This window comes from Pseudomonas sp. No.21, from assembly GCF_054558415.1.
Window position 1 is genome coordinate 52,447 of the sequence record NZ_BAAJNO010000011.1, and the last position, 196,324, is coordinate 248,770.

The following is a 196,324-nucleotide window of genomic DNA, read 5'->3' on the forward strand; positions in this document are numbered from 1 at the left end:
TGGCGGCTTTCAGTTCGTTGCACTTGGCTTCACTGGAAACCAGGATGTGGCGGGCGGTTGCGCGGGGCATGGCAGGACTCCTCTTGAAGAAAGCGCAGAGCCTACCGGAATCGATTGAGCCGTCAACGGGCGGGGGCGTGGGTGGTAAGGCGCAGGGATGCAGGTTGGGTGAAGCCCGGCAGGGCGGACACCGGATGTAGCCTGGGCGTGGGAGCGGTTTCAACCGCGAAGGGTTTGGAGGCGCCATCGATCGCGAATGAACTGGCTCTGTCTGCGTTGAGTGTTGCCAGAAGGTTTCGAGCCCAGCTGATTGTCGAGCTCTGCTGGTGCTTTTGGTTTCGCCCTCCCGGGCGAGTCCCTTTTAACAATCGTCGGAATGCCGAACCACTCAAAAGGAACCAAAAGGGCTTGCCCCATCATCCGGCCCCGGCTTCGCCAGGGTTCCCTCACTCCATCGCCGTTACTCGCTACGCTCGCCCTTCGGGCCGCACTGAAGTGCGTTCGCCGCAAGCGTCGTCTGGGGGCCGGCGCGATGGGCCATCCATGGCCTGGCGCGCCTCTCGCGGCATCCATGCCGCTCGTCCCCCGGCGCAACGACTGCGTTCGGCCTCCTGGAGGGGCGTTGGCGGCTGCTCCAACTTTCTTCGTCCAGCGCATCGCCATGTGGTGCGCACGGGCTTTCGTAGGATGGGTCGGGCGGCGTTCCGCGAGCGAAGCGAAACCCATGCGGTGGCGGTGGCAGAAACCTTTGGGCGCCCGGAAAGCACCGTGCTTGAGCCCTTGCTTTAAAACCACAACAGCTAACGCCGACAGAGCCAGTGAATTCGCTCCCACAGGGGCGGCTGCAAGGTTTTCGTGAAGCTGGCCATCCGGTGGAGCGGTACGGTTCCCGGCCCAAGCACCCTGCGGAAATTTCCCAAAGCCTCCGCAGCCCCTTGTTCGCCCCCGGCCTTCTCCCTAAGTTCGCCCGGTCGCGGTCAATCCGCGGCCGGGTTTGACGACCTGAAGCTAACGGCGCGATGCCGCCTACGGGGCTTGCGGGAAACGGCGTACGTTTCCAGCGGGAACCGGCTCGCATGCAGTTTTCAGGACTGCATCATCTAATGGCGGATCGCGTGGGGAGACCACTCGTGGTCTGCCGGCTCCGTTTGCCCGGTTCGTCAACCCCACGCGATCCTCCACCCATCGAATGACGACGATGGCGGAGGCATGGAAATGCAAACGGAGAAGCACCATGCATGACTCACTCACCCCCACCTTTTTCTACCGCAATGAACGCCCCCTGCGCGGCGTGATGATCGATGACCAACCCTGGTTCTGTGCCTACGACTTCGCTCGCCTGCTGGGCCTGCACCATCCCCAGGCACTGCACCGGCGCCTGCGTCCCTATCAGGTTCGCAAGGCTCGTTTCAGCTACGCCACGGGCAGCGAGGAGGATGTCCAGCTCGTCAGCGAAGGAGGCCTCTACAAGGCCATGCTTCGTTTCGGTCACCCCGAGCTCCGTCATCTGGAGGAATGGCTTGCCCGCGATGTGATTACCACACTGCGCGACCAGTACGAACGCTGCCGCAAGCAGCCACGGCGGGTGATGCTGGACTGGAAGTCCCACCAGCTGGTGTTGCTGGATTGGCAAGGCGAGCTGTGGCTGCAGTGGGAGAAGGTGCCGCGCTACCGGGAGCTTTGAGGGACTCGCCGGAAGGGCGTGGGAGCGGTTTCAACCGCGAAGGGTTTGGAGGCGCCATCGATCGCGAATGAATTCGCTCCCACAGGGGCGGCGCTGTGCGCCGCTTCGCGACTGAAGTCGCCCCTAACAGGTCGCCCTGACGCATAACGGCTTTTGCCGTTGTCTCAATGGCGCCTTTCCACCACCATCGCCGCCTGGCCTTTCGAGAACCCTCCATGCCCCGCGCCTTGCCCGTTTCCCTGTTGCTGGCCCTGTTCGTAACCGCTGCCCCGCACCTGGCGTTCGCCTGTGCGGAGGGGGAGACCGAGGTGTGCCTCGGCGGCTGCATCTGCGTGCCCGATCCCAACGGCGTACTGGCGCCTTATCAGGAGCAGGCCGGCGCGGTGGCCGCGTCGGCGCTGGAGGGCTGGCTGCTGCGTTCGCGGGAGTCGGCGGCGCGGCAGGGCACCTTGCCGATCCCCCCCGAGATTCGCCAGCGCCTACTGGCCTGGTACCCGGCCGAGCTGCTCGATGCGGTGCGCTACAAGGTCGGCGACAACGACGAGATGAACGCCGCGCGCACCATGCTGCAGAACCCCGACATCAAGGCGGTGACCCTGGTGGACATCATCGTGTTCCGCACCCAGGACGCGGCCCTGCACGACGTGGCGCTGTGGGCCCACGAGCTGTTCCATGTCCAGCAGTACCGCGAATGGGGCAGCGACGGTTTCGCCCGGCGCTACAGCCGCGACTTCGATGCGGTGGAGTCGCCGGCCTATGCCCGCCAGCTGGAGGTGAGCCGCGCCCTGAGGCGCGGCGAGTGAGGCTGATCAGCGCTCGCGCATGGCTTCCGAGCGGGCCTTGAGCACCGGCTTGAGCAGGTAGTCGAGCACGCTCTTCTCGCCGGTGATGATGTCCACCGTGGCGATCATCCCGGGGATGATCAGCAGCGGGTGGTCGTCCTTGCCCAGGTGGCTTTTGTCGGTGCGCACCTGGATCAGGTAGAAGCTGTTGCCCTTGTCGTCGGTGATGGTGTCCGCGCCGATCAGCTCCAGCTTGGCCTTGAGCCCGCCGTAGATGGTGTAGTCGTAGGCGCTGAACTTGACCATCGCCTTCTGCCCGGGGTGGAGGAAGGCCACGTCCTGCGGGCGGATGCGGGCCTCGATCAGCAGGTTGTCCTCCAGCGGCACCACTTCCACCATGTCGTTGCCCGGCTGCACCACGCCGCCGATGGTGTTGACCTTCAACTGCTTGATGATGCCGTTCACCGGCGACACCACGGTGGTGCGGGTGACGCGGTCATCGATGGCCTTGCCGGTGGAGGTGATCTTCTGCAGTTCGGTACGGGCCTCGTTGAGTTCCTTGAAGGCATCGGACTGGAACGACAGCTTGCTCTCCTCCATCTTCCGCTCGATCTCCTTCACCGCCGCCTCGGCGCGGGGAATCGCCAGGTTGGTGCCGTTGAGCTCGCCGCGCATCTCCACCGCGCTGCGCCGCAGGCGCAGGATCTCCACCTCGGAGATGGCGCCGGTGCCCACCAGCGGCTGGGACATGTTCAGTTCCTGCTGCAGCAGCCCCAGGCTGGAGGCGTACTGCTGCGACTTGGAGCGGAACTCGGCCAGTTCCTGCTGCTTCTGGCGCAGCTGCTCCTGGAGGATGTGCTGTTCGCTGTCCAGGCGCTGCAGGCGCTTGCTGTACAGCGCCATCTCGTCCTCGGCCAATTGCGGCGAGGCCTTGGCGATGTCCTCCGGCACCTTGAAGGGGCGGTCCTCGGCCTCGGCGGAGAGCCGTTGCACGCGGGCCATCAGCGCCAGGCGGTCGGCCTCGGTCTCGCCCTTGTTGGAGAGAAAGCGGGTGTCGTCCAGGCGCAGCAGCACATCGCCCTTGCTCACCACCTGGCCTTCACGGACGAAGATCTCCGAGACGATGCCGCCCTCCAGGTTCTGGATCACCTGGATCTTGCTGGAGGGGATGGCCTTGCCTTCGCCGGTGGTGACCTCCTCCAGCACGGCGAACTTGGCCCAGACCAGGGCGACGATCAGCAGCGTGCAGGCGACCCACACGGTGACGCGCGTGCCGGTGGGGGAATCCTCCAGCGCCGCGCCGTCCACCTCGGGCATGAATTCGGTGTCGGGCTTGCTGCCCATGCCGCCGAAGTAGTCGCGGACCGAACGGGTGTTTTCCATGCTCTGCTCCTAGACGGCCGCCGGGCCGACGCGGCCCTTGCGCAAGGCTTCGATCACCGCGTCCTTCGGGCCGTCGGCGACGATGTGGCCGCCATCGAGCACCACCAGGCGATCCACCAGGCTGAGCATGGAGGCGCGGTGGGTGATGAGCAGCACGGTCTTGCCCTGGGCCCAGCCGTGCAGGCGGTTGCGCAGGATGTCCTCGCTGGTGTTGTCCATCGCGCTGGTGGGTTCGTCCAGCAGCAGGATGGGTGGGTCGAGCAGCAGGGCGCGGGCCAGCAGCACCGCCTGGCGCTGGCCGCCGGAGAGCAGCTGGCCGCGTTCGCCCACCGGGCGGTCGAAGCCCTGGGGGTGCTGGCGGGCCAGTTCGGTGACGCCGGTCAGCTCGGCCACCTCCAGCATCCGCGCGTCGTTCACGTAGCGCGCACCCAGGGTCAGGTTGTCGCGCAGGCTGCCGGCGATCAGCGGCATGTCGTGGGTGACGAAGCCGATCTGGTGGCGCAGGTCGGCGACATCCAGCTGGCGCAGGTCGATGCCGTCGAGCAGCAACTGGCCTTCCTCGGGGCTGTAGAAGTTCATCAGCAGGCGCGCCAGGGTGCTCTTGCCCGAGCCGCTGCGGCCGATGATGCCGACCCGCTCGCCGGCGTTCAGGCGCAGGCTGACGTTGGCCAGTGCCGGGGCGGCCTGGTCCGGGTAGCGGAAGCTCACGCCGCGCACATCGATGGCGCCCTTGATGTGGGTGCGTTCCAGCGGCTGCTGCTTGTTCTCCCGCTCCTGGGGCAGGCCCATGAGCGAGTCGGTGCTCTTCATCGTCAGCTGCGCCTGCTGGTAGCGGGTGATCAGCCCGGCGATCTGCCCGAGCGGCGCCAGCACGCGGCTGTTGAGCATGTAGCTGGCCACCAGGGCGCCGACGCTGAGGTTGCCGGCGATGATGCTGTAGACCCCGGCGATGATCATCGCCAGGCCGGCGAACTGCTGCAGGAACATGGTGCCGTTGGTCACCAGCGCGGAGAGGAAACGCGCGTGGCCGTCGAGGCGGGCGAGGGCGCCGTTGGTGCGTTCCCAGCGGTGCTGGCGCTCGCTCTCGGCGCTGCAGGCCTTGAGTGTCTCCAGCCCCGAGAGGGTCTCGATCAGCAGCGCCTGGCGCTCCGCGCCCAGGGCCAGGCTGCGCTGCACGGTGTCGCGCAGGCGGGTCTGGATGATCCAGGCGAAGATCGCGGTGAGGGGGAAGGCGAGCACCGGGATCACCACCAGCCAGCCGCCGAGCAGGCCGATCACCAGCAGCATGAGGACGGAGAAGGGCAGGTCGATCAGGCTGGTGAGGGTCACTGCGGTGAGGAATTCACGCAGGCCCTGGAAGTCGTGGATGCTTTGCGCGAAGCCGCCGATGGTGGTCGGTCGCGCCTTCATCGACATGCCGGTGATGCGTTCGAACAGGGTGGCCGAGAGCACCACGTCGGTCTTCTTCCCGGCCGTGTCCAGCAGGTGCGCACGCAGCACCCGCAGCAGCAGGTCGAAGCCGGTGCCGATGAGCAGGCCGATGGTCAGCACCCAGAGGGTCGAGGTGGCCTGGTTGGGCACCACGCGATCGTAGGTCTGCATCACGAACAGCGGCACCAGCATGCCCAGGAGGTTGATCAGCAGGCTGGCCAGCACCGCATCGGTGTAGAGCCAGCGCGACAGCCGCAGGGTGTCGCGGAACCAGGACTTGACCCGGGGCACCAGCGGCGCGCGGGTCTCCTCCAGCTCATGGCGGGGGCGGGCGAACAGCGCTTCGCCGCTGTAGGCGGCGTCGAGCAGGTCCCGGTCGATCCATTGCTGGCCGCCGTCGGACTCGCAGGGCAGGATCAGCGCGCGGCCGTCCTTGCCCCACTGGGTGAGCACCGCGCTGCGGCCGTCCTTCAACAGCAGCAGCACCGGCAGGTTGAGCGGAGAGATGGCCCCCAGTTCACGGCGCAGCAGCCGCCCCTGCAGACCGACCCGTGCAGCGGCACGGGCCAGCAGCTCGGGTGTCAGCCGCTGGTTGGCCAGCGGCAGGCCGGCGGTGAGGCTGCCCCGGCTGGCGGGGCAGTCGTGCAGCCGGCACAGGATCAGCAAGCCGTCCAGCAGCGGGTCGTCGTGACTCTGCCGAGGGTCGACGGCGGCACCCGCCCTTTCCATGGTGGTCATCTACTGCTACTCCGGAACCTCGGTTACTTCATTTCCGGCAGACGGGCTTCGCTCTTCACTTCAGAAGCGGCGATGGCCTCGGCCGGGACTACGACGTTCTGCCGGCGCAGCAGATCGCCCATGGCGGAGATCACGCGGAACATGGCGAACTCTTCGGTGTAGCGCACCTCGACGTAGCGCCGGTTGGCGGTGAAGAGTTCGTTGTCACTGTCCAGAAGGTCGAGCAGGGTGCGCTGGCCGAGGCCGAACTGCTGCTGGTAGGCCTCACGCACACGCTGGGTGTAGTCGGCGTAGTCACGCGCCTTGGGGGTCTGCAGGCGGGCGTTCTCCATCGCGTTCCAGGCCAGCGCCAGGTTCTCGTTGAGCACGCGCAGGGCGTTGTTGCGGATGTCCATGGACTGGTTGATCGAGTGCGCCGCCGCTTGCAGGCGGGCCTTGTCGCGCATGCCGTTGAACAGGTTGTAGTTCATCACCACGGCGGCCCGCCAGGTGTTGTAGTGGCCCTCGTCGCCCTGCACGTTGTCATCGGCGGTGGTGGCCAGCTCGGCGTCGAAGCGCGGGTAGAACGGCGACTTGGCCGACTCGTACTGTTTCTCCGCCGCCTGCACGTCGGCCTGGGCCGATTTCAGGAAGGGGTTGTTGTCCATCATGGTCTGGCGGGCGGCGAGCAGGTCCGCCGGCATTTCGCCACGGATGGTCGCGGGCGTTTCCAGCTCGTCGGCGGGACGACCGACGGCGCTGAGGAAGTTGGCTTCGGCGTCGGCCAGGTTCACTTCCTCGGTGTAGAGGTTGTTCTCGGCCAGGGCCAGGCGCGCGGCGGACTGGTCGGAGTCGGCCATACTGCCGACGCCGCGCTGGCTGCGCAGGTTGATCTGGTCGCCCACGCGCTGGTGCGACTGCAGGTTGTTGCGGGCCAGGGCCACCATCTCGCGACGCTTGAGCACTTCGAGGTACACCTCGACGGTGCGCAGCGCCAGGCTCTCCGAGGTGCCCAGGGTGTAGTAGGCGCGGGAGTTGACCACCGCCTCGGTGCGGCCCACCTCGTTGGGGGTGTTGAAGCCGTCGAAGAGCATCTGCCGCAGGCGCAGCTCGGCGTTGCGGTAGTTCAGCGTCTCGGTGTTGTGATCCCCCAGCGCGCGCGTGCTCGGGCTGTCGGTGTTTTCACGGCCCACGCCGGCTATCAGGTCGACGGTCGGTAGGTAGCCGCCCTTGGCGATCTTCTTCTCTTCGTCGGCGACGAGCCGCGCATTGGATGCAGCACGGATTTCCGGATGGTTATCGAGAGTGCTCTGGATAGCCTCGGTGAGGTTCATGGCCTGGACCTGAGCGCTGGCGAGTGCCAACAGCATGCTGCTCCAGAGGGGGGTCATTGCTCGCATGAGGGGGTGTCTCCTTGTTCGATGCTCTTTTACGGATCGCCATTTTTTTGGCGAAATCGCCTGTTCAACCGTTTCAGGCTTGTAACATCAGAGCTAAGAACATCTTTTGGAGAACCTAAGAAATTTTTTTCACATGGTTTATGCCGAAAAAATCTTATGCACTCCTCACAATCGGGCACATCTTCTTTTCCTGTCAGCCGCGATTATTAAGGCCTTCAGGGCATTCAGCGCGAGCGGCTAGGGCGGTCAAACAGGGTTCAGAGCCTAAGGGGCGGGGATGTTCTGATGGAGTAGTACGACACGGAGAATGAGTGACGATTTTTTGTCGCGAATTTTTTGACCTGATTACTGTCGTTCCATTCCGCTTCAGTTTTTTCCTTCTTCCAATCCTCCGGTGCAGGCCTGTCTTGACCCTTTTTGCGATAGGTGTCGGCGGTGGTCGGCAGTTGTGGTGGAGGAAGGATTCATGGCTACGGTAATCGGTGTCGTCAGTCGGGTTGTAGGCGAGGTGTTCGCGGTAGCAAGCGATGGAACGCGTCGGCCCCTGGTTGAAGGCGACAGGCTTTTTGCCGGCGAGCAACTGCTCACCGGCTCCGAAGGTGCGGTCTCGGTGGCCCTGGCCAACGGCGGCGAACTGACACTGGGTCGCGAAAGCAGCCTCAACCTGACCACTCAGTTGCTGGCCACCAGCAATGGCGACACGCCGGTCGATCCCACCGCTGACGCGCAGCAACAGCAACCGCCGAGCCAGCAGGACCTGACCGACGTGCAGCAACTGCAGGCCGCGATCGAGGCCGGCGCGGACCCGACCCAGACCGGTGAAGCCACGGCTGCAGGCCCCGGCGCGGGCGGTGCCGGCGGTGCAGGGGGCGCGGGTGGTGGCCACTCCTTCGTGCTGCTCTCGGAAACAGGCGGAGCGCTGGACCCGACCATCGGCTTCCCCACCGGGCCGATCACGGCCGGCCCGCTGTTCCCCGAAGCGGAAATCCTCGCACCCGATGACTTCAGCCCCGAGCTGACCGTGGTCTTCCTGGACAAGGAAGGCAGTGTGGTCACCGGCCCTGGCGTGGTGGACGAGGAAGCCCTGAACGGTGGCGAGAGCGGTGGTGGCCAGCCGGGCAGCAACCCCGGCAGCGACGCCGAGACCACCTCGGGCACCCTGATCATCAATTCCCCCGACGGCATAGGCCGTATCGAAGTGCTGGACGCCGGCGGCAACTGGATCAACGTCGCCGGTGGCGGCACCGTGCAGGGCACCTACGGCGTGCTGGTGTTCGACGCCGCCGGCAACTGGACCTACACCCTGACCGACAACAGCCTCGACCATAGCGACCCCAATGCCACCGGGGCGGACGACCAGCTGTTCGACAACTTCTCCGTGCGCGTCTTCGATCTCGACGATGACGTGTCGCCCACCGTGCCGCTGACCATCGCCATCAATGACGACGGCCCCAGCGCCGGCCTGGACTTCTCCCGCGAAGGCGGCGAGGTGGTCATCGACGAGAGCGCCGGCCTGCAGCCGGGCAGCAATGATGTCAGTGGCCCGCTGGCGGTGTTCGATGGCGTTGCCAATCCCTCCTCCGACATGCGCGCCTATGCCCAGGGCAACGCTCCCGCAGTGGTCGCCACCTATGAATTCGGCGCCGACGAAGGCGGCGCCACCGCCGTCTATTCCCTGGCGCTGATCGAAGGCGAGGGCGGCGAAGGCGAAGGCGAGCAGGGGCCGCAGGCCCAGGCGGTCGGCCTCACCACCACCGCCGGCAGCCCCATCACCCTGAGCGTGGAGAACGGCCTGGTGGTCGGTCGCGATGCCGACGGCAACGCCGCGTTCGCCATCGCCATCGACCCGGACACCGGCGTCATCAGCGTCGCCCAGTACCAGTCCCTGCATCACCCCGACGGCAGCGATGCCAATGACGGCATCGACCTCAGCGGCCTGATCCGCGCCGTGCTGACCGTCACCGACGGCGACGGCGACAAGGCCGTGGCCAGTGCCGACATCGGCCAGTTGATCCGCTTCGTCGATGACGGCCCCACCGCCAGCATCCAGGCCAACGAAGGCGGGCGCGTCAGCCATGACGAGAGCGCCGGCCTGCAGAACGGCACCGTCACGCCCACCCCGGGCGGCGATGCCAATGACAACGACACCAGCTCCGCGTCGGTGGTGAGCCTGTTCGCAGGCGTCGCCAACACCGGCACCGACCTCTCCAGCACCGGCTACGCCACCAGCAATGGCGCGGTGGTGGACATCTCCGGCAGCAGCACGGGCGAGGACAACGAAGGCGCCACCACCGTGCTCAGCCTGTCGATCGTCGACGGTGACGGCAGCGATTCCGGCCTCACCACCACTGACGGGCAGACCATCCGCCTGTACCTGGAGAACGGCCTGATCGTCGGCCGTGTGGATGGCGGCGATACCGGTCCCGGTGCGGCGGCCTTCGCCATCGCCATCGGCCAGGACGGCAGCGTCAGCGTGGCGCAGTACATCTCCCTCAACCATCCCGATACCGGCAGCGCCGATGACGCCGTGACCCTGGCCGGCAAGGTCCGCGCCGTGGTCACCGTGACCGATGGCGACGGCGACGTGGACACCGCCCAGGTGGGCATCGGCGGTGCCATCCGCTTCGAGGACGACGGCCCCACCGCCGTCATCGAGCGGCTCGAAGGCGTGCGCGTCACCCACGACGAGAGCGCCGGCCTGCAGAACGGCACCGAGACCCCGACGCCCCAGGGCGACGCACTCGATGACGACACCAGCAACCCGGATGTGATCGCCCTGTTCGCCGGCGTGGCCAACGTCGGCACCGACCTGTCGGGCTATGCCACCAGCGCCGGTCCCGTGATCAGCACTGCCGGCACCAGCACCGGCGAGGACGACGAAGGCGCCACCACCGTAGTGAGCCTGTCGATCAATGGCGGCGACGGCACCGATTCCGGCCTCACCACCACCGATGGCCAGAGCATCCGCCTCTACATGGAGAACGGCCTGATCGTCGGCCGCGTGGACGGCGGCGACCAGGGCCCCGGCGCGGCGGTGTTCGCCGTGGCCATCGGCCAGGACGGCAGCATCAGCGTGGCCCAGTACATGTCGCTGAACCACCCCGATACCGGCAGCCGCGATGAGGGTGTGGACCTCGGCGGCCTGGTCCGCGCCGTGGTCACCGTCACCGACGGGGACGGTGATGTCGACGTCGCCACGGTCAACATCGGTGGTGCCATCCGCTTCGAGGACGACGCCCCCACCGCCGGCATCCAGGTGGTCGAAGGCGCTCGCGTCACCCACGACGAGACCCCCGGGCTGCAGAACGGCACCGCCACCCCGGCCCCGGGCAACGACGCCAACGACAACGACACCAACAGCCCGAGCGTCATCGCGCTGTTCAGCAGCGTGGCCGATGCCGGCACCGCGCTGGCGGCCGGCTACGCCACCAGCAACGGCCCGGTGGTCGATGCCTCCGGCAGCAGCACCGGCGAGGACCAGGAGGGCGCGACCACCGTGCTCAGCCTGGAGGTGCAGGACGCCGACTCGGGTCTCACCACCCTGGACGGCTCGTCCATCGTGCTCAGCGTGGAAAACGGCCTGGTGGTCGGCCGCGTGGATGGCGGCACCTATAACGGCCAGGCCGCCTTCGCCGTGGCCATCGGCCAGGACGGCAGCATCAGCATCGCCCAGTACATTCCGCTGCAGCACCCGGATACCGCCAACCATGACGACGCACTGAACCTCTCCGGCAAGATCCGCGCGGTGGTCACCGTCACCGACGGGGACGGCGACGTGTCGGTGGATTCCGTCGGCATCGGCGGCGTGGTGCGCTTCGAGGACGACGGCCCCAGCGCCACCCAGGTGACCGCCACCGATACCCTGGACGACGAGGGCCTGTCCGGCGGCATCAATGGCGGGCCTGGCGACGTTTCCGGCGCCCAGACCAGCACCAGCGGCAGCCTCGGCTACGACGCCGGTGCCGATGGCCTGAAATCCATCGAACTGACCGGGCCCAGCACCCTGGGCAGCGAGAGCGTCACCTCGACCTGGGATGCCTCGACCAACACCCTGACCATCAGCAGCGCCCGTGGCGACCTGATGACCGTGGTGCTGACCGACCTGGCCAGCGGCGCCTACACGGTCAACCTGCTCAAACCGCTGATGCACACGGTCAACGGCACCGAGGACAACATCACCCTCAACGTCGGCTACAAGGTCACCGACGGCGATGGCGACACCGCCGACGGCGCCCTGGCGGTCACCATCAACGACGACACCCCGACCCTGCAGGTCGGCGCGCTGGACCTGAACTCCTCGGTGACCTTCGTCGGCACCGATGCCGGCTACAGCAACAGCTACGGCTACTACATCAAGGGCGACGACGGCACCCCGCTCAGCGGCAAGGTGATCTGGGCCAACGTACATGACCAGGGCAACGGCGACACCTTCGACCTGGGCAACCTGGACCCGGCCAGCACCGGCTTCTTCATCATCCCCGACGGCGGCGCCAACGGCGGCCTGGCCAACGGCGCCGACATCACCTTCCAGCTGGTGGGCGGCAAGTGGCAGGCCTTCATCGGCAGCACCCCGCTGACCGGTGCCGACGGTGCCAACGTGCTGTTCAGCGACGCCACCCTCAACCCCGGCGGCTCGCACCTGCAGGACACCGGCAACGCCGGCAACCAGAACTGGGAAGACAAGACCGCCACCTCCGACTACGACTACAACGACGTCAGCACCAGCGTCACCTGGGGCTCGACCCTGCAACTGCAGGTGGATGAGACCAACCTCGGGCAGGGCGCCAGCGCCACTGCCACCGCCGACTTCAGCGGCCTGTTCAACGTGCAGCCCGGCGCCGATGGCCTGGGCAGCCTGGACTACGGGCTGGAAGTCACCAACCCGGCCTCCGGGCTGGTGGACACCGAGACCGGCGATGACGTGGTGCTGTTCCTGGAGAACGGCCAGGTCGTGGGCCGCGTCGGCGATGCCAGCGGCGAGGTCGTCTTCACCCTCACCGTGGGCGCGGACGGCAAGGTCACCCTCGAACAGCTGCGTGCCATCGAACATCCGACGTCCGATCCGGACGAAGCGGCCTTCCTCGGCTCCGGCCACGTCAAGCTCAACCTGACGGTGACCGACGGCGACGGCGACAGCGTCAGCGGCGGCCTGGACATCGGCAAGGTCATCAGCTTCCGCGACGATGCCCCGAGCATCAGCGCCGGCGAGATCGCCAGCGCCGCGCTGGAGGTGGACGAGACCAACCTGCTGGTGGACAAGACCCTCGACTACAGCACGGCCTTCACCCACAGCTATGGCGCGGATGGCGCCGGCAGCATCAGCTACGCGCTGGCCATCAGCGCCGCGGGTGCCGACAGCGGCCTGAAGGACACCGCCAGCGGCCAGAGCATCAAGCTGTACCTGGAAGGTGGCGAGGTGGTCGGCCGCGTCGGCGACCAGAGCGGCGCGATCTCCTTCAAGGTCACGGTGGACGCCGATGGCAAGGTCACCCTCGACCAGAAGCTGGCCATCGTGCACTCGCCCGATTCCGGGCCTGACCAGGCCACCGGCCTCTCCGCCGCCGACCTGGTGAAACTGGTGGCGACCATCACCGACAAGGACGGTGACGCCAGCAGCGCCAGCCTCAACCTGGGCAACGCCATCAGCTTCCGTGACGACGCCCCGAACATCGACCCCGGCCAGGTCGCCGACGGCAGCCTGGAGGTGGACGAAAGCGTCCTGGGGACCGACGTCACCCGCGACTTCAGCGGGGCCTTCACCGGCAGCTTCGGCAGTGACGGCGCAGGCACCATCACCTACGCGCTGGCCATCAGTGCCGAGGGTGCCGATACCGGGCTGAAGGACACCGCCAGTGGCAGCGACATCAAGCTGTACCTGGAGAACGGCGAAGTGGTCGGCCGCGTCGGCGACCAGAGCGGCGCGATCTCCTTCAAGGTCACGGTGGATGCCGATGGCAAGGTCACCCTCGACCAGAAACTGGCCATCGTGCACTCGCCCGACACCGGTCCGAATCAGGCCACGGGGCTTTCCGCCGCCGACCTGGTGAAACTGATCGCGACCATCACCGACCGCGACGGCGACCCGGACAGCGCCACTCTCAACCTGGGCAACGCCATCAGCTTCCGTGACGACGCCCCGAACATCGACCCCGGCCAGGTCGCCAACGGCAGCCTGGAAGTGGATGAAAGCGTCCTGGGGACCGACGTCACCCGCGACTTCAGCGGCGCGTTCAGCCACAGCTTCGGCAGTGACGGCGCGGGCACCATCACCTACGCGCTCGCCATCAGTGCCGAGGGTGCCGATACCGGGCTGAAGGACACCGCCAGCGGCAGCGACATCAAGCTCTATCTGGAAGGGGGCGAAGTGGTGGGCCGCGTGGGCGACCAGAGCGGCGCCATCGCCTTCAAGGTCACGGTGGATGCCGACGGCAAGGTCACCCTCGACCAGAAACTGGCCATCGTGCACTCGCCCGATTCCGGGCCTGACCAGGCCACCGGCCTCTCCGCCGCCGACCTGGTGAAACTGGTCGCGACCATCACCGACCGCGACGGCGACCCGGACAGCGCCACCCTCAACCTGGGCAACGCCATCAGCTTCCGTGACGACGCCCCGACCATCAGCGCCGGCCAGGTCGAGTCCGGCAGCTTGCAGGTGGATGAAACCATTTTCGCCACCGACGCCACGCGCGACTTCAGTGGGGCCTTCACCAGCAGCTACGGCGCCGATGGCGCCGGCAGCATCGGCTACACGCTGGAAGTGAAATCCCCGGGTGCCGACAGCGGCCTGAAGGACACCGCCAGCGGCAGCGACATCAAGCTGTACCTGGAGAACGGTGAAGTGGTCGGTCGCGTTGGCGACCAGAGCGGCGCCGTCGCCTTCAAGGTCACGGTGGACGCTTCCGGCAACGTCACCCTCGATCAGGTGCGTGCCATCGTGCACACACCCAACACCGGACCTGACCAGGCCACCGGCCTTGCGGCTGCCGACCTGGTGAAACTGGTAGCGACCATCACCGACAAGGACGGTGACACCAGCAAAGCCAGCCTCAACCTGGGGAGCGCCATCAGCTTCCGTGACGATGCCCCGACCATCAGCGCCGGCCAGGCCGAGTCCGGCAGCCTGCAGGTGGATGAAACCATTCTCGCCACCGATGCCACCCGCGACTTCAGCGGGGCCTTCACCAGCAGCTACGGCGCCGATGGCGCCGGCAGCATCGGCTACAGCCTGGAGGTCAAGGCCCCGGGTGCCGACAGCGGCCTGAAGGACACCGCCAGCGGCAGCGACATCAAGCTCTATCTGGAAGGGGGCGAAGTGGTGGGCCGGGTGGGCGACCAGAGCGGCGCCATCGCCTTCAAGGTCACGGTGGATGCTTCCGGCAACGTCACCCTCGATCAGGTGCGTGCCATCGTGCACACGCCCAACACCGGGCCTGACCAGGCCACCGGCCTTGCCGCCGCCGACCTGGTGAAACTGGTGGCGACCATCACCGACAAGGACGGTGACGCCAGCAGCGCCAGCCTCAACCTGGGCAATGCCATCAGCTTCAAGGATGACGCCCCCAGCATCCGTGCCACGGCCATTCCCGCGGACAGCCTGCAGGTGGATGAAACCAACCTGCTCGGCAACGCCACCACCGACTTCAGCGGCGCGTTCATCAAGGCCTATGGCGCCGATGGCGCCGGCAGCACCACCTATGCCCTGGACGTGAAGTCCCCGGGCGCCGACAGCGGCCTGAAGGACACCGCCACCGGCAGCGACATCAAGCTGTTCCTGGAGAATGGCGAAGTGGTCGGCCGCGTGGGCGACCAGAATGGCGCGATCTCCTTCAAGCTCACCGTGGACGCCGACGGCAAGGTCTCCCTCGACCAGGTGCGTGCCATCGTCCATTCGCCGAACAGCGGCCCCGACCAGGAAAGCAGCCTGGGTGCGGCCGACCTGGTGAAACTGGTGGCGACCATCACCGACAAGGACGGTGACGCCAGCAGCGCCACCCTCAACCTGGGCAACGCCATCAGCTTCAAGGACGATGCGCCGACCATCAGTGCCGGCCAGGCCCAGGTGGGCAGCCTGCAGGTGGACGAGACCAACTTGGCGCTCAACGCCACCACCAGCTACAGCGGCGCCTTCACCGGCAACTACGGCGCCGATGGTGCCGGCAGCATCGGCTACAGCCTGGAGGTCAAGGCCCCGGGCGCCGACAGCGGCCTGAAGGACACCGCCAGCGGCAGCGACATCAAGCTCTATCTGGAAGGGGGTGAAGTGGTGGGCCGGGTGGGCGACCAGAGCGGCGCCATCGCCTTCAAGGTCACGGTGGACGCTTCCGGCAACGTCACCCTCGATCAGGTGCGTGCCATCGTGCACACGCCCAACACCGGGCCTGACCAGGCCACCGGCCTTGCCGCCGCCGACCTGGTGAAACTGGTGGCGACCATCACCGACAAGGACGGTGACGCCAGCAGCGCCAGCCTCAATCTGGGTAGCGCTATCAGCTTCCGTGACGACGCCCCGACCATCAGCGCCGGCCAGGTCGAGTCCGGCAGCCTGCAGGTGGACGAAACCACCCTCGCCACCGATGCCACCCGTGACTTCAGCGGGGCCTTCACCGGCAGTTACGGCAATGATGGCGCGGGCACCACCACCTATGCCCTGGAGGTCAAGGCCGCAGGGGCCGACAGTGGCCTGAAGGACTCCGCCAGCGGCAGCGACATCAAGCTGTACCTGGAAGGCAACGCCGTGGTCGGCCGGGTCGGCGACCAGAGCGGTGCGATTTCCTTCAAGGTCACGGTGGATGCCGATGGCAAGGTCACCCTCGACCAGAAGCTGGCTGTGCTGCACACCCCCAACAGCGGCCCGGATCAGCCTACCGGCCTTGCCGCCGCCGACCTGGTGAAACTGGTGGCGACCATCACCGACAAGGACGGTGACGCCAGCAGTGCCAGCCTCAACCTGGGCAACGCCATCAGCTTCCGTGACGACGCGCCCAGCGCCGGCAACACCACCGCCACCGCCGTGCTCGACGACGAGGGCCTGTCCGGCGGCATCAATGGCGGCTCCGGCGATGTGGCCGGTGCCAGCACCAGCACCAGCGGCACGCTGAACTACAACGCCGGCAATGATGGGCTGAAGTCCATCGAGCTGACCGGGCCCACCAGCCTGGGCAGCGAGAGCGTGACCTCGACCTGGAACGCCTCGACCAACACCCTGACCATCAGCAGCGCCCGTGGCGACCTGATGACCGTGGTGCTGACCGACCCGGCCAGTGGCGCCTACACCGTCAACCTGCTCAAGCCGCTGATGCACCCGACCGCCGGCACCGAGGACAACATCACCCTCAACGTCGGCTACAAGGTGACCGACAAGGACGATGACGCAGCCACCGGCAGCCTGGCCGTGACCATCAACGACGACACCCCGACCATCCAGGTCGGCGCCCTGGACCTGAACTCCTCGGTGACCTTCGTCGGTACCTCGGCCGGCTACAGCAACAGCTATGGCTACTACATCAAGGGCGACGACGGCACCCCGCTCAGCGGCAAGGTGATCTGGGCCAACGTGCACGACCAGAGCGCCGGCGACAGCGCCGACATCAGCAGCCTGGACCCGGCGCATACCGGCTTCTTCATCATCCCCGACGGCGGCGCCAACGGCGGCCTGGCCAACGGCGCCGACGTCACCTTCCAGCTAGTGGGCGGCAAGTGGCAGGCCTTCATCGGCAGCACCCCGCTGACCGGCGCCGACGGTGCCAACGTGCTGTTCAGCGATGCCACCCTCAACCCCGGCGGCTCCCACCTGCAGGACACCGGTAGCGCCGGCAACCAGAACTGGGAGGACAAGACCGCCACCTCCGACTACGACTACAACGATGTCAGCACCACCGTCACCTGGGGCGCGACCCAGCAACTGCAGGTCGATGAGTCGAACCTGGCGCTGAACGCCACCGCCGACTTCAGTGGCCTGTTCAACGTCCAGCCGGGCGCCGATGGGCTGCAGAGCCTGGACTACAAGCTGACCGTGCAGAACGCCGACTCCGGCCTGGTGGATACCGCCAGCGGGCAGAACGTGGTGCTCAGCGTCAACGGTGCGGGCGTGGTCGAGGGCCGAACCGCCACCGGCAACGAACTGGTGTTCACCCTCACCGTCGGGGCGGACGGCAAGGTCACCCTTGACCAGCTCCGCGCCATCGTCCATCCGACCTCCGATGCGGACGAGGCCAAGTTCCTCGGCTCGGGCCACATCAGCCTGAGTGCCACCGTGACCGACAAGGACGGCGACACGGCCACCGGCAACCTGGACATCGGCAAGGTCATCAGCTTCAAGGATGACGGCCCGAGCGCCGGGACCAACCAGACGGTGCAACTGGACGACGACGCACGGCCCAATGGCATCCCTGGCGGCACGGGGGACGACGTCGATTCGCAGAACGCCACCGGCACCCTCAGCCATAGCTACGGCAACGACAACGCCGGCAGCATCAGCTGGGTCAACACCGGCGCCCCGGCCGGCTTCACCTACGAGACCTCGGGCAACAACCTGGTGATCAAGCAGGGCACCACCACCGTGTTGACGGTGACCCTGACCAACAGCCAGACCGGCGCCTACTCGGTGGTGCAGAACGCGCCGATCCACCACGCCGATGGCGACAACGAGAACAACCAGGCCTTCCAGCTCACCTACAAGGTCACCGACAAGGACGGTGACAGCGCCAACGGTACGCTGAACATCAACGTCGACGACGACACCCCGGTGGCGAAGAACGACGTGGCGACCGTGGGCGAGAGCGTAGCGCCGGACATCAACATGGTGTTCGTGCTGGACTTCAGCGGCAGTATCAGCAAGTCCGAACTCGGGCAGATGCTCGATGCCGTGAAGTCTGCTGCCCAGGCGCTGTTCACCGGTAACACCGGTGATGTGCAGATGCAGGTGGTGGCCTTCTCGGGAGACGCCAAGTCCTACGCGCCGGTGACCAGCTACGCGGCGTTCGAGAGCCTGATCAACTCCCTCGACCCGAACGAGCCCGGTGGCGTGCGCCCCTATGACGGCAACACCGACTTCACCGCCGCCATCGAGAAGACCATGGATGCCTTCAACCCGCTCCCGGGCTGGAACAACCAGGTCGTGTTCATCAGCGACGGCAATCCCAACGAGCAGACCCAGGGCGGCAATGCCCTGCTCAGCCAGACGGCGACGGACTGGCAGCAGTTCATCAACGACAACGGCATCAACGTCACCACCATCGGCATCGGTGACGGCATCGACAACGACAACCTGCAGGACGTCGACCTCGACGGCAGCGGCTCGCCCATCCTGATCGGGGACTTCTCCGACCTGGTGGACACCCTGCTCGACCAGGTCAGCACCGGCATGGTTTCCGGCAATGTGCTCAATGGCAGCGATGGCGTCGCCGGCACCGCCGACGACGACGGCTTCGGCGCCGATGGCAAGGGCGGCATCAAGTCCCTGACCGTCGATGGCGATGTCTATACCTGGAACGGCAGCAATGCCACCGCCCAGTTGAACATCACCACCGACCTGGGTGGCAAGCTGGCCTTCAACTTCGCCACCGGCGCCTGGAGCTACACCGCGCCGAGCGGGCTGACCGGCAACGCCGCCGAGCACATCGGCTACACCATCGTCGATGCCGACGGTGACCCGTCCGACGCCATGCTGACCATCAATGTCACCGCCGCGAACGATGCACCGGTGGCGGTCAACGACACCTTCGGCACCAACGAAGACACCTCGGTGACCATCACCAGCGCCGGCCTGTTCGGCGCCGATGGCACCGGGCCGCTGAACGACCACGACGCGGACTCCAGCGCCTTCACCACCATCAAGGTGACCCAGCTGGCGAGCAACGGCGTGCTGCAGTTCAACGGCGCCGCGGTGACCCTGAACCAGGTGATCAGCATCGCCGACATCAACGCCGGCAAGCTGGTGTTCGTGCCCGATGGCAACGAGAACGGCGCGCCCTACGCGACCTTCAAGTACCAGGTCAGCGACGGCACCACCTACAGCAACGTGGCCACGGTGACCATCAACGTCGCCGCGGTGAACGATGCGCCGGTGGCGGTCAACGACACCTTCAACACCAACGAGGACACTGCGGTCACCATCACCGCCAGCGGTCTGTTCGGCAGTGACGGCACCGGCCCGACCAACGACAGCGATATCGATTCGGCTGCCTTCGACAACATCAAGGTGACCCAGCTGGCCACCGACGGTGTGCTCAAGCTCAACGGCGTGGCCGTGACCTTGAACCAGGTGATCACCCTCGCCGACATCAACGCCGGCAAGCTGGTGTTCGTGCCCGATGGCAACGAGAACGGCGCCCCCTACGCGACCTTCCAGTACCAGGTCAGCGACGGCAGCCTCTATAGCAACACGGCCACCGTGACCATCAACGTGGCCGCGGTGAACGATGCGCCGGTGGCGGTCAACGACACCTTCAGCACCACCGAGGACACCTCGGTGACCATCACCGCCGCCGGCCTGTTCGGCGCGGACGGCACCGGGCCGGACAACGACAGCGACGTGGACTCCAGCAGCTTCGCCAACATCAAGGTGACCCAGCTGGCGAGCAACGGCGTGCTGCAGTTGAACGGCGTGGCGGTGACGCTGAACCAGGTGATCAGCGCGGCCGACATCAACGCCGGCAAGCTGGTGTTCGTCCCGGACGGCAACGAGAACGGCACGCCCTACGCGACCTTCCAGTACCAGGTCAGCGACGGCAGCCTTTACAGCAACACCGCCACCGTGACCATCAACGTCTCGGCGGTGAACGACGCGCCGGTGGCGGTCAACGACACCTTCAGCACCACCGAAGACAATGCCGTGACCATCACCTCCACCGGGCTGTTCGGCGCCGACGGCACCGGGCCGCTGAACGACAGCGACGTCGATTCCGGCAGCTTCACCGACATCAAGGTGACCCAGCTGGCCACCGACGGCGTGCTCAAGCTCAACGGCGTGGCGGTGACCCTGAACCAGGTGATCAGCATCGCCGACATCAACGCCGGCAAGCTGGTGTTCGTGCCGGACGGCAACGAGAACGGCGCGCCCTATGCCACCTTCCAGTACCAGGTGAGCGACGGCAGCCTCTATAGCAACACGGCCACGGTCACCATCAACGTCACGGCGGTGAACGATGCGCCGCTGCTCGACCTGGACGGCAACGACAGCGCCGGTGTGGTGGGTACGGGTTACCAGACCACCTACACCGAAGGCACTGCTGCGGTGGCCATCGCCGATATCGACACCCTGGTGACCGATATCGACAACAGCACCATCGCCTCGGCCAAGGTCGTGTTGACCAACGCCCAGGCGGGTGACGTGCTGACCGCCACCGGCCTGCCGAGCGGCATCACCGGCGTGGTGGATACCAGCGTCGCCGGCAAGATCACCGTCACCCTCACCGGGGTCGCCACCAAGGCGGCCTACGAGACGGCGATCGAGACGATCCGCTACTCCAGTACCAGCACCAACCCGAGCACCACGCCGCGCAACGTGACGGTGGTGGTCAACGACGGCGTGACCGACTCCAACACCGCGCAGACCACCATCAAGGTGGTGGCCGTGGACAACGGCCCGGACGCCAAGAACGATGTCGCCAACGTGGTCGAAGGCCATGGCCAGGACTTCAACGTGGTGTTCGTCCTCGACTTCAGCGGCAGCATCGACAACACCGAGCTCAACCAGATGCTCACGGCGGTCCAGCAGGCGGGGGCCGAGCTGTTCGACGGCACCTCGGGGCACGTGCAGCTGCAGATCGTGGCGTTCTCCTCGACCGCCACGTCCTACGCACCCGTCACCAGCGTCGAGGCCTTCAGCTCGCTGATCGACAGCCTCAACCCGGCGGCCGGCGGGGTCCGTCCGTTCGACGGCAACACCGACTTCACGGCGGGTATCCAGCAGACCATGAGTGCCTATACCCCGGTCCCGGGGTGGAGCAACCAGGTCGTGTTCATCAGTGACGGCAACCCCAACGAGCAGACCGGTACCGGCGGCAACTCGCTGACCGATGCCACGGCGACGGCCTGGAACACCTTCGTCGACAGCAACGGCATCAACGTCACCACGGTGGGCATCGGCGACGGCATCAACAATGCCCGCCTGCAGGATGTCGACCTCGATGGCCAGGGCTCGCCGCTCAACGTGGCCGGCTTCGGCCAACTGGTGGACGCGCTGCTCGGCCAGGTGGTCGGTGGCGACGTATCGGGCAACGTGCTCTGGGGCAGTGATGGCGTCAATGGCACGGCGGATGACGACAGCTACGGGGTGGACGGTGCCGGCTTCATCAAGTCGATCACCATCGGCAGTGTCACCTACACCTGGAACGGCACCTCGACCATCACCCCGAGCAGCGGCTCGCCGATTGCCGGCAGCGTGCTGACCGGTATCGAGACGCCGCAACACGGCAAGCTGACCTTCAACTTCGCCACCGGTGCGTGGAGCTACGTGGCGCCCGACGGGCTCACCAGCAACCTCACCGAGCAGTTCGGCTACAGCCTGGTGGATTCCGATGGCACCACCGACACCGCGACCCTCACGGTCAACGTGGTCGACGCCAACAGCCCGCCGGCCGGTGCGGACGCGACCCTCAGCCTGCTGGAGGATGCCAGCCACGTGCTGAGCGCGAGCAGCTTCGGCTTCTCCGATGCCGAGGGCGACAGCCTGGCTGCCGTGAAGATCACCACCCTGCCCACCGCCGGCCAGCTCACCCTGAACGGCAGCGCGATCAGTGCCGGGACCACCGTCTCGGTGGCGGACATCAATGCCGGCAAGCTGGTCTTCACCCCGGCGGCGAATGCCAGCGGCACCGGCTACGCCACGTTCACCTTCCAGGTGCAGGACGATGGCGGCACGGCCAACGGCGGGGTCAACCTCGACCCGAACCCCAACACCCTCACCTTCAACGTCACCGCGGTGAACGATGCGCCGGTGCTGGGTGGCCTGGGCGGTACGCTGAACTACACCGAGAACGCGGGCGTGAAGATCATCGACAGCAGCGTCACGCTGAGCGATGTCGACTCGCCGAACTTCAACGGTGGCTCGCTGGTGGTGGCCTTCACCGCCAACGGCACGGCGGCCGACCAGCTGTCGGTGGTCAACCAGGGCACCGGTAGCGGCCAGCTCAACGTGAGCGGCAGCAACCTGCGCCTCGGCTCCACCACCATCGGCACCATCGCCGGCGGGACCAACGGCAGCAGCCTGACGATCAACTTCACCAACAACCTGGCGACCCTCGCCGTGGTCCAGGCGCTGATCCAGCAGATCGCCTACGCCAACACCTCCGACAACCCGTCCACCCTGGACCGTACCCTCAGCTTCACCGTCAAGGATGGCGACGGCACCGCCAACGGTGGCCTCGACAGCGCCTCGGCCATCGCCTACGTGCACCTCAATGCCGTGAACGATGCGCCGGTCGCCAACGCCGACCACGTGGTGGCCTACAACGCCTCGGTGGTGGTGCCGGACTGGGCACTGCTGTGGAACGACAGCGATGCGGACAGCAATGTCCTTTCGCTGAACAGCGTCGGCGGTGCCAGCAGCGGTTCGGTTTCCCATAGCGGCAGCGGGCTGGCGGGCACCACCAGCTTCACCGACAGCGGTTCGGTGGGCGGCTCGTTCACCTACACCACCAAGGACGAGCAGGGGGCGGTCAGCAGCTCCGGTGCGGTCGAGGTCGACCGGGACAACAGCGGCACGATCGGCAGTTCGGGTGACAGCAGCGACCAGATCGTCATCGACAACAGTGCGCTCGGGAACACGCTCGCCGGTGGCAGTGGCAACGATGTGCTGATCGGTGGCGTGGGTGATGACACCCTCAACGGTGGCAACGGCAACGACCTGCTGGTGGGGGGCGCCGGCAACGATGCCCTCAACGGCGGCGGCGGGATCGACACCGCCAGCTACGTCGACGCCACCTCCGGCGTGACGGTGAGCCTGGCATCGGCTGCTGCGCAGAACACCGGCGGTGCGGGCACCGACACCCTGTCGGGGATCGAGAACCTGATCGGCTCCAACTTCGGCGATGTACTCACCGGCAACTCCGGGGACAACACGCTGAGCGGGCTGGCGGGCAACGACACCCTGATCGGCAACGGTGGCAACGACATCCTCAGCGGCGGCGACGGGGCCGACACCTTCAAGTGGCAGGCGGGCGAGACGGGGCTGACCCATATCACCGACTTCACCAAGGGTGTGGATTCGCTGGACCTGTCGCAGCTGCTCTCCGGTGAACACGCCAACCTGGGCAGCCTGAGCCAGTACCTGACCTTCAGCTTCGGGGCCAGCACCACCATCACGGTGGACTCCAATGGCGCCAGTGCCGGGGCGGCGGGCCCGACCATCGTGCTCGACGGCATCAACCTGCAGACCTCCTACGGGGTGGCGGATGCCGGCGGTGTGATCTCCGGCATGCTGGGCGATGGCACGTTGAAGGTTGACGTCTAAGCTCTGTAAACGAGGCGGCCCGCCACCTTTCCGGGTGGCGGGCCTTTTTTATGCGGATTCGCTGGGGAGAGCAGTCCATGGTGTACGTACAGCGTGATGAGCGGGGCCGGGTGCTGCGGGTCGAGTCGGAGCCTTTCGAGCACATGACCCACAGCATGCCGGCCGCGGATCCGGAGGTGCAGAGCTGGCTGGCCAGCCGTTCGCTGCACGAGCACCTGATGTCGCTGCAGCATTCCGACCTGGAGCTGGTGCGGGTGATCGAGGACCTGGTCAGCGTCCTCGTCGACCGTGGCGTGATGCGCTACACCGACCTGCCCGAGGCCGCGCGCAACAAGCTCCAGCACCGTGCCCAGGCCCGTGCCCAGGTGGAAGGGCTGGGCAGCCTGGTGCAGGACGAGGGGCGTTTGCCGTATTGAGCCACGGTCGCCGTGGGGCGGTGCCCATGCGCGAAAGGGCTTGGACGGGTGCCTGGGTCCATCGCGGTTGAAACCGCTCCCACGGGCTTTTTCTTCCTGAAATGAATGGCAAAGGATAAAGCCCCGGAGGCGATAGAACCGGCGCCTGCCGTTGCGTTCTATTGCGCGACGGCTCCTCGGTTCACCGAGGGTGACCCGGGTTGCGGCCGTCATGTCCTCTTCAGGAGCGATACGCGAGATGGCGACAAAAGCGGGTGTCTTCACCAGACGAGTGTTGGGCGTGCTTTTGACCGTGGTGGCGCTTGGGGCGGTGACGGCCCAGGCGGTGGATTACGACCTGGATAACGATGGCTATCGTGATGCCCAGTTCGGTGGCAGCGACCACGACCTGGACAACGATGGTTATCGCGACGCGCAGTTCGGTGGCAGTGACCACGACCTGGACAACGACGGCTATCGCGATGCCGAGTTCGGTGGCAGCGACCATGACCAGGACAATGACGGTTACCGCGATGCGCAGTTCGGCGGCAGTGATCATGATCTGGACAACGACGGCTACCGTGATGCCCAGTTCGGTGGCAGTGACCATGACAGCGACAACGACACCAACCGTGACGATTAACCGGCTCCACCCGTAACGAGAACGCCCGCAGATGCGGGCGTTTTCTTTTGCGGACGGCCTGGTGGGCTGAAGCCCACCCTGGGTTGTGGGAGCGAATTCATTGGCTCTGTCGGCGTTAGCTGTTGTGGTTTTAATGCAGGCGCTTAAGCACGACCCTTTCCGGGCGCCCAAGGGTTCGTGCCACCGCCACCCCATGGGTTTCGCTTCGCTCTACACCATCCTACGAAAGCCTGTGCGCACCACGTGGCGATGCGCTGGACGAAGAAAGTTGGAGCAGCCGCCAACGCCCCTCCAGGAGGCCGAACGCAGTCGTTGCGCCGGGGGACGAGCGGCATGGATGCCGCGAGAGGCGCGCCAGGCCATGGATGGCCCATCGCGCCGGCCCCCGATAGCGACGATGGAGTGAGGGAACCCCGGCGAAGCCGAGGCCGGATGATGGGGCAAGCCCTTTTGGTTCCTTTTCTGGCGACTGAGAAAAGGGACTCGCCCGGGTGGGCGAAACCAGAAACATCACCAGAGCTCGGCAATCAGCTGGGCTCAAATCCTCTAGCAACACTTAACGCAGACAGAGCCAATTCATTCGCGAAAAGGGCTGGGCCGGGTGCCTGGGCCTTCGCGGTTGAAACCGCTCCCACGGGTGCGCCGCCGGCCAACGCCCATCAGGCCTGGGTTTCGCTCCAGGGGGCGGGGGGGCCGATGAGGCGGCCCATGGCGCCCTGGATGCCCAGCTCGCCGAGCACGGCCAGTTCGCCCTGGGTTTCCACCATCTCGGCGATCAGCGGCAGGTCGATGCTGTTGGTGGCGCGGAACATCGCCTCGATGAACACGCGCTTGTCGTTTTCCTGGTCGATGGCGCGGATGTAGGTGCCGTCGATCTTCAGGTAGGCCAACCCCAGGTGGGTGAGGTTGCCGATCAGGCTGAAGCGCCCGCCGAAGTGTTGCAGGCCGAGGTGGAAGCCGGCTTCGCGCACGGCCTGGCTGAGTTTCTCCAGTGCGGCCGGCGGGGGCAGGAAGCGTTCGTCCACTTCCAGGGTCATCAGGTCCGCGTGCTGCGGGTGCTCGCGCAGCATGGCGAGCAGGCGCTCCTGGCTCTCGGGTTCGCGCAGGGTGGCGGCGGACAGGCTCAGGGCCAGCGGCTCGGGGTGCCGGTCGAGGTGGGCGAGGGTGTGTTCGAGCATCGCCAGGTCGAAGCGCGCGGCCCAGCCCAGGCGCTCGATCCAGGGCAGGAAGCGCCCGGCGGCGACCGCCTCGCCCTGCGGGTCGAGCAGCCGCGCGAGGACCTTGCGGTGCAGCAGCCTGGTGGGGTCGGCACATTCGGCCACGGGCTGGAAGTAGAGCTGCAGCTTGCCCTGCTGCAGGGCTTCGTCGATCCAGGCGCGCCAGCTGTGCAGGCCCTGGTTGGGCGCGGCCTGGTAGTCGTCGAGGCGCTCCCAGGGGTGCGCCGGGTTGCTTTGCGCCTGGGCCAGGGCCTGGTCGGCGCGGCCTATGACGCTGGCGGCGTCCTCGCCGGGACGGAAGGCGGCGATGCCCAGGTGGGCCACCGGGGTGCAGTCGCTGGCGCCGGTGCCGCGCAGGCTTTCCAGGGCGTCGCTGAGGCTCTGGGCGAGGCGGTCGGCGTCTTCGTTGTCCAGGCCGGGGGCGAGCAGGGTGAATTCGCCGCCGCGGCTGCGGGCGGCCAGCCAGTCGGGGTTGCCGCGCTCCTCCACCCGCTTCTTCAGGAGTTCGCCGATCGCGCCGATCAGGGCGTCGGTGCGCTGGCCGCCGAGGCGCTGGTTGAGGCCGCCCAGGTCATTGACCCGCAGCAGCAGCAGGTAGCCGGCGGCGTTCTGCTCGGCCACGGCCAGCTGGTTGCCCAGGCGGATGTCGAACTGGCGGCGGTTGGCCAGGCCCGTGAGGCTGTCTTGGTAGGCCTCCTCGCGCAGCTTCTCGCTGCGCGCGGCCTCTTCGGCGAACAGGGTCTTGAGCTTGTCGACCATCTGGTTCATGGCCAGCACCACGCGCTTGAGTTCGGGTGTGCGCGGCACCCGGGGCAGGGTGAGGAACTCGCGGCGGCTGATGGCCTGGGCCTGCTGCACCATGTTGTCCAGCGGGCGCAGCTGGGTGCGCAGGAGGAAGCCGCCGAGCACGGCGCTGACCAGGCCGCAGAGCAGCAGCCAGAGCAGGCTGCCGATGGCGCTGTCCCACAGCTTGGCCAGGGCGAATTGCGGGTGGCTGAGCACCTCGACCCGCGCGGCCTGCTCCCAGCCGCGCATGATCAGGGCGTCGCCGCCCTGGGCGCGCAGGTCGACCAGTTTCACGAACCAGGCGGGCACCTTGTCCGAGGTCGGGTCGGCCTGGCGTTCGACGATGACCTTTTCGTCGGCGATGTTGACCACGCGGATGCGGGCGAAGTAGCCGCTGTCGAAGATGGAGCTGACCATCAGCTCGATCATCGCCGGGTCGTCCACGTGGGGCGTCATGGACAGGGCGAGGGCGGTGGCGGCGTCCTGGGCGTGGGAGCGCAACTGGCTGCGCAGCTGTTCCCGGGAGCTTTCCACCCCGGCGAGGAAGCTGCCGGTGAAGGCCACCACGAGGAACAGGCAGATCGCCAGAAACAGCTGCTTGAGTAACGACATCGTCTATCCCTCTCCAATGGCGAAGCCTTCGGCGCGCATCTTTTGCAGGATGTCCTGCCAGCGCGAAAGCTTCTTGCTGTCACCACTGCGCTTGCCGGCGGTGTACAGGCCTTCGGCGTTGAAGGCGTACACGGGCAGCAGGTCCTTGCGTTGCGAGGCCGGCCTTATTTCGCCGATCAGGTTGTCCAGTACCAGCGGGTCCGAGCTGGGGCTGGCGTAGTAGGTGAGCACCATGTGTGCCTGGTTGTAGTTGAGTGCCTTGACGTAGGTGATGCGCAGCTTCTCGGACGGGATGCCGAGGCGGCGCAGGGTGAAGTACTTGGCGATGGAGTAGTCCTCGCAATCGCCGGCGCCCTTGACCAGGGCTTCGACGGGGGTGGCCCAGTAATCGTTCTGGCCCCAGTTGCGCTGGTCGTCGACGAAGCGCAGCTGGCGGTTGAAGAAGCGGTTGACCGTGGCGAGCTTCTCCTTCTCGGGCAGCTCGCCACTGCCGTTGATCAGCGCGCTCCAGGCCTCGATGCGTTCCTTGGCGGTGCCCAGGCTGCCGTAGCGTTTCTGCGCGTTCTGCAGGATCAGGCCGAAATCCCAGTTGGCGGCGACCGCCGAGACCAGCAGGCAGGCGAGCAGGGCCAGCCACGCCGTTCGTGGCCGTCCTTGCTTCGCTTTCGCACGCCGCCCTAGCTGCATCATCAGGGTCTCCGCCCTTGGATCAGTGCAGTCTAGGTGGTGGCCGGGCTTTTTGCCGGTGGGCTCGAAGGATGTTGCGGGGTGGGCTCAGTCGCGCCCCAGGGTCTTCTGGCGAAGGATGTAGAGGGTGACCAGCACGGCGCTGGTGAGCATGAAACCGCGCGCCCAGGGCAGGGGCACGAGGTAGCAGGAGAAGGCGATGCTGATCCACATCAGGCCGATGGCGTAGACCTTGCCCTTGAGCGGGATGCCGTTGCCTTCGAGGTAGTCCCTGATCCAGGGGCCGAGATGCCTGTGGTTGACCAGCCAGAGGTAGAAGCGCCGCGAGCTGCGCACGAAGCAGGCGGCGGCGAGGAGGAGGAAGGGCGTGGTCGGCAATACCGGCAGGAAGATGCCGATCACGCCCAGGGCGACGGCGAGCCAGCCGACCACCAGCAGTACGTAGCGCACTGCCGAGCTGCGGCTCTGGCGGATGTCACCGTGCGCCATCAGCGCGACCGTCTCAGTGACGCGGCTTGAGCAGGGCGGGCTTTTCTTCCGGGGCGTTGCACAGCAGGAACAGGGCGGTCAGCAGCTCGGGGATCTGCTCGACCATTTCGTCGACCAGGTTGCGATCGGCGGCGATATCGGCGAATTCGGGCTGTTCGTCGAACAGGCCGGAACCGACCATGATCGGCAGCAGCAGCTCGCTGACTTCCTCTTCGGCGTCTTCGAACCACACGGATTCGCGCAGGAACACGCCTTCCATGAAGCCGATGCACCAGCCGCGCAGGTCGGAATCATCCGGGTCGTCGCCCAGGTCGAGGTCGCAGGGCATCTCCGGGTCTTCGTCGCTGGCCAGCTGGCGGGCGATGTGGGCCTTGAGCAGCAGCAGGGTGGCTTCGATCTCCTCGCGCTCGGCGTCGCTGCGGTAGTGCGGCGGCTCGGCGAACAGGGCGTCGATCCACTCGCGCTCCGGAACCTGGTCCGGGCAGATGCACAGGGCGGTCAGGTAGCCATGGGCGGCCACGTAGTCCAGGGCTTCTTCGTGCAGGTCATCGGCATCGAGGAAGGCTTGCAGGCGGGAAAGTTGCTCAGCGAAGGACATCGTGGGACTACCTTGAGGAATAAACGAGGGTGGATTCTAGTCGAGTGGAAGGCCCGCGGCAAAAGCGGCCCCGATGGGCGAGGGCTTCCTCGGGCGTTTGCTGACGTATAATGCGCGGCTTCCTTCGGAGACCCGCATGCTCGACCACGCCCAGCGCATCCTCAAAGACGTATTCGGCTACGACGCCTTCCGCGGCCACCAGGCGGCGATCATCGACCGCGTGGCCAAGGGCGGCGATGTGCTGGTGCTGATGCCCACCGGCGGCGGCAAGTCCCTGTGCTTCCAGGTGCCGGCGCTGATGCGCGACGGATTGGCGGTGGTGGTTTCGCCGCTGATCGCACTGATGGAGGACCAGGTCGCCACCCTTGACGAGCTCGGCGTGGCCGCCGTGGCGCTGAACTCCACCCTGAGCAACGACGAGCAGCGCGATATCGCCGACCGCATCCGCCGGGGCGAGATCAAGATGCTCTACCTGGCGCCGGAGCGCCTGGTGCAGCCGCGCATGCTGGCCTTCCTGCAGAACCTGGACATCGCCCTGTTCGCCATCGACGAAGCCCACTGCGTATCCCAGTGGGGGCACGATTTCCGTCCGGAATACCTGCAGCTGGGCCAGCTCGCCGAGCTGTTCCCCGAGGTGCCGCGCATCGCCCTGACCGCCACGGCGGACATGCGCACCCGCGAGGAGATCGTGCAGCGCCTGCACCTGCAGAAGGCCGAGCGCTTCCTGTCGAGCTTCGACCGGCCGAACATCTTCTACCGCATCGTCGCCAAGGACAGCCCGCGCAAGCAGTTGCTGTCCTTCCTCACCGAGCGCCGTGGCGACGCCGGCATCGTCTATTGCCTGTCGCGCAAGAAGGTCGATGAGGTCGCCGCCTTCCTTTCCGAGCAGGGCTACCCGGCGCTGCCGTACCACGCGGGCCTGCCCAGCGACCTGCGTGCCTACCACCAGAAGCGCTTCCTCAACGAGGAGGGGCTGATCATGGTGGCGACCATCGCCTTCGGCATGGGCATCGACAAGCCCAACGTGCGCTTCGTCGCCCACCTCGACCTGCCCAAGTCCCTGGAGGCCTATTACCAGGAGACCGGCCGTGCCGGCCGTGACGGCCTGCCCGCCGATGCCTGGATGGCCTACGGCCTGCAGGACGTGCTGCTGCTCAAGCAGATGCTCAACAATTCCGAGGGCGACGAGCGCCACAAGCGCATCGAGCAGCACAAGCTCGACGCCATGCTGGCGCTGTGCGAGGAGATCCGCTGCCGCCGCCAGGCGTTGCTGGCCTATTTCGACGAGGAACTGCCGCAGCCCTGCGGGCATTGCGACATCTGCGTCGACGGCGTGCAGACCTGGGACGCCACCGAACCCGCGCGCCAGGCGCTCTCGGCCATCTACCGCAGCGGCCAGCGCTACGGCGTCGGCCATCTGGTCGACCTGCTGCTGGGCCGCGACAACGAGAAGGTCCGCGCCGCCGGCCACCAGCACCTGTCGGTCTTCGGCGTGGGCAAGGCGCTGTCCGAAGGCGAATGGCGCACGCTGTTCCGCCAGCTGGTCGCCCGTGGCCTGGCGGATGTCGACCTCGACGGCTTCGGCGGCCTGCGCCTGACCGATGCCTGCCGCCCGCTGCTGCGCGGCGAGGTGAGCCTGCAACTGCGTCGCGACCTCTCGACCAAGGCGCCCAAGCCGGCGGCCAGTGCCGCCAGCCAGCTGGTGCGTGGCGAGGAGCGCGAGCAGTGGGAGGCCCTGCGCGCCCTGCGCCGCAAGCTGGCCGAGGAGCACAGCGTGCCGCCCTATGTGATCTTCCCCGACGCCACCCTGCTGGAGATGCTGCGCAGCAAGCCCGGCACCCTGGCGGAAATGGCACGGGTCAGCGGCGTCGGTGCGCGCAAGCTGGAGCGCTACGGCGAGGCCTTCCTCGAAGTGCTCAACGGCGGAGCCGACGCCGCGCCGGCGCCGCGCGCGGTGGCCGACCTGCGTCACGAACTGGTCAGCCTGGCCCGTGCGGGCATGACCCCGGCGCAGATCGCGCGCCAGCTCGACTGCACCGAGAAGAACGTCTATTCGCTGCTGGCCGAGGCCATCAGCGAGCAGCAGTTGAGCCTGGAACAGGCGCTGGACCTGCCCGAGGAGATGCTCGGTGCGGTGCAGGACGCCTTCCTCGATGGCGAGGGCGAGCTGCCCAGCGTCGCCGAGGTGGCCGAAATGCTCGGCGGCAAGGTCCCCGATGGCGTGCTCCACTGCGTGCGTGCCGCGCTGCAGGCCGAGTTCGAGTCCTGAGGCCGCCGTCACGGGGGCGCCGCATAAGACGCGCCCGACGACTTGTGGCGGATTCCGCCTGCTACTAATGTGCACCTAGGCCTCCGGCCGGCGATGTGAGGTCGCCGGCCCCGACAGGAGGCGCAGGGCCCGCGACGATGGACCGTCTATGTGAGGTAGGCGGTGTTCCGCACGGGCCCGAGGCTGCAAGGCCGGGCGCAGCAGTATGTCCCGGGCCCATAAAAAGAAGAGGTGGCAGTGTCGACACTCAACGCCTGGCTGGACGAAGTACGCCCCAATCCCTATGCCGATCAACTTGCCCTGGGATTCCGGCAACTGCGGTTCGTCCGTCCCCTGGAGCAGGAATACCGCAATTTCTTCCTCGAGCAGACCTTCGACCTCAAGCGCATCGCGCTGCTGCTCGGCTTGCCGATCTGGCTGGCCTTCGCCTTTCTCGACTTCCACCTGATCGCTTCCTCCGAACGCTGGTGGATGCTCGCCGTGCGCCTGGGCGTGCTGGTGCTGCTGGTGGTCTGCGGGCTGCTGATCCTGCAGCGGCGCCATGTGCACCTGCTGGTGCCGCTGAGCCTGGTGTGCGTCGGTGCGCTGGGCATCGGCGCGGCGGCGGTGGTGGCCATCGCCCATCGGGTCGACCCGTCGTTCCCCTATGAAGGGCTGCTGCTGGTGTGCATGGCGGCCTATTTCGTGGTCGGGCTGCGCCTGGGCGAGGCGTTGCTGGTGTCGGTCCTGATCCTGGTGGCCTATGTGGCGCTGGAGCTCTGGGCCGGGCTGCCCTGGCCGCGTCTGGTGAACAACCTGCTGTTCCTCGTGTTCGGCAACCTGGTGGGGGCGGTGGGCTGTTACCTGCTGGAGTTCAAGTCCCGCGAGCACTTCCTCGTCAGCCGGCTGATGCGCATGCTGGCCGAGCACGACAGCCTGACCGGCCTGCACAACCGGCGCAGCTTCAACCGCCAGCTGGAGCGCGTGTGGCGCCAGGCCCAGCGCGAGGGGCTGCCCCTGGCGCTGCTGCTGTGCGATGTCGACCACTTCAAGGCCTACAACGATCTCTACGGCCACCAGGGCGGTGACCAGGCCCTGCAGCGGGTCGCCGAGGTGCTGGAGGACGCGGCGCGACGACCGCTGGACATGGCGGTGCGCCTGGGCGGCGAGGAATTCGCCGTGCTCCTCTACGGCACGCCGGAGGCTGAGGCACGGCAGTGCGCGGAGAACGTGCGCGCGGCCCTGGAGCGCCTGGCCATCCGCCACGAGGGCTCCCAGGTCGCCGAGGTGCTGACGATGTCCATCGGCCTGGCCTGCATCGCGCCGGGCAGCGACACGCCGCTCGGCCAGCTCTACGAACTCTACGAACATGCCGACCGGGCGCTCTACGAGGCCAAGGCCTTCGGGCGCAACCAGGTGGTGGCGTAGTTCGTCCCCCGGGGTGGCGCGGTGCGTGACTGCGTGGACTGGTACGCCGGTGCTAGGATCTGCGCCTTCCCCACCGACGAGCCCCGCCCATGGACACGCTGATCAGCGCTGACGGCCAGCCGCACTACGGCCTTTTCGACGGCACCCCCGGCCTGGTCAATCACCGTGACTTCGATTTCCGCTCGCCCATGGGCCGTCGTCTCGGCGCCTTGGCGAAGTGGCGGCGCTTTCACCAGTTCCAGTATTTCGGCCTGATCAGCGACCAGCTCATCGGCGGCTGCGCCCTGGCCGACCTGAGCCTGGCGGGGGTGGGCTTCGTCTACCTGTTCCACCCGGCCAGCGGGCGCATGATCGAGCGCCAGTTCAAGCTGCCGCTGGGGATGGGTACGCGCTTCTCGCAAGCCCCGGACGACGGCGTCTGCGAGCTGCGCCAGGGCCGCAACCTGCTGCGCCTGGAGAACTCGCCGAACCCGAAGGAGAAGCGGCTGCTGGTGGAGCTCGACGACGGCACCCGCATCGACGCGCGTTTCTCCGAGGACGAACCGGCCTTCCAGCCCATGAGCCTGTGCACGCCTACCGCGGTGAACGGCTGGGTGTATGCGCGCAAGGTGGCGGGCGTCACCTGCCGGGGCGAGGTGCGCTGCGAGCTGGGGGATTTCGACCTGCAGGCCATCGGCGCCTTCGCCCACCACGACTGGTCCGCCGGCTACATGCGCCCGGAGACCTTCTGGAACTGGGCCTGCCTGTCCGGCGAGGCGCAGGGGCGGCGGGTAGGGCTGAACCTGTCCTGCGGGGTCAACGAGACCAGCTTCACCGAGAACTGCTTCTGGATCGATGGCGAGCTGATCAAGGTGGATTGCGTGCGTTTCGCCTTCGATCGCGACCGGCCGCTGGAGGAGTGGCGGATCACCTCCGCCGACGGCCAGGTGGAGTTGCGCTTCGTGGGCACCGGGTTGCACAAGGAGCGGCTGAACCTGGGCTTCATCGCCAGCAACTTCAAGCAGATCTTCGGGCGCTTCGATGGCGTGCTCCGGCCGCATGGGCGGCCGGTCCTGGAGATCGATGGGCTGTGGGGCTTTGTCGAAGATCAATATGTGAAGTGGTAGATACAAAGCTGCGCTTGCTCCCGGCTGTCGCCTATGGTTAGCTCGCTAATTATTAGTTTAGGCAGTTAGAGTTCGTTTCAATGTCCCATACCGATCAACACCGCTTCGCCATGCAGCTCGCGCAGATGTCGCGAGCCTGGCGGGCGGAGCTGGATCGCCGGCTCGTCGACCTCGGCCTGTCCCAGGCTCGCTGGCTGGTTCTCCTGCATCTCGCCCGCTTCGAAGAACTCCCCACCCAACGTGAACTGGCGCAGAGCGTCGGCGTCGAGGGCCCGACCCTGGCCCGGCTGCTCGACAGCCTCGAGGCCCAGGGGCTGGTGCAGCGCCTGGCCGTCGCCGAGGACCGCCGGGCGAAGAAAATCACCCTGTGCCCCAAGGCGCGGCCGCTGATCGAGAAGATCGAGGCCATTTCCAACCAGCTGCGCAGGGAGGTCTTCACCGGCATCGATGAAGACGAGCTGCGTCGCTGCCAGCAGATCCACGCGCAGATACTGGCCAACCTGGAACGGCGTTGATGCAGGACCTCGAGGCCCTGCACACGCGCTTCGGTCCGCGTTATCCGCAGTTGCTGCTCGGCCTGCTGATGGTCGGCAGCATGGCGATGATCCTCGCCTCCACCAGCATCAACGTCGCCCTGCCGGCGATCATGGCGGACTTCGCCATCGGTCGGCCCCTGGCCCAATGGCTCGCCACCGGCTTCCTCGCCGCGATGACCGCCGGGCTGTTGCTCGCCGCCTGGGCCCAGTCGCGCCTGGGCGCGCGACGCACGGTGCAGGTCGGCCTGCTGGTCTTCACCCTCTGTTCCCTCCTGGCGCTCGCCGCCACCTCGGCCTGGGAGCTGATCGCCCTGCGCATCGTCCAGGGCGCCTGCGCCGGGATCATCCAGCCGCTGGCGATGGTGCTGATCTTCCGCATCTTCGCCGAGGGTGGCCGGGGCATGGCCCTGGGCATCTACGGGCTCGGGGTGATGATCGCGCCGACGCTCGGCCCGACCATCGGTGGCTACCTCATCGACCACTTCGGCTGGGAGGCGGTGTTCTGGTTACCGCTGCCCATGTGCCTGCTGGCGGCGCTCGGCGCCCAGTGGCTGATGCCGTCGGACCGCGACCGGCGCACACCGGGCGTCGACCTCGTCGCCTTCCTCTACCTCGGCGTCGCGCTGTTCGCCCTCCTCGGCGCCCTGGCCGAGGCCCAGCGCTTCGGCTGGCTGGCGCCGAGCTGCTGGATTCCCGGGCTGCTCGGCGTGCTGGCGACCCTGGCCTTCGTCCTGCGCAGCCGTGCCAGCGAGCGACCGCTGCTGCCCCTGTCACTGTGGCGGCACGCCGCGTTCCGCAAGGCGAGCGGGGTGGCGCTGGTGCTCGGCCTCGGTCTCTACGGCTCCACCTACCTGATCCCGTTGTTCCTGCAGACGGTCGAGGGCTACAGCGCCGGCCGCGCGGGGCTGTTGCTGCTGCCCACGGGCGTAGTGCTGGGCCTGGCGTCCTTCATCGGCGGCTGGCTCAGCGACAAGCTTTCCGCCGCACTGCTGCTGGTGGCCGGCCTGCTGGTGTTCGCGGCTTCGAGCCTCGGGCTGGGGCTGGTGGAGAGCGGTGCGTCCTTCGTGTTGCTGTGCTTCTGGGCCTGCGTCGGCCGCCTCGGGCTGGGGCTGCTGCTGCCGGCGCTGAGCACCGGTTCGCTGGATGTGCTGAGTGCCGAGGAACTGGCCCTCGGAGCGGGCGCCATCACCTTCGTGCGCCAGCTCGGCGGTGCCTTCGGCGTCAACCTGGTGACCTTCTTCCTGGAGTGGCGCCACCATGCCGGCGGCGGTGATGCGCTGGCCGAAGCCCTGGCGTTCCAGCAGACCTTTTGGCTGGTCGCGGGGCTTTTCCTGCTCGCTCTGTGGCCCGCCTGGGGCGTCAAAGCGACAAAAGGCTGACGTGGCTCTATAAATGTTCGCCAAGGGTGTGAAATACGTCACTTTCATGGCGAACTTGAAGTAAGATTCCTACAGCCTGATGGCCCAAGGCCGGTACGCCGGGCAATCTGGGAATTTGCATCCATACTTATTTTCTGTTGGGTTTCAGGGATCGTTTCCCAACGCGTTCACTTTCAATGCCAACGCCTGACTTTCGCCCCTCCATGGATACCGGATCGTAGGGAGGTGGCCGTGGCGTTCGAGCCGGCATGACCGGGGGAGGGCACATGGCTCGAGTCAACAGGATCCTCGTTGCGTTTGCATCGGGACCCATCCTTTATTCCGGCCTGGCGTCCGCCATCGGCCTGGGCGAGATCACCCTGCATTCCGCGCTGAACCAGCCCCTGGAGGCGGAAATCGGCCTGCTCGACGTGGGCGACCTGACCGACAGCGACATCAAGGTCAGCCTGGCGTCGGCCGAAGTCTTCGAGCGTTCCGGCGTCGACCGCGTGCTGTTCCTCAACGATCTGCGCTTCAGCCCCATGATCCGGGGCTCCAGCGGCCGCATCCGCGTGGTTTCCAACAAGCCGGTGCGTGAGCCCTACCTGAATTTCATCGTCGAGGTGGCCCGGCCCAACGGCCGCCTGCTGCGCGAATACACCCTGTTGCTGGACCCGCCGGAGTTCTCCGCCTACAACCCCGTGGCCGCGCCGCTGGGCGCTGCCGCCAGCCAGCGCGACGGCCGCCGCGGCGATGCGCCCAGCAGCACCCGCCAGCCTGCCCCCGCAGCCGCGCCGCCCGCCACCCAGGGCAAGCGCTACACGGTGGTCAAGGGCGACAGCCTGTGGGCGATCGCGCAGCGCCAGAGTGCCGGTAGCGGCATGAGCACCGCGCAGATGATGAACGGCATCCATGCGCTCAACCCCAGCGCCTTCGCCAATGGCGACCCGAGCCGCCTGAGCGTGGGCCAGAGCCTGCTGCTGCCGGATGCCGCGACGCTGTCCGCGAGCACCTCGACCGCTCCGGCCACCGCGCCGGGCAGTGACGTACGGGCGACCTCGGGTAGTGCCCCCGGCCCGGTCCCCGCGCCCGCCAACCCGGGCCAGCCGGCGCCGCTGCCGCAGCAGATCGCCGAAGTACAGCGTCGTGTCGACACCGAGCTGCTCAACAGCGAGAACGAACGCCTGCAATTGCGCCAGGACATCGCCGACCTCCAGCTCAAGCTGGAGAACCTGCAGCGCCAGATGGAGCAGAAGGATGCCCAGCTGGCGCGCCTGCAGGGCGCCCTGGACACCCAGGGTGCCGAAGGCGCGAGCGTGCCGCCGGCAGCCGATGCCGTCGCAGCGGACGCCAGCGTTGCGGGCAGCCAGGCCCAGGACCCCGTCGATTCGCAGCCGCCGATCACCCCGGGCGAAACCCGGGCGCCGGCCTCCAGCGAAGCGCCCGCGCCCGCTGCCGACGCCGTGCAACCGCAGGCGGCTTCGCCGGACGCCGCGCCCCAGGCGGCGGTCGAGGCGCCGGCTGGCCCGGACGCCTGGTCCCGTGGCCTGCTGGCCATCGGTGGCGTGCTGCTGTTGGCCGTCCTGGCCCTGGTGCTGCTGCGCCGCCGCCAAGGGGCTCGCCCCGAGGAAACCGGGCTGGAGCACGAACCCGAGCCCAGGGTGCGCCCGGCTGCCGTGGCCGTCACTGCCGAGCGCCCGCGCATCAGTGCCGTGCCCCGGTCCCGGGCGGAGCCCGTGGCCGCCACCGCCGCTGCGGTGGCCGCCGTGCCCGCGCCTGCACCGGCGCAGCGCCCGCAGCCCCAGCCCGTTGCCCCGCGTGCATCCAGCGATTCCCTGGATGGCGCCAACATCTACATCGCCTACGGTCGCTTCAGCGATGCCGAGAGCGCTCTGCGCGCGGCCATCGTCCAGGAGCCCAAGCGCACCGACCTGCGTTTCCGCCTGCTTGAGGTGCTCGGCGAGCTGCGTGATCCGAGCGGCTTCGCCGCCGAGGAGCGGAGCCTGCTGGAGATGGGCGTCGGCCCGGCGCGTATCGAGCAGATCAAGGCCCGCTACCCCGGCATCGATCAGAACCACAGCGCCGAGCCGATGCTGGCCGATCCGGAGTTCGTCCTCGCTGACGAGGCTTCCGACCAGCCCCCGGCCGCGCTTGTCGTGCACCGTGACGACGAGCTGAGCGACGAGTTCCAGCTCAACCTCGACGACCTGCCGCTGGATGCCGACTGGGACAGCCTCAGCCCCTTCAAGACCGAGGCGCCCAAGGCCAAATCTGCGGGCAAGGCCGAGCCGGTGCAGCACCACGTCGACCCTGCGTTCCGCAGCAACCTGCAGGACATGCCCGAGGTGTTCGAACTGGATGACCTGGAGCAGGCCGACCGCCTCGAACTGCCGGACCTGCCCCAGGCCGAAGAGTTGGGCGAACTGACCTTCGACTTCGAGGACCCGCTGGAGGCCGATGACGACCTCGACCACCTGGCCGCGCGCCAGGAGAACCTGATGAAGCTCAACCTGGCCCTGGCCTACATCGACCAGGGCGACGTCGAAAGCGCCTGCAGCATCCTCAACGAGGTGATCGATGGCGGCGACGAGGAGCAGAAGCAGGAGGCCCGCCAGCTGCTGGCGAAGATCGCCTGACCGCTTGCGCAACACCCCAAAGCCCGGACTTCGTTCCGGGCTTTTTCATGGCTGAACCCTGAACGTATTGCCTGGCAGCGCTTCGCGGGCAGAGCTCGCTCCTGCAGGGAAGAGAGTCGGGGGCTTAGAACACGCGGCCGAGCTTGAGGTAGAGCGCCTGCTCGGACGCGTCGTTGAGGCCGTAGCTGAAGTCGAGCGGGCCCAGCGGCGTGTCGAAGCTTATGAACAGGCTGCCCGCATTGATGTAGCCGCTGTCGAAGCTGTTGTCGTGGTTCCAGGCCCGGCCGCGTTCGAGGCTGGCGCCGAGATAGAAGGGGAAGTCCAGCGGCAGGAACGAGCGCTGGGTCATGCGCCGGTAGTAGACCAGCCGTGCCAGGGCGACGTTCTGCCCGGAGATGGAGTCCTCGCGATAGCCCGACAGCTGGCGTGCACCGCCGAGCTGGAAACTGGAGGTGACCACCTCGGCGCTGTCCAGCGTGCGTCCGTAGCGGCCGCCGAGGACGAAGGTGTTGGCGTCGCTGGAGAGTGCCTTGTCCAGGCTCAGCTCCCACTGGCGGTAGCGGTCGTCGGAGCCCAGTTCGGGGTCGTACTGGCGCAGGGTCACCTTGATGTCCTCGCCCTCGTGCGGGTAGTCCACGTTGTCGAGGGTGTCGAACGAGTACTTCGCCTCGTAGTAGCCCTCGCTGAAACTGAAGCTGGGCAGGCGGCGGTCGCCGATCCGCACGTCGGCATCGCCCCAGGCCTGGCCGATGCCGAGGCGCAGCTCGCCGTTGTTGGCGATCTGCCGGCCGATGTTGAAGCCATAGCCGTAGCGCTGCAGGCGGTATTCGGCGATGGGGTCGTTGTCCAGGGTGGCGTCCACGTTCTGCGCCTCGGCGGCGAGGTAGGGGGCCACGAAGTATCGCGAGCCGTAGTCCAGCGGCTGGTAGAACTCGCTGTAGAGCTCCTGGTCGCTGCCGATCTGGGCCCGGGTCAGCCATTCGGCGCCGAGCGTATTGATGCCGTTGACCCGGTAGCTGGCGCCCAGGTTGAAGGTACTGCCGCCGCGCATGTCGTCGTCCAGGCTCAGGCCCAGGCGCAGGTAGTCGGTGCCGGTGCGCTTGCCGCGCGCGTTGATCACCAGCACGTTGCCGTCCTTGCGCTTGACCACGCGGTAATGCACCTGCTCGAAGTAATCCAGGCCGTAGAGCGTGCCCATGTCGCTCTGCAGGCGCTCCAGGTCCAGCGGCTTGCCGGTTTCCTGGCGGATGATGCGGCGGATCACCTCGTCGCCCACCTTGGAGTCGTTCTCCACGCTGATGCGGGCGATCACCGGGCGGCGCTCGACCGGCAGGCGCGCCTCCTCCAGCACGGCCTCCTGCCGGCCGCCCGGATGGGCCAGCGGAGCGAAGCGGTTCTTGAGGATGGTGGCGGCGCGGTAGCCGGCGTCGATCATCTCCCGCGCGCGGCCGAAGTCGGTGGCGGAGAAACCGGCCAGGGGCGGCTGCACCAGGATGTCGTCCGGGCCGAGGGTGGCCAGTTGCGCCTCGGAGTTGCGCCGGGTCATCAGGGTTACCGACTGGTTGAGCACATCGACCACCGTGAGCAGTTCCTTGCGCCCGCGTAGCGGGGTGCCGATGTCGACGGTGATCACGAGGTCGACACCCATCTCCCGCGCCACATCCACCGGGATGTTGTCCACCATGCCGCCGTCCACCAGCAGCTGGCCGTCCACCTCCACCGGGGCGAACACCGCCGGGATCGACATGCTGGCGCGGATCGCCTGGGGCAGGTGGCCCTTGCGGAATACCACCTTCTCGCCGGTGGAGATGTCGGTGGCCACGGCACGGAAGGGGATGGCCAGGCGGTCGAAGTCACGTGTGTCGCTGGTGTGCACCAGCAGGCTCTCCAGCAGCAGGGCGAGGTTCTGGCCCTGGATCACGCCGAGCGGCAGGCCCAGGCTGCCGTCGTCGCGGAAGCTGAGCTTCTGCTTGACCAGGAAGTCGCGGTCGTCCTGCTTGCGGCGGAAGGGGACGTCGTCACGCAGCGGCGCATCGGAGAGCGCCTGGCGCCAGTCGATGGCCAGGGCCAGCTTCTCCAGTTCGTCGACGCTGTAGCCCGAGGCGTAGAGGCCGCCGATCACCGCGCCCATGCTGGTGCCGGCGATGGCATCGATGTGCACGCCCTGTTCCTCCAGCGCCCGCAGCACGCCGATGTGCGCCAGCCCGCGCGCGGCGCCGCCGGACAGCACCAGGCCGATGCGTGGGTGGGCCTGCTCGGCCAGCGCGGCCAGTGGCAGGACAATGAGAGCGAGGAACAGAAGCACGCGGCGCATAACGCATCCCTGGTCAGGCGGGGAGGAAAAGGCCGCTATTATAGGCACCCCGCACTCCACCACCGAGCATCGCCATGCCCAGCGCCAGGCCCGAAATCGTCATCACCTATTGCACCCAGTGCCAATGGCTGCTGCGCGCCGCCTGGCTGGCCCAGGAGCTGCTCAGCACCTTCGCCGAGGACCTCGGCCGGGTGGCCCTGGAGCCAGGCACCGGCGGTGTGTTCCGCATCACCTGCGATGGCGAGCAGATCTGGGAGCGCAAGGCCGATGGCGGTTTCCCCGAGGCCAAGGTGCTCAAGCAGCGGGTCCGCGATCGCATCGATCCGACGCGTGACCTGGGCCATAGCGACCGGCCCTGAACCTTCTTGCCCCAGGTCAAGCCCGACCCGTTGGTGCAGGCATAGCCTGACGGCATTCCCCTTTCCTGGAGTGCCGTCATGAGCATCATCGTCACCGGTGCCGCCGGCTTCATCGGCAGCAACCTCGTCCGGGCCCTCAACCAGCGTGGCGAGACGGACATCATCGCCGTCGACGACCTGACCGAGGGCGACAAATTCCGCAACCTCGCCGATTGCGAGATCCGCGACTACCTGGACAAGCGCGACTTCGTCCCGCGCTTCGCCGAGGGCGCCTTCGGCATGGTCCGCGCGCTGTTCCACCAGGGGGCCTGCGCCAGCACCCTGGAGGCGGACGGGCGCTACATGATGGACAACAACTACCGCTACAGCTGCGAGTTGCTGGACGCCGCGCAGCGTCGCGGCTCGCCCTTCATCTATGCCTCGTCGGCCGCCGTCTACGGCGCGGGGCGGGTCTTTCGCGAGGCCCGCGAGCACGAGCGGCCGCTGAACGTCTACGGCTACTCCAAGTTCCTCTTCGACCAGCGCGTGCGTCGCCTGCTGCCCCAGGCCCGTGCCCAGGTGGTCGGGTTGCGCTACTTCAACGTCTACGGCCCGCGCGAGGGGCACAAGGGACCGATGGCCTCGGTGGCGCTGCATTGCTTCCAGCAATACCGCGCGCACGGGCGGGTGCGGCTGTTCGAGGGCTGCGACGGCTTCGCCGATGGCGAGCAGCGGCGCGACTTCGTCTCGGTGGAGGACGTGGCGCGGGTCAACCTGCATGTTCTCGACCACCCTCAGTGCTCGGGCATCTTCAACCTCGGCACCGGTATCGCCCGGCCCTTCAACGCGGTGGCCATGGCGGTGGTCAACGCCCTGCGCGCCGAGGCCGACCAGCCACCGCTGGGCCTGGCCGAGCTGGTCGAGCGCGGGGTGCTCGTCTACGAGGCCTTCCCCGAAGCCCTGCGCGGGCGCTACCAGAGCCATACGCAGGCGGACATCGACCTGCTGCGCGAGGCCGGTGCCGGCGAAGGGTTCCTCGACCTGGAGACTGGCGTGGCGCGCTACTGCCGCTGGCTGCTGGAGCAGGAGCGGGCCTGAGGTGGGCGTGTATCAGGACGTTTACCCCGGCTTTACACAGGGCTGACGCCCGCCGGTGCGGCCCCGGCGAATAATGCTCTCGGGCGGCCGCGATCCTGCTGCCGCCGTGCAGCGAGGTGAACGATGTCCTTGAAAACAACCATGACGCTGGCGTTGCTGGTGCTCGGCCTCTCCACCCAGGCGTTCGCCGGCCCGGGCCCGGGTGGTCCCGGCGGGCCCGGTCCGGGCGGCCCCGGCGGCTGGGGCCCTGGTCCGGGCGCTGGCGGGCACGGTCACGGCCTGCCTTCGGGCGCACGGGAGCTGTGGATCGGCAGCGCGCTGTATTTCGTCGCCGCCGGCACCTACTACCTGTGGAACGCCGACGTGCAGCGCTACGAGGTGGTGGCCCCGCCGCCGGTGGTGCAGGGCAACAGCGTGGCCAGCTACGAGGTGATCGCCTATCCGGCCAACGGCCAGAGCGTCGAGCAGCAGGGCCGCGATCGTTACGAATGCCACGGCTGGGCGGTGTCCCAGAGCGGCTTCGACCCGGCCACCGTGACCCGCCCGGTGGGCAGCGACAGCACCGAACGCTACCGCCGCGCGCTGGGCGCCTGCCTGATGGGACGCGGCTACAGCGTCAACTGAGAAGCCGGGCCGCGTTGAACCGTGGCCCGGACTCCAGCCCGGGGCCCCGGCGGCCTCGCTTCCGTGCTGAAGCACGGGCTAGGGTTCAGTGCGCCGCTTCGGCGGGCTTCACAGCGTTGGCTTTGCGCGTCGGGAAGGCGATGGCGATGATGATCAGCGCGCCACCGGCGAGCATGCGCAGCGAGGGCTCCTCGCTGAACAGCCACCAGGCGAAGGCGATGCCGTAGACCGGCTCCAGCGCGAAGATCACCGCCGTGGTGCGGGCGTTCAGCACCTTCAGGCTGGCCACGAACAGGCTGTGGGCGAGGCCGGTGCAGAGCACGCCGAGCAGGGCGATCCACAGCCAGTCGATGGCCCGTACCGTGGGCAGCAGCGACCAGCCCAGGGGCAGCACGCAGACGACGATGCAGAGGTTCTGCCAGAGCGCCACCTTCACCGGGTCCAGCCCACGGGTGCTGGCGCGGTTGAGCAACGACAACAGGGAGAACAGCAGGCCGGAGAGGATGGCCGCGATCAGCCCCTGGGTGGCGTCGCTGGCGAAATCGAACGCCGGGGTCACCAGCACCAGGCCGACGCTGACCAGGACGACCACCAGCATCTCGCGCAGGTGGATGCGCTCGCGGAACAGCAGCCCCTCCAGCAGCAGGGTGAAGGCCGGGAAGCTGGCGAAGCCCAGGGTGGCGATGGCCACGCCGCCGACCTTCACCGCCTGGAAGAACAGCACCCAGTGCCCGCCCAGCAGCAGGCCGCCGAGCAGCAGCAGGGGAACCTGGCGCCGCGACGGGGAGCCGCCCCGGGCGCCGCCGACCAGCCGGGCGAACAGCGCCAGGGCGAGGACGGCGAACAGCGCCCGGCCCAGAGTGATCACCAGCGGCGTGGTTTCCGCCAGCTTGCCGAAGATGCCGGAAAGGCCGAAGAGCAGGGCACCCAGGTGGATGGCGAGCAGCGCGTTGCGTTCGTTCATGCCAGGCGCGCACCGTTGGGCAGCGGCTTGTCGAAGCCGGCCAGCACCACCTTGCCCTCGGCGTCGTGGACGCCGGTCACCAGCACCTCCGAGCGCACCCCGGCGATGCGCTTGGGCGCGAAGTTGCAGACGCACAGCACCTGGCGGCCGACCAGCTCCTCGGCCCTGTAGTGCGCGGTGATCTGCGCGCTGGAGGTCTTCACCCCGAGTTCGCCGAGGTCCACCTCCAGCACGTAGGCCGGCTTGTTGGCCTTGACGTTGGGTGCGGCGGAGACGACGGTGCCGACGCGCAGCTCAACGCGTTCGAAATCCGCCCATTCGATGGTCGATGACATACAGCCCCCTTGTTTGACGATGGCCGCAGTCTAGAGGGCCGAGCGTCGGCTTGTCTGTCGCAGGGCTCGCGGGTTTCGTCGCGATACTCGCGTCACTCGCGCGCGCGACGCAGCGTGCGCGGCGTCACGCCGAACTCGCGCGACAGCGCGGCGGTGAAGGCGCTCTGCGAGGCATAGCCCACGCGGGCGGCGACCTCGGCCACGCTCAGGGCGCTTTCGAGCAGCAGGCGGCGGCCCTGGAGCAGGCGCCGGGTACGCAGGTAGTCCATGGGCGTCTGCCCGGTGGCGGCGAGGAAGCGGCTGTGGAAGCGCGCCACGGAAAGGCCGCAGAGCCGCGCGAGGTCAGCCACCTGCAACGGGCGTGCGGCGTGCTGGTCGATGTGGGCGTCCAGCGCCGCGAGGGGCAGTTCGCCGGGCTCCGTCGCGGCTTCGCTGCCCGGTGCCACCAGGCTGGCGAGCAGCAGGCCGACGCCCTGGGTGGCGATCACCGGGTCGTCGATCGGGCTGGCGGCGAGCCAGCCCACCAGCTGGCTCTGGGCGGGATTGAGCTGCAGCGCACCGGGCGTCTCCAGCAGGCGCCGGCTGGCATCGAAATGCCCACCGAGCGTGCGTTGCAGCCAGGTGTCGTCGGGCACGTCCAGCACCAGGCACAGGCTGCCGCGCGGGCTGCCGCAGGCATGGTGCTCACCCGGCGGGACCACGGCGAGGTTCTGCCGTTCGACCCGCGCGCCGATGCCGCCCACCTCGAACTCCAGGCTGCCGGTGAGGCCGAACACCAGTTGGGCGTGGTCGTGGCTGTGGGCGAGCAGGTCGTGGTTGTAGCGGCGCAGGGTCAGCATCGGGTTCATGGGGCGGTCCTCGGCAGGCCGCCAGTCTACTCCGTGGCGCGGGCGCCGGCAGTGTCATCGTTCTGCAAGCTAACCGTCACCTGCACTTCACCGGGCCTGCGCAAGATCGGAAAAACCCAGCTGGAGGCCGCCCATGAGCAGCGTTCAACGCCTGGAGCCGGTCGACCCGGCTCGTCCCCGCAAGCAACGCGTCCGCACCCTGTGGATTTCCGACGTTCACCTCGGCACCCGCGACTGCCAGGCCGAGCACCTGGCGCGCTTCCTCAAGCGCCACCACGCCGACCGCATCTACCTGGTGGGCGACATCATCGACGGCTGGAAGCTGCGCAGCGGCATCTACTGGCCCCAGGCGCACACCAACGTGATCCGCCGCCTGCTGACCATGAGCAAGCGTGGCACCGAGGTGATCTACGTCACCGGCAACCACGACGAATTCCTGCGTCGCTACTCCAGCCTGTTGCTCGGCAACATCCAGCTGGTGGACGAGGCGATCCACGAGACCGCCGACGGTCGCCGCCTGTTGGTGATCCACGGCGACCAGTTCGACGTCATCACCCGCTATCACAAGTGGCTGGCCTTCCTCGGCGACTCGGCCTACGAGTTCACCCTGACCCTCAACCGCTGGCTCAATCACTGGCGCGAGCGCTGGGGCTACGGCTACTGGTCGCTGTCGGCCTTCCTCAAGCACAAGGTTAAGACGGCGGTGAACTTCATCAGCGACTTCGAGGAGTCCATTGCCCACGAGTGCGTCAAGCGTGGGCTGGACGGCGCCGTCTGCGGCCATATCCACCACGCCGAGATCCGCCAGGTGGGCGGCGTCGAGTACATGAACTGCGGTGACTGGGTCGAATCCTGCACCGCGCTGATCGAGCACTGGGACGGCACCATCGAGCTCTACCGCCTCGCCGACGACCAGGCGCGCCTTGCCGCCGATACCCGGCAGCCCGCCCTCGAGCCGGCTGCATGAGGGTCCTCATCGTCAGCGATGCCTGGGCGCCCCAGGTCAATGGCGTGGTGACCAGCCTGCAGGCCCTGGTGGCCGAACTGCGCGGGCTCGGCCACCTGGTCAAGCTGCTGTCGCCCCGCGACTTCCGCTCGCGCCCCTGCCCGACCTACCCGGAGATCCCGCTGGTGTGGGACCTCTGGCGCGTCGGGCCGGCGATCCGCGATTTCCGCCCGGATTGCGTGCACCTCGCGACCGAGGGGCCGCTGGGCTGGGCGGCACGGCGCTGGTTGGTCAAGCGTGGCCTGGCCTTTTCCAGCGCCGTACACACGCGCTTTCCCGAATATGTGCACGCCCGCTGGCCGGCGGTGCCGCTGGAATGGGGCTACGCCGTGCTGCGCGCCTTCCATCGCCCCAGCCAGACGGTGCTGGTGACCACCGAGCGCCTGCGTGGCGAGCTGGCCGGGCGGGGGCTGGGGCACCTGTCGCTGTGGCGCAAGGGCGTGGACACCCGCCTGTTCCACCCGCGCCCGCAGCATCCCCGGCCGCTGAAGCCGGTGTTCCTCTACGTCGGCCGCATTGCCCCGGAGAAGAACCTGCGGGCCTTTCTCGACCTGGACCTGCCCGGCGAGAAGTGGCTGGTGGGTGATGGGCCGCAGCGGGCCGAACTGGAAGCGGACTATCCCGATGCACGCTTCCTCGGCTACCGCCACGGCGAGGCGCTGGCCGAGGCCTATGCCGGCGCCAGCGTGCTGGTCTTCCCTTCGCGCACCGACACCTACGGGCTGGTGATGCTGGAGGCCCTGGCCTGCGGCACGCCGGTGGCCGCCTTGCCGGTGCCGGGTCCGCTGGACGTGCTGGAGGCGGATGTCTCCGGGGTGCTCGACGAGGACCTGCAGAGTGCCTGCCTGCGCGCCCTGGAGCTGGACCGTGCCACCTGCGCCGAGCGGGCCGCGCGCCTGTCCTGGCGGGCTTCCGCCCAGGAGTTCCTGGCACGCCAGCCGCTGCTGGACGGCGAGCTGTGTGGCGAGGCGGTGGCGGAAGGGTCGTTGTCGTAGGGCACGCAGCAATGTATCCGCGTAGCCGCGCGGTCTGGCGCTCCGCATTGATCGGGTTCGCTCCGCTCTACCCATCCTACGAAAGCACGAAGCTTCGTCGTAGGAGGTGACGTGCGCACCGAAGAGCGCCCGTGAGCGCAGCGCAACCGTCCTCGCGGTGCCTGATGCCTGCACCGCGCCCATGAAAAAGGCCGCCCGAGGGCGGCCTTGCTGTGACCCATTCGGTCAGAGAATGACCTTGTCGCGCAGTTTCTCGGCGGCCAGTTGCAGCGCCTGGATGACCTTTTCCTTGTCGTAGTTCTGGATGCCGTTGGTGTCCAGGTACATGGAGAAGCCCGGCAATTCGTGCTCGACGTAGCTGGAGGTGGCGCCCAGGTCGCGGCGGAAGTCCACCACCTGGTAGATCTGCACGGGGCGAGCGAAGCCCTTGACGGTGATCTGGCCCTTGTCGCGGCACATGATCACGTCCTTGATCAGCGAGTAGGTCTCGTGGGAGATGAGGATCTCGCCGGCCTCGGAGGCGCTTTCCAGGCGGCTGGCCAGGTTCACGTCGCGGCCGATGATGGTGTAGTCCATGCGCGTGTCGGCGCCGAAGTTGCCCACCGTGCAATACCCGGTGTTCAGGCCCATGCGGATTTCCAGGGGCTTGGTGATGCCCTGGGCGCGCCACTGCTGGCGCAGCACCTTCATGTGCTTGCGCATGGCGATGGCCATGGACACGGCGGCCACGGCGTCCTTCTTGGCGCCCTGGGTGGAGGGGTCGCCGAAGAACACCATCACGCAGTCGCCGACGAACTTGTCGATGGTGCCGCCGTATTTCAGGGCGATCTTCGACATCTCGTTGAGGTAGTTGTTGAGCAGGTCGGTCAGGGCCTCGGCCTCCAGCTCTTCGGACAGCTCGGTGAAGCCCTTGATGTCGGAGAAGAACACGGTGAGCTTCTTGCGCTGGGTCTCCAGGCGCACGTGGCGCTTGCCGCTGAAGATCATTTCCCACACCTGCGGCGACAGGTATTTGGCGAGGTTGCGGGCCAGGCGCGCGGCCTTTTCCTGCTCCAGCTTGATCTCGCTGCGCGCCAGCGCCAGGCGCAGGCCCTGCTGGTGCACGAAGAAGGCGGTGATGCAGACGTAGAGCGTGGTGAAGCAGATGCTGACGAAGGACACCAGGGCCGGGGTCGCGAGCTTCAGGTCCGGGTGCGCGACCACCGTGGTCAGCACCGTGGCGCTGGCGGCCACGAGGATCGCCAGGCCCAGCTGGCGCAGGCCACCGATGATCAGTGCGCTGAACGACAGGGTGAGCATGAACATCAGGCTCGGCACCACCGAGAATCCGAGCAGGGCCGCGCCGGCGCCGGCGTGCAGGGCGTCGATGAACAGCAGGATCAGGTGGGTGCGCTCGGGGTGGTCACGCTTGAAGCGCAGGCTCAGGTGATGGGCCAGGTGCGGATAGAGCAGGGCGTAGGGGACCATCCACAGCACGTCGTAGGAGAAGTACTGGATGTAGCTGCCGGCGGCGATGCTGGCGGCCGTGGCGATATAAGCCAGTACGCGAGAGTAATACTCGCGAAGCGGCGGGGTCGGAAGACTGCTGAGCCGGTCTAGATTGGCTGACTTCATGTAAACGAACGATCCCTGATGATTTTCTGACGCGACGTACGGGCGTCCGATGGTCTGCAAGACCTGAGCCAATGCCTGGCGGGTGCGGGATCATAACCAAGTGCCACTACGGCGGCCAAGCATGGCCGCCGAACGGTGGCACGGCCTGGACGTTCAGCTCGCGTTGCGCTCCATCACGGCCTTGTAGATCGACTGCCGGGGTTGGGCGAAGACGCGGCGCAGCATGGGCTCGAAGAATTCCAGGGGCAGGTGTTCGGCCTCGGGGTCGAAGGCGGCGGCATCGTAGCGTGCGCAGAACTCGATGGTCTGGCGGTACTGCGGGTGGTCCTTGAACTGCTCGCGCAGGTGGCGATCCAGGCCCAGGTGATGGAAGAAGTAGTAGCCCTGGAAGATCGCGTGCTTCTCCACCATCCAGTGGTTCTCGGGGCTGACGAAGGGCTTTAGCATCGCCGCGGCGATGTCGGCGTGGTTGAAGGAGCCTAGGGTGTCGCCGATGTCGTGGAGCAGGGCGCAGACCACGTATTCCTCGTCCTGGCCGTCGCGGTGGGCCAGGGTGGCGGTCTGCAGCGAGTGGGTCAGGCGATCGACCGGGAAGCCGCCGAAGTCCCCATCCAGCAACTTGAGATGGGTGAGGATGCGGTCCGGGAGCTGGGCGGCATAGCGGGCGAAGTCCTGGGCGATGATGCTCCAGTCCTCGGCGGTGCCGTCTTCCATGTGGGTGAAGCGGGCGTGGGCATTCATCAGGGGCCTCTCTTGTTGTTGTTTTCGGGGACTCGCCGCTAGAAGCGGATGCGGCCGGTGAAGGCGTCCTTGAGCATCACCCAGTCGCCCATGAGGCTGTAGAGCGGGTACTTGAAGGTGGCGGGGCGGTTCTTCTCGAACACGAAGTGGCCGACCCAGGCGAAGCCGTAGCCGGCGACGGGCAGGGCCAGCAGCCACAGCCACTGCTGGGTGGCGAGGGCGTAGGCGAGGATGCTCAGCACCAGCAGGCTGCCAACGTAGTGCAGGCGGCGGCATACGTCATTGCTGTGTTCCTGGAGGTAATAGGGGTAGAACTCGGCGAAGCTGTTGAAACGCTCGGCGGGCGCGGTGCTCATGGGGATGTCTCCTCTTTCTTGTAGGAAGAGAGTGTAGGACTGGTACCTTTCCAGACCAGTGACATTAGGTGCCAGTTTAGTATCCTGGCGCGCCGCCCCATGTTTCGGGCCTTACAGCCCGATTGCTGCCATCTCTGTGGCATTTCCACCGAATAGACGTACTGCCTTCTCACCTGCGCCTGGGTCTGCTGACGGTATCCATCGCCCGTCAATCCTGGCGATCATCGTCCAGTCTTTGTGCCCCATCTGTTTGGCTGCCCACATTGCTCGACGGATATCCTCAGAGCTGTCCCAGGGAGGCCGCTGATCGGGTTGATGAACATCCGCCCGCCGGCGAGGAACGTCTGGCTGCTTTGCAGTAGCAGCGCTTCTCGCGCCGGAGCTTCGGCGCAGCCGGCACCTTGGCCGCTCTTATCTCTGCCCTCACTACCCGGAACTCACCGGCCGGCCAGTCGATATTCCCCCGCTCCAGCGCAATGAGCTCGCTGTGCCGCGGGCCTGTCCAGAAGGCGAAGCTGTGCACGCAGATCCTTCGGAGCAGCCGCCAAGATGGCTTCCTGCTCCTCAACGGCGAAAGGGGCTACATCATCGTCCTGTTGATCGCACCTTTAGTTCGATACTCACAGCCAGCAAGAGGTTGGAATCGATCAGCTCATCGTCCACAGCATCGCTCAAGGCTTTGCGCAGATAACTCCGCAGGTTGGATAAGGTCGTTTGTCGGCCAGTCGGGCAGGCGTCGCGACAGTGGTCTATGCCTCTCTACGCGATCAAGCATGGAGGGCACGGAAATGCCTGAGTACAGAGATGTCGATGGAAGAAGTTGGAATATCGACGATTGGCCTGGCCATTCGTATAAGGCGATGGTCATCAATCGCGCTTACCGTCAATCGCTATTCGCCGTAGAGGATATTCGTGGGCAGAGGCAGATTTTCTTCCGGTGCGAATGGTGTCAGCGCTGGATCACCTCGGCCGGTATACAGGGCGATCACACAGCGCCGCAGCGATTGGAACAGGACGCCGTGCAAGGTCTGACAGCTGGCCTATTTTCGGATTCGCTCTATAACCTCACCCTGTCCTGCCAGGAGTGCAACGGCGGCACCCGGAAGAAGGCTGCTCGACAGAGTCGTAGTTCCTTTAAGCGCGACCGCGAGGCTCAAGATCCGCAACCTGTCGGCGGGCAGTAGAGCTATAGCCAGGACTTCGAGTCCTGGCTTCAAGAGTTTTTGGTGTGATGCAGCTGCGGTTCGTAGCTGTTGATCTCGTCTCTAGTGTGCGCTTTGTGGCGCTTGGCAGTGTTATGGCTCAATGATTCTGGATACCCCGATAGGGCGTTAAGCTTTGCCCAGCCATGAGATGTGTGCGTAACCACACATTGGATCGGCAGTTCACAGTGAGCGACCCCAACCAAGTGTGGTGCGGTGATGTGACATACATCTGGGCGGGTAATCGCTGGATCTATCTGGTAGCAGTCATGGATTTGTAGCGTGGCTATGCCAGCCAAGGACAAGCTGGGGCTGATGTGCTGCGCTACCTGACGGATTACTACAACCATCAATGGCCACACAAGCTACAACGGCAACAGAACGCCAGCGGAAACTAATCACTGGCCGGATAAACCTAAACGAGTGTCCAGTTTTCGTTGACCACAACACCCCTCGAAATGGTGCAGGAAGGCTAGACCAGAGGGCTGCCCTAAATATCGGCGAAGTAGACCATGAGGAGGAACGCGACTCCAGGAAGGACCGAAAACAGCCCGAAGCGAATGCTGATTGCTTTGAGGAACTCCGACGGCTTGGAAGGCAGCTTACGCAGAGCGCCCCAAGCAGCTCCAACTGCGAAATAGACCGCGATAAACCTGATTTCCCCCCCCCCAATCGCTTCTGGCAGTAGCCCTACCAGCAACGCAGGCACGACCACTAGCAAGGAGACCCAGTGGACGAGTTTCGGAAGGCAAAAAAGAAGGATGGCGCCCGAGATGATGAATGCGATCCCATTGAGGGCCGCGGAGCTTTTGCGAGAGAACATTCCATGTCCTTGGTGATTTCAGGAGCGGCATTATCGCCGAACCCGGCCAACATCTCGACATCCTTCTACTGGGATAAAGATGGAGAGACCGCCGGCTTCAGGATGAGGGGCGAAAACAGCAAGGGAGGGTTCTGCTGTTCAGGGGGCAATCAGTGGCAGAGCTGACCGGCATGGCCTACTGGGCGACGCGTCCGCACATGATGATCTCCCCACAGAATAGACCAGGGCCTGGGCGGTAGTTGCATTTGCGCGGTGCTGGCCTTGAGCTATACCGGTCAAACCAACATCAGGGAGGATCAGGTATGACTCTAAGAGACATAGGAATGTTTGTGTGGGGTGGCATCACTGTGGGGCTGGCCGCTTTTGCTCTGTATGTACTGTGGCAGGCGGGGGCGCACATAGTACTGGTGGATGGAAAGCCGAAGCTGCAGCCGTTTGAGCTTCTGGGTTTGTACGTGGCCTTGAAGGAAAACGACAGCTTGGTGGCTGGAATCTTGGGTTTCAGCGGTCTGGCTTGGTCTCACTTCTACAAGGGTTCGGATGCCGGCTAGCTGAGTCGTATGAGGTGTAGGGCGGAATGAAAAAGCCCCGCACTGGGCGGGGCTACTAGCTCATGGTTGGTACTGGTATCCGCGGGTTGTTGCGATGCCTCTGAGCTCTTTAGCCTTCCTTTCGATCTCTTTCTTTGACTTCCCTTCGAAGTCTATAACTGCGTGCTCTGGAAATGGGTCAGGATCTGGCTTGGAGGGGAGTTCCAAATCTGTGCATTCCTTAACAGTAACTCCAAGAACACCTGTAGAGCGAAAGCCTAGAGTTTCAGTGAAATGCTGGTGCGAGAGGCGTGCGGTAATCAAGTCACCGTCATAGCATGAAAGTTTGTTTTCATCTTTTGGGGTTGGTGAAAATACTTGTGAAGTGACTCTTCCTGATTGAACAAAGCTCGGATTCACTTGGCGAAGAAGCATAGTGTCATCGTTCATTGAATGTCATCCATGACGAACTTTACAGATTTATTTATGGTCTGCTCCAGTCTCTCAAAATTTTCAAGAGAGAACTCTTCAAACCAATCTTCCTCCTGCTCAGAGGAAAGGTCGTGAACTTCGACGGCTTTACGCCGGAAGTCCAGTTTGATACTGATGTCATGGCTCTTGCTTTCCCATTCAAGTTGCACTCCACCTTCTTCGGTTGGATAAATGAATGGGTAGCAGCTGCTCGGGAATCGCTCAGAAAAAAAGTGCTCCAGCCAATCCAAATCGGAGGCCTTTGGCGCCAATCCGATTCCATCTAGCCAGCCATCTTTTAATAGGCGAAGCTCATCAATTCTTGCAAGTGGATCATTCATATCTATGATGACCACCTCTTCAATACTTTCAATAGACTGCAGTCGGCCTGTTCTGTCGTACCGGCCGACACCTTTTACCGAAATTTTAATGCCATTTCGGTATCCATTGGTAGCTTCCAGTATGGTGTCAAGATGAACGGCATCCATCTTGACATCAATCTTCCTCCCTCCAGGAGTCTGGATCTCAAAACTCATTCGGTTCTGATTTATCTCAGGAACCAATCCTCTTATAATAATTTCGTCTGTGATGATTTGATTCTGAGATGCTAGCAACAGAAGCCGTCTTGTCGGCTTAGTAAGCGTTCCTTTCCTAATGCTGTTCGGGAATAGCTCTAAAGCCTCACCATCTCTGAGACTTCTGCCAAATCGATCAAAATATCCGAGGAGCGCTGTAGGAACATGTTGCGTGATGTTCTCTTTATATACAGCAGCGTCTATGGCTCTGCCAATGCATTCAGTGGCGCGAACGAAGTACTCTTCATTCGCTGGGGGCAAAAGACCTCCGGTGCCATCATCGTATGAAAAGGCAATTGCTGGTATGGCACTTCCATTTCTAACGCCGGATAGCGCAATCGAAAGCGCGGCAGCAAAGCCCTTTGGACTTCTGACCCTTCCGTCGTGATCTTGTACATATAGCCACTTTGCGACGGCAATAATAAACTCCTCCAGTACTGAAATATCCTTAAGTACCTCGAGGGGAATTGTGTGGTCATCGAACCGCCGTCCAATAAGTCTTGGCTCAATCAGCTGTTTTTTCATTTGAATTCCGTTTCATTTATGGCTATTGGCTCTGCAGTTTAGTCAAGCTTTTTTGGCATTCCAGAACACAATGGAATCACCGTTGCACAAACCTGGTAACCCCCTGGAGTCACTCCCCCATGATCCTCCGGTACTCCAGCTGGTACTGGTCATATGGGAGGTTCTGCTGCTGGAGTAGCTTGATCCGTTGTTCCTTCGGTAGACTGATTGCCTCCGCAGCGGTCGGCTGCGGCTTTGGCGGCAACGCACGCGCTGTTTTGATCTCCGAGATCATCTCTTTAGAAATGGCCGCGAGCTGCTTGTCAGTCATCGCTGAGAAGATGCCTTCCCAGGCCGTGGATCTAGTGTCATAGGTCCGGCTTCCGTACTCCTGTCCAGTCTCCCCGTCTCGGATTGATACGCTGGACATGACCCAGGCGTTGCCGCTCCACAGGCCTAGGCCGTAGCGCATGCTGGTCGTTACGTAGCGGAACTTGCTGACATCGATTACGAGGAGGAGGGCGGGAGCGTCCGTTGCTCGGGGCGCTCCATACTGATCGATGACCTTGTATCCGTATGGATAGGCCTCAGTTGCCAGTGCCTTCTTCCACATCGTGCGGAACCGACCCCAGTCTTCGCTGGAGGTAACCTTCTGGTCTCCGCGGAAGTTCACAACTAGGTTTGCGCGCGTATCGGCAGGTAGCGCTATATCAGATGAGGAACCTTTCTTCACGTCTGCAGCGCAGCCGCAGAGTAGAGCCAAGCCAGCAGCGAGAATTGCTGCACGCATTGCGACCTCCGTGTCATGTATATGGCGTTACGCAGTCACAATAAATGCACTGTGGCGGGTGAGCAATGGGCCGGGTAGCCTGTCATTAAGCTGGCATAACCAGCCCAATTCAGACCCGTTATACCCCTTTTTCGGTGGAGCAGTTTCGCCGAAACCCGCGTAAACACTGGGCCTTACATTCACCCTCTTGGGTTAGTATCCTTCGTCGCCAGACCCTGTCCTGTGGTCTCCGTCTGACAGAACAAGAAGGCGCCATGAGCGAACGTACCACGTCATCGAGCTGGGCCCTGGGGATCGTCCAGGCGCTGGAAATGGGCGGCGTCGACTGCCGCAACCTGTTCCCCGAACTGGGGCTCGACTACGCCGCCCTGAACGATCCCGATGCCCGCTTCCCCCAGGACGGCATGACCCGCCTGTGGCTGCGCGCGGTGGAGCTGTCGGGCAACCCGGCCATCGGCCTGAACATGGCCAAGGTGGTGAGGCCGGCGTCCTTCCATGTGGTGGGGTATGCGCTGATGTCCAGCCGCACCCTCAAGGAAGGCTTCGCCCGCCTGGTGCGCTACCAGCGGATCATCGCCGAGGGCGCGGACCTGAGCTTTCGCGCCACGGCCGAGGGCTATGCGCTGGTCCTGGCGATCCATGGCGACCGCCTGCCGCCGGCACGGCAGAGCGCCGAGGCGTCCATGGCCTATTCCCTGGCCTTCTGCCGCTGGATGACGGGGCGGCCGATCAACCCGCTGGAAATCCGCTTCCAGGGCCCGCCGCCTGCGGACATGGAGCCCTATCGCCAGGTGTTCCAGGCGCCGTTGCGGTTCAACGCCGAGCACTATGCGCTGCTGTTCGACCGCGCCGACATGGAGACGCCACTGCCCACGGCCAACGAATCACTGGCGCAGTTGCACGACCGCTTCGCTGGCGAGTACCTGGCGCGTTTCTCCGGCAGCCGCGTGACCCACCAGGCGCGCCAGGTACTGTGCCGACTGCTGCCCCAGGGCGAACCCAAGCGCGAGGTGGTGGCCAGCACCCTGCACCTGTCCCAGCGCACCCTGCAGCGCCGCCTGCAGGAAGAGGGCACCAGCTTCCAGCAATTGCTGGACGACACCCGTCGCGAGCTGGCCGAGCAGTACCTGGCGCAGCCCAACCTGACGTTGCTGGAGACCGCCTACCTGCTGGGCTTCGCCGACCCGAGCAACTTCTTCCGCGCCTTCCGCCGCTGGTTCGATGTCACCCCCGGCGAGTACCGCGCGCGCCTGTAATCGCCTTTCGGGGTCTGCAGGACGTAGAAGGCCGTAGGGGCGACTTCAGTCGCCCAGCGGCGCATGCGCCGCCTGGCATCCGCCGCCGCCCGATCTCCACCTGAAAAGCGAGAGCCGATTCGCACGGCACGACCTGCAGGCCTCAGCGCGTGCGGGAGCCTCAATGCCTCCAGAAATACGGCGTGCAGATCACCAGCACGGTGATGATTTCCAGGCGGCCCAGCAGCATGCCCATGGAGAGCAGCCACTTGGCGCCGTCCGGCAGGCTGGAGAAGTTGCCCGCCGGCCCGATCACCTCACCCAGGCCCGGGCCGACGCCGGACACGCTGCTGGCGGCGCCGGTGAGTGCGGTGATCCAGTCCACCCCCATCAGCGACAGCCCCAGGGCCATGACGCAGATGGTGATGGTGAAGAAGAAGGAGAAGGTGAGGATCGAGCGGACGATCTCTTCGTCGAGGCGGTGGCCGTTGTATTTCTGCTTGATCACCGCGCGGGGGTGGATCAGCTGGTAGAGGTTGGCCTTGAGCAGGATGTAGGCGACCTGGAAGCGGAAGATCTTGATGCCGCCGGCGGTGGAACCGGAGCAGCCGCCGATGAAACCCAGGTAGAAGAACAGCATCAGCGAGAAGTTGCCCCACAGGCTGTAGTCGCCCAGGGCGAAGCCGGTGGTGGTGAGGATCGAGGTGGTGTTGACCGCCACGTGGCGCAGGGCGTCGAGCCAATGCAGCTCGGTGGTCGCCCAGTACCAGGTGCCGAGCACCAGCCAGATCACCAGCAGCAGGCCGAGGAAGCCGCGCACCTGGTGGTCCTTGATCAGCGCCTTGCGGTGCCCGCGCAGGGTGGAGACGTAGAGGGCGAAGGGCAGGCTGCCGAGGATCATCACCACCACCGCGACCCAGTGCACGGCCGGCTGGTGCCACTTGGCCAGGGATTGGTCGGAGGTGGAGAAGCCACCGGTGGAAATCGCCGACATGGCGTGGTTGACCGCGTCGAAGGCGTTCATGCCGGCCAGCCAGAAGCCCAGGGTGCCGAGCAGGGTGAAGCTGACGTAAACCAGGACGATGAACTTGGCCACCATGTGCGAGCGCGGCATGACCTTGTCGGAGCGGTCGGAGGACTCGGTCTGGAACAGGCGCATGCCGCCGATGCGCAGCAGCGGCAGGATCGCCACCGCCATGCCGATGAAGCCGATGCCGCCGAGCCAGTGCAGCAGCGAGCGCCAGATGAGGATGCCGGGTGACATGGTGTCCAGCCCGCTGAGCACGGTGGCACCGGTGGCCGTGATGCCCGACATGCTCTCGAAGAAGGCATCGGTGTAGCTGATGTGCTGGGTGAAGAGGAACGGCAGCGCGGCGAAGATCGCCACCACCACCCAACTGGAAACGGTGAGCAGGTACATGTCGCGCGGGCGCAGGTGCACGTGCTCGGGGCGCCCGGGGATGACCAGCGCCAGGCCGGCGAGGAAGGTGATCAGGCTCGACCAGACGAAGGAGTGGATGTCCTGGGTGCGTTCGAAGATGAACAGCGTCAGCACGGGGATGGCCATGCTCACGGCCAGGGTGATCAGGAATATGCCGATGATGAAGCCGATGATGCGCAGGGTCGGCAATGCCATGGGTCGAGCTCTGAGTTGTCGAGGTCGCCATTCTATCCGGGCTGGGCGACCTGTCCATGCTCGCCGCCTCCGGGGTTCAGTGCTTCCAGAAGGCGCGGGTGAAGAGCACCAGGACGGTGAGGATCTCCAGGCGGCCGAGGAGCATGCCGAAGGTCAGCAGCCATTTCGCCGCATCCGGCAGGCTGGAGAAGTTGCCGGCCGGGCCGATGGTCGGTCCCAGCCCGGGGCCGACGTTGCAGACCGCGGTGGCGGCGCCCGTGATGGCGGTGGTCCAGTCGAGGCCGATCAGGCAGAGGCCCAGGGCGATGACGCCTATGGTCACGGTGAAGAAGAAGGAAAAGGTGATCAGCGAGCGGACGATTTCCTCGTCGATGTTGTGCCCGTTGTATTTCTGCCGGATCACCGCTCGCGGGTGCACCAGTTGCTGCAGGTTGGCCTTGAGCATGACCAGGGCGACCTGGAAGCGGAATATCTTCAGGCCGCCGGCGGTGGAGCCGGAGCAGCCGCCGACGAAGGTCAGGTAGAAGAAGAGCATCACCGAGAAGCTGCCCCACAGGGTGTAGTCGCCCAGGGCGACACCGGTGGTCGTGACCACCGAGGTGACGTTGACGGCGACGATGCGGACGGCGTCGATCCAGCTGTTTTCCGAGTTGGCCCAGAACCAGGTGCCGAAGAGCAGCCAGGTGGTGACCAGGAAGAGGATGAAACCCCGCACCTGGTGGTCGCGGACAAGGGCCTTGCGGTTGCCGCGCAGGCTGGCGACATAGAGGGTGAAGGGCAGGCTGCCGAGGATCATCACCGCCACGGCGACCCAGTGCACCGCTGGCTGCCGCCAGTTCGCGATGGAGCTGTCGGAGGTGGAGAAGCCTCCGGTGGAGATCAGCGAGGCGGCGTGGTTGATGGCGTCGAAGGGGGTCATGCCCGCCAGCCAGAAGGCCAGGGTGCCCAGGGCGGTGAGGCTGATGTAGACGAGGAGGATGTATTTGGCCGCCATGTGCGAGCGCGGCATCACCTTCTCGCCCCAGTCGGAGGATTCCGTCTGGAACAGGCGCATGCCGCCGATACGCAGCAGCGGCAGGATCGCCACGGCCATGCCGATGAAGCCGATGCCCCCCAGCCAGTGCAGCATCGAGCGCCACAGCAACAGGCCGGGCGAGGCGGAGTCCAGCCCGGTGAGGACGGTCGAGCCGGTGGTGGTGATGCCGGACATGGTTTCGAAGAAGGCATCGGTGTAGCTGATGTGCTGGATGAGCACCATCGGCAGCGCCGCGAAGCAGCACACGACCACCCAGCTGGCGGTGGTCAGCAGGTACATGTCGCGGGGGCGCATGTGCACGTGTTCGGGCCGGCCCTGGGCCACCAGGGCGACGCCTGAGATGAACGTGATCAAGCTCGACCAGGTGAAGGCACTCAGGTCGTCGGTGCGATCGAACACCAGCAGCGCCAGCATCGGCACCACCATGCTGATCGACAGGGTGATGAGAAAGATGCCGATGATGAAGGCGATGGTGCGGAGGGTCGGCAGCGCCATGGCATGTCTGGACCGGGGAAGGAGGAGCGAGATTCTACGCAGGTACGTCGGGCTGTAAAGCGGCGTGTAGGCCCGGAATGCTTCGCAACTTCGGCTAGAATGCCGCTTCACTCGAATCTGGAGGTGGCCGATGGAGGCTCTCGACGCTCTGCTCAACCGCGTATCCCTGTCCCGGCTGGTGGAGCCGGCGCCCGATGCGGCGCAACGCGAGGTGCTGTTCCGTGCCGCCCTGCGCGCTCCGGACCATGGCTACCTGCGGCCTTGGCGCTTCCTCACCATCGAGGGCGAGGCCCGCAACCGGCTGGGCGAGCTGTTCGCCGAGGCGGTGAAGGCCAAGGACCCGCAGGCTCCCGAGGCGGCGGTGAACAAGGCCCTCGGCATGCCGCTGCGTGCGCCGCTGGTGGTGGTGGTGATCGCCCGCCTGACCGCCGGGCACAAGGTGCCGGAAAGTGAGCAGGTGCTGTCGGCGGGCTGTGCCGCCCACGGCATCCTGCTTGCCGCCCATGCGCAGGGGCTGGGCGCCATCTGGCGCACCGGCGAGCTGAGCTACGACCCTCGTGTCGCCCGTGGCCTGGGCCTGGCCGACAACGAGCAGGTCGTGGGTTTCCTCTACCTGGGCAGTGTGGAGGGCGAGCGCCGCAGCCCGCCGGAGCTGGCTCCGGCTGATTTCGTGAACGCCTGGGGCTGATCATCGACGGCGGCACCGAAGAACCCGGCTGGAGGTGCCTCCGCCGGGTTTTTCATTGCCTGGGGGGCACTCGGCCTTGCGGGTGCAGCGGCAGTTCGATGCTGGCGACGAAGCCACCGCCGGGGTGGTTGGCCAGCGCCAGCGAGCCGCCGTGGCGTTCCACGGCGCGACGGGCGATGGCCAGCCCGAGGCCATGGCCCGCTGCAGCCTGGCCCGGGGCACGGTAGAAGGGCTCGCCCAACTGCGCCAGGTGCTCCGGTGCAACGCCGGGGCCGTGGTCGCGGACCTGCACGCGCAACAGGCCGTCGGCCTGGCTGGCGTCCAGTTCCACCGGCTGTTCGGCCGGGTTGAAGCGCAGGGCGTTGCGCAGGAGGTTGTCCAGGGCGCGCTCCAGCATGTCCGGCCAGCCGTCCAGGCGCAGCTCGGCGGGGCAGCGGATCTCGACGCGCTGCTCGGGGTACAGCAGGCGCGCGTCGTCGGCGAGGCCCGCCAGCAGCGGACGCAGCTCGATCGGGTGGGTCGCACCGGGTTCGGCATCCAGGCGCGCCAGGGCGAGTATCTCGCTGATCAGCGCTTCCAGCCGGTCGCATTCCTGGCCCAGGCGCGGCCACAGGGCCTCGCGCTGTTCGGGCCCCGCGCGTTCGGCCAGGGCCAGGGCGATGCGCAGGCGCGCCAGGGGCGAGCGCAGCTCGTGGGAGACGTCACGCAGCAGCTGGCGCTGGCTGCCGATCAGCCCCTGCAGGCGCTGGCCCATGCGGTTGAAATCGCCGGCCAGCACGCCGAGTTCGTCGCGGCGCCGGGACAGGCGTTCCAGGCTGTCCTGCTGGTAGGCGGTCTTGCCGAGGTCGTGCACGGCACGGCGCAGGCGGTTCAACGGACGGGTGATATAGAGGGTCAGTGCCAGGCTGAACAGGGTCAGCACCACCAGCGCGATGCCCAGGGCGCTGAAGGGCCAGAGCAGGCTGCCGCGGTGCCAGGCTTCCAGTTCGGGGTAGGGGATGCGGTAGATCAGCAGGAACGAGTCGCCGCTGCGCGGGCTGGTGTATTCCTCGGTGAGGCGGCGCCAGGGCAGGCGCTCGTCGTGCTGGCGGGCCTCGAAGGCGGCGGCGCGGGGCGGGAAGGTGCCGCGCACCACCGGCTGGCCGCTGTCGTTGAGGATCTGCACGTCGATGCGGGCGCGGCGCTTGAACTGTTCGAGCAGGCGCTGCACCTCGTCCGGCCCGCCGACCTCGTAGCGCTGCACCAGGGTTTCCGCCAGGCCCTGCAGGGCAGGGTGGCGGCTGAGGATCCAGGCGTCCTGGTTGAGGGCGCGGCCCAGCAGCATGGCGAGGCCGGCGACCAAGGCCAGGGCGAGCCAGAAGGCGGCGAGGATCCGCCAGAACAGTGAACGCACGCGAGTCTCCTCCGGAAACGGCAAAGCCCATCAGGCGGGTGCCTGATGGGCACTGGGGCTGGCGGTCAGGCCGCCAGGGTCATTGGGTCTTCTGCGCGCGCTGGGCTTTCCAGGCCTCGAACTCGGCGCGTTCGGCGCGGCGCTCCTCCATCTTCTTCTGCAGCTCGTCGAACTCCTTCTGCTGCTCGGGCTTGAGCAGCGCGCGGATGTCGGCGCGGTTCTTTTCCTCGCTGGCCTTCAGTTCGTCCTGCATGGCCTTCTTGTCGGCGGCGGGCAGCTTGTCCAGGTACTTCTGGGTGATGTCGTGGCGGCTTCTCATGGAATCGCCCATCAGCTTGCCGACCTGGTGACGCTGTTCGCGGCTCAGGTCCAGCTCCTTGAACAGGCCGGGGCCACCGTGACCGGGGCCGCCGAAGCCGCGCTCCGGGCCGGGGCCGTCTTCGGGCATGGCCATGGCGACGGTGGGCAGGGCGGCTGCGAGCAACAGGGCGGCGATTGTCTTGCGCATGGTCTATCTCCTTGTTTCTGAACCGGCTGGTTGCCGGATGTGCTCAGTCTAGGGAGGGCAAGGTCAAGGGCGGTCAGGCCTGGGTAAAGCTTGGGTAAAGAGAGGTTCAGCTCGCCGATACGAATGGCTCGGGACGAGCCGGGGCGAGGCCCGGGCAGCCTGCCTCAGGTGCTGTAGTAATAGCCGCGGCTGCGCAGGGCGACGATGCGCGGCCTGCCGTCGGCGTGTGGGCCGAGCTTCTTGCGCAGGTTGCTGACGTGCATGTCCAGGCTGCGGTCGTAGAGGGTCAGCTTGCGGCCCAGGGCCAGTTGCGCGAGTTCCTGCTTGTCCAGCGGCTCGCCGGGCTGGCGCAGCAGGGCTTCGAGCAGGCGGCCTTCGGAGACGGTGAGGCTGATCTCGTGTTCGCCGACGTTGACCACGCCACGCACCGGGCTGTAGCAGAGGTCACCCAGCTCCAGCTGGCTGGATTGCGATGGCGGCTGGGTGCGGCGCAGCACGGCGCGCAGGCGGGCAGTGAGCTCGCGCGGGTCGCAGGGCTTGGCCAGGTAGTCGTCGGCACCCAGTTCCAGGCCGAGGATGCGGTCCAGCGGCTCGCCTCGCGCAGAAAGCATCAGTACCGGCAGCTCCGGGTGGTCGCTGCGCAGTTGCTTGAGCAGCTCCAGGCCGCTGCCGTCGGGCAGCATCACATCGAGCACCACGGCCGCCGGGGCATGGGCGGCCAGGGCGGCACGTGCGCTGACACCGTCATGGCAGGCGCGCACGCTGAAGCCTTCCTGGCTGAGCCAGCTGTTGAGCAGCTCGCAGAGCTCCTGGTCGTCATCGATAAGCAGCAGTTCGCTCATGGCCGTCGATTCGTCAGTTGATCCACTGCCGGCGCTGGCGTTGCCCGCCACGGGCGAACAGGCCGATCAGCAAGGAAAGCAGTGCCACGCCGCCGCCGATGGCGAACCACATCTGGTCATCGCTGACCAGGCTCGGGGAGCGGTTCGCCTGGGCTTCCTTGAGTTGCAGCTTCAGGCGCTGGTTTTCCTGGCGCAGGCGCGAGAGCAGCGCCGTGTCGCGCTCGGCCGTGGTGCCGTTGGCCAGTTGGGCGGCCAGCTCGTTGCGCTGGCGCTCGCTTTCGGCCAGGCGCTGTTGCAGGACGGTCAGCTCCTGCGCGGCGACGTTCTCCACCGGGCGGGGCTCGACCGACGCGCTAGGAGCGACGGTCGGCAAGGTTTCATCGGCCTGGGCCAGCGGAGCGAGGAGGGACAGGGCGAACAGCAGGGACAGCGAGGCGTGGCGCATCGGAACTCCTGTTTCCTGAATGGATTCGGTGTGCTGCTGTCAGAAGACCTGCTTGAAGGGTTTGACGATCACGCTGGCGTAGACGCCCGACGTGCGGAACGGATCGGCTTCGGCCCAGGACTGGGCGGCGACCAGGGATTCGAACTCGGCGACGACCAGGCTGCCGGTGAAGCCGGCGCTGCCCGGGTCGTTGCTGTCCACGGCCGGGTGCGGGCCGGCCAGCACCAGGCGGCCTTCGGCTTTCAGCTGCTCCAGGCGGGCGAGGTGCGCGGGGCGGTTGGCCTGGCGCTTTTCCAGGGAGTCGGCAACGTCGGAGGAGATGATCGCGTAGAGCATGATGGTCCTTATTCTTGAGTTTTTTCGGATTCGGGATCGTGCATGTGGCGCGCCAGGAAGATGCCCTGGCCGATGAGGAACAGCAGGGTCATGCCCAGGCTGCCGAAGACCTTGAAGTCGACCCAGAACTCTTGGTAGGTGAAGGCGACGAAGAGGTTGGCGCAGCCGCAGAACAGGAAGAAGACGATCCAGGCCAGGTTCAGGCGCACCCAGATGGCCTGGGGCAGCGAGACGGCGTGGCCCATGACGCGCTGGATCAGGGGCTTGTCGCCGATGAAGTGGCTGGCGGCGAAGCCAAGGGCGAACAGCCAGTTGACCACCGGTGCCTTCCACTTGAGGAAGGTCTCGCTGTGGAAGGCCAGGGTCAGGCCGCCGAATACCAGGCAGGCGGCCAGGGTCAGCCACTGGCCTTTCTCCAGGCGGCGCTGGGTGAGGAAGATCGCGCCGTAGACCACCACCGAGGCGGCGATCAGTACGGCGGTGGCGCTGAAGATGCCGCCCAGCATGACGCTGTGCCCGGCGAATTCGATGGCGCGGGGGTCGAGCTTGTAGACGATGAAGAAGAGGATGAGCGGGATGAAGTCGATGAATTGTTTCACGGCGGCAGCCAGAAGCGGGATGTGCCGGCATAATAACAAACCATTCCCTTAGCGAAAGCGCATGCCATGCACATTGATCTGCACTGTCACAGCACGGCCTCCGACGGCGCCCTGGCGCCCGCCGTGCTGGTGGCGCGCGCCCATGAAAAGGGCGTTCGGGTGCTGGCGCTGACCGACCACGACACCCTCGAGGGGCTGGAAGAGGCCCGCAGCGCTGCCGCCGGGCTGGATATCGAACTGATCGACGGCGTGGAGCTGTCCTGCACCTGGGGCGGCGCGACGATTCACGTGCTCGGCTATGCCTTTCGTCCGGACGCCCCGGAGTTGCGCCAGGCCATCGCCGACCTGCACCAGGGGCGCTGGTCGCGGGCCGAGGAGATCGACCGTCGTCTCGCGGCCAAGGGCATGCCCGGTGCGCTGGAGGGTGCGCGGGCGATCCAGCGCGAGCTGGGTGACAGCGGCAACGCCCCGGCGCGGCCGCACTTTGCCGAATTCCTGGTGCGCGAGAAGCATGTGCGCGATCGCGCGGAGGCCTTTCGCAAGTGGCTGGGCTCGGGCAAGCTCGGCGACGTCAAGCAGCACTGGCCGACCCTGGCCGAGGCGGTGGGTACGCTGCGTGCCGCCGGGGCCTGGATCAGCCTGGCGCATCCCTACCATTACGACTTCACTAAGACCAAGCGTCGCAAGCTGGTAGCGGATTTCATCGCCGCCGGCGGTCATGCGCTCGAGGTGGTGAACGGCATGCAGCCTGCGGAGCAGGTGGGCACGCTGACCATCCTCGCTCGCGAATTCGGCATGCTGGTGAGCGCCGGCAGCGATTTCCATGCACCTGGGGACTGGTCGGAGCTGGGCGTTTACCGACCCATACCGGAGGACCTGTCGCCCCTGGCGGCGCGTTTCCAACATGCACAACGACCAACTGAACGCTGAGCAGGGAGATAACGTGAGTCAGTTTTTCCAGGTCCACCCGGAGAATCCCCAGCCGCGGCTGATCAAGCAGGCGGTGGAGATCGTCAGGGCGGGGGGCGTGATCGTCTATCCGACCGACTCCTCCTATGCGGTCGGCTGCGCCATCGGCGAGAAGAACGGCGTGGAGCGCATCCGCCGCCTGCGCCGTCTGGACGACAAGCACAATTTCACCCTGGTCTGCCGCGATCTTTCCGAGCTGGGGCTGTTCGCCAAGGTCGATACTGCGGCGTTCCGCCTGCTCAAGGCGCATACCCCCGGCCCCTATACCTTCATCCTCAGTGCCACCCGCGAGGTGCCGCGCATGCTGCTGCACCCCAAGCGCCGTACCATCGGCCTGCGGGTGCCGGACCACCCCATCGCCCTGGCGCTGCTGGAAGAGCTGGGGGCGCCGCTGATGAGCGCCACCCTGACCCTGCCCGGCGAAGCGCTGCCGATGAGCGATCCCTATGAAATGCGCCAGATCCTCGAGCACCAGGTGGACCTGATCATCGACGGCGGTTATGGCGGCATGGAGGCCTCCACCGTGGTCGACCTTTCCGAAGGCGAGCCGCGCCTGGTGCGTGCCGGTTGCGGCGACCCCACGCCCTTCACCACGGACGCCGAGGCGTGAGCGCAGAGGCTGCGCCCCAGGTCGACAGCCAGGCAGGAGCCCAGCAGGAGCTGCCCTTCGCCCTGGTCTACGGGCAGGCTGTCACCGAGCTGCCTGTCGACCTCTATATCCCGCCGGATGCCCTGGAGGTGTTCCTCGAAGCCTTCGAGGGGCCGCTCGACCTGCTGCTCTACCTGATCCGCAAGCAGAACATCAACATCCTCGACATCCCCGTGGCGGAGATCACCCGCCAGTACATGGGCTACGTCGAGCTGATGAAGTCCGTGCGCCTGGAACTGGCCGCCGAGTACCTGGTGATGGCCGCCATGCTCGCCGAGATCAAGTCGCGCATGCTGCTGCCGCGCTCCAGCGAGGCCGAGGCGGAGGAGGAGGACCCCCGTGCCGAGCTGATCCGCCGCTTGCAGGAGTACGAGCGCTACAAGGCCGCCGCCGAGGGCATCGACATGCTGCCGCGGGTCGGCCGCGACACCACCGTGCCGCGCCTGGATGCCCCCGAGGCACGGGCGCGCAAGCTGCTGCCGGACGTCAGCCTGGAAGAGTTGCTGCTGTCCATGGCCGAGGTGCTGCGCCGCGCCGACATGTTCGAAAGCCACCAGGTGACCCGCGAGGCGCTGTCCACCCGCGAGCGCATGAGCGAGGTGCTGGAGCGCCTGAAAGGCGGCGCCTTCCTGCCGTTCGTCAGCCTGTTCACCGCCGAGGAAGGGCGCCTGGGCGTGGTGGTGACCTTCATGGCGGTGCTGGAGCTGATCAAGGAACAACTGGTGGAGCTGGTGCAGAATGAGCCCTTCGCACCCATCCACGTCCGTGCAAGAGCCGAGTAGATGAACCTGAACGACCCCAAGGAGCTGGCCTCCCTGCTCGAGGCTTACCTGTTGGCTTCCGGCAAGCCGCTGTCGCTGGAGCGTATCGCAGAATTGTTCGAGGAAGCCGAGCGACCGGAGCTCGCGCAGATCCGTGCCGCACTGGCGATCCTGGCCACGTCCTGCAAGGGGCGCGCTTTCGAACTCAAGGAAGTGGCATCCGGTTACCGTCTGCAGGTGCGCGAGCGCTTCGCTCCCTGGGTCGGCCGCCTCTGGGAGGAGCGCCCGCAGCGCTACTCGCGCGCCATGCTGGAGACCCTGGCCCTGATCGCCTACCGCCAGCCGATCACCCGGGGCGAGATCGAGGATATCCGTGGCGTGACGGTGAACAGCCAGATCGTCAAGACGCTGATGGAGCGCGAGTGGATCCGCGTGGTCGGTTACCGTGACGTGCCCGGCCGTCCGGCGATGTTCGCCACCACCAAGGCCTTCCTCGATCATTTCAACCTCAAGAACCTCGACGAGCTGCCGCCGTTGGCCGCCCTGCGCGAGCTGGAGCCCGAGCCGGTGCTGGCCCTCGATGATGTCGACGTGCCGGTGCCCGAAGGCCTGCAGGCCCGTGCCGGCCTGGCGGGCGAGGAGCCGGCCGAGCCCCGCGAGGAAACCAGCTTCCGCTCGCTGCTGGCGGAGCTGGACACCATGGAACAGGGCCTGAAGATCGACTTCGACGACCTGCCCGCCCCCGAAACCGAGCAGCCGACCGCTGAGGCGCCTGCCGAGGCGGAGGAGGGCGACGCGGCGCTGTTGGGCGATGGCTCCGACGAGACCCGCCACTGAGGCCGAAAGACGAGGCGCGACGATGAAGGACCCCTGCATCAAGGTCTGCCAGTTCTCCGACGATGTCTGCCGGGGCTGCGGGCGTACCCGTGGCGAGATCAAGGCCTGGAAGAAACTTGGCAAGGCGGAGCGCCGCGAGGTGCTGGCCGAGGCCGACATGCGCCTGCTGGCCCTGGCTGCGACCGGCCGGCGAAAACACTGACGACCCCTGCGGACTCAGCTAGCCTGAGGTTCGCCCGCCGCGTATGATGCGCGACCTTTTTGAACGACTACACCGGGAGGTGCCCAGATGAACGAAGACGATTACAGCCCCGCTGGGGAAAAGCTGCAGAAGGTCCTCGCCCGCATCGGCCTGGCTTCGCGCCGCGACATCGAGGCCTGGATCACCGAGGGCCGCGTCAAGGTCAACGGCGTCGCCGCGACCCTTGGTCAGCGCGTCGACCGTCATGACGCCATCAGCGTCGACGGCCGCCTGCTCAAGCGCGAGGAAGAGACCGAAGCCGTCCGCCGCGTGCTGATCTACAACAAGCCCGACGGCGAGGTCTGCACCCGCGACGACCCGGAAGGCCGCCCCACCGTTTTCGAACGTCTGCCGCGCCTGCGTGCCGGTCGCTGGATCAATATCGGCCGTCTCGACATCAACACCACCGGCCTGCTGCTGTTCACCACCGATGGTGAGCTGGCCAACCGCCTGATGCATCCCTCCTACGAGATGGACCGCGAGTACGCCGTGCGTGTGCGCGGCGAAGTCACCGAGGAGATGCTGGAGAACCTGAAGAACGGCGTGATGCTGGAAGACGGCCCCGCCAAGTTCACCGACATCCAGGAAGCGCCCGGCGGAGAAGGCTTCAACCACTGGTACCACTGCGTGGTCATGGAGGGGCGCAACCGCGAGGTACGTCGCCTGTGGGAGTCCCAGGGCGTAGTGGTCAGCCGCCTGAAGCGCGTGCGCTTCGGCCCGGTGTTCCTCACTTCCGACCTGACCATGGGCCGCTGGCGCGAGATGGGCCAGTCCGAGGTGGACATCCTCAGTGGCGAGGTCGGCCTCAAGCCGATCCTGCTGCCGGAGGTCTCCACCAAGCACAAGGACAAGGTCGAGCGCATGCAGCGCAAGCTGGTCAAGCCGGTGAGCGGCCGTGGCAATCGCCAGGGCAGCGACCGTCCCGCCCGTGGCCCGCGCAGCGAAGCTGGCGAGCGTCCCGCTCGTGGCCGTGGCGAGGGTGCCGAGCGTCCGAGCCGCGCGCCGCGTGGTGAAGGTGGCGAGCGTCCGGCTCGCAGCCCGCGTGGCGAAGGCGCCGAGCGTCCGACCCGCGCACCGCGCCCGGCCGCCCGTGGCGAGCAGGGCCGCAGCACGCCGCTGGCCGAACGCCCGCGTGACGTCGCCAAGAAACCCCGCGGCAAGCCCCAGGGTGATGCGAGCGAAGTGGCCGAACGCCCGCAGCGCAAGCCGCAGCGCCCGGTGAACAAGCGCACCAACCCGCCGGCGGGCGATGGACAGCGTCCGGGTTTCGGTCGCAAGCGCTGATCCGCCGATGCAATGAAAAAGGGGCCTGATGGCCCCTTTTTCATAGGTGTCGTTCGCGTCGTCGAGCGGTCAGCCGGCCATGGAGAGGCGGTTGCGGCCGTTGCGCTTGGCCACGTAGAGGGCGCTGTCGGCGCGGCGCAGCAGGCTGTCCACCGATTCGGCCGGCAGCAGGGTGGCGCAGCCCAGGCTCATGGACAGCTCGATCGGGCGTCCGCCGACAAGGTGCTGGATTTCCATGACGCCCATGCGCAGGCGTTCGCCGACCATGCCTGCGGCTTCGCGACAGGTACTGGAGAGCAGGACGAGGAATTCCTCGCCGCCATAGCGGAACACCATGTCGACGTTGCGCAGCTTGGCCTTGAGGGTGGTGGCCACGGCCTTGAGCACTTCGTCGCCGGTGCTGTGGCCGTATTCGTCGTTGATGCGCTTGAAGTGGTCGATGTCCAGCATCAGCACCGACAGCGGCTGCTGGCTGCGACGCGCCAGGTCCACCTCGCGTTGCAGCGCCTGGTCCATGGCGATGCGGTTGCCGGTGTCGGTGAGCGGGTCGCGCAGCGCCGATTGCACCGCGGTGCGATAGAGCAGGGCGTTGCGCAGCGGGAAGAGCATGCAGGCCAGCAGGGATTCGAGCTGGCCGAGTTCGGCCTCGTCGAAGCGCTGGCGGCGACGGAAGATCAACTCGCCCAGGTATTCGCCTTCGTGGCTCAGGCGGTAGCCGGCCGAATGCGCGGCGCGTTCGCCATATTCCAGGCGCAGGTCGCTGCTCTGATGCACGTAGGCCAGGGCATCGAGTGGCACCAGGCGCTGCACTTCACGGAAGAACAGGCTGACGATGCGTTCCACATCCAGGCTGGTCTGCAACTGCATGCTCAACTGGCGGCGCAGTTCCAGCAGCGTCATCTGCCGGAGCTTGCTCTGGGCCGGGCTGGTGAAGCCCAGGCGCTGCAGCTTGGCGGCATCGAAATCTATGGTGTTGGTAGGGGTGGACGGGACCATTTGGCGAACCTCTGACGCTCGAAGCGACGACGAGGTGGTCAGAGCGATTTCCGTGCCAAAGTCCGATTTCGAACGCAAAAGCGTTTGGATTCAATGTCTTGAGGATGCTGGCAAAACGCCGGTGGCAAGCTCTTGCCGGTGATTTGGCGAACGGCTGGCAATGTGATGCCGTTCACGCGTGTGCGGTGCCGGTTTAATGGCGGAAGGCGCGGCGACCTCGCCGGTCGCCGCGTGGGGCGGGTTATTGCGCGTCGAACGCCTGGCCATTGACGCCGGTGCTGTCCGCTCCCATGAGGTAGAGGTAGACCGGCATGATGGCTTCGGGCTCCGGATTGACCTCCGGGTTCTCGCCCGGGTAGGCCTGGGCGCGCATGCTGGTACGGGTGGCGCCGGGGTTGACGCTGTTGGCGCGCACGTTGGCGATGCCGTCCAGTTCGTCGGCCAGTGTCTGCATCAGGCCCTCGGTGGCGAACTTGGAGACGCCGTAGGCCCCCCAGTAGGCGCGCCCCTTGCGACCGACGCTGCTGGAGGTGAAGACCACCGAGGCGTCACTGGACAGCTTCAGCAGGGGCAGCAGGGTGCTGGTCAGCATGAACATGGCGTTGACGTTGACCTGCATGACGCGCATGAAGTTGTCGCCCGACAACTGCTCCAGCGGCGTGCGCGGGCCGATGATCGAGGCGTTGTGCAGCAGGCCGTCGAGGCGCCCGAACTCGTTCTCCACCATGGCCGAGAGCTCGTCGTACTGGTGCGGCTGGGCCGTTTCCAGGTTGAAGGGGATGACCGCCGGCTGCGGATGACCGGCTGCTTCGATCTCGTCATAGACCTGGTTGAGATTGGCCTCGGTCTTGCCCAGCAGCAGTACGGTGGCGCCGTGGGCGGCAAAGGTCTTGGCGGCGGCGGCGCCGATGCCTCGGCCGGCGCCGGTGATCAGGATGACCCGGCCCTTGAGCAGGTCGGGGCGGGCGGAATATTGAAACATATGAAACTCCTTCGGAGAGCTGGAAGCTTGAAGTTGAAAGCTGGAAGCATGCGGATCGCTTCCTGCTTCAGGCTTTCAGCTTCCGGCTCAGCATGAGCACAGCGCGCGATCGAGCACGGCGCGCAATTCGAGGGGGTGGTCCACGACCACGTCGGCGCCCCAGTGGCTGGGGTTGTCGTCGGGGTGGATGTAGCCGTAGGTGACGGCGGCGGTGCGGGTGCCGGCGGCGCGGCCGGACTCGATGTCGCGCAGGTCGTCGCCAACGAAGAGCACGCTGGCCGGGTCCAGTTGCAGGCGGCTGCAGGCCAGCAGCAGGGGTTCGGGGTCGGGCTTGCTGTGCGTCACGTGGTCCGGGCAGATGAGGATCGCCGAGCGGTCGGCCAGGCCCAGCTGCTGCATGATCGGCTCGGCGTAGCGCACCGGCTTGTTGGTGACCACGCCCCAGATCAGGCGGGCCTTCTCGATGTCCTGCAGCAGTGCGTCGATGCCGTCGAAGGGGCGGGTGAACACGGCGCAATGAGCCTGGTAGCGCTCCAGGAATTCCTGGCGCAGGGTTTCGAATCCCACGGCCTCCGGGTCCATGCCGAAGGCGGCGGCGACCATGGCGCGGGCGCCGCCGGAAACCTGGTCGCGGATCAGCTTGTCGTCCAGGGCCGGCAGGCCCCGGTCCGTGCGCATGGCCTGGGCGACGGCGATGAAGTCCGGCGCCGAGTCCAGCAGGGTGCCGTCCATGTCGAAGAGAACCGCTCTGAGGCGCATGGCCGTCACTCCTCGCGCAGGGTGTGGATCATGTAGTTGACGTCCACGTCGCTGGCCAGCTTGTAGTGCTTGGTCAGCGGGTTGTAGGTCAGGCCGATGATGTCCTTGACCTGCAGGCCGGCGGCGCGGCTCCAGGCACCCAGTTCGGAGGGGCGGATGAATTTCTTGAAGTCGTGGGTGCCGCGTGGCAGCAGGCCCATGATGTATTCGGCGCCGACGATGGCGAACAGATAGGCCTTGGGATTGCGGTTGATGGTGGAGAAGAACACCTGGCCGCCGGGCTTGACCAGGGTCTGGCAGGCACGGATCACCGAGGACGGGTCGGGCACGTGCTCGAGCATCTCCAGGCAGGTGACCACGTCGAACTGCCCGGGCATTTCGGCGGCCAGTTCCTCGGCGGTGATGCGGCGGTATTCCACCGGTACCCCGGATTCCAGCTGGTGCAGGCGGGCCACGGCCAGGGGCGCTTCGCCCATGTCGATGCCGGTGACCTTGGCGCCGCGCTGGGCCATGGCTTCGCTGAGGATGCCGCCGCCGCAACCGACGTCCAGCACCGTCTTGCCGGCGAGGCGGGCCCGCTCGTCGATCCAGTTGACCCGCAGGGGGTTGATGTCGTGCAGCGGTTTGAATTCGCTTTCGCGGTCCCACCAGCGGTGGGCGAGGGCCTCGAATTTGGCGATTTCGGCGTGGTCGACGTTGCTCATGGAGACACCTTTTCCATCAATCAGAATTCAGTGGCCGGCGATCCGCTCGCCCCAGGCTTGCGCGGTGGCGATCAGGCGGTCTTCGTCCTGGCGGGTGAGGCGGCCTGCATCGAGCAGGGCCTTGCCGTCGACCCACACGTGCCGGACGCGGTCGCGGCCGGTGGCATAGATAAGTTGCGATACCGGGTCGTACACCGGTTGCTGGGCCAGCCCGGTGAGGTCGAAGGCGACCATGTCGGCGGCCTTGCCGATCTCCAGCGAGCCGGTGTCCTGTTCCATTCCCAGTGCCCGTGCACCATTGAGCGTAGCCATGCGCAGCGCGCGATGGGCGTCCAGCGCAGTGGCCGAGCCTGCGACCGCCTTGGCCAGCATGGCGGCGGTACGGGTTTCGCCCAGCAGGTCGAGGTCGTTGTTGCTGGCGGCGCCATCGGTACCGACCGCGACGTTGACCCCGGCGAGCCACAGGCGCTCCACCGGGCAGAAGCCGCTGGCGAGCTTGAGGTTGGATTCGGGGCAGTGGATGACGCTGGTGTTGCTTTCTACCAGCAGTGCCAGGTCGTCATCGCTGATCTGGGTCATGTGCACGGCCTGGAAGCGCGGGCCGAGCAGGCCGAGGCGGGCGAGGCGGGCCATGGGGCGCTCGCCGCGCTGCTCCAGGCTCTGCTGGACCTCGAAGGCGGTCTCTTGGACGTGCATGTGGATGCCGGCGTCCAGTTCCTCGGCGAGCATGCGGATGTTCTCCAGCTTGTCGTCGCTGACCGTGTAGGGCGCATGGGGGCCGAAGGCGACCTTGATGCGCGGGTGGTGCTTGAGGTCGCTGAACAGCTCCAGGCCGTGGCGGATGGCCTCGGCGGCGTCGAGGGCGCCTGGGATCGGGAAATCGATGACCGGGATGGTGATCTGCGCCTTCACGCCACAACCGTGCACCGCTTCGCTGGCGATGGCGGGGTAGAAGTACATCTCGGAGAACGTGGTGATGCCGCCCTTGATCTGCTCGGCGATGGCCAGTTCGGTGCCGTCGCGGACGAAGGCCTCGTCGACCCACTTGGCCTCGGCCGGCCAGATGTGCTGTTCCAGCCAGGTCATCAGCGGCAGGTCGTCGGCCATCCCGCGGAACAGCGACATCGCGGCGTGCCCGTGGGCGTTGACCAGGCCGGGTGCCAGCAGCATGCCGGGCAACTCGCGTACCTCGGCGGCCGGCCAGCGCAGTGCCTCCTCGCGCTTGGCGATGAGCGCGATCCGGCCGTCGCGGACGCCCAGGGCATGGTCGCGGAGGACGACGCCCGCCGGTTCCACGGGGACGATCCAGGTTGGCAGCAGGAGCAGGTCGAGCGGGGCTTTGGCGTCGGGCATGGTGGCGCATCCTGGGCGCAGGAAAATATCGCGGCAGTATACCCGAGCCAGACGGGCGCCGGATCGCTATAATCCGCGGTTTTTCCGCGGGTTTATTGGTGGCGAGGTGTTCCATGCGTGAGCAACTGTTGGCAGCCGAGAAGGTGATCGCCATCGACTGGCGGGACGGGGTCCTGCGTCTGCTCGACCAGCGCCTCCTGCCCCAGGAGGAAACCTGGCTGGAATATGGCACCGCAGCCGGTGTCGCGGAGGCGATCCGCCTCATGGTGGTGCGCGGTGCGCCGGCCATCGGCATCAGTGCCGCCTACGGGCTGGTGCTGGGCGCACGCGCACGGCTGGCGGCGGGCGGTGAATGGCGCGAAGCCCTCGAGGAGGACTTCGGTGTGCTGGCCGATTCGCGACCCACGGCGGTCAACCTGTTCTGGGCGCTCAACCGTATGCGCGAGCGCCTGGATCGGCTCAAGGAGGGCGAGGAGCCGCTGCAGGCGCTGGAAGCGGAAGCCATCGCCATCCATGAAAGCGACCGCGAAGCCAACCTGACCATGGCCCAGCTGGGCATGGAGCTGATCCGCAAGCACCAGGGCAATCCCCAGGCGCTGCTGACCCACTGCAACACCGGCGCCCTGGCCACCGGTGGCTTCGGCACCGCGCTCGGGGTGATCCGTGCGGCCCACCTGGACGGGCTGGTGGAGCGGGTCTACGCCGACGAGACGCGCCCCTGGCTGCAGGGTGCTCGTCTCACGGCCTGGGAGCTGGCGAACGAAGGCGTGCCGGTGAGCCTCAACGCCGATGCGGCGGCGGCCCATCTGATGAAGACGGCCGGCATCACCTGGGTGATAGTCGGGGCGGACCGCATCACCGCCAATGGCGATGTGGCCAACAAGATCGGCACCTACCAACTGGCGGTCTGCGCCATGCACCACGGCGTGCGTTTCATGGTCGTGGCGCCAAGCTCGACCATCGACATGGCGCTGGAGAGCGGTGACGACATCCCGATCGAGGAGCGTGACGGGCGCGAGTTGCTCGAGTTGGGCGGCAGACGCGTGGCGGCCGATGTGCACGCGGTGAACCCGGTGTTCGATGTGACCCCGGCCGACCTGATCGACGCGATCGTGACCGAGAAGGGTATTGTCGAGCGTCCCGATACTGCCAAGCTGGCCCAGTTGATGTGCCGCAAGCGCCTGCATTGAGGCTGAGGCCTGCGCCCGGCGGGGCTGGGTGCAGGGCGGTGACTATGGTAAGCTCCGGCAGTTATCGAGCCTCCCTTTGCAAGGTCGGCATTCCGTGCGGATCCGTGGCTTAACTCGTTGATTTGTCGTGAGTCGTGCTGGCGCTGCCAGGCGACGAGCCCTGTGTCATCCAGGATGGATGTGTCGGGGCTTCACTAGAAAAAGGAATCAGGCTTCTCATGGGCGAACTGGCCAAAGAAATCCTCCCGGTCAATATCGAAGACGAGCTGAAACAGTCCTACCTCGACTACGCGATGAGCGTGATCGTCGGGCGCGCCCTGCCGGATGCGCGCGACGGTCTGAAACCGGTTCACCGTCGCGTGCTGTTCGCCATGAGCGAGCTGGGCAACGACTGGAACAAGCCGTACAAGAAATCCGCCCGTGTGGTCGGTGACGTGATCGGTAAGTACCACCCCCACGGCGACACCGCCGTGTACGACACCATCGTGCGCATGGCCCAGCCCTTCTCCCTGCGCTACATGCTGGTCGACGGCCAGGGCAACTTCGGTTCGGTGGACGGCGACAACGCCGCAGCCATGCGATACACCGAAGTGCGCATGTCCAAGCTGGCCCACGAGCTGCTGGCCGACCTGGACAAGGAAACCGTCGACTGGGTGCCCAACTACGACGGCACCGAGCTGATCCCGGCGGTCATGCCGACCAAGATCCCCAACCTGCTGGTCAACGGTTCCAGCGGTATCGCCGTGGGCATGGCCACCAACATCCCGCCGCACAACCTCTCCGAGGTCATCGACGGTTGCCTGGCGCTGATGGACAACAGCGAGCTGACCGTCGACGAGCTGATGCAGTACATCCCCGGTCCGGACTTCCCGACCGCAGGCATCATCAACGGCCGTGCCGGCATCATCGAGGCCTACCGCACCGGTCGCGGCCGCATCTATATACGTGCCCGCGCCGAAATCGAGGACATGGAGAAGGGCGGCAACCGCCAGCAGATCATCGTCACCGAGCTGCCCTACCAGTTGAACAAGGCGCGTCTGATCGAGAAGATCGCCGAGCTGGTCAAGGAGAAGAAGCTCGAGGGCATCACCGAGCTGCGCGACGAGTCCGACAAGGACGGCATGCGCGTGGTGATCGAGCTGCGTCGCGGCGAAGTCGGCGAGGTGGTGCTCAACAACCTCTACGCCCAGACCCAGATGCAGAGCGTGTTCGGCATCAACGTCGTGGCCCTGGTGGACGGCCAGCCGCGCACGCTGAACCTCAAGGACATGCTCGAGGTGTTCATCCGTCACCGCCGCGAAGTGGTGACCCGCCGTACCGTCTTCGAGCTGCGCAAGGCGCGCGAGCGCGGCCATATCCTCGAAGGTCAGGCCGTCGCCCTGTCGAACATCGATCCGGTGATCGAGCTGATCAAGAATTCGCCGACTCCCGCCGAGGCCAAGGAGCGCCTGATCGCCACCGCCTGGGCGTCCTCCGCCGTGGAAGCGATGGTCGAGCGCGCCGGTGCCGACTCCTGCCGTCCGGAGGACCTGGCCCCGCAATATGGCCTGCGTGACGGCAAGTACTACCTGTCGCCGGAACAGGCCCAGGCCATCCTTGAGCTGCGCCTGCACCGTCTGACCGGTCTGGAGCACGAGAAGCTCCTGTCCGAGTACCAGGAAATCCTGACCCTGATCGGCGAGCTGATCCGCATCCTGACCAGTCCCGAGCGCCTGATGGAAGTCATTCGCGAGGAGCTGGAGAAGGTCAAGGCCGAGTTCGGCGACGCCCGCCGTACCGAGATCGTCGCGTCCCAGGTGGACCTGACCATCGCCGACCTGATCACCGAAGAAGAGCGCGTCGTCACCATTTCCCATGGCGGCTACGCCAAGTCCCAGCCGCTGGCCGCCTACCAGGCCCAGCGCCGCGGCGGTCGCGGCAAGTCCGCCACCGGCGTGAAGGACGAGGATTACATCGAGCACCTGCTGGTCGCCAACAGCCATGCCACGCTGCTGCTGTTCTCCAGCAAGGGCAAGGTGTACTGGCTGAAGACCTTCGAAATCCCGGAAGCCTCGCGCACCGCGCGTGGCCGCCCGCTGGTGAACCTGCTGCCGCTGGACGAGGGCGAGCGCATCACCGCGATGCTGCAGATCGACCTGGAAGCGCTGCAGCGCGAAGCCGGTGACGAGGATGATCTCGATGAAGCCGAGGGCGTCGTGCTCGAAGGCGAAGTGGTGGAGCCGGAAGTCGAAGAAGTCGAAGGTGATACCCCGGAACTGGTGGCCGAGCCCACCGGTGCCTATATCTTCATGGCCACCGCCTTCGGCACCGTCAAGAAGACCCCGCTGGTGCAGTTCAGCAAGCCGCGTTCCAGTGGCCTGATCGCCCTGCGTCTGGACGAGGGTGACACCCTGATCGCCGCCGCCATCACCGACGGCGCCAAGGAAGTCATGCTGTTCTCCAGCGCCGGCAAGGTGATCCGCTTCGCCGAGAGCATGGTGCGCACCATGGGCCGTACCGCCCGTGGCGTGCGTGGCATGCGCCTGGGCAAGGAGCAGCAGCTGATCTCCATGCTGATCCCCGAATCCGGCGCGCAGATCCTCACCGCATCGGAACGTGGCTTCGGCAAGCGCACCGGCCTGGGCAAGTTCCCGCGCCGTGGTCGTGGCGGCCAGGGCGTGATCGCCATGGTCATCAACGAGCGTAACGGTAAGCTGGTCGGCGCCATCCAGGTGCAGGACGGCGAGGAGATCATGCTGATCTCCGACCAGGGCACCCTGGTGCGTACCCGTGTCGACGAAGTCTCCAGTTCCGGCCGCAACACCCAGGGCGTGACCCTGATCAAGCTGGCCAAGGACGAGACCCTGGTCGGCCTGGAGCGCGTGCAGGAGCCGTCCGGTGTCGACGAGGACGACGAGCTGGAAGACGGCGAAGTGACGGCCGATGCCGTCGCCGAAGTCCAGGCGGACGATGTCCAGCAGGACGACGCGCAACCGGCGGGTGACGAGTAACACGCTGCGGAGCGGGCGGGTCCTAGCCGGCCTGTCCACTCGGTAGAAGACCATCAGCGGGGGCGCAGGTGCCCCCGCGCTACCCAGTGAGAGTGGATGTGAGCAAGCGAGCCTTTAACTTCTGCGCCGGCCCGGCCGCGCTTCCGGAAGCCGTCCTGCAACGCGCCCAGGCGGAACTCCTCGATTGGCAAGGCAAGGGCCTTTCCGTCATGGAAATGAGCCATCGCAGTGACGACTACGTCGCCATCGCCGAAAAGGCCGAACAGGACCTGCGCGACCTGCTCTCCATCCCCTCCAACTACAAGGTGCTGTTCCTCCAGGGCGGTGCCAGCCAGCAGTTCGCCGAGATTCCGCTGAACCTGCTCCCGGAAAACGGCGTGGCCGACTACGTCGAGACCGGCATCTGGTCGAAGAAGAGCATCGAGGAAGCGGCGCGTTATGGCCGCGTCAACGTCGCTGCCAGTGCCAAGGGCCTGGACTACTTCGCCATCCCTGGCCAGAACGACTGGACGCTGAGCGCGGATGCCGCCTACCTGCACTACGCCTCGAACGAGACCATCGGTGGCCTGCAGTTCGACTGGATTCCCGAGACCGGCGACGTCCCCCTGGTGGTGGACATGTCCTCGGACATCCTTTCCCGTCCGCTCGATGTGTCCCGCTTCGGCCTGATCTATGCCGGTGCGCAGAAGAACATCGGCCCGAGCGGCCTGGTGGTCGTCATCGTCCGTGAAGACCTGCTGGGCCGTGCCCGCTCGTCCTGCCCGACCATGCTCAACTACAAGGTCGCGGCGGATAACGGCTCCATGTACAACACCCCGGCCACCTTCTCCTGGTACCTCTCGGGCCTGGTCTTCGAGTGGCTGAAGGAGCAGGGCGGCGTCGAAGCCATGGAGCAGCGCAACCGCGCGAAGAAGGAGCTGCTCTACGGCTACATCGACAAGAGCGACTTCTACACCAACCCCATCGCGGTGAATGCGCGGTCCTGGATGAACGTTCCGTTCCGTCTCGCCGACGAGCGCCTGGACAAGGACTTCCTCGCTGGCGCCGACGCCCGTGGCCTGCTCAACCTCAAGGGCCACCGCTCGGTGGGAGGCATGCGCGCCTCGATCTACAACGCGGTCGGCCTGGATGCAGTCGAGGCCCTGGTGGCCTACATGGCGGAGTTCGAGAAGGAGCGCGCCTGATGTCCGAACAGGAATTGAAGGCCCTGCGCCTGCGCATCGACAGCCTCGACGAGAAGATCCTCGAACTGATCAGCGACCGCGCCCGCTGTGCCCAGGACGTCGCGCGCGTGAAGATGGCGGCCTTGCCGGAAGGCGAGAAGCCGGTCTTCTACCGCCCCGAGCGTGAAGCCTGGGTGCTCAAGCACATCATGGAGCGCAACAAGGGGCCGCTGGACAACGAAGAGATGGCGCGGCTGTTCCGCGAAATCATGTCGTCCTGCCTGGCGCTGGAGCAGCCGCTCAAGGTCGCTTACCTGGGGCCCGAGGGCACTTTCACCCAGGCGGCTGCGATGAAGCATTTCGGCCACGCCGTGATCAGCACGCCGATGGCCGCCATCGACGAGGTGTTCCGCGAGGTGGCGGCCGGTGCGGTCAATTTCGGCGTGGTGCCGGTGGAAAACTCCACCGAGGGTGCGGTCAACCACACCCTGGACAGCTTCCTCGAGCACGACATGGTCATCTGCGGCGAGGTGGAGCTGCGTATCCACCATCACCTGCTGGTAGGTGATACCACCAAGACCGACAACATCACACGCATCTATTCCCACGCCCAGTCCCTGGCCCAGTGCCGCAAGTGGCTGGACGCGCACTACCCGAACGTCGAGCGCGTCGCTGTCTCCAGCAATGCGGATGCCGCCAAGCGGGTGAAGAGCGAGTGGAACTCCGCCGCCATCGCCGGCGACATGGCGGCCAGTCTCTACGGGCTGACCAAGCTCTGCGAGAAGATCGAGGACCGCCCGGACAACTCCACGCGCTTCCTCATCATCGGCAGCCAGGAGGTACCGCCTACTGGCGACGACAAGACCTCGGTCATCGTCTCCATGCGCAACAAGCCTGGCGCGCTGCACGAGCTTCTGGTGCCCTTCCATACCAACGGCATCGACCTGACCCGCATCGAGACCCGCCCGTCCCGCAGTGGCAAATGGACCTACGTATTCTTCATCGACTTCGTCGGCCATCACCGTGACCCGCTGATCAAGGACGTGCTGGAGAAGATCAACCAGGAAGCCGTGGCGCTGAAGGTGCTGGGGTCCTACCCGAAAGCGGTTCTCTGAACCCAAGAGATTTCCAAGGAGCGCCCATGAGCTGCGACTTCCTCGCCCTGGCACAGCCGGGCGTGCAGAAACTTTCGCCCTACGTACCCGGCAAGCCGGTGGATGAGCTGGCCCGTGAGCTGGATCTCGACCCGGCCGGTATCGTCAAGCTGGCCAGCAACGAGAACCCTCTGGGCCCCAGCCCTAAGGTGCTCGAGGCCATCCGTGCCGAGCTGGCCGATCTCACCCGCTACCCGGATGGCAATGGCTTCGAGCTCAAGCGCCGCCTGGCCGAGCGCTATGACGTCCAGCCGGACCAGGTCACCCTTGGCAATGGCTCCAACGACATCCTCGAGCTGGTCGGTCGCGCCTACCTGGCCCCGGGCCTGAACGCGGTGTTCAGCCAGCACGCGTTCGCCGTCTACCCCATCGTCACCCAGGCTGTCGGCGCCACCGCCAAGGTCGTGCCGGCCAAGGACTGGGGGCATGACCTGCCGGCGATGCTGGCGGCCATCGACGAGCAGACCCGCGTGGTCTTCGTCGCCAACCCGAACAACCCGACCGGTACCTGGTTCGGCCCGCAGGCGCTGGAAGATTTCCTCGCCAAGGTCCCGGAGACCGTGCTGGTGGTGCTCGACGAGGCCTATATCGAATACGCCTCGGGTGGCGAGCTGCCCGACGGCCTCGACTACCTGTCGCGCTACCCGAACCTGCTGGTTTCCCGCACCTTCTCCAAGGCCTTCGGCCTGGCAGCGCTGCGGGTCGGCTACGGGATTTCATCCGCGCGCGTCGCCGATGTCCTGAACCGCGTGCGCCAGCCGTTCAACGTCAACAGCCTGGCCCTGGCCGCCGCCTGCGCCGCGCTGGCGGACGTCGACTACCTGGCCGAAAGCCGCCGCCTCAACGACGCGGGCATGGCGCAGCTGGAAGCGGGCTGCCGCTCGCTGGGCCTGGGCTGGATTCCGTCTCGTGGCAACTTCATCGCCATCGATTTCGGTCGCGATGCGGCGGGCATCAACCAGGCGTTGCTGGCGGCAGGCGTGATCGTACGCCCGGTGGCGGGCTACGGCATGCCGAACTTCCTGCGTGTTTCCATCGGCCTGCCCGAGGAGAACCAGCGCTTCCTCGACGTCCTGGGGCAGGTGCTCGCCCGTGGCTGATGTCATGCCGCTGCAACAGCGCTCTCCTAAGCTCGGGCGCCTCGTGGTGATCGGGCTCGGCCTGATCGGCGGCTCCTTCGCCAAGGGGCTGCGGGAAAAGGGGGCGTTCGATGAAGTGGTGGGTGTCGATCTGGACGCCGAGTCGCGCCGCCTGGCCGTGGAGCTGGGCGTGGTCGACCGTTGCGAGACCGATCTCGCCGCCGCCTGTCAGGGGGCGGCGGTGATCCAGTTGGCCGTGCCTATCCTGGCCATGGAGCGATTGCTGGCTGAGCTGGCGAAGCTCGATCTTGGCGATGTGGTGCTCACCGATGTCGGCAGCGCCAAGGGCAATGTGGTGCGCGCCGCGCGCCTGGCTTTCGATGGCATGCCGGCGCGCTTCGTCCCCGGCCATCCGATCGCGGGCTCCGAGCAGAGCGGGGTGGAGGCGGCCAATGGCGCGCTCTTCAGCCGCCACAAGGTGATCCTGACGCCTCAGGAGTCCACTGACGCCGAGGCGCTGGCCTTGGTCGACAGGCTCTGGCGCGAGTTGGGGGCCGATGTCGAGCACATGCAGGTCGAGCACCACGACGAGGTGCTTGCGGCGACCAGCCACCTGCCGCACCTGCTGGCTTTCGGGCTGGTCGACTCGCTCGCCAAGCGCAGCGAGAACCTGGAGATATTCCGCTACGCCGCTGGTGGCTTCCGTGATTTCACGCGGATCGCCGGTAGCGATCCGGTCATGTGGCACGACATCTTCCTCGCCAACCGCGAGGCCGTGCTGCGGGTGCTGGACGCATTTCGTGGCGACCTCGACGCCTTGCGCGACGCGGTCGACGCAGGGGATGGGCATCAACTGCTGGGCGTGTTCACCCGCGCCCGCGTCGCCCGCGAACATTTCAGTAAAATCCTGGCCCGCAGGGCCTATGTGGACGCCATGCACAATAACGACCTGATTTACCTGGCCCAGCCGGGTGGCCGCCTCTCCGGGCGTATCCGCGTTCCGGGCGACAAGTCCATTTCCCATCGCTCGATCATGCTCGGCTCCCTGGCCGAGGGCACGACCGAGGTGGAAGGTTTCCTCGAGGGTGAGGATGCCCTGGCGACCCTGCAGGCTTTCCGCGACATGGGGGTGGTCATCGAAGGCCCCCATCATGGTCGCGTGACCATTCACGGCGTCGGCCTGCATGGCCTGAAGCCGCCGCCCGGGCCGTTGTACCTGGGCAACTCCGGTACCTCCATGCGCCTGCTCAGCGGGCTGCTCGCTGCCCAGCCGTTCGACACCACCCTGACTGGTGACGCTTCGCTGTCCAAGCGCCCGATGAACCGTGTGGCCAAACCGTTGCGCGAGATGGGGGCGGTGATCGAGACCGCTCCGGAAGGTCGCCCGCCGATGACCATCCGTGGTGGCCAGCGCCTCACCGGCATGAGCTACGAGATGCCGATGGCCAGCGCCCAGGTCAAATCCTGCCTGTTGCTCGCCGGCCTCTATGCCGCGGGCGAAACCTCGGTGACCGAGCCGGCTCCGACCCGCGACCACACCGAGCGCATGCTGCAGGGCTTCGGCTATCCGGTTGCCGTCGATGGCAGCACGGCGACCGTCGAGAGCGGCCACAAGCTGTCCGCCACTCATATCGAAGTGCCGGCTGACATCTCTTCCGCAGCCTTCTTCCTGGTGGCTGCGAGCATCGCCGAGGGCTCCGAGCTGCTGCTGGAGCATGTGGGTATCAACCCGACCCGTACCGGCGTGATCGATATCCTCAAGCTGATGGGCGCCGATATCACCCTGGAGAACCAGCGTGAAGTCGGTGGCGAGCCGGTGGCGGATATCCGCGTGCGCGCGGCGAAGCTCAAGGGCATCGATATCCCCGAGGACCTGGTTCCGCTGGCCATCGACGAGTTTCCGGTGCTGTTCGTCGCGGCCGCCTGCGCCGAAGGGCGCACCGTCCTGCGTGGCGCGGAAGAACTGCGGGTCAAGGAATCGGACCGCATCCAGGTGATGGCCGATGGCCTGGTAGCGCTGGGCGTGAAGGCCGAGCCGACCCCGGACGGCATCATCATCGACGGCGGGACCTTCGGCGGCGGTGAGGTCTGGAGCCACGGCGACCACCGCATCGCCATGTCCTTCAGCGTCGCTTCGCTGCGTGCCGGCGGTGCGATCCGTATCCACGATTGCGCCAACGTCGCGACCTCCTTCCCGAACTTCCTCGGGCTGGCGGCGCAGGTCGGCATCCAAGTCGCCGAAGAGGGCAAGTGATGAGTACTGCAGCGCCGGTCATCGCCATCGACGGCCCGGGTGGCTCGGGCAAGGGCACGGTCGCGGGTCTGCTGGCCAAGCGTCTTGGCTGGAACCTGCTGGATTCTGGCGCGCTGTATCGGCTGCTGGCCTTCGCGGCGCGCAACCATGGCGTCGACCTGACCAACGAGGAGTCGCTGAAAGTCCTGGCGGCCCACCTCGATGTGCAGTTCCTCTCCAATGCGGGTGGTGTCCAGCGAATCATCCTTGAGGGTGAGGATGTTTCCGATGTCATCCGCACCGAGACGGTAGGAGCGGGCGCCTCGCAGGTTGCAGCCCTGCCGGCGGTGCGTGATGCGCTGCTGCAGCGTCAGCGGGCCTTCCAGGAGGCGCCCGGACTGGTCGCTGATGGTCGGGACATGGGGACGGTGGTCTTTCCGGATGCGCCGCTGAAGATCTTCCTCACCGCTACCGCGGAGGAGCGTGCACGTCGGCGCTATCTGCAACTGAAGGGCAAGGGCATGGAGGTCGAGATGGCCTCCCTGCTGACCGAGATCATCGAGCGTGACGAGCGCGACACCCAGCGTTCCGTAGCGCCGTTGAAGCCCGCGCCGGATGCCCTGATCCTCGACTCCACCCACCTGAGCATCGACGAAGTGCTGGAGCGCATTCTCGAAGCCTTTGCCGCGCTGGGGCTGGATGACTGATCGGGCCGTATTCCTGCCACGTCGCGCTCCTTGGGTGCGGCGTTCCCGTCTTCCCGAGTCGGCTCCGTCGGGCGGATCTCCCGGGAGTGCCGGGTCGGGGCAATTGACGGCTGTTAGCCCCATTGCTAACATTCCAGCCCTTATGTCGGCATGATTTCTCTAATGGGGACGTCATGCCGGTTCTGATTCCGAAAGGAAGTGCCTCATTGCCAGTCATCCGACTGAGCGTGGTGCCACAAGGGTGGAACGGGATACCAGTTGACGTCCTCTCCACCTTTAATCACTGACTTGACCGCATTTGCTGGTAGTGCGGAATAGGGCCTTTAGTGGCCTTTGACTACAGGTATGATCATGAGCGAAAGCTTCGCAGAACTTTTTGAAGAAAGCCTGAAATCCCTCGACATGCAGCCGGGTGCCATCATCACCGGCATCGTGGTCGACATCGACGGTGACTGGGTCACCGTGCATGCTGGCCTCAAGTCCGAGGGCGTCATCCCGGTCGAGCAGTTCTACAACGAACAGGGCGAGCTGACCATCAGCGTGGGTGACGAAGTTCACGTTGCGCTGGACGCGGTAGAAGATGGCTTCGGTGAAACCAAGCTGTCCCGCGAGAAAGCCAAGCGCGCCGAGTGCTGGATTGTTCTGGAAGCTGCTTTCGCTGCTGAAGAAGTGGTCAAGGGCGTTATCAACGGCAAGGTCAAAGGCGGTTTCACCGTCGACGTCAGCGGCATCCGCGCGTTCCTGCCGGGCTCCCTGGTGGATGTGCGCCCCGTGCGCGACACCACTCACCTGGAAGGCAAAGAGCTCGAGTTCAAGGTCATCAAGCTCGACCAGAAGCGCAACAACGTTGTCGTTTCCCGCCGCAGCGTCCTGGAAGCCGAGAACAGCGCCGAGCGCGAAGCTCTGCTGGAATCCCTGCAGGAAGGCCAGCAAGTCAAAGGTATCGTCAAGAACCTCACCGACTACGGCGCGTTCGTTGACCTGGGCGGCGTAGACGGCCTGCTGCACATCACCGACATGGCTTGGAAGCGCATCAAGCACCCGTCCGAGATCGTCAACGTTGGCGACGAGATCGACGTCAAGGTCCTGAAGTTCGACCGCGAGCGCAACCGCGTCTCCCTGGGTCTGAAGCAACTGGGCGAAGACCCGTGGGTTGCCATCAAGGCTCGCTACCCGGAAGGCACCCGCGTAACCGCGCGCGTTACCAACCTGACCGACTACGGCTGCTTCGCAGAGCTGGAAGAAGGCGTGGAAGGCCTGGTGCACGTTTCCGAGATGGATTGGACCAACAAGAACATCCACCCGTCCAAAGTCGTTCAGGTTGGCGACGAAGTGGAAGTTCAGGTTCTCGACATCGACGAAGAGCGTCGTCGTATCTCCCTGGGTATCAAGCAGTGCAAATCCAACCCGTGGGAAGACTTCTCCGGTCGCTTCAATAAAGGCGACAAGATCTCCGGCACCATCAAGTCGATCACCGATTTCGGTATCTTCATTGGTCTGGAAGGCGGCATCGACGGCCTGGTTCACCTGTCCGATATCTCCTGGAACGAAGTTGGCGAAGAAGCCGTACGTCGTTTCAAGAAGGGCGACGAACTGGATACCGTCATCCTGTCCGTAGATCCGGAGCGCGAGCGCATCTCCCTGGGTATCAAGCAGCTGGAAGACGATCCGTTCTCCAACTACGCCTCCCTGAACGAGAAAGGCACCATCGTGCGCGGTATCGTCAAGGAAGTTGATGCCAAGGGCGCTGTGATCACCCTGGGCGACGATATCGAAGGCATCCTGAAAGCGTCCGAAATCAGCCGTGACCGCGTTGAAGACGCACGCAACGTACTGAAGGAAGGCGAAGAAGTCGAAGCCAAGATCATCAGCATCGACCGTAAGAGCCGCGTCATCAGCCTGTCCATCAAGTCGAAGGACGTGGACGACGAGAAAGACGCAATGAAGGAACTGCGCAAGCAGGAATCCGAGAGCACCGGCCCGACCACCATTGGTGATCTGATCCGCGCTCAGATGGAAAACCAGGGCTAAGTCCTGATTCCTTCATCGAAAAGGGCGGCCTAGGCCGCCCTTTTTGTTGCCTGAGTTTTACCCTTGGTTATTAGGGCTGTTCAAAGCTCCGTTGTCATGCTAAAACCGCGTAGAGCTGATCTAGCCGCTTGATATAGAAGGGAAAAACCATGACCAAGTCGGAGTTGATCGAACGAATCGTTACCCATCAGGGGCAGCTTTCCTCGAAGGATGTGGAGCTTGCCATCAAGACCATGCTCGAGCAGATGTCCCAGGCATTGGCCACGGGTGATCGTATCGAGATACGCGGCTTCGGTAGTTTCTCCCTGCATTTCCGTGCGCCGCGCACGGGGCGTAACCCAAAGACCGGCGAGTCTGTTCGTCTGGATGGGAAGTTTGTGCCGCATTTCAAGCCTGGCAAGGAGCTCAGGGATAGGGTTAACGATTAGTTTGCCGTGCACCCAATAGCCTCACGCCCGATTAAGCGGTTACTTAATCTATATTTCATGTCTAATTTATATAGGCGTTGGTGTACTTTTGTTACGCATACTGCAGAATATCATCTGGCAATTTGGCGATAAGATAATACGCATAGGTGGTGGTTTATTTGTTGGTGTTTGGCTTGCGCGTTATTTGGGGCCGGAACAGTTTGGTCTACTTAATTATGCTTTGGCTTTAGTCGCTCTCTTTGCGCCACTAGCTGGTCTTGGTCTCAGTAGTATTGTTGTTCGCGATGTAGTCAATAAGCCTGCGCTTGTACAAAGCTACATTAATACATCTATCGTAATGCAGTTTTTTGCTGCACTTATCGCTTTTTTTACTTCGATTCTAGCTGTTGTCACTCTTCGAGGTGGAGAGGAAGAGAGCTGGCAGCTTGTAATGGTCATTTGCTCTACACTGTTTTTTAAATCTACGGATCCAGTGAGGTATTGGTTCGAGGCAATCCTGCAGTCAAGATATTACGTTTTGGTTGATAATCTTGCATTTGGGATAGTTTTGCTGCTAAGGGTATTGCTGATCTATTTCGAGTTTCCTCTTCTTGCTTTCGCGTGGCTGATATTACTGGAGTCTGCTTTTTCTGCACTTGGATTGGCTTGGGTATATCAGCGCCGAGGTATGACACTTAAGTTATCTCAATCATCTTGCTCGGTAGCAAAACAGCTGATTCTTGATAGTTGGCCTTTGGTTTTCTCTGGGTTGGCGGTAATGATCTATATGCGGATAGATCAAGTAATGATAGGGCATTATCTTGGAGATTACTCTGTTGGTGTTTATAGTGCAGCTCTTCGGATAAGTGAAGCATGGTACTTCATTCCGATGGTAATCGCCTCATCGCTATATCCTTCGATGATTAGAGCTAAAAAAATTGGAGAGTTTGACTACTATTTAAAGTTGGGAAGGTTCTATGAGTTAATGCTTTCTGTTTCTCTTCTAGTCGCTGTCCCTGTTAGCTTCTATGCCGACTCTATCATAAAAATAATTTATGGAGAGGGGTATGCAGGTGCTGGCCAAGTTTTAGCCCTTCACATATGGTGCGGCGTCTTTGCCTCCTTGGGGGTGGCAAGTAGTCAGTGGTACATAATCGAAGGGCTGCAATTGCTGTCCTTTGCTCGTACAGCTGTCGGTGCGCTCATCAATATAGCGTTAAATTTTATTCTTATTCCCACTTATGGTGTTGTTGGTGCTGCCATTGGAACGCTGATTGCGCAAATCATATCCGCATATGTGTTTGATCTCATGTTTGCTTCGACACGGAAGCAGTTTGGAATCAAGACTCGATCGTTTTTCTTTTTTGAGTTGGTGAGGGTTGCATGCAAAAAATAAAATACAGTTTATTTAATTTTTACCGTCTACTCTTTAGTAGGCCATCCTTCTACTCTCTTAACCGATTTCTTTATCGATGCAGTTTGAGCGGTATGGGAGTAATGAATTTTGAATCTGACGCTATTAGCGGGGAGTCGGATTTTCTAAATAAAGTATTGAAGGGACAGAGGGGCGTCGTAGTTGATGTGGGTGCTAACGTGGGAAGGTACTCGGCACAAGTGCTTGATATCAGCGATGGTATCGAAGTTTACGCATTCGAACCGCATCCGATAAATTTTAAAGAACTATGCGAAGCTGTGAAGTCGGAACGCTTCCACCCATACAATTGTGCAGTTGGTGAGTCGGATGGTGAACTGCAGCTATTTGATTATGATTCAGCAAAAGGCAGTTCTCACGCATCGCTTTACAAAGACGTGATTGAAGGTATACATGGGCATTCGGCTGTAAGTTTATCTGTTCAAGTCTACAGCCTGGGGGAGTTTTTAAGCTCAGCAGGAATTGATCGCGTCCAGTTGCTGAAAATAGATACCGAGGGAAATGAACTCAGCGTATTAAAAGGCGTGGAAAGCTATATAGCGTCTAAAAAAATTGACGTTATTCACTTTGAGTTTAATGAAATGAATGTTTCCAGTCGGGTTTTTTTTAGGGATTTCTGGAAAATGTTACAAGGTTACGATGTATACCGTTTGCTTCCTCGGGGTATGGTAAAAATAGACAGCTATAACCCGCTGTATTGCGAAATATTTGCTTATCAAAATATTGTTGCATTCGCTCAGCGGTAATTATCAATTCTATTAAGGCTTACACCAATGAATATAACGGTTTTTGGCTCTGGCTATGTAGGGCTTGTGACTGGAGCTTGCCTTGCGGATGTTGGGCATCGAGTTATGTGTGTTGACGTCGATAGTGAGAAAGTTACGGCGCTGAGAAACGGTATAGTTCCTATCTTTGAGCCTGGACTGGAGGAGCTAATTCGCCGAAATCAAAATGAGTCCAGACTGCAGTTTACAGACGTCGCACAGCTAGGAATTGATTTTGGCGATATTCTATTTATAGCGGTAGGCACACCTCCAGATGAGGATGGTTCCGCAGATCTGAAGCACGTATTAAGTGTTGCAGGAGACATTGGAAGATGCATGGCTGGTCGAAAGGTGGTTGTGAATAAGTCCACCGTACCGGTAGGCACCGCTGATGCAGTCTCAAGTGCCATTAATCGTCAGTTGGTTGAGCGCCAAGTGAGGTTTGATTTTGACGTTTGTTCAAACCCAGAATTTCTAAAAGAAGGTGCTGCTATTGAGGATTTCACAAGGGGAGCTCGAATTATTATCGGGACAAACTCCGATTATGTGAAGTCTAAAATGAAAGAGTGCTATGCACCATATAATAGAAATCATGACAAAATTATTTATATGGATGTGAAGGCGGCAGAACTCACAAAATATGCAGCAAATGCGATGCTGGCAACAAAAATTAGCTTCATGAACGAAATGGCGAATATAGCTGAGCGATTAGGTGTGGACATTGAGCAGGTTCGCCATGGAATCGGCTCCGATCCCAGAATCGGCTATCACTTTATTTACCCTGGGTGTGGGTATGGAGGTGCATGCTTTCCTAAGGATGTGAGTGCTTTGGCTCGTACTTCCTCTGCGGTAGGCTATCAGGCCTCTTTGCTACAAGCTGTCCAAGATGTCAATAAACGTCAGAAGACAGTTCTATTTGATAAGCTGATGTCCGCTTTTAATGGTCAGTTGGCGGGCAAAACAATTGCTATTTGGGGGCTGTCATTCAAGCCCAATACTGACGATATCCGCGAGGCACCAAGCCGAGTTCTTATGGAGTCTCTGTGGACTGTTGGCGCTAAGGTCAGAGCCTTTGATCCTGAAGCAATGAGCGAGATTAGGCGCGCGTATGGCTCGCGAGAGGATCTATTGCTCGTTGACAGCCAAGATGAGGCAATCGTGGGTGCTGATGCCTTGGTAATTTGTACTGAGTGGCGGCAGTTCCGTGCTGTAGATTTCAAAGCGATAAAGGTCAATTTGAACCACCCAGTCTTAGTCGACGGTCGAAATATATTTGATCCTACTGAGCCCCGTTCTGCAGGTCTGAAATACTACGCCGTTGGGAGGGGGGATTCGCTGCATCATGACTGAATCACCCTTGCAGCTCGATAATGCTCCAATTGCCCTATTCGTTTACAATCGGGTAGGTCATATGCGTCGTACCGTCAGCGCTTTACAGCAAAATTTTCTTGCTGGCGTAAGTGACCTGTACATCTATTCAGACGCTCCCAAAAGTGAAGTTGATTTCTTGGCTGTTTCTGAAGTCCGTAAGTATGCAGCCGATATAACTGGATTCAAAAGTGTGACTCTGATTCTTCGACAGAATAATTTCGGTTTGGCTCGCTCAATCATTGATGGTGTTACACAGTTAACTGCACGTTTCGGACATGTAATTGTGCTGGAAGATGACATGGTAACCAGTCCATTTTTCTTGAGTTATATGAACGATGGTCTTCGGCTATACGCATCCGACCCTAAGGTCGCGAGCATCCATGGTTATGTTTATCCACTAACTGATGCGGATAGCCTCCCGCCCTATTTCTTTCTTAAGGGAGCTGATTGCTGGGGTTGGGCCACGTGGAGTCGCGCATGGCGCGCCTTTGATGCTGATGGACAGTCGCTTTTGTCGCGATTAGAGTCTCGTCAATTGACCCGCGAGTTTGACTTTTCGGGTGGTTATGAGTTTACACAGATGCTTAGAGATCAGGTCTCTGGAAAGAACAATTCATGGGCGGTGCGCTGGTATGCATCGGCCTTTTTGGAAGGGATGCTTACACTCTACCCCTCTCGATCTTTTGTTCATAATATTGGTAATGACTCTAGCGGTACTCACAGTTCTGCTAGTAACCTCTTTGATGCACAGCTGTCTTTCTCTTATGATGGTATACATGTAGATAGCGTCACAGAAAACGATGAAGCCAGAAAGTCTTTTGTTAACTATCTGCGATCGATAAAGCCAACTTATCTGGAGCGGATAGTTAGATTGTTCCGCCGGCTGGTATCAGTATGAAGCGTTTAATAAAGCAGTTGGTACCCCCCCTTCTTATAGAGTGGGTTCGTTCAATTAAAAATTCACAATATGGCTTTAAAGGCGACTATCCTTCATGGGAGGCTGCTGAATCGCGATGCAAAGGATATGCTGATGACACTATTTTTGAGCTTGTTAAAAGTGCTGCGTTAGCAGTTAAGTCTGGCGAGTGTTATGGTGAGCGTGATTCAATCACATTTCAGGAGCCCCAATATATATGGGCCAGCTTAGCTTGCCTTATGCATGTAGCTGCGAGAGAGGGGCAACTACGTGTACTTGATTTTGGCGGTAGTCTAGGAAGCGTCTATTATATGAATAGACGATTTTTTAATGGGCTTACCGTCGAGTGGTCTATTGTAGAGCAGCCACATTTTGTTGATTTTGGTAAGGCTGTGCTCTCCGATGAGGTATTGAGTTTTTTCCATGATGTAGACGAGTGCTTGTCCGTCAAATCGCCAAATGTATTGCTTCTTTCTAGTGTAATTCAGTACCTGCCAACACCCTTCTCTATATTAGAGGAGCTTTTATCTAAAAGTGTGCCTTTTGTACTTTTAGATAGAACGCCTCTTACGAAAGCCGAAAGAAGTATCCTGACGGTTCAGCGTGTGAATCCTGTAATTTATTCTGCAGATTATCCTGCCTGGATAATTGATGAGTATCAACTTCTTGAGATTTTTAGTTCTTATGGTTATGAGATGATAGAGATTTTTCACTCCGAGTTGGATTTTTCCGGCGATGGCTTTACTTTCAAAGGGCTTTTCTTTCAAAAGGTCATCCAATGAAAAGGCTCAAAGAAATTATAGTTAGGGAAACCTTTTTCCCAGGAGTCTTAGGGGTATTTGTAAATCCGTTCTACTTCTCTCGAAGAGGGCTTCATCTTGCGATGAAAGAACTGTCCCCTCGCTTAACTGGACGTGTTCTTGATGTCGGTTGTGGAACTAAGCCATACAAGAGTCTTTTCAGTCAAGCAGATGAATATGTGGGGCTGGAAATAGACTCAAAGGAGAGTCGTGAGAGGAGCAGTGCTGAATATTTTTACGATGGTAAGATCTTTCCTTTTGAAAGTGCTGCCTTTGATGGGATGGTTTTGAATCAAGTATTTGAGCATGTTTTCAATCCTTCAGATTTTATGAGGGAAGTTTCTAGGGTGCTGAAAAAGAATGGAGTATTGCTTCTTACTGTTCCTTTTGTTTGGGATGAGCATGAACAGCCATATGACTACGCTAGATACAGTTCTTTTGGTATCAAATATCTGCTCTCTCAGCATGGTTTCGAAGTTGTTGAGCAACGAAAAACTGCGCCAGATGTCGGCGTGATTTTTCAATTGATCAACGCATATCTTTTTAAGATTACGGTTACGCGTAGTTCTTATGTAAATATCGTGTCGTGCGTGCTGTTAATGTCGCCGTTCAATATACTCGGGTCTATCTTGGCAAAAATCCTACCAAGCAATCAAGATCTATATCTAGATAATGTCCTGATAGCAAGGAGGGTCTGAGTTGCTTAATTTTTGTACTTTATTTGACTCACATTATCTATCTCGCGGTTTGGCGATGTATGAGTCATTGCTTATGCGATGCCCGTCGTTTCATCTGTATATATACGCTTTCGATGAGATAGCTTACGACTACCTTGTGTCTCAAAATCTGAAGAGCGTAACTGTTGTTCACTCTTCAGATTTTGAAAGTGAGGAGTTGTTGAGGGTTAAATTAGAAAGAAACAAGGCTGAGTACTGCTGGACATGTACTCCGCAGGTAATTGCCTATTCAATTGAGCATTTCGATTTGGATAGCTGTACATACCTTGATGCCGATATATATTTTTTTTCTGATCCGGGAGTTTTGATCAGGGAAATGGAAAGTGAAGAGCAGTCATCTGTTCTGATTACGGAGCATCGTTATACCCCTCATTATGATCAGTCTAGAACAAGTGGAATTTATTGTGTTCAGTTCATGACTTTTCGTCGTGATCAAAATGGGCTGCGTGCGCTTCATTGGTGGCGTGATGCGTGCTTAGAGTGGTGCTATGCTCGCTATGAGGATGGGCGATTTGGTGATCAGAAGTACCTAGATGACTGGCCAGTTCGCTTTAGCGGGGTGCACGTTCTGAAACATCTAGGGGGGGGGGTGGCCCCTTGGAATATTCAGCAGTACAGCTTCTCTCAAAAAAACGGTGGTGAACTTGAAGGGGTTGAACTCAAAAGCGGTGATCGTTTTTTAATGGTTTTTTATCATTATCAGAATTTCAAATTATTCGATGGGCGATTCGTAGAGCTAGGTTATTACAAGTTGACCGATCGTGTGAAGAAGTTGGTTTATAAACCCTATTTGATTCATTTTCTAAAGATAGAAAAGCGTTTAAAGGCCGACTCTCGTTTTGCTCATCATGCCACGGGAGGCAGCAAGCTAGATAGAGGCATATTTTGGATATTTAAATTGCTGAAGCGGAAAATGCTTGGTTATATGAATTTTCATTCAATAGACAGGGTGGTAGGGAAGTAATGGCCTGTTTAGTTGATGTGCCGACATTCACTGATCCGCGAGGATCGCTCAGCGTAGTTGAAGGCCTCCTACCTTTCGCCATAGCTCGAGCATATTATATTTACGATGTAGTCGGTTCTCGTGGTGGGCACCGTCACAAATGTACAAGGCAGGCCTTGATCTGTTTATCTGGAAATTGTGTCGTATACGTTGATAACGGAGTTACTCAGACGTCCTACAATCTAGTATCTCCAAAGCAGTGTCTGCTGATTGAGCCGGAGGATTGGCATACAATGCAGGAATTTTCACCGTCAGCGACATTGCTCGTTTTTGCATCAGAGCCTTATGATGTTAATGACTATATTGATGAGCCTTACTCATGATTCCCTATGAAAATTTAGCTCTGCTGAATGAGCCATTTTTCCTTGAATATGAAAAGGCTTTTAAGGCCGTCCTTGAGGGGGGGTGGTATGTGTTGGGAGAGTCTGTAAGAGAGTTTGAGGCGTCATTCTCCCGATTTGTTGGCGTTGATTACTGTGCGGGAGTGGCGAACGGTCTAGATGCATTAATCCTATCTTTGAAAGCCTTAGAGTTGCCGCTCGGCTCAGAGGTCATTGTTCCATCAAATACATATATTGCTACTATTTTGGCAATTTTCCAGGCTGGTCTAGTGCCTGTTCTAGTAGAACCAGATCCTCGGACCTATAATATCGATCCTGCTCAAATTAGCCGCAAGATATCAGTAAAGACAAAAGTCATAATGGTTGTTCATCTCTACGGCAAGTGCTGCGAGATGGACCCTATCACTCAACTCTGCAGCGAGCATGGCCTCTTTCTCATAGAGGACTGCGCCCAAGCGCATGGAGCTACATACAAAGGGCGTATGGCCGGTAGTTTTGGAGACTTCGGCTGCTTCAGTTTTTATCCAACTAAGAATCTTGGCGCTTTAGGCGATGGCGGTGCTGTAGTTTGTCGAGATGTTCAGTTGGATGAACGCGTCAGAATGTTAAGGAATTATGGGTCCTCAAAAAAATATTATAACGACGTCGTAGGATTTAACTCTCGTCTTGACGAGGTGCAAGCAGCATTTCTAGCCATAAAGCTGAAGCACCTAAGTAAAATAACTACTCACAAGAGGGAGTTGGCAGCATTGTATTATAATGGTCTGTCTGATGTTTTTGTAAAGCCAGTTGTGGATGCTGATTTTTTTGATGTCTATCATATATACAATATATGCCATCCGCAGAGAGATCGCCTGAAGCAGTTTCTTTTGGAAAATGGTATTGGTAGTGAAATCCACTACCCGCTCCCGCCCCATCGACAGCGTGCAATGCAGGGGCTTCTTTCTGGGGAGTACCCTGTTGCAGATGTAATTCACCAGACAACGCTGAGCTTGCCTATATCTTATTTTCATACTCATGAGGATATTAGGTATGTATGCAATGTGGCAAATGAATTCGTCTCTCTGCACTTTTGATTTGTTATAGGAAATTAATATGACTCTGAAGAAAGCCCTCATAACTGGCATAACGGGGCAGGATGGCTCTTATTTAGCTGAGCTCTTGATTGAGAAAGGTTATGAGGTGCATGGTATTAAGCGTCGTGCTTCTTCTTTTAATACGCAGCGAATAGATCATCTGTATCAAGACCCCCATGTAGATAATAAGCGCCTTATTTTGCACTATGGTGATCTTACTGATTCCTCTAATTTAATTAGAATCATAAAAGAGGTCCAGCCGGATGAGATTTACAATCTCGGTGCCCAATCCCATGTGGCAGTCAGTTTCGATTCGCCAGAATATACTGCTGACGTAGATGCAATAGGAACACTTCGTATTCTCGAAGCGATTCGTCTACTGGGGCTGGAAAAAAAAATCCGCTTTTACCAAGCATCTACTTCTGAACTTTATGGTTTGGTTCAGGAGGTTCCTCAGCGAGAAACCACTCCGTTCTATCCACGCTCTCCATATGCAGTTGCGAAATTATACGCTTACTGGATCACGGTGAATTATCGAGAAGCATATGGCATGTATGCTTGCAATGGAATATTGTTTAATCATGAGTCTCCTCGCCGTGGTGAAACTTTTGTTACTCGTAAAATCACGCGCGCACTCGCAAATATTAGCCAAGGTCTTGAGTCATGCCTCTATCTAGGCAACATGGATGCATTACGTGATTGGGGGCATGCGAAAGATTATGTCCGTATGCAGTGGTTGATGCTGCAACAAGAAAAACCTGAAGATTTTGTCATCGCAACAGGCATGCAATATTCAGTCCGAGAATTTGTTCAGTGGTCTGCAGCAGAGTTGGGGATTAGTATCGCTTTTTCTGGCTCCGGCGTTGAAGAGTTTGGGTATGTAGAGCGGATAGAGGGTAATAAGGCTCTCGCATTGACAGTGGGTGATGTGATTGTGCGTGTGGATCCACGCTACTTTAGGCCTGCTGAGGTCGAGACTCTCCTTGGTGACCCTACAAAAGCAAAGGAAAAGCTAGGCTGGGAACCTGAAATTACTGTTAAAGAGATGTGCTCCGAAATGGTTCTTGAGGATCTCAAGGATGCACAGAGACATGCTTTGCTCATGCGGCATGGCTATGCGCTCCCTGTTTCTATGGAGAACTGACGTGCTTAATTCATACGCTGATCGAATTTTTATCGCAGGCCATAATGGGATGGTTGGTTCTGCAATCGTGCGGCATCTTCAAATGCTGGGATATAAAAATCTTATTACTTGTTCAAAGGCTGAGCTGGACCTACGCTGCCAGACGTCTGTATCTGAGTTTTTTAGATCCGAGAAAATTGATCAGGTCTATATAGCGGCCGCCAAGGTCGGTGGTATATATGCCAATGATACATATCCTGCTGATTTCATATATGATAATTTAATTATTCAATCAAATATTATTCATCAAGCTCATCTAAATGGTGTTCAGCGATTACTATTCCTAGGGTCTTCATGCATTTATCCAAAAATGGCAGAGCAACCTATGCGCGAAGATTCGTTGTTATCTGGGGGGCTTGAGCCAACTAATGAGCCTTATGCGATCGCCAAGATTGCTGGAATAAAATTATGCGAAAGCTATGCTCGTCAGTACGGTAGAGACTACCGTAGTGTGATGCCTACTAACCTTTATGGTCCCAATGATAATTTTCACCCAGATAACTCGCATGTTATTCCTGCTCTTATGAGGCGTATTCATGAGGCCAAGCTGGCTAATGCCAGTAATGTTCTTATTTGGGGGAGTGGCACGCCAATGCGGGAATTTCTTCATGTGGATGATATGGCGTCGGCGTGTGTGTATGTAATGAGCAGCCCTGATTATTGGCGTCATGTTTCGCCTCGATTGAGCCATATAAATATAGGCACAGGGCAAGATTGTTCTATCCGGGCGTTGGCGGAGTCCATATCAGACGTCGTAGGGTTTAGTGGGGGCTTATGTTTTGATTCGTCCAAGCCTGATGGCGCCCCAAGGAAATTACTCGATGTTTCGCGTCTTAATGCAATGGGATGGCGTTCGTCGATTTCTCTCCGTGACGGACTGCTCGACACTTATCAATGGTTTCTTCAAAATACCTCCACCTTGCGAGCATAAGTGTTCGACAATTTATAATAGACAGTGAGATGATTTTGATACAGCACCTGAATGGGTGCTGTATCTTTTTGTGGTGATGCTGATGATAATTTGGGGCGAGCGTGTAGAGCTTTCTGTTCCTACTGGCGGATCAATGATGCTAGCGGTGAAGTTCAAGCTCCCTGCGGCCTTGTAGGGCTCCTCTTGCTCAAAGTGATAGTCTACTATGTGATTACTAGCCGTGCTGAGTGGGCTGATAGTCAATATTGCTATCAACGGCTAAAAGCATGATGTTTCTATAGTTGCCTTGTATTTGCAGAATTGTTTAAGGATTGTCAAAATGTTGCTTCCCGTCATCCTCGCTGGTGGAGCTGGAACCCGTCTATGGCCTCTGTCTCGTCAACTAAATCCCAAGCAGTTCCTAAAGCTGACTGGCGAGCGGACAATGATTCAAGACACGGTGGGACGCTTAGAAGGGCTCACATGCGTTGCTCCGATCCTAGTCTGTAGTGAAGAACATAGGTTTCTTGCTGCTGAGCAGATGCGGCAGTTGGGCTTCGAGTCTCCTAGGGTATTGCTTGAGCCGTGCTCCCGTAATACGGCTCCGGCTATTGCACTCGCAGCACTGCAAGCCTTGGCTGACGGCAGCGATCCTCTCCTGCTTGTTTTACCTGCTGATCACCTTATTCAGGATGTTGAGCAGTTTCATTCTGGTGTTGAGGCAGCGATTGAGTTGGCAGAGTCCGGAATGCTTGTGACTTTCGGCGTCGTCGCTGACAAGGCTGAAACTGGTTATGGATATATCCAGCGTGGCGATCAAGTTGGGCTTGGATATAAAGTCACTCGATTCGTTGAGAAACCCTCTCTCGAAAATGCTTCAAAATACCTGCAGTCTGGAGATTATTTCTGGAATAGCGGGATGTTTTTATTTCGTGCTAGTGCTTATCTAAATGAACTTAGACTATACAAGCCAGAAATTTTGGAGGCCTGTGAGGTTGCTTTCAAAAGTGGTCGCGAGGATATGGATTTCATACGCATAGACCGCGATGCTTTTTCGCTTTGCCCTAGTGATTCGATTGATTACGCCGTTATGGAAAAAACACAGTGCGCAGTTATGGTTCCATTTGCTGCACAGTGGAGTGACATTGGTTCATGGTCGGCTTTATGGGATGTATCTGAAAAGGACGCCAGCGGGAATGTCCTTTCTGGTGATGCTCTAGCCTTTAATTCGGATGGCTGCCTTGTGAAGGCTGATAGCAGATTGGTTGCGGTCGTGGGAGGCAGCGATCTTGTTGTTGTTGAGACGAAGGACGCCGTGCTCGTTGCTGCACGCGATAAGGTTCAAGATATAAAGGCTGTTGTAGAGGAGCTTAATGCTCAGGCCCGCCCTGAGACTATAAATCATCGGACTGTTTACCGGCCGTGGGGTATGTATGACAGTATTGATGTAGGCGCTCGCTATCAAGTTAAGAGGATAACTGTGAATCCAGGGGCAAGGCTATCATTGCAAATGCATCATCACAGAGCTGAGCACTGGATTGTTGTAAGCGGTACTGCTCGTGTTATTCGAGGCAGCGAAGACTATCTTGTCACCGAGAATCAGTCTACGTTCATTCCCGTGGGGCAAGTGCATAGCCTGGAGAATCCGGGAAGAATCCCATTAGAGTTGATTGAGGTTCAGTCCGGCGGATATCTTGGTGAGGATGACATTATAAGGCTCAAGGATCGTTATGGACGTGCCTGACTGCTCTTTAGCTAGTTGTAATATACGAGTCTCGATTGTAACCGTTTGCTTTAATAGTGTTGAGTTTATTGAAGAGACTATTTGTTCTGTGTTGGAGCAAGATTACGCGAATTTTGAGTACATAGTCATTGATGGTGGGTCTGATGACGGTACATTTAAAATAATTGAGCGTTATTCTGATCAGTTAGGCTTTTGGGTAAGCGAGCCTGACAGTGGTGTATATGACGCAATGAATAAAGCCATTGACCGTGCTGCGGGAGAATACTTGCTTTTCATGAATGCGGGCGATCGCTTTAATGGTGGGTCGGTTCTCCGCGATATGTTAGCGGCTTCCACGGCTGATGTCATATACGGTGATTTCTCTTATTTTTCCGGGCCTTTGGCTGGGCGGGTAAAAGCAGATTTCCCGAAGGGAGTGTTTAATCACCAGGCCGTGCTTTATCGCAGAAAGCTGCATGAACGCTATGGGTACTATTTGTCTATTAAAGGGCTGACAGCCGCAGATTACTTATTCTTTATGAGTATGCAGGCTAATCGCACAGTAAGTTTTGAGAAGGTGCCGATCACAGTGTCTTGTGTTGATCCAAACGGTTTGTCTTCTGGTGTCCAGACTTTTCTGCAGGTTAACTTGGTCGATGGCCTACTGCAAAGACGCAGGCGTTATATGGTGGCGCTAAGGATAGCCGCTCATCCTTTTTATCATTCCATCAGGAAGCTAGTGAGGCGTTTGTTTTGATCTCAGTATGCTTGGCTTGTTTTAACGGAGAGCTTTATATTCTAGATCAGGTTAGGAGTATATTGAACTCCTCGCTAGTTGATGAGTTGATAATTTCTGATGATGGTTCTACTGACTCAACTCTTTCGCTGCTGGCTGGCATAGCAGACCCTCGTATTAGAGTTCTTGTAGGGCCGCGTGAGGGGCTCATTAGAAATTTTGAATTTCTTCTCACGCAGGCAAGGGGCGATTTTATATTTCTATCTGATCAGGATGATGTTTGGTATGAGGGTAAGGTGAACATAATGCTTCAGTCCCTTCAGTCCTGCAGTCTCGTGGTTTCAGATTGTCATGTCGTCGATGCTGATAGAAATATTATTTTTAACTCTTTCTTTTCTAAGCGCAATTCACGGCCGGGTTTTTTCAATAACTTGCTTAGGAATTCTTTCTTAGGCTGTTGCATGGCATTTGACCGTAATGTCCTCAATCTAGCGCTTCCTTTTCCACATGGAGTTCCTATGCATGACTGGTGGATTGGTCTTGTCGCCACTTCTGTTGGAAAGGTTGAGTTTATTCATCTGCCATTGATGGCTTACAGGCGTCATGGAAAAAATGCTTCTGCTACAACTGAACGATCAACTTATTCTTTGTTACAGCAATCTCGTTGGCGTCTCTGCCTTTTGTTTTCATTGGCTATTCGTCTGTCAAGGAAGGTTTTTGGCTGATGAGTTGATTCATTATTTTTTCTTTGTGCTGTTGAAATTGTGAGTTTGAATTTTGAAGTTATCTATAATTACAGTTTGTTTTAATAGTCAAGCTACAATCAGGCAGGCAGTTGAGTCGGTTCTATCGCAGGTCGGTGTGGATGTTGAGTATATTGTCGTCGATGGTGGCTCCACGGATGAGACGCTTTCAATTTTAAGTGATTATCGTGATTCAATTGCTAAACTTATAAGTGAGCCTGATAAGGGAATCTATGATGCGATGAACAAGGGTATCCAGTTGGCAACTGGAGACATAGTTGGTCTGCTTAATTCTGATGATTTTTATCGTTCAGAGCAATCCCTGTCATGCGTGCTTTCGAGCTTCAGTGAGAGTCCTGAGGTAGATATGGTTTTTGGCGATGTTGTATTTGTTGCTGAGAATGATTGCTCTCGCGTGACGCGTTTCTATTCTTCTCGCCGATTTCACCCGTGGAAAATGCGCTTCGGTTGGATGCCGCCTCATCCAGCAACTTTCGTGAAACGTGAAGTTTACCAGTCTTTTGGATTTTATAGCCTTGCCTATAAAATTTCATCTGATTTTGAGATGTTTGTTAGATGGCTTTTGATAAATAAAGTATCCTATCGCCGTGTTGATCAGGTACTTGTCTGTATGCGCGAGGGGGGAATAAGTACATCAGGGGTTTATAATAGTATTCGACTGAATAGGGAAATTGTAGCAGCCTGTCGAGCAAATGGTATTTATACAAATATGCTTATGGTTATGTCTAAAGTGCCTATGAAGCTCTTGGAGTTGATAAGAAGGCCAACCCATGGTTGAGTTGTTTATAACTGGAGCCTCTGGATTTTTGGGGAGATCATTGGTTCCATATTTTGCGAGCCGCAGTGGTTACAGTGTTCGAGCAATTTATAGATCTACTCAGTCGACCGCGAAAGTAGTAAATTGCCAAAATATATTAGTATCCGACATCGTAACTGATCACTTTGCAGAGATGCTGGTTGGCGTCGACTGTGTAATTCATTCTGCAGCTCTTGCGCATGTGATGAATGAGTCTCTTGACAATGCAATTTCTGCTTTTCGTCGAGTCAATGTTCAAGGGACTCTAAATGTAGCGAATGCTGCTGTTGAGGCAGGAGTTCGTCGATTTATATATATAAGCTCAATCAAGGTGTTAGGCGAGGAGACTTTTGATGCGCCTTTTAATGCCGACTCGGTACCTGCACCTTGTGATCCTTATGGGGTTTCTAAGTTTGAAGCTGAAGAGGGGCTTTTAGATATTGCTCTTAAAACGGGAATGGAGGTGGTGATTATTCGTCCGCCCCTTATGTATGGACCCGGGGTAAAAGCAAATTTCTTAGCGCTGATGAAATGCTTAAGATGGCACTTGCCCTTGCCTCTTAAAGGAATAAATAATAAACGAAGTTTGGTTTCTGTAGATAATTTGCTGGATTTTATTTCGGTTTGTGTTGAGCACCCCGCTGCTGCTGGTCAAGCATTTCTCGTTAGTGACGGGGAAGATCTGTCTACTCCGCAGTTACTAAGCCGCTTGGGGAGGGCTATGGGAAAGCCTGCAATGCTCTTTACGGTTCCAGAGTCTATTATAGTAGCCGGAGCCAATTTGCTAGGTAGGCCTGCAATAGCTCGTCGGTTGTGTGGCTCCCTGCAGGTAGACATTGATAAGTCGCGTAGACTCTTGGGATGGACGCCTCCTTACAATGTGGATAACTCTCTTTCTAAGGTTGTTCGAGATTTTCTTTGAGAGATAGCTAGTATGACAACTACCTTTTATATACTTCCGATTGTGGCCCTATTGGCTTTTCTTCTGACGGGGCTGTTAAGGCAGTACGCTTTATCGAAGCGTTTGGTTGATATCCCAAATGCAAGAAGTTCTCATCAAGTGCCTACTCCAAGAGGGGGAGGGGTGTCTTTTGTAATTTGTTTTTTATTTGGTCTTATTTTTCTCTCCTATGTCGATTATGTTGACGCCGGGTTACTGCTTTCTCTCTTTGGCGCAGGTTTGTTCACTGCTTTGATAGGTCTTCTTGATGATCACGGTCATGTCCCCGCTCGATGGCGTTTGTTAGGGCATTTTATTGCTGCCGCGTGGGGGCTTTACTGGTTAGGTGGGGTGCCTCCAATAAGTTTAATGGGGTTCCAGTTTGAGCCGAGTTTGATTGGTCAGGTTTTAGCTCTGATTTATTTGGTATGGATGCTTAATCTATATAATTTTATGGATGGTATCAATGGTATTGCAAGTGTCCAGGCTATCTGTGCATGTGTAGGGGGAGGGGTGCTTCTCTACCTAAAGAGTGAGCCTTTACTAGCAATTTATCCGCTTCTCTTATCTGCTGCGGTTTTAGGCTTCATGCTTTGGAATTTTCCTCGTGCTTTCATTTTTATGGGGGATGCTGGTAGCGGGTTTTTAGGCATTTTGTTGGCGCTTTTATCATTGTATTTCGGGTGGCTCAACTCAGATCTTTTTCTGGGTTGGCTTATCTTGCTTGGTGTTTTTATTTCTGATGCGACACTGACTCTAGTGCGTAGGTTGCTGCGAGGGGATAAAATATACGAGGCTCATCGTAGTCACGCCTATCAGTATGCAAGTCGACGCTTCGGTAGCCATGTTCCTGTTACGTTTGGAGTTGCACTAATTAATGTGTTTTGGCTATTACCTATGGCCAGTTTTGTTGTGCTTGAAGTTCTTGATGGTTTTTGGGGGGTGATTGTTGCATATCTTCCTTTAGTTTGTTTTTGGCTAAAATTTAGTGCTGGAAAATAAGGTGACGGTATGAGTTTTCTACTGCAGGGAGTATTGCAGTGAAGGGGGCAAGCGACGATCTTCGGAGTCGCCTGCTGCTGCTTTCGAGGCAACGTAAAAGAGCGCTACAGGTAGTAGTTGATGCTTTGTTGATCTGGTTGGCTCTTTGGCTGTCTTTTTTAATTCGTCTAGGCAGTGGCGGTATTATAAATCCCTTTGGTGAGTATCTCTGGCTTTTCATGGCCGCTCCAATCACAGCTATCCCGCTTTTTATAAATTTCGGTCTATATCGCGCCGTACTTCGCTATTTCGGTGCAAGCGCGCTGATAACTATATTCAACGCGGTCAGTCTCTCGGCTTTATTGCTAGCTGTTATCATCTACTTGATCAGACCCGATGAGCTGATGCCGCGCTCTGTCGTTTTCATCTACTGGTGGCTCTCTCTATGCTTTATTGGTGGATTGCGTTTGCTCATGCGCCAGTATTTTATCGGAACGCTCTTTGGTGATACCCGCATAGGTTTTTTTCAACCAGAAGACTCTTTGCCAACTGTAGCGATCTACGGTGCGGGGTCGGCCGGTAATCAATTGGCTGCAGCGCTGCGCATGGGAAGAGCCATGCGCCCTGTTGCTTTCATTGACGACGACGAAGGGCTTGTAAATCGTGTAATCGCGGGCTTGAAGGTTTATAGGTCGGGTGATATCCCCTTGATGATTGAGCGCACAAATACAAAGCAAATATTACTTGCGATTCCGTCCCTTACTCGGCAGCGTCGCCGTGAGATCCTTGCTTCGTTAGAAATGTACCCGGTTCATGTTCGTACCGTCCCGGGGTTTATGGACCTTGCTAGCGGCCGCGTCAGTGTCAGTGATCTGCAGGAGGTAGATATCGCCGACCTGCTCGGGCGTGACTCGGTACCGCCTCGGGTTGATTTGTTCGAGCGTTGCATTCGTGGCCAGGCAGTGATGGTCACGGGAGCTGGTGGTTCTATTGGCTCTGAGCTTTGCCGGCAGATTCTTAGCTGCAATCCCGAGACGCTGATCCTTTTCGAGCACAGTGAATTCAATCTCTACAGTATCCATACGGAGCTGGAGCGGCGTGTTCGCTCCCACGGGTTGCCTGTGCGCTTGCTGCCGATCCTCGGTTCCATCCGTAACAGCGATCGCCTGCTGGATGTCATGCGTACCTGGAGGGTTGGCACTGTCTATCATGCAGCTGCTTATAAACACGTCCCCATTGTTGAGCACAATGTCGCGGAAGGTGTGCTCAACAATGTGCTGGGTAGTCTGAATACTGCGGAGGCCGCTATCCAGGCCGGCGTTGAGCACTTCGTATTGATCTCCACAGACAAGGCCGTGCGTCCCACCAATGTCATGGGAAGCACCAAGCGCCTTGCCGAGATGGTGCTTCAGGCGCTGAGTCGCGAGGCGGCGCCTGTCTTGCTGGGTGACAGCACGGGCGTTAACCAAGTCAACAAGACGCGCTTCACCATGGTCCGCTTTGGGAACGTGCTGGGCTCGTCTGGCTCTGTTATTCCGTTGTTCCGCGAGCAGATCAAGCAGGGTGGGCCGGTCACAGTTACTCACCCCAACATCACGCGCTATTTCATGACCATTCCCGAGGCTGCTCAGCTCGTCATCCAGGCAGGATCGATGGGGCTGGGCGGTGATGTATTCGTGCTGGATATGGGGCAGCCGGTGAAGATCGCCGAGCTTGCGGAGAAGATGATCCACCTCTCCGGCCTTAGTATTCGTAACGACGGCAATCCCAATGGAGATGTCGCCATCGAGTTCACTGGGTTACGCCCAGGCGAGAAACTCTATGAGGAGCTTCTGATCGGTGAGAACGTTAGCCCTACCGATCACCCGATGATCATGCGAGCGAACGAAGAGCATCTGCCCTGGGAGGACTTCAAGTCTGTGCTCGAGCGCTTGTTCAGCGCCGTCGAACGGGATGACTACAAAGAGGTTCGTCAGATCCTACGGACTACCGTTAACGGCTACATCCCAGAAGGGGAAATTGTTGACTGGATCTATCAGCAGCGTGCAATTGAGTCACCTTTGTCTAGGGGCTAGCTTGAACCGGCGGTGCAAATAAGCTCCGCTTTAAGCTAGTTACATGGAGAGAACAATGACTCTGATACGGATCCTACCCCTGCTTCTTATGCTGTTTGGTTTCACCGGTGTTGCTGTCGCGGTGGAGGCTCCACCAAAAAGCGATGCTTCCGCTGCTGTGGCTCACAAGGCTGCAGCAGGCAAGATCAATATCAACAAGGCAGATGCCGTTGCGTTGCAGGAGGGCATGATTGGGGTTGGCGAGATGAAGGCCAAGGCAATCGCCGCCTACCGTGAAGCCAACGGTGCTTTTACTTCGATCGATGACCTGCTTCAAGTGAAAGGGATCGGTGCGAAGACCCTGGAAGCCAACCGTGATCGACTCAGTATCGACTGACTCGAGTAACCAGAAGAGACCGGCTTAGGCCGGTCTTTTTGTTTCTGCTGTGGCGGATGGAGTGGTAGCCGAGGCTCGACGGCAAAGCCGAACGCGCTTCAGCGCGGTCCCGAAGGTCCCGAACAACCGGGGACGAAGCCCCTGCTGAGAGTCCGGGTGCTTAAACAAAAAAGCCCCCGGCATGTGCCGAGGGCTTTTGAATTTGGCTCCGCGACCTGGACTCGAACCAGGGACCCAATGATTAACAGTCATTTGCTCTACCGACTGAGCTATCGCGGAACAACGACGCGTATCCTACTGATTAAGAAGGAGAAGTCAAGCACCTGGCTTGAGCTTCTCCCGCTTTTTTCACAGTACCTGGGTGATGGCGCGGGTCACGCTTTCCAGGTTGCCGTTGTTCAGTGCTGCGACGCAGATGCGCCCGGTGCTGACGGCGTAGATGCCGAACTCGTTCTTCAGGCGCTCGACCTGCTCGGCGGTGAGGCCGGAGTAGGAGAACATGCCGCGCTGGCGGGCGACGAAGCTGAAGTCGCGCTTGGCGCCGAAGGCGGCCAGTTGCTCGACCATCGCCAGGCGCATGCTGCGGATGCGCTGGCGCATCTCGCCCAGTTCCTCTTCCCACAGGGCACGTAGTTCGGGGCTGTTGAGCACCGATGCCACTACCGTGGCGCCGTGGGTCGGCGGGTTGGAGTAGTTGGTACGGATCACGCGCTTGGCTTGCGACAGCACTCGGCTGGCTTCGTCGCTTGAGCCGGTGACGATGGACAGGGCGCCAACGCGCTCGCCGTAAAGCGAGAACGACTTGGAGAAGGAGCTGGAGACGAAGAAGTTCAGGCCGGATTGTGCGAACAGGCGCACCGCTTCCGCGTCTTCTTCTATGCCGTCACCGAAGCCCTGGTAGGCGATATCGAGGAAGGGAACGTGCTCACGCTCGCGCAACACTTCCAGTGCGGCTTTCCAGTCATCAAGGTTCAGATCGACGCCCGTCGGGTTGTGGCAACAGGCGTGCATCACGACGATCGAACGAGGAGGAAGGGCCTTGAGGTCTTCGAGCATGCCGGCACGATTCACGCCATGGGTGGCGGCGTCGTAGTAGCGATAGTTCTGCACCGGGAAACCGGCGGACTCGAACAGCGCCCGGTGGTTTTCCCAGCTCGGGTCGCTGATGGCGACAACGGCGTCAGGCAGCAAGCGCTTGAGGAAGTCGGCGCCGGTCTTCAGGGCCCCGGTGCCCCCGACCGCCTGGGTGGTGATGACGCGGCCGTCCGCGATCAGCGCCGAGTCGGCACCGAACAGCAGCTTCTGCACGGCCTGGTCATAGGCGGCGATGCCTTCGATCGGCAGGTAGCCACGCGGTGCGTGGGCTTCGATGCGGGCCTTCTCGGCCTCGGCAACGGCGCGCAGCAGCGGGATACGGCCCTGTTCGTTGTAGTAGACGCCCACGCCAAGGTTGACCTTGGTCGGGCGGGGATCGGCGTTGAATGCTTCGTTAAGGCCCAGGATCGGGTCGCGCGGAGCCATTTCGACGGCAGAAAACAGACTCATGATGCGGCTGCTCGAGAGGAGGGGAAGTTGGAGGCCTGGCAACCCCGCGAGCATCGTGCATTGGGGTTGCGCAATCGGGCCGGTATTATAGCGGCCAAGGTCGCGTGCGGCGACATCGTACGCTAGCTTTTCGCCTGGTTTGACGCTGCCCGCGGGCGGGTGTCACATCCTTTTGCCGAGGTCAGACATGTCAGAGTTTCAACTTGTCACCCGCTTCCAGCCGGCCGGCGACCAACCTGAGGCCATCCGTCAGTTGGTCGAGGGCCTGGAAGCCGGTCTGTCGCACCAGACGCTGCTGGGGGTGACCGGTTCGGGCAAGACCTTCAGCATCGCCAATGTCATCTCCCAGGTGCAGCGTCCGACGCTCGTGCTGGCGCCGAACAAGACGCTCGCCGCCCAGCTCTATGGCGAGTTCAAGGCATTCTTCCCGAACAACTCCGTCGAGTATTTCGTCTCCTATTACGACTATTACCAGCCCGAGGCCTACGTACCGTCCTCGGACACCTATATCGAGAAGGACGCATCGATAAACGACCACATCGAGCAGATGCGCCTGTCTGCGACCAAGGCCCTGCTGGAGCGTTCCGACGCCATCATCGTCGCCACGGTTTCGTCGATCTACGGCCTGGGCGACCCCCAGTCGTACCTGCGCATGGTTCTGCACCTGGACCGGGGCGACAAGATCGACCAGCGTGCGCTGCTGCGCCGCTTGGCCGACCTCCAGTACACCCGCAACGACATGGACTTCGCCCGCGCCACCTTCCGTGTCAGGGGCGATGTGATCGACATCTTCCCGGCGGAATCCGATCTGGAGGCGATCCGCGTCGAATTGTTCGACGACGAGGTGGAGAGTCTTTCCGCCTTCGATCCCCTGACCGGCGAGGTGATCCGCAAGCTGCCGCGCTTCACCTTCTACCCCAAGAGCCACTACGTGACGCCGCGTGAGGTGATCCTCGGTGCGGTGGAGAAGATCAAGGAGGAGCTCAAGGAGCGCCTCGACTACCTGCGCAGCAACAACAAGCTCGTGGAAGCCCAGCGCCTGGAGCAGCGCACCCGTTTCGACCTGGAGATGATCCTCGAACTGGGCTATTGCAACGGCATCGAGAACTACTCCCGCTATCTTTCCGGTCGTGAGCCCGGCCAGGCGCCGCCCACCCTCTACGACTACCTGCCGGCGAACTCGCTGTTGGTGATCGACGAATCGCACGTCAGCGTTCCGCAGGTCGGGGCGATGTTCAAGGGCGACCGTTCGCGCAAGGAAAACCTGGTGGAGTACGGCTTCCGCCTGCCGTCGGCGCTGGACAACCGGCCCATGCGCTTCGACGAATGGGAGGCGGTCAGCCCGCAGACCATCTTCGTTTCCGCGACGCCTGGGCCCTACGAGGCCGAGCATGCCGGGCGCGTCGTCGAGCAGGTGGTGCGTCCGACCGGCCTGGTGGACCCGGAGATCGAGGTGCGTCCGGCCACGACGCAAGTCGACGACCTGCTGTCGGAGATCCGCAAGCGTGTCGCCGTCGAACAGCGCGTGCTGGTCACCACCCTGACCAAGCGCATGGCCGAGGACCTCACCGACTACCTGTCCGACCATGACGTTCGGGTGCGCTACCTGCACTCGGACATCGACACGGTGGAGCGGGTGGAGATCATCCGTGACCTGCGCATCGGCGCTTTCGACGTGCTGGTGGGCATCAACCTGCTGCGCGAGGGCCTGGATATGCCCGAGGTTTCGCTGGTGGCCATCCTCGACGCCGACAAAGAGGGCTTCCTGCGTTCCGAGCGCTCGCTGATCCAGACCATCGGTCGGGCCGCGCGCAACCTGCATGGCAAGGCCATCCTCTACGCCGACAACGTCACCGGCTCGATGCAGCGCGCCATCGACGAGACCGAGCGTCGCCGCAACAAGCAGATCGCCTTCAACGAAGCCAACGGCATCGTCCCCAAGGGCGTGCAGAAGGACGTCCAGGACATTCTCGAAGGTGCCACCGTGCCGGGCTCGCGCAGCAACAAGCGCAAGGCGATGGCCAAGGCGGCGGAGGAAAACGCCCGCTACGAGGCGGAGCTGCGCTCGCCGAGCGAGATCACCAAGCGCATCCGCCAGATGGAAGAGAAGATGTACCAGTTGGCCCGCGACCTGGAGTTCGAGGCCGCCGCGCAGCTGCGTGACGAGATCCAGAAGCTCCGTGACAGGCTGCTGCAGGTGTGAATGGAAAGGGCGCCATCAGGCGCCCTTTTTACATCACGACGTCGTTTTTCAGCGGCGTCCGAAGATGATCATCATCACCCCGCCCAGGGTTGCCAGGCAGGCCAGCAGCGCCGTGACGCTCAGGCGCTCGTCGAGGATCAGGTAGCCCAACAGGAGCGCGACCACCGGGTTGACGAAGGCGAAGGTCGATACCAGGCTCGGGCGCACTTCGCGCAGCAGCCAGAAGTAGGCGGGGTAGACGCCGAGACTCACCGGCAGCACCAGGTAGGCCAGCCACAGCCAGCCGCCCGGGGACAGGTGCCCCAGCTCGAAGCCCTGCCAGTCTCCGCGCCACAGGCCGAAGCCGGCCAGCAGCGCGGTGCCCACCAGCATCTGCATGGCCAGCCCCATCCAGCTGGAGCGGAACGGCCCGCGCTTGCGCAGCAGCCAGGCGCCGACGGCCCAGAGCAATGTGGCCGTCACCACCAGCGCGCCGGCGAACCACTGCTCGAAACCCGGGTTCTCGCCCAGGCCGTTGCCCATCAACAGCAGGATGCCGCCGCTGGCCACCGCCAACCCGCAGAGCACCCAGAGTGGCGGGCGCTCGTCCAGCAGCCATTCCAGTGCCACGCTCCACAGTGGCAGCGTGGTGTAGAGCATCGCCAGCATGCCGGTCGGCAGGTACTGGTTGGCATAGATCAGTGCGCCCTGGCCGACGGCGATCAGCATCACCCCGCCGATGAAAGCGCTGCCCAGGTCGCTGCGCTGCACCTTGGCCTGGCCACGCAACAGCACCCAGGCGAGGGCCAGCAGGCCGGCGAAGAGGAAGCGCAGCGTGGCGATGACGAACGGTGGCTGCTCGCGCAGGAGGAAGTGATTGGCCAGGTAGGTGGTGCCCCAGCCGATGTAGATGAGGGCGAAGGCGCCGACGAGGAGGAGGGCGCGGGTTCTCGGGTTGATGCTGGACATGCGAGGCCTGAGGCGGAACGCGCCGCTCCAGGCGGTGCGCGGGGTTAGTGAGCGGCGCCGCCGGTGGCGCCAGCGGGCAGGGAACGGGTCAGCAGCACGGCGATCATGCTGATGCCGAGTGCGATGCCGATGAAATGGAAGGCGTCATTGTACGCCATGATCGCTGCCTGCTGATGGGCGATCTCGCTGAGCTTGGCCAGTGCCGCCTGGTCGCTGCCGAGCTTCTCGCCAAGCAGGGCCAGGCGCTCGGCCACCTGCGGGTTGCTCGGTACCAGGGACTCGCGCAGGTAGTCGAAATACACCTTGGCGCGGCTATCCAGCAGGGTGGCGAGCAGGGCGATGCCGATGGCGCCACCGAGGTTGCGCAGGATGTTGAACAGGCTGGACGCCGAACCCGCGTCCTGCGGCAGGATGTAGGCCGTGGCGATCAGCGAGATGGTCACCATCACCAGGGGCTGGCCCAGGGCGCGGATGATCTGGATCTGGTTGAACTGCGGGCCAGCGAAATCCGGGTTGAGCACCCCGGAGGCGAAGCTGGCGGCGCCGAACAGGCCGAAGCCCAGGGCGCAGAGCAGCTTCGGCGAGATGATCTTCATCAGCTTGGGCACCAGCGGGATGAGGAACAGCTGCGGCACGCCCATCCACATGATCACCTCGCCGATCTGCAGCGCGTTGTAGCCCTGGATCTGCGCCAGGTACAGCGGCAGCACGTAGATCGAGCCGTAGAGCCCCATGCCCAGGCCGACGCTGGAGATGCTCGACAGGCCGAAGTTGCGGTTCTTGAGGATGCCCAGGTTGATCAGCGGGTTGGGCCGCGAGGTCTGCAGGATGACGAAGAGGACCAGGCTCACCAGGGCGATGCTGCCCAAACCGACGATCAGCTGCGATTCCAGCCAGTCCTTGCGATGGCCTTCTTCGAGGAACACCTGCAGGCAGCCCAGGCCCAGGCCGAGGGTGAGGATGCCGGCGTAGTCCGTGCTCTTCAGCAGTTCCCAGTGAGGCGCCTTCTTCTCCAGGCCGTACATCAGCCCGGCGATCATCAGCAGGCCTGGCGGCACGTTGATGTAGAAGATGTATTCCCAGCCGAAGTTCTCCGTCAGCCAGCCGCCCAGGGTCGGGCCGATCGAGGGCGCGAAGGTGGCGGTGATGGCGAACAGCGCCATGCCCTTGGCCCGGTGGTGCTCGGGCAGCTTGATCAGGGTCAGGGTGAAGGCCAGGGGGATCAGCGCGCCGCCGGTGAAGCCCTGCATGGCGCGGAACACGATCATGCTTTCAAGGCTCCAGGCCATGGAGCAGAGCAGGGAGGAGGCGAGGAAACCCAGGGAGACCCAGACCGCCAGGCGGCGTGCCGAGAGCACCTGCACCAGCCAGGCGGTGAGCGGGATCATGATGATCTCCGCCACCAGGTAGGACGTGGAGATCCACGAGCCTTCCTCCAGGGTGGCCGAAAGCGCGCCCTGGATGTCCTTCAGCGAGGAGTTGGTGATCTGGATGTCCAGCACTGCCATGAAGGCGCCGAGCATGGCGCTCATCACGGCGATCCAGTCGCGCCGGCTGGGCTCGCCGGTCGGGCGGATCAGGGCGTCACCGGCCACCGTCAGTCATCCAGCTTGATGGAGACTTTCACCAGCACCGACATGCCGGGGCGGATGCGGCCCTTGAGCGGGTTGTCGCGCTCGAAGGTCAGCTTCACCGGGATGCGCTGCACCACCTTGGTGAAGTTGCCGGTGGCGTTGTCCGGTGGCAGCAGGCTGAACTGGGCGCCGGAGGCGGCGAACAGACTCTCGACCTTCGCCTCGATGGGCGTATTGGGGAAGCTGTCGAACACCAGCTCGGCCTTTTGCCCTGGCTGCATATGCTCGATCTGGGTTTCCTTGAAGTTGGCCTGGACCCAGATGTCCTGGTCCGGGACCAGCGACATCAAGTGGGCGCCGACCTGCACGTACTGGCCGTTGCGCGCGGCGCGCTGGCCGACCATGCCGTCGATGGGGGCGCGGATTTCGGTACGGGTCAGGTTCAGCTCAGCCTGGGCGATATCGGCGCGGGCATTGGCGATCTGTGCCTCCAGGCGCTTCACGTCGGCACGCAGCGCATCGGTCTGCACGCGCTGGGCCTTGAGGTCGGCTTCGGCGCGGGCCACCTGGGAGCGGGCCACGCGGGAGTCGGCGGACAGTGTGGTGACGCGCTCTTCGGAGACATAGCCCGGTTTGCGCAGGGTCTGCGCGCGGGACAGGTCGATCTGGGTGCGGCCCAGGGTCGCCTGGCTGGCGGCAACGTCGGCCTCACTGGCGGCGATCATGCTGTCCTGCTGGGTGAGCTTGCTGCGCGACTGGGCCAGCTCCGCCTCGCGAGTGGCCAGGGTGGCCTGCGCGCGTTGCAGCGCCAGTTTGAAGTCCTCGGCCTCCAGGCGCACCAGCAGGTCGCCTTTCTTCACATGCTGGTTGTCGCCCACCAGCACTTCTTCTATACGCGCGCCGAGCTGGCTGGAGACCCGGGTGATCTCGCCCTGGACATAGGCGTTGTCAGTGGTTTCCAGGAAGCGCCCCACCAGCAGCCAGTGCAGGAAGAAACCGCCCACGACGAGGACCAGCAGGGCGATGAAAATGAACAGGCGACGTTGCAGTTTGGCAGGCATTCCAGAGGCTCGAAGTGCGGGCGGAAAGGCGGAAATCTAGCACTGTTCCAGTCAGGCAAATAGCCAGTACACTTCATAAACTTTGTTGCTTATGGGGAACAATAATGGGTCTGGATGACGCCCTGATCTTCACCCGTGTGGTGGAGTTGCACAGCTTCACCCAGGCCGCCCATAGCCTGGGCATGCAGAAATCCACCGTCAGTCGGCGCATCGCCTTGCTGGAAGAGCGCCTGGGCGTACGCCTGCTCAACCGCACGACGCGCAAGCTGCGGCTGACCGAGGTCGGCCAGGCCTATTACGAGCGTTGCCGGCAGATCATGGTCGACTTCGCCGAGGCCGAGCAGGCGGTCATGCAGTTGCAGCAGGAACCCTCCGGCCTGTTGCGCATCACCGCGCCCATCGAGTTCGGCCAGTTGTTCCTCGGCAGGGTGCTGGGCGACTTCATGAGCCAGTACCCGCAGATCACCGCCGAGGTGGAGATCACCTCGCGGGACGTGGACCCGCTGGAGGAGGGCGTCGACATCGCCATCATGGTCGGGCAGCCACAGGATTCCACCCTGATCGCCCGCAAGCTGTTCGAGAATGGCCGTCGTCTCTGCGCCAGCCCCGCCTACCTGGCGGCCCATGGCACGCCGCGCAATGTCCAGGCCCTGGCCGAGCACCGCGCCGTGCTCCTGCCCCATGACCCCCAGCGATACTGGCCGCTGCTCGATGAAAGCGTGCCCTGCCAGCGCGTGCTGCATTGCAACAACATCACCTTCGCCCGCGAGGCCGTGCTGGGCGGGGCGGGCATCGCCTCGCTGCCGCTGATGATCACCGAGGACGCGGTACGCCGTGGCGAGCTGGTCGAGCTGCTGCCCGGTGTGCAGCTGCCCAGCGGCGTGATCTACGCCGTCTATCCTTCCCGGCGCTTCCAGGCGATGAAGGTGAAGGCCTTCCTCGATTTCCTCATGGCCAGCCTGCCGATCGATCGCAGCCAGTGGCTGGAGCCCGCAGCTGCGCCCCTGCTAACATCGCGCCTTTGACCGTTCCTCCGTACCAGGACCCGCCATGACCACTGTCCGTACCCGCATCGCGCCGTCGCCCACTGGCGATCCGCACGTCGGCACCGCCTATATAGCCCTGTTCAACCTCTGCTTCGCCCGTCAGCACGGTGGCCAGTTCATCCTGCGCATCGAGGACACCGACCAGCTCCGCTCCACCCGCGAGTCGGAGCAGCAGATCTTCGACGCCCTGCGCTGGCTGGGCATCGAGTGGGACGAGGGCCCCGACGTCGGCGGTCCCCACGGTCCGTATCGGCAGAGCGAGCGCGGCGAGATCTACAAGAAGTACTCCCAGGAACTGGTGGACAAGGGCCACGCCTTCCCCTGCTTCTGCACCGCCGAGCGCCTGGACAAGCTGCGCGCCGAGCAGACCGAGCGCAAGGAAACCCCGCGCTACGACGGCCACTGCATCGACCTGAGCCGCGAAGAGGCGGACAAGCGCATCGCCGCCGGCGAGCCCCATGTCGTGCGCATGAAGATGCCCACCGAGGGCGTCTGCGTGGTGCCGGACATGCTCCGCGGCAATGTCGAGATCCCGTGGGATCGCATGGACATGCAGGTGCTGATGAAGACCGATGGCCTGCCGACCTACTTCCTCGCCAACGTGGTCGATGACCACCTCATGGGCATCACCCATGTGTTGCGCGGCGAAGAGTGGCTGCCCTCGGCGCCCAAGCTGATCAAGCTGTACGAGTACTTCGGCTGGGAGCAGCCGGTGCTCTGCTACATGCCGCTGCTGCGCAACCCGGACAAGAGCAAGCTCTCCAAGCGCAAGAACCCGACCTCCATCACCTTCTACGAGCGCATGGGCTACCTGCCCGAGGCGATGCTCAACTACCTCGGCCGCATGGGCTGGTCGATGCCGGACGAGCGCGAGAAGTTCTCCCTGGCGGAGATGATCGAGCACTTCGACCTGTCGCGCGTGTCCCTGGGGGGGCCGATCTTCGACCTGGAGAAGCTCTCCTGGCTCAACGGCCAGTGGATCCGCGAGCTGCCGGTGGAGCGTTTCGCCGCCGAGGTGCAGAAGTGGGCGCTCAATCCCGACTACCTGATGAAGATCGCCCCCCACGTGCAGGGCCGGGTCGAGACCTTCAGCCAGATCGCCCCGCTGGCTGGCTTCTTCTTCGCCGGCGCGCTGCCGCTGGACGCCAAGCTGTTCGAGCACAAGAAGCTGTCGCCCGACCAGGTTCGCCAGGTCATGCAACTGGTGCTGTGGAAGCTGGAATCACTGCGCCAGTGGGAGAAGGAGCGCATCACCGCCTGCATCCAGGCCGTCGCCGAACACCTGGAACTCAAGCTGCGTGACGTGATGCCCCTGATGTTCCCGGCCATCACCGGCCAGGCCAGCTCCGTCTCCGTGCTGGATGCCATGGAGGTACTCGGCGCCGACCTCACCCGCTTCCGCCTGCGCCAGGCGCTGGAGCTCCTGGGCGGTGCGTCGAAGAAGGAAACCAAGGAGTGGGAAAAGATCCGCGACGCCATTCCTGGCTGAGTGATCCCGCTTCCAGCAGGCCCGCCTCGTGCGGGCCTTTTCATCTCTTGGGAAGGGCAGCGGGTTGGCTCGGCGGCAGCGGAGCATGGGCGCTTCTCGCGGAATCCGGTAAGTGATTGTTCTTGCGATGAAAATTTTTCGATCCTGTGGAAAAATTTTGTTGACAGCCTTCAGGGGCGCCCTTAGTATGCGCCCCGTTCTCACGACGAACTCGAAAGCGACGTGAGATGTTCCAGCGTTGTTCGTGGGGCTATAGCTCAGCTGGGAGAGCGCTTGCATGGCATGCAAGAGGTCGACGGTTCGATCCCGTCTAGCTCCACCAAATTGCCGGGATTCGCAGCCATGGTTGCGGTTCCACGAAGGTTAAGTCCCCTTCGTCTAGTGGCCTAGGACACCGCCCTTTCACGGCGGTAACAGGGGTTCGAGTCCCCTAGGGGACGCCACTTTCCAGCAGCGACAGCCACAAGGCCGGTCGCGCACCGAGAAGGTTTCGGGGCTATAGCTCAGCTGGGAGAGCGCTTGCATGGCATGCAAGAGGTCGACGGTTCGATCCCGTCTAGCTCCACCAAATCAGATGCCCAGCGCATCGAATTAAGGCCAGCCGCAAGGCTGGCCTTGCTTTTCGAAGGTTCAAAGTCCCCTTCGTCTAGTGGCCTAGGACACCGCCCTTTCACGGCGGTAACAGGGGTTCGAGTCCCCTAGGGGACGCCACTTTTCCCGCTCTGCGGGGTTTTCAAGGGTCATTCCGTCATGGGGTGGCCCTTTTGTTTTTCCTCTTCCGCAACATCCGCCCACCCTCATTCACTTGCCTCCCGGCCCACGACGGGCGGCACGCGTATCGGCTTGCCAAATTGGATGACGGATATAATATTATATCCGTCATTCCACGGGAGGCCGTCATGAGCGACAAACGCACCCAGACACGCAAGCGCATCCTCGCCGAAGCGGGCAGGGCGCTGTTCGCCCGGGGGCCGCTGGAGCCTAGCGTCAGCGACGTGATGGCGGCGGCCGGGCTCACGGTGGGTGGTTTCTATACCCATTTCGACAGCAAGGAAGCCTTGATGGCGGAGGCGTTCGGTGAGCTGCTGCGGGAGCGGCGCCAGCAGATGCGCCAGCTCGATTCCGCACTGGCGCCACAGGACCGGCGCACCCTGGCGGCGGCCTTCTACCTCTCGCGCAGGCATCGCGACAGCACTGATCGTGGCTGCCCGCTTCCCGGTTCCCTCGGCGAAGTGGCGCGCAATGCCGAGCCCTATCAACTGATGCTGGCCGAGCACCTCGAACTGCTCGCTGCCGACCTGGCCGGTACGCCGGAGGATGGCGACAAGGCCCTGGCCGACATCGCCCTGATGGTGGGTGGCCTGGCCCTTGCCCGCGCCCTGGGAGCCGGCGAGTTGTCGGACCGGATACTGCGTGCCGCCCGTACGGCGGTGATCTAGGAGAAACGAGATGAACAGCCTGGACCTGCTTCGAGGATTCAACGCCACTGTCGGCCGGGTCGCGCCCCGGCACGTCGCCGACCGGGCCCGGCGGCGCTTCATGACGCCGCGCGACACCACGCCTCGCGATTGGGAGCTGCCCTGGCTCGAGCGCGCCGAGCGCATCACCCTGCGCTTCGGCCTTTCCGCCCTGCGCTGGGGCAGCGGCCCGACCGTGTTGCTGATGCACGGCTGGGAAGGACGCCCGACCCAGTTCGCCAGCCTGATCGACGCGCTGGTGCAGGCCGGCTACGGCGTGATCGCCCTCGATGCACCTGCTCACGGCCGTTCTCCGGGGCGCGAGGCGAACATCGTGCTCTTCGCCCGCGCGCTGCTCGAAGCCGCCGAGGACCTGCCGCCGCTGCACGGCGTGATCGGCCACTCCATGGGCGGTGCCAGCGCCATGCTGGCCATCCAGTTGGGGTTGCGGCCCCGGGCCCTGGTCACGGTGGCCGCCCCCAGCCGCATTCTCGGCATGCTGCGCGGCTTCGCCCGCTTCATCGGCTTGCCGCCCCGGGCGGGCGAGCAGTTCATCAAGCGGGTCGAGGATCACGCCGGCATCCCCGCTGCGGACCTCGACGTGCAGCACTACCGGCTCGGCATGCCCGGCCTGGTGGCTCATGCGGAGGATGATCCCCTGGTGCCCGCCGCCGAAGCCGGGCGTATCCACGAAGCCTGGTTCGGCAGCCAGCTGCTGCGCCTGGAGGGCGGTGGCCATCAGCGGGTGCTGGCGGACCCGCGCCTGGTGAAGGCGGTGTTGCAGCTGTTCGACGAAGTAGGCCTGCGCGCCAGCGCCTGAGCCTTTCCCATTGCACGGCGGGCTTGGCGACAGCCGCCGGGTGCAGGAAGATTCGCCTATGGAATGCGTCGGTGGCCCACCGCTGGTCGGTGACCTGCCGCCGATGCTGCGCTTCCAAGGTCCATGTCTGTTGCGCGCCACCGACGGCGGCCCGGGCATGGTCGCCGGGGCGAATCAAGTCCGGACCCGAGCGCGGGGCCGGAGGCACGAATCAAGGGGAAAGATGCAAATGAGCCTGACTATGGATGTGGTGCTGCAGCGGGCGCGCCCCGTCCTTCCGGTGCTGGTCATCGAGGACACCGGGCTGGCCCTGGACCTGGCCGGCGCCCTCGCTGCCGGTGGGATCGAGGTGCTGGAGGTGACGCTGCGCACGCCACGGGCCCTGGATGCGGTGGCGGCGATCCGCAAGGAATTCCCGGACCTGCTGGTGGGGGCGGGCACGCTGATCCATACCGAGCAGTTCCTCGAAGCCCGCGATGCCGGTGCCCACTTCGCCGTCAGCCCCGGCTGCACCGAGCGCCTGGCGGCCGCTGCCGAGGATTCCGGCCTGCCCTACCTGCCCGGGGTGATGACGCCTTCGGAAGTGCTGCTGGCGCTGGAGTATGGCTACCGCTCGCTGAAGCTGTTCCCGGCCAATGGCAACGCCAGCGTGAAGATGCTCAAGAGCTTCAAGGGCCCCTTCACCGGCATCCGCTTCTGTCCCACCGGCGGTGTGACGCCGGACAACCTGCAAGGCTTTCTGCAACTGCCCAACGTCGCCTGCGTCGGCGGCACCTGGATCGCGCCGTCGAGCCTGATCCGCGCCCGCGCCTGGGACCAGATCACCCAACTCGCCGCCGAAGCCCGTGAACTGGCCAGCAGCTCGGAGCACGCCTGATGAACTGGGACCTGCCCACCCCCTTCGTCATCGACATCAAGGTTGTCGCCGATGACATCGACGGCCTCGGCCACGCCAATAACGCCGTCTACGTCAGCTGGCTGGAGCGCTGCGCCTGGCGCCACTCCCAGAGCCTGGGCCTGGACCTGGTCGAATACCGCCGGCTGGACCGTGCCATGGCCGTGGTGCGCCACGAGATCGACTACCTTGCCGCCGCCTACGAGGACCAGGAGCTGCAGATGGCCACCTGGATCGTCGAATCCGACCAGCGCCTGAAGATGGACCGGCGCTTCCAGCTGATCCGTCCCGAAGATGGCGCCACGCTACTGCGGGCGAAGACCACCTTCGTCTGCATCGAGCTTTCCAGCGGTCGGCCCAAACGCATGCCGCCCGAGTTCATCGAAGGCTACGGCCGTGCCTTGATGCCGCCGTTCGCCCTGGAGCTCTGAGCGGGCCCGTTCAGTCCACCGCGGGCGACAGGAACAGCTCGGTCGGGTTCTGCACGATGCGCAGGTGCCGTCGCTCGCCGGGCTGGATCAGAACCGACTGCGGGCGCCCGGTGAGGTTGCCGGCGCAGTAGCCGGAAGGGCTCTGCGCCACGTTCAGGGTCATCTCGCCGGCCGGCACGCTCAGGCTGACGGCCTGCCCGGCGGAAATCTGCGCCACCAGCTCGTCCTGCAGGTAGAGGCCGACCTCGCAGGCATTGGCCGCATTCTCGTCGCGACTGACCACCAGTTCCGCCAGCGAGTCGGGGGCCGGCTGCAACTGGCCTTCCAGTGCGCCGGCCGCGTTCACGAGGGGTGCCAGGCCACCGAGAGCCAGGCAGAGCAGGGTGGGTCGGATCTTTTTCATCGGCCATTCCTTTTCCTGAGGCTTACCGGTTCGACTGCACCGGGGCGCGGCTTGCTCCCGCTGTTTTCGTCGGGAGGATTCTGCGCCGGGCTGCTCCGCGCTTACACTACGCGCCCATTTTTCCAAGGCTTCCCCTATGCAAATCGCCCTGGCGCCCATGGAGGGCCTGGTCGACGAGATTCTCCGTGACGTGCTGACCCGCGTGGGTGGCATCGATTGGTGCGTCAGCGAGTTCATCCGCGTCTGCGACCGCCTGTTGCCCGCCAGTACCTACCAGAAGCTCGCCCCCGAGCTGGAGAGTGGGTCGCGCACCCGTGCCGGTACGCCGATGCGTGTGCAACTGCTGGGTTCCGACCCGGTGTGCCTGGGGGAGAACGCGGCCTACGCCTGCGAGCTGGGCGCGCCGGTGATCGACCTCAACTTCGGCTGCCCGGCCAAGACGGTGAACAAGTCCCGTGGCGGTGCCGTGCTGCTCAAGGAGCCCGAGTTGCTGCATGCCATCGTCAGTGGCGTGCGTCGCGCGGTGCCGGCGGCCATCCCGGTGACGGCGAAGATGCGCCTGGGCTTCGACAGCCCCGATGGCGCGCTCGATTGCGCCCTGGCCCTGGCCGAAGGCGGCGCCTCGCAACTGGTGGTGCACGCCCGCACCAAGGTGGAGGGCTACAAGCCGCCGGCCCACTGGGAATGGGTGGCGCGGGTACAGGACGTGGTCAAGGTGCCGGTGTTCGCCAATGGCGAGGTCTGGACCCTGGATGACTGGCGGCGCTGTCGTGAAGTCAGTGGCGTCGAGGACATCATGCTCGGCCGTGGGCTGGTTTCGCGCCCCGGTCTGGCCCGGCAGATCGCCGCCGTGCGTGATGGCGCGACGCCGGAGGAGATGAGCTGGGAGGAGTTCCAGCCGCTGCTGCGTGATTTCTGGCGCCAGGCGCGGCGCAAGCTCGCCCCGCGCTACGCACCGGGGCGCCTCAAGCAGTGGCTGGGCATGCTCACCCGCACCTACCCGGAAGCCGTGGTGCTGTTCACCGAGATCCGCCGGGAAAGCGACTGCTCGCGCATCGATGCCCTGCTGGGCATGCCGAGCCTGGAGCGGGAGTTCGCGGCGGCCTGATGCGCTTTGCCGGTTCCGTCGCCGTCCCGCTCTGAAGCCCGGGCTACGCCCGAGGCACGAAGCACAACGCCAGGCAGTCTCGTCGGGCCTCGCTGCGCTCGGCGCCAACCTGCGACTCGGACTGCTCAGCGGCCGCCACTGACGTCCAGCAGCGCGCCGGTGGTGTAGGAGGCCTCGTCGCTGGCCAGCCAGAGAATGGCATTGGCGATTTCCTCCGCTTCGCCGCCCCGCCCCATGGGCACGCTGGCGGCGACCCGCTCGACCCGTCCCGGCTCCCCGCCGCTGGCATGGATGTCGGTGCGGATCACCCCCGGCCTCACCGCGTTCACGCGGACCCCTTCGCTCGCCAGTTCCTTCGCCAGCCCCACGGTCATCGCGTCGATGGCGCCCTTGGCCGCCGCATAGTCGACGTACTCGTTGGGTGCACCCAGGCGGGCGGCGATGGAGGAGAGGTTGATGATCGATCCGCCTCGTCCGCCGTGGCGGGTGGACAGCCGAAGGATCGCCTCGCGGGCGCAGTGGAAGCTGCCGAATACATTGGCGCCGAAGACCCGCAGCAGCCGGGCGCCGTCGATCTCCTCCAGGCGTGCCTGGCGCTCGAGCATCCCGGCGTTGTTCACCAGTACGTCGAGGCGGCCGAATTCGCGGTCGAGGGTGGCGAACAGCTCTGCCACCTGCCGCTCGTCGGCGACATCCGCCGCCACGGCGATGGCCCGGCCGCCCTGGTGTTCGATCTCCGCCACCAGTCGCTCGGCGGCGTCCCTGCGCTGCCGGTAGTTGATGCACAGCGCGTAGCCACGCGCTGCCGCCAGGCGCGCCGTGGCGGCGCCTATGCCCCGGCTGGCGCCGGTGATCAGCATGACCTTGTGCATGAATCCTCCGTGGAAGGGGGGGCCTTGAAATCATTTCCGGCATCCCTATCTAGGGGAATGCGGGATGCCGAAGTCGGGTCCCGCGACTTTAGACCTTGCTGATTATTCAGGAGAGATTGTCATGACCAGCGCATTTTCCCTCGCTCCGCTGTTCCGCCATTCCGTAGGCTTCGACCGGTTCAACGACCTGTTCGAATCGGCCCTGCGCAACGAGAGCGGCAGCACCTACCCGCCTTACAACGTCGAGAAGCACGGTGACGACCAGTACCGCATCGTGGTCGCTGCGGCCGGCTTCCAGGAAGACGACCTGGAGCTGCATGTCGAGCGCGGCGTACTGACCGTCAGCGGCGGCAAGCGCGATAACGGCGCCGAAAGCGTGACCTACCTGCACCAGGGCATCGCCCAGCGCGCCTTCAAGCTGTCGTTCCGCCTGGCCGACCACATCGAGGTGCGTAACGCGGGGCTGCAGAACGGCCTGCTGAACATCGACCTGGTACGCATCGTGCCGGAAGAGGCCAAGCCCAAGCGCATCCCGATCAACGGCACCCGTCCGGTGCTGGAAAACTGATCCGACGCGCAAGCGGCACGAGAAAGGGCGCCCCAGGGCGCCCTTTCTCATTGGGGCGGCTGGCGCTCAGCCCTGTTGGCGGTTCCTGGCCAGCAGCGCGCGGAACTCGTCCAGCGGCACCGGCCTGCTGAACAGGTAGCCCTGGTACAGGTGGCAGCCCTGCTGCTCGAGGAAGTCCAGTTGCTCCTGCTGCTCCACCCCCTCTGCCACCATGCCCAGCCCCAGGCTGCGCGCCATGGCGACGATGGCGCGGATGATCTCGGCGTCGTTGGGGTCGTTGGTGGCGTCGCGGACGAATGACTGGTCGATCTTCAGCACATCCACCGGCAGGCGCTTGAGGTAGGTCAGCGACGAATAGCCGGTGCCGAAGTCGTCCATGGCGAAGCTGACGCCGAGCTTCTTCAGGCGGCGCATCTTGCCGATGGTGTCGTCGAGGTTCTGGATGACGATGCCTTCGGTGATCTCCAGCTTGAGGATGCTGCGCGGCAGGTTGGTATCGGCCAGGCTCTTCTCGATGCGCTCGACGAAGTCGCTCTGGCGGAACTGCCGCGGGCTGATGTTCACGCACAGGCTGAAGTCGTCGGCGTTGGCCAGCCCCTCGGCCAACAGTTGCCCGCAGGCGCGGCAGGCTTCGGCCAGCACCCAGCTGCCCACTTCGACGATCAGGCCGCTTTCCTCCAGCACCTGGATGAACTGCGCCGGCGATTGCGGGCCGAGCGTCGGGTGCTTCCAGCGCAGCAGGGCCTCGGTGCCGATCACGCGGTTGTCCCGGGCATCCACCTGGGGCTGGAAGTGCAGCTCGAACTCGCCGCGCACCAGCGCCAGGCGCAGGTCGTTCTCCAGCCGCAGGCGCTCGCTGGCGGCCTCCTGCATGGTCGCGCGGAACAGCTGGATGGCATTGCGCCCGGAGTCCTTGGCCCGATACAGGGCGATGTCGGCGCGCTTGAGCAGGTCGGCGGGTGTCTCGCCGTGATCGGGGATCAGCGCCACGCCCATGCTCGGCGTCACCTGCAGGTGGTGGCCGTCCAGCAGCATGGGCTCGGCCAGCAGCTTGCGCAGCTTGTCGGCGATCTGCCGCACCTGGCGCGTCACTTCCGAGCGCTTGCCCTCCAGGCCGGTGAGCAGCACGACGAATTCGTCACCGCCCAGGCGCGCCACGGTGTCTTCCAGGCGCACGCTGGCTTCCAGGCGCGCGGTGACCATCTTGAGCACCGAGTCGCCCACCGGGTGGCCGAGTGAATCATTGATGTGCTTGAAGTGGTCGAGGTCGAGGAACAGCAGGGCGCCACGCAGCTTGTGGCGCTTGAGCAGGGCGATCTGCTGGGTCAGGCGGTCCATCAGCAGCGCGCGGTTGGGCAGGTTGGTCAGCGGGTCGTGGTAGGCCAGGTGCTGGATCTGCGCCTGGGCGTCCTTCAGCGCACTGATGTCGCGGGCGGTCAGCAGCAGGCAGGCCTTGCCGTCCAGGTCGATCTGCTCGACCGACACCTCTACCACCTTGCGCGTGCCGTCGCGGTGCTGGCCGGACATCTCCAGGTGGTGCGCGCGGCCGTCGCGGCGCATCACCTCGACCAGGCGCTGGCGCTCCTCGGGGCGGGCCCAGATGTTCAGGTCATGGGCGGTGCGGCCGATGACTTCCTCGGCGCTGTAGCCGGTGAGGCGGCAGAACCCCTCGTTGACCTCGATGTAGCGGCCGGTGTCGCGCTCGGTGATGGTGATGGCGTCCGGGCTGGAGTGGAACGCCTTGGCGAACTTCTCCTGGCTGGCCTTCAGGGCGGCCTCGGCCTGCTGGCGCTCGGTGATGTCGCGGAAGGTGGTGGTGATGCACAGCTGGCGGTCGACGCGGATGAAGCGGCTGGACACCACGCAGGTCAGCGTCCGTCCGTCCTGGGTCAGGTACTGGGCCTCGACGTTGTCCAGGCCCTTCTCGCGCATCAGCTCGCGTGACAGGCGGTCGCGTTGCTGCAGGTCGACCCAGAAGGCGATCTCCGGCGCACAGCGGCCGACGATCTCGTCCGGTCGCCAGCCGAACACCTCGGTGAAGCTGGGGTTGATCTCGATGAAGGCGCCATCGCGCACGCGGGTCACGCAGATGGGGTCGGGGCTGGCCTGGAACAGGGTGACGAACTTCTCCTCCGAGGCCGCCAGGCGCTGCTCGCGGCGTACCCGTTCGGTGATGTCGATGAGGATGCCGGCCATGCGCAGCGGCTCGCCGGCTTCGTCGCGGTAGAGCTTGGCGGTGCTTTCCAGGTAGTGGATCTCACCGTTGGCGAAGCGCGAGCGGTAGGTGAACTGGTAGTCCTTGGTCACGCCAGTCAGCAGGTCCTGGTAGGCCTGGCGCATGGCCATCTGGTCTTCCAGCGGCACGAAGCTGAAGAAGTTCTTGAAGTCGCCCTCGTAGGGCTCGGCCGCCAGCCCGTGCAGGGCGGAGGCACGCGCCGAGCCGTACAGGCAGCTGCTGGGGATGTGCCAGTCCCAGGTGCCCAGGTCGGCGGACTCCAGGGCCAGGGCCAGGCGCTCCTGGCTCTCCTTGAGGGCGCGTTCCTGGGCGCGCATGCGGGTGATGTCGCGCACCGTCAGCACCAGGCAGGTGCGGCCGTTGAGCTGGATCTGGTCGCCGTAGAGCAGGTTGGTGCTGACGCTGCCGTCACGGCCGCGCAGTTGCACTTCGAGGCCATCCAGGGTGCCGTGGCGGTCGAAGTCCTCGAGCATCTCGCGGCGCTGCCCGGCATGCACCCAGATGCCCAGTTCCAGGGAGCTGCGGCCGATCGTCTCGCTGGCGTCCCAGCCGAACTGGCGCTGGAAGCCGGGGTTGGCCTCGATGAAGCAGCCGGTCTCGCGGTCGGTGATGACCACGGCATCGGGCGTGCTGCGGAAGGCCTTGGAGAATTTTTCCTCGCTGGTGCGCAGGGCGGCTTCGGCGCGCTTGCGCTCGGTGGTGTCGAGGAAGGTGCTGATGAGGAAGGACTCGCCCTCCAGTTCGATGAACTGGCTGGACAGCACGCCGTCGAGCACGCGCTCGTCGCGGGTGCGCAACTGGACTTCCTGGACGATGGGGTCTTCCGAGTCGCTGCGGCTGCGATACAGCAGCTCGCGTTGCTGCGGGTGTACCCAGATGCCCAGCTCCGCCGTGCTGCGGCCGACCACTTCGGCCGCCGGCCAGCCGAATACGCTCTCGAAGTGCTGGTTGGCCTCGGTGATGATGCTGCCTTCCATGCGCACCAGCAGCACCACGTCGGGGCTCAGGTGGAACAGGCTGGAGAAGCGCCGCTGGGAGTTCTCCAGGGCCTCGGCGCGTTCCTGCTGCTCGGTCACGTCGCGGATCACGCCGATGATGCGCTTGCGGCCATCGGCATCCTGCTGCGGGCTGCCGCTGATCTCCAGCCAGTGCAGGCTGCCGTCGGGCCAGCGGATGCGGTGGCGGAAGGCGCGCTCGGGGTGGGCGCCGGAAAGCACGCGGGCGAAGAGTTCCAGGACCCCGGCGCGGTCCTCCTCGGGAATCAGCTCGATGTAGTCGACCTGGGTACGCAGCGGGCGCTTGGGGTCCAGGCCGAACAGCGCCTGCGCACCGCGCGACCAGTTGACCCGACCGCTGGCGATGTCCCAGTCCCAGGCACCCAGGCGTGCGCCATTGAGGGCGGCGAGCAGGCGTTGCACGTCCTGCCAGCTCTGCTCGAATTCGGCCGGGTCGAGGGCGGGGATGTAGGGCAGCGGCGGATGGTCAGTTGGCTTGGACATGGCGGCCCCTTCCGGTCCGGTGACTGCAATCTGGCGGGAGGACGGGTGGGAGTGGGCGGGGTGGACAGGGCATGCGCGGGCCTTTTCTTATCGTTATGCGGCTCACGTTAGCCCCAGCCTCGGGGACTACGCAAGGTGATCGCGCTGGGCGTCGAGCAGCGCCATGAAGGCCTTGGCAGCGTTCGACAGGGTGCGGTCGGTGTGCAGGATGTAGCCGAGCTTGCGGCTCAGCTGGATGTCCTGCAGCGGCAGGCGGACCACCTGTTCGTCGAGCATGGTGCGCGGTAGCACGCTCCAGGCCAGGCCGATGGAAACCATCATCTTGATGGTCTCCATGTAGTTGGTGCTCATGCCGATGTTCGGCGTCAGCCCCTCGGCCTCGAACAGGCGCCGCACGATGTGGTGGGTGAAGGTGTTGCCGCCGGGGAACACCGCCGGATGCTTGGCCACGTCGGCGAGGAAGATGGTCTTGTCGCGGGCCAGCGGGTGCTCCGGGGCGGCGACGAAGTCCAGGGCGTCGTCCCAGACCGGCACCGCCTGCACCGGCAGCGCGGTTTCCGGGGCCAGGGTGATCACCGCCAGCTCGGCGCGGCCGTGCAGGATCTCCTCGTAGGCGACCTCGGAGTCGAGGAACTGGATGTCCAGCGCCACCTGCGGGTAGGCGCGGGTGAAGGCCCGTAGCAGCGGCGGCAGGCGGTGCAGGCCGATGTGGTGGCTGGTGGCCAGGGTCAGGCGGCCGCTGATGTCGCCGGACAGGTTGGAGAGGGCGCGGCGGGTATCGTCCAGCACATTGAGGATCTGGTAGGCCCGCGGCAGCAGGGCGCGGCCGGCCTCGGTCAGCCCCACTTCGCGGCCGAGGCGGTCGAACAGGCGCACGTTCAGTTGCTGCTCCAGGGAGGCGATGCGCTTGCTCACCGCCGGCTGGGTCAGGTGCAGGCGCTCGCCGGCTTCGGAGAAACTGCCGGTTTCGGCGATGGCGATGAAGGCATTGAGGCTGGCGAGATCCATGGCGCTGGGGCTCCGGGCCGCGTGGGCGGCGGGTGTGCGGGAGAGGGCGGTCGCGTGGGTGGCGGTCGACTGCGGGGCTATCGATTCCTTGTAGGAATCCATTGGATAAAAAATATGAATTTGAGTTATTCATGTCAAATCCCTAGGATCATCCCCACAAGCCAAGGGGCCTTTTTGTCCAATGAGAGCCCCGGCATGGAAACACGCTGATGAGGAACGCCCGATGGCCGGCAAGACGCTCTACGACAAGCTCTGGGAAATGCACGAGGTGAAGCGCCGCGACGATGGTTCGTCGCTGATCTACATCGACCGCCACATCCTTCATGAAGTGACCTCGCCCCAGGCGTTCGAAGGCCTGCGTCTGGCCGACCGCAAGCCATGGCGCATCGACGCCAACATCGCCACCCCGGACCACAACGTGCCGACCACCCGCGCCGAGCGCCAGGGTGGCCTCGAGGCCATCGCCGACGAGGTGTCGCGCATCCAGGTGCAGACCCTCGATGAGAACTGCGACGACTTCGGCATCCTCGAGTTCAAGATGAATGATGTGCGCCAGGGCATCGTCCACGTGGTCGGCCCGGAGCAGGGCGCCACCTTGCCGGGCATGACCGTGGTCTGCGGCGACTCGCACACCTCCACCCACGGTGCCTTCGGTGCGCTGGCCCACGGCATCGGTACCTCCGAGGTGGAGCATGTGCTCGCCACCCAGTGCCTGATCGCCAAGAAGATGAAGAACATGCAGGTACGCGTGGAGGGCACGCTGCCCTTCGGCGTCACCGCCAAGGACATCGTGCTCGCGGTGATCGGCCGGATCGGCACCGCCGGCGGCAACGGCCACGCCCTGGAGTTCGCCGGCAGCGCCATCCGCGGCCTGTCCATGGAAGGCCGCATGACCATCTGCAACATGTCCATCGAGGCCGGTGCCCGCGTGGGCATGGTGGCGGTGGACGAGAAGACCATCGCCTATGTCGAGGGCCGTCCCTTCGCACCCAAGGGGGCAGACTGGGAAAAGGCCGTGGCGGTCTGGCGCGGCCTGGTTTCCGACGCCGACGCTCACTTCGACACCGTGATCGAGATGCGTGCCGAGGACATCATTCCCCAGGTCAGCTGGGGCACCTCGCCGGAGATGGTGCTGCCGGTCGACCAGCGCGTGCCGGACCCGGCCGTCGAGGCCGACCCGGTCAAGCGCGACTCCATCACCCGCGCCCTCAAGTACATGGGCCTGGCCGCCAACCAGGCGATCACCGATATCCAGCTGGACCGCGTGTTCATCGGCTCCTGCACCAACTCGCGCATCGAAGACCTGCGCGCCGCAGCCGAAGTGGCCAAGGGGCGCAAGGTCGCCGCGACCGTCAAGCAGGCGATGGTGGTGCCGGGCTCGGGCCTGGTGAAGCAGCAGGCCGAGCGTGAGGGGCTGGACAAGATCTTCATCGAGGCGGGTTTCGAATGGCGTGAACCGGGCTGCTCCATGTGCCTGGCGATGAACCCGGACCGCCTGGAAAGCGGCGAGCATTGCGCTTCCACCTCCAACCGCAACTTCGAAGGCCGCCAGGGTGCCGGTGGGCGTACCCACCTGGTCAGCCCGGCCATGGCCGCCGCAGCCGCCGTCAACGGCCGCTTCGTCGATGTTCGCGAGATGCTCAAGTAAGGAGAGCGAGATGAAAGCCTTCACCCAACACACCGGTCTCGTCGCTCCGCTCGACCGTGCCAACGTCGACACCGACCAGATCATCCCCAAGCAATTCCTCAAGTCGATCAAGCGCACCGGCTTCGGCCCGAACCTGTTCGACGAGTGGCGCTACCTGGATGTCGGCCAGCCGAACCAGGACAACTCCAAGCGCCCGGTGAACCCGGACTTCGTCCTCAACTTCCCCCGCTTCCAGGGGGCCAGCGTGCTGCTGGCCCGTGAGAACTTCGGCTGCGGCTCCTCCCGCGAGCATGCACCGTGGGCCCTCGAGGAGTACGGCTTCCGCGCCATCATCGCGCCGAGCTACGCCGACATCTTCTTCAACAACAGCTTCAAGAACGGCCTGCTGCCGATCATCCTGAAGGACGAGGAAGTGGACGAGCTGTTCAAGCAATGCGAAGTGCAGGAGGGCTACCGGCTCACCGTCGACCTCGCCGCGCAGACCGTGACCCGCCCGGACGGCAAGACCTACTCCTTCGATGTAGATGCCTTCCGCAAGCACTGCCTGCTCAATGGCCTGGACGACATCGGCCTGACCCTGCAGGACGCGGATGCCATCCGCGCCTTCGAGAGTGGCCACCGCCAGGCGCAGCCCTGGCTGTTCCGCGACGCCTGAGGCGAGGACGCGAGATGAGCGACAAGGCCCATGCCCAGGTGGTGCAGCGCCAGTTCGGCGAACAGGCCAGTGCCTACCTGAGCAGCGCCGTGCATGCCCAGGGCGCGGAGTTCGCGCAGTTGCAGGCGGCGGTCGCGGGCCGGGGCGATGCCCGGGTGCTCGACCTCGGCTGTGGCGCCGGGCATGTCAGCTTCCATGTCGCGCCGCTGGTCGGCGACGTGGTGGCCTACGACCTGTCGCAGCAGATGCTGGATGTGGTCGCCGCGGCGGCCTCCGAGCGTGGCCTGGGTAACGTGCGCACCGAGCGTGGGGCGGCCGAGCGCCTGCCCTTCGACGATTCCAGCTTCGACTTCGTCTTCAGCCGTTATTCGGCGCACCACTGGAGCGACCTGGGCCTGGCCTTGCGCGAGGTGCGCCGGGTGCTGAAGCCGGGCGGCACCGCTGCCTTCATCGATGTGGCCTCGCCGGGCAGCCCGCTGCTGGACACCCACCTGCAGGCGGTGGAAGTGCTGCGCGATACCAGCCATGTGCGCGATTATTCCGTCGCCGAGTGGTTGCGTCAGGTCAGCGAGGCGGGATTGTTCGTCGAGCGCCATGCGCGTCAGCGCCTGCGCCTGGAGTTCGGCTCCTGGATCACGCGGATGCGCACGCCCGATGTGTTCCGCGATGCCATCCTGGCCCTGCAGAAGGCGGTGGGCGAGGAAGTCCGCACCTATTTCGAGATCACCGAAGACGGCTCCTTCAGTACCGACGTGCTGGTGCTGTGGGCCACCCAATAACCGAGCGTCAGGCTGCAAGCTCCAAGCGACACGTACTTGGGGCCTGCGACTTGGGGCTTGAAGCTTTTTTCCGAAGGAAAGACTCATGAGCAAACAGATTCTGGTTCTCCCTGGCGACGGCATCGGCCCGGAAATCATGGCCGAGGCGGTCAAGGTGCTGGAGCTGGCCAATGACAAGTTCCAGCTCGGCTTCGCGCTGACCCACGACGTGATCGGCGGCGCCGCCATCGACAAGCACGGCGTGCCGCTGGCCGACGAGACCCTGGAGCGTGCCCGCCAGGCCGACGCCGTGTTGCTGGGCGCCGTGGGCGGCCCGAAGTGGGACAAGATCGAGCGAGACATCCGCCCGGAACGTGGCCTGCTGAAGATCCGTTCGCAACTGGGCCTGTTCGCCAACCTGCGCCCGGCCATCCTTTATCCGCAACTGGCCGATGCCTCCAGCCTCAAGCCGGAAGTGGTCGCGGGCCTGGACATCCTCATCGTCCGCGAGCTGACCGGCGGCATCTACTTCGGCCAGCCCCGCGAGCAACGCGTGCTGGAAAACGGCGAGCGCCAGGCCTACGACACCCTGCCGTATGCCGAGAGCGAAATCCGCCGCATCGCCCGCGTCGGCTTCGACATGGCCCGCGTGCGTGGCAAGAAGTTGTGCTCGGTGGACAAGGCCAACGTGCTCGCCTCCAGCCAGCTGTGGCGCGAAGTGGTGGAGGAGGTGGCCAAGGACTACCCGGACGTCGAGCTGTCGCACATGTACGTCGACAACGCGGCCATGCAGCTGGTGCGTGCACCCAAGCAGTTCGACGTCATGGTCACCGACAACATGTTCGGCGACATCCTGTCGGATGAGGCTTCCATGCTCACCGGCTCCATCGGCATGCTGCCTTCCGCCTCCCTGGACGCGAACAACAAGGGCATGTACGAGCCGTGCCACGGTTCCGCGCCGGACATCGCCGGCCAGGGCATCGCCAACCCGCTGGCGACCATCCTCTCGGTCTCGATGATGCTGCGCTACAGCTTCAACCAGGGCGCCGCCGCGGATGCCATCGAGAAGGCCGTGAGCAACGTCCTCGACCAGGGGCTGCGCACCGGTGACATCTTCTCCGCCGGTACCACCAAGGTCGGTACCCAAGCCATGGGCGATGCAGTGGTCGAGGCCCTGCGTAATCTGTAATCTGTCGGGCCCGCTGCATGGCAGCGGCCCACTTTTTCCCTGAAAGGTGTAGTTGTCATGAAGCGTGTAGGTCTGATCGGTTGGCGCGGCATGGTGGGTTCCGTACTCATGCAGCGGATGCTGGAAGAGCGGGATTTCGACCTGATCGAGCCGGTTTTCTTCACCACCTCCAACGTCGGCGGGCAAGGCCCGGCGATCGGCAAGGACGTCGCTCCGCTGAAGGATGCCTACAGCATCGATGAGCTGAAGAGCCTCGACGTGATCCTGACCTGCCAGGGTGGCGACTACACCAGTGAAGTCTTCCCCAAGCTGCGCGAAGCCGGCTGGCAGGGCTACTGGATCGACGCCGCCTCCAGCCTGCGCATGCAGGACGACGCGGTCATCGTCCTCGACCCGGTCAACCGCCGCGTGATCGACCAGCAGCTGGACGCCGGCACCAAGAACTACATCGGTGGCAACTGCACCGTCAGCCTGATGCTGATGGCCCTGGGCGGCCTGTTCGAAGCCGGCCTGGTGGAATGGATGAGCGCCATGACCTACCAGGCCGCCTCCGGCGCCGGTGCGCAGAACATGCGCGAGCTGATCAAGCAGATGGGCGCCACCCACGCTGCGGTCGCCGATGACCTGGCCAACCCGGCCAGCGCCATCCTCGACATCGACCGCAAGGTGGCCGAGACCATGCGCGGCGAAGGCTTCCCGACCGAGAACTTCGGCGTGCCGCTGGCCGGCAGCCTGATCCCCTGGATCGACAAGGAGCTGCCCAACGGCCAGAGCCGCGAAGAGTGGAAGGGCCAGGCCGAGACCAACAAGATCCTCGGCCGCTTCAAGAGCCCGATCCCGGTGGACGGCATCTGCGTGCGCATCGGCGCCATGCGCTGCCACAGCCAGGCGCTGACCATCAAGCTGAACAAGGATGTGCCGATCGCCGACATCGAAGGCATGATCAGCCAGCACAACCCCTGGGTGAAGCTGGTGCCGAACCAGCGCGAGATCAGCATGCGCGAGCTGACCCCGACCGCCGTGACCGGCACCCTCAGCGTACCGGTGGGCCGCCTGCGCAAGCTCAACATGGGCACGCAGTACCTGGGCGCCTTCACCGTCGGCGACCAACTGCTGTGGGGCGCGGCCGAACCGCTGCGCCGCATGCTGCGCATCCTCCTGGAGCGTTGATCGACACCGGGCGCCGATGAGGCTCGTCGGCGCCCGGTTTCCCTCGATTGCCTGCGTGCGGGGCGGCGGTTACAGTGCCGCTCCCGTTTCGCCAGAGGCAATGTCCATGAGCCAGTCCTTCGATATCGCCGTTGTCGGCGCCACCGGCACCGTTGGCGAAACCCTCGTCGAGCTCCTCGCCGAGCGTGAGTTCCCTATCGGCACCCTGCACCTGCTGGCCAGCATCGAGTCCGCCGGTGCCTCCGTGCCGTTCCGTGGCAAGAACCTGCGCGTGCGCGATGTCGCCGAGTTCGACTTCTCCCAGGTACGCCTGGCCTTCTTCGCCGCTGGCGAAGCGGTGAGCCGCAGCTTCGCCGATCGCGCCAGCCAGGCTGGCTGTGCGGTGATCGACCTGTCCGGGGCACTGGATGATGCCAAGCCTCTGGTGCCCGAGGCCAACGCCGGCCTGCTGGGCGAACTGGCCCCTCCTTATAGATTGAGCAGCCCGAGCGCGTCCGCCGTGGCCCTGGCCTGCGCGCTGGCCCCTCTGGCCTCCCTGGGCATCGAGCGGGTCACCGTCACCGCCTGCCTCGCGGTTTCCAGTCGTGGGCGCGAAGGCGTGAACGAACTGGCCCGGCAGACCGCCGAGTTGCTCAATGCTCGCCCACTGGAGCCGCGCTTCTTCGATCGCCAGGTGGCTTTCAACGTCCTCGCCCAACCCGATGCGGTGGACGGGGAGGGGCATGCGCAACTGGAAAGAAGACTGGCACGCGAATTGAAAGCGCTGCTCGTCGCCCCGGCGCTGGACGTGGCCGCCACCTGCGTGCTCGTACCGGTGTTCTTCGGCGACAGCCTGAGCGTCTCGCTGCAGGTGCGTGAGGATGTCGATCTGGCTCGTGTGCTGGAGCGACTGGAGGCTGCGCCAGGCATCGAGCTGGTCGAGCGGGACGACTACCCGACGGCAGTAGGTGACGCTGTTGGGCAGGATGTGATCTACGTCGGCCGGGTGCGAAAAGGCCTGGAAGACCCGCGCCAAGTCAATTTGTGGATTGCGTCTGATAATGTGCGAAAAGGCGCTGCACTCAACGCCGTACAGTCCGCCGAGTTATTGATAAAACACTATCTGTAAAAGATACTTACCTGAAAATTTGAAGAACTTTTCTAGCTTGACAATACTGGTTTAGTTTTCATCGCTGACGGGGAACCGCTATGGCGTGTTGTGGCAGCGATCAAAATACTCTCTCGTTCGGCCGAGAAAAAAAGATAAAACAAGGGATTACGCTATGATTCGGGTTCGCAAACTGGTGCTGGCAATTGCGGCTGCTTCGGCGCTGACCTCCGGCATGGCACATGCTCTGGGGCTCGGGGAAGTGACCCTGAAGTCCGCCTTGAATCAGCCGCTGGTGGCTGAGATCGAGTTGCTCGAGGTCCGCGACCTGGCTTCCAACGAAGTCGTTCCGAACCTGGCTACGGCCGAGGAGTTCAGCAAGGCGGGTGTCGATCGCCAGTACTTCCTGACCGATCTGAAGTTCACGCCAGTGCTCAAGCCCAACGGCAAGAGCGTGATCCGCGTTACTTCCAACAAGCCGGTGCGCGAGCCCTACCTCAATTTCCTGGTAGAAGTGCTGTGGCCCAATGGCCGCCTGCTGCGCGAATACACCCTGCTGCTGGACCCGCCGACCTATTCCCCCGAAACCACCGCCGCCGTCGTGCCGAGCATGCCCATCGCCGCCCCGGCCCAGGCCCCGCGTCCGGCCGCTGCCGCCCCGCGTCCGAGTGCCAGCCCGGCCGCCCAGGCTCCGCGTGCTTCCGCTCCGGTGGCGTCGACCGCTTCCACCACCAAGGCGGGCGCCGAGGAATACAAGACCACCGGTAGCGACACCCTCTGGGAAATCGCCCAGCGCAATCGCTCCAGCGGCTCCGTACACCAGGCCATGCTGGCCATCCAGGACCTGAACCCGGATGCCTTCGTCGGCGGCAACATCAACCGCATGAAGAGCGGCCAGGTGCTGCGCATGCCGACCGATGCGCAGATCGCCAGCCGTTCGCAATCCGAAGCCATCGCCCAGGTCGCCGCTCAGAACGCCGCCTGGCGTGACGGCAGCGCGGTTGCGGGCAGTGCCGGTCAGCGCCAGCTGGACGCCACCAAGCGCGCCACTGCCGGTGCCGCTCCTGCCAAGACCGAAAGCAAGGACAGCCTGCGCCTGCTCTCCGCCGACAGTGGCAAGGCCACCGCTGGCAGCGAGAAAGGGGCCGGCAACGGCAACAACAAGGCCCTGTCCGAGAAGCTGGCGGTCACCCAGGAAAGCCTGGACACCACCCGTCGCGAGAATGACGAGCTCAAGGGCCGGATGAGCGACCTGCAGAGCCAGCTGGACAAGCTGCAACGCCTCATCCAGCTGAAGGACGACCAACTGGCCAAGCTGCAGGGCGACCTGGCGAAGAAACCCGAAGCAGCGGCCCCGGCGACTCCGGCCACGCCGACCCCGGCAGCGCCAGCCGCTTCCGCCACCCCGGCGGCTCCGGCTGCCGAACAACCCGCAGTGGTGCCGGCTACTCCGGCACCCGACGCGACCCAGGCCACTCCCCCGGCCGGGCAGGCACCGGACTACAACTACAACGAGGAGCCGGCTGCACCCGATGCAGCCGCCCAGTCCCAGAACCAGCAGCCGGCCAGTGAGCCGGCTGATGCCGTTGAAAAACCTGCCGCTCCGGCCGAAGCCGCCAAGCCGGTCGAGCCGGCGCCGGTTGCTGCCGCGCCCGCTCCGGTCGAGCCGGAAGCCGAGCAGCCTGGTTTCATCGACGACCTGATGGGCAATCCGATGCTGCTGGGTATCGCCGGTGGCGGCGCGCTGCTGGCGCTGCTGGTCGCCCTGATGATCCTGTCCCGTCGCAATGCGATGAAGGAAGCCGAGCTGCAGAACAGCCTGGCGGCCCAGGATGACGACACCCACTTCGACAACGACCTGGACATCCAGGACAACGCCTTCGCCGGTCTCGAGAACGAGCCCGCCGTAGCGGCCGCTGCGCCCGCCCAGGCCGAAGAGCGCGTCACCGCCCAGACCGGCGACGCCATCAGCGAAGCCGACATCTATATCGCCTACGGTCGTTTCAACCAGGCCGCCGAGCTGCTGCAGAACGCCATCAATGACGAGCCGCACCGCGCCGACCTGCGCCTGAAGCTGATGGAGGTCTACGCCGAACTGGGTGACCGCGACGGCTTCGCCCGCCAGGAGAGCGAGCTGCGTGAGATCGGCGGTGCCTACGCCGAAGTCGATCAGCTCAAGGCCAAGTACCCGGCCATGGCGCTTGCCGCCGCTGCGGGCCTGGGCTTCGCCGCCAGCTCTGCCGCTGCGGACGACCTGGACAGCTTCAGCCTCGACGACCTGACCCTGGACGAGCCTGCCGCTCCCGCTGCCCAGGCGCCCGCCGCTGCGGAGTCGGATCTGGACGACGCCTTCGACCTGAGCCTCGACGAACTGGAAGCCGACCTCGATCGCGACCTGCAGGCGTCCGCCGGCAACGACGCGCTGGCCGGCCTGGACGATCTCGACCTGAGCCTCGACGAACCCGCCGCTCCGGCTGCGAGCCTCGACGACGAACTGGGCTTCGACCTGGAGCTGGATAGCAAGCCGCTGGCGGAAGAGCCGCTGGACCTGGGCGACGATCTCGCCGACTTCAGCCTGGATCTCGAATCCGACACCAAGTCGACCGTTGCCGAGGAAGACGACTTCCTCCTCAGCCTCGACGACGAGCTGGGCCTGGGTGGGGCCGAACCTGCCGCCGAGCCGGCCAAGGAAGAAGCCGCCTCCGCCTTCGAACTGCCGTCCGACTTCGACCTGTCGATGCCCGAGGACGAGCCAGCCGCCGAAGTGGACGCGCCGCTTTCCGACAGCTTCGCCGCCAAGCTGGATGAAGTGACCGCCGAGCTCGACCAGCTCGCCGAGAGCCTCGACCAGCCGCCGGCAGAAAGCGCGCCGGCCAGCACCGCCGCTCCGGCGCTGGACCTGGATGGCGAAGACGACTTCGACTTCCTCTCCGGAACCGACGAAACCGCCACCAAGCTCGATCTGGCCCGCGCCTACATCGACATGGGTGACACCGAAGGCGCCCGCGACATCCTCGACGAAGTGATGGCCGAGGGCAGTGAGAACCAGCAACAGGAAGCGCGCGAGCTCATCGCCCGTATCAGCTGATCAATGACCCAAGCAGTACCCACAACGGCAGCCGACTCGGCTGCCGTTGGCATTTACAGAATCGCCCTCGGCGTCGAGTACAAGGGCTCCCGCTATCGCGGCTTCCAGCGCCAGCGCGCCGGGGTTCCATCGGTCCAGGAGTGCCTGGAGAAGGCCCTGTCGAAGGTGGCCGGCGGCGCGCCGGTGACGCTCAGCTGTGCCGGCCGCACCGATGCGCTGGTGCATGCCAGCGGCCAGGTGGTGCATTTCGACACGCCGGTCCAGCGCTCCATGCATGCATGGGTCATGGGGGCGAACATGAACCTGCCGGGCGACATCAGCGTGGCCTGGGCCCAGGAGATGCCGCGGCATTTCGATGCCCGCTTCAGCGCCATGGCGCGGCGTTACCGCTACGTCATCTACAACGACCAGATCCGCCCGGCGCACATGGCCGAGGAGGTCACCTGGAACCATCGGCCGCTGGATGTCGAGCGCATGCGCGAGGCCGCCGCCCACCTGGTGGGCACCCATGACTTCAGCGCCTTCCGTGCCCGCCAGTGCCAGGCCAAGTCGCCGATCAAGACGGTGCACCACCTGCGCCTGAGCGAGCATGGGCGCTTCATCGTCCTGGACATCCGCGCCAACGCCTTCCTCCACCACATGGTGCGCAACTTCGCCGGGGTGCTGATGACCATCGGTGCCGGCGAGCGGCCACCGGAGTGGGCCCGCGAAGTGCTGGAAAGTCGCGTCCGGCGTACCGGCGGCGTCACCGCCCATCCTTATGGGTTGTACCTGGTGGAAGTGGAATACCCCGAGGAGTTCCAGCTGCCCAAGCGCTACATCGGGCCGCATTTCCTTTCCTGGCTGCCGGAAAACCCGGGCTGACGCTCCGCCGAGCCTTTGCTACCATCCAGCATCTTTTACCCACCCGGTGTCAGCAACTTGCCAGCCGTTCGCATCAAAATCTGTGGCATCACCCGCGTCGAGGACGCCCTGGCGGCGGCTGCGGCCGGTGCCGATGCCATCGGCATGGTGTTCTATCCCGCCAGCCCGCGCGCGGTCACGGCCGAGCAGGCCCGGGCGATAGTCGCGGCGCTGCCGCCCTTCGTCACCAGTGTCGGCCTGTTCGTCGACATGCCCGCCGCCGAGCTGGCGGCCATCCTGGATGTGGTCCCCCTCGACCTGCTGCAGTTCCATGGTGACGAGACCCCGGATGCCTGCTCGGGCCATGGCCGTCCCTATATCAAGGCGCTGCGGGTCCGGCCCGGCGATGACGTGGCCGCCCGCGTGCGCGAGTTCCCCGGCGCCTCGGGCGTGCTGCTGGACACCTATGTACCCGGCATCCCTGGCGGTACGGGCGAGGCGTTCGACTGGAACCTCGTCCCGGCCGAGCTGGACAAACCCGTGATACTCGCAGGCGGCCTCACCCCGGAGAACGTCGGGCTGGCCGTTGCACAGGTCAGGCCGTATGCCGTGGATGTCAGCGGTGGCGTGGAGGCGAGCAGGGGCATCAAGGACCATGACAAGGTGCGGGCCTTCATCGATGCGGCAAGAGCGGCATGCTGAACCCGTCGCCTGCATATGTGACGGCGCCGCTCGCGCTGCCGTCCATAACCCAGTTGCCCGGGCACGCGCGTATGCGCGCGCTGTCGGAACGGGCCGATTTTGCTTTTCGCGACGGTGCCATGCCGGCCTCCGTCGCCCAGATGGCCGGGGCTTTCCCGGCGACGCCGAGCGGGGCAGGGCGCACCATCGCCATCCCGCGGGTGCCGCCAACCCCGTCCGCAATCGTGAATTCGCTCAAGAACATGCGCAGGGCTCCGGGCCGCTAGCGCGTGTTCGGGCCTGAAGCTATGGAGAACGAGAGCATGAGCAACTGGCTGGTAGACAAGCTGATCCCTTCGATCATGCGTTCCGAGGTGAAGAAGAGCTCGGTTCCTGAAGGCCTCTGGCACAAGTGCCCGTCCTGCGAGGCTGTGCTGTACAAGCCCGAGCTCGAGAAGACCCTCGACGTCTGTCCCAAGTGCAACCACCACATGCGCATTGATGCGCGCACCCGCCTGGACATCTTCCTCGACGCCGAGGGCCGCGAGGAGCTGGGTGCCGAGCTGGAACCGGTGGACCGCCTCAAGTTCCGCGACAGCAAGAAGTACAAGGACCGCATCACCGCTGCCCAGAAGGACACCGGCGAGAAGGACGCGCTGATCGCCATGAGCGGCAGCCTGGAAGGCATGCCCATCGTGGCGTGTGCCTTCGAGTTCTCCTTCATGGGGGGCTCCATGGGGGCTGTGGTCGGCGAGCGTTTCGTCCGCGCCGCCAACGTCTCCCTGGAGAAGCGCTGCCCGCTGGTATGCTTCTCCGCCTCGGGCGGCGCGCGCATGCAGGAAGCGTTGATCTCCCTGATGCAGATGGCCAAGACCTCCGCGGTACTGGCGCGCCTGCGCGAAGAAGGCATTCCCTTCATCTCCGTGCTCACCGACCCCGTCTATGGCGGTGTTTCCGCGAGCCTGGCGATGCTCGGTGACGTGATCGTCGCCGAACCCAAGGCGCTGATCGGCTTCGCCGGCCCCCGCGTGATCGAGCAGACCGTACGCGAGAAGCTGCCCGAAGGCTTCCAGCGCAGCGAGTTCCTGCTGGAGCACGGCGCCATCGACATGATCATTCCCCGTCAGGAACTGCGCGCCCGCCTATCGCGGCTGCTGGCGCAGTTCATGCGTCTACCCTCACCGGCCACCGCATGACCCAACGAACCCTCGCCGACTGGCTCGCCTACCTCGAGCAACTCCACCCCACAGCCATCGACATGGGGCTGGACCGCAGCCGCCAGGTCGCCCAGCGACTCGGCCTGCACAGGCCGGCGCCGCTGGTGGTCACGGTTACCGGGACCAACGGCAAGGGTTCCACCTGCGCCTTCCTCGCTTCCTTGCTGAGGGCGCAGGGCCTCAAGGTCGGGGTCTACAGCTCCCCGCACCTGCTCACCTACAACGAGCGCGTACAGATCGATGGCCTCGACGCCAGCGACGCTGCGCTCTGCGAGGCCTTCGCCGCCGTGGAGGCTGCGCGTGGCGATATCTCCCTGACCTATTTCGAGATGGGCACCCTGGCGGCCTTCTGGCTGTTCGAACGCAGCGGGCTCGACGCCGCGGTGCTCGAAGTCGGCCTCGGTGGACGCCTGGATGCGGTCAACCTGGTCGATGCCGACCTGGCGCTGGTCACCAGCATCGGCATCGACCATGCCGACTGGCTCGGCGACACCCGTGAAAGCGTCGCCTTCGAGAAGGCCGGCATCTTCCGTGCCGGCAAGCCCGCCCTCTGCGGCGACCTCGATCCCCCTGCACCGCTCATCGAGCAGGCCGCGACCCTGGGCGCTCCCTTCATCCTGCGCGGGCGTGACTACGACCTGGCGGTGGGCGAGGGCGCCTGGAATTGGCGGGGCGTCGACCAGAAGGGCCAGCTGCGCCACCTGCACGACCTGCCGCTGCTCGACCTGCCCCTGGAGAATGCCGCGCTGGCCCTGCAGGCCTACTCGCTGCTGGGCCAGGCCTGGGACGAGGCCGCCATCACCCGGGCGCTGCAGGCCACCCGGGTCACCGGCCGGCTGGATCGCCGCTCGCTGAAATGGCGTGGCAAGTCACTCACGCTGCTGCTGGATGTTGGGCATAATCCCCACGCTGCCGGCTACCTGGCCGAGCGCCTGCGCGCCCGCCCGGTCGCGGGTCGCCGCCTCGCGGTGTTCGGCCTGCTGGCCGACAAGGACCTGCCCGGCGTGCTCGCGCCGCTCAAGAACGTACTGCCCGACTGGGCGGTGACCACCCTGCCGTCGACGCGCAGCCGACCCGCCGCCGAATTGCAGGCCGCGTTGCTCGCCCTGGGCGTCACGGCCAGCAGCCATGCGGATGTGGCTGCGGCGCTGGATGCGCAGTGCGAGAAGGCCGGGGAGGGGGATGAAATCCTGGTGTTCGGATCTTTCTATTGCGTGGCCGAGGCGCTGGCCTGGCTCGCGCATCAGGCTTAAGGGGGAGTGGCTGTGCTGGACAAGGGACTCAAGCAACGCATCGTCGGTGCCCTGGTGCTGCTGGCGCTGGCGGTGATCTTCCTGCCGATGCTGTTCACCCGCGAGGACGAGCTGCGCCAGGTGCGCATCGACGCCCCGGCCATGCCGCAGACCCCGGAGATGCCGCCGGTGGAGATGGAAGCCGTGCCGGTTCCCGAGCCGCAGGTGCTGCCTGAAGAGCCCGTCCCGCCGCTGGATGGCTCCGGCCAGGCCAGTGCCCTGCCCGTCGCCCCTGCCGAGCAGCCCGGCACGCCCGTGCAACCGGCCCAGCCCCAGGCCCCCGCGCAACCCCAGGCCCAGCCGCAGCAGGCCCAGGCCGTGCCGCCGGCTGCCACGCCGCCCAAGGCGGAAGAAAAGCGCCTGGACCCGAACGGCCTGCCGGTCAGCTGGTCGATCCAGCTCGCCAGCCTGTCCAACCGGGCCAGCGCCGAGAAGCTCCAGCAGACCTTGCGCAACCAGGGCTACAACGCCTATATCCGCAGCGCGGACGGCATGAACCGGGTGTTCGTCGGCCCGGTCATCGAGCGCGCGGAGGCCGACCGGCTGCGTGACTCCCTGAGCCGCCAACAGAAGCTCAACGGCTTCATCGTTCGCTTCCAGCCCGAAAAAGGCTGATTCGCTCGCTCTATCAGAGCAATCTGATCCGCGGGTTACCGGAGTGACGGGGCTCTGCTAAAATGCAGCGCCTTTTCTGTTCGTGAGCTGCATACGTGGCATTCACCTGGGTCGATTGGTCGATCATCGCCATCATCGCCATTTCCAGTCTGATCAGTCTGAAGCGCGGCTTCGTCAAGGAAGCGCTTTCACTGCTCACTTGGATCATCGCCGGCATAGTCGCCTGGATGTTCGGCGGGGCCTTGTCACAGCACCTCACCGAGTTCATCGAAATGCCGTCGGCGCGCGTGATCGCGGCCTGCGCCATTCTCTTCATCGCCACCCTGCTCGTGGGGGCGTTGGTCAATTTCCTGATCGGTGAGCTGATCAGGGTCACCGGCATGGACGGCACCGACCGCTTCCTCGGCATGGTCTTCGGCGCGGCGCGCGGGGCTTTGCTGGTGGTGGTGCTGGTCGGCCTGCTGAGCCTGGCGCCGGTGCAAGAGGATCCTTGGTGGCAGCAGTCCACGCTGCTGCCGCATTTTCTCATGGTCGCCGACTGGTCGAAGAACCTGATTCTGGGCTTCACCAGCCAGTGGCTTGCCGGCAGCGTCAGCGCACCAAGCTGAGCCGCCAAACAACGGTCGGCGAGCGGGGCACCAACTGCCCGGCCCGTCGCCCGGTATTAGCCTGAACTACTAGCAGCAGGGGTTGCACCGCATGTGTGGCATCGTCGGTATCGTCGGTAAGTCGAACGTCAATCAGGCGCTGTATGACGCGCTCACCGTTCTCCAGCATCGCGGCCAGGACGCTGCCGGCATCGTGACCAGCCATGACGGCCGGTTGTTCCTGCGCAAGGACAACGGCCTGGTCCGCGATGTCTTCCAGCAGCGGCACATGCAGCGCCTGGTCGGCCACATGGGCATCGGCCACGTGCGCTACCCGACCGCGGGCAGCTCCAGCTCCGCCGAGGCGCAGCCGTTCTACGTCAACTCGCCCTACGGCATCACCCTGGCGCACAACGGCAACCTGACCAACGTCGAGCAGTTGGCCAAGGAGATCTACGAATCCGACCTGCGCCACGTGAACACCAATTCCGACTCGGAAGTGCTGCTCAACGTGTTCGCCCACGAGCTGGCACATCGCGGCAAGCTGCAGCCCACCGAGGAGGACGTGTTCGCCGCCGTCTCCGGCGTGCATGACCGCTGCCTGGGCGGCTACGCCGTGGTGGCGATGATCACCGGCTACGGCATCGTCGGCTTCCGCGACCCCAACGCCATCCGCCCGATCGTCTTCGGTCAGCGTCACACCGACGAAGGTGTGGAATACATGATCGCCTCCGAGAGCGTCTCCCTCGACGTGCTCGGCTTCACCCTGATCCGCGACCTCGCGCCGGGCGAAGCGGTGTACATCACCGAAGACGGCAAGCTCTACACCCGCCAGTGCGCCAAGGCGCCGAGGCTCGCCCCGTGCATCTTCGAACACGTCTACCTGGCGCGCCCGGACTCCATCATGGACGGCGTCTCGGTCTACAAGGCGCGCCTGCGCATGGGCGAGAAGCTGGCCGAGAAGATCCAGCGCGAGCGCCCGGACCACGACATCGACGTGGTCATCCCGATCCCCGATACCAGCCGCACCGCGGCCCTCGAGCTGGCCAACCACCTGGGCGTGAAATTCCGCGAAGGTTTCGTCAAGAACCGCTATATCGGCCGCACCTTCATCATGCCGGGCCAGGCTGCGCGCAAGAAATCGGTGCGCCAGAAGCTCAACGCCATCGAACTGGAGTTCCGCGGCAAGAACGTGATGCTGGTGGACGACTCCATCGTCCGTGGCACCACCTGCAAGCAGATCATCCAGATGGCCCGCGAAGCCGGCGCCAAGAACGTCTACTTCTGCTCGGCCGCCCCGGCGGTGCGCTACCCCAACGTCTACGGCATCGACATGCCCAGTGCCCACGAGCTGATCGCCCACAACCGCTCCACCGAGGAAGTGGCCGAACTGATCGGCGCCGACTGGCTGATCTACCAGGACCTGCCGGACCTGATCGAGGCGGTCGGTGGCGGCAAGGTGAAGATCGACCAGTTCGACTGCGCGGTGTTCGACGGCAAGTACATCACCGGTGATGTCGACGAGCACTACCTGAACAAGATCGAGCAGGCGCGCAACGACGCCAGCAAGAACAAGGTCAACGTGGTCAGCGCGATCATCGACCTGTACAACAATTGAGCGGCCGCCACTGAGCCGCACGTTGCAAGCCAGCAGCCCGGACCCGATCCGGGCTGCGTTTCTGATGAGGTAGCGATATGACGCAGGAATGGGAAGCCGGGCGGCTGGACAGTGACCTCGAAGGCGCAGCCTTCGACACCCTGGCGGTGCGTGCGGGGCAGCACCGCACCCCCGAGGGCGAGCACGGCGAGGCGATGTTCCTCACCTCCAGCTACGTGTTCCGTACCGCCGCCGACGCCGCCGCGCGATTCGCCGGCGAGGTGCCGGGCAACGTCTACTCGCGCTACACCAACCCCACCGTGCGTGCCTTCGAAGAGCGCATCGCCGCCCTTGAAGGCGCCGAGCAGGCCGTGGCCACCGCCTCGGGCATGTCGGCGATCCTCTCCATCGTCATGAGCCAGTGCAGCGCGGGCGACCATGTGCTGGTCTCGCGCAGCGTGTTCGGCTCGACCATCAGCCTGTTCGAGAAGTACCTCAAGCGCTTCGGCGTCGAGGTCGACTACCCGCCGCTGGCCGACCTGGCCGGCTGGGAAGCGGCCTTCAAGCCCAACACCCGGCTGCTGTTCGTCGAATCGCCGTCCAACCCCCTGGCCGAGCTGGTGGACATCGCCGCCCTGGCCGAGATCGCCCACGCCCGTGGCGCGCTGCTGGCGGTGGACAACTGCTTCTGCACCCCCGCGCTGCAGCAGCCGCTGAAGCTCGGCGCCGACATCGTCATGCATTCGGCCACCAAGTACATCGATGGCCAGGGCCGCAGCATGGGTGGCGTGGTCGCCGGCCGCAAGGCGCAGATGGAAGGCGTGGTCGGCTTCCTGCGTACCGCCGGCCCGACCCTCAGCCCGTTCAACGCCTGGATCTTCCTCAAGGGCCTGGAAACCCTGCGCGTGCGCATGCAGGCCCACTGCGCCAGTGCCCTGGAGCTGGCCCGCTGGCTGGAACAGCAGCCGGGCATCGAGCGCGTGTACTACGCCGGCCTGGAAAGCCACCCGCAGCACGAACTGGCCAAGCGTCAGCAGAGCGCCTTCGGTGCCGTGGTCAGCTTCGAGGTGGCCGGTGGCAAGGAAGCGGCGTGGCGTTTCATCGACGCCACCCGGGTGATCTCCATCACCACCAACCTGGGTGATACCAAGACCACCATCGCCCACCCGGCCACCACCTCCCACGGTCGCCTGTCGCCGCAGGAGCGTGCCAACGCCGGCATCGGTGACAACCTGATCCGCGTCGCCGTGGGCCTGGAAGACATCGCCGACCTCAAGGCCGACCTCGCGCGTGGCCTCGCCGCGTTGTGATCGAGTGGTCCATGGAGTCGTTGCCCGCCCATAACGGCAAGGTCGCGCTGGTCACCGGCGCGGCCCGTGGTATCGGCCTGGGCATCGCCGCCTGGCTGATCGCCGAGGGCTGGCAGGTGGTGCTGGCGGACATCGACCGTGCCCGGGGCAGCAAGGTGGCCAAGGCACTGGGCGGCAATGCCTGGTTCGTCGGCATGGACGTGGCCCATGAAAGCCAGGTCGCCGTGGGCGTCGCCGAAGTGCTCGGCCAGTTCGGCCGGCTCGATGCGCTGGTGTGCAACGCCGGCGTCGCCGAGGCCCATGGCGCGCCGCTGGAAAGCCTCGAGCTGATGCAGTGGAACCGCACCCTGTCGGTCAACCTCACCGGCCCGATGCTGCTGGCCAAGCACTGCGCGCCCTACCTGCGCGGCCACCGGGGCGCCATCGTCACCATCGCCTCGACCCGCGCCCATCAATCCGAACGCGACACCGAAGCCTACGCCGCGAGCAAGGGCGGCCTGGTGGCGCTGACCCACGCGCTGGCCATCAGCCTGGGGCCGGACATCCGCGTCAACGTGGTCAGCCCCGGTTGGATCGACTCCCGCGACCGCGCCGCTCGTGAAGAGGCGCCGCTGTCGGAATGGGATCACGACCAGCACCCGGCGGGCCGCGTCGGTACGGTGGAAGACGTCGCCGCCCTGGTCGCCTGGCTGCTTTCGGACAACAGCGGCTTCGTCACCGGCCAGGAGTTCCTGGTCGACGGCGGCATGACCCGCAAGATGATCTACCTGGACTGATCCCGATCTTCCCGGGGCTCTCGTGCGCGGGCGTCGGGTTTCACCCGACCTACCAGCCGGGCACATCGCTCTGGCAGATGCAGGGTGGAGGTCGCTCTTTACCTCCACCGTGCGGAGCCCCCGGTACGCACCGTTCCCGATCGTTCCACAGGCTTCCGGCACAAACAAAAAACGGGTGGCAGTGCCTTCGCACTGCCACCCGTTGGTTTTCCAGGGGCTCGGGTATCAGGGCGCCGGGCTTTCCGGCGGGCGCACGTCGATGGCCGGGGTGCCCTGGCCGCCGTCGAACAGCTGCACCGGGCTGCGCGGCAGGATGCTCGGGCGGTTCTCCCTGTCGCTCTGGTCGCCCAGCACGCGGATGTCGCTGTACTTCTTGCCCGAGAGCGCGGCGAGGCCGGCGCGGTCGCGGACCACGGTCGGGCGCAGGAAGACCATCAGGTTGCGCTTCACGTGGCTGTCCTTGGTGGAGCGGAACAGGCGGCCGAGCAGGGGGATGTCGCCCAGCAGCGGTACCTTGGAGTCGGTGGTGGTGACGTCGTCCTGGATCAGGCCGCCGAGCACGATCACCTGGCCGTCCTCGGCGAGGATGGTGCTCTTGATCGAGCGCTTGTTGGTGATCAGGTCCACCGCCTGGGCGGTGAGGGTGGCGCTGGGAGCGATGGAGGAAATCTCCTGCTCGATCTCCAGGCGCAGGGTGGCGCCCTCGTTGATGTGTGGGGTGACCTTGAGGGTCACGCCGATGTCCTTGCGCTCGATGGTGGTGAAGGGATTGTTGGCCCCGGCCGCATCGGTGGTGTAGGAGCCGGTCTGGAAGGGTACGTTCTGGCCGACGAGGATTTCCGCCTTCTGGTTGTCCAGGGTCAGCAGGCTCGGCGTGGACAGCAGGTTGCTCTTGCTGTTGGCCGAGAGTGCGGTGACCAGGGCGGCGAAGTGGTCGGTGCCGATGCCGATGATGGCGCCGTCGGGCAGGGTGGTCGGCAGCTTCTCGTCCTTGATGGCGTTGAGCACGGTGCCCACCGAGAGGCCGGTGTTGCCGAAGTTGACCCCGCCCAGGCCGCCGGTCTTGCCGCGGGCGTCGACGGCCCACTGCACGCCGAGGGCGTCGGTGATGTCGCCGGAGATTTCCACGATGGCGGCTTCCACCATCACCTGGGCGCGCGGCACGTCGAGCTGGCGGACGATGTCCTCCAGCGCGTTGACCGTGTCCGGTTCGGCCAGCAGGACCAGGGCGTTGAGGCTCTCGTCGGCACGGATGAGGATGTTCTGCGGCTTGCCCTGTTGCTCGCCGCCGCCTTCCGGGGTCTTCAGGCCCTCGGAAATCTCGCCCAGGGTGGTGGCCAGGGCCTTGGCGTCGTTGTGGCGCAGGCGGATGACGCGGGTATTGGCCGAGCGCGAGGTCGGGGTGTCGAGGGATTGCGCCAGTGCCACCAGCTTGGCGCGTGCCGAAGGCGGGCCGACGATGATCAGGCGGTTGGTGCGCGCGTCGGCGATCACCTGGGCGGCGTTGGTGCCCTTGGCCTGGCCGCGGCTGACCGCGCTGTTGAGCACCTCGGCGGCGTCCATCACCCAGGCGTTCTGCAGGTTGAGCACGGTGTAGTCGCGGTCGCCCTTCTGGTCGAGCTGGCTCATCAGGCTTTCGATCCGCGCGATGTTGGCGCTGCGGTCGCTGATGATCAGGGCATTGGACGAGGTCACGGCGGCGAGGTGGCCGTATTGCGGCACCAGCGGGCGGATCAGCGGGATCAGCTCGGTCACCGGCGTGTGCTGCACTTGGATCACCCGGGTTTCCAGCTTGTCCGGCGCGGCCGGCCCGCCCTCGGCTTCGGACTTGGCCTCGGCGTTGGGGATGATGCGTGCCTGGTCGCCCTGGGTGACCACGGTGAAGCCATGGGTGGCCATCACCGAGAGGAACAGCTGGTAGACCTCGGAGAGGCTCAGCGGCGCCTTGGACACCACGCTGACCTGGCCCTTGACCCGGGGGTCGACGATGAAGGTCTCGCCGGTGATGTCGGCCACCTGGTCGACGAACTCGCGAATGTCGGCGTCCTTGAGGTTGATCGTCCAGCCATCCTGCTGGCTGCTTTCGGCCTGGGGTTGCGGGGTTGCCGCCAGCAGGGGCAGCGGCGCGGTAGCGAGGCCGGCGGCCAGCAGGGCGATACTCAGGCGCGAGAGGAGTGTGGGCATTGATTCATTCGCTTTCCGGGGGCTGTTCGGGCGGTAAGTCCGGCGGCAGGCCACCGGATTCTTCCATCTGTTTTCTCAGTGCTTCCATGCGTTCGCGCAGCTCGGCGGCGTTCTCCTCCTGGAGGCCGCCAAGGTCGTTCACAGCATCGTTCGCCGGCTCCGCCTCCATGGCGGGCGATCCGGGGGCGGCCAGGCGCGCCCGGGGGAATGTCAGGGTTTCGAGGCGGCCGCCACGGTCGATCTCCACACGGTCGCGGTAGACGGCGTGCAGCTTCACGCCGGGGCTGAGCTCATCGCCGCTGTGCAGGCGCCGGGGCTTTTCGCCCTCGGTGCGGATGATCACGCTGGAGCGCGCCGGGTCGGCATTGATGAAGCTGCCCAGCAGGGTCAGGCGCAGGTTGGTCGCCGGTGGCGGCGCATCGCTCTGCACGCGGCTCGGGCCGAACAGGGGTTCGAGGCGTTCCAGGCTGGCTGGAACCACGGCCTCGAGGGTGGGGTCACTGCTGGTGACGGGTGAATTGCGGAGCAAGCGTATCCAGTCGGCGGATTGCCAGGCGAGGCTCAGGCTCATGGCGATCACCAGGCCCGCGCCCAGCAGCGCAGGCGAATGCTGTTGCAGCCAGTGTCGAGCACCAGGTGTGGGCAAGTTGGGGGTTCTCCGCGAGTCGTTCTTGGTTTTCTGGATCGGCGAAAGTGCTGAATCATAGCAGTACGACGCAATCACGCTACAACTCGCTGGCACGTGTGTCGTGGAGGTCGATGTGCTAAGAATATTCCAGATTTTTTACGGGTTTGCGTGCGCGCCCGATCACAACGACAAGAGAAATGGCAGGGATTGCCGCACAACCGTCAGGCAGTGTTGTGATAATTGCCCCAGGTGATTTCATGAAGGCATTACACGGATGAACCCCTCTTCGATCGAGGCGCCGCTGCGGCGCCTGCCGTTCGGCTTCGCCAAGCGCCACGGCGTCTTCCTGCAGGATGGCGTCGAGCCCTGCCTGGCCCATCGCCAAGGTGCCGAGCTGGTCGCCCTGGCCGAGGCCCGGCGCTTCGTCGGTCGCTCGCTGCCGTTGCGCCCGCTGCCCGCCGAAACCTTCGACCAGGCCCTGGCCCAGGCCTACCAGCACGACTCCTCCGCCACCATGCAGCTCGCCGAAGACCTCGGCGGCAGCCTCGACCTGGCCGCGCTCGCCGAGCAGATGCCGGAGACCACCGACCTGATGGAGCAGGAGGACGACGCGCCGATCATCCGCCTGATCAACGCCATCCTCGGCGAGGCGATACGCGAGAACGCCTCGGACATCCACCTGGAGACCTTCGAGAAGCGCCTCGTGGTGAGGTTCCGTGTCGACGGCATCCTGCGCGAGGTGCTCGAACCCAAGCGTGAACTGGCGGCGCTGCTGGTGTCGCGGATCAAGGTCATGGCCAAGCTGGACATCGCCGAGAAGCGCGTCCCGCAGGACGGCCGCATCTCCCTGCGCGTGGCCGGGCGCGAGGTGGACATCCGCGTCTCCACGCTGCCCTCGGCCAACGGCGAGCGCGTGGTGCTGCGCCTGCTGGACAAGCAGGCCGGGCGCCTCACCCTGCAGCACCTGGGCATGAGCGCGCGCGACCGCGAACTGATGGAGGCCACGGTGCGCAAGCCCCACGGCATCCTGCTGGTCACCGGGCCCACCGGCTCGGGCAAGACCACCACGCTGTACGCCAGCCTGGTGACCCTCAATGACCGCACGCGCAACATCCTCACGGTCGAGGACCCGATCGAGTATCACCTCGAAGGCATCGGCCAGACCCAGGTCAACGCCAAGGTCGACATGACCTTCGCCCGTGGCCTGCGCGCCATCCTGCGCCAGGACCCGGACGTGGTGATGGTCGGCGAGATCCGTGACCACGAGACCGCCGAGATCGCCGTGCAGGCCTCGCTCACCGGCCACCTGGTGCTCTCCACCCTGCACACCAACAGCGCCATCGGCGCCATCACCCGCCTGGTGGACATGGGCGTCGAGCCCTTCCTGCTGTCGTCCTCCCTGCTCGGCGTGCTCGCCCAGCGCCTGGTGCGCGTGCTCTGCAATCACTGCAAGGCGCCCTACAGCGCCGACGCCGCCGAATGCGCGCTGCTGGGCATCGACCCGGCGCAGCCGCCGACCCTCTACCACGCCCGTGGCTGCGCCGAATGCCACCAGCAGGGCTATCGCGGGCGTACCGGCATCTACGAACTGGTGGTCTTCGACGACCACATGCGCACCCTCATCCACAACGCCGCTGCAGAGCAGGAAATGACCCGCCATGCACGCCGCTTCGGTCCCAGCATCCGTGACGACGGCAAGCGCAAGGTGCTCGAAGGCGTGACCACGGTGGAAGAAGTGCTGCGCGTGACCCAGGAAGAATAAATGGCCGCCTTCGAATACCTCGCTCTGGATGCCCGCGGGCGCCCGCAAAAGGGTGTGCTCGAGGCCGACAGTGCCCGCCAGGTGCGCCAGCTGTTGCGGGAGAAGCAGCTGGCCCCCCTGGAGGTGAAGGCCACCCGCACCCGCGAGCAGGCCGCCAGTGGCGGTCGCTTCGGTTTCACCCGTGGCCTGTCCGCCCGCGACCTGGCGCTGGTGACCCGGCAACTGGCGACCCTGGTGCAGGCTGCGCTGCCCATCGAGGAAGCGCTGCGCGCCGCTGCCGCCCAGTCCACCTCGCCGCGCATCCAGTCGATGCTGCTGGCGGTACGCGCACGCGTGCTGGAGGGCCACAGCCTGGCCGGCAGCCTGCGCGAATTCCCCGCCGCGTTCCCCGAGCTGTACCGCGCCACGGTCGCGGCCGGTGAGCACGCCGGCCACCTCGGCCCGGTGCTGGAGCAACTGGCCGACTACACCGAGCAACGCCAGCAGTCGCGGCAGAAGATCCAGCTGGCGCTGCTCTACCCGGTGATCCTGATGTGCGCTTCGCTGGGCATCGTCTCCTTCCTCCTGGGCTACGTGGTCCCGGACGTGGTGCGCGTGTTCATCGATTCCGGGCAGACCCTGCCGCTGCTGACCCGGGGCCTCATCGCCCTCAGCGACCTGGTCAAGCACTGGGGCTGGCTGGTGGCGCTGGCGCTCATCGCGGCATTCGTCGGTGCGCGCCTGGCGCTGCGCGAGGAGGCGGTGCGTGCCCGCTGGCATGGCCTGGTATTGCGCATTCCGCTGGTGGGCGGGCTGGTGCGCGCCACCGACACCGCGCGCTTCGCCTCCACCCTGGCGATCCTCACCCAGAGCGGCGTGCCGCTGGTGGAGGCGCTGGGCATCGGTGCCGAGGTCATCGCCAACCGGGTGATCCGCGCCGATGTGGTGCTGGCGGCGCAGAAGGTCCGCGAAGGCGGCAGCCTGACCCGCGCGCTGGAAGCCAGCGGCCAGTTTCCGCCGATGATGCTGCACATGATCGCCAGCGGCGAACGCTCGGGCGAGCTGGACCAGATGCTGGCGCGTACCGCGCGCAACCAGGAAAGCGACCTCGGCGCGCAGATCGCGTTGCTGGTCGGGCTGTTCGAGCCCTTCATGCTGGTGTTCATGGGCGCGGTGGTGCTGGTCATCGTCCTCGCCATCCTCCTGCCGATCCTTTCTCTCAACCAACTCGTGGGGTAATCGCGTGAAACTGCGCCGCAAACAGTCGGGCTTTACGCTCATTGAAATCATGGTGGTGGTGGTCATCCTCGGCATTCTCGCCGCGCTGGTGGTGCCCCAGGTGATGAACCGCCCGGACCAGGCCAAGGTCACCGTCGCCAAGGGCGACATCAAGGCCATCGGCGCCGCGCTGGACATGTACAAGCTCGACAACTTCGCCTACCCCAGCACCCAGCAGGGCCTGGAGGCGCTGGTGAAGAAGCCCAGCGGCAACCCGCAGCCGAAGAACTGGAACAAGGACGGCTACCTCAAGCGCCTGCCGGTCGATGCCTGGGGCAACCCCTACCAGTACCTGGCACCCGGCACCAAGGGGCCCTACGACCTGTACTCCTTCGGCGCCGACGGCAAGGAAGGCGGCACCGATGCCGACGCCGATATCGGTAACTGGGAAAACTGATGCACCCACGGCCGCGCTGCCCAGGCTGCCCGCCCGCCACGGGGCAGGGCGGCTTCACCCTGATCGAGTTGCTGGTGGTCCTGGTGATCATCGGCTGCCTGGTCGGGCTGGCGGTGCTCAGCACCGGCGTGGCCGGCCCCTCCCGTGAACTGAACAACGAAGCCGAGCGCCTGGCCGGGCTGATCGGCGTGCTGGTGGACGAAGCCGTGCTCGACAACCGCGAGTACGGCCTGCGCCTGGAGGGCGACGGCTACCGCGTGCTGCGCTTCGACGAGGCGAAGGCGCGCTGGCAGGAAGTGGGGGATGAAACCCACAAGCTGCCGGCCTGGGCCGAGCTGAAGTTCGAACTCGAAGGCGCCGCGCTGGCGTTGCCCGGGCCGGTGGCGGACGAGGAGGAGAAACCCAAGGACCAGCCCCGGACGCCGCAGTTGCTGATCCTCTCCAGCGGTGAGCTCAGCCCGTTCCGCCTGGAACTGGGCGAGCGGCGCAAGGACGGCCTGCGCCTGCAGATGAGCAGCGACGGCTTCCGCCTGCCCAGGGTCGAGGCGATGCCGGGCAAGGGGAGGGCGGGATGAGCACCCAGCGCGGCTTCACCCTGCTCGAAGTGCTGGTGGCCCTGGCCATCTTCGCCGTGGTCGCCGCGTCCGTTCTGGCCACCAGCGCGCGCAGCCTGCAGAACGCCGCGCGCCTGGAGGACAAGACCCTGGCGATGTGGATCGCCGACAACCGCCTCACCGAGATGCAGCTGGCCGCCACGCCGCCGGGGGACGGGCGCGACCAGGGCGAGCTGGATTTCGCCGGGCGCCGCTGGGAGTGGCAGAGCCAGGTCGAGGCGACCTCAGACCCGGCCCTGCGCCGCGCCACGCTCTGGGTGGCCCAGCGCAACGACCGGGGCCCCCGGGGCAAGCTGGAGGAGCGTGCCGCCGCGCGCCTGGTCGGCTTCATCGAGACCCGCCAATGAAGCGCTCCGCCGGTTTCACCCTGCTGGAACTGCTGATCGCCATCGCCATCTTCGCGCTGCTGGCACTGGGCACCTACCGCATGCTCGACAGCGTGCTCGCCAGCGACCGGGCCACCCGCGCCCAGGAACAGCAGCTGCGGGAGCTGGTGCGTGCAATGGCCGCCATCGAGCGTGACCTGCAGCAGGTCAATCCACGCCCCGTGCGCGATGCCTACGGTGAGTGGCGCGGGGCGCTGGTGGGCGAGAGCGGCGACAACGATGCCATCGAACTGAGCCGTGGCGGTTGGCGCAATCCGCTTGGCGCCCCGCGTTCTCGGCTGCAGCGGGTGCGTTGGCAACTGTCCGGGGAGAAGCTCGAGCGCCGCTACTGGACGGTGCTCGACCAGGCCCAGGACAGCCAGCCGCAGGTGCAGCAGGCGCTGGACGGCGTGACCCGCCTCAAGCTGCGCTACCTCGACAAGTCCGATAACTGGGTGGAGGTCTGGCCGGCCGACGGCGAGACCGGCGACAAGAGCCTGGAGAAGCTGCCCCGGGCCATCGAACTGACCCTCGAACACCGCCGCTACGGCGAGTTGCGCCGCGTGCTGCGCTTGGTGGACGAGCCGCCGGAGCGCAAGCCCCAGGTCCCCGACAACGGCGGTGGCGATGACGGCGGCGACGTACCGCCCGACGACGGTGGTGCGCCATGACGCGGCAGCGTGGCATGGCCATGATCACGGTGCTGCTGGTGGTGGCGGTGGTGACCGTCGTCTGTGCCGGCATGATCGCGCGGCAACAACTGGCGATCCGTTCCAGCGCCAACCAGTTGCACGCGCGCCAGGCCCTGCACTATGCGCTGGGCGGCGAAGCGCTTGCCCGTGGCATGCTGCAGCGCGACCTGCGTGCCGGCGACCCGCGCACCCCGGTGGACCACCTCGGCGAAGCCTGGGCACGACCGCTGAACAATTTCCCGCTGGATGACGGCGGCGAGCTGCTGGTGCGCATCGAGGACGCCACCTCGCGCTTCAACCTCAACGCCCTGGTGCGCCAGGGGCGGGTCAACGAGCAGTCGTTGCAGCAGTTCCGTCGCCTCCTGCTGCGCCTGCAGATCGAGGCGCCCTATGCGGAGCGCCTGGTGGACTGGCTCGACAAGGACCAGGAGCCCACCGGGGCCAATGGCGCCGAAGACAACGAATACCTGCTGAGCCAGCCGCCCTACCGGGCAGCCAACCGTGCCATGGTCGACGTCTCCGAGCTGCGCCTGCTGGCGGGCATGACCGAGGCGGACTATCGTCGCCTGCTGCCCTACGTCAGTGCGCTGCCGGACGACGCCACGCTCAACGTCAACACCGCTGGCGCGATGGTGCTTTCCAGCCTGGCCGACAGCCTCACGCCCAGCGTGGGGGAGGCGCTGGTGGCGGCCCGGGGCAAGGCCGGCTTCCAGACCCTGGACGCCTTCCTCGGGCAGTCGGCACTGGCCGGCATGGGGTTGCAGGCGCAGGGCCTGGCGGTGGGCAGCGAATATTTCCGGGTGACCAGCGAAGTGCATCTGGGCGGACGACGCCAGGTACTGGTCAGCACCCTGCAGCGCAGCAATGACGGCCGCGTGCGGGTGCTTTCCCGCGACATGGGGCAGGGCGGATTGCCGCCGGCCCTTCTCAAGGAAAAGGACGAAGAATGAAGCAGGCAAGTATTTTCCTGCCGGCGGCGGCGGTCACGCGCGTCGAAGGCGAGCTGGAGGTCTGGCTGGTGCAGGGGGGTGACGCCCGGCAACTGCCATTCGCGGCGGCGGTGACGGCGCTCTCCGGTGACTGGCGCCTGGTATTGCCGGTGGAGGCGGTGACTGCCTGCGCCGCGCGCCTGCCCACGCAGAAGGCGCGCTGGCTGCGCCAGGCGCTGCCTTTCGCGGTGGAGGAGTTGCTGGCCGAAGACGTCGACAGCCTGCACCTGGCCCTTGGCGGCGGCCTGCCGGATGGCCTGCACCGCATCTTCGCGGTGCGCCGCACCTGGCTGAGCGCCTGGATCGACCTGGCAGCGGAGCTGGGCTCGGTACCCACCAGCCTGCAGGTGGACGCCGACCTGCTGCCCGATGAAGGCACCCAGCTGTGCTGGCTGGATGGTCGCTGGCTGCTGGGTGGCGAGCAGAGCGCGCGTATCGCCCTGCTGGACGAGGACTGGCCGCACCTGCGCGATGCCTGCGTGCTGCCGTTGCAGGGGCATGCGCCCCAGGCACGGCAGGTGCTCGACGGCATCGAGCACTGGCAGGAGCACGCGCAGCCGCACCTCTGGCTCGCCGGACGTTCGGGCAGCGAACTGGCCCAGGCGGAGTTCGAGGTGCGCCAGGAACATCGCCACCAACGCTTCCTGCGGCCGCTGCTGGGGCTGGTCGGACTCTGGGTGGTGCTGCAATGGGGGTTCTACCTGGCCCAGGGCTGGCATTTGCGGCACGAGGGCGATCGCTATGCAGCGGCCAACGAGGCGCTGTACCGCGAGCTGTTTCCCCAGGACAGCAAGCTGGTCAACCTGCGTGCGCAGTTAGACCAGCACCTGGCAGCCAGCTCGGTGTCGGGACAGGGCCGCTTGCTCGGCATGCTCGACCAGGCAGCCGAGGCGCTGCTGGCGGAGGGGGCCCAGGTGCGCGTGCAGCAACTGGATTTCAGCGACACCCGGGGTGACCTGGCGATGCAGGTGCAGGCCCCTGGCTTCGACGCCCTGGAGCGTTTGCGCGAGCGGCTGATCGCCGCCGGGCTGGCCGTGCAGCTGGGCTCGGCCAGCCGCGAAGGCAATGCGGTGAGCGCACGACTGGTGATCGGAGGATGAGCATGGCCATGGTTTTCAAGGACAGGGTGCAGGCGCAATGGCAGGCATCGGCGCTGGCCGGGCGCTGGAAGGCGCTGCCACCCCGTGATCGCCTGGCGCTGATGTCGCTGGGCGGCTTCCTGTTGCTGGTATTGCTCTACCTGGCGCTTTGGCGCCCGGCTCAGCAGGGTGTTGTCAGTGCCCGCGAGTATTTCGAGCAGCAGCGTGCGCTGCATGCCTATATGCAGCAGCAGGCACCGCGAGCCCGCTCCATCCAGGAAACGCCGCAGGCCAGCGTCGAACCGGAGCGCCTGCAGGGGCTGGTCACCGCCAGTGCCGCCGAGCAGGGGCTGTCGGTCGAACGCATGGACAGCGACGCTCCGGGGCAGGTGCAGGTCAGCCTGCAGCCCACCAGCTTCGCTCGCCTGCTGCGCTGGTTCGCCGGCCTCCAAGCCCAGGGCGTGCGCATCGAGGAGGCCGGCCTCGACCGCGCGGATGAAGGACAGGTGACGGCGCGTCTGACCTTGCGCGTCGGTGGCTGAATGCACCTTCCTGTGGCCGGAGGCACCGTCGTGCACCGGCCTGGGGATCGCCGGTGGTGATCGGTGATCGCTGCGACGCACCGTTTTACCCTGGGCGGGCGCTGCCATCGACGGTGTGGAAAAAACGATTCCGAGAAAAAACTTCAAGCAGGGTGTTGACTTAGGTGGGGCCTCTGCGTAAATTGCGCGCCTCGCAAGGCGATGGGTGATTAGCTCAGCCGGGAGAGCATCTGCCTTACAAGCAGAGGGTCGGCGGTTCGATCCCGTCATCACCCACCATCCCTTGTGAATTCGGACGAAAGTCCGGCCGACGCGCAGCGGTAGTTCAGTCGGTTAGAATACCGGCCTGTCACGCCGGGGGTCGCGGGTTCGAGTCCCGTCCGCTGCGCCATATTTCCCATGCCAGGTTCTGCCGGGCATGAGGTGACGAGAAGCTCGAAACTCTCATCGCCAGACGAAGCAAAGGTTCCACCGGACGAAAGTCCAACCGACGCGCAGCGGTAGTTCAGTCGGTTAGAATACCGGCCTGTCACGCCGGGGGTCGCGGGTTCGAGTCCCGTCCGCTGCGCCATATAAAGGAAAGCCCTCAGGTAGAAATACCTGGGGGCTTTTTCTTTGTCTCGAAAAAATGCAACTCGCAGGGTTCGGCACCGATCGACTTCGCGGGGCATTGTCCTGGGTTAATTTTTCGGTCACCCGCACTCGTTACCCTTTTGGCACGGTCCTTGTTTCATTCAGGGAGCGACAGAACGGGAGAGTGATGATGGATGAGTATCAGGAAGAAATTCTCGACTTCCACGCCAGCGAGCAGGACGGGGTGGAGCCGGCGGACGATGCCACCGAGATGTGATCAGCCCGCCTGGCGCTGGGCGCGGCGGAACTCACCGGGGGTGCTGCCGCTCCAGCGCTTGAATGCGCGCTGGAAGGCTTCGGCCGAAGCGAAGCCCAGCAGGTAGGCGATTTCCCCGAAGGCCAGTTCGGTGTCGCGGATATAGGCCATGGCCAGGTCCCGCCGGGTGTCGTTGAGGATGCTGCGGAACTGCGTGCCTTCCTCCGCCAGCTTGCGTCGCAGGGTCCAGGTCGGCAGTTGCAGGCGCGCGGCCACCTCCTCCAGGTCCGGCTCGCGGCCGTGCAGCAGGGGCCCCAGCAACTGGGTGATGCGTTCGCGCAGGCTGCGGGTGCGGGTGCGTTGCTCCAGTTCCTGCTCGCACAGCTCCAGCAACTGTCGCCAGGTGCTGGGGCAGTGCTCGCGTCCGCGCAGGGCGAGGGTCGGCTGGGACAGGCGCAACTGGTTGGCGCCGGCAGCGAACTCCACGGGGCAGCCGAACAGTTCCGAGTAGCGCTCGGCGTAGTCGGGGGCGGGAAACTCGATCTCCACCCTCTCCACCGCCAGCGGTTCGCCCACCAGCATGCCGAACTGGCAGGCCCAGCTGGCCAGCACCGAATCCACCACGAAGCGGTTGTAGGCGTTGTACGGGCTGATGGAATAAAAGCGCAACCAGGCACCGTCGGTGTCCTCGTGGAAGCTCGACTGGCCCCGGTAGTTGTGGGCGTACAGCGGCTCGAAGCGGATCAGCGTGCGAGCCGCCTCGCGCACGTTGGGCGCCTGCATCGCGGTGACGCCGGTGAGGCCGACCTGGCTCAGCCGGCTGATGCGCCCCATGCGCAGGCCCAGCGCCGGGTCGCCGATCAGTTGCATCGCGGCGTGGCCCAGGCGCATGTAGCGGGGGATCGACAGACGCCCGCGCGGTTCGGCCAGGCGGGCGGCGTCCAGCCCGTACTGGGCGAGCAGGGGGGCCGGATCCCGGCCGGCGTCGCGCACCGCCTCGGCGAGGTTCTGCACGAAGCCCACCGAGAGGTCGCCCAGGCGTACCCGTGTCGGTTTCATAGCCAGATGTTCAGCAGCTTCGCGCCGCGACCGGCCTCGGCGATGTGGATGCCGTTGGCATCGGCGGCGAGGCCGGGGCCGTCGCTGCCCAGGTCCCACAACTGGCCGCGGAGGAAGACCGTCATGCCGGCGCGGGCGCCGCTGCCCGGCAGGCGCCCGGCCTGGGCCAGGCGCTGCCAGGCTTCGCCTTCGCTGAGTGCGCCGGCCTGCAGGCTCACGTCATCGGGCGTCGGCGCGCCTTTTTCGCCGTTCCAGGGCTTGCTCCAGCTGCCGTTGCCGGTGAGGAAGGCCGGCACTGCCAGCAACTCGAGGCCCTGTTCGTGCAGCGCCGCGTAGCCTTCGGGGGACCAGCTGTCGGCGCAGATCAGCACGCCCAGCCGCCCGGCCGGGGTGTCGACCACCTGGAGCTGGTCGATTCCTGCGGCGGCGGTGAAGCCCTGTTCGTCACGGATCGGGAAGAGCTTGCGCTGGGGCTGGCCGACGGGCCTGCCGTGGCGGTCGAACACCAGGCTAACGTTGTACAGCGGCCCGCTCTCGGCCAGCAGTCTGCCCCCTTCGACGCGCGGCGCTGGGAGCAGGATGGAGCCCGCCACCAGGGTGATGCCGAACTCCCGGGCGAGGCCGCCGAACAGGGCCTGGTAGTCGCCGGCCATGCGCGTCGCCTTCATGCGCAATAGGGCATCGACCAGGCGTTGCTCGCCTTCGGCCGCGACGAGCGCGCGGGCGAGCCTCATCGGGTTGGCGGCGGCCAGCCAGAGCATGGCGTCATCCAGGGTGTGGGCGCTGTAGACCTGGTCCTTCTCGCCGGCGGCCACCAGCCAGGTGCCGATGTGCTCGGGCAGCACGACGACGGTGCGCTCGTTGAGCAGGCCTTCGTCCCGGGCCTTCTCCAGGTAGGCCGCAAGCTTCAGGCGCAGGCGCTCCACGCTCTGGTAGTCGGCGGCGAAGAGTTCGGGCTGGATGCCCAGCAGGTTGCCGCGCCCGCCGGGCTGGCCGAGGTTGAGGGCCACCTCGCTGCGCAGGTCGGAGAGGTAATGGCCGACGGGGCGCTTGTCGGTCCAGATCGCGTAGCTGGCCAGCACGCCGGCGAACAGGGCGGAGGCCAGGACAATCAGCAGTTTGCGCATGGGATTGGGTGTCGATGGATGTGCCGGTCAGGGTAGGGGAGCGCGTTGTGCTTGCCAAGTCGCGCTGTGCGTTTGGATCAATAACTTGTCACTTTCGATCATTGAGCGCGCCCGGCTGGCTGACTATCGTCTGCCCCATAAACCGACCGTGGCCCACGACGCTGCGGCATCCCGTGAATGCAACGCCCGCTGTGGAGACATCCATGACCGCTTCCGCCTACCCGAACCTGCTCGCGCCCCTGGACCTGGGCTTCACCACCCTGCGCAACCGCACCCTGATGGGCTCCATGCACACCGGCCTGGAAGAGAAGCCCAATGGCTTCGAGCGCATGGCCGCCTATTTCGCCGAGCGTGCCCGTGGCGGCGTCGGCCTGATGGTGACCGGCGGCATCGGCCCGAACGACGAGGGCGGCGTGTACTCCGGCGCCGCCAAGCTGACCACCGTGGAAGAGGCCGAGAAGCACCGCATCGTCACCCAGGCGGTGCACGAGGCGGGCGGCAAGATCTGCATGCAGATCCTCCATGCCGGGCGTTATGCCTACAGCCCCAAATCCGTCGCACCGTCCGCCATCCAGGCGCCGATCAACCCGTTCAAGCCGCGCGAACTGGACGAGGAAGGCATCGAGAAGCAGATCCAGGACTTCGTGAACTGCTCCGTGCTGGCGCAGAAGGCCGAATACGACGGCGTCGAGATCATGGGTTCCGAGGGTTACTTCATCAACCAGTTCCTCGCCGCCCACACCAACCAGCGCACCGACCGCTGGGGTGGCAGCTACGAGAACCGCATGCGCCTGCCGGTGGAGATCGTCCGCCGCGTGCGCGAGGCCGTGGGCCCGAACTTCATCATCATCTACCGCCTGTCGATGCTCGACCTGGTGGAAGGCGGCAGCACCTGGGACGAGATCGTCCTCCTGGCCAAGGCCATCGAGGCGGCCGGCGCCACCCTCATCAACACCGGCATCGGCTGGCACGAGGCGCGCATCCCCACCATCGCCACCAAGGTGCCGCGCGCGGCCTTCACCAAGGTCACCGCCAAGCTCAAGGGCGAGGTGTCGATCCCGCTGATCACCACCAACCGCATCAACACCCCGGAAGTGGCCGAGCAGGTGCTGGCCGAAGGCGACGCCGACATGGTCTCCATGGCCCGTCCCTTCCTCGCCGACCCGGACTTCGTCAACAAGGCCGCCGAAGGCCGCAGCGACGAGATCAACACCTGCATCGGCTGCAACCAGGCCTGCCTGGACCACACCTTCGGCGGCAAGCTGACCAGCTGCCTGGTCAACCCGCGTGCCTGCCACGAGACCGAGCTGAACTACATCCCCACCACCCAGGTGAAGAAGATCGCCGTGGTCGGCGCAGGCCCGGCCGGCCTCGCGGCTGCTACCGTCGCCGCCGAGCGTGGCCACCAGGTGACCCTGTTCGATGCCGCCGCCGAGATCGGTGGCCAGTTCAACGTCGCCAAGCGCGTGCCGGGCAAGGAAGAGTTCTACGAGACCCTGCGCTACTTCAAGCGCAAGCTGGAGACCACCGGCGTCGACGTTCGCCTGAACACCCGCGTCGGCGTCGACGACCTGGCCCAGGGTGGCTACGACGAGATCCTCCTCGCCACCGGCATCGCCCCGCGCACCCCGGAGATCCCCGGTGTCGACAACCCCAAGGTGATCAGCTACCTGGACGCCATCCTGCAGCGCAAGCCGGTCGGCCAGAAGGTCGCGGTGATCGGTGCCGGCGGCATCGGTTTCGACGTGTCCGAATTCATCACCCACGAAGGCGAGGCCACCAGCCAGAACCGCGATGCGTTCTGGAAGGAGTGGGGCATCGACGGTGATCTCGAGGCCCGTGGCGGCATCGCCGGGATCAAGGCCCAGCCGCACCCGGCGGCGCGCGAGGTGTTCCTGCTGCAGCGCAAGAAGACCAAGGTCGGCGACGGCCTGGGCAAGACCACCGGCTGGATCCACCGCACCGGCCTGAAGAACAAGAACGTGCAGATGCTCAACTCGGTCGAGTACCTGAAGATCGACGACGCCGGCCTGCACATCCGCATCGCCGAGGGCGAGCCGCAGGTGCTTCCGGTGGACACCGTGGTCATCTGCGCCGGCCAGGACCCGCTGCGCGAGCTGCACGACGGCCTGGTCGCCGCCGGCCAGACGGTGCACCTGATCGGCGGTGCCGACGTGGCCGCCGAGCTGGACGCCAAGCGCGCGATCAACCAGGGCTCGCGCCTCGCCGCCGAACTCTGATGAAAAGACGCCCCGCCTCGTGCGGGGCGTTCTCTTTAAGGGCATCTCTGAAAAACGTAGGCGAGGTCGTCAGCGCAAGGCAAAAACAGGCGAAAAAGCGCAGTTTACGCACGGTAAATGAGCATTTTGAGCGTGTTTTTAACGCAGCGATGACAACGCAGGTAGTTTTTTGAGGTGCCCTTTATAGGCTGATAAAAACAAGGAATAGCCGATGTCCCTCGACGCCCGATTGACCCCTGCCGTGGCTGCCAGCCTGCAGCGCTGGCACCACTTGATCGCCAGCCAGGACCTGAGCCAGCTGCCCGAGCTGCTGCACCCCGAAGCAGTGTTCCGCTCGCCCATGGCGCACACGCCCTACCCGGGCGCGCAGGCGGTCAACCTGATCCTCAACACCGTGATCCAGGTGTTCAAGGACTTCGCCTACCACCGCGAACTGGCCAGCGCCGACGGCCTGAGCGTGGTGCTGGAATTCAGCGCACGGGTCGGTGAACGCGAACTGAAGGGGATCGACATGATCCGCTTCGACGAAGCGGGCCGGATCGTCGATTTCGAGGTCATGATCCGCCCGATGAGCGGCCTTGCCGCCCTCGGCGAGGAGATGGGGCGTCGCCTGGCGCCCTACCTGGCGACGATGAAAAGCTGAAAGTCTCCAACCCCATCACATTTTCACTGTGCACCCGGTCCGCTACCTGATGGGGGCGGGTCGAGTGCCAACCCAGTCACATTGCCCGTTGCACTTTTTCCCCTAGACTCCGTGAATCAGGATGTACGCCTGTCTCCCAGGCGTAGCTCCACCGACAGGAATGTCACCCGTCCCGCCCCAGGGACTCACCGCGTTGGCCTAGAGGGAAACCGATGAGCATGCAGAACAAGCCGCAGATGGTTGAAGCCGTGCTGTTCTTCAATGAGCGTGGCATCTGCAAGGAAATGCTCTTCCCCGAGTTCGAAGCGATGCTCGATGGCGTGGTGAACATGCCCGAGTTCGCCGACGAGCAGATGCGCCTGGCGTATGTGCTGATCAACCCCCGCCTGCTGGTGCGTTCGCTGGTCTTCTTCTATCTGGATTTCGACGAGAAGGGCCAGGCCGACACCGGCTGGAACATGCCCCTGCGCCACCTGGCCGAGCGCGCCGGTCGCGGTCCCGACCTGGGCGCCGGGCCGATCCGCCTGGCCTGCCGCAGCCAGTGCCCGGTCTCCTGGCACCAGATGCACATGTGGGACCCGAACCTGGCCCCGGGCAACAACGACCTCGCCCTGGTCCGCGACACCGTCAAGCGCAATGGCCTGGGCCTGATGGTCGAGGACGACCTGCCCCAGGCGGTCGAGCCGGAGCGGCTGCAGATGGCTCCGGAAGACAAGTGGTACGCACCGCCGGATGCCAGCGCCGAAGTGGCCGAGCAACTGGCGCAGAAGCTGGAGCAGGAACACCGCCTGAAGACCGCGCAGCTGATCAAGCAGCAACGCCTGCGCATCGCCAGCCTCGGCCAGCAGAACGAAGAGGCCCTGGCCAAGTACCGCCTGGCTGCCGAAGAGCAGATCCGAGGCCTGCAAGGCCAGATCCAGGCGTTGCAGCAGAACGTGCGCCAGCAGGAAGAACTCAACGCCGATCTCAAGCGCCAGCTGCTCACCCAGACCGAAGGCTTCCAGAAGTCCCGCGAGGAGATGAGCCAGCAGCTGCGTGCGCTGGAGCGCCACGGTCGCACCGAGGTGGACATCCTGCGCTCGCAGTTCGAAAGCGAGATGCAGGCCAAGATCGCCGCCGCGGTGATGGACTACAAGGAGCAGATCGCCATCCGTGATGTCGAGCTGGCCTACCGCAACGAGCTCGATGCCCAATTGCAGCAGGAGATCGACCGTCTCAAGCAGGAGCGTGAGCAACTGGTCAACCAGGGCGGCGACCAGATCCTCGAGCGCCTGGCCCGACTCGGCGTGGTTTTCGTCGTCTATCACCCGGGCGCCGGGCACCTCACCATCCCGCTGCAGGACGTCGCCCGCTACCAGGACAACCCGTTGGCCTATGCGGCCTCCAAGTGCTTCGTCTCCGAGGCCCAGTACCGCCAGTGGCTGGCCCACTACCAGCAGCCCACCTGCGAAGCGGCGCTGCCCAGCGGCGAGCGCTGCTCGATGCCCATCGACCGGGTGGACTCGCCCAGCCGCTTCGTCGCCGGTGATTCCAACTGCTGCGCCCGGCACAAGGCCAGCAGCCGCCTGCGTACCGTCAGCTGAGATCGCAGCGGCATCGCCGCTGCCGTATCCTGCCGCCCTTCGTCGCCCGGTTGCCGGAACCCGCCTTGCCCCTTCGATTGCCCGACTGGACACCCAGCGCCAGCCTCGACCCCGTCCATCTCGATTGGCTCGACCGCGCGTCGGTGAGCCTCGCCCTGTTGCGCCTGGAGCGCATCGACCCGCTGGTGAGCGGCAACAAGTGGTTCAAGCTGGCGCCTCACCTGGCGCGTGCCGCGGCCCTTGGGGCGGAAGGCGTGATCAGCCTCGGCGGCGCCCATTCCAACCACCTGCACGCCCTGGCGGCGGCGGGGTGTCGCTTCGGTTTCCCCTGTGTCGGTCTGCTGCGCGGCGAGCCCGTGGAGACGCCGACGGTGAGTGACCTGCGCGAGCTGGGCATGGCGTTGCACTGGCTCGGCTACGGCGGCTACCGCGCCCGCCACCTGCCGGGCTTCTGGGAGCCCTGGGCCGCGCGCTATCCGGGCTTCCTCCAGGTGCCGGAGGGCGGTGGTGGCCTTGTCGGCGCCCAGGGCTGCGCCCCGCTGGTGGCGATGATCCAGGAACAGCTCCCTCGCCTTGGCTGGGACGACTACGACGCGCTCTGGCTGGCGGCCGGTACCGGCACCACCCTGGCCGGGCTGGTGCTGGGAGAGGGCGGCCGTCATCCGGTGTTCGGCGCCCTGGCGGTGTCTCCCGACCATGGTGTCGCCCAGCAGGTGAGTGCAGTGCTGGCCGAAGCCGGCGCCGAGGATGCCGGCTATCGGTTGCTGGATGCCAGCCGAGGCGGCTTCGCCCGTGTCGATGCGGCGCTGGCGCAGGAGTTGTTCGACTTCGAGGCCCGCACGGGAATCGAACTCGACCCGCTCTATACCGCCAAGGCGTTAATAGCGTTGCGCCAGCACGTGGAGGCCGGTTACCTTGCCGCCGGCAGTCGCGTGATCATGCTGCACACCGGGGGCTTGCAAGGCCGCCGAGCCATGTTGCCGCGCCTGCAGCGACTGGCTGGCTACACTGCCACTTCAGCTGAAGCCTCAAGGTGATGGGATGACCGAACCGCTCAATCCGGACCAACTGCGCAGCCTGACGCCGCTCAATGCTCTGTCCGAGCAGCAGTGGCGTGAATTGCGCAGCCAGCTGGTACCGCAGCCGCTGCTTGCCGGCCAGGCGCTGTTCCGCCGTGGCGACCAGGCGCGGCTGACCTACTACCTGCTGGCCGGTGAGCTGCAACTGCGCGACGCCGACGGTGCGGAGCAGCGCCTGGTGGCCGGCAGCGAAGCCAGCTGTCACCCGCTGTCACCCAGCCTGCCGCGCCTGCAGGAGGCCCTGGCACTGACTGAAGTCAGCGTGCTGGCCATCGACAGCGCCACCCTGGCGCGGCTCATCACCTGGCGTTCCGCCTATCAGGACCTGCTCCTGCAACTGGACCCGGACGGCGACCAGGAGTGGCTGGAACACCTGCTGGAAAACCCGCTCTTCGCCAAGGTGCCGCCGGCCAACGTGCAGGAGATGGTGAAGCGCCTGCAACGCGTCGAGCTGCCCGCTGGCAGCGAGGTGCTGCGCGAAGGCGAGGCGGGGGACTGCTGCTATTTCCTGCAGTCCGGCCGCGCCGAGGTGATCCGCGGCGCCGGCAGCGATCACCAGGTGCTCGCCGAACTCGAAGTGGGGGCCTGTTTCGGCGAGGAGGCGCTGCTGTCCGATCGTCCGCGCAACGCCACCGTCACCCTGCTCGAGGATGGCGTCGTGCTGCGCCTGGACCGCCAGGACTTCTTCGCCCTGCTCAAGGCCCCGGTGGTGGATGAGGTCTCCCTCGGCGAGGCCTCGCGCCTGCTGGCCGCCGGCGCCCAGTGGCTGGATGTCCGCCTGCAGGACGAATACGAACGCGCCCACGCCCCCGAAGCGCTGAACATGCCGCTGCACCTGCTGCGCCTGAAGGCGCGCCTGCTCGACCGCGAGAAGGCCTACCTGTGCTACTGCGACAGCGGCAAGCGCAGCGCCAGCGCGGTGTTCCTCCTCTCCCAGCTGGGCTTCAAGGCCTATGCCCTGCGCGACGGCCTGGATGCACTGCCCGCCATACAGCGTGACGCACTGCTTTGCGAGGACGGCGCCGGCTACCTGGCCCGCTCCGGCGGGCGGGTCGAGCGCAGCCGCTAGCGCCACGCCCCATCGCGAATGAATTCGCGCCGGCAGGGGGCATTCGTAGGACGGGTGAAACCCGCGGGTTCCGAGCCGAGAGCCGTCGGGTTGCACCCGACCTACAGGCGCTGGCGTCAAAGGGGGGCATAACTCCGCTTCAGGCTTCAGGCTTCAAGCTTCAGTCTTTCCAGCTTCCAGCTCTCAGCCCCCCACCGTCTGCGGCCAGCGATCGCTGACCAGGAACACCCGCTCGCGCTCCTCCCAGCATTCCCCGTCCCGTTCCAGCCTCACCAGCATCCGCGCGGGGGCGTCGAGGGGCAGTGCCTGCAGCCAGTGCTCCAGGCGCTCGCGGGGCCACAGGTCGTCCCGTACGCAGCGCGACGGGGCGAGCCATGAATGGCGTTCCAGGGGTTGCCAGGCGGCAGCGGGCGCCAGGGCGAGGAAATCCGCGATCTCGCTGCGCCGCAGCCAGCGTCCGCGCAGGTGCTCGCCATTGGCGCCCAGGGGCGCGGTGCAGTCGCCCGGCCAGGGGTAGAAGAGGTAGCCGCCCAGCCAGAGTTCGGCGCTGGCCGGCCAGGCACCCAGCGCTTCCAGCAGCGGGCGGCATTCCGGGTTGGAGGAGAGCGGCAACTGGTGTTGGGCGAGGTGTTCCAGCTTGAGGTCGAGGCGGTCCAGGCTGCCCGGGCCGAGCCATTGCGAGGCGTCCTCGCCCTGGCCGTGGCGCGGGCCGAGGTAGAGCTTGATGGCGAGTTCCAGGTGATGCACGCCCTCGTCGTCGTGGAGCAGCAGGTCCAGCTCGCCGAGGGTCTGCCCGGCCACCCGCACCGGCAGGTTGGCGCCCAGCAGGCGGATGCCCGGTGCGCGCTCCAGGGCGAACTGCCAGAGGCGCTCGTAATAGAGGCCGAGTCGCCTGCTGGAGCCCTGGCTCAGCCAGTGCTCCAGTTCGGCGGGGGCAGCGTCCTGCTGCTCCAGCCAGGCCGCCAGGCGCGCCGGCTCGGCGGCCCATCCGCTGGCGCTGAGCGGGTGGCGCTGGCGCCAGGGGGCATGGGCCAGCAACGGCTGGGACAGCAGCACCCAGGCCAGGTCGCGCACGGCGTTATGGCGCAGATGGCGGGGCAGGGCGGCGAGGGCGGCGAAGGGATGCATGCTGCGAGCATAGTCGAGCCTGGTTTGCCGCTGTCACGGGCTTTCGCCCATAATCCGGGCATTCCTCCCGTTGCAGAGCCCTGCTGGAGCCCCATGGAGCAATTCCGCAATATCGGCATCATCGGTCGCCTGGGCAGCCCCCACGTGCTCGACACCATTCGCCGCCTGAAACGATTCCTGCTGGACCGCCACCTGCATGTGATCCTCGAAGACACCATCGCCGAAGTCCTGCCGGGCCACGGCCTGCAGACGTCTTCGCGGAAGATCCTCGGCGAGGTCTGCGACCTGGTCATCGTGGTCGGCGGTGACGGCAGCATGCTCGGTGCCGCCCGCGCGCTGGCGCGCCACAACGTGCCGGTGCTGGGCATCAACCGGGGCAGCCTGGGTTTTCTCACCGACATCAAGCCGGACGAGCTGGAAACCAAGGTCGCCGAGGTGCTCGACGGCCAGTACCTGGTGGAGAGCCGTTTCCTGCTGGAGGCCGAAGTGCGCCGCCACGGCGAGGCCATCGGCCAGGGCGACGCGCTCAACGACGTGGTGCTGCACCCCGGCAAGTCGACCAAGATGATCGAGTTCGAGCTGCACATCGACGGCCAGTTCGTCTGCAGCCAGAAGGCTGACGGCCTGATCGTCGCCACGCCCACCGGCTCCACGGCCTATGCGCTGTCCGCCGGCGGCCCGATCATGCACCCCAAGCTGGACGCCATCGGCGTGGTGCCGATGTACCCGCACACCCTGTCCAGCCGGCCGATCGTTGTCGACAGCAACAGCGAGCTGAAGATAGTGGTGTCCCCTGACATGCAGATCTACCCGCTGGTTTCCTGTGATGGCCAGAACCACTTCACCTGTGCCCCCGGCGACACCATCACGGTGGCGAAGAAGCCGCAGAAGCTGCGCCTGATCCATCCGCTGGACCACAACTACTACGAGGTCTGCCGCACCAAGCTGGGCTGGGGCAGCCGCCTGGGTGGTGGCGACTGATGAAACTCGACGCCGTGCGCGGCTACGACCTGATCGGCGACGTCCATGGCTGCGCGCGCACCCTGGAGCGCCTGCTCGATCGCCTCGGTTACCGCAAGCACGGCGATGTCTGGCAGCACCCCCGGCGCATGGCGCTGTTCCTCGGCGACATCATCGACCGGGGCCCGCGCATCCGCGAGGCGCTGCACCTGGTCCACGCCATGGTCGAGGCCGGCCAGGCGCGTTGCATCATGGGCAACCACGAGTTCAACGCCATCGGCTGGAACACCCCGGCGCCGCCCGGCAGCGGGCGCCAGTTCGTCCATGAGCACACGCCGCGCCATGCGCGCCTGCTCAAGGAGACCCTGGAGCAGTTCGAGGGCCATCCGGGCGACTGGCACGACTTCCTCGGCTGGTTCCAAGAGTTGCCGCTGTTCATCGACGGCGGTCACTTCCGCATGGTCCATGCCTGCTGGGACAGCGAGCTGATCGAGCCGCTGCGTGCCCAGCATCCTGACGGGCGGGTCGACGAGGCGTTCATCCAGGCCGCCGCCGAGCGTGGCAGCTTCGCCTTCCGCGTATTCAACCGCCTGCTGCGCGGCACCGACATGCCGCTGCCCAGCGGCATGACCCTGACCGGCAGCGACGGCTTCACCCGCTCGGTGTTCCGCACCAAGTTCTGGGAGGAAGACCCGCAGACCTACGGCGACGTGGTCTTCCAGCCCGATGCGCTGCCCGAGCAGGTGGCCCGGCAACCCTTGTCGGCAGCGCAGAAGTCCGCGCTGCTGAGCTATGGCGCCGACGAGCCGCTGCTGTTCGTCGGCCACTACTGGCGGCGGGGCCGCCCGGCACCGATCCGCCCCAATCTCGCCTGCCTCGACTACAGCGCGGTGATGTACGGCAAGCTGGTGGCCTACCGGCTGGACGCCGAAACCCGGCTGGACCCGGACAAATTCGTCTGGGTCGAGGTGGAGCGCCCGGAAACGCCGCACTGAGCGGCGTCCGTCCCGAATCCTCAAATGGAGTCCTCGCGCACTATGGATGACGCGACACTGGTTCAACTGGAGGCGGCGCTGTCGGCGTCTCCCGACAACGATGCCCTGCTGGCGCTGCTGCTGCCGGCCTGGATCGAGCGCAACGAGTGCGCCCGCGGCCTGCCCTTCCTGCCCGAAGGGCTCGCCACGCGGCTCGACGCCTCGGCATTGCGCCAACAGGCCGCGCGCCTGTGCCTGGGCGCCGGCGAGGCCGAGCGGGCGCTGGCGCTGCTGGGGGGCGATGAGCCGGCCGAGCGCCTGCTTCGCGCCCGCGCCCTGGCCGACCTGGAGCGCCGCGAGGAGGGCCTGCGCGAGTACCGCGCCGCTGTCGAGGCCAGCCCGGCGCTGGAGGACGTCGCCCTGCAGCGCCGCCTCAGCGCTTCGGTGGTGGACTTCCGCGGCGGCGAGGGGCGCCCGCGCCTGCGGGTCATCTCCAACGACGACACCGACAAGGCCGAGACCACGCGCCTGCTGACGCCGAACGCCGAGACCCTGACCTTCGACGATGTCGGCGGCCTCGACGAGCTGAAGAAGACCATCCACAAGAAAATCATCCTGCCGTACCAGAAGCCGGGGCTGTTCCAGCGCTTCCGCAAGCGTGTCGGCGGCGGCATCCTGCTCTACGGCCCGCCGGGCTGCGGCAAGACCATGCTGGCCCGCGCCACGGCGGGGGAGTGCAAGGCCACCTTCCTCAATGTCGCCATCTCCGATGTGCTGGACATGTACATCGGCGAGTCCGAGCGCAAGCTCCACGCCCTGTTCGAAGAGGCCCGGGCCAAGGCGCCGGCGGTGCTGTTCTTCGATGAGGTGGAGGCCCTGGGCGGGCGCCGTACCAACACCCGCGAAGCCACCTCGTCCAAGCTGGTGAGCCAGTTCCTCACCGAGATGGACGGCTTCGCCCAGTCCAACCACGGCGTGCTGATCCTTGCCGCCACCAACGTGCCCTGGTCGGTGGACGCCGCCTTCCGCCGTCCCGGCCGCTTCGACCGGGTGCTCTTCGTGCCGCCGCCGGACCGCCCCGCGCGTGCCAGCCTGCTGCGCATGCTGATGGCCGACCGGCCCAGCGAAGGGGAGATCGACTACGAGTTCCTCGCCCGCAGCACCTCGGGCTTCTCCGGCGCCGACCTGCGCGAGCTGGTGGAGACGGCGGTGGACGAGGCCATCGAGGAATCCATCGCCGAAGGCCGCGAGCAGCCGGTGACCGACCGCCACCTCAAGGCGGCCCTCAAGGAGGTGCGCGCCACCACCCTGGAATGGCTGACCACCGCGCGCAACTACGCGCGCTACTCCAACGAGGGCGGCCAGTACGACGAAGTGCTGGCCTTCCTCGACAAGCACGGCAAGGGGCGCTGATGGACAACCGCAACCTCTATAGGCTGGACGACGAACCCCGGCCCGGCGCCCTGGCGCGCCTGGCGGTGGAGCCGCTGTGGCCATTGCTCGGCCTGATGCTGGGCGGTGCCTGGCTGGGCCTGCCCTGGTTCGTGCTCAACGGCGTGGCGGTGGGCAGCCCGACGCGGGTGCGCGAGGCCGTGCTGGCCGCCATCGGCCTCCTGGGCAGCCTGGGCCTGGCCTTCGGCCTGCTCTACCTGTGGCAGGCCGGCATCCTCGACAAGAACGGCCTGCAGTACGCGATGCTGGTGCTGGTGGTGTGGAAGCTGGCCATCGGTTACGCGCTGTTCGTCATGCAGGCCTCCACCATCGAGCTCTACCAGTACTACGGCGGCGTGCTCAGCCGCTTCGGCCTGCCGGTGGTGCTGCTGGGCGCCTTCTTCCTGCGCTCTCTGGTGCTCAACCTGCTGCCCTTCACCCTCTGGTTCCTGGTGCTCAGCTGATGAACGAAACCAACCTGTTGCACCTGGCCTACCAGCGCCTGCAGAGCGGCCATGTCGAGGGCGCGATCAACAGCCTGCGGCAACTGCTCAGCGACGACCCGGAACACGCCGAGGCCCACGCGCTGCTGGCTCTGTGCCTGCTGATGATGCGCCGCGCCTTCGCCGCCGAGCGCGAGGCCGGGCTGGCCCTGGCCGCCGACCCGCAACTGGAGTTCGCCCATTACGTCGCGGCCCGCGTGGCCATGGCGCGGCGGCGCTTCAAGCTGGCCGAGAAGCACCTGGACCAGGTGCTGGAGCTCAATCCCCAGGAAGCCGGCTATCACCTGGCCCGCGCCGAGCTCGCCGACCTGATGGGCCGTCGCGGTCAGCAACTGCCCAGCCTGCAGCGGGCCCTGGAGCTGGCGCCGGACAACCCCGACTGCCTGGCCGCACTGGCCCACTACCATCGCCTGCGTGGCGAGGTGGAGCCGGCGGAGCGCTATGCCCGCGAGGCGCTGCAACTGCGCGCCGACCACCCCGGCGCCATCGTCACCATGGGCCACCTGCTGCTGCGCCGGGGCGACCTGCAGGGCGCGCGCGACCACGCGATATGGGCCCTGCGCGAGAATGCCAACGACGTTTCCGCGCTCTACCTGATGTCTGCCATCAAGGCGCGCGGCAACCCCTTCATGGGGCTCTGGTGGCGCTACAACTCGTGGATGTCCGAACTGGGGCCGACCCGCTCGATCATCGTGCTGCTGGGCATGTTCGTGCTCTACCGCGTGGCGGTGATCGCCAGCAACCAGCACGGCCACGAGACGCTGGCCCAGGCCATCGAATGGGCCTGGCTGGGCTTCGTGGTGTATAGCTTCGCCGGCCCGCAGATCTTCCGCCGCTCCCTGGAGAAGGAACTGGAGCAAGTGAAGCTTTCCCGCGATTTCTAGGTTGCCGGCCCCCCAGCAGGCATCGGCGCCCTGACCGGCGTCGGTGCGCAACACCGGCAGTGCCGCTAGAATGTGCGCTCGTTTTCGCCGCCCTTCAGGAAGCCGCCGTGTCCGATTTCGCCAAGCTGATCAGCAACATCACCGAGGATGTCTACCAGAGCCTCAAGCTCGCCGTGGAGATCGGCAAGTGGTCCGACGGCCGCAAGCTGACCCAGGAGCAGAAGGAGCTCAGCCTGCAGGCGGTCATCGCCTGGGAGATCAAGAACCTGCCCGAGGAAGAGCGCACCGGCTACATGGGCCCGCAGGAGTGCAGCTCCAAGTCCGAGAAGATAGAGAACATCCTGTTCAAATCCTCCGACTCGATCCACTGATGGGGGCCAGCGACATGCAAGAGCTGGGGCGCGGCGCGCTGAGCAAGATGTCCGCGCAACTGGGTGATCCGGTGGTGCAGTACGCGTTTCGTCTCGGCGATGGGCAGGTGGCGGTCAATCCGCTGCTGGGCCGGCGCATCCGCCTGGAGTTCCTCGGTGCGATCCACTGCTCCCATTGCGGGCGCAAGACCGGCAAGAGCTTCGCCCAGGGCTACTGCTACCCCTGCTTCACCAAGCTGGCGCAATGCGACAGCTGCATCATGAGCCCGGAGCGCTGCCACTACGAGGCCGGCACCTGCCGTGAGCCCGCGTGGGGCGAATCCTTCTGTATGACCGACCACGTGGTCTACCTGGCCAACTCCTCGGGCATCAAGGTCGGCATCACCCGCGCCACCCAGGTACCGACCCGCTGGATCGACCAGGGGGCGCGCCAGGCATTGCCGATCATGCGCGTCGCCACCCGCCAGCAATCCGGCCTGGTGGAGGACCTGCTGCGCAGCCAGGTGGCCGACCGCACCAACTGGCGCGCCCTGCTCAAGGGCGAGGCCGAGGCGCTGGACCTGCCCGCGATGCGCGAGGCCATCTTCCAGGCCTGCGACGCCGGCATCCAGGGGCTGCAGCAGCGCTTCGGGCTGCAATCGGTGCAGAAGCTCGAGGATGTCGAGCCGCTGGAGATCCGCTACCCCGTGGAGGCCTACCCGACCAAGGTGGTGAGCCTCGATCTGGACAAGACGCCGGTGGTGGAGGGTACCCTGCGCGGTATCAAGGGCCAGTACCTGATCCTCGACACCGGGGTCATCAACATCCGCAAGTTCACGGCCTACCAGGTGGTGGCGAGCAGCGAGCCGTAAGGCCGCCGCGCCCCGCCTGGCAGGAACACACACCGCAGCCGGGGCATCGCGCCCGGGCTGCCTCGGAGAGGCAAGCATGCGAACCGAACAACCGAAAGTCATTCACCTCAAGGACTATCAGGCGCCGGACTACCTGATCGACGAGACCACCCTGACCTTCGAGCTGCACGAGGACCACACCCTGGTCCACGCCCAACTGGTGATGCGCCGCAACCCCGATCGCGCCGACGGCAGCCTGCCCGCGCTGGTCCTGGACGGCCAGCAGCTGGAGCTGCTGGCGCTGTCCATGGACGACCGCGAGCTCGGTGCCGCCGACTACCAGCTGACCGACAGCCACCTGACCCTGCAGCCGGTCAGCGACAGCTTCACCCTCGACAGCACGGTGCGCATCCATCCGGAGAGCAATACCGCCCTGGAAGGCCTGTACAAGTCCGGCAGCATGTTCTGCACCCAATGCGAGGCCGAGGGCTTCCGCAAGATCACCTACTACCTCGACCGCCCGGACGTGATGAGCCGCTTCACCACGACCGTCAGCGCCGAGCAGCATCGCTACCCGGTGCTGTTGTCCAACGGCAACCCGGTGGCCAGCGGGGCGGAGGAGGGCGGTCGCCACTGGGCCACCTGGGAGGACCCGTTCAAGAAGCCGGCCTACCTGTTCGCCCTGGTGGCGGGCGACCTGTGGTGCGTGGAAGACGTGTTCACCACCATGAGCCAGCGCGCGGTGACCCTGCGCATCTACGTCGAGCCGGAGAACATCGACAAGGTGCAGCACGCCATGGACAGCCTGAAGAAGTCCATGCGCTGGGACGAGGAGGTCTACGGCCGCGAGTACGACCTGGACATCTTCATGATCGTCGCGGTCAACGATTTCAACATGGGCGCCATGGAGAACAAGGGGCTCAACATCTTCAACTCCAGCTGCGTGCTGGCCAGGGCCGAGACCGCCACCGACGCCGCCCACCAGCGCGTCGAGGCCGTGGTGGCCCACGAGTACTTCCATAACTGGTCGGGCAACCGCGTGACCTGCCGCGACTGGTTCCAGCTGTCGCTCAAGGAAGGCTTCACCGTGTTCCGCGATGCCGAGTTCTCCGCCGACATGAACTCGCGCACCGTCAAGCGCATCGAGGACGTGGCCTTCCTGCGTACCAACCAGTTCGCCGAGGACGCCGGCCCCATGGCCCACCCGGTGCGGCCTGACTCGTTCATCGAGATCTCCAACTTCTACACCCTGACCGTCTACGAGAAGGGGTCGGAAGTGGTGCGCATGATCCACACCCTGCTGGGCGCCGCAGGCTTCCGCAAGGGCACCGACCTGTACTTCGAGCGCCACGACGGCCAGGCCGTGACCTGCGACGATTTCGTCAAGGCCATGGAGGACGCCAACGGCGTCGACCTGACCCAGTTCAAGCGCTGGTACAGCCAGGCCGGCACCCCGCGCCTCGCCGTCGAGGAAGCCTTCGATGCCGTCGCCAGGACCTACAGCCTGACCTTCCGCCAGAGCTGCCCGGCCACCCCCGGCCAGGCCGAGAAGCTGCCCTTCGTCATTCCCGTCGAGCTCGGCCTGCTGGACGCCGCAGGCAACGACCTGCCGCTGCGCCTGGCGGGCGAGGGCGAAGCCCTTGGCGGCAACCGGGTGATCTCGGTGACCGAGGCCGAGCAGACCTTCACCTTCGTCGATATCGCCGAGAAGCCGCTGCCCTCGCTGCTGCGCGGGCTGTCCGCCCCGGTGAAGCTGAGCTTCCCCTATGGTCGCGACCAGCTGATGTTCCTCATGCAGCACGACAGCGACGGCTTCAACCGCTGGGATGCCGGCCAGCAGCTCTCCGTGCAGGTGCTGCAGGAGCTGATCGGCCAGCACCAGCGTGGCGAGGCGCTGGTGCTGGACACCCGCCTGCTGGACGCCTTCCGCAGCCTGCTGGAGGACGAGTCGCTGGACCAGGCGATGGTGGCCGAGATGCTCTCGCTGCCCAGCGAGGCGTACCTGACCGAGATCAGCGAAGTCGCCGATGTCGACGCCATCCATGCGGCGCGTGAGTTCGCCCGTCGTTCGATCAGTGATGCCCTGTTCCCGCAACTGCTGGCGCGTTACCAGGCCAATCGCGCCATATCGCGCGAGACGCCCTATGTCGCCTCCGCCGAGCACTTTGCCCGCCGCACCCTGCAGAACATCGCCCTGTCCTACCTGATGCTCAGTGGCAAGGCCGAGGTTCTAAAGGCCTGCCTGGAGCAGTTCGAGGCCTGCGACAACATGACCGAACGCCTGACCGCGCTCTCGGTGCTGGTCAACTCCGGCTTCGAGGACGAGAAGGCCAAGGCGCTGGCGAGCTTCGCCGATCACTTCAAGGACAACCCGCTGGTGATGGACCAGTGGTTCAGCGTCCAGGCCGGTTGCACCCTGCCGGGGGGGCTGGAACGCGTGCAGGCGCTGATGGGCCACAAGGCCTTCACCCTGAAGAACCCGAACAAGGTACGTGCGTTGATCGGCGCCTTCGCCAACCAGAACCTGGTGAACTTCCATCGGGCCGACGGTGCGGGTTATCGCTTCCTCGCCGACCATGTGATCACCCTCAACGCGCTGAACCCGCAGATCGCCTCGCGCCAGCTGGCGCCACTGACCCGCTGGCGCAAGTACGACCAGGCGCGGCAGAAGCTGATGCGCGCCGAGCTGGAACGCATCCTCGCCTCCGGCGAGCTGTCCAGCGATGTCTATGAAGTGGTGAGCAAGAGCCTCGCCTGACCCTCCGGGACCACGTCCGTGGTTCCGTTGCCGTTCCCCGGCGTCGACAAGTGTTACTGGCAATCTGCCGGTAACACTTTTTTGTTACTCAAAGGAATATCCCTTCGGTCTCTGAGGCGTAAATGGCCTGTTCCCTGGCATTTCTTTCTTGACGGGGTGAGCGAGGTATGAACGCGCAAGCGCTATAGGTGTGGTTTTGAGTGACAAATCGAGCCAGCTTGTAGGACAAAGTCGGCCGATTCGTCGGTTTTGATCAGTGGATGATCAGTCACTCGTTTGAATTTAATCTGTCCCTTCGTTCAGAAAAATATAACGACCCATAAACGTGCACTTGGCACCATGGTTGCACGTCTCGACGCCGTCCCAGGCCCTCCAGTCCCGCAAGAATTGCTGGAGGCCGCGGTTCAGACGCGTTGGTGCTTCCGCCCACGCCAGAAGAAAGGTCGCACGAGCGGCTGAACAGCGTCCCTGCCAGACGGGGCCGTAATAACAAATGAATGATCTGTCCACGGAGTAAAGTCTCGATGGAACTCAAGTCCCGCAAGCCCCTGTTGCGCTTCGCGCCGGCCAAGGCCGGTTTCGCCCTCGCCGGTCTCCTGCCCCTGATGTGCGCCGTCCAGGCCCAGGCGGTCGAATTCAGCTTCGCCGACGATGAGATCAGCGGTTCCATCGACACCACCGTCTCCTACGGCCAACTGTGGCGCGTCCAGGGCCAGGACAAGACCAACAACGACATCAACACCAACGACGGCAACCGCAACTTCGACACCGGCCTGGTTTCCGAGGTGTACAAGATCACTTCCGACCTGGAAGCGACCTACAAGAACTACGGTCTGTTCGTCCGCGGCACCGCTTTCTATGACACCCAGATCATGGACAAGCGCAACGATTACCTGGACAACAACAGCCCGAGTCAGCCCAGCCAGAGCTATCCGAAGGACGACCGCTTCACCCACGACACCCGCCACAAGGCCGGTCGTGATGCGCAGATCCTCGACGCCTACCTCTATGGCAACTGGGACATCGCCGACATGCCGGTCACCGGTCGTATCGGCAAGCAGGTCTTCAACTGGGGCGAGGGCATCTTCTACCGGGGTGGCATCAACACCACCAACCCGCTGGACGCTGCCAAGTTCCGCTTGCCCGGTTCTGAGTTGAAAGAGGTTCTGGTTCCGGTCGAGGCCCTGAGCTTCAACGTCGGCTTGACTGACAACCTGTCGATGGAAACCTTCTACCAGTTCAACTGGAAGGAAAGCGCCATCGACCCGAGCGGCACCTTCTTCTCCGAAACCGACCTCTTCGCGGATGGTGGCAACACCGCCTACACCAGCCTGGCTGGTAGTGCGCTGACTGCTCCTCAGGCCGCCCTGGGCGGAGCCTCTCTCGTGCAGTTCTATAACGCGGGTGCTGGCGGCTTGTGTGCCGGTCAGGTGGGTGGCCTGTGCGCTGGTGGGAAGAACTTCGTTTATCCAGGTAACCAGATCGTCAAGGTCGCCAATATCGGCACTGACCTGAATGCGAAGAACGACGGCCAGTACGGCGTTGCATTCCGCTATATCGCCGAAGAACTCAATTCGACCGAGTTCGGCTTCTACTACGTGAACTATCACGCGAAAGAGCCGAGCATCTATGCGGATCTGGGCAACTACCAGGGCGTAAACCTGGATACCGTCGCCGGTCTTCTGCCAGGCGGCCTGACCCCGGGCAACATCCAGGCTGCGGGTGGTCTGGCTACGCTCGACACCCTGGCGAACGTCCAGGCTCGTCGTGAGTATGCTGAAGACATCCGCATGTTCGGCCTGAGCTTCAACACCACCATTCAGGAAACTTCGGTATTCGGTGAGCTGGCCTACCGCCCGAACATGCCGATTGGCATCGCCACCACCAACGACCTGCTGGGTGACCTGATCGGTCAAGCGGCGAAGCTGGTCAATACCGGTCCGATTTCCAGTGCGCTCGGCGGCCTGAACGGCTCGGCACAAATTGCGGGCAGCACTGTTCGTCTGGGTGACTCGATCCACAACTACGAGCGCGTCGAGGTCTTCAACACCTCGCTGGGTGCTATTCACAACTTCGGGCCGAGCCTGAGTTTCGACTCGCTGATCGGCGTGGCCGAACTGGCGTCCGAGCATCTGCGTGGCAGCGACCTGCAATACACCGGTTACAACGGCGTCAATCGCTACTACTCCGGTCGCGGCAACAGCTCCTACGTGTCCGGCGGTGATCGTGGCGATCAGGTCAACAAGGACGCCTACGGCTACACCCTTGTGCTGTCCGGTACCTGGAACGACGTGTATGCCGGTGTGAACGTTTCCCCGTTCGTCGTCTACAAGGATGACTTCCAAGGCAACTCCCACCAGACCGGCAACTTCATCGAAGGTCGCAAGGCCTACACCGTCGGCCTCAAGGCGAGCTACCTGAACAGCCTGGAAGGCGAGATCCAGTACACCGAGTTCTATGGCGCCGGCCAGAACAACTCCAGCCGCGATCGCGACAATATCGGCGTCAACGTCAAGTACTCCTTCTAACTAGAAAGAATGCGGGCACCTGCGGGTGCCCGCCGCTGAACCCTCACGGAGAACCAACATGCTGAAAAAGCTTTCGCTGGTTGGCGCGGCAGTCGCGTTCGCACTGTCCGCCGGTAGCGCACTGGCCGCGGTGTCGGCTCAGGAAGCCGCCAAACTGGGCACTAGCCTGACTCCCTTCGGTGCCGAAAAGGCCGGCAACGCCGCCGGCACCATCCCGGCCTGGACCGGTGGCATCACCCAGGCTCCGGCCGGCTACAAGCCGGGCCAGCACCATGTCGATCCGTTCCCGGAAGACAAGCCGCTGTACACCATCACCAAGGCGAACCTGGACCAGTACAAGGCCAACCTGACCCCGGGTCAGATCGCCCTGTTCAACGCCTACCCGACCACCTTCCAGATGCCGGTCTACCCGACCCGCCGCTCCGGCTCCGCGCCGCAGTGGGTGTATGACAACACCATCAAGAACGCCACCACCGCCAAGCTGCTGGACGGCGGCAACGGTTTCGCCGACGCCTACGGCGGCATTCCGTTCCCGATCCCGCAGAACGGTGTCGAGGCGCTGTGGAACCACATCGTCCGCTACCGCGGTTCCTACATCGTGCGTCGCGCCTCCGAAGTGGCCGTGCAGCGCAATGGCGACTACTCCCTGGTCACCTCGCAGCAGGAAGCCCTGTTCAAGTACTACAACCCGAAGGGTTCGTATGCCGACCTGAACAACATCCTGTTCTACTACCTGTCCTTCACCAAGAGCCCGGCACGCCTGGCCGGTGGCGCCGTGCTGGTGCACGAGACCCTGGATCAGGTGAAGGAGCCGCGTCAGGCCTGGGGCTACAACGCCGGCCAGCGCCGCGTGCGCCGTGCGCCGAACCTGGCCTACGACACCCCGATCGCTGCTGCCGACGGCCTGCGTACCGCCGACGACACCGACATGTTCAACGGTGCTCCGGATCGCTACGACTGGAAACTGGTGGGCAAGAAGGAAATCTACATCCCGTACAACAACTACAAGGTCTCCAGCCCTGAGGTTAAGTACAAGGACCTGCTGCAGCCCGGCCACCTGAACCCGGCCGTCACCCGCAACGAACTGCACCGCGTGTGGGTCGTCGAGGGCACGCTGAAGTCCGGCGCCCGCCACATCTACTCCAAGCGCACCCTGTTCCTCGACGAGGACAGCTGGCAAGCCGCCGTGGTCGACCAGTACGACGGTCGTGGCGAGCTGTGGCGTGTATCGATGGCCTACCTGAAGAACTACTACGACCTGCCGACCACCTGGTCCGCACTGGACGTGTTCCATGACCTTCAGGCCCGTCGCTACCACGTGCAGAACCTGGACAACGAAGAGCCGACCACCATCGACTTCACCCAGGCTGTTCCGGACGACGGCTACTTCAAGCCTTCGGCACTGCGTCGCCGCGGTACCCGATAAGCGCCTTGTAGCCTGACGAAAAGGCCGCTACAAACGTAGCGGCCTTTTTGCTATCAGGGCCCCTGATAAGGCCTCAATCACGCGGGTTTGCCTTAACAAAACATAACGTCCAGCCGATTGTCATGGCTTTCCAAAGCTGGATAGCATAGGCGGCCTGCCAAAAGGCAAGGTCCACCTATAACAATAAGGGGGAAAGGTGTATGAGTGAGCCCGTCCTGCGGCGCACCCAGTCCGGTCATGACGTGCAGTCCCTTGCGCAACCGGCGTTCCGCTTCCACTCGCCGCTGGCCAAAGCGCTCTCGCTGTTCAGTGTGCTCTCCGTCCTGACTCTCGGTGCCGCGCCCATCGCGCAAGCCGCCGAATCAGCACCCGTGTTCTCCATCGAATCGCCCAAGGCGGCCAGCAGCCTGCTGCTGGATATCGCCCATGCGGGCAAGCGCCTGGTTGCCGTCGGTGACCGTGGCCACATCCTTTACTCCGACGACGACGGCAAGACCTGGACCCAGGCCAAGGTGCCGACCCGGCAGATGCTGACCGCCGTCTACTTCGTCGACGACAAGAAGGGCTGGGCCGTCGGCCACGACGCGCAGATCCTCGCCAGTGAAGATGGCGGCGCCACCTGGACCCAGCAGTTCGAAGACCTGGAGCGTGAGGCTCCTCTTCTCGATGTCTGGTTCAAGGACGCCAACACCGGCTTCGCCGTCGGCTCCTACGGTGCCCTGCTGGCCACCGAGGACGGTGGCAAGAACTGGGAAGACGTCAGCGACCGCCTGGACAACGAAGACCAGTACCACATCAACGCCATCACTGCGGTGAAGGACTCCGGCCTGTTCATCGTCGGCGAGATGGGCAGCATGTTCCGCTCCCCCGACTGGGGCCAGACCTGGGAACGCCTCGAGGGTCCCTACGAGGGTTCCCTGTTCGGCGCCACCGGCACCAACGAGCCGGGCGTGGTCGTGGCCTATGGCCTGCGTGGCCACCTGTTCCGCTCCGCCGACTTCGGCAAGACCTGGGAAACCATCGAACTGAAGAATGCCCGTGGCGGCACCCTGGAGTTCGGTCTTTCCGGCGGCACCCTGCTCGATGACGGCACCCTGCTGGTGGTCGGCCATGGTGGCAGCGTCCTGAAGAGCACCGATGCCGGTCGCACCTTCAGCGTGGTCAACCGTTCCGATCGCCTGTCGCTGGCCAGCGCCACCGCAGATACCAAAGGCAACCTGATCCTGGTGGGACAGGGCGGAGCGCGCGTCGCCTCGCCGACTGGCGCCGAGCTGGGCCAACAATAACGAGCCGGGGGAGTTTCGATGAGTAACCATCACCAGGACAAGGCGACCTTCCTGGAACGCCTGATCTTCAACAACCGGCCGGCCGTGATCGTCATCTGCCTGCTGGTCAGCATCTTCCTCTTCTGGCAGGCCACCCAGGTGCGTCCGTCCACCAGCTTCGAGAAGATGATCCCGCTGCACCACCCCTTCATCCAGAAGATGATGGAGCACCGCAACGACCTGGCGAACCTGGGCAACACCGTGCGCATCTCGGTGGAAGCCAAGGACGGGGACATCTTCAGCAAGGAGTACATGGACACGCTGCGTCAGATCCACGACGAGGTGTTCTACATTCCCGGCGTCGACCGTTCCGGCCTGAAGTCCCTGTGGAGCCCCAGCGTGCGCTGGACCGAGGTCACCGAGGAAGGCTTCGCCGGTGGCGAGGTGATCCCGCAGACCTACGACGGTTCCGACGACAGCCTCGACGAGCTGCGCAACAACGTGCTCAAGTCCGGCCAGATCGGCCGCCTGGTGGCCAACAACTTCAAGTCCAGCATCGTCGACGTGCCGCTGCTCGAGTCCTACCCGGACCCGAACGACCAGGGCAAGCTGCTGAAGCTCGACTACCGCCAGTTCTCCCACGAGCTGGAAGCGAAGATCCGCGACAAGTACCAGGCCCAGAACCCCAACGTTCAGGTCCACATCGTCGGCTTCGCCAAGAAGGTCGGTGACCTGATCGATGGCCTGATCATGGTCGTGGCCTTCTTCGGTATCGCCTTCCTCACCACCCTGGTGCTGCTGTACTGGTTCACCTGGTGTATCCGCAGCACCATCGCCGTGCTCTCCACCACCCTGGTGGCGGTGATCTGGCAGTTGGGCCTGATGCACTCGGTGGGGTTCGGTCTCGATCCCTACTCGATGCTGGTGCCGTTCCTGATCTTCGCCATCGGCATCTCCCACGGGGTGCAGAAGATCAACGGTATCGCCCTGCAGTCCAGTGATGCGGACAACGCCCTGACGGCGGCCCGGCGTACCTTCCGGCAGCTGTTCCTGCCGGGCATGATCGCCATCCTGGCCGACGCCGTGGGCTTCATCACCCTGCTGATCATCGACATCGGCGTGATCCGCGAACTGGCCATCGGCGCCTCCATCGGTGTGGCGGTGATCGTGTTCACCAACCTGATCCTGCTGCCGGTCGCCATCTCCTATGTCGGCATCAGCAAGAAGGCCATCGAGCGCAGCAAGAAGGACGCGACCCGTGAACACCCGTTCTGGCGCCTGCTGTCCAACTTCGCCCATCCGGTCGTGGCCCCGATCTCCGTGGTCATCGCCCTGGTCGCCTTCGGTGGCGGCCTCTGGTACGGCCAGAACCTGAAGATCGGCGACCTCGACCAGGGTGCGCCGGAACTGCGTCCGGACTCGCGCTACAACAAGGACAACAACTTCATCATCAGCAACTACTCCACCAGCTCCGACGTGCTCGTGGTGATGGTCAAGACGGCTCCGGAAGGCTGCTCCACGCACGAAGCGCTGGCGCCGATCGACGAGCTGATGTGGACGATGGAGAACACCCAGGGCGTGCAATCCGCCATTTCGATGGTCACCGTGTCCAAGCAGGTGATCAAGGGGATGAACGAAGGCAACCTGAAGTGGGAAACCCTGTCGCGCAACCAGGACGTGCTGAACAACTCCATCAGCCGTGCCGATGGCCTGTACAACACCGACTGCTCCCTGGCACCGGTGCTGGTGTTCCTCAACGACCACAAGGCCGAGACCCTGCAGCGCGCGGTCAAGGCGGTGGAGGGCTTCGCCAAGGAACACAACAAGGAAGGGCTGGAGTTCATGCTCGCCGCCGGTAACGCCGGCATCGAAGCGGCCACCAACGAGGTGATCGCCCAGTCCGAGCTGACCATCCTGATCCTGGTCTACATCTGCGTGGCGGTGATGTGCCTGATCACCTTCCGCTCCATCGCAGCGACCATCTGCATCGTGCTGCCGCTGATCCTCACCTCGGTGCTGGGCAACGCGCTGATGGCCTTCCTCGGCATCGGCGTGAAGGTGGCGACCTTGCCGGTGGTGGCGCTGGGCGTGGGTATCGGTGTCGACTACGGCATCTACATCTACAGCCGCCTGGAAAGCTTCCTGCGTGCCGGCCTGCCGCTGCAGGAGGCCTACTACCAGACGCTGAAGTCCACCGGCAAGGCCGTGCTCTTCACCGGCCTGTGCCTGGCCATCGGCGTGGCGACCTGGATGTTCTCGGCGATCAAGTTCCAGGCCGACATGGGCCTGATGCTGACCTTCATGTTCATCGTCAACATGTTCGGTGCGCTCTGGCTGCTGCCTGCCCTGGCACGCTTCCTGATCCGCCCCGAGAAGCTGGCGGGCAAGACCGGCGGTTCGCTGCTGGCCCACTAAGCGTCAAGGCAATGAAGAAACCGCGGCCCAGGCCGCGGTTTTTTCATGGGCGTTCAACTACCTGAAAACCACGCGCACAACCCTGTAGGGGCGACTTCAGTTGCCCAGCGACCCCAGGGGGTTGCCGCTCTGTAGGGTGGGCTGGGTGCTTCTGCACGAGGCTTCGGCGGGTTCACCCGCCCTGCAGCGAGCACCCTACATCCGTAGCCCGGGCTTCAGTCCGGGAACTCCGGCCACACCTTCCCCGCGCTGAAGCACGGGCTACGAGGCGGTCACAGGTTTTAGGTAGGTCGGGTGCAACCCGACAGGCCCGGCACGATGCTCCGGCAGGTTTCACCCGGCCTACGGCGAGTACATCCCCACCCTGTAGCCCGGACTTCAGTCCGGGGCGCCGGAGACGCCTTTCCCGCGCTGAAGCACGGGCTACGAAGTGGCACCCCGAGTTGGGGTCGAGGGCGGATCAGCGCGGATAGAGCGGCGGCAGCCCGCTGTCGCCAGCGGCCTGCTGCTGAACCTGCGGCGTGGGCAGTGCGCGGATGGCCTTCCACAGCTCCTCGCCCTGCCAGTGCTGGCCGCTCTCGCTGTAGAGGGCGCCGTTGAGGCCATCCATGGCGTCGGAAAGCGGCACGAAGCGTGCGGCCATGTCCGCCAGGGTTTCCGGTTGCTGCCGCGCCCAGGCGTCCAGGGCCTGGCGCGTGGCGTGGGGGTCGTTGGCCAGGCAGGCGCGCTTGAGGTCGTCGAGCAGGGTGCGCGGGCTGGGGCCGGTCTGTGCGGTGGGCAGGATCGCCGGTTGCCGGCGTGCGTGCCACCACAGGCCGAAGCCCAGCAGCGTGGTCAAGGCCAGCAGCAGCGTGGCGAGCTTCCAGGGCCACAGCGGCGGGCCCTCGACCACGCGCTGGGCGTCATTGGCGTTTTCCACCGGTGCTTCCGGCTCCAGCGCGGGGTTGTTGGCCACTTCAAGGGTGCGCCCCGGCAACTGGCTGCGTTCCAGGTGATCCTCGCGGGTGTTCCACCACACCACTTCGACCGGCGGCAATTCGATGCGCCCGCTGGTGGTGGGCACCAATGCCTCGCGTTCCTCGCGGCTGCCGAGCACGCCGCGCTCGCTGGCCTGGTTGGAGAGCTGCGGCTGGTCGGGATAGCGGCGCAGGCCCGGTGCATGGGTGGCGGGCAGGGCGGGCAGCTGGGCGCTGGCCAGGCCCTCGACCTTGACCATCAGGCTGCGGGTCAGCGAATCGCCGACCTGGGCCTTGTCCGGCTCCGGGTTCCAGGCCTCGGCCAGGGTCAGGTTGCGTGCCGGCAGCCAGGGTGCATCGGCAGGGTAATCGGCCGGCTTGGCCTTCACCGTCAGCGGGATTTCCGGCGAGCTGACCCGCGTCAGCCGACCCGGGCGTGGGCCGAAGGGTTGGTAGTCGTTCTGCCCGGAGCGCTCCACCAGGGTGGCGCTGAACACCTGGGCGGGGATGCTCAGCTGGCCGCTCTTCTGCGGGAAGATCGCGTAGCGCAATTCGATCACGCCGTGGCGGATGCCGTTGATCTCCTTCTCGTAGGTGCGCGCCTCGCCCAGTTGCTCGATGCGTGCATCGGCCATCTGCAATGGGGTCAGGCTGCTGTCGTCGTACAGCGAGACGGAGTGGTAGATGCGCAGGGTAAGGATGGTCTGCGCCTGCACGTACACGCTTTCCTCGTCCAGGCTGGCGTCGATGAACACCGGGGCCAGCTTGCTGTTGCCGGCGGCGTTGTCGCTCTTCTGGATATGCAGGGTGATCGGCCGGGTCTCGGCCTCGCCCAGGCGCAGCGGCGGGATCACCACGAAGCCGCTCTGTTTCGGCTGCAGGGTGACGATCCAGCGCGTGGCGCGGTCGTCCTGGCCGTTGAGCGTGCTGATGCGGTTGATCTGGCGCGTGCCGAGCACCTCGAACAGCGACTCCAGCGGCTTGAGGTCGGGCTTGCCGAACAGTGTCGGGTCGGAAGACTCCAGGATCAGCTCCACCGTCTCGCCCTCGCTGAGGCGCGCGCGGTCGACGCTGGCGGTGAAGCCCGCCGCGCTGGCGGTGCAGGCCAGCAGGCTGAGGAGGAGGGCGCAGAGGAGGCGCATCATTCTTGGTTTTCCTGGCGGCGTTGCTGTTCGTACCAAAACTTGCGGCGCAGCAGTTCGGCGGGGTCGTCGGGAATCTGCCGCAGCCATTGCTCCAGGGACTGGCGACGCTCATCGCCCAGCGGCTCGGCCTTGCCGGGTGCGTCCGTGGGTTGCTGCTGGTCCTCGGGCTTCTGGCCGGGCTCGGCCGGCTGGTCCTGCGCACCGGCCTGCTGGCCCGGCGGCTTGCCCTCTTCGGGCGGTGTGGCGGAAGCACCTTCGGCACCCTGCTGCTCGTCCTTGTCCTCGCTCTGCTCCGGGTCGCCACCCTGGGCGGCGGAGGGTGGCTCCTGGGGCTGCTGCTGGCCCTGCTGGCCGTCCTGCGGCTGTTGCGATTGCTGCTGCTTCTGCTGCTGCAGCACCTGTTCCACCAGCGCCTTGTTCTTCAGTGCCGGTTGCAGGTCCGGCTCACGCTCGAGGGCTGATTCGTAGGCGTCCAGGGCGGCCTCCAACTGGCCGGCCCTGGCCAGCGCGTTGCCACGGTTGTAGTGGTCGGCGGCGCTGTCGCCACCGGCGAAACGCTCGGCGGCTTCGGCGTGCTTGCCGGCCTCGTAGAGCGCATAGCCCTGCCAGCGCGGGTCCTCGAAACGACGGGCCGCCTCGGCAGGCTGCTGGGCTTCCAGCAGGCGCTGGCCCTGCTGGTCGGGCCGCAACCACAGATCCTCCGGTTCGAAGGCCAGGGCAGGGCGGGGCAGCACGAAGAACAGTGGCAGGCAGAAGATCCAGCCCCGGCGTCCGGCGCAGGCGGTGATCAGCAGCAGCGGCAGCAACAGCCAGTGGCCCTGGTCGGCCCAGGCTTCCAGCCGCGTGGTTTCACCACTTTCGCGCAGGGTCTGGGCACCGCCGAGCAGGTCCAGGTTGCGCAGGTCGCGTTCGTCGACGCGGGCGGTGGCGTATTTGCCACCCAGGCTGCCGGCGAAGCGCTTGAGGCTGGGTGCGTCCAGGCGCGGCAGGAGGATGGCGCCCTGGGCGTCCTTGATGAAGCCGCCGTTCTCCTGGGCGATGGGCGCGCCCTGGGACGTGCCGATACCGAGGATGCTCAGGCGTTCGCTCTTCGAGCCCAGCGCCTTGCGGATGCCGTCGCGTTCCTCCTCGCTCAGGCTGCTGGTGATCAGCAGCAGGCGGCCCTGGCCCTGGGCACCCTGCTTGAGCAAGGCGAGGGCCTTCTCCACGGCGAGGTCGGCGCGCTGGCCGGGCTCCGGCATGATCGATGGCTTGAGCGACTCCAGCAGGTTGCCGGTGGTCATCAGGTCGTCCGAGAGCGGCACCAGGCTATGAGCGCTGCCGGCATACAGGACGATGGCGGTCTGCGCATCGTGGCGGGCTTCCAGCAGGTCGCGCAGCTTGCGCTTGGCCTGCTCCAGGCGTGTGGGCGGCACGTCGGAGGCGAGCATCGAGGGGGTCAGTTCGAGGATCACCACCAGCGGGTCCGCGCGTTTCTGCGTGCTTTGCTCCACCCGCTGCCAACTGGGGCCGATCAGCGCCAGCAGGCCCAGGCCCCAGGCCAGGCCGAGGGCGATCCATGGCAGGCGGTTGCTGCGTTCGCGGCCACCGCCCAGCAGCCAGGGCTGGAAGGCGATGGGCAGCAGTTGCTGCCAGCGTCCGCTGCGGCGCTCGCGGTGCCAGAGCTGCCAGATCAGCCAGGCCAGCAGCGGCAGCATGAGCAGCCAGAGCGGGCGCGACCAGTGCGGCCAGAGTTCGCTCATGGGCGCCTCCTCAGCCACTGCGGCCGTTGCTGCAGGGCGTGGGGCCACAGCTCGCGGCTGATCAGCAGCAGGCTCAGCAGGAGGGCGGCGCCCAGCGGCCAGCAATACAGCGCCAAGGCGGGGCGGGCCTGGCTGGGCAGCTGCGAGACGGGCTCCAGCTGGTCCAGCTCGCGCTCGATCTCCTCCAGCTCCTTGCTGGAGCGGGCGCGGAAGTAGCGGCCACCGGTCTGCTCGGCGATGCGGCGCAGGGTCGCCTCGTCCAGGTCCAGGCCGGGGTTGAGGCCGAACATGCCGAGCACGCCGCCCTGTTCCGGGTCGGCACCGATGCCGATGGTGTAGATCTTCACCTGCTCCTCGGCGGCCAGGCGGGCGGCGGTGAGCGGCTCGATCTCGCCGCCGGTGTTGGCGCCATCGGTGACCAGCACCAGCACGCGGCTGTTGGCCGGGCGCTGGCGCAGGCGCTTCACCGCCAGGCCGATGGCGTCGCCGATGGCGGTGTTCTTGCCGGCGATGCCGATCAGCGCCTCGTCGAGCCAGACGTGCACGGTCTGCCGGTCGAAGGTCAGCGGCGCCTGCAGGTACGCCTGGCTGCCGAAGAGGATCAGGCCGATACGGTCGCCGATGCGGCCGTCGATGAACTCACCCATCAGGTGCTGCACCAGGGTCAGGCGGCTGACTTCCTTGCCGTCGAGCTCCATGTCGGCGTAGTCCATGGAGCCGGACACATCCACCGCCACCAGCAGGTCGCGGCCGCTGGCCGGCAGGGGTTGCGGCTCGCCCACCCATTCCGGGCGCGCGGTGGCGCACAGCAGCAGCAGCCAGAGCAGGATGAACGGCGCCTGCTGGCGCCAGGCCGGCAGGTTGGCGCGGGCGCGGCGGCCGGCGAGGGCCTCCAGCTCGCCGAGGAAGCTCACCTTGAGCGCCGCCTCGCCGCTGTCGGCCGGCGGCAGCAGCACGCGCAGCAGCCAGGGCAGCGGCGCGAGCAGGAAGATCCAGGGCCAGGCGAGCTCAAACATGTTTGCGGATCCAGGTGTCGACCGCCTGGGACAGGCCCTCGATGGCCTTGTCGTCGAGCTTGCACTCGGGGCGGTAGGCGCCTTCCACCAGCACCATCCAGCGGGTCAGGCCGGCGGCGGGGCAGCGGTTGTCCAGGTAGGCCAGCCAGGCACGGCCGCTGAGGGTCAGGCTGTGGTCGTTGGGATAATGCAGGCGGCACAGGCGCTTGAGCAGGCCGTTGAGCTGCTGCAACCAGGGGCCTGCGGGCGCGCCGTCGTAGGGCTTGCGCAGCTGGGCGAGTTCCCGGAGGGCGGCCTCGCGCATGGGCTCCAGGGGCTGTTCCGCCCGCTCGCCGCGTTGCCGGCGAGGCAGGCGGTGGCGCAGGCGCCAGAGGCCCCATAGCAGCACCGGCAGCAGCGCCGCCAGCACCCACCAGCCCGGCGCGGGCGGCCACCAGGGCACGGCGGCGGGGGCGATCAGCGGTTCCAGCTGGTCCAGCGGGTTCATCGCTTGCCACCGCGGTGCTGCAGATGGTCGCGCAACTGGTCGACCATCCCGGCCTGGGTGCTCAGGGGCAGCAACAGCACGCCCAGGCGCTGGGCCAGGCGCTGCCAGCGAGCCTTGCGGGCCTCGCCCTGATCGCGATAGGCCTGGCGCAGCTCGGGGTTGTGGGTGTCCAGCTCCAGCCTGGCACCCAGCTCGGTGAAGCGCAGCAGCCCGGCGGCGGGCAGCGCGTGGTCGAGCGGGTCGGAGAGCGGCAGGAGGATCAGGTCGGTGTGGCGGGCGAGCAGGGCGAGCTGCTGCTCCGAGGTGTCGGACAGGGTGCGCTCGTCACAGAGGATCACCACCAGGCTGCCGGGGCGCAGCACTTCGCGGGCGCGGCGCAGGGCCAGGCTGAAGCCTTCACGGGGGGCGCCCTGCTGGCCGCCGAGCGCCTGGTTGGTGCGCACCAGGCGGTTGAGCAGTTGCAGCAGACTCTGCTTGCTGCGCCGGGGCTTGATCTCGTGGTGCTCGCTGTCGCTGAAGACCAGGCCGCCGATGCGGTCGTTGTGCCCGAGGGCGGCCCAGCCGATGAGGCTGGCGGCGTGGGCGGCGAGCACCGACTTGAACATCTGCCCGGAGCCGAAGAACAGCCGCTGGCTCTGCTCGACCATGATGAATACCGGGCGTTCGCGCTCTTCGTGGAACAGCTTGGTATGTGGCTCCTGGGTACGCGCGGTGACGCGCCAGTCGATGGTGCGCACGTCGTCACCGGGCTGGTAGACGCGCACCTGGTCGAAGTCGACGCCGCGCCCGCGCAGCTTGGAATGGTGCAGACCGATGAGCGGGCTGCGCCGCGAGGGCGTGGAGAACAGCTGCACCTCGCGGACGCGGTGGCGCATGTCGATCAGCTCGGCGAGGCTGACCTTGATGCCGGTCGGGGCGGCTGGGCTGTCCATGGGTCAGGCGACGGCGACCACATCGAGGATGCGCTGGATCACCCGGTCCTGGTCGATGCCGGCGGCCTCCGCCTCGAAGGAGAGGATCAGGCGGTGGCGCAGGGCGTCGAAGAGCACCGCCTGGATGTCCTCGGGGCTGACGAAGTCGCGGCCGGCCATCCACGCATGCGCGCGGGCGCAGCGGTCCAGGGCGATGGAGCCGCGCGGGCTGGAGCCGTAGGCCAGCCATTCGGCCAGCTCGCTGTCGAACTTGGCCGGGGTGCGCGTGGCCATCACCAACTGCACCAGGTACTCCTCCACGGCATCGGCCATGTACAGGCCGAGGATTTCCTTGCGTGCGGCGAAGATCGCCTGCTGGCTGACCTGGTGCTCGGGGCGGGTCTCGCCGTTGAGGGCGACGCCACGGGCCTGCTGGAGGATCTTGCGTTCCACCGAGGCCTCGGGGAAGCCGATCTTCACATGCATGAGGAAGCGGTCGAGCTGGGCCTCGGGCAGCGGGTAGGTGCCTTCCTGCTCGATGGGGTTCTGGGTCGCCATTACCAGGAACAGCGGCGGCAGGTCGTAGGTGGAACGGCCGATGGACACCTGGCGCTCGGCCATGGCTTCGAGCAGCGCGGATTGCACCTTGGCCGGCGCGCGGTTGATCTCGTCGGCGAGCACCAGGTTGTGGAAGATCGGCCCCTGCTGGAACACGAAGCTGCCGGTCTCCGGGCGATAGATCTCGGTGCCGGTGATGTCGGCGGGCAGCAGGTCGGGGGTGAACTGGATGCGATGGAACTCGGCTTCCACGCCTTCGGCCAGGTCCTTGATCGCCTTGGTCTTGGCCAGGCCGGGCGCCCCTTCCACCAGCAGGTGGCCATCGGCGAGCAGGGCGATCAGCAAGCGGTCGATGAGCTTTTCCTGACCGAGGATCTGGGTGGACAGGTACTGGCGCAGGGCGATCAGTGCTTCGCGGTGTTCCATCGTCGGGCTCGCTCGGGTTGGACGGGGGCAGCCAGGCCCCCGGAGAAGGCGAGGTACTTTAATCCAAGCAGAGGCCTGCGGCCTAGGCGAGCGCGTGGACGCGCAGCGAAATCGTGACGGGCCGAGCGCTACTCGCCCGGCCCGCGAAGGCTCAGGCGATCAGCTCGACCTTGCCGCTGGCCAGCCGGTAGATGCCGCCCACCACCTTCAGGCGACCTTCGGCAACGGCATCGCGCAGCAGGCTGGAGCGCCCGGTGAGCTGCTTGAGGTTATCCCGCACGTTCTGGGCGATGGCGCTGTCCAGAACGTCGCCCTTGTGTTTGAGCACCGCCTGCGCCGACGGCGCGATGGCCGCTGCCAGGCCCTGGATATGGCCGGGGTAGCTGGCGCCGTCGCGGGCCATCTTGAGGCCGGCCTCCACCGCGCCGCAGCCCTCGTGGCCGAGCACCATCAGCAGCGGGATGCCGAGCACGGCCACGCCGTATTCCAGGCTGGCCAGGCCGTCGTCGGTCACCAGGTTGCCGGCCACGCGCACGGCGAAGAGGTCGCCCCGGGCCGTGTCGAAAGCGTATTCCGGGGCAATGCGCGAGTCGGCGCAGCCCAGCACGGCGGCATAGGGGTTCTGCGCGGAGACCAGGGCCTCGCGCTCGGTGAGGAAGTCGTGGCGGCGGGTCAGCCCATCCACATAGCGTTGGTTGCCCTGCATCAGGCGTTCCAGGGCAGCGTCCGGGGCCAACTGGTTCTGTGGCTTGGGCGTGGGGGCCGCAGCCGGGGTGGCGGCCAGGGCGGTTTGGCCCAGCAGGGGCGCGGCGGCCACTGCGGCGGCGGTCATGCCGGCCAGGCGCAGGAAGCGCCGGCGCTCCGGGCGGTCAGGGGTATGCGGTTCGTGGCAGGTGCACATGGTGGGTGCTCCGGTGGGAAAGGGGAGTGGCGAGTCTAGGGGCCGCACCGGGTCTGCCGCTGTGGGCGCGCTGTAGGCGCTACCGAAGTGCTCGTGTCGTCATTTTTCCGTGATCCATGTCGGCTTGCTGAAGGCGGCTGTCCGAGATTGACCGAATATGTCGCAGGGCTAAAAGCGTCGCACCGGGTGCCGCCCTTAATCTGTTCACGAGGATGACTGGTCGGTCCCAGGCGGCTCCGACTCGTCACACTGCCTTGAATCTCCTCCTGATCCATCACCGCGCGATAAGCGTTCTACGCTTAACCCCCAACAACAGAGCCAAGCGGAGCACAACCATGGCGTTCTTCACCGCGGCCAGCAAAGCCGACTTCCAGCACCAACTGCAAGCGGCCCTGGCGCAGCACGTCAGCGAACAGGCCTTGCCACAAGTAGCCCTGTTCGCCGAACAATTCTTCGGCATCATCGCCCTCGACGAACTCACCCAGCGGCGCCTGTCCGACCTGGTGGGCTGCACCCTGTCGTCGTGGCGAATGCTGGAACGCTTCGACCCGGCCAAGCCGCAGGTGCGCGCCTTCAACCCCGACTACGAAAAGCACGGCTGGCAATCCACCCACACGGCGGTGGAAGTGCTGCACCCCGACATCCCCTTCCTGGTGGACTCGGTGCGCATGGAGCTGAACCGCCGCGGCTACAACATCCACACGCTGCAGAACAGCGTGCTCAGCGTGCGCCGCAACAAGAAGGGCGAACTGCAGGAAGTGCTGCCCAAGGGCACCCAGGGCAAGGACGTGCAGCAGGAATCGCTGATGTTCCTGGAGATCGATCGCATCGCCGCGCCCGCCGCCCTCAAGGCCCTGGAGAAGGCCATCGAGGAGATGCTCGGCGAGGTGCGCATCGCCGTCGCCGACTTCCAGCCCATGACCGCCAAGGCCCGCGACCTGCTGGCCTGGCTGGACAAGGCCAAGCTGAAGGTGGACAAGGCCGAGCTGGCCGAGATCAAGGTCTTCATGAACTGGTTGCTGGACAACCACTTCACCTTCCTCGGCTACGAGGAGTTCACGGTGGTGGACGAGGGTGAGGCGGGCGGTCACCTGGTCTATGACGAAGCTTCCCTGCTCGGTGTCTCGCGCCTGCGCCGCACCGGCCTCAGCGCCGCCGACCTGCATGTCGAGAAGGAGGCCGTCGACTACCTGCGCGGCCCGGTGCTGCTGTCCTTCGCCAAGGCCGCCGAGCCGAGCCGCGTGCACCGCCCGGCCTACCCGGACTTCGTCTCCATCCGCGAGCTGGACGCCAAGGGGCGCGTGGTCAAGGAATGCCGCTTCATGGGCCTGTACACCTCCGCGGTGTATGCCGAGAGCGTGACCGAGATCCCCTTCATCCGCGGCAAGGTCGCCGAGATCCAGCGCCGCTCCGGCTTCGATCCGCGTGCCCACCTCGGCAAGGAGCTGGGCCAGGTGCTGGAGGTGCTGCCCCGCGACGACCTGTTCCAGACCCCGGTGGACGACCTGTTCTCCACCGCCATGGCCATCGTGCAGATGCAGGAACGCAACAAGATCCGCCTGTTCCTGCGCCGTGATCCCTACGGGCGCTTCGCCTATGCGCTGGCCTACGTGCCGCGCGATGTCTATTCCACCGAGACGCGCCTGAAGATCCAGCAGATCCTCATGGAGCGCCTGCAGGCCAGCGATTGCGAGTTCTGGACCTTCTTCTCCGAATCCGTGCTGGCGCGCGTGCAGTTCATCCTGCGCCTGGACCCGAAGAACAAGGCCGTGGTCGACCCGGTGCGCCTGGAGAAGGAAGTGATCCAGGCCTGCCGTTCCTGGAAGGACGACTACGCCAGCCTGGTCAACGAAAGCTTCGGCGAGGCCCAGGGCACCCGTGTGCTGGCCGACTTCCCGAAAGGCTTCCCCGCCGGCTACCGCGAGCGCTTCGCCCCGCATTCGGCCGTGGTCGACATGCAGCACCTGAACAGCCTCTCCGACGAGCGCCAGCTGGTGATGAGCTTCTACCAGCCGCTGACCCAGGGCGAGCAACTGCTGCATTGCAAGCTGTACCACGCCGATAAGCCGCTGCCGCTGTCCGACGTCCTGCCGATCCTGGAGAACCTCGGCCTGCGCGTGCTCGGCGAGTTCCCCTATCGCCTGCACCGCCAGGATGGCCGCGAGTTCTGGATCCACGACTTCGCCTTCACCAGTGCCTCGGGCCAGGAAGTCGACATCCAGCAGCTCAACGACACCCTGCAGGACGCCTTCATCCACATCGTCGGCGGTGACGCCGAGAACGACGCCTTCAACCGCCTGGTACTGACTGCCTCAATGCCCTGGCGCGACGTGGCGCTGCTGCGCGCCTATGCCCGCTACCTGAAGCAGATCCGCCTGGGCTTCGACCTGTCCTACATCGCCAGCACGCTGCTGAACCATGTGGACATCGCCAAGGAGCTGGTGCGCCTGTTCAAGACCCGCTTCTACCTGGCCCGCAAGCTCACCGCCGAGGACCTGGAAGACAAGCAGCAGAAGCTCGAACAGGCCATCCTCGGCGAGCTGGACAACGTCGCCGTACTCAACGAGGACCGCATCCTGCGGCGCTACCTCGACCTGATCAAGGCGACCCTGCGCACCAACTTCTACCAGCCCGATGCCAACGGCCAGAACAAGGGCTACTTCAGCTTCAAGCTCAGCCCGCGGCTGATCCCCGACATCCCGCGTCCGGTGCCCAAGTTCGAGATCTTCGTCTACTGCCCGCGCGTGGAAGGCGTGCACCTGCGCTTCGGCGACGTCGCCCGGGGCGGCCTGCGCTGGTCCGACCGCGAGGAAGACTTCCGCACCGAAGTGCTGGGCCTGGTCAAGGCGCAGCAGGTGAAGAACGCGGTGATCGTGCCCATGGGCGCCAAGGGTGGCTTCATCCCCCGTCGCCTGCCCGTTGGCGGCAGCCGTGACGACATCCAGGCCGAGGCCATCGCCTGCTACCGCATCTTCATCAGCGGCCTGCTGGACATCACCGACAACCTCAAGGAAGGCCAGGTGGTGCCGCCGGCCAACGTGGTGCGCCACGACGCCGACGACCCCTACCTGGTGGTGGCGGCCGACAAGGGCACCGCGACCTTCTCCGACATCGCCAACGGCATCGCCCTGGAGTACGGCTTCTGGCTGGGCGACGCCTTCGCTTCCGGCGGCTCCGCCGGCTACGACCACAAGGGCATGGGCATCACCGCCAAGGGCGGCTGGGTCTCGGTGCAGCGCCACTTCCGCGAGCGCGGCATCGACGTGCAGAAGGACAACGTCACCGTGATCGGCATCGGCGACATGGCCGGCGACGTGTTCGGCAACGGCCTGCTGCTGTCGGAAACGCTGCAGCTGGTGGCGGCCTTCAACCACATGCACATCTTCATCGACCCGAACCCGGACGCGGCCAGCAGCTTCGTCGAGCGCAAGCGCCTGTTCGACCTGCCGCGCTCCTCCTGGGCCGACTACGATGCCAAGCTGATCTCCGCCGGCGGCGGCATCTTCCTGCGCAGCGCCAAGAGCATCGCCATCAGCCCGGAAATGAAGGAACGCTTCGACATCCGTGCCGACAAGCTGACCCCCACCGAACTGCTCAACGCCCTGCTCAAGGCACCGGTCGACCTGCTGTGGAACGGCGGCATCGGCACCTACGTCAAGTCCAGCAAGGAAAGCCACGCCGACGTCGGCGACAAGGCCAACGACGCCCTGCGCGTGGACGGCCGCGAACTGCGCGCCAAGGTGGTGGGCGAGGGCGGCAACCTGGGCATGACCCAGCTGGGCCGTGTCGAATACGGCCTCAACGGCGGCGCCAGCAACACCGACTTCATCGACAACGCCGGTGGCGTGGACTGCTCCGACCACGAGGTGAACATCAAGATCCTCCTGGGCGAGATCGTCGCGGCCGGCGACATGACCGGCAAGCAGCGCAACAAGCTGCTGGCCGAGATGACCGATGCGGTGGGCAGCCTGGTGCTGGGCAACAACTACAAGCAGACCCAGGCGCTGTCCCTGGCGCAACGCCGTGCCCGCGAGCGCATCGGCGAGTACAAGCGCCTGATCGCCGCGCTGGAAGGTGCCGGCAAGCTGGACCGCGCGCTGGAGTTCCTGCCCGGTGACGAGGAGCTCAACGAGCGCGCCGCCAACGGCCAGGGGCTGACCCGGCCGGAGCTGTCGGTGCTGATCTCCTACAGCAAGATCGACCTCAAGGAATCGCTGCTCAAGTCCCTGGTGCCGGACGACGACTACCTTGCCCGCGAGATGGAGACCGCCTTCCCGCCGCTGCTGGCGAGCAAGTTCGGCGAGGCCATGCGCCGCCATCGTCTGAAGCGCGAGATCATCAGCACCCAGATCGCCAACGACCTGGTCAACCACATGGGCATCACCTTCGTGCAACGCCTGAAGGAGTCCACCGGCATGAGCGCGGCCAACGTCGCCGGTGCCTACGTGGTGGTGCGCGATGTGTTCCGCCTGCCGCACTGGTGGAAGCAGATCGAGTCGCTGGACTACAAGGTGCCCGCCGAGCTGCAGCTGACCCTGATGGACGAGCTGATGCGCCTCGGCCGCCGTGCCACCCGCTGGTTCCTGCGCAGCCGCCGCGAAGACCAGAACGCTGCCCGTGACGTCGGCCACTTCGGCCCGCGCGTGGCCGAACTGGCCGGTCGCCTGGACGAGCTGCTGGAAGGCCCGGCCCGCGAGCAGTGGCTGGCCCGCTACCAGGCCTACGTCGAGGCCGGCGCACCGGAGGAACTGGCCCGCGTGGTGGCCGGCACCAGCCACCTGTACACGCTGCTGCCGATCATCGAGGCCTCGGACGTCACCGGCAAGGACACGGCCGAAGTGGCCGCCGCCTACTTCGCCGTCGGTGGCGCGCTGGACCTGTCCTGGTACCTGCAGCAGATCACCGGCCTGCCGGTGGAGAGCAACTGGCAGGCGCTGGCGCGCGAAGCCTTCCGTGACGACCTCGACTGGCAACAGCGGGCGATCACCGTATCGCTGCTGCAGATGGTCGATGCCCCGGTCGACATGGACGAGCGCGTGGCCCTGTGGCTGGAACAGCACCGCCCGCTGGTGGAGCGCTGGAAGGTGATGCTCACCGAACTGCGCGCCGCAACCGGCACCGACTACGCCATGTACGCCGTGGCCAACCGCGAGCTGATGGACCTGGCCCAGAGCGGCCAGCATGGGGTCAAGACCTCCTGAGCCATCGTTCGCTGAAAGGTTGAATGTGCTCTGGCCCCGCTTCGGCGGGGCTTTTTTTGCCTGGTGCTTCCGTGGTCGGACCGGATGACGCTGGCGTCCCCTCAGTACTCCGGGCATTGAAGTGATTGGGTTCCTACAGCAGCTCCCCTCATTTCTTCGGACACTTCCCGAGCCCTTTGGGGGCTTTTCCCTATTCCCAGCCCATCGGGGTTTTCAGCCTACTGTCTCGCCCCGGATGCAGGGCTTGGCGGTCTCATCGAGATACGGTCACGAAGCGGCGATGCATACGGGCCATCCCATCGATGAGGCCTCGACATGCTTGCCGAACTCCGCCATTTCTTCGATCACAGT

At 64.5% G+C, this 196,324-nt stretch carries 159 protein-coding genes, 8 tRNA genes and 1 pseudogene (1 of these 168 cut by a window edge); 115 read left to right on the forward strand and 53 right to left on the reverse strand.

The genetic code is table 11. The annotated features are described in order from the left end of the window. Positions 1-70: the start of a peptidylprolyl isomerase gene (locus ACYJSS_RS22535; RefSeq protein WP_111264017.1), read on the reverse strand. Its footprint begins 212 nt before the window's first position; 70 of the gene's 282 nt are visible here — the first part of the coding sequence; the start codon lies at positions 68-70; its stop codon lies off the left edge, out of view. Between the two features lie 1,164 nt (positions 71-1,234). Here ACYJSS_RS22535 and ACYJSS_RS22540 point away from each other — a divergent pair. Then, positions 1,235-1,684, forward strand: coding sequence for a BRO-N domain-containing protein (locus ACYJSS_RS22540; RefSeq protein ID WP_236205390.1), 450 nt, complete (start codon positions 1,235-1,237; stop codon positions 1,682-1,684). A gap of 215 nt (positions 1,685-1,899) precedes the next feature. Further along, positions 1,900-2,487, forward strand: a complete 588-nt coding sequence (locus ACYJSS_RS22545; RefSeq protein ID WP_236205389.1) for an eCIS core domain-containing protein — start codon at positions 1,900-1,902, stop codon at positions 2,485-2,487. Between the two features lie 6 nt (positions 2,488-2,493). On the opposite strand, the gene ACYJSS_RS22550 is transcribed toward ACYJSS_RS22545, so the two are convergent. Genes ACYJSS_RS22550 through ACYJSS_RS22560 form a run of 3 tightly spaced genes read right to left on the reverse strand, consistent with a single transcriptional unit; the run spans position 2,494 to position 7,397 of the window. Beyond that, positions 2,494-3,849: an HlyD family type I secretion periplasmic adaptor subunit gene (locus tag ACYJSS_RS22550; protein WP_111264014.1), complete on the reverse strand. Its 1,356-nt coding sequence runs from the start codon at positions 3,847-3,849 to the stop codon at positions 2,494-2,496. 9 nt (positions 3,850-3,858) lie between these two features. After that, positions 3,859-6,018 carry a type I secretion system permease/ATPase gene (locus ACYJSS_RS22555; RefSeq protein ID WP_111264013.1) on the reverse strand — a complete coding sequence of 720 codons (2,160 nt, stop codon included), beginning with the start codon at positions 6,016-6,018 and terminating at the stop codon, positions 3,859-3,861. A gap of 23 nt (positions 6,019-6,041) precedes the next feature. Beyond that, complete coding sequence (locus ACYJSS_RS22560; protein WP_111264012.1) at positions 6,042-7,397, reverse strand: TolC family outer membrane protein; 1,356 nt, start codon at positions 7,395-7,397, stop codon at positions 6,042-6,044. 466 nt (positions 7,398-7,863) lie between these two features. On the opposite strand from ACYJSS_RS22560, the gene ACYJSS_RS22565 reads away from it, so the two are divergent. The 3 genes from ACYJSS_RS22565 to ACYJSS_RS22575 all read left to right on the forward strand — a co-directional run bounded on the left by ACYJSS_RS22565 (position 7,864) and on the right by ACYJSS_RS22575 (position 24,888). Beyond that, positions 7,864-23,850, forward strand: a complete 15,987-nt coding sequence (locus tag ACYJSS_RS22565) for a retention module-containing protein (protein WP_275672230.1) — start codon at positions 7,864-7,866, stop codon at positions 23,848-23,850. Positions 23,851-23,927: 77 nt separating this feature from the next. Next, the gene (locus ACYJSS_RS22570; RefSeq protein WP_111259521.1) at positions 23,928-24,266 is read left to right on the forward strand and encodes a tryptophan synthase subunit beta; all 339 of its coding nucleotides are present in this window, start codon (positions 23,928-23,930) and stop codon (positions 24,264-24,266) included. 280 nt (positions 24,267-24,546) lie between these two features. Beyond that, positions 24,547-24,888 carry a hydrolase gene (locus tag ACYJSS_RS22575; protein WP_236205388.1) on the forward strand — a complete coding sequence of 114 codons (342 nt, stop codon included), beginning with the start codon at positions 24,547-24,549 and terminating at the stop codon, positions 24,886-24,888. Between the two features lie 659 nt (positions 24,889-25,547). Here ACYJSS_RS22575 and lapD read toward each other — a convergent pair. The 4 genes from lapD to ACYJSS_RS22595 all read right to left on the reverse strand — a co-directional run bounded on the left by lapD (position 25,548) and on the right by ACYJSS_RS22595 (position 29,277). Next, positions 25,548-27,503: a cyclic di-GMP receptor LapD gene (lapD, locus tag ACYJSS_RS22580; protein WP_111259519.1), complete on the reverse strand. Its 1,956-nt coding sequence runs from the start codon at positions 27,501-27,503 to the stop codon at positions 25,548-25,550. 3 nt (positions 27,504-27,506) lie between these two features. Further along, a complete protein-coding gene (lapG, locus tag ACYJSS_RS22585) occupies positions 27,507-28,190 on the reverse strand; it encodes a cysteine protease LapG (protein ID WP_236205414.1) in 684 nt (227 codons plus the stop codon). Between the two features lie 87 nt (positions 28,191-28,277). Then, positions 28,278-28,679, reverse strand: a complete 402-nt coding sequence (locus tag ACYJSS_RS22590) for a YbaN family protein (RefSeq protein ID WP_236205387.1) — start codon at positions 28,677-28,679, stop codon at positions 28,278-28,280. 13 nt (positions 28,680-28,692) lie between these two features. Beyond that, positions 28,693-29,277, reverse strand: coding sequence for a UPF0149 family protein (locus ACYJSS_RS22595; protein ID WP_173177028.1), 585 nt, complete (start codon positions 29,275-29,277; stop codon positions 28,693-28,695). 136 nt (positions 29,278-29,413) lie between these two features. Between ACYJSS_RS22595 and recQ the strand changes: the two genes are divergently transcribed. From recQ to ACYJSS_RS22625, 6 genes are all read left to right on the forward strand, one after another. Then, the gene (gene recQ, locus ACYJSS_RS22600; RefSeq protein WP_236205386.1) at positions 29,414-31,546 is read left to right on the forward strand and encodes a DNA helicase RecQ; all 2,133 of its coding nucleotides are present in this window, start codon (positions 29,414-29,416) and stop codon (positions 31,544-31,546) included. 237 nt (positions 31,547-31,783) lie between these two features. Then, positions 31,784-32,953 carry a GGDEF domain-containing protein gene (locus tag ACYJSS_RS22605; protein ID WP_111259515.1) on the forward strand — a complete coding sequence of 390 codons (1,170 nt, stop codon included), beginning with the start codon at positions 31,784-31,786 and terminating at the stop codon, positions 32,951-32,953. A gap of 89 nt (positions 32,954-33,042) precedes the next feature. Further along, complete coding sequence (locus ACYJSS_RS22610; protein WP_236205385.1) at positions 33,043-34,059, forward strand: DUF2804 domain-containing protein; 1,017 nt, start codon at positions 33,043-33,045, stop codon at positions 34,057-34,059. Positions 34,060-34,139: 80 nt separating this feature from the next. After that, complete coding sequence (locus ACYJSS_RS22615; protein ID WP_111259513.1) at positions 34,140-34,574, forward strand: MarR family transcriptional regulator; 435 nt, start codon at positions 34,140-34,142, stop codon at positions 34,572-34,574. Beyond that, on the forward strand, positions 34,574-35,974 hold the full coding sequence (locus ACYJSS_RS22620) for a DHA2 family efflux MFS transporter permease subunit (protein ID WP_236205384.1): 1,401 nt from the start codon (positions 34,574-34,576) through the stop codon (positions 35,972-35,974). The genes ACYJSS_RS22615 and ACYJSS_RS22620 overlap by 1 nt, the downstream gene beginning before the upstream one ends. A 266-nt stretch (positions 35,975-36,240) precedes the next feature. Next, a complete protein-coding gene (locus ACYJSS_RS22625; RefSeq protein WP_236205383.1) occupies positions 36,241-38,589 on the forward strand; it encodes a FimV/HubP family polar landmark protein in 2,349 nt (782 codons plus the stop codon). A 124-nt stretch (positions 38,590-38,713) separates the two neighbouring features. Here ACYJSS_RS22625 and ACYJSS_RS22630 read toward each other — a convergent pair whose 3' ends face one another. Continuing rightward, positions 38,714-40,903 carry a patatin-like phospholipase family protein gene (locus ACYJSS_RS22630; RefSeq protein WP_111259511.1) on the reverse strand — a complete coding sequence of 730 codons (2,190 nt, stop codon included), beginning with the start codon at positions 40,901-40,903 and terminating at the stop codon, positions 38,714-38,716. A gap of 74 nt (positions 40,904-40,977) precedes the next feature. On the opposite strand from ACYJSS_RS22630, the gene ACYJSS_RS22635 reads away from it, so the two are divergent. The 3 genes from ACYJSS_RS22635 to ACYJSS_RS22645 all read left to right on the forward strand — a co-directional run bounded on the left by ACYJSS_RS22635 (position 40,978) and on the right by ACYJSS_RS22645 (position 42,963). Continuing rightward, the gene (locus ACYJSS_RS22635) at positions 40,978-41,262 is read left to right on the forward strand and encodes an Rdx family protein (RefSeq protein ID WP_111259510.1); all 285 of its coding nucleotides are present in this window, start codon (positions 40,978-40,980) and stop codon (positions 41,260-41,262) included. A gap of 78 nt (positions 41,263-41,340) precedes the next feature. Beyond that, the gene (gene rfaD, locus ACYJSS_RS22640; RefSeq protein ID WP_236205382.1) at positions 41,341-42,339 is read left to right on the forward strand and encodes an ADP-glyceromanno-heptose 6-epimerase; all 999 of its coding nucleotides are present in this window, start codon (positions 41,341-41,343) and stop codon (positions 42,337-42,339) included. Between the two features lie 123 nt (positions 42,340-42,462). Further along, the gene (locus ACYJSS_RS22645) at positions 42,463-42,963 is read left to right on the forward strand and encodes a hypothetical protein (RefSeq protein ID WP_236205381.1); all 501 of its coding nucleotides are present in this window, start codon (positions 42,463-42,465) and stop codon (positions 42,961-42,963) included. 85 nt (positions 42,964-43,048) lie between these two features. On the opposite strand, the gene ACYJSS_RS22650 is transcribed toward ACYJSS_RS22645, so the two are convergent. The 3 genes from ACYJSS_RS22650 to ACYJSS_RS22660 form a co-directional block, all read right to left on the reverse strand. Beyond that, on the reverse strand, positions 43,049-43,927 hold the full coding sequence (locus ACYJSS_RS22650) for a DMT family transporter (protein WP_111259507.1): 879 nt from the start codon (positions 43,925-43,927) through the stop codon (positions 43,049-43,051). After that, complete coding sequence (locus ACYJSS_RS22655) at positions 43,924-44,262, reverse strand: tRNA-binding protein (protein ID WP_111259506.1); 339 nt, start codon at positions 44,260-44,262, stop codon at positions 43,924-43,926. The genes ACYJSS_RS22650 and ACYJSS_RS22655 overlap by 4 nt, the downstream gene beginning before the upstream one ends. A gap of 92 nt (positions 44,263-44,354) precedes the next feature. After that, positions 44,355-45,110 (reverse strand): AraC family transcriptional regulator, encoded by a 756-nt coding sequence (locus ACYJSS_RS22660; RefSeq protein WP_111259505.1) that lies wholly within the window; start codon positions 45,108-45,110, stop codon positions 44,355-44,357. A gap of 133 nt (positions 45,111-45,243) precedes the next feature. Between ACYJSS_RS22660 and ACYJSS_RS22665 the strand changes: the two genes are divergently transcribed. Beyond that, a complete protein-coding gene (locus tag ACYJSS_RS22665) occupies positions 45,244-46,077 on the forward strand; it encodes a UDP-2,3-diacylglucosamine diphosphatase (RefSeq protein WP_111259504.1) in 834 nt (277 codons plus the stop codon). Next, positions 46,074-47,111 carry a glycosyltransferase family 4 protein gene (locus ACYJSS_RS22670; protein ID WP_236205380.1) on the forward strand — a complete coding sequence of 346 codons (1,038 nt, stop codon included), beginning with the start codon at positions 46,074-46,076 and terminating at the stop codon, positions 47,109-47,111. Before ACYJSS_RS22665 ends, ACYJSS_RS22670 begins: the two co-directional genes overlap by 4 nt. A gap of 225 nt (positions 47,112-47,336) precedes the next feature. Here ACYJSS_RS22670 and ACYJSS_RS22675 read toward each other — a convergent pair whose 3' ends face one another. From ACYJSS_RS22675 to ACYJSS_RS22685, 3 genes are all read right to left on the reverse strand, one after another. Then, entirely contained in the window at positions 47,337-48,725 is a 1,389-nt protein-coding gene (locus ACYJSS_RS22675; RefSeq protein WP_111259502.1) for an adenylate/guanylate cyclase domain-containing protein, read from the reverse strand. A 153-nt stretch (positions 48,726-48,878) separates the two neighbouring features. Beyond that, complete coding sequence (locus ACYJSS_RS22680; RefSeq protein WP_111259501.1) at positions 48,879-49,466, reverse strand: HD domain-containing protein; 588 nt, start codon at positions 49,464-49,466, stop codon at positions 48,879-48,881. Between the two features lie 38 nt (positions 49,467-49,504). Further along, positions 49,505-49,822 (reverse strand): Mpo1-like protein, encoded by a 318-nt coding sequence (locus ACYJSS_RS22685; protein ID WP_236205379.1) that lies wholly within the window; start codon positions 49,820-49,822, stop codon positions 49,505-49,507. Between the two features lie 788 nt (positions 49,823-50,610). On the opposite strand from ACYJSS_RS22685, the gene ACYJSS_RS22690 reads away from it, so the two are divergent. Together ACYJSS_RS22690 and ACYJSS_RS22695 are read left to right on the forward strand one after the other, a co-directional pair. Continuing rightward, the gene (locus ACYJSS_RS22690; RefSeq protein WP_111259499.1) at positions 50,611-51,006 is read left to right on the forward strand and encodes a hypothetical protein; all 396 of its coding nucleotides are present in this window, start codon (positions 50,611-50,613) and stop codon (positions 51,004-51,006) included. Positions 51,007-51,188: 182 nt separating this feature from the next. Continuing rightward, a pseudogene (locus tag ACYJSS_RS22695) lies at positions 51,189-51,302 on the forward strand (IS3 family transposase); the annotation flags it as partial. 212 nt (positions 51,303-51,514) lie between these two features. Here the strand turns inward: ACYJSS_RS22695 and ACYJSS_RS22700 are convergent. Beyond that, positions 51,515-51,847, reverse strand: a complete 333-nt coding sequence (locus tag ACYJSS_RS22700) for a hypothetical protein (protein ID WP_111259498.1) — start codon at positions 51,845-51,847, stop codon at positions 51,515-51,517. Positions 51,848-52,149: 302 nt separating this feature from the next. Here ACYJSS_RS22700 and ACYJSS_RS22705 point away from each other — a divergent pair, with 302 nt between their 5' ends. After that, positions 52,150-52,398, forward strand: coding sequence for a hypothetical protein (locus ACYJSS_RS22705; RefSeq protein WP_111259497.1), 249 nt, complete (start codon positions 52,150-52,152; stop codon positions 52,396-52,398). Positions 52,399-52,458: 60 nt separating this feature from the next. Here the strand turns inward: ACYJSS_RS22705 and ACYJSS_RS22710 are convergent, their stop codons facing one another. The 3 genes from ACYJSS_RS22710 to ACYJSS_RS22720 form a co-directional block, all read right to left on the reverse strand. After that, positions 52,459-52,827 carry a hypothetical protein gene (locus ACYJSS_RS22710; RefSeq protein ID WP_111259496.1) on the reverse strand — a complete coding sequence of 123 codons (369 nt, stop codon included), beginning with the start codon at positions 52,825-52,827 and terminating at the stop codon, positions 52,459-52,461. Next, positions 52,824-53,948 carry a hypothetical protein gene (locus tag ACYJSS_RS22715; RefSeq protein ID WP_111259495.1) on the reverse strand — a complete coding sequence of 375 codons (1,125 nt, stop codon included), beginning with the start codon at positions 53,946-53,948 and terminating at the stop codon, positions 52,824-52,826. The genes ACYJSS_RS22710 and ACYJSS_RS22715 overlap by 4 nt, the downstream gene beginning before the upstream one ends. Positions 53,949-54,057: 109 nt before the next feature. After that, complete coding sequence (locus tag ACYJSS_RS22720) at positions 54,058-54,717, reverse strand: hypothetical protein (RefSeq protein WP_111259494.1); 660 nt, start codon at positions 54,715-54,717, stop codon at positions 54,058-54,060. Between the two features lie 254 nt (positions 54,718-54,971). On the opposite strand from ACYJSS_RS22720, the gene ACYJSS_RS22725 reads away from it, so the two are divergent. After that, a complete protein-coding gene (locus ACYJSS_RS22725; protein WP_111259493.1) occupies positions 54,972-55,973 on the forward strand; it encodes an AraC family transcriptional regulator in 1,002 nt (333 codons plus the stop codon). Positions 55,974-56,133: 160 nt separating this feature from the next. On the opposite strand, the gene ACYJSS_RS22730 is transcribed toward ACYJSS_RS22725, so the two are convergent. Together ACYJSS_RS22730 and ACYJSS_RS22735 are read right to left on the reverse strand one after the other, a co-directional pair. Further along, on the reverse strand, positions 56,134-57,588 hold the full coding sequence (locus tag ACYJSS_RS22730; protein ID WP_111259492.1) for a TrkH family potassium uptake protein: 1,455 nt from the start codon (positions 57,586-57,588) through the stop codon (positions 56,134-56,136). A gap of 76 nt (positions 57,589-57,664) precedes the next feature. Next, positions 57,665-59,119 carry a TrkH family potassium uptake protein gene (locus ACYJSS_RS22735; protein WP_111259491.1) on the reverse strand — a complete coding sequence of 485 codons (1,455 nt, stop codon included), beginning with the start codon at positions 59,117-59,119 and terminating at the stop codon, positions 57,665-57,667. Positions 59,120-59,249: 130 nt separating this feature from the next. On the opposite strand from ACYJSS_RS22735, the gene ACYJSS_RS22740 reads away from it, so the two are divergent. Beyond that, positions 59,250-59,807, forward strand: coding sequence for a nitroreductase family protein (locus tag ACYJSS_RS22740; RefSeq protein ID WP_236205378.1), 558 nt, complete (start codon positions 59,250-59,252; stop codon positions 59,805-59,807). 52 nt (positions 59,808-59,859) lie between these two features. On the opposite strand, the gene ACYJSS_RS22745 is transcribed toward ACYJSS_RS22740, so the two are convergent. The 6 genes from ACYJSS_RS22745 to ACYJSS_RS22770 form a co-directional block, all read right to left on the reverse strand. Further along, a complete protein-coding gene (locus ACYJSS_RS22745; protein ID WP_111259489.1) occupies positions 59,860-61,200 on the reverse strand; it encodes a sensor histidine kinase in 1,341 nt (446 codons plus the stop codon). Positions 61,201-61,279: 79 nt separating this feature from the next. Next, complete coding sequence (locus ACYJSS_RS22750; RefSeq protein ID WP_111259488.1) at positions 61,280-61,708, reverse strand: LTXXQ domain protein; 429 nt, start codon at positions 61,706-61,708, stop codon at positions 61,280-61,282. A 164-nt stretch (positions 61,709-61,872) separates the two neighbouring features. Continuing rightward, positions 61,873-62,550 (reverse strand): response regulator transcription factor, encoded by a 678-nt coding sequence (locus ACYJSS_RS22755; RefSeq protein ID WP_111259487.1) that lies wholly within the window; start codon positions 62,548-62,550, stop codon positions 61,873-61,875. A 13-nt stretch (positions 62,551-62,563) separates the two neighbouring features. Next, positions 62,564-62,995, reverse strand: coding sequence for a hypothetical protein (locus ACYJSS_RS22760; RefSeq protein WP_111259486.1), 432 nt, complete (start codon positions 62,993-62,995; stop codon positions 62,564-62,566). A gap of 39 nt (positions 62,996-63,034) precedes the next feature. After that, complete coding sequence (locus ACYJSS_RS22765; protein ID WP_111259485.1) at positions 63,035-63,331, reverse strand: YciI family protein; 297 nt, start codon at positions 63,329-63,331, stop codon at positions 63,035-63,037. Between the two features lie 8 nt (positions 63,332-63,339). Continuing rightward, complete coding sequence (locus ACYJSS_RS22770) at positions 63,340-63,930, reverse strand: septation protein A (protein WP_218281304.1); 591 nt, start codon at positions 63,928-63,930, stop codon at positions 63,340-63,342. 66 nt (positions 63,931-63,996) lie between these two features. Here ACYJSS_RS22770 and ACYJSS_RS22775 point away from each other — a divergent pair, with 66 nt between their 5' ends. The 6 genes from ACYJSS_RS22775 to rluB all read left to right on the forward strand — a co-directional run bounded on the left by ACYJSS_RS22775 (position 63,997) and on the right by rluB (position 68,671). Beyond that, positions 63,997-64,860, forward strand: a complete 864-nt coding sequence (locus ACYJSS_RS22775; protein WP_111259483.1) for a PHP domain-containing protein — start codon at positions 63,997-63,999, stop codon at positions 64,858-64,860. Positions 64,861-64,873: 13 nt separating this feature from the next. Then, positions 64,874-65,509 carry an L-threonylcarbamoyladenylate synthase gene (locus ACYJSS_RS22780; RefSeq protein ID WP_236205377.1) on the forward strand — a complete coding sequence of 212 codons (636 nt, stop codon included), beginning with the start codon at positions 64,874-64,876 and terminating at the stop codon, positions 65,507-65,509. Between the two features lie 122 nt (positions 65,510-65,631). Then, entirely contained in the window at positions 65,632-66,330 is a 699-nt protein-coding gene (locus ACYJSS_RS22785; protein ID WP_178082910.1) for a segregation and condensation protein A, read from the forward strand. Next, positions 66,331-67,146 carry an SMC-Scp complex subunit ScpB gene (gene scpB / locus ACYJSS_RS22790; protein WP_111259480.1) on the forward strand — a complete coding sequence of 272 codons (816 nt, stop codon included), beginning with the start codon at positions 66,331-66,333 and terminating at the stop codon, positions 67,144-67,146. A 22-nt stretch (positions 67,147-67,168) separates the two neighbouring features. Then, a complete protein-coding gene (locus ACYJSS_RS22795) occupies positions 67,169-67,348 on the forward strand; it encodes a DUF1289 domain-containing protein (protein ID WP_111259479.1) in 180 nt (59 codons plus the stop codon). An 87-nt stretch (positions 67,349-67,435) separates the two neighbouring features. Then, positions 67,436-68,671, forward strand: coding sequence for a 23S rRNA pseudouridine(2605) synthase RluB (gene rluB, locus ACYJSS_RS22800; protein WP_111259478.1), 1,236 nt, complete (start codon positions 67,436-67,438; stop codon positions 68,669-68,671). A gap of 69 nt (positions 68,672-68,740) precedes the next feature. Here the strand turns inward: rluB and ACYJSS_RS22805 are convergent, their stop codons facing one another. The 5 genes from ACYJSS_RS22805 to ACYJSS_RS22825 all read right to left on the reverse strand — a co-directional run bounded on the left by ACYJSS_RS22805 (position 68,741) and on the right by ACYJSS_RS22825 (position 73,465). Next, positions 68,741-69,667 carry a GGDEF domain-containing protein gene (locus ACYJSS_RS22805; RefSeq protein ID WP_111259477.1) on the reverse strand — a complete coding sequence of 309 codons (927 nt, stop codon included), beginning with the start codon at positions 69,665-69,667 and terminating at the stop codon, positions 68,741-68,743. Between the two features lie 241 nt (positions 69,668-69,908). Next, the gene (locus ACYJSS_RS22810) at positions 69,909-70,649 is read right to left on the reverse strand and encodes a YciK family oxidoreductase (protein ID WP_111259476.1); all 741 of its coding nucleotides are present in this window, start codon (positions 70,647-70,649) and stop codon (positions 69,909-69,911) included. 87 nt (positions 70,650-70,736) lie between these two features. Beyond that, the gene (gene mupP, locus ACYJSS_RS22815; RefSeq protein ID WP_111259475.1) at positions 70,737-71,408 is read right to left on the reverse strand and encodes an N-acetylmuramic acid 6-phosphate phosphatase MupP; all 672 of its coding nucleotides are present in this window, start codon (positions 71,406-71,408) and stop codon (positions 70,737-70,739) included. Positions 71,409-71,413: 5 nt separating this feature from the next. After that, positions 71,414-72,112, reverse strand: coding sequence for a bifunctional 2-polyprenyl-6-hydroxyphenol methylase/3-demethylubiquinol 3-O-methyltransferase UbiG (gene ubiG / locus ACYJSS_RS22820; protein WP_111259474.1), 699 nt, complete (start codon positions 72,110-72,112; stop codon positions 71,414-71,416). 27 nt (positions 72,113-72,139) lie between these two features. Next, a complete protein-coding gene (locus ACYJSS_RS22825; protein ID WP_111259473.1) occupies positions 72,140-73,465 on the reverse strand; it encodes a TRZ/ATZ family hydrolase in 1,326 nt (441 codons plus the stop codon). 113 nt (positions 73,466-73,578) lie between these two features. Between ACYJSS_RS22825 and mtnA the strand changes: the two genes are divergently transcribed. The 28 genes from mtnA to ACYJSS_RS22965 all read left to right on the forward strand — a co-directional run bounded on the left by mtnA (position 73,579) and on the right by ACYJSS_RS22965 (position 105,343). After that, on the forward strand, positions 73,579-74,655 hold the full coding sequence (mtnA, locus tag ACYJSS_RS22830) for an S-methyl-5-thioribose-1-phosphate isomerase (protein WP_236205376.1): 1,077 nt from the start codon (positions 73,579-73,581) through the stop codon (positions 74,653-74,655). A 218-nt stretch (positions 74,656-74,873) separates the two neighbouring features. Further along, positions 74,874-77,645: a DNA gyrase subunit A gene (gene gyrA, locus ACYJSS_RS22835; protein ID WP_111259471.1), complete on the forward strand. Its 2,772-nt coding sequence runs from the start codon at positions 74,874-74,876 to the stop codon at positions 77,643-77,645. A 98-nt stretch (positions 77,646-77,743) separates the two neighbouring features. After that, on the forward strand, positions 77,744-78,829 hold the full coding sequence (gene serC / locus ACYJSS_RS22840) for a 3-phosphoserine/phosphohydroxythreonine transaminase (RefSeq protein ID WP_111259470.1): 1,086 nt from the start codon (positions 77,744-77,746) through the stop codon (positions 78,827-78,829). Next, positions 78,829-79,923: a prephenate dehydratase gene (gene pheA / locus ACYJSS_RS22845; RefSeq protein ID WP_111259469.1), complete on the forward strand. Its 1,095-nt coding sequence runs from the start codon at positions 78,829-78,831 to the stop codon at positions 79,921-79,923. Before serC ends, pheA begins: the two co-directional genes overlap by 1 nt. 26 nt (positions 79,924-79,949) lie before the next feature. After that, complete coding sequence (gene hisC, locus ACYJSS_RS22850; protein ID WP_111259468.1) at positions 79,950-81,062, forward strand: histidinol-phosphate transaminase; 1,113 nt, start codon at positions 79,950-79,952, stop codon at positions 81,060-81,062. Continuing rightward, positions 81,055-83,295 carry a bifunctional prephenate dehydrogenase/3-phosphoshikimate 1-carboxyvinyltransferase gene (locus ACYJSS_RS22855; RefSeq protein ID WP_178082906.1) on the forward strand — a complete coding sequence of 747 codons (2,241 nt, stop codon included), beginning with the start codon at positions 81,055-81,057 and terminating at the stop codon, positions 83,293-83,295. Before hisC ends, ACYJSS_RS22855 begins: the two co-directional genes overlap by 8 nt. Next, positions 83,295-83,981, forward strand: a complete 687-nt coding sequence (gene cmk, locus ACYJSS_RS22860) for a (d)CMP kinase (protein WP_111259467.1) — start codon at positions 83,295-83,297, stop codon at positions 83,979-83,981. Before ACYJSS_RS22855 ends, cmk begins: the two co-directional genes overlap by 1 nt. A gap of 351 nt (positions 83,982-84,332) precedes the next feature. Next, positions 84,333-86,012 (forward strand): 30S ribosomal protein S1, encoded by a 1,680-nt coding sequence (gene rpsA, locus ACYJSS_RS22865; RefSeq protein WP_111259527.1) that lies wholly within the window; start codon positions 84,333-84,335, stop codon positions 86,010-86,012. Positions 86,013-86,161: 149 nt separating this feature from the next. Next, positions 86,162-86,440: an integration host factor subunit beta gene (gene ihfB, locus ACYJSS_RS22870; RefSeq protein WP_111259466.1), complete on the forward strand. Its 279-nt coding sequence runs from the start codon at positions 86,162-86,164 to the stop codon at positions 86,438-86,440. A gap of 88 nt (positions 86,441-86,528) precedes the next feature. Further along, a complete protein-coding gene (locus ACYJSS_RS22875; protein WP_111259465.1) occupies positions 86,529-87,815 on the forward strand; it encodes a flippase in 1,287 nt (428 codons plus the stop codon). A 101-nt stretch (positions 87,816-87,916) separates the two neighbouring features. Beyond that, complete coding sequence (locus tag ACYJSS_RS22880) at positions 87,917-88,597, forward strand: FkbM family methyltransferase (RefSeq protein ID WP_158545560.1); 681 nt, start codon at positions 87,917-87,919, stop codon at positions 88,595-88,597. 27 nt (positions 88,598-88,624) lie between these two features. Then, positions 88,625-89,965: a UDP-glucose dehydrogenase family protein gene (locus ACYJSS_RS22885; RefSeq protein WP_111259463.1), complete on the forward strand. Its 1,341-nt coding sequence runs from the start codon at positions 88,625-88,627 to the stop codon at positions 89,963-89,965. Further along, positions 89,958-90,884 carry a glycosyltransferase family 2 protein gene (locus ACYJSS_RS22890; RefSeq protein WP_111259462.1) on the forward strand — a complete coding sequence of 309 codons (927 nt, stop codon included), beginning with the start codon at positions 89,958-89,960 and terminating at the stop codon, positions 90,882-90,884. The genes ACYJSS_RS22885 and ACYJSS_RS22890 overlap by 8 nt, the downstream gene beginning before the upstream one ends. Next, positions 90,881-91,684: a methyltransferase, TIGR04325 family gene (locus ACYJSS_RS22895; RefSeq protein WP_111259461.1), complete on the forward strand. Its 804-nt coding sequence runs from the start codon at positions 90,881-90,883 to the stop codon at positions 91,682-91,684. Before ACYJSS_RS22890 ends, ACYJSS_RS22895 begins: the two co-directional genes overlap by 4 nt. After that, a complete protein-coding gene (locus ACYJSS_RS22900; RefSeq protein WP_111259460.1) occupies positions 91,681-92,400 on the forward strand; it encodes a class I SAM-dependent methyltransferase in 720 nt (239 codons plus the stop codon). Before ACYJSS_RS22895 ends, ACYJSS_RS22900 begins: the two co-directional genes overlap by 4 nt. 136 nt (positions 92,401-92,536) lie before the next feature. Next, positions 92,537-93,403, forward strand: coding sequence for a glycosyl transferase (locus tag ACYJSS_RS22905; RefSeq protein WP_146602974.1), 867 nt, complete (start codon positions 92,537-92,539; stop codon positions 93,401-93,403). Further along, on the forward strand, positions 93,403-93,765 hold the full coding sequence (locus ACYJSS_RS22910; protein WP_111259459.1) for a sugar 3,4-ketoisomerase: 363 nt from the start codon (positions 93,403-93,405) through the stop codon (positions 93,763-93,765). Before ACYJSS_RS22905 ends, ACYJSS_RS22910 begins: the two co-directional genes overlap by 1 nt. Further along, complete coding sequence (locus tag ACYJSS_RS22915) at positions 93,762-94,859, forward strand: DegT/DnrJ/EryC1/StrS family aminotransferase (RefSeq protein ID WP_111259458.1); 1,098 nt, start codon at positions 93,762-93,764, stop codon at positions 94,857-94,859. Before ACYJSS_RS22910 ends, ACYJSS_RS22915 begins: the two co-directional genes overlap by 4 nt. Positions 94,860-94,878: 19 nt before the next feature. Then, the gene (gmd, locus tag ACYJSS_RS22920; RefSeq protein WP_178082905.1) at positions 94,879-96,003 is read left to right on the forward strand and encodes a GDP-mannose 4,6-dehydratase; all 1,125 of its coding nucleotides are present in this window, start codon (positions 94,879-94,881) and stop codon (positions 96,001-96,003) included. Position 96,004: 1 nt separating this feature from the next. Then, positions 96,005-96,973: a GDP-L-fucose synthase gene (gene fcl, locus ACYJSS_RS22925; RefSeq protein WP_256604742.1), complete on the forward strand. Its 969-nt coding sequence runs from the start codon at positions 96,005-96,007 to the stop codon at positions 96,971-96,973. Positions 96,974-97,292: 319 nt separating this feature from the next. Then, on the forward strand, positions 97,293-98,696 hold the full coding sequence (locus ACYJSS_RS22930) for a mannose-1-phosphate guanylyltransferase/mannose-6-phosphate isomerase (protein ID WP_111259456.1): 1,404 nt from the start codon (positions 97,293-97,295) through the stop codon (positions 98,694-98,696). Then, positions 98,683-99,432, forward strand: a complete 750-nt coding sequence (locus ACYJSS_RS22935) for a glycosyltransferase family 2 protein (protein WP_111259455.1) — start codon at positions 98,683-98,685, stop codon at positions 99,430-99,432. Before ACYJSS_RS22930 ends, ACYJSS_RS22935 begins: the two co-directional genes overlap by 14 nt. 11 nt (positions 99,433-99,443) lie before the next feature. Continuing rightward, a complete protein-coding gene (locus ACYJSS_RS22940; RefSeq protein ID WP_236205412.1) occupies positions 99,444-100,136 on the forward strand; it encodes a glycosyltransferase family 2 protein in 693 nt (230 codons plus the stop codon). A gap of 52 nt (positions 100,137-100,188) precedes the next feature. After that, positions 100,189-100,953: a glycosyltransferase family 2 protein gene (locus ACYJSS_RS22945; RefSeq protein ID WP_111259453.1), complete on the forward strand. Its 765-nt coding sequence runs from the start codon at positions 100,189-100,191 to the stop codon at positions 100,951-100,953. After that, positions 100,946-101,893 (forward strand): UDP-glucose 4-epimerase family protein, encoded by a 948-nt coding sequence (locus ACYJSS_RS22950; RefSeq protein WP_111259452.1) that lies wholly within the window; start codon positions 100,946-100,948, stop codon positions 101,891-101,893. Before ACYJSS_RS22945 ends, ACYJSS_RS22950 begins: the two co-directional genes overlap by 8 nt. 12 nt (positions 101,894-101,905) lie before the next feature. Further along, positions 101,906-102,913, forward strand: a complete 1,008-nt coding sequence (locus ACYJSS_RS22955; RefSeq protein ID WP_111259451.1) for an MraY family glycosyltransferase — start codon at positions 101,906-101,908, stop codon at positions 102,911-102,913. Positions 102,914-102,951: 38 nt separating this feature from the next. Next, the gene (locus ACYJSS_RS22960) at positions 102,952-104,967 is read left to right on the forward strand and encodes a polysaccharide biosynthesis protein (protein WP_111259450.1); all 2,016 of its coding nucleotides are present in this window, start codon (positions 102,952-102,954) and stop codon (positions 104,965-104,967) included. A gap of 55 nt (positions 104,968-105,022) precedes the next feature. After that, complete coding sequence (locus ACYJSS_RS22965; protein ID WP_236205374.1) at positions 105,023-105,343, forward strand: ComEA family DNA-binding protein; 321 nt, start codon at positions 105,023-105,025, stop codon at positions 105,341-105,343. Between the two features lie 203 nt (positions 105,344-105,546). Here ACYJSS_RS22965 and ACYJSS_RS22970 read toward each other — a convergent pair. Further along, a tRNA-Asn gene (locus tag ACYJSS_RS22970) sits at positions 105,547-105,622 on the reverse strand. Positions 105,623-105,691: 69 nt separating this feature from the next. Next, positions 105,692-106,888 (reverse strand): amino acid aminotransferase, encoded by a 1,197-nt coding sequence (locus ACYJSS_RS22975; protein WP_111259449.1) that lies wholly within the window; start codon positions 106,886-106,888, stop codon positions 105,692-105,694. Between the two features lie 187 nt (positions 106,889-107,075). Here ACYJSS_RS22975 and uvrB point away from each other — a divergent pair, with 187 nt between their 5' ends. Further along, positions 107,076-109,091: an excinuclease ABC subunit UvrB gene (gene uvrB, locus ACYJSS_RS22980; RefSeq protein WP_111259448.1), complete on the forward strand. Its 2,016-nt coding sequence runs from the start codon at positions 107,076-107,078 to the stop codon at positions 109,089-109,091. 48 nt (positions 109,092-109,139) lie between these two features. Here uvrB and ACYJSS_RS22985 read toward each other — a convergent pair whose 3' ends face one another. Genes ACYJSS_RS22985 through ACYJSS_RS22995 form a run of 3 tightly spaced genes read right to left on the reverse strand, consistent with a single transcriptional unit; the run spans position 109,140 to position 112,674 of the window. Further along, complete coding sequence (locus ACYJSS_RS22985; RefSeq protein ID WP_111259447.1) at positions 109,140-110,039, reverse strand: EamA family transporter; 900 nt, start codon at positions 110,037-110,039, stop codon at positions 109,140-109,142. A 44-nt stretch (positions 110,040-110,083) separates the two neighbouring features. After that, the gene (locus tag ACYJSS_RS22990; protein ID WP_111259446.1) at positions 110,084-111,634 is read right to left on the reverse strand and encodes an MDR family MFS transporter; all 1,551 of its coding nucleotides are present in this window, start codon (positions 111,632-111,634) and stop codon (positions 110,084-110,086) included. A 2-nt stretch (positions 111,635-111,636) separates the two neighbouring features. After that, entirely contained in the window at positions 111,637-112,674 is a 1,038-nt protein-coding gene (locus tag ACYJSS_RS22995; RefSeq protein WP_111259445.1) for an HlyD family secretion protein, read from the reverse strand. A gap of 104 nt (positions 112,675-112,778) precedes the next feature. Between ACYJSS_RS22995 and ACYJSS_RS23000 the strand changes: the two genes are divergently transcribed. The 10 genes from ACYJSS_RS23000 to ACYJSS_RS23045 all read left to right on the forward strand — a co-directional run bounded on the left by ACYJSS_RS23000 (position 112,779) and on the right by ACYJSS_RS23045 (position 118,812). Next, positions 112,779-113,699 carry a LysR family transcriptional regulator gene (locus tag ACYJSS_RS23000; protein WP_236205373.1) on the forward strand — a complete coding sequence of 307 codons (921 nt, stop codon included), beginning with the start codon at positions 112,779-112,781 and terminating at the stop codon, positions 113,697-113,699. 25 nt (positions 113,700-113,724) lie between these two features. After that, positions 113,725-115,209 (forward strand): glutamate--tRNA ligase, encoded by a 1,485-nt coding sequence (gltX, locus tag ACYJSS_RS23005; protein WP_111259444.1) that lies wholly within the window; start codon positions 113,725-113,727, stop codon positions 115,207-115,209. 246 nt (positions 115,210-115,455) lie between these two features. Then, positions 115,456-115,531 (forward strand) — tRNA-Ala (locus ACYJSS_RS23010). Between the two features lie 45 nt (positions 115,532-115,576). Beyond that, positions 115,577-115,652: transfer RNA gene (locus tag ACYJSS_RS23015), tRNA-Glu, on the forward strand. A gap of 49 nt (positions 115,653-115,701) precedes the next feature. Next, a tRNA-Ala gene (locus tag ACYJSS_RS23020) sits at positions 115,702-115,777 on the forward strand. Between the two features lie 67 nt (positions 115,778-115,844). Further along, a tRNA-Glu gene (locus ACYJSS_RS23025) sits at positions 115,845-115,920 on the forward strand. Between the two features lie 188 nt (positions 115,921-116,108). Next, positions 116,109-116,648 carry a TetR/AcrR family transcriptional regulator gene (locus ACYJSS_RS23030; protein ID WP_111259443.1) on the forward strand — a complete coding sequence of 180 codons (540 nt, stop codon included), beginning with the start codon at positions 116,109-116,111 and terminating at the stop codon, positions 116,646-116,648. A 10-nt stretch (positions 116,649-116,658) separates the two neighbouring features. Beyond that, the gene (locus ACYJSS_RS23035) at positions 116,659-117,486 is read left to right on the forward strand and encodes an alpha/beta fold hydrolase (protein ID WP_111259442.1); all 828 of its coding nucleotides are present in this window, start codon (positions 116,659-116,661) and stop codon (positions 117,484-117,486) included. A gap of 229 nt (positions 117,487-117,715) precedes the next feature. Continuing rightward, on the forward strand, positions 117,716-118,363 hold the full coding sequence (locus ACYJSS_RS23040) for a bifunctional 4-hydroxy-2-oxoglutarate aldolase/2-dehydro-3-deoxy-phosphogluconate aldolase (RefSeq protein ID WP_111259441.1): 648 nt from the start codon (positions 117,716-117,718) through the stop codon (positions 118,361-118,363). Continuing rightward, positions 118,363-118,812 carry an acyl-CoA thioesterase gene (locus ACYJSS_RS23045; RefSeq protein ID WP_111259440.1) on the forward strand — a complete coding sequence of 150 codons (450 nt, stop codon included), beginning with the start codon at positions 118,363-118,365 and terminating at the stop codon, positions 118,810-118,812. The genes ACYJSS_RS23040 and ACYJSS_RS23045 overlap by 1 nt, the downstream gene beginning before the upstream one ends. Positions 118,813-118,822: 10 nt before the next feature. On the opposite strand, the gene ACYJSS_RS23050 is transcribed toward ACYJSS_RS23045, so the two are convergent. After that, positions 118,823-119,215 (reverse strand): hypothetical protein, encoded by a 393-nt coding sequence (locus ACYJSS_RS23050; RefSeq protein ID WP_111259439.1) that lies wholly within the window; start codon positions 119,213-119,215, stop codon positions 118,823-118,825. Between the two features lie 136 nt (positions 119,216-119,351). On the opposite strand from ACYJSS_RS23050, the gene ACYJSS_RS23055 reads away from it, so the two are divergent. Continuing rightward, a complete protein-coding gene (locus tag ACYJSS_RS23055; RefSeq protein WP_111259438.1) occupies positions 119,352-120,323 on the forward strand; it encodes a tRNA dihydrouridine synthase in 972 nt (323 codons plus the stop codon). A 125-nt stretch (positions 120,324-120,448) separates the two neighbouring features. Here the strand turns inward: ACYJSS_RS23055 and ACYJSS_RS23060 are convergent, their stop codons facing one another. Beyond that, positions 120,449-121,195, reverse strand: a complete 747-nt coding sequence (locus tag ACYJSS_RS23060) for an SDR family oxidoreductase (RefSeq protein WP_111259437.1) — start codon at positions 121,193-121,195, stop codon at positions 120,449-120,451. A gap of 121 nt (positions 121,196-121,316) precedes the next feature. Between ACYJSS_RS23060 and ACYJSS_RS23065 the strand changes: the two genes are divergently transcribed. Next, entirely contained in the window at positions 121,317-121,763 is a 447-nt protein-coding gene (locus ACYJSS_RS23065; RefSeq protein WP_111259436.1) for an Hsp20 family protein, read from the forward strand. Positions 121,764-121,829: 66 nt separating this feature from the next. On the opposite strand, the gene ACYJSS_RS23070 is transcribed toward ACYJSS_RS23065, so the two are convergent. Together ACYJSS_RS23070 and ACYJSS_RS23075 are read right to left on the reverse strand one after the other, a co-directional pair. Continuing rightward, entirely contained in the window at positions 121,830-125,498 is a 3,669-nt protein-coding gene (locus ACYJSS_RS23070; protein WP_111259435.1) for a PAS domain S-box protein, read from the reverse strand. Between the two features lie 126 nt (positions 125,499-125,624). Further along, the gene (locus ACYJSS_RS23075) at positions 125,625-126,506 is read right to left on the reverse strand and encodes a LysR family transcriptional regulator (RefSeq protein ID WP_111259524.1); all 882 of its coding nucleotides are present in this window, start codon (positions 126,504-126,506) and stop codon (positions 125,625-125,627) included. Between the two features lie 223 nt (positions 126,507-126,729). Between ACYJSS_RS23075 and leuC the strand changes: the two genes are divergently transcribed. The 17 genes from leuC to ACYJSS_RS23160 all read left to right on the forward strand — a co-directional run bounded on the left by leuC (position 126,730) and on the right by ACYJSS_RS23160 (position 145,019). Beyond that, a complete protein-coding gene (gene leuC, locus ACYJSS_RS23080) occupies positions 126,730-128,154 on the forward strand; it encodes a 3-isopropylmalate dehydratase large subunit (RefSeq protein ID WP_111259434.1) in 1,425 nt (474 codons plus the stop codon). A 10-nt stretch (positions 128,155-128,164) separates the two neighbouring features. Then, the gene (leuD, locus tag ACYJSS_RS23085) at positions 128,165-128,809 is read left to right on the forward strand and encodes a 3-isopropylmalate dehydratase small subunit (RefSeq protein ID WP_111259433.1); all 645 of its coding nucleotides are present in this window, start codon (positions 128,165-128,167) and stop codon (positions 128,807-128,809) included. Between the two features lie 14 nt (positions 128,810-128,823). Next, the gene (locus ACYJSS_RS23090; RefSeq protein ID WP_111259432.1) at positions 128,824-129,588 is read left to right on the forward strand and encodes a class I SAM-dependent methyltransferase; all 765 of its coding nucleotides are present in this window, start codon (positions 128,824-128,826) and stop codon (positions 129,586-129,588) included. An 85-nt stretch (positions 129,589-129,673) separates the two neighbouring features. After that, a complete protein-coding gene (leuB, locus tag ACYJSS_RS23095) occupies positions 129,674-130,756 on the forward strand; it encodes a 3-isopropylmalate dehydrogenase (RefSeq protein WP_111259431.1) in 1,083 nt (360 codons plus the stop codon). 57 nt (positions 130,757-130,813) lie between these two features. Continuing rightward, on the forward strand, positions 130,814-131,926 hold the full coding sequence (gene asd / locus ACYJSS_RS23100; RefSeq protein WP_111259430.1) for an aspartate-semialdehyde dehydrogenase: 1,113 nt from the start codon (positions 130,814-130,816) through the stop codon (positions 131,924-131,926). Positions 131,927-132,032: 106 nt separating this feature from the next. Next, positions 132,033-133,034 carry an aspartate-semialdehyde dehydrogenase gene (locus ACYJSS_RS23105; RefSeq protein WP_111259429.1) on the forward strand — a complete coding sequence of 334 codons (1,002 nt, stop codon included), beginning with the start codon at positions 132,033-132,035 and terminating at the stop codon, positions 133,032-133,034. A 154-nt stretch (positions 133,035-133,188) separates the two neighbouring features. Continuing rightward, positions 133,189-136,101: a FimV/HubP family polar landmark protein gene (locus tag ACYJSS_RS23110; RefSeq protein ID WP_111259428.1), complete on the forward strand. Its 2,913-nt coding sequence runs from the start codon at positions 133,189-133,191 to the stop codon at positions 136,099-136,101. 3 nt (positions 136,102-136,104) lie between these two features. Continuing rightward, complete coding sequence (gene truA / locus ACYJSS_RS23115; RefSeq protein WP_111259427.1) at positions 136,105-136,965, forward strand: tRNA pseudouridine(38-40) synthase TruA; 861 nt, start codon at positions 136,105-136,107, stop codon at positions 136,963-136,965. A gap of 57 nt (positions 136,966-137,022) precedes the next feature. Beyond that, positions 137,023-137,646, forward strand: coding sequence for a phosphoribosylanthranilate isomerase (locus ACYJSS_RS23120; RefSeq protein ID WP_111259426.1), 624 nt, complete (start codon positions 137,023-137,025; stop codon positions 137,644-137,646). Then, positions 137,640-137,912, forward strand: a complete 273-nt coding sequence (locus ACYJSS_RS23125) for a hypothetical protein (RefSeq protein ID WP_146602973.1) — start codon at positions 137,640-137,642, stop codon at positions 137,910-137,912. Before ACYJSS_RS23120 ends, ACYJSS_RS23125 begins: the two co-directional genes overlap by 7 nt. A 36-nt stretch (positions 137,913-137,948) precedes the next feature. Continuing rightward, positions 137,949-138,821 (forward strand): acetyl-CoA carboxylase, carboxyltransferase subunit beta, encoded by an 873-nt coding sequence (gene accD, locus ACYJSS_RS23130; RefSeq protein ID WP_111259424.1) that lies wholly within the window; start codon positions 137,949-137,951, stop codon positions 138,819-138,821. Further along, on the forward strand, positions 138,818-140,095 hold the full coding sequence (gene folC / locus ACYJSS_RS23135; RefSeq protein WP_111259423.1) for a bifunctional tetrahydrofolate synthase/dihydrofolate synthase: 1,278 nt from the start codon (positions 138,818-138,820) through the stop codon (positions 140,093-140,095). The genes accD and folC overlap by 4 nt, the downstream gene beginning before the upstream one ends. A 6-nt stretch (positions 140,096-140,101) precedes the next feature. After that, complete coding sequence (locus ACYJSS_RS23140) at positions 140,102-140,749, forward strand: SPOR domain-containing protein (RefSeq protein ID WP_111259422.1); 648 nt, start codon at positions 140,102-140,104, stop codon at positions 140,747-140,749. Between the two features lie 95 nt (positions 140,750-140,844). Next, the gene (locus tag ACYJSS_RS23145) at positions 140,845-141,357 is read left to right on the forward strand and encodes a CvpA family protein (protein WP_111259421.1); all 513 of its coding nucleotides are present in this window, start codon (positions 140,845-140,847) and stop codon (positions 141,355-141,357) included. A 91-nt stretch (positions 141,358-141,448) separates the two neighbouring features. Continuing rightward, complete coding sequence (purF, locus tag ACYJSS_RS23150; RefSeq protein ID WP_111259420.1) at positions 141,449-142,954, forward strand: amidophosphoribosyltransferase; 1,506 nt, start codon at positions 141,449-141,451, stop codon at positions 142,952-142,954. 77 nt (positions 142,955-143,031) lie between these two features. Then, the gene (locus ACYJSS_RS23155) at positions 143,032-144,243 is read left to right on the forward strand and encodes an O-succinylhomoserine sulfhydrylase (protein WP_111259419.1); all 1,212 of its coding nucleotides are present in this window, start codon (positions 143,032-143,034) and stop codon (positions 144,241-144,243) included. An 11-nt stretch (positions 144,244-144,254) separates the two neighbouring features. Continuing rightward, on the forward strand, positions 144,255-145,019 hold the full coding sequence (locus ACYJSS_RS23160) for an SDR family oxidoreductase (protein ID WP_111259418.1): 765 nt from the start codon (positions 144,255-144,257) through the stop codon (positions 145,017-145,019). A 225-nt stretch (positions 145,020-145,244) separates the two neighbouring features. Here the strand turns inward: ACYJSS_RS23160 and gspD are convergent, their stop codons facing one another. After that, on the reverse strand, positions 145,245-147,203 hold the full coding sequence (gene gspD, locus ACYJSS_RS23165; RefSeq protein ID WP_111259417.1) for a type II secretion system secretin GspD: 1,959 nt from the start codon (positions 147,201-147,203) through the stop codon (positions 145,245-145,247). A 4-nt stretch (positions 147,204-147,207) separates the two neighbouring features. Next, complete coding sequence (locus ACYJSS_RS23170; protein ID WP_236205371.1) at positions 147,208-147,849, reverse strand: type II secretion system protein N; 642 nt, start codon at positions 147,847-147,849, stop codon at positions 147,208-147,210. A gap of 256 nt (positions 147,850-148,105) precedes the next feature. On the opposite strand from ACYJSS_RS23170, the gene gspE reads away from it, so the two are divergent. From gspE to ACYJSS_RS23230, 12 genes are all read left to right on the forward strand, one after another. Then, the gene (gene gspE / locus ACYJSS_RS23175; protein WP_111259416.1) at positions 148,106-149,593 is read left to right on the forward strand and encodes a type II secretion system ATPase GspE; all 1,488 of its coding nucleotides are present in this window, start codon (positions 148,106-148,108) and stop codon (positions 149,591-149,593) included. Next, positions 149,594-150,811, forward strand: coding sequence for a GspF family T2SS innner membrane protein variant XcpS (gene xcpS / locus ACYJSS_RS23180; RefSeq protein WP_236205370.1), 1,218 nt, complete (start codon positions 149,594-149,596; stop codon positions 150,809-150,811). It abuts the gene before it with no gap. 49 nt (positions 150,812-150,860) lie between these two features. Beyond that, positions 150,861-151,247, forward strand: coding sequence for a type II secretion system major pseudopilin GspG (gene gspG / locus ACYJSS_RS23185; protein WP_021218561.1), 387 nt, complete (start codon positions 150,861-150,863; stop codon positions 151,245-151,247). Then, on the forward strand, positions 151,247-151,822 hold the full coding sequence (gene gspH, locus ACYJSS_RS23190; RefSeq protein ID WP_111259414.1) for a type II secretion system minor pseudopilin GspH: 576 nt from the start codon (positions 151,247-151,249) through the stop codon (positions 151,820-151,822). The genes gspG and gspH overlap by 1 nt, the downstream gene beginning before the upstream one ends. Continuing rightward, positions 151,819-152,208: a type II secretion system minor pseudopilin GspI gene (gene gspI / locus ACYJSS_RS23195; RefSeq protein ID WP_111259413.1), complete on the forward strand. Its 390-nt coding sequence runs from the start codon at positions 151,819-151,821 to the stop codon at positions 152,206-152,208. The genes gspH and gspI overlap by 4 nt, the downstream gene beginning before the upstream one ends. Further along, the gene (gspJ, locus tag ACYJSS_RS23200; RefSeq protein ID WP_236205369.1) at positions 152,205-152,897 is read left to right on the forward strand and encodes a type II secretion system minor pseudopilin GspJ; all 693 of its coding nucleotides are present in this window, start codon (positions 152,205-152,207) and stop codon (positions 152,895-152,897) included. The genes gspI and gspJ overlap by 4 nt, the downstream gene beginning before the upstream one ends. Beyond that, on the forward strand, positions 152,894-153,868 hold the full coding sequence (gspK, locus tag ACYJSS_RS23205; protein WP_236205368.1) for a type II secretion system minor pseudopilin GspK: 975 nt from the start codon (positions 152,894-152,896) through the stop codon (positions 153,866-153,868). Before gspJ ends, gspK begins: the two co-directional genes overlap by 4 nt. Further along, the gene (gspL, locus tag ACYJSS_RS23210) at positions 153,865-155,007 is read left to right on the forward strand and encodes a type II secretion system protein GspL (protein WP_236205367.1); all 1,143 of its coding nucleotides are present in this window, start codon (positions 153,865-153,867) and stop codon (positions 155,005-155,007) included. Before gspK ends, gspL begins: the two co-directional genes overlap by 4 nt. Beyond that, on the forward strand, positions 155,004-155,528 hold the full coding sequence (locus ACYJSS_RS23215) for a type II secretion system protein M (protein WP_111259409.1): 525 nt from the start codon (positions 155,004-155,006) through the stop codon (positions 155,526-155,528). Before gspL ends, ACYJSS_RS23215 begins: the two co-directional genes overlap by 4 nt. A 203-nt stretch (positions 155,529-155,731) precedes the next feature. After that, positions 155,732-155,807: transfer RNA gene (locus ACYJSS_RS23220), tRNA-Val, on the forward strand. A gap of 35 nt (positions 155,808-155,842) precedes the next feature. Next, positions 155,843-155,919, forward strand: a tRNA-Asp gene (locus tag ACYJSS_RS23225). A 103-nt stretch (positions 155,920-156,022) separates the two neighbouring features. Continuing rightward, a tRNA-Asp gene (locus ACYJSS_RS23230) sits at positions 156,023-156,099 on the forward strand. Positions 156,100-156,378: 279 nt separating this feature from the next. Here the strand turns inward: ACYJSS_RS23230 and ACYJSS_RS23235 are convergent. Both ACYJSS_RS23235 and ACYJSS_RS23240 read right to left on the reverse strand, forming a co-directional pair. Then, the gene (locus ACYJSS_RS23235; protein ID WP_111259408.1) at positions 156,379-157,416 is read right to left on the reverse strand and encodes an AraC family transcriptional regulator; all 1,038 of its coding nucleotides are present in this window, start codon (positions 157,414-157,416) and stop codon (positions 156,379-156,381) included. Next, entirely contained in the window at positions 157,413-158,543 is a 1,131-nt protein-coding gene (locus ACYJSS_RS23240) for a carbon-nitrogen hydrolase family protein (RefSeq protein WP_111259407.1), read from the reverse strand. Before ACYJSS_RS23240 ends, ACYJSS_RS23235 begins: the two co-directional genes overlap by 4 nt. 203 nt (positions 158,544-158,746) lie before the next feature. Between ACYJSS_RS23240 and ACYJSS_RS23245 the strand changes: the two genes are divergently transcribed. The 5 genes from ACYJSS_RS23245 (at position 158,747) to ACYJSS_RS23265 (ending at position 165,157) form a co-directional block, all read left to right on the forward strand. Then, complete coding sequence (locus ACYJSS_RS23245; protein ID WP_111259406.1) at positions 158,747-160,783, forward strand: NADPH-dependent 2,4-dienoyl-CoA reductase; 2,037 nt, start codon at positions 158,747-158,749, stop codon at positions 160,781-160,783. A gap of 211 nt (positions 160,784-160,994) precedes the next feature. Next, a complete protein-coding gene (locus ACYJSS_RS23250; protein WP_111259405.1) occupies positions 160,995-161,426 on the forward strand; it encodes a nuclear transport factor 2 family protein in 432 nt (143 codons plus the stop codon). A 212-nt stretch (positions 161,427-161,638) separates the two neighbouring features. Next, positions 161,639-163,009 (forward strand): chromosome partitioning protein ParA, encoded by a 1,371-nt coding sequence (locus ACYJSS_RS23255; protein ID WP_111259404.1) that lies wholly within the window; start codon positions 161,639-161,641, stop codon positions 163,007-163,009. Between the two features lie 65 nt (positions 163,010-163,074). Continuing rightward, positions 163,075-164,046, forward strand: coding sequence for a 1-aminocyclopropane-1-carboxylate deaminase/D-cysteine desulfhydrase (locus tag ACYJSS_RS23260; RefSeq protein ID WP_111259403.1), 972 nt, complete (start codon positions 163,075-163,077; stop codon positions 164,044-164,046). A gap of 4 nt (positions 164,047-164,050) precedes the next feature. After that, a complete protein-coding gene (locus ACYJSS_RS23265) occupies positions 164,051-165,157 on the forward strand; it encodes a cyclic nucleotide-binding domain-containing protein (protein ID WP_236205365.1) in 1,107 nt (368 codons plus the stop codon). 183 nt (positions 165,158-165,340) lie between these two features. On the opposite strand, the gene ACYJSS_RS23270 is transcribed toward ACYJSS_RS23265, so the two are convergent. Beyond that, positions 165,341-166,285, reverse strand: coding sequence for a DUF1853 family protein (locus ACYJSS_RS23270; RefSeq protein ID WP_111259401.1), 945 nt, complete (start codon positions 166,283-166,285; stop codon positions 165,341-165,343). Positions 166,286-166,378: 93 nt separating this feature from the next. On the opposite strand from ACYJSS_RS23270, the gene ACYJSS_RS23275 reads away from it, so the two are divergent. The 12 genes from ACYJSS_RS23275 (at position 166,379) to ACYJSS_RS23330 (ending at position 182,630) form a co-directional block, all read left to right on the forward strand. Further along, on the forward strand, positions 166,379-167,266 hold the full coding sequence (locus tag ACYJSS_RS23275) for an NAD(+) kinase (protein ID WP_111259400.1): 888 nt from the start codon (positions 166,379-166,381) through the stop codon (positions 167,264-167,266). Further along, positions 167,266-168,240: a metallophosphoesterase gene (locus ACYJSS_RS23280; protein ID WP_111259399.1), complete on the forward strand. Its 975-nt coding sequence runs from the start codon at positions 167,266-167,268 to the stop codon at positions 168,238-168,240. The genes ACYJSS_RS23275 and ACYJSS_RS23280 overlap by 1 nt, the downstream gene beginning before the upstream one ends. A 42-nt stretch (positions 168,241-168,282) precedes the next feature. Continuing rightward, on the forward strand, positions 168,283-169,632 hold the full coding sequence (locus ACYJSS_RS23285) for an ATP-binding protein (protein ID WP_111259398.1): 1,350 nt from the start codon (positions 168,283-168,285) through the stop codon (positions 169,630-169,632). After that, on the forward strand, positions 169,632-170,114 hold the full coding sequence (locus ACYJSS_RS23290; RefSeq protein ID WP_111259397.1) for a hypothetical protein: 483 nt from the start codon (positions 169,632-169,634) through the stop codon (positions 170,112-170,114). Before ACYJSS_RS23285 ends, ACYJSS_RS23290 begins: the two co-directional genes overlap by 1 nt. Beyond that, on the forward strand, positions 170,114-171,037 hold the full coding sequence (locus tag ACYJSS_RS23295; RefSeq protein ID WP_111259396.1) for a tetratricopeptide repeat protein: 924 nt from the start codon (positions 170,114-170,116) through the stop codon (positions 171,035-171,037). Before ACYJSS_RS23290 ends, ACYJSS_RS23295 begins: the two co-directional genes overlap by 1 nt. A gap of 107 nt (positions 171,038-171,144) precedes the next feature. After that, on the forward strand, positions 171,145-171,408 hold the full coding sequence (locus ACYJSS_RS23300) for a YeaC family protein (RefSeq protein WP_173173653.1): 264 nt from the start codon (positions 171,145-171,147) through the stop codon (positions 171,406-171,408). Positions 171,409-171,422: 14 nt separating this feature from the next. Next, positions 171,423-172,259, forward strand: coding sequence for a DUF2797 domain-containing protein (locus tag ACYJSS_RS23305; RefSeq protein WP_111259522.1), 837 nt, complete (start codon positions 171,423-171,425; stop codon positions 172,257-172,259). 76 nt (positions 172,260-172,335) lie between these two features. Next, entirely contained in the window at positions 172,336-174,996 is a 2,661-nt protein-coding gene (gene pepN / locus ACYJSS_RS23310; RefSeq protein WP_111259394.1) for an aminopeptidase N, read from the forward strand. Between the two features lie 524 nt (positions 174,997-175,520). Then, positions 175,521-177,524 carry a DUF1302 domain-containing protein gene (locus tag ACYJSS_RS23315; RefSeq protein WP_111259393.1) on the forward strand — a complete coding sequence of 668 codons (2,004 nt, stop codon included), beginning with the start codon at positions 175,521-175,523 and terminating at the stop codon, positions 177,522-177,524. Between the two features lie 58 nt (positions 177,525-177,582). Further along, complete coding sequence (locus tag ACYJSS_RS23320) at positions 177,583-178,950, forward strand: DUF1329 domain-containing protein (RefSeq protein ID WP_111259392.1); 1,368 nt, start codon at positions 177,583-177,585, stop codon at positions 178,948-178,950. Positions 178,951-179,150: 200 nt separating this feature from the next. Beyond that, complete coding sequence (locus ACYJSS_RS23325; RefSeq protein WP_111259391.1) at positions 179,151-180,236, forward strand: WD40/YVTN/BNR-like repeat-containing protein; 1,086 nt, start codon at positions 179,151-179,153, stop codon at positions 180,234-180,236. A gap of 18 nt (positions 180,237-180,254) precedes the next feature. Then, positions 180,255-182,630: an efflux RND transporter permease subunit gene (locus ACYJSS_RS23330; protein ID WP_111259390.1), complete on the forward strand. Its 2,376-nt coding sequence runs from the start codon at positions 180,255-180,257 to the stop codon at positions 182,628-182,630. A 460-nt stretch (positions 182,631-183,090) separates the two neighbouring features. Here ACYJSS_RS23330 and ACYJSS_RS23335 read toward each other — a convergent pair whose 3' ends face one another. The 7 genes from ACYJSS_RS23335 to ACYJSS_RS23365 all read right to left on the reverse strand — a co-directional run bounded on the left by ACYJSS_RS23335 (position 183,091) and on the right by ACYJSS_RS23365 (position 190,772). Next, positions 183,091-184,731 (reverse strand): BatD family protein, encoded by a 1,641-nt coding sequence (locus tag ACYJSS_RS23335; RefSeq protein ID WP_111259389.1) that lies wholly within the window; start codon positions 184,729-184,731, stop codon positions 183,091-183,093. Beyond that, on the reverse strand, positions 184,728-186,473 hold the full coding sequence (locus ACYJSS_RS23340; protein WP_111259388.1) for a VWA domain-containing protein: 1,746 nt from the start codon (positions 186,471-186,473) through the stop codon (positions 184,728-184,730). The genes ACYJSS_RS23335 and ACYJSS_RS23340 overlap by 4 nt, the downstream gene beginning before the upstream one ends. Further along, positions 186,470-187,489, reverse strand: coding sequence for a vWA domain-containing protein (locus tag ACYJSS_RS23345; protein WP_111259387.1), 1,020 nt, complete (start codon positions 187,487-187,489; stop codon positions 186,470-186,472). Before ACYJSS_RS23345 ends, ACYJSS_RS23340 begins: the two co-directional genes overlap by 4 nt. Next, entirely contained in the window at positions 187,482-187,976 is a 495-nt protein-coding gene (locus tag ACYJSS_RS23350; protein WP_111259386.1) for a DUF4381 domain-containing protein, read from the reverse strand. Before ACYJSS_RS23350 ends, ACYJSS_RS23345 begins: the two co-directional genes overlap by 8 nt. Continuing rightward, on the reverse strand, positions 187,973-188,908 hold the full coding sequence (locus ACYJSS_RS23355) for a DUF58 domain-containing protein (protein WP_111259385.1): 936 nt from the start codon (positions 188,906-188,908) through the stop codon (positions 187,973-187,975). The genes ACYJSS_RS23350 and ACYJSS_RS23355 overlap by 4 nt, the downstream gene beginning before the upstream one ends. Positions 188,909-188,911: 3 nt before the next feature. Then, the gene (locus ACYJSS_RS23360; RefSeq protein ID WP_111259384.1) at positions 188,912-189,871 is read right to left on the reverse strand and encodes an AAA family ATPase; all 960 of its coding nucleotides are present in this window, start codon (positions 189,869-189,871) and stop codon (positions 188,912-188,914) included. Positions 189,872-190,022: 151 nt separating this feature from the next. Beyond that, positions 190,023-190,772 (reverse strand): carbonic anhydrase, encoded by a 750-nt coding sequence (locus ACYJSS_RS23365; RefSeq protein WP_236205363.1) that lies wholly within the window; start codon positions 190,770-190,772, stop codon positions 190,023-190,025. A 335-nt stretch (positions 190,773-191,107) separates the two neighbouring features. Here ACYJSS_RS23365 and ACYJSS_RS23370 point away from each other — a divergent pair, with 335 nt between their 5' ends. Continuing rightward, a complete protein-coding gene (locus tag ACYJSS_RS23370; RefSeq protein ID WP_111259382.1) occupies positions 191,108-195,973 on the forward strand; it encodes an NAD-glutamate dehydrogenase in 4,866 nt (1,621 codons plus the stop codon). Positions 195,974-196,324: the final 351 nt, after the last annotated feature.

Bases quoted from the DNA above. Each gene is read 5' to 3' on its own strand.
- ACYJSS_RS22645 (WP_236205381.1), top strand. From the start codon at position 42,463: ATGTCCTTGAAAACAACCATGACGCTGGCGTTGCTGGTGCTCGGCCTC.
- ubiG (WP_111259474.1), bottom strand. From the start codon at position 72,112: ATGAGCAACGTCGACCACGCCGAAATCGCCAAATTCGAGGCCCTCGCC.
- gspD (WP_111259417.1), bottom strand. From the start codon at position 147,203: ATGCCCACACTCCTCTCGCGCCTGAGTATCGCCCTGCTGGCCGCCGGC.
- leuB (WP_111259431.1), top strand. From the start codon at position 129,674: ATGAGCAAACAGATTCTGGTTCTCCCTGGCGACGGCATCGGCCCGGAA.
- ACYJSS_RS22650 (WP_111259507.1), bottom strand. From the start codon at position 43,927: ATGAACGAACGCAACGCGCTGCTCGCCATCCACCTGGGTGCCCTGCTC.
- ACYJSS_RS22775 (WP_111259483.1), top strand. From the start codon at position 63,997: ATGCACATTGATCTGCACTGTCACAGCACGGCCTCCGACGGCGCCCTG.
- mupP (WP_111259475.1), bottom strand. From the start codon at position 71,408: ATGCGCCTCAGAGCGGTTCTCTTCGACATGGACGGCACCCTGCTGGAC.
- ACYJSS_RS22950 (WP_111259452.1), top strand. From the start codon at position 100,946: ATGGTTGAGTTGTTTATAACTGGAGCCTCTGGATTTTTGGGGAGATCA.
- ACYJSS_RS22795 (WP_111259479.1), top strand. From the start codon at position 67,169: ATGAAGGACCCCTGCATCAAGGTCTGCCAGTTCTCCGACGATGTCTGC.
- ACYJSS_RS23285 (WP_111259398.1), top strand. From the start codon at position 168,283: ATGGATGACGCGACACTGGTTCAACTGGAGGCGGCGCTGTCGGCGTCT.
- ACYJSS_RS23315 (WP_111259393.1), top strand. From the start codon at position 175,521: ATGGAACTCAAGTCCCGCAAGCCCCTGTTGCGCTTCGCGCCGGCCAAG.
- pepN (WP_111259394.1), top strand. From the start codon at position 172,336: ATGCGAACCGAACAACCGAAAGTCATTCACCTCAAGGACTATCAGGCG.
- ACYJSS_RS22995 (WP_111259445.1), bottom strand. From the start codon at position 112,674: ATGCCTGCCAAACTGCAACGTCGCCTGTTCATTTTCATCGCCCTGCTG.
- ACYJSS_RS22675 (WP_111259502.1), bottom strand. From the start codon at position 48,725: ATGAAGTCAGCCAATCTAGACCGGCTCAGCAGTCTTCCGACCCCGCCG.
- ACYJSS_RS22590 (WP_236205387.1), bottom strand. From the start codon at position 28,679: ATGGCGCACGGTGACATCCGCCAGAGCCGCAGCTCGGCAGTGCGCTAC.
- ACYJSS_RS23070 (WP_111259435.1), bottom strand. From the start codon at position 125,498: ATGTCCAAGCCAACTGACCATCCGCCGCTGCCCTACATCCCCGCCCTC.
- ACYJSS_RS23240 (WP_111259407.1), bottom strand. From the start codon at position 158,543: ATGCGCAAACTGCTGATTGTCCTGGCCTCCGCCCTGTTCGCCGGCGTG.
- ACYJSS_RS22710 (WP_111259496.1), bottom strand. From the start codon at position 52,827: ATGAACGATGACACTATGCTTCTTCGCCAAGTGAATCCGAGCTTTGTT.
- gspL (WP_236205367.1), top strand. From the start codon at position 153,865: ATGAAGCAGGCAAGTATTTTCCTGCCGGCGGCGGCGGTCACGCGCGTC.
- rpsA (WP_111259527.1), top strand. From the start codon at position 84,333: ATGAGCGAAAGCTTCGCAGAACTTTTTGAAGAAAGCCTGAAATCCCTC.
- ACYJSS_RS22555 (WP_111264013.1), bottom strand. From the start codon at position 6,018: ATGACCACCATGGAAAGGGCGGGTGCCGCCGTCGACCCTCGGCAGAGT.
- xcpS (WP_236205370.1), top strand. From the start codon at position 149,594: ATGGCCGCCTTCGAATACCTCGCTCTGGATGCCCGCGGGCGCCCGCAA.
- ACYJSS_RS23280 (WP_111259399.1), top strand. From the start codon at position 167,266: ATGAAACTCGACGCCGTGCGCGGCTACGACCTGATCGGCGACGTCCAT.
- gmd (WP_178082905.1), top strand. From the start codon at position 94,879: ATGACTCTGAAGAAAGCCCTCATAACTGGCATAACGGGGCAGGATGGC.
- ACYJSS_RS22570 (WP_111259521.1), top strand. From the start codon at position 23,928: ATGGTGTACGTACAGCGTGATGAGCGGGGCCGGGTGCTGCGGGTCGAG.
- lapG (WP_236205414.1), bottom strand. From the start codon at position 28,190: ATGCAGCTAGGGCGGCGTGCGAAAGCGAAGCAAGGACGGCCACGAACG.
- ACYJSS_RS23360 (WP_111259384.1), bottom strand. From the start codon at position 189,871: ATGGAACACCGCGAAGCACTGATCGCCCTGCGCCAGTACCTGTCCACC.
- ACYJSS_RS23365 (WP_236205363.1), bottom strand. From the start codon at position 190,772: ATGTGCACCTGCCACGAACCGCATACCCCTGACCGCCCGGAGCGCCGG.
- ACYJSS_RS22550 (WP_111264014.1), bottom strand. From the start codon at position 3,849: ATGGAAAACACCCGTTCGGTCCGCGACTACTTCGGCGGCATGGGCAGC.
- uvrB (WP_111259448.1), top strand. From the start codon at position 107,076: ATGTCAGAGTTTCAACTTGTCACCCGCTTCCAGCCGGCCGGCGACCAA.
- ACYJSS_RS23155 (WP_111259419.1), top strand. From the start codon at position 143,032: ATGACGCAGGAATGGGAAGCCGGGCGGCTGGACAGTGACCTCGAAGGC.
- ACYJSS_RS23055 (WP_111259438.1), top strand. From the start codon at position 119,352: ATGCAAATCGCCCTGGCGCCCATGGAGGGCCTGGTCGACGAGATTCTC.
- ACYJSS_RS22655 (WP_111259506.1), bottom strand. From the start codon at position 44,262: ATGTCATCGACCATCGAATGGGCGGATTTCGAACGCGTTGAGCTGCGC.
- purF (WP_111259420.1), top strand. From the start codon at position 141,449: ATGTGTGGCATCGTCGGTATCGTCGGTAAGTCGAACGTCAATCAGGCG.
- truA (WP_111259427.1), top strand. From the start codon at position 136,105: ATGACCCAAGCAGTACCCACAACGGCAGCCGACTCGGCTGCCGTTGGC.
- gspJ (WP_236205369.1), top strand. From the start codon at position 152,205: ATGAAGCGCTCCGCCGGTTTCACCCTGCTGGAACTGCTGATCGCCATC.
- ACYJSS_RS23045 (WP_111259440.1), top strand. From the start codon at position 118,363: ATGAACTGGGACCTGCCCACCCCCTTCGTCATCGACATCAAGGTTGTC.
- ACYJSS_RS23305 (WP_111259522.1), top strand. From the start codon at position 171,423: ATGCAAGAGCTGGGGCGCGGCGCGCTGAGCAAGATGTCCGCGCAACTG.
- ACYJSS_RS22765 (WP_111259485.1), bottom strand. From the start codon at position 63,331: ATGCTCTACGCGATCATCTCCTCCGACGTTGCCGACTCCCTGGAAAAG.
- ACYJSS_RS22705 (WP_111259497.1), top strand. From the start codon at position 52,150: ATGACTCTAAGAGACATAGGAATGTTTGTGTGGGGTGGCATCACTGTG.
- ACYJSS_RS22595 (WP_173177028.1), bottom strand. From the start codon at position 29,277: ATGTCCTTCGCTGAGCAACTTTCCCGCCTGCAAGCCTTCCTCGATGCC.
- ACYJSS_RS22750 (WP_111259488.1), bottom strand. From the start codon at position 61,708: ATGCGCAAGACAATCGCCGCCCTGTTGCTCGCAGCCGCCCTGCCCACC.
- ACYJSS_RS23075 (WP_111259524.1), bottom strand. From the start codon at position 126,506: ATGGATCTCGCCAGCCTCAATGCCTTCATCGCCATCGCCGAAACCGGC.
- ACYJSS_RS22900 (WP_111259460.1), top strand. From the start codon at position 91,681: ATGAAAAGGCTCAAAGAAATTATAGTTAGGGAAACCTTTTTCCCAGGA.
- ACYJSS_RS22680 (WP_111259501.1), bottom strand. From the start codon at position 49,466: ATGAATGCCCACGCCCGCTTCACCCACATGGAAGACGGCACCGCCGAG.
- ACYJSS_RS23270 (WP_111259401.1), bottom strand. From the start codon at position 166,285: ATGCATCCCTTCGCCGCCCTCGCCGCCCTGCCCCGCCATCTGCGCCAT.
- ACYJSS_RS22935 (WP_111259455.1), top strand. From the start codon at position 98,683: ATGGACGTGCCTGACTGCTCTTTAGCTAGTTGTAATATACGAGTCTCG.
- cmk (WP_111259467.1), top strand. From the start codon at position 83,295: ATGAGTACTGCAGCGCCGGTCATCGCCATCGACGGCCCGGGTGGCTCG.
- ACYJSS_RS22975 (WP_111259449.1), bottom strand. From the start codon at position 106,888: ATGAGTCTGTTTTCTGCCGTCGAAATGGCTCCGCGCGACCCGATCCTG.
- ACYJSS_RS23350 (WP_111259386.1), bottom strand. From the start codon at position 187,976: ATGAACCCGCTGGACCAGCTGGAACCGCTGATCGCCCCCGCCGCCGTG.
- ACYJSS_RS22685 (WP_236205379.1), bottom strand. From the start codon at position 49,822: ATGAGCACCGCGCCCGCCGAGCGTTTCAACAGCTTCGCCGAGTTCTAC.
- ACYJSS_RS23125 (WP_146602973.1), top strand. From the start codon at position 137,640: ATGCTGAACCCGTCGCCTGCATATGTGACGGCGCCGCTCGCGCTGCCG.
- gspH (WP_111259414.1), top strand. From the start codon at position 151,247: ATGCACCCACGGCCGCGCTGCCCAGGCTGCCCGCCCGCCACGGGGCAG.
- ACYJSS_RS23370 (WP_111259382.1), top strand. From the start codon at position 191,108: ATGGCGTTCTTCACCGCGGCCAGCAAAGCCGACTTCCAGCACCAACTG.
- ACYJSS_RS23325 (WP_111259391.1), top strand. From the start codon at position 179,151: ATGAGTGAGCCCGTCCTGCGGCGCACCCAGTCCGGTCATGACGTGCAG.
- scpB (WP_111259480.1), top strand. From the start codon at position 66,331: ATGAACCTGAACGACCCCAAGGAGCTGGCCTCCCTGCTCGAGGCTTAC.
- ACYJSS_RS22625 (WP_236205383.1), top strand. From the start codon at position 36,241: ATGGCTCGAGTCAACAGGATCCTCGTTGCGTTTGCATCGGGACCCATC.
- ACYJSS_RS23110 (WP_111259428.1), top strand. From the start codon at position 133,189: ATGATTCGGGTTCGCAAACTGGTGCTGGCAATTGCGGCTGCTTCGGCG.
- gspK (WP_236205368.1), top strand. From the start codon at position 152,894: ATGACGCGGCAGCGTGGCATGGCCATGATCACGGTGCTGCTGGTGGTG.
- ACYJSS_RS23000 (WP_236205373.1), top strand. From the start codon at position 112,779: ATGGGTCTGGATGACGCCCTGATCTTCACCCGTGTGGTGGAGTTGCAC.
- leuC (WP_111259434.1), top strand. From the start codon at position 126,730: ATGGCCGGCAAGACGCTCTACGACAAGCTCTGGGAAATGCACGAGGTG.
- ACYJSS_RS22690 (WP_111259499.1), top strand. From the start codon at position 50,611: ATGCCTGAGTACAGAGATGTCGATGGAAGAAGTTGGAATATCGACGAT.
- ACYJSS_RS22700 (WP_111259498.1), bottom strand. From the start codon at position 51,847: ATGTTCTCTCGCAAAAGCTCCGCGGCCCTCAATGGGATCGCATTCATC.
- ACYJSS_RS23245 (WP_111259406.1), top strand. From the start codon at position 158,747: ATGACCGCTTCCGCCTACCCGAACCTGCTCGCGCCCCTGGACCTGGGC.
- asd (WP_111259430.1), top strand. From the start codon at position 130,814: ATGAAGCGTGTAGGTCTGATCGGTTGGCGCGGCATGGTGGGTTCCGTA.
- ACYJSS_RS23160 (WP_111259418.1), top strand. From the start codon at position 144,255: ATGGAGTCGTTGCCCGCCCATAACGGCAAGGTCGCGCTGGTCACCGGC.
- hisC (WP_111259468.1), top strand. From the start codon at position 79,950: ATGAGCTGCGACTTCCTCGCCCTGGCACAGCCGGGCGTGCAGAAACTT.
- ACYJSS_RS23060 (WP_111259437.1), bottom strand. From the start codon at position 121,195: ATGCACAAGGTCATGCTGATCACCGGCGCCAGCCGGGGCATAGGCGCC.
- ACYJSS_RS22715 (WP_111259495.1), bottom strand. From the start codon at position 53,948: ATGAAAAAACAGCTGATTGAGCCAAGACTTATTGGACGGCGGTTCGAT.
- gspI (WP_111259413.1), top strand. From the start codon at position 151,819: ATGAGCACCCAGCGCGGCTTCACCCTGCTCGAAGTGCTGGTGGCCCTG.
- lapD (WP_111259519.1), bottom strand. From the start codon at position 27,503: ATGTCGTTACTCAAGCAGCTGTTTCTGGCGATCTGCCTGTTCCTCGTG.
- ACYJSS_RS23345 (WP_111259387.1), bottom strand. From the start codon at position 187,489: ATGTTTGAGCTCGCCTGGCCCTGGATCTTCCTGCTCGCGCCGCTGCCC.
- ACYJSS_RS22610 (WP_236205385.1), top strand. From the start codon at position 33,043: ATGGACACGCTGATCAGCGCTGACGGCCAGCCGCACTACGGCCTTTTC.
- ACYJSS_RS23295 (WP_111259396.1), top strand. From the start codon at position 170,114: ATGAACGAAACCAACCTGTTGCACCTGGCCTACCAGCGCCTGCAGAGC.
- ACYJSS_RS23040 (WP_111259441.1), top strand. From the start codon at position 117,716: ATGAGCCTGACTATGGATGTGGTGCTGCAGCGGGCGCGCCCCGTCCTT.
- ACYJSS_RS23235 (WP_111259408.1), bottom strand. From the start codon at position 157,416: ATGAAACCGACACGGGTACGCCTGGGCGACCTCTCGGTGGGCTTCGTG.
- ACYJSS_RS22915 (WP_111259458.1), top strand. From the start codon at position 93,762: ATGATTCCCTATGAAAATTTAGCTCTGCTGAATGAGCCATTTTTCCTT.
- ACYJSS_RS22760 (WP_111259486.1), bottom strand. From the start codon at position 62,995: ATGCGCCACGCCTCGCTGTCCCTGCTGTTCGCCCTGTCCCTCCTCGCT.
- ACYJSS_RS22740 (WP_236205378.1), top strand. From the start codon at position 59,250: ATGGAGGCTCTCGACGCTCTGCTCAACCGCGTATCCCTGTCCCGGCTG.
- ACYJSS_RS22730 (WP_111259492.1), bottom strand. From the start codon at position 57,588: ATGGCATTGCCGACCCTGCGCATCATCGGCTTCATCATCGGCATATTC.
- ACYJSS_RS22930 (WP_111259456.1), top strand. From the start codon at position 97,293: ATGTTGCTTCCCGTCATCCTCGCTGGTGGAGCTGGAACCCGTCTATGG.
- ACYJSS_RS23065 (WP_111259436.1), top strand. From the start codon at position 121,317: ATGACCAGCGCATTTTCCCTCGCTCCGCTGTTCCGCCATTCCGTAGGC.
- ACYJSS_RS23035 (WP_111259442.1), top strand. From the start codon at position 116,659: ATGAACAGCCTGGACCTGCTTCGAGGATTCAACGCCACTGTCGGCCGG.
- ACYJSS_RS22885 (WP_111259463.1), top strand. From the start codon at position 88,625: ATGAATATAACGGTTTTTGGCTCTGGCTATGTAGGGCTTGTGACTGGA.
- pheA (WP_111259469.1), top strand. From the start codon at position 78,829: ATGTCCGAACAGGAATTGAAGGCCCTGCGCCTGCGCATCGACAGCCTC.
- ACYJSS_RS22720 (WP_111259494.1), bottom strand. From the start codon at position 54,717: ATGCGTGCAGCAATTCTCGCTGCTGGCTTGGCTCTACTCTGCGGCTGC.
- ACYJSS_RS23290 (WP_111259397.1), top strand. From the start codon at position 169,632: ATGGACAACCGCAACCTCTATAGGCTGGACGACGAACCCCGGCCCGGC.
- rfaD (WP_236205382.1), top strand. From the start codon at position 41,341: ATGAGCATCATCGTCACCGGTGCCGCCGGCTTCATCGGCAGCAACCTC.
- ACYJSS_RS23355 (WP_111259385.1), bottom strand. From the start codon at position 188,908: ATGGACAGCCCAGCCGCCCCGACCGGCATCAAGGTCAGCCTCGCCGAG.
- ACYJSS_RS23320 (WP_111259392.1), top strand. From the start codon at position 177,583: ATGCTGAAAAAGCTTTCGCTGGTTGGCGCGGCAGTCGCGTTCGCACTG.
- ACYJSS_RS22985 (WP_111259447.1), bottom strand. From the start codon at position 110,039: ATGTCCAGCATCAACCCGAGAACCCGCGCCCTCCTCCTCGTCGGCGCC.
- ACYJSS_RS23265 (WP_236205365.1), top strand. From the start codon at position 164,051: ATGACCGAACCGCTCAATCCGGACCAACTGCGCAGCCTGACGCCGCTC.
- ACYJSS_RS23250 (WP_111259405.1), top strand. From the start codon at position 160,995: ATGTCCCTCGACGCCCGATTGACCCCTGCCGTGGCTGCCAGCCTGCAG.
- ACYJSS_RS22880 (WP_158545560.1), top strand. From the start codon at position 87,917: ATGAATTTTGAATCTGACGCTATTAGCGGGGAGTCGGATTTTCTAAAT.
- ACYJSS_RS22545 (WP_236205389.1), top strand. From the start codon at position 1,900: ATGCCCCGCGCCTTGCCCGTTTCCCTGTTGCTGGCCCTGTTCGTAACC.
- ACYJSS_RS22895 (WP_111259461.1), top strand. From the start codon at position 90,881: ATGAAGCGTTTAATAAAGCAGTTGGTACCCCCCCTTCTTATAGAGTGG.
- ACYJSS_RS23275 (WP_111259400.1), top strand. From the start codon at position 166,379: ATGGAGCAATTCCGCAATATCGGCATCATCGGTCGCCTGGGCAGCCCC.
- gyrA (WP_111259471.1), top strand. From the start codon at position 74,874: ATGGGCGAACTGGCCAAAGAAATCCTCCCGGTCAATATCGAAGACGAG.
- ACYJSS_RS23340 (WP_111259388.1), bottom strand. From the start codon at position 186,473: ATGAGCGAACTCTGGCCGCACTGGTCGCGCCCGCTCTGGCTGCTCATG.
- ACYJSS_RS22670 (WP_236205380.1), top strand. From the start codon at position 46,074: ATGAGGGTCCTCATCGTCAGCGATGCCTGGGCGCCCCAGGTCAATGGC.
- ACYJSS_RS22620 (WP_236205384.1), top strand. From the start codon at position 34,574: ATGCAGGACCTCGAGGCCCTGCACACGCGCTTCGGTCCGCGTTATCCG.
- ACYJSS_RS23050 (WP_111259439.1), bottom strand. From the start codon at position 119,215: ATGAAAAAGATCCGACCCACCCTGCTCTGCCTGGCTCTCGGTGGCCTG.
- ACYJSS_RS22635 (WP_111259510.1), top strand. From the start codon at position 40,978: ATGCCCAGCGCCAGGCCCGAAATCGTCATCACCTATTGCACCCAGTGC.
- ACYJSS_RS23215 (WP_111259409.1), top strand. From the start codon at position 155,004: ATGAGCATGGCCATGGTTTTCAAGGACAGGGTGCAGGCGCAATGGCAG.
- ACYJSS_RS22560 (WP_111264012.1), bottom strand. From the start codon at position 7,397: ATGCGAGCAATGACCCCCCTCTGGAGCAGCATGCTGTTGGCACTCGCC.
- ACYJSS_RS22910 (WP_111259459.1), top strand. From the start codon at position 93,403: ATGGCCTGTTTAGTTGATGTGCCGACATTCACTGATCCGCGAGGATCG.
- ACYJSS_RS23090 (WP_111259432.1), top strand. From the start codon at position 128,824: ATGAGCGACAAGGCCCATGCCCAGGTGGTGCAGCGCCAGTTCGGCGAA.
- ACYJSS_RS22615 (WP_111259513.1), top strand. From the start codon at position 34,140: ATGTCCCATACCGATCAACACCGCTTCGCCATGCAGCTCGCGCAGATG.
- ACYJSS_RS22890 (WP_111259462.1), top strand. From the start codon at position 89,958: ATGACTGAATCACCCTTGCAGCTCGATAATGCTCCAATTGCCCTATTC.
- ACYJSS_RS22810 (WP_111259476.1), bottom strand. From the start codon at position 70,649: ATGTTTCAATATTCCGCCCGCCCCGACCTGCTCAAGGGCCGGGTCATC.
- ACYJSS_RS22660 (WP_111259505.1), bottom strand. From the start codon at position 45,110: ATGAACCCGATGCTGACCCTGCGCCGCTACAACCACGACCTGCTCGCC.
- mtnA (WP_236205376.1), top strand. From the start codon at position 73,579: ATGCGTGAGCAACTGTTGGCAGCCGAGAAGGTGATCGCCATCGACTGG.
- folC (WP_111259423.1), top strand. From the start codon at position 138,818: ATGACCCAACGAACCCTCGCCGACTGGCTCGCCTACCTCGAGCAACTC.
- ACYJSS_RS22755 (WP_111259487.1), bottom strand. From the start codon at position 62,550: ATGAGCGAACTGCTGCTTATCGATGACGACCAGGAGCTCTGCGAGCTG.
- recQ (WP_236205386.1), top strand. From the start codon at position 29,414: ATGCTCGACCACGCCCAGCGCATCCTCAAAGACGTATTCGGCTACGAC.
- ACYJSS_RS22630 (WP_111259511.1), bottom strand. From the start codon at position 40,903: ATGCGCCGCGTGCTTCTGTTCCTCGCTCTCATTGTCCTGCCACTGGCC.
- ACYJSS_RS22965 (WP_236205374.1), top strand. From the start codon at position 105,023: ATGACTCTGATACGGATCCTACCCCTGCTTCTTATGCTGTTTGGTTTC.
- gspE (WP_111259416.1), top strand. From the start codon at position 148,106: ATGAACCCCTCTTCGATCGAGGCGCCGCTGCGGCGCCTGCCGTTCGGC.
- ACYJSS_RS22955 (WP_111259451.1), top strand. From the start codon at position 101,906: ATGACAACTACCTTTTATATACTTCCGATTGTGGCCCTATTGGCTTTT.
- ACYJSS_RS22665 (WP_111259504.1), top strand. From the start codon at position 45,244: ATGAGCAGCGTTCAACGCCTGGAGCCGGTCGACCCGGCTCGTCCCCGC.
- gspG (WP_021218561.1), top strand. From the start codon at position 150,861: ATGGTGGTGGTGGTCATCCTCGGCATTCTCGCCGCGCTGGTGGTGCCC.
- ACYJSS_RS22805 (WP_111259477.1), bottom strand. From the start codon at position 69,667: ATGGTCCCGTCCACCCCTACCAACACCATAGATTTCGATGCCGCCAAG.
- leuD (WP_111259433.1), top strand. From the start codon at position 128,165: ATGAAAGCCTTCACCCAACACACCGGTCTCGTCGCTCCGCTCGACCGT.
- ACYJSS_RS22735 (WP_111259491.1), bottom strand. From the start codon at position 59,119: ATGGCGCTGCCGACCCTCCGCACCATCGCCTTCATCATCGGCATCTTT.
- ACYJSS_RS23030 (WP_111259443.1), top strand. From the start codon at position 116,109: ATGAGCGACAAACGCACCCAGACACGCAAGCGCATCCTCGCCGAAGCG.
- ACYJSS_RS23105 (WP_111259429.1), top strand. From the start codon at position 132,033: ATGAGCCAGTCCTTCGATATCGCCGTTGTCGGCGCCACCGGCACCGTT.
- ACYJSS_RS23335 (WP_111259389.1), bottom strand. From the start codon at position 184,731: ATGATGCGCCTCCTCTGCGCCCTCCTCCTCAGCCTGCTGGCCTGCACC.
- accD (WP_111259424.1), top strand. From the start codon at position 137,949: ATGAGCAACTGGCTGGTAGACAAGCTGATCCCTTCGATCATGCGTTCC.
- ACYJSS_RS22725 (WP_111259493.1), top strand. From the start codon at position 54,972: ATGAGCGAACGTACCACGTCATCGAGCTGGGCCCTGGGGATCGTCCAG.
- gltX (WP_111259444.1), top strand. From the start codon at position 113,725: ATGACCACTGTCCGTACCCGCATCGCGCCGTCGCCCACTGGCGATCCG.
- ihfB (WP_111259466.1), top strand. From the start codon at position 86,162: ATGACCAAGTCGGAGTTGATCGAACGAATCGTTACCCATCAGGGGCAG.
- ACYJSS_RS22540 (WP_236205390.1), top strand. From the start codon at position 1,235: ATGCATGACTCACTCACCCCCACCTTTTTCTACCGCAATGAACGCCCC.
- ACYJSS_RS22565 (WP_275672230.1), top strand. From the start codon at position 7,864: ATGGCTACGGTAATCGGTGTCGTCAGTCGGGTTGTAGGCGAGGTGTTC.
- ACYJSS_RS23330 (WP_111259390.1), top strand. From the start codon at position 180,255: ATGAGTAACCATCACCAGGACAAGGCGACCTTCCTGGAACGCCTGATC.
- rluB (WP_111259478.1), top strand. From the start codon at position 67,436: ATGAACGAAGACGATTACAGCCCCGCTGGGGAAAAGCTGCAGAAGGTC.
- ACYJSS_RS22825 (WP_111259473.1), bottom strand. From the start codon at position 73,465: ATGCCCGACGCCAAAGCCCCGCTCGACCTGCTCCTGCTGCCAACCTGG.
- ACYJSS_RS23255 (WP_111259404.1), top strand. From the start codon at position 161,639: ATGAGCATGCAGAACAAGCCGCAGATGGTTGAAGCCGTGCTGTTCTTC.